The organism is Annamia dubia NIES-4383 (genome assembly GCF_055394725.1).
This window is the reverse complement of the sequence record NZ_AP025630.1, coordinates 57,672-288,357: the sequence shown is the minus strand read 5'-3', so window position 1 is coordinate 288,357 and position 230,686 is coordinate 57,672. Positions and strand designations below refer to the sequence as shown.

The 230,686-nt window shown below is 33.0% G+C and carries 233 protein-coding genes, 1 tRNA gene, 10 pseudogenes and 1 riboswitch (2 of these 245 only partly in view); of the genes and pseudogenes, 131 read left to right on the top strand and 113 right to left on the bottom strand.

Annotated elements, in window-relative coordinates:
* The 6 genes from sbcC to wecB form a co-directional block, all read left to right on the top strand.
* On the top strand, window positions 1–470 hold the final stretch of the coding sequence (gene sbcC / locus Anndu_RS01470; RefSeq protein WP_464102668.1) for an exonuclease subunit SbcC. Its footprint begins 2,560 nt before the window's first position; the window shows 470 of its 3,030 coding nt (coding positions 2,561–3,030); its start codon lies beyond the left edge, outside the window; its stop codon occupies window positions 468–470.
* A 209-nt stretch (window positions 471–679) separates the two neighbouring features.
* Complete coding sequence (locus tag Anndu_RS01465; RefSeq protein ID WP_464102667.1) at window positions 680–1,825, top strand: ATP-dependent 6-phosphofructokinase; 1,146 nt, start codon at window positions 680–682, stop codon at window positions 1,823–1,825.
* Between the two features lie 66 nt (window positions 1,826–1,891).
* Window positions 1,892–2,728: a DNA-formamidopyrimidine glycosylase gene (locus Anndu_RS01460; protein WP_464102666.1), complete on the top strand. Its 837-nt coding sequence runs from the start codon at window positions 1,892–1,894 to the stop codon at window positions 2,726–2,728.
* Between the two features lie 60 nt (window positions 2,729–2,788).
* Window positions 2,789–3,013 carry a hypothetical protein gene (locus Anndu_RS01455; RefSeq protein ID WP_464102665.1) on the top strand — a complete coding sequence of 75 codons (225 nt, stop codon included), beginning with the start codon at window positions 2,789–2,791 and terminating at the stop codon, window positions 3,011–3,013.
* Window positions 2,982–3,260 carry a type II toxin-antitoxin system RelE family toxin gene (locus tag Anndu_RS01450; RefSeq protein WP_464102664.1) on the top strand — a complete coding sequence of 93 codons (279 nt, stop codon included), beginning with the start codon at window positions 2,982–2,984 and terminating at the stop codon, window positions 3,258–3,260. The genes Anndu_RS01455 and Anndu_RS01450 overlap by 32 nt, the downstream gene beginning before the upstream one ends.
* A gap of 120 nt (window positions 3,261–3,380) precedes the next feature.
* Entirely contained in the window at window positions 3,381–4,499 is a 1,119-nt protein-coding gene (gene wecB / locus Anndu_RS01445) for a non-hydrolyzing UDP-N-acetylglucosamine 2-epimerase (RefSeq protein WP_464102663.1), read from the top strand.
* 108 nt (window positions 4,500–4,607) lie between these two features.
* Here wecB and Anndu_RS01440 read toward each other — a convergent pair whose 3' ends face one another.
* Window positions 4,608–4,841, bottom strand: coding sequence for a hypothetical protein (locus tag Anndu_RS01440; RefSeq protein WP_464102662.1), 234 nt, complete (start codon window positions 4,839–4,841; stop codon window positions 4,608–4,610).
* Window positions 4,842–5,152: 311 nt separating this feature from the next.
* Here Anndu_RS01440 and hisS point away from each other — a divergent pair, with 311 nt between their 5' ends.
* Both hisS and Anndu_RS01430 read left to right on the top strand, forming a co-directional pair.
* Window positions 5,153–6,436: a histidine--tRNA ligase gene (hisS, locus tag Anndu_RS01435; RefSeq protein ID WP_464102661.1), complete on the top strand. Its 1,284-nt coding sequence runs from the start codon at window positions 5,153–5,155 to the stop codon at window positions 6,434–6,436.
* 39 nt (window positions 6,437–6,475) lie between these two features.
* Window positions 6,476–9,121 (top strand): hypothetical protein, encoded by a 2,646-nt coding sequence (locus Anndu_RS01430; RefSeq protein WP_464102660.1) that lies wholly within the window; start codon window positions 6,476–6,478, stop codon window positions 9,119–9,121.
* A 16-nt stretch (window positions 9,122–9,137) separates the two neighbouring features.
* Here Anndu_RS01430 and Anndu_RS01425 read toward each other — a convergent pair whose 3' ends face one another.
* The 4 genes from Anndu_RS01425 to Anndu_RS01410 form a co-directional block, all read right to left on the bottom strand.
* Window positions 9,138–11,948: an ArnT family glycosyltransferase gene (locus Anndu_RS01425; RefSeq protein WP_464102659.1), complete on the bottom strand. Its 2,811-nt coding sequence runs from the start codon at window positions 11,946–11,948 to the stop codon at window positions 9,138–9,140.
* Window positions 11,945–12,217, bottom strand: a complete 273-nt coding sequence (locus tag Anndu_RS01420) for a DUF7734 family protein (protein WP_464102658.1) — start codon at window positions 12,215–12,217, stop codon at window positions 11,945–11,947. Before Anndu_RS01420 ends, Anndu_RS01425 begins: the two co-directional genes overlap by 4 nt.
* Before the next feature lie 92 nt (window positions 12,218–12,309).
* Window positions 12,310–12,903 carry a DUF3177 family protein gene (locus Anndu_RS01415; protein ID WP_464102657.1) on the bottom strand — a complete coding sequence of 198 codons (594 nt, stop codon included), beginning with the start codon at window positions 12,901–12,903 and terminating at the stop codon, window positions 12,310–12,312.
* Window positions 12,904–13,072: 169 nt separating this feature from the next.
* Window positions 13,073–13,294, bottom strand: coding sequence for a CP12 domain-containing protein (locus tag Anndu_RS01410; protein WP_464102656.1), 222 nt, complete (start codon window positions 13,292–13,294; stop codon window positions 13,073–13,075).
* Window positions 13,295–13,565: 271 nt separating this feature from the next.
* Here Anndu_RS01410 and Anndu_RS01405 point away from each other — a divergent pair, with 271 nt between their 5' ends.
* On the top strand, window positions 13,566–14,822 hold the full coding sequence (locus Anndu_RS01405; protein ID WP_464102655.1) for an FIST signal transduction protein: 1,257 nt from the start codon (window positions 13,566–13,568) through the stop codon (window positions 14,820–14,822).
* A 113-nt stretch (window positions 14,823–14,935) separates the two neighbouring features.
* On the opposite strand, the gene Anndu_RS01400 is transcribed toward Anndu_RS01405, so the two are convergent.
* The 8 genes from Anndu_RS01400 to Anndu_RS01365 all read right to left on the bottom strand — a co-directional run bounded on the left by Anndu_RS01400 (window position 14,936) and on the right by Anndu_RS01365 (window position 20,772).
* Entirely contained in the window at window positions 14,936–15,325 is a 390-nt protein-coding gene (locus Anndu_RS01400) for a DUF4878 domain-containing protein (protein WP_464102654.1), read from the bottom strand.
* A gap of 2 nt (window positions 15,326–15,327) precedes the next feature.
* Window positions 15,328–15,837, bottom strand: coding sequence for a YiiX/YebB-like N1pC/P60 family cysteine hydrolase (locus tag Anndu_RS01395; protein WP_464102653.1), 510 nt, complete (start codon window positions 15,835–15,837; stop codon window positions 15,328–15,330).
* Between the two features lie 190 nt (window positions 15,838–16,027).
* A complete protein-coding gene (locus Anndu_RS01390) occupies window positions 16,028–16,597 on the bottom strand; it encodes a DUF4340 domain-containing protein (protein WP_464102652.1) in 570 nt (189 codons plus the stop codon).
* A 47-nt stretch (window positions 16,598–16,644) separates the two neighbouring features.
* Window positions 16,645–17,082, bottom strand: coding sequence for a VOC family protein (locus Anndu_RS01385; RefSeq protein WP_464102651.1), 438 nt, complete (start codon window positions 17,080–17,082; stop codon window positions 16,645–16,647).
* Between the two features lie 35 nt (window positions 17,083–17,117).
* Window positions 17,118–17,756, bottom strand: a complete 639-nt coding sequence (locus tag Anndu_RS01380; RefSeq protein WP_464102650.1) for a phosphoribosyltransferase — start codon at window positions 17,754–17,756, stop codon at window positions 17,118–17,120.
* Window positions 17,757–17,975: 219 nt separating this feature from the next.
* A complete protein-coding gene (gene proA / locus Anndu_RS01375; RefSeq protein ID WP_464102649.1) occupies window positions 17,976–19,259 on the bottom strand; it encodes a glutamate-5-semialdehyde dehydrogenase in 1,284 nt (427 codons plus the stop codon).
* A 230-nt stretch (window positions 19,260–19,489) separates the two neighbouring features.
* Window positions 19,490–20,230 carry a DUF561 domain-containing protein gene (locus Anndu_RS01370; RefSeq protein WP_464102648.1) on the bottom strand — a complete coding sequence of 247 codons (741 nt, stop codon included), beginning with the start codon at window positions 20,228–20,230 and terminating at the stop codon, window positions 19,490–19,492.
* 209 nt (window positions 20,231–20,439) lie between these two features.
* Window positions 20,440–20,772 (bottom strand): DUF3155 domain-containing protein, encoded by a 333-nt coding sequence (locus Anndu_RS01365; RefSeq protein ID WP_464102647.1) that lies wholly within the window; start codon window positions 20,770–20,772, stop codon window positions 20,440–20,442.
* A 266-nt stretch (window positions 20,773–21,038) separates the two neighbouring features.
* Here Anndu_RS01365 and Anndu_RS01360 point away from each other — a divergent pair, with 266 nt between their 5' ends.
* A complete protein-coding gene (locus Anndu_RS01360; RefSeq protein ID WP_464102646.1) occupies window positions 21,039–21,635 on the top strand; it encodes a 7-carboxy-7-deazaguanine synthase QueE in 597 nt (198 codons plus the stop codon).
* 25 nt (window positions 21,636–21,660) lie between these two features.
* Here the strand turns inward: Anndu_RS01360 and Anndu_RS01355 are convergent, their stop codons facing one another.
* Entirely contained in the window at window positions 21,661–21,927 is a 267-nt protein-coding gene (locus Anndu_RS01355) for a TIGR02450 family Trp-rich protein (protein WP_464102645.1), read from the bottom strand.
* 177 nt (window positions 21,928–22,104) lie between these two features.
* Here Anndu_RS01355 and Anndu_RS01350 point away from each other — a divergent pair, with 177 nt between their 5' ends.
* Window positions 22,105–22,638, top strand: a complete 534-nt coding sequence (locus tag Anndu_RS01350; protein WP_464102644.1) for a universal stress protein — start codon at window positions 22,105–22,107, stop codon at window positions 22,636–22,638.
* 51 nt (window positions 22,639–22,689) lie between these two features.
* Here the strand turns inward: Anndu_RS01350 and Anndu_RS01345 are convergent, their stop codons facing one another.
* Window positions 22,690–23,040 carry a cupin domain-containing protein gene (locus Anndu_RS01345; protein ID WP_464102643.1) on the bottom strand — a complete coding sequence of 117 codons (351 nt, stop codon included), beginning with the start codon at window positions 23,038–23,040 and terminating at the stop codon, window positions 22,690–22,692.
* A 33-nt stretch (window positions 23,041–23,073) separates the two neighbouring features.
* On the opposite strand from Anndu_RS01345, the gene Anndu_RS01340 reads away from it, so the two are divergent.
* The gene (locus tag Anndu_RS01340) at window positions 23,074–23,508 is read left to right on the top strand and encodes a DUF3750 domain-containing protein (protein ID WP_464102642.1); all 435 of its coding nucleotides are present in this window, start codon (window positions 23,074–23,076) and stop codon (window positions 23,506–23,508) included.
* A 75-nt stretch (window positions 23,509–23,583) separates the two neighbouring features.
* On the opposite strand, the gene psaK (Anndu_RS01335) is transcribed toward Anndu_RS01340, so the two are convergent.
* Window positions 23,584–23,859 (bottom strand): photosystem I reaction center subunit PsaK, encoded by a 276-nt coding sequence (psaK, locus tag Anndu_RS01335; RefSeq protein WP_464102641.1) that lies wholly within the window; start codon window positions 23,857–23,859, stop codon window positions 23,584–23,586.
* 193 nt (window positions 23,860–24,052) lie between these two features.
* Between psaK (Anndu_RS01335) and rsmD the strand changes: the two genes are divergently transcribed.
* Window positions 24,053–24,601 carry a 16S rRNA (guanine(966)-N(2))-methyltransferase RsmD gene (gene rsmD / locus Anndu_RS01330; protein ID WP_464102640.1) on the top strand — a complete coding sequence of 183 codons (549 nt, stop codon included), beginning with the start codon at window positions 24,053–24,055 and terminating at the stop codon, window positions 24,599–24,601.
* 8 nt (window positions 24,602–24,609) lie between these two features.
* Here rsmD and Anndu_RS01325 read toward each other — a convergent pair whose 3' ends face one another.
* From Anndu_RS01325 to xth, 6 genes are all read right to left on the bottom strand, one after another.
* A complete protein-coding gene (locus Anndu_RS01325) occupies window positions 24,610–25,362 on the bottom strand; it encodes a potassium channel family protein (RefSeq protein ID WP_464102639.1) in 753 nt (250 codons plus the stop codon).
* Between the two features lie 61 nt (window positions 25,363–25,423).
* Complete coding sequence (locus Anndu_RS01320) at window positions 25,424–26,758, bottom strand: TrkH family potassium uptake protein (RefSeq protein ID WP_464102638.1); 1,335 nt, start codon at window positions 26,756–26,758, stop codon at window positions 25,424–25,426.
* A gap of 58 nt (window positions 26,759–26,816) precedes the next feature.
* Entirely contained in the window at window positions 26,817–27,026 is a 210-nt protein-coding gene (thiS, locus tag Anndu_RS01315; RefSeq protein WP_464102637.1) for a sulfur carrier protein ThiS, read from the bottom strand.
* Window positions 27,027–27,249: 223 nt separating this feature from the next.
* On the bottom strand, window positions 27,250–28,329 hold the full coding sequence (locus tag Anndu_RS01310; RefSeq protein ID WP_464102636.1) for a thiamine phosphate synthase: 1,080 nt from the start codon (window positions 28,327–28,329) through the stop codon (window positions 27,250–27,252).
* Window positions 28,330–28,406: 77 nt separating this feature from the next.
* Window positions 28,407–29,669, bottom strand: a complete 1,263-nt coding sequence (locus Anndu_RS01305; protein WP_464102635.1) for a tetratricopeptide repeat protein — start codon at window positions 29,667–29,669, stop codon at window positions 28,407–28,409.
* A 72-nt stretch (window positions 29,670–29,741) separates the two neighbouring features.
* Window positions 29,742–30,527, bottom strand: a complete 786-nt coding sequence (xth, locus tag Anndu_RS01300) for an exodeoxyribonuclease III (protein ID WP_464102634.1) — start codon at window positions 30,525–30,527, stop codon at window positions 29,742–29,744.
* 93 nt (window positions 30,528–30,620) lie between these two features.
* On the opposite strand from xth, the gene Anndu_RS01295 reads away from it, so the two are divergent.
* Window positions 30,621–30,917, top strand: a complete 297-nt coding sequence (locus Anndu_RS01295) for a Dabb family protein (RefSeq protein ID WP_464102633.1) — start codon at window positions 30,621–30,623, stop codon at window positions 30,915–30,917.
* Window positions 30,918–31,021: 104 nt separating this feature from the next.
* Here Anndu_RS01295 and Anndu_RS01290 read toward each other — a convergent pair whose 3' ends face one another.
* A complete protein-coding gene (locus Anndu_RS01290) occupies window positions 31,022–31,867 on the bottom strand; it encodes a nitrate ABC transporter ATP-binding protein (RefSeq protein ID WP_464102632.1) in 846 nt (281 codons plus the stop codon).
* A 468-nt stretch (window positions 31,868–32,335) separates the two neighbouring features.
* Between Anndu_RS01290 and Anndu_RS01285 the strand changes: the two genes are divergently transcribed.
* Complete coding sequence (locus tag Anndu_RS01285; RefSeq protein ID WP_464102631.1) at window positions 32,336–35,044, top strand: Hsp70 family protein; 2,709 nt, start codon at window positions 32,336–32,338, stop codon at window positions 35,042–35,044.
* 467 nt (window positions 35,045–35,511) lie between these two features.
* Here Anndu_RS01285 and Anndu_RS01280 read toward each other — a convergent pair whose 3' ends face one another.
* The 3 genes from Anndu_RS01280 to Anndu_RS01270 all read right to left on the bottom strand — a co-directional run bounded on the left by Anndu_RS01280 (window position 35,512) and on the right by Anndu_RS01270 (window position 39,858).
* The gene (locus Anndu_RS01280; RefSeq protein WP_464102630.1) at window positions 35,512–37,521 is read right to left on the bottom strand and encodes an ABC transporter ATP-binding/substrate-binding protein; all 2,010 of its coding nucleotides are present in this window, start codon (window positions 37,519–37,521) and stop codon (window positions 35,512–35,514) included.
* 75 nt (window positions 37,522–37,596) lie between these two features.
* Window positions 37,597–38,433, bottom strand: coding sequence for a nitrate ABC transporter permease (gene ntrB / locus Anndu_RS01275; protein WP_464102629.1), 837 nt, complete (start codon window positions 38,431–38,433; stop codon window positions 37,597–37,599).
* A gap of 72 nt (window positions 38,434–38,505) precedes the next feature.
* Window positions 38,506–39,858 (bottom strand): CmpA/NrtA family ABC transporter substrate-binding protein, encoded by a 1,353-nt coding sequence (locus Anndu_RS01270; protein ID WP_464102628.1) that lies wholly within the window; start codon window positions 39,856–39,858, stop codon window positions 38,506–38,508.
* 273 nt (window positions 39,859–40,131) lie between these two features.
* Between Anndu_RS01270 and Anndu_RS01265 the strand changes: the two genes are divergently transcribed.
* On the top strand, window positions 40,132–41,046 hold the full coding sequence (locus Anndu_RS01265) for a LysR family transcriptional regulator (protein WP_464102627.1): 915 nt from the start codon (window positions 40,132–40,134) through the stop codon (window positions 41,044–41,046).
* 139 nt (window positions 41,047–41,185) lie between these two features.
* Here the strand turns inward: Anndu_RS01265 and metK are convergent, their stop codons facing one another.
* From metK to Anndu_RS01245, 4 genes are all read right to left on the bottom strand, one after another.
* The gene (gene metK, locus Anndu_RS01260) at window positions 41,186–42,421 is read right to left on the bottom strand and encodes a methionine adenosyltransferase (protein ID WP_464102626.1); all 1,236 of its coding nucleotides are present in this window, start codon (window positions 42,419–42,421) and stop codon (window positions 41,186–41,188) included.
* Between the two features lie 177 nt (window positions 42,422–42,598).
* Window positions 42,599–44,308, bottom strand: a complete 1,710-nt coding sequence (ureC, locus tag Anndu_RS01255; RefSeq protein ID WP_464102625.1) for an urease subunit alpha — start codon at window positions 44,306–44,308, stop codon at window positions 42,599–42,601.
* Between the two features lie 47 nt (window positions 44,309–44,355).
* The gene (locus Anndu_RS01250; protein ID WP_464102624.1) at window positions 44,356–45,288 is read right to left on the bottom strand and encodes a pentapeptide repeat-containing protein; all 933 of its coding nucleotides are present in this window, start codon (window positions 45,286–45,288) and stop codon (window positions 44,356–44,358) included.
* A 290-nt stretch (window positions 45,289–45,578) separates the two neighbouring features.
* Window positions 45,579–45,953: a DUF1257 domain-containing protein gene (locus Anndu_RS01245; RefSeq protein ID WP_464102623.1), complete on the bottom strand. Its 375-nt coding sequence runs from the start codon at window positions 45,951–45,953 to the stop codon at window positions 45,579–45,581.
* 109 nt (window positions 45,954–46,062) lie between these two features.
* On the opposite strand from Anndu_RS01245, the gene Anndu_RS01240 reads away from it, so the two are divergent.
* Window positions 46,063–46,779: a phosphorylase family protein gene (locus tag Anndu_RS01240; protein WP_464102622.1), complete on the top strand. Its 717-nt coding sequence runs from the start codon at window positions 46,063–46,065 to the stop codon at window positions 46,777–46,779.
* Here Anndu_RS01240 and Anndu_RS01235 read toward each other — a convergent pair.
* Window positions 46,754–47,449 (bottom strand): HAD family hydrolase, encoded by a 696-nt coding sequence (locus tag Anndu_RS01235; protein ID WP_464102621.1) that lies wholly within the window; start codon window positions 47,447–47,449, stop codon window positions 46,754–46,756. The two genes, Anndu_RS01240 and Anndu_RS01235, sit on opposite strands and share 26 nt — an antisense overlap.
* A 47-nt stretch (window positions 47,450–47,496) precedes the next feature.
* Between Anndu_RS01235 and Anndu_RS01230 the strand changes: the two genes are divergently transcribed.
* Complete coding sequence (locus tag Anndu_RS01230) at window positions 47,497–47,862, top strand: VOC family protein (RefSeq protein WP_464102620.1); 366 nt, start codon at window positions 47,497–47,499, stop codon at window positions 47,860–47,862.
* A gap of 67 nt (window positions 47,863–47,929) precedes the next feature.
* Here the strand turns inward: Anndu_RS01230 and hcp are convergent, their stop codons facing one another.
* The 8 genes from hcp to Anndu_RS01190 form a co-directional block, all read right to left on the bottom strand.
* Entirely contained in the window at window positions 47,930–49,573 is a 1,644-nt protein-coding gene (gene hcp / locus Anndu_RS01225; RefSeq protein WP_464102619.1) for a hydroxylamine reductase, read from the bottom strand.
* A gap of 311 nt (window positions 49,574–49,884) precedes the next feature.
* Window positions 49,885–51,489, bottom strand: coding sequence for an NADH-quinone oxidoreductase subunit NuoF (gene nuoF / locus Anndu_RS01220; protein ID WP_464102618.1), 1,605 nt, complete (start codon window positions 51,487–51,489; stop codon window positions 49,885–49,887).
* Between the two features lie 25 nt (window positions 51,490–51,514).
* Window positions 51,515–52,114: a bidirectional hydrogenase complex protein HoxE gene (gene hoxE, locus Anndu_RS01215; RefSeq protein WP_464104017.1), complete on the bottom strand. Its 600-nt coding sequence runs from the start codon at window positions 52,112–52,114 to the stop codon at window positions 51,515–51,517.
* A gap of 307 nt (window positions 52,115–52,421) precedes the next feature.
* The gene (locus Anndu_RS01210) at window positions 52,422–54,293 is read right to left on the bottom strand and encodes a GNAT family N-acetyltransferase (RefSeq protein WP_464102617.1); all 1,872 of its coding nucleotides are present in this window, start codon (window positions 54,291–54,293) and stop codon (window positions 52,422–52,424) included.
* A 225-nt stretch (window positions 54,294–54,518) separates the two neighbouring features.
* Window positions 54,519–54,890: a hypothetical protein gene (locus Anndu_RS01205; RefSeq protein WP_464102616.1), complete on the bottom strand. Its 372-nt coding sequence runs from the start codon at window positions 54,888–54,890 to the stop codon at window positions 54,519–54,521.
* Window positions 54,891–54,984: 94 nt separating this feature from the next.
* The gene (locus Anndu_RS01200) at window positions 54,985–56,109 is read right to left on the bottom strand and encodes a THUMP domain-containing class I SAM-dependent RNA methyltransferase (protein WP_464102615.1); all 1,125 of its coding nucleotides are present in this window, start codon (window positions 56,107–56,109) and stop codon (window positions 54,985–54,987) included.
* Between the two features lie 76 nt (window positions 56,110–56,185).
* Window positions 56,186–56,689, bottom strand: coding sequence for a hypothetical protein (locus tag Anndu_RS01195; protein WP_464102614.1), 504 nt, complete (start codon window positions 56,687–56,689; stop codon window positions 56,186–56,188).
* A gap of 40 nt (window positions 56,690–56,729) precedes the next feature.
* On the bottom strand, window positions 56,730–57,728 hold the full coding sequence (locus tag Anndu_RS01190) for a zinc-dependent alcohol dehydrogenase family protein (RefSeq protein WP_464102613.1): 999 nt from the start codon (window positions 57,726–57,728) through the stop codon (window positions 56,730–56,732).
* Window positions 57,729–57,952: 224 nt separating this feature from the next.
* Here Anndu_RS01190 and Anndu_RS01185 point away from each other — a divergent pair, with 224 nt between their 5' ends.
* On the top strand, window positions 57,953–58,864 hold the full coding sequence (locus tag Anndu_RS01185; RefSeq protein WP_464102612.1) for an alpha/beta fold hydrolase: 912 nt from the start codon (window positions 57,953–57,955) through the stop codon (window positions 58,862–58,864).
* A 326-nt stretch (window positions 58,865–59,190) separates the two neighbouring features.
* Complete coding sequence (locus Anndu_RS01180; protein ID WP_464102611.1) at window positions 59,191–60,861, top strand: ABC1 kinase family protein; 1,671 nt, start codon at window positions 59,191–59,193, stop codon at window positions 60,859–60,861.
* Between the two features lie 74 nt (window positions 60,862–60,935).
* On the opposite strand, the gene bchH is transcribed toward Anndu_RS01180, so the two are convergent.
* Window positions 60,936–64,715 carry a magnesium chelatase subunit H gene (gene bchH, locus Anndu_RS01175; RefSeq protein ID WP_464102610.1) on the bottom strand — a complete coding sequence of 1,260 codons (3,780 nt, stop codon included), beginning with the start codon at window positions 64,713–64,715 and terminating at the stop codon, window positions 60,936–60,938.
* Between the two features lie 276 nt (window positions 64,716–64,991).
* On the opposite strand from bchH, the gene Anndu_RS01170 reads away from it, so the two are divergent.
* The 3 genes and pseudogenes from Anndu_RS01170 to Anndu_RS01160 all read left to right on the top strand — a co-directional run.
* Window positions 64,992–65,516 (top strand): 2TM domain-containing protein, encoded by a 525-nt coding sequence (locus Anndu_RS01170; protein WP_464102609.1) that lies wholly within the window; start codon window positions 64,992–64,994, stop codon window positions 65,514–65,516.
* 84 nt (window positions 65,517–65,600) lie between these two features.
* Window positions 65,601–65,990, top strand: a complete 390-nt coding sequence (locus tag Anndu_RS01165) for a hypothetical protein (RefSeq protein ID WP_464102608.1) — start codon at window positions 65,601–65,603, stop codon at window positions 65,988–65,990.
* Window positions 65,991–66,027: 37 nt separating this feature from the next.
* Window positions 66,028–66,486 (top strand): annotated as a pseudogene (locus Anndu_RS01160) (IS630 family transposase); the annotation flags it as partial.
* Between the two features lie 11 nt (window positions 66,487–66,497).
* On the opposite strand, the pseudogene Anndu_RS01155 reads toward Anndu_RS01160, so the two are convergent.
* Window positions 66,498–67,608, bottom strand: a pseudogene (locus Anndu_RS01155) (IS630 family transposase).
* 59 nt (window positions 67,609–67,667) lie between these two features.
* Between Anndu_RS01155 and Anndu_RS01150 the strand changes: the two are divergent.
* From Anndu_RS01150 to Anndu_RS01125, 6 genes and pseudogenes are all read left to right on the top strand, one after another.
* Window positions 67,668–68,324: pseudogene (locus Anndu_RS01150) on the top strand (IS630 family transposase); the annotation flags it as partial.
* Window positions 68,325–71,534 (top strand): GAF domain-containing protein, encoded by a 3,210-nt coding sequence (locus tag Anndu_RS01145; RefSeq protein ID WP_464102607.1) that lies wholly within the window; start codon window positions 68,325–68,327, stop codon window positions 71,532–71,534.
* 216 nt (window positions 71,535–71,750) lie between these two features.
* Window positions 71,751–73,400 (top strand): D-Ala-D-Ala carboxypeptidase family metallohydrolase, encoded by a 1,650-nt coding sequence (locus tag Anndu_RS01140; RefSeq protein ID WP_464102606.1) that lies wholly within the window; start codon window positions 71,751–71,753, stop codon window positions 73,398–73,400.
* Between the two features lie 156 nt (window positions 73,401–73,556).
* Window positions 73,557–74,183 (top strand): precorrin-8X methylmutase, encoded by a 627-nt coding sequence (locus tag Anndu_RS01135; RefSeq protein ID WP_464102605.1) that lies wholly within the window; start codon window positions 73,557–73,559, stop codon window positions 74,181–74,183.
* A gap of 189 nt (window positions 74,184–74,372) precedes the next feature.
* A complete protein-coding gene (gene rpsP, locus Anndu_RS01130) occupies window positions 74,373–74,621 on the top strand; it encodes a 30S ribosomal protein S16 (protein ID WP_464102604.1) in 249 nt (82 codons plus the stop codon).
* A complete protein-coding gene (locus Anndu_RS01125) occupies window positions 74,614–75,027 on the top strand; it encodes a KH domain-containing protein (protein WP_464102603.1) in 414 nt (137 codons plus the stop codon). Before rpsP ends, Anndu_RS01125 begins: the two co-directional genes overlap by 8 nt.
* 106 nt (window positions 75,028–75,133) lie before the next feature.
* Here Anndu_RS01125 and Anndu_RS01120 read toward each other — a convergent pair whose 3' ends face one another.
* The 3 genes from Anndu_RS01120 to Anndu_RS01110 form a co-directional block, all read right to left on the bottom strand.
* Window positions 75,134–75,655 carry a photosystem I assembly protein Ycf3 gene (locus Anndu_RS01120; RefSeq protein WP_464102602.1) on the bottom strand — a complete coding sequence of 174 codons (522 nt, stop codon included), beginning with the start codon at window positions 75,653–75,655 and terminating at the stop codon, window positions 75,134–75,136.
* A gap of 419 nt (window positions 75,656–76,074) precedes the next feature.
* Window positions 76,075–77,490 carry a 9,9'-di-cis-zeta-carotene desaturase gene (gene zds / locus Anndu_RS01115; RefSeq protein ID WP_464102601.1) on the bottom strand — a complete coding sequence of 472 codons (1,416 nt, stop codon included), beginning with the start codon at window positions 77,488–77,490 and terminating at the stop codon, window positions 76,075–76,077.
* 167 nt (window positions 77,491–77,657) lie between these two features.
* The gene (locus Anndu_RS01110) at window positions 77,658–78,503 is read right to left on the bottom strand and encodes an NAD-dependent epimerase/dehydratase family protein (protein WP_464102600.1); all 846 of its coding nucleotides are present in this window, start codon (window positions 78,501–78,503) and stop codon (window positions 77,658–77,660) included.
* Window positions 78,504–78,591: 88 nt separating this feature from the next.
* On the opposite strand from Anndu_RS01110, the gene Anndu_RS01105 reads away from it, so the two are divergent.
* Entirely contained in the window at window positions 78,592–79,068 is a 477-nt protein-coding gene (locus Anndu_RS01105) for an MEKHLA domain-containing protein (RefSeq protein ID WP_464102599.1), read from the top strand.
* Between the two features lie 177 nt (window positions 79,069–79,245).
* Complete coding sequence (locus tag Anndu_RS01100; RefSeq protein WP_464102598.1) at window positions 79,246–80,208, top strand: GGDEF domain-containing response regulator; 963 nt, start codon at window positions 79,246–79,248, stop codon at window positions 80,206–80,208.
* 65 nt (window positions 80,209–80,273) lie between these two features.
* Here Anndu_RS01100 and psaK (Anndu_RS01095) read toward each other — a convergent pair whose 3' ends face one another.
* Window positions 80,274–80,543, bottom strand: a complete 270-nt coding sequence (psaK, locus tag Anndu_RS01095; RefSeq protein WP_464102597.1) for a photosystem I reaction center subunit PsaK — start codon at window positions 80,541–80,543, stop codon at window positions 80,274–80,276.
* A 270-nt stretch (window positions 80,544–80,813) separates the two neighbouring features.
* Window positions 80,814–82,274: a sensor histidine kinase gene (locus Anndu_RS01090; protein WP_464102596.1), complete on the bottom strand. Its 1,461-nt coding sequence runs from the start codon at window positions 82,272–82,274 to the stop codon at window positions 80,814–80,816.
* A 200-nt stretch (window positions 82,275–82,474) separates the two neighbouring features.
* Between Anndu_RS01090 and Anndu_RS01085 the strand changes: the two genes are divergently transcribed.
* On the top strand, window positions 82,475–83,317 hold the full coding sequence (locus Anndu_RS01085; protein ID WP_464102595.1) for an HIT family protein: 843 nt from the start codon (window positions 82,475–82,477) through the stop codon (window positions 83,315–83,317).
* 124 nt (window positions 83,318–83,441) lie between these two features.
* Here the strand turns inward: Anndu_RS01085 and Anndu_RS01080 are convergent, their stop codons facing one another.
* Together Anndu_RS01080 and Anndu_RS01075 are read right to left on the bottom strand one after the other, a co-directional pair.
* Window positions 83,442–84,110, bottom strand: coding sequence for an ImmA/IrrE family metallo-endopeptidase (locus Anndu_RS01080; RefSeq protein ID WP_464102594.1), 669 nt, complete (start codon window positions 84,108–84,110; stop codon window positions 83,442–83,444).
* Window positions 84,111–84,473 (bottom strand): helix-turn-helix domain-containing protein, encoded by a 363-nt coding sequence (locus tag Anndu_RS01075; protein ID WP_464102593.1) that lies wholly within the window; start codon window positions 84,471–84,473, stop codon window positions 84,111–84,113.
* Between the two features lie 171 nt (window positions 84,474–84,644).
* Between Anndu_RS01075 and Anndu_RS01070 the strand changes: the two genes are divergently transcribed.
* Window positions 84,645–85,628 carry a hypothetical protein gene (locus tag Anndu_RS01070; protein ID WP_464102592.1) on the top strand — a complete coding sequence of 328 codons (984 nt, stop codon included), beginning with the start codon at window positions 84,645–84,647 and terminating at the stop codon, window positions 85,626–85,628.
* A 62-nt stretch (window positions 85,629–85,690) separates the two neighbouring features.
* A complete protein-coding gene (locus Anndu_RS01065; RefSeq protein ID WP_464102591.1) occupies window positions 85,691–86,818 on the top strand; it encodes a hypothetical protein in 1,128 nt (375 codons plus the stop codon).
* A gap of 31 nt (window positions 86,819–86,849) precedes the next feature.
* On the opposite strand, the gene Anndu_RS01060 is transcribed toward Anndu_RS01065, so the two are convergent.
* From Anndu_RS01060 to Anndu_RS01040, 5 genes are all read right to left on the bottom strand, one after another.
* Window positions 86,850–88,037, bottom strand: a complete 1,188-nt coding sequence (locus tag Anndu_RS01060) for an S-layer homology domain-containing protein (protein WP_464102590.1) — start codon at window positions 88,035–88,037, stop codon at window positions 86,850–86,852.
* Between the two features lie 135 nt (window positions 88,038–88,172).
* A complete protein-coding gene (locus Anndu_RS01055; protein ID WP_464102589.1) occupies window positions 88,173–88,799 on the bottom strand; it encodes an Npun_F0813 family protein in 627 nt (208 codons plus the stop codon).
* Between the two features lie 287 nt (window positions 88,800–89,086).
* Window positions 89,087–89,815 carry an S-layer homology domain-containing protein gene (locus Anndu_RS01050; protein ID WP_464102588.1) on the bottom strand — a complete coding sequence of 243 codons (729 nt, stop codon included), beginning with the start codon at window positions 89,813–89,815 and terminating at the stop codon, window positions 89,087–89,089.
* Window positions 89,816–90,075: 260 nt separating this feature from the next.
* Window positions 90,076–90,939 carry a hypothetical protein gene (locus Anndu_RS01045; protein WP_464102587.1) on the bottom strand — a complete coding sequence of 288 codons (864 nt, stop codon included), beginning with the start codon at window positions 90,937–90,939 and terminating at the stop codon, window positions 90,076–90,078.
* 160 nt (window positions 90,940–91,099) lie between these two features.
* Window positions 91,100–91,873: an RNA polymerase sigma factor SigF gene (locus tag Anndu_RS01040; RefSeq protein WP_464102586.1), complete on the bottom strand. Its 774-nt coding sequence runs from the start codon at window positions 91,871–91,873 to the stop codon at window positions 91,100–91,102.
* Between the two features lie 370 nt (window positions 91,874–92,243).
* Between Anndu_RS01040 and rnpA the strand changes: the two genes are divergently transcribed.
* From rnpA to Anndu_RS01010, 6 genes are all read left to right on the top strand, one after another.
* The gene (rnpA, locus tag Anndu_RS01035; RefSeq protein WP_464102585.1) at window positions 92,244–92,636 is read left to right on the top strand and encodes a ribonuclease P protein component; all 393 of its coding nucleotides are present in this window, start codon (window positions 92,244–92,246) and stop codon (window positions 92,634–92,636) included.
* On the top strand, window positions 92,626–93,021 hold the full coding sequence (locus tag Anndu_RS01030; RefSeq protein ID WP_464102584.1) for a PH domain-containing protein: 396 nt from the start codon (window positions 92,626–92,628) through the stop codon (window positions 93,019–93,021). The genes rnpA and Anndu_RS01030 overlap by 11 nt, the downstream gene beginning before the upstream one ends.
* 146 nt (window positions 93,022–93,167) lie before the next feature.
* Entirely contained in the window at window positions 93,168–94,322 is a 1,155-nt protein-coding gene (gene yidC / locus Anndu_RS01025; protein ID WP_464102583.1) for a membrane protein insertase YidC, read from the top strand.
* Between the two features lie 18 nt (window positions 94,323–94,340).
* Window positions 94,341–94,826, top strand: coding sequence for a Jag family protein (locus tag Anndu_RS01020; RefSeq protein ID WP_464102582.1), 486 nt, complete (start codon window positions 94,341–94,343; stop codon window positions 94,824–94,826).
* Between the two features lie 146 nt (window positions 94,827–94,972).
* Window positions 94,973–95,470, top strand: a complete 498-nt coding sequence (locus tag Anndu_RS01015; RefSeq protein ID WP_464102581.1) for a YceD family protein — start codon at window positions 94,973–94,975, stop codon at window positions 95,468–95,470.
* 15 nt (window positions 95,471–95,485) lie between these two features.
* A complete protein-coding gene (locus Anndu_RS01010) occupies window positions 95,486–95,827 on the top strand; it encodes a CZB domain-containing protein (protein ID WP_464102580.1) in 342 nt (113 codons plus the stop codon).
* Window positions 95,828–95,952: 125 nt separating this feature from the next.
* On the opposite strand, the gene Anndu_RS01005 is transcribed toward Anndu_RS01010, so the two are convergent.
* Window positions 95,953–97,230 (bottom strand): valine--pyruvate transaminase, encoded by a 1,278-nt coding sequence (locus Anndu_RS01005; protein WP_464102579.1) that lies wholly within the window; start codon window positions 97,228–97,230, stop codon window positions 95,953–95,955.
* A gap of 191 nt (window positions 97,231–97,421) precedes the next feature.
* Here Anndu_RS01005 and Anndu_RS01000 point away from each other — a divergent pair, with 191 nt between their 5' ends.
* The 6 genes from Anndu_RS01000 to Anndu_RS00975 all read left to right on the top strand — a co-directional run bounded on the left by Anndu_RS01000 (window position 97,422) and on the right by Anndu_RS00975 (window position 103,724).
* Window positions 97,422–97,862, top strand: coding sequence for a CAAD domain-containing protein (locus tag Anndu_RS01000; protein ID WP_464102578.1), 441 nt, complete (start codon window positions 97,422–97,424; stop codon window positions 97,860–97,862).
* Between the two features lie 414 nt (window positions 97,863–98,276).
* Window positions 98,277–100,481, top strand: a complete 2,205-nt coding sequence (locus Anndu_RS00995) for a S1 domain-containing protein (RefSeq protein ID WP_464102577.1) — start codon at window positions 98,277–98,279, stop codon at window positions 100,479–100,481.
* Window positions 100,482–100,944: 463 nt separating this feature from the next.
* A complete protein-coding gene (locus Anndu_RS00990) occupies window positions 100,945–101,328 on the top strand; it encodes a DUF3110 domain-containing protein (protein WP_464102576.1) in 384 nt (127 codons plus the stop codon).
* Window positions 101,329–101,374: 46 nt separating this feature from the next.
* The gene (gene murQ, locus Anndu_RS00985; protein WP_464102575.1) at window positions 101,375–102,298 is read left to right on the top strand and encodes an N-acetylmuramic acid 6-phosphate etherase; all 924 of its coding nucleotides are present in this window, start codon (window positions 101,375–101,377) and stop codon (window positions 102,296–102,298) included.
* A 17-nt stretch (window positions 102,299–102,315) separates the two neighbouring features.
* Complete coding sequence (gene tadA / locus Anndu_RS00980) at window positions 102,316–102,828, top strand: tRNA adenosine(34) deaminase TadA (RefSeq protein ID WP_464102574.1); 513 nt, start codon at window positions 102,316–102,318, stop codon at window positions 102,826–102,828.
* 140 nt (window positions 102,829–102,968) lie between these two features.
* Window positions 102,969–103,724, top strand: coding sequence for a lysophospholipid acyltransferase family protein (locus Anndu_RS00975; protein WP_464102573.1), 756 nt, complete (start codon window positions 102,969–102,971; stop codon window positions 103,722–103,724).
* A gap of 28 nt (window positions 103,725–103,752) precedes the next feature.
* Here Anndu_RS00975 and Anndu_RS00970 read toward each other — a convergent pair whose 3' ends face one another.
* A complete protein-coding gene (locus tag Anndu_RS00970) occupies window positions 103,753–107,115 on the bottom strand; it encodes an ATP-binding protein (RefSeq protein WP_464102572.1) in 3,363 nt (1,120 codons plus the stop codon).
* 79 nt (window positions 107,116–107,194) lie between these two features.
* On the opposite strand from Anndu_RS00970, the gene Anndu_RS00965 reads away from it, so the two are divergent.
* The 10 genes and pseudogenes from Anndu_RS00965 (at window position 107,195) to Anndu_RS00920 (ending at window position 116,145) form a co-directional block, all read left to right on the top strand.
* A complete protein-coding gene (locus Anndu_RS00965; protein ID WP_464102571.1) occupies window positions 107,195–107,779 on the top strand; it encodes a helix-turn-helix domain-containing protein in 585 nt (194 codons plus the stop codon).
* A 70-nt stretch (window positions 107,780–107,849) separates the two neighbouring features.
* The gene (locus tag Anndu_RS00960; protein ID WP_464102570.1) at window positions 107,850–108,185 is read left to right on the top strand and encodes a transposase family protein; all 336 of its coding nucleotides are present in this window, start codon (window positions 107,850–107,852) and stop codon (window positions 108,183–108,185) included.
* Between the two features lie 200 nt (window positions 108,186–108,385).
* Window positions 108,386–109,396 carry a tryptophan--tRNA ligase gene (gene trpS / locus Anndu_RS00955; RefSeq protein ID WP_464102569.1) on the top strand — a complete coding sequence of 337 codons (1,011 nt, stop codon included), beginning with the start codon at window positions 108,386–108,388 and terminating at the stop codon, window positions 109,394–109,396.
* Window positions 109,397–109,540: 144 nt separating this feature from the next.
* Window positions 109,541–110,431, top strand: a complete 891-nt coding sequence (locus Anndu_RS00950; RefSeq protein WP_464102568.1) for a methylenetetrahydrofolate reductase — start codon at window positions 109,541–109,543, stop codon at window positions 110,429–110,431.
* 54 nt (window positions 110,432–110,485) lie between these two features.
* Window positions 110,486–111,109 (top strand): histidine phosphatase family protein, encoded by a 624-nt coding sequence (locus tag Anndu_RS00945; RefSeq protein WP_464102567.1) that lies wholly within the window; start codon window positions 110,486–110,488, stop codon window positions 111,107–111,109.
* Window positions 111,110–111,140: 31 nt separating this feature from the next.
* On the top strand, window positions 111,141–111,923 hold the full coding sequence (modA, locus tag Anndu_RS00940; RefSeq protein WP_464102566.1) for a molybdate ABC transporter substrate-binding protein: 783 nt from the start codon (window positions 111,141–111,143) through the stop codon (window positions 111,921–111,923).
* Window positions 111,924–112,200: 277 nt separating this feature from the next.
* A complete protein-coding gene (locus Anndu_RS00935; RefSeq protein WP_464102565.1) occupies window positions 112,201–113,409 on the top strand; it encodes a peptidoglycan-binding domain-containing protein in 1,209 nt (402 codons plus the stop codon).
* Between the two features lie 109 nt (window positions 113,410–113,518).
* Window positions 113,519–114,001, top strand: a complete 483-nt coding sequence (locus Anndu_RS00930; RefSeq protein WP_464102564.1) for a flavin reductase family protein — start codon at window positions 113,519–113,521, stop codon at window positions 113,999–114,001.
* A gap of 123 nt (window positions 114,002–114,124) precedes the next feature.
* Window positions 114,125–115,021 carry an SPOR domain-containing protein gene (locus Anndu_RS00925; RefSeq protein ID WP_464102563.1) on the top strand — a complete coding sequence of 299 codons (897 nt, stop codon included), beginning with the start codon at window positions 114,125–114,127 and terminating at the stop codon, window positions 115,019–115,021.
* 99 nt (window positions 115,022–115,120) lie between these two features.
* Window positions 115,121–116,145 (top strand): annotated as a pseudogene (locus Anndu_RS00920) (IS630 family transposase).
* A 143-nt stretch (window positions 116,146–116,288) separates the two neighbouring features.
* Here Anndu_RS00920 and Anndu_RS00915 read toward each other — a convergent pair.
* On the bottom strand, window positions 116,289–117,077 hold the full coding sequence (locus Anndu_RS00915) for a hypothetical protein (RefSeq protein WP_464102562.1): 789 nt from the start codon (window positions 117,075–117,077) through the stop codon (window positions 116,289–116,291).
* Window positions 117,078–117,240: 163 nt separating this feature from the next.
* Window positions 117,241–118,377 (bottom strand): heterocyst differentiation protein HetZ, encoded by a 1,137-nt coding sequence (hetZ, locus tag Anndu_RS00910; RefSeq protein WP_464102561.1) that lies wholly within the window; start codon window positions 118,375–118,377, stop codon window positions 117,241–117,243.
* 259 nt (window positions 118,378–118,636) lie between these two features.
* Here hetZ and acpP point away from each other — a divergent pair, with 259 nt between their 5' ends.
* The 4 genes from acpP to Anndu_RS00890 all read left to right on the top strand — a co-directional run bounded on the left by acpP (window position 118,637) and on the right by Anndu_RS00890 (window position 121,517).
* A complete protein-coding gene (gene acpP, locus Anndu_RS00905) occupies window positions 118,637–118,888 on the top strand; it encodes an acyl carrier protein (protein WP_464102560.1) in 252 nt (83 codons plus the stop codon).
* A gap of 199 nt (window positions 118,889–119,087) precedes the next feature.
* Entirely contained in the window at window positions 119,088–120,338 is a 1,251-nt protein-coding gene (gene fabF, locus Anndu_RS00900) for a beta-ketoacyl-ACP synthase II (RefSeq protein WP_464102559.1), read from the top strand.
* Window positions 120,339–120,480: 142 nt separating this feature from the next.
* Window positions 120,481–120,576, top strand: a complete 96-nt coding sequence (locus Anndu_RS00895; RefSeq protein WP_464102558.1) for a photosystem II reaction center protein T — start codon at window positions 120,481–120,483, stop codon at window positions 120,574–120,576.
* A gap of 116 nt (window positions 120,577–120,692) precedes the next feature.
* Complete coding sequence (locus Anndu_RS00890) at window positions 120,693–121,517, top strand: metal ABC transporter permease (protein ID WP_464102557.1); 825 nt, start codon at window positions 120,693–120,695, stop codon at window positions 121,515–121,517.
* 111 nt (window positions 121,518–121,628) lie between these two features.
* Here the strand turns inward: Anndu_RS00890 and ilvC are convergent, their stop codons facing one another.
* The 5 genes from ilvC to Anndu_RS00865 all read right to left on the bottom strand — a co-directional run bounded on the left by ilvC (window position 121,629) and on the right by Anndu_RS00865 (window position 125,436).
* Window positions 121,629–122,621, bottom strand: a complete 993-nt coding sequence (gene ilvC / locus Anndu_RS00885; protein ID WP_464102556.1) for a ketol-acid reductoisomerase — start codon at window positions 122,619–122,621, stop codon at window positions 121,629–121,631.
* A 166-nt stretch (window positions 122,622–122,787) separates the two neighbouring features.
* Window positions 122,788–122,988 (bottom strand): hypothetical protein, encoded by a 201-nt coding sequence (locus Anndu_RS00880; RefSeq protein WP_464102555.1) that lies wholly within the window; start codon window positions 122,986–122,988, stop codon window positions 122,788–122,790.
* A gap of 22 nt (window positions 122,989–123,010) precedes the next feature.
* Window positions 123,011–124,037 (bottom strand): IS630 family transposase gene (locus Anndu_RS00875; protein WP_464104016.1). Its coding sequence is split into 2 segments (ribosomal slippage): window positions 123,011–123,593 and window positions 123,592–124,037, totalling 1,029 coding nucleotides; the frame shifts between segments, so codons are not numbered across the junction.
* A gap of 58 nt (window positions 124,038–124,095) precedes the next feature.
* The gene (locus Anndu_RS00870) at window positions 124,096–124,344 is read right to left on the bottom strand and encodes a DUF3226 domain-containing protein (RefSeq protein WP_464102554.1); all 249 of its coding nucleotides are present in this window, start codon (window positions 124,342–124,344) and stop codon (window positions 124,096–124,098) included.
* A gap of 18 nt (window positions 124,345–124,362) precedes the next feature.
* On the bottom strand, window positions 124,363–125,436 hold the full coding sequence (locus Anndu_RS00865; protein ID WP_464102553.1) for an AAA family ATPase: 1,074 nt from the start codon (window positions 125,434–125,436) through the stop codon (window positions 124,363–124,365).
* A 131-nt stretch (window positions 125,437–125,567) separates the two neighbouring features.
* On the opposite strand from Anndu_RS00865, the gene Anndu_RS00860 reads away from it, so the two are divergent.
* The 5 genes and pseudogenes from Anndu_RS00860 (at window position 125,568) to Anndu_RS00840 (ending at window position 126,927) form a co-directional block, all read left to right on the top strand.
* Window positions 125,568–125,888, top strand: a complete 321-nt coding sequence (locus Anndu_RS00860; RefSeq protein WP_464100878.1) for a helix-turn-helix domain-containing protein — start codon at window positions 125,568–125,570, stop codon at window positions 125,886–125,888.
* Window positions 125,889–125,901: 13 nt separating this feature from the next.
* Complete coding sequence (locus Anndu_RS00855) at window positions 125,902–126,189, top strand: hypothetical protein (RefSeq protein WP_464102552.1); 288 nt, start codon at window positions 125,902–125,904, stop codon at window positions 126,187–126,189.
* Between the two features lie 112 nt (window positions 126,190–126,301).
* Window positions 126,302–126,370 (top strand): annotated as a pseudogene (locus Anndu_RS00850) (transposase family protein); the annotation flags it as partial.
* 57 nt (window positions 126,371–126,427) lie between these two features.
* A complete protein-coding gene (locus Anndu_RS00845; RefSeq protein WP_464100876.1) occupies window positions 126,428–126,553 on the top strand; it encodes a hypothetical protein in 126 nt (41 codons plus the stop codon).
* A gap of 218 nt (window positions 126,554–126,771) precedes the next feature.
* Window positions 126,772–126,927, top strand: coding sequence for a hypothetical protein (locus tag Anndu_RS00840; RefSeq protein WP_464102551.1), 156 nt, complete (start codon window positions 126,772–126,774; stop codon window positions 126,925–126,927).
* A gap of 33 nt (window positions 126,928–126,960) precedes the next feature.
* On the opposite strand, the gene Anndu_RS00835 is transcribed toward Anndu_RS00840, so the two are convergent.
* The 4 genes and pseudogenes from Anndu_RS00835 to Anndu_RS00820 all read right to left on the bottom strand — a co-directional run.
* On the bottom strand, window positions 126,961–127,632 hold the full coding sequence (locus tag Anndu_RS00835) for a RusA family crossover junction endodeoxyribonuclease (protein ID WP_464102550.1): 672 nt from the start codon (window positions 127,630–127,632) through the stop codon (window positions 126,961–126,963).
* Window positions 127,633–127,754: 122 nt separating this feature from the next.
* Window positions 127,755–127,943 (bottom strand): annotated as a pseudogene (locus Anndu_RS00830) (hypothetical protein); the annotation flags it as partial.
* 18 nt (window positions 127,944–127,961) lie between these two features.
* Window positions 127,962–129,023, bottom strand: coding sequence for an IS630 family transposase (locus Anndu_RS00825; RefSeq protein ID WP_464102549.1), 1,062 nt, complete (start codon window positions 129,021–129,023; stop codon window positions 127,962–127,964).
* 46 nt (window positions 129,024–129,069) lie between these two features.
* Window positions 129,070–129,648, bottom strand: a pseudogene (locus Anndu_RS00820) (aconitase family protein); the annotation flags it as partial.
* Window positions 129,649–129,771: 123 nt separating this feature from the next.
* Here Anndu_RS00820 and Anndu_RS00815 point away from each other — a divergent pair.
* A pseudogene (locus tag Anndu_RS00815) lies at window positions 129,772–130,831 on the top strand (IS630 family transposase).
* Window positions 130,832–130,850: 19 nt separating this feature from the next.
* Here the strand turns inward: Anndu_RS00815 and Anndu_RS00810 are convergent.
* Window positions 130,851–130,943, bottom strand: a pseudogene (locus tag Anndu_RS00810) (hypothetical protein); the annotation flags it as partial.
* 45 nt (window positions 130,944–130,988) lie between these two features.
* Here Anndu_RS00810 and Anndu_RS00805 point away from each other — a divergent pair.
* Together Anndu_RS00805 and Anndu_RS00800 are read left to right on the top strand one after the other, a co-directional pair.
* A complete protein-coding gene (locus Anndu_RS00805) occupies window positions 130,989–131,429 on the top strand; it encodes a hypothetical protein (protein ID WP_464102548.1) in 441 nt (146 codons plus the stop codon).
* Window positions 131,430–131,438: 9 nt separating this feature from the next.
* Window positions 131,439–131,954: a hypothetical protein gene (locus Anndu_RS00800; RefSeq protein ID WP_464102547.1), complete on the top strand. Its 516-nt coding sequence runs from the start codon at window positions 131,439–131,441 to the stop codon at window positions 131,952–131,954.
* A gap of 223 nt (window positions 131,955–132,177) precedes the next feature.
* On the opposite strand, the gene Anndu_RS00795 is transcribed toward Anndu_RS00800, so the two are convergent.
* The 3 genes from Anndu_RS00795 to acnB all read right to left on the bottom strand — a co-directional run bounded on the left by Anndu_RS00795 (window position 132,178) and on the right by acnB (window position 135,607).
* On the bottom strand, window positions 132,178–132,519 hold the full coding sequence (locus tag Anndu_RS00795) for a XisI protein (protein WP_464102546.1): 342 nt from the start codon (window positions 132,517–132,519) through the stop codon (window positions 132,178–132,180).
* Window positions 132,507–132,923 carry a XisH family protein gene (locus tag Anndu_RS00790; protein WP_464104015.1) on the bottom strand — a complete coding sequence of 139 codons (417 nt, stop codon included), beginning with the start codon at window positions 132,921–132,923 and terminating at the stop codon, window positions 132,507–132,509. The genes Anndu_RS00795 and Anndu_RS00790 overlap by 13 nt, the downstream gene beginning before the upstream one ends.
* A gap of 65 nt (window positions 132,924–132,988) precedes the next feature.
* The gene (acnB, locus tag Anndu_RS00785) at window positions 132,989–135,607 is read right to left on the bottom strand and encodes a bifunctional aconitate hydratase 2/2-methylisocitrate dehydratase (RefSeq protein WP_464102545.1); all 2,619 of its coding nucleotides are present in this window, start codon (window positions 135,605–135,607) and stop codon (window positions 132,989–132,991) included.
* Between the two features lie 192 nt (window positions 135,608–135,799).
* Between acnB and Anndu_RS00780 the strand changes: the two genes are divergently transcribed.
* The gene (locus Anndu_RS00780; RefSeq protein WP_464102544.1) at window positions 135,800–136,081 is read left to right on the top strand and encodes a hypothetical protein; all 282 of its coding nucleotides are present in this window, start codon (window positions 135,800–135,802) and stop codon (window positions 136,079–136,081) included.
* A 37-nt stretch (window positions 136,082–136,118) separates the two neighbouring features.
* Here Anndu_RS00780 and Anndu_RS00775 read toward each other — a convergent pair whose 3' ends face one another.
* The 8 genes from Anndu_RS00775 to psb32 form a co-directional block, all read right to left on the bottom strand.
* Window positions 136,119–136,859: a hypothetical protein gene (locus tag Anndu_RS00775; protein ID WP_464102543.1), complete on the bottom strand. Its 741-nt coding sequence runs from the start codon at window positions 136,857–136,859 to the stop codon at window positions 136,119–136,121.
* Between the two features lie 6 nt (window positions 136,860–136,865).
* Window positions 136,866–137,348, bottom strand: a complete 483-nt coding sequence (locus Anndu_RS00770; protein ID WP_464102542.1) for a hypothetical protein — start codon at window positions 137,346–137,348, stop codon at window positions 136,866–136,868.
* A gap of 201 nt (window positions 137,349–137,549) precedes the next feature.
* Window positions 137,550–137,804, bottom strand: coding sequence for a ParE family toxin-like protein (locus tag Anndu_RS00765; RefSeq protein ID WP_464102541.1), 255 nt, complete (start codon window positions 137,802–137,804; stop codon window positions 137,550–137,552).
* The gene (locus Anndu_RS00760; protein WP_464102540.1) at window positions 137,804–138,001 is read right to left on the bottom strand and encodes a hypothetical protein; all 198 of its coding nucleotides are present in this window, start codon (window positions 137,999–138,001) and stop codon (window positions 137,804–137,806) included. The genes Anndu_RS00765 and Anndu_RS00760 overlap by 1 nt, the downstream gene beginning before the upstream one ends.
* Before the next feature lie 135 nt (window positions 138,002–138,136).
* A complete protein-coding gene (locus Anndu_RS00755; protein WP_464102539.1) occupies window positions 138,137–138,388 on the bottom strand; it encodes a ParE family toxin-like protein in 252 nt (83 codons plus the stop codon).
* Window positions 138,389–138,589 carry a hypothetical protein gene (locus Anndu_RS00750; RefSeq protein WP_464102538.1) on the bottom strand — a complete coding sequence of 67 codons (201 nt, stop codon included), beginning with the start codon at window positions 138,587–138,589 and terminating at the stop codon, window positions 138,389–138,391.
* A 97-nt stretch (window positions 138,590–138,686) separates the two neighbouring features.
* Window positions 138,687–139,274, bottom strand: a complete 588-nt coding sequence (locus Anndu_RS00745; RefSeq protein WP_464102537.1) for a DNA N-6-adenine-methyltransferase — start codon at window positions 139,272–139,274, stop codon at window positions 138,687–138,689.
* Between the two features lie 156 nt (window positions 139,275–139,430).
* On the bottom strand, window positions 139,431–140,111 hold the full coding sequence (gene psb32, locus Anndu_RS00740; protein ID WP_464102536.1) for a photosystem II repair protein Psb32: 681 nt from the start codon (window positions 140,109–140,111) through the stop codon (window positions 139,431–139,433).
* 63 nt (window positions 140,112–140,174) lie between these two features.
* On the opposite strand from psb32, the gene Anndu_RS00735 reads away from it, so the two are divergent.
* Window positions 140,175–140,417, top strand: a complete 243-nt coding sequence (locus tag Anndu_RS00735; protein ID WP_464102535.1) for a hypothetical protein — start codon at window positions 140,175–140,177, stop codon at window positions 140,415–140,417.
* Here the strand turns inward: Anndu_RS00735 and Anndu_RS00730 are convergent.
* Both Anndu_RS00730 and Anndu_RS00725 read right to left on the bottom strand, forming a co-directional pair.
* Complete coding sequence (locus Anndu_RS00730; RefSeq protein ID WP_464102534.1) at window positions 140,414–141,205, bottom strand: TrmH family RNA methyltransferase; 792 nt, start codon at window positions 141,203–141,205, stop codon at window positions 140,414–140,416. The genes Anndu_RS00735 and Anndu_RS00730 overlap by 4 nt on opposite strands.
* Window positions 141,206–141,265: 60 nt before the next feature.
* Window positions 141,266–141,349: transfer RNA gene (locus tag Anndu_RS00725), tRNA-Leu, on the bottom strand.
* 284 nt (window positions 141,350–141,633) lie between these two features.
* Here Anndu_RS00725 and murA point away from each other — a divergent pair.
* A complete protein-coding gene (gene murA, locus Anndu_RS00720) occupies window positions 141,634–142,947 on the top strand; it encodes a UDP-N-acetylglucosamine 1-carboxyvinyltransferase (RefSeq protein ID WP_464102533.1) in 1,314 nt (437 codons plus the stop codon).
* A 94-nt stretch (window positions 142,948–143,041) separates the two neighbouring features.
* On the opposite strand, the gene Anndu_RS00715 is transcribed toward murA, so the two are convergent.
* The 9 genes and pseudogenes from Anndu_RS00715 to Anndu_RS00675 all read right to left on the bottom strand — a co-directional run bounded on the left by Anndu_RS00715 (window position 143,042) and on the right by Anndu_RS00675 (window position 148,462).
* The gene (locus Anndu_RS00715; protein WP_464102532.1) at window positions 143,042–143,371 is read right to left on the bottom strand and encodes a type II toxin-antitoxin system Phd/YefM family antitoxin; all 330 of its coding nucleotides are present in this window, start codon (window positions 143,369–143,371) and stop codon (window positions 143,042–143,044) included.
* A gap of 51 nt (window positions 143,372–143,422) precedes the next feature.
* Entirely contained in the window at window positions 143,423–143,575 is a 153-nt protein-coding gene (locus Anndu_RS00710; RefSeq protein WP_464102531.1) for an element excision factor XisI family protein, read from the bottom strand.
* A complete protein-coding gene (locus Anndu_RS00705; protein ID WP_464102530.1) occupies window positions 143,550–143,975 on the bottom strand; it encodes a type II toxin-antitoxin system VapC family toxin in 426 nt (141 codons plus the stop codon). Before Anndu_RS00705 ends, Anndu_RS00710 begins: the two co-directional genes overlap by 26 nt.
* The gene (locus tag Anndu_RS00700) at window positions 143,972–144,184 is read right to left on the bottom strand and encodes a DUF2281 domain-containing protein (RefSeq protein WP_464102529.1); all 213 of its coding nucleotides are present in this window, start codon (window positions 144,182–144,184) and stop codon (window positions 143,972–143,974) included. The genes Anndu_RS00705 and Anndu_RS00700 overlap by 4 nt, the downstream gene beginning before the upstream one ends.
* Before the next feature lie 91 nt (window positions 144,185–144,275).
* Window positions 144,276–144,575 (bottom strand): helix-turn-helix domain-containing protein, encoded by a 300-nt coding sequence (locus Anndu_RS00695; protein WP_464102528.1) that lies wholly within the window; start codon window positions 144,573–144,575, stop codon window positions 144,276–144,278.
* A complete protein-coding gene (locus Anndu_RS00690) occupies window positions 144,568–144,825 on the bottom strand; it encodes a type II toxin-antitoxin system RelE/ParE family toxin (protein WP_464102527.1) in 258 nt (85 codons plus the stop codon). Before Anndu_RS00690 ends, Anndu_RS00695 begins: the two co-directional genes overlap by 8 nt.
* Window positions 144,826–145,333: 508 nt before the next feature.
* Window positions 145,334–146,437 carry a DEAD/DEAH box helicase gene (locus Anndu_RS00685; RefSeq protein ID WP_464104014.1) on the bottom strand — a complete coding sequence of 368 codons (1,104 nt, stop codon included), beginning with the start codon at window positions 146,435–146,437 and terminating at the stop codon, window positions 145,334–145,336.
* 71 nt (window positions 146,438–146,508) lie between these two features.
* Window positions 146,509–147,620 (bottom strand): annotated as a pseudogene (locus tag Anndu_RS00680) (IS630 family transposase).
* Window positions 147,621–147,661: 41 nt separating this feature from the next.
* Window positions 147,662–148,462, bottom strand: a complete 801-nt coding sequence (locus tag Anndu_RS00675) for a DEAD/DEAH box helicase (protein WP_464102526.1) — start codon at window positions 148,460–148,462, stop codon at window positions 147,662–147,664.
* 171 nt (window positions 148,463–148,633) lie between these two features.
* On the opposite strand from Anndu_RS00675, the gene nadC reads away from it, so the two are divergent.
* From nadC to Anndu_RS00520, 31 genes are all read left to right on the top strand, one after another.
* A complete protein-coding gene (gene nadC / locus Anndu_RS00670) occupies window positions 148,634–149,494 on the top strand; it encodes a carboxylating nicotinate-nucleotide diphosphorylase (RefSeq protein WP_464102525.1) in 861 nt (286 codons plus the stop codon).
* A 694-nt stretch (window positions 149,495–150,188) separates the two neighbouring features.
* Window positions 150,189–150,824: a 50S ribosomal protein L3 gene (gene rplC / locus Anndu_RS00665; protein ID WP_464102524.1), complete on the top strand. Its 636-nt coding sequence runs from the start codon at window positions 150,189–150,191 to the stop codon at window positions 150,822–150,824.
* Between the two features lie 69 nt (window positions 150,825–150,893).
* The gene (gene rplD, locus Anndu_RS00660; protein ID WP_464102523.1) at window positions 150,894–151,529 is read left to right on the top strand and encodes a 50S ribosomal protein L4; all 636 of its coding nucleotides are present in this window, start codon (window positions 150,894–150,896) and stop codon (window positions 151,527–151,529) included.
* The gene (locus Anndu_RS00655; protein WP_464102522.1) at window positions 151,522–151,857 is read left to right on the top strand and encodes a 50S ribosomal protein L23; all 336 of its coding nucleotides are present in this window, start codon (window positions 151,522–151,524) and stop codon (window positions 151,855–151,857) included. Before rplD ends, Anndu_RS00655 begins: the two co-directional genes overlap by 8 nt.
* A gap of 130 nt (window positions 151,858–151,987) precedes the next feature.
* Window positions 151,988–152,815: a 50S ribosomal protein L2 gene (rplB, locus tag Anndu_RS00650; protein WP_464102521.1), complete on the top strand. Its 828-nt coding sequence runs from the start codon at window positions 151,988–151,990 to the stop codon at window positions 152,813–152,815.
* 134 nt (window positions 152,816–152,949) lie between these two features.
* Window positions 152,950–153,228 (top strand): 30S ribosomal protein S19, encoded by a 279-nt coding sequence (gene rpsS, locus Anndu_RS00645; RefSeq protein ID WP_464102520.1) that lies wholly within the window; start codon window positions 152,950–152,952, stop codon window positions 153,226–153,228.
* A gap of 73 nt (window positions 153,229–153,301) precedes the next feature.
* Entirely contained in the window at window positions 153,302–153,655 is a 354-nt protein-coding gene (gene rplV, locus Anndu_RS00640; RefSeq protein ID WP_464102519.1) for a 50S ribosomal protein L22, read from the top strand.
* Between the two features lie 55 nt (window positions 153,656–153,710).
* Window positions 153,711–154,439: a 30S ribosomal protein S3 gene (gene rpsC / locus Anndu_RS00635; protein WP_464102518.1), complete on the top strand. Its 729-nt coding sequence runs from the start codon at window positions 153,711–153,713 to the stop codon at window positions 154,437–154,439.
* A gap of 65 nt (window positions 154,440–154,504) precedes the next feature.
* Window positions 154,505–154,927 (top strand): 50S ribosomal protein L16, encoded by a 423-nt coding sequence (rplP, locus tag Anndu_RS00630; protein ID WP_464102517.1) that lies wholly within the window; start codon window positions 154,505–154,507, stop codon window positions 154,925–154,927.
* A gap of 115 nt (window positions 154,928–155,042) precedes the next feature.
* Window positions 155,043–155,252 (top strand): 50S ribosomal protein L29, encoded by a 210-nt coding sequence (rpmC, locus tag Anndu_RS00625; RefSeq protein ID WP_464102516.1) that lies wholly within the window; start codon window positions 155,043–155,045, stop codon window positions 155,250–155,252.
* A gap of 41 nt (window positions 155,253–155,293) precedes the next feature.
* Window positions 155,294–155,539 carry a 30S ribosomal protein S17 gene (gene rpsQ, locus Anndu_RS00620; RefSeq protein WP_464102515.1) on the top strand — a complete coding sequence of 82 codons (246 nt, stop codon included), beginning with the start codon at window positions 155,294–155,296 and terminating at the stop codon, window positions 155,537–155,539.
* Window positions 155,540–155,599: 60 nt separating this feature from the next.
* Window positions 155,600–155,971 carry a 50S ribosomal protein L14 gene (gene rplN / locus Anndu_RS00615; protein WP_464102514.1) on the top strand — a complete coding sequence of 124 codons (372 nt, stop codon included), beginning with the start codon at window positions 155,600–155,602 and terminating at the stop codon, window positions 155,969–155,971.
* On the top strand, window positions 155,971–156,324 hold the full coding sequence (rplX, locus tag Anndu_RS00610; protein WP_464102513.1) for a 50S ribosomal protein L24: 354 nt from the start codon (window positions 155,971–155,973) through the stop codon (window positions 156,322–156,324). Before rplN ends, rplX begins: the two co-directional genes overlap by 1 nt.
* 93 nt (window positions 156,325–156,417) lie before the next feature.
* Window positions 156,418–156,963 carry a 50S ribosomal protein L5 gene (gene rplE / locus Anndu_RS00605; protein WP_464102512.1) on the top strand — a complete coding sequence of 182 codons (546 nt, stop codon included), beginning with the start codon at window positions 156,418–156,420 and terminating at the stop codon, window positions 156,961–156,963.
* 32 nt (window positions 156,964–156,995) lie between these two features.
* Window positions 156,996–157,397, top strand: coding sequence for a 30S ribosomal protein S8 (gene rpsH, locus Anndu_RS00600; protein WP_464102511.1), 402 nt, complete (start codon window positions 156,996–156,998; stop codon window positions 157,395–157,397).
* A gap of 167 nt (window positions 157,398–157,564) precedes the next feature.
* Window positions 157,565–158,104, top strand: a complete 540-nt coding sequence (rplF, locus tag Anndu_RS00595) for a 50S ribosomal protein L6 (protein WP_464102510.1) — start codon at window positions 157,565–157,567, stop codon at window positions 158,102–158,104.
* Window positions 158,105–158,106: 2 nt separating this feature from the next.
* On the top strand, window positions 158,107–158,469 hold the full coding sequence (rplR, locus tag Anndu_RS00590) for a 50S ribosomal protein L18 (RefSeq protein WP_464102509.1): 363 nt from the start codon (window positions 158,107–158,109) through the stop codon (window positions 158,467–158,469).
* A 92-nt stretch (window positions 158,470–158,561) separates the two neighbouring features.
* Window positions 158,562–159,083: a 30S ribosomal protein S5 gene (rpsE, locus tag Anndu_RS00585; protein WP_464102508.1), complete on the top strand. Its 522-nt coding sequence runs from the start codon at window positions 158,562–158,564 to the stop codon at window positions 159,081–159,083.
* 17 nt (window positions 159,084–159,100) lie between these two features.
* Entirely contained in the window at window positions 159,101–159,544 is a 444-nt protein-coding gene (rplO, locus tag Anndu_RS00580) for a 50S ribosomal protein L15 (protein ID WP_464102507.1), read from the top strand.
* Window positions 159,545–159,671: 127 nt separating this feature from the next.
* Window positions 159,672–161,006 (top strand): preprotein translocase subunit SecY, encoded by a 1,335-nt coding sequence (secY, locus tag Anndu_RS00575; RefSeq protein ID WP_464102506.1) that lies wholly within the window; start codon window positions 159,672–159,674, stop codon window positions 161,004–161,006.
* A 110-nt stretch (window positions 161,007–161,116) separates the two neighbouring features.
* Window positions 161,117–161,611 (top strand): adenylate kinase, encoded by a 495-nt coding sequence (locus tag Anndu_RS00570; RefSeq protein ID WP_464104013.1) that lies wholly within the window; start codon window positions 161,117–161,119, stop codon window positions 161,609–161,611.
* A gap of 160 nt (window positions 161,612–161,771) precedes the next feature.
* Window positions 161,772–161,996 carry a translation initiation factor IF-1 gene (gene infA / locus Anndu_RS00565; protein ID WP_006196724.1) on the top strand — a complete coding sequence of 75 codons (225 nt, stop codon included), beginning with the start codon at window positions 161,772–161,774 and terminating at the stop codon, window positions 161,994–161,996.
* 225 nt (window positions 161,997–162,221) lie between these two features.
* Window positions 162,222–162,335: a 50S ribosomal protein L36 gene (gene rpmJ, locus Anndu_RS00560; RefSeq protein WP_464102505.1), complete on the top strand. Its 114-nt coding sequence runs from the start codon at window positions 162,222–162,224 to the stop codon at window positions 162,333–162,335.
* A 115-nt stretch (window positions 162,336–162,450) separates the two neighbouring features.
* A complete protein-coding gene (rpsM, locus tag Anndu_RS00555; RefSeq protein ID WP_464102504.1) occupies window positions 162,451–162,834 on the top strand; it encodes a 30S ribosomal protein S13 in 384 nt (127 codons plus the stop codon).
* 125 nt (window positions 162,835–162,959) lie between these two features.
* Window positions 162,960–163,349 (top strand): 30S ribosomal protein S11, encoded by a 390-nt coding sequence (gene rpsK, locus Anndu_RS00550; protein ID WP_464102503.1) that lies wholly within the window; start codon window positions 162,960–162,962, stop codon window positions 163,347–163,349.
* A gap of 149 nt (window positions 163,350–163,498) precedes the next feature.
* Window positions 163,499–164,443: a DNA-directed RNA polymerase subunit alpha gene (locus tag Anndu_RS00545; protein WP_464102502.1), complete on the top strand. Its 945-nt coding sequence runs from the start codon at window positions 163,499–163,501 to the stop codon at window positions 164,441–164,443.
* A 94-nt stretch (window positions 164,444–164,537) separates the two neighbouring features.
* Window positions 164,538–164,888, top strand: coding sequence for a 50S ribosomal protein L17 (gene rplQ / locus Anndu_RS00540; protein ID WP_464102501.1), 351 nt, complete (start codon window positions 164,538–164,540; stop codon window positions 164,886–164,888).
* A 32-nt stretch (window positions 164,889–164,920) separates the two neighbouring features.
* Window positions 164,921–165,769, top strand: coding sequence for a tRNA pseudouridine(38-40) synthase TruA (gene truA / locus Anndu_RS00535; RefSeq protein ID WP_464102500.1), 849 nt, complete (start codon window positions 164,921–164,923; stop codon window positions 165,767–165,769).
* A 143-nt stretch (window positions 165,770–165,912) separates the two neighbouring features.
* Window positions 165,913–166,365: a 50S ribosomal protein L13 gene (rplM, locus tag Anndu_RS00530; RefSeq protein WP_464102499.1), complete on the top strand. Its 453-nt coding sequence runs from the start codon at window positions 165,913–165,915 to the stop codon at window positions 166,363–166,365.
* Window positions 166,365–166,772, top strand: coding sequence for a 30S ribosomal protein S9 (gene rpsI / locus Anndu_RS00525; RefSeq protein WP_464102498.1), 408 nt, complete (start codon window positions 166,365–166,367; stop codon window positions 166,770–166,772). Before rplM ends, rpsI begins: the two co-directional genes overlap by 1 nt.
* Before the next feature lie 200 nt (window positions 166,773–166,972).
* Window positions 166,973–168,340, top strand: a complete 1,368-nt coding sequence (locus Anndu_RS00520) for a protein kinase domain-containing protein (RefSeq protein ID WP_464102497.1) — start codon at window positions 166,973–166,975, stop codon at window positions 168,338–168,340.
* 266 nt (window positions 168,341–168,606) lie between these two features.
* Here the strand turns inward: Anndu_RS00520 and Anndu_RS00515 are convergent, their stop codons facing one another.
* Entirely contained in the window at window positions 168,607–169,092 is a 486-nt protein-coding gene (locus tag Anndu_RS00515; RefSeq protein ID WP_464102496.1) for an REP-associated tyrosine transposase, read from the bottom strand.
* 248 nt (window positions 169,093–169,340) lie between these two features.
* On the opposite strand from Anndu_RS00515, the gene Anndu_RS00510 reads away from it, so the two are divergent.
* The 3 genes from Anndu_RS00510 (at window position 169,341) to Anndu_RS00500 (ending at window position 171,987) form a co-directional block, all read left to right on the top strand.
* On the top strand, window positions 169,341–170,402 hold the full coding sequence (locus Anndu_RS00510) for an IS630 family transposase (RefSeq protein ID WP_464102495.1): 1,062 nt from the start codon (window positions 169,341–169,343) through the stop codon (window positions 170,400–170,402).
* A gap of 76 nt (window positions 170,403–170,478) precedes the next feature.
* The gene (locus Anndu_RS00505) at window positions 170,479–171,033 is read left to right on the top strand and encodes a protein kinase domain-containing protein (protein ID WP_464102494.1); all 555 of its coding nucleotides are present in this window, start codon (window positions 170,479–170,481) and stop codon (window positions 171,031–171,033) included.
* A gap of 30 nt (window positions 171,034–171,063) precedes the next feature.
* A complete protein-coding gene (locus Anndu_RS00500; RefSeq protein WP_464102493.1) occupies window positions 171,064–171,987 on the top strand; it encodes a histone deacetylase family protein in 924 nt (307 codons plus the stop codon).
* A gap of 121 nt (window positions 171,988–172,108) precedes the next feature.
* Here Anndu_RS00500 and Anndu_RS00495 read toward each other — a convergent pair whose 3' ends face one another.
* The 4 genes from Anndu_RS00495 to Anndu_RS00480 all read right to left on the bottom strand — a co-directional run bounded on the left by Anndu_RS00495 (window position 172,109) and on the right by Anndu_RS00480 (window position 180,341).
* The gene (locus Anndu_RS00495) at window positions 172,109–175,297 is read right to left on the bottom strand and encodes an efflux RND transporter permease subunit (RefSeq protein WP_464102492.1); all 3,189 of its coding nucleotides are present in this window, start codon (window positions 175,295–175,297) and stop codon (window positions 172,109–172,111) included.
* 120 nt (window positions 175,298–175,417) lie between these two features.
* Window positions 175,418–176,530, bottom strand: a complete 1,113-nt coding sequence (locus tag Anndu_RS00490) for a histidinol-phosphate transaminase (RefSeq protein ID WP_464102491.1) — start codon at window positions 176,528–176,530, stop codon at window positions 175,418–175,420.
* A gap of 171 nt (window positions 176,531–176,701) precedes the next feature.
* Window positions 176,702–178,702 (bottom strand): biosynthetic arginine decarboxylase, encoded by a 2,001-nt coding sequence (gene speA, locus Anndu_RS00485; RefSeq protein ID WP_464104012.1) that lies wholly within the window; start codon window positions 178,700–178,702, stop codon window positions 176,702–176,704.
* A 199-nt stretch (window positions 178,703–178,901) separates the two neighbouring features.
* A complete protein-coding gene (locus Anndu_RS00480) occupies window positions 178,902–180,341 on the bottom strand; it encodes a deoxyhypusine synthase family protein (protein ID WP_464102490.1) in 1,440 nt (479 codons plus the stop codon).
* Window positions 180,342–180,500: 159 nt separating this feature from the next.
* Here Anndu_RS00480 and Anndu_RS00475 point away from each other — a divergent pair, with 159 nt between their 5' ends.
* Window positions 180,501–181,691, top strand: a complete 1,191-nt coding sequence (locus Anndu_RS00475; RefSeq protein WP_464102489.1) for a DUF1176 domain-containing protein — start codon at window positions 180,501–180,503, stop codon at window positions 181,689–181,691.
* An 83-nt stretch (window positions 181,692–181,774) separates the two neighbouring features.
* On the opposite strand, the gene Anndu_RS00470 is transcribed toward Anndu_RS00475, so the two are convergent.
* The gene (locus Anndu_RS00470) at window positions 181,775–183,700 is read right to left on the bottom strand and encodes an AMP-binding protein (protein ID WP_464102488.1); all 1,926 of its coding nucleotides are present in this window, start codon (window positions 183,698–183,700) and stop codon (window positions 181,775–181,777) included.
* 407 nt (window positions 183,701–184,107) lie between these two features.
* On the opposite strand from Anndu_RS00470, the gene Anndu_RS00465 reads away from it, so the two are divergent.
* The gene (locus tag Anndu_RS00465; protein ID WP_464102487.1) at window positions 184,108–184,281 is read left to right on the top strand and encodes a hypothetical protein; all 174 of its coding nucleotides are present in this window, start codon (window positions 184,108–184,110) and stop codon (window positions 184,279–184,281) included.
* Window positions 184,282–184,482: 201 nt separating this feature from the next.
* Window positions 184,483–186,447: a molybdate ABC transporter permease subunit gene (gene modB / locus Anndu_RS00460; protein WP_464102486.1), complete on the top strand. Its 1,965-nt coding sequence runs from the start codon at window positions 184,483–184,485 to the stop codon at window positions 186,445–186,447.
* A gap of 42 nt (window positions 186,448–186,489) precedes the next feature.
* On the opposite strand, the gene Anndu_RS00455 is transcribed toward modB, so the two are convergent.
* Window positions 186,490–188,622, bottom strand: coding sequence for a molybdopterin oxidoreductase family protein (locus Anndu_RS00455; protein ID WP_464104011.1), 2,133 nt, complete (start codon window positions 188,620–188,622; stop codon window positions 186,490–186,492).
* Window positions 188,623–188,863: 241 nt separating this feature from the next.
* Between Anndu_RS00455 and Anndu_RS00450 the strand changes: the two genes are divergently transcribed.
* The 10 genes from Anndu_RS00450 to Anndu_RS00405 all read left to right on the top strand — a co-directional run bounded on the left by Anndu_RS00450 (window position 188,864) and on the right by Anndu_RS00405 (window position 199,278).
* Complete coding sequence (locus Anndu_RS00450) at window positions 188,864–189,316, top strand: nitrate reductase associated protein (RefSeq protein ID WP_464102485.1); 453 nt, start codon at window positions 188,864–188,866, stop codon at window positions 189,314–189,316.
* 34 nt (window positions 189,317–189,350) lie between these two features.
* Window positions 189,351–190,532 carry a molybdopterin molybdotransferase MoeA gene (locus Anndu_RS00445; protein ID WP_464102484.1) on the top strand — a complete coding sequence of 394 codons (1,182 nt, stop codon included), beginning with the start codon at window positions 189,351–189,353 and terminating at the stop codon, window positions 190,530–190,532.
* Window positions 190,533–190,601: 69 nt separating this feature from the next.
* Window positions 190,602–191,537: a GTP 3',8-cyclase MoaA gene (gene moaA / locus Anndu_RS00440; RefSeq protein WP_464102483.1), complete on the top strand. Its 936-nt coding sequence runs from the start codon at window positions 190,602–190,604 to the stop codon at window positions 191,535–191,537.
* 304 nt (window positions 191,538–191,841) lie between these two features.
* Complete coding sequence (locus tag Anndu_RS00435; RefSeq protein ID WP_464102482.1) at window positions 191,842–193,170, top strand: CmpA/NrtA family ABC transporter substrate-binding protein; 1,329 nt, start codon at window positions 191,842–191,844, stop codon at window positions 193,168–193,170.
* Between the two features lie 289 nt (window positions 193,171–193,459).
* Window positions 193,460–194,296, top strand: coding sequence for a nitrate ABC transporter permease (ntrB, locus tag Anndu_RS00430; protein ID WP_464102481.1), 837 nt, complete (start codon window positions 193,460–193,462; stop codon window positions 194,294–194,296).
* 88 nt (window positions 194,297–194,384) lie between these two features.
* Window positions 194,385–196,400 (top strand): ABC transporter ATP-binding/substrate-binding protein, encoded by a 2,016-nt coding sequence (locus Anndu_RS00425; RefSeq protein ID WP_464102480.1) that lies wholly within the window; start codon window positions 194,385–194,387, stop codon window positions 196,398–196,400.
* A 160-nt stretch (window positions 196,401–196,560) separates the two neighbouring features.
* Window positions 196,561–197,553, top strand: a complete 993-nt coding sequence (locus Anndu_RS00420) for a nitrate ABC transporter ATP-binding protein (RefSeq protein WP_464102479.1) — start codon at window positions 196,561–196,563, stop codon at window positions 197,551–197,553.
* A gap of 12 nt (window positions 197,554–197,565) precedes the next feature.
* Entirely contained in the window at window positions 197,566–198,597 is a 1,032-nt protein-coding gene (moaC, locus tag Anndu_RS00415; RefSeq protein WP_464102478.1) for a cyclic pyranopterin monophosphate synthase MoaC, read from the top strand.
* Entirely contained in the window at window positions 198,572–198,835 is a 264-nt protein-coding gene (locus Anndu_RS00410) for a MoaD/ThiS family protein (RefSeq protein WP_464102477.1), read from the top strand. The genes moaC and Anndu_RS00410 overlap by 26 nt, the downstream gene beginning before the upstream one ends.
* 23 nt (window positions 198,836–198,858) lie before the next feature.
* Window positions 198,859–199,278, top strand: coding sequence for a molybdenum cofactor biosynthesis protein MoaE (locus tag Anndu_RS00405; RefSeq protein ID WP_464102476.1), 420 nt, complete (start codon window positions 198,859–198,861; stop codon window positions 199,276–199,278).
* A gap of 57 nt (window positions 199,279–199,335) precedes the next feature.
* Here Anndu_RS00405 and Anndu_RS00400 read toward each other — a convergent pair whose 3' ends face one another.
* On the bottom strand, window positions 199,336–199,605 hold the full coding sequence (locus Anndu_RS00400) for a hypothetical protein (RefSeq protein WP_464102475.1): 270 nt from the start codon (window positions 199,603–199,605) through the stop codon (window positions 199,336–199,338).
* A gap of 250 nt (window positions 199,606–199,855) precedes the next feature.
* Between Anndu_RS00400 and Anndu_RS00395 the strand changes: the two genes are divergently transcribed.
* Complete coding sequence (locus tag Anndu_RS00395; protein ID WP_464102474.1) at window positions 199,856–201,412, top strand: ferredoxin--nitrite reductase; 1,557 nt, start codon at window positions 199,856–199,858, stop codon at window positions 201,410–201,412.
* Between the two features lie 70 nt (window positions 201,413–201,482).
* Here Anndu_RS00395 and Anndu_RS00390 read toward each other — a convergent pair whose 3' ends face one another.
* From Anndu_RS00390 to Anndu_RS00375, 4 genes are read right to left on the bottom strand one after another with little or no spacing between them, the layout of a single operon-like run.
* Complete coding sequence (locus Anndu_RS00390; protein WP_464102473.1) at window positions 201,483–201,947, bottom strand: cobalamin biosynthesis protein; 465 nt, start codon at window positions 201,945–201,947, stop codon at window positions 201,483–201,485.
* 41 nt (window positions 201,948–201,988) lie between these two features.
* Entirely contained in the window at window positions 201,989–203,503 is a 1,515-nt protein-coding gene (locus tag Anndu_RS00385; protein WP_464102472.1) for an inorganic phosphate transporter, read from the bottom strand.
* 58 nt (window positions 203,504–203,561) lie between these two features.
* On the bottom strand, window positions 203,562–204,224 hold the full coding sequence (locus tag Anndu_RS00380; protein WP_464102471.1) for a DUF47 domain-containing protein: 663 nt from the start codon (window positions 204,222–204,224) through the stop codon (window positions 203,562–203,564).
* 19 nt (window positions 204,225–204,243) lie between these two features.
* On the bottom strand, window positions 204,244–204,633 hold the full coding sequence (locus Anndu_RS00375) for a DUF2358 domain-containing protein (protein ID WP_464102470.1): 390 nt from the start codon (window positions 204,631–204,633) through the stop codon (window positions 204,244–204,246).
* A gap of 96 nt (window positions 204,634–204,729) precedes the next feature.
* Here Anndu_RS00375 and Anndu_RS00370 point away from each other — a divergent pair, with 96 nt between their 5' ends.
* Complete coding sequence (locus tag Anndu_RS00370; RefSeq protein WP_464102469.1) at window positions 204,730–205,221, top strand: glutathione peroxidase; 492 nt, start codon at window positions 204,730–204,732, stop codon at window positions 205,219–205,221.
* Between the two features lie 381 nt (window positions 205,222–205,602).
* Here Anndu_RS00370 and Anndu_RS00365 read toward each other — a convergent pair whose 3' ends face one another.
* Window positions 205,603–208,269, bottom strand: coding sequence for a DNA gyrase/topoisomerase IV subunit A (locus Anndu_RS00365; protein WP_464102468.1), 2,667 nt, complete (start codon window positions 208,267–208,269; stop codon window positions 205,603–205,605).
* A gap of 290 nt (window positions 208,270–208,559) precedes the next feature.
* On the opposite strand from Anndu_RS00365, the gene Anndu_RS00360 reads away from it, so the two are divergent.
* From Anndu_RS00360 to Anndu_RS00345, 4 genes are all read left to right on the top strand, one after another.
* Window positions 208,560–208,952, top strand: coding sequence for a response regulator (locus Anndu_RS00360; protein WP_464102467.1), 393 nt, complete (start codon window positions 208,560–208,562; stop codon window positions 208,950–208,952).
* 181 nt (window positions 208,953–209,133) lie between these two features.
* Entirely contained in the window at window positions 209,134–211,935 is a 2,802-nt protein-coding gene (locus Anndu_RS00355; protein ID WP_464102466.1) for a zinc-dependent metalloprotease, read from the top strand.
* Window positions 211,936–212,111: 176 nt separating this feature from the next.
* The gene (locus Anndu_RS00350; RefSeq protein WP_464102465.1) at window positions 212,112–213,020 is read left to right on the top strand and encodes an o-succinylbenzoate synthase; all 909 of its coding nucleotides are present in this window, start codon (window positions 212,112–212,114) and stop codon (window positions 213,018–213,020) included.
* A 108-nt stretch (window positions 213,021–213,128) separates the two neighbouring features.
* Window positions 213,129–214,058, top strand: a complete 930-nt coding sequence (locus Anndu_RS00345) for a lipase family protein (RefSeq protein WP_464102464.1) — start codon at window positions 213,129–213,131, stop codon at window positions 214,056–214,058.
* A 65-nt stretch (window positions 214,059–214,123) separates the two neighbouring features.
* On the opposite strand, the gene Anndu_RS00340 is transcribed toward Anndu_RS00345, so the two are convergent.
* The 5 genes from Anndu_RS00340 to Anndu_RS00320 form a co-directional block, all read right to left on the bottom strand.
* Complete coding sequence (locus tag Anndu_RS00340; RefSeq protein ID WP_464102463.1) at window positions 214,124–214,504, bottom strand: hypothetical protein; 381 nt, start codon at window positions 214,502–214,504, stop codon at window positions 214,124–214,126.
* Window positions 214,505–214,520: 16 nt separating this feature from the next.
* Window positions 214,521–214,931: a DsrE/DsrF/TusD sulfur relay family protein gene (locus Anndu_RS00335; RefSeq protein ID WP_464102462.1), complete on the bottom strand. Its 411-nt coding sequence runs from the start codon at window positions 214,929–214,931 to the stop codon at window positions 214,521–214,523.
* 79 nt (window positions 214,932–215,010) lie between these two features.
* Window positions 215,011–215,331, bottom strand: a complete 321-nt coding sequence (locus Anndu_RS00330) for a DsrE family protein (RefSeq protein ID WP_464102461.1) — start codon at window positions 215,329–215,331, stop codon at window positions 215,011–215,013.
* Between the two features lie 224 nt (window positions 215,332–215,555).
* A complete protein-coding gene (locus Anndu_RS00325; RefSeq protein ID WP_464102460.1) occupies window positions 215,556–216,206 on the bottom strand; it encodes a methyltransferase domain-containing protein in 651 nt (216 codons plus the stop codon).
* Window positions 216,207–216,354: 148 nt separating this feature from the next.
* Entirely contained in the window at window positions 216,355–216,756 is a 402-nt protein-coding gene (locus Anndu_RS00320) for an acyl-CoA thioesterase (protein WP_464102459.1), read from the bottom strand.
* 116 nt (window positions 216,757–216,872) lie between these two features.
* Between Anndu_RS00320 and hetL the strand changes: the two genes are divergently transcribed.
* Window positions 216,873–217,568, top strand: a complete 696-nt coding sequence (gene hetL, locus Anndu_RS00315) for a heterocyst differentiation pentapeptide repeat protein HetL (RefSeq protein ID WP_464102458.1) — start codon at window positions 216,873–216,875, stop codon at window positions 217,566–217,568.
* A gap of 72 nt (window positions 217,569–217,640) precedes the next feature.
* Here the strand turns inward: hetL and Anndu_RS00310 are convergent, their stop codons facing one another.
* Window positions 217,641–218,471, bottom strand: coding sequence for a CPBP family glutamic-type intramembrane protease (locus Anndu_RS00310; RefSeq protein ID WP_464102457.1), 831 nt, complete (start codon window positions 218,469–218,471; stop codon window positions 217,641–217,643).
* A 91-nt stretch (window positions 218,472–218,562) separates the two neighbouring features.
* Here Anndu_RS00310 and petP point away from each other — a divergent pair, with 91 nt between their 5' ends.
* Window positions 218,563–218,754, top strand: coding sequence for a cytochrome b6f subunit PetP (gene petP / locus Anndu_RS00305; RefSeq protein WP_464102456.1), 192 nt, complete (start codon window positions 218,563–218,565; stop codon window positions 218,752–218,754).
* A gap of 106 nt (window positions 218,755–218,860) precedes the next feature.
* Window positions 218,861–219,958: a Get3/ArsA fold putative tail anchor-mediating ATPase NosAFP gene (locus Anndu_RS00300; protein ID WP_464102455.1), complete on the top strand. Its 1,098-nt coding sequence runs from the start codon at window positions 218,861–218,863 to the stop codon at window positions 219,956–219,958.
* 40 nt (window positions 219,959–219,998) lie between these two features.
* Here the strand turns inward: Anndu_RS00300 and Anndu_RS00295 are convergent, their stop codons facing one another.
* On the bottom strand, window positions 219,999–220,634 hold the full coding sequence (locus tag Anndu_RS00295; RefSeq protein ID WP_464102454.1) for a phycobilisome linker polypeptide: 636 nt from the start codon (window positions 220,632–220,634) through the stop codon (window positions 219,999–220,001).
* Between the two features lie 329 nt (window positions 220,635–220,963).
* Between Anndu_RS00295 and Anndu_RS00290 the strand changes: the two genes are divergently transcribed.
* Window positions 220,964–221,734 carry a pentapeptide repeat-containing protein gene (locus Anndu_RS00290; RefSeq protein ID WP_464102453.1) on the top strand — a complete coding sequence of 257 codons (771 nt, stop codon included), beginning with the start codon at window positions 220,964–220,966 and terminating at the stop codon, window positions 221,732–221,734.
* A gap of 96 nt (window positions 221,735–221,830) precedes the next feature.
* Here the strand turns inward: Anndu_RS00290 and Anndu_RS00285 are convergent, their stop codons facing one another.
* From Anndu_RS00285 to Anndu_RS00275, 3 genes are all read right to left on the bottom strand, one after another.
* The gene (locus Anndu_RS00285) at window positions 221,831–222,526 is read right to left on the bottom strand and encodes a HupE/UreJ family protein (protein ID WP_464102452.1); all 696 of its coding nucleotides are present in this window, start codon (window positions 222,524–222,526) and stop codon (window positions 221,831–221,833) included.
* A 29-nt stretch (window positions 222,527–222,555) separates the two neighbouring features.
* A riboswitch (cobalamin riboswitch) is annotated at window positions 222,556–222,719 on the bottom strand.
* A 90-nt stretch (window positions 222,720–222,809) separates the two neighbouring features.
* Window positions 222,810–224,165 carry a DUF4335 domain-containing protein gene (locus Anndu_RS00280; RefSeq protein ID WP_464102451.1) on the bottom strand — a complete coding sequence of 452 codons (1,356 nt, stop codon included), beginning with the start codon at window positions 224,163–224,165 and terminating at the stop codon, window positions 222,810–222,812.
* Complete coding sequence (locus tag Anndu_RS00275) at window positions 224,166–224,795, bottom strand: DUF3038 domain-containing protein (RefSeq protein WP_464102450.1); 630 nt, start codon at window positions 224,793–224,795, stop codon at window positions 224,166–224,168.
* Window positions 224,796–225,245: 450 nt separating this feature from the next.
* Here Anndu_RS00275 and Anndu_RS00270 point away from each other — a divergent pair, with 450 nt between their 5' ends.
* The 3 genes from Anndu_RS00270 to Anndu_RS00260 all read left to right on the top strand — a co-directional run bounded on the left by Anndu_RS00270 (window position 225,246) and on the right by Anndu_RS00260 (window position 230,140).
* Window positions 225,246–227,873 carry a DNA polymerase III subunit alpha gene (locus Anndu_RS00270; RefSeq protein ID WP_464102449.1) on the top strand — a complete coding sequence of 876 codons (2,628 nt, stop codon included), beginning with the start codon at window positions 225,246–225,248 and terminating at the stop codon, window positions 227,871–227,873.
* A gap of 136 nt (window positions 227,874–228,009) precedes the next feature.
* On the top strand, window positions 228,010–229,002 hold the full coding sequence (locus tag Anndu_RS00265; protein ID WP_464102448.1) for a bifunctional riboflavin kinase/FAD synthetase: 993 nt from the start codon (window positions 228,010–228,012) through the stop codon (window positions 229,000–229,002).
* Window positions 229,003–229,069: 67 nt separating this feature from the next.
* Window positions 229,070–230,140, top strand: a complete 1,071-nt coding sequence (locus Anndu_RS00260) for a 2-aminoethylphosphonate aminotransferase (RefSeq protein ID WP_464102447.1) — start codon at window positions 229,070–229,072, stop codon at window positions 230,138–230,140.
* Window positions 230,141–230,143: 3 nt separating this feature from the next.
* Here Anndu_RS00260 and Anndu_RS00255 read toward each other — a convergent pair whose 3' ends face one another.
* Window positions 230,144–230,686: the 3' portion of a potassium channel family protein gene (locus Anndu_RS00255; protein WP_464102446.1), read on the bottom strand. Its footprint extends 531 nt past the window's final position; 543 of the gene's 1,074 nt are visible here — the last part of the coding sequence; the start codon falls outside the window, past its right edge — the gene reads right to left on this strand; its stop codon occupies window positions 230,144–230,146.

Here is a 230,686-nt window from a genome sequence, read left to right as displayed (position 1 = left end):
TGCCTCAATTTGAAGCGGAAACTAATCAGATTTTATCACGTTTAACGGCTAACCAACTTCATGTTCAATTTTTAACTCAAAAGGCAACAAAAAGCAGTCAAAGTAAAAATAAAGAAACTAAATTGATTGATACTTTAGAAATAATTATTGCCGATGCTAATGGGACGAGATCTTATGAAACTTATTCAGGAGGTGAGGCTTTTAGGATTAATTTTGCCATTCGTTTAGCCTTAGCAAAATTATTAGCTCAAAGGGCAGGAACTGCTTTACAATTATTAATTATTGATGAAGGTTTTGGCACACAAGATGATGATGGATGTCAAAAATTAATTGCGGCCATTAATTCAATTTCTAGTGATTTTGCCTGTATTTTATCTGTAACCCATTTAGCCCAATTTAAAGAAGCTTTTGAAACCAGAATTTATATTAATAAAACTGAAGAAGGCTCTCAAATTTTAGTATTACAATAAAAATTGATTTATTGGTTATTTGCAAAATTAAATTACCGATTTTTTCAAAAAGGCAAGGATTCAAGATTGATTTTAAAGTAATGTAATAAAATGTAATAATTATTAATACTAAAAAATCAAACAATCAAGTATAATTAAATTAAAAATTATTGACAGTTAAAATTAAACAAAAAATTAAACATTAAACATCAATCAAGGAAGGTTTAATTATGTCTAAAAAAATTGGTATTTTAACCAGTGGTGGAGACTGTCCGGGCTTAAATGCAGTGATTCGTGGCGTTTTACAATCCGCTACGGAAAAAAGTTGGGAAGTTTATGGTATTCCTTATGGTACAGACGGATTTATTCACTTAGCAAATGGTAAATATAAAGCAGAACAATTTAAGTTAGAAAAACACGGTTATGATCTCTCACAATTTTTAAAAGTTGATGTTTTACAGTTCATGAGTGGCAGTATTTTAGGTTCAATTAGTAAGGGTGAACCTAATCAAAAAGAAATAAGGGAAGCTATCTTAAAAGGTTATAACATATTGGGTTTAGATGCGTTAATTGCCATAGGTGGAGATGGCAGTTTACATATTATTTATGATTTGGCCAAAGAAGGAAATTGGAACTTAATTTGTATCCCTAAAACTATTGATAATGATGTACCTTTTACCCAACAATCAGTAGGTTTTGATACGGCTTGTAATATTGTTACTGAATGTCTTTATGATTTAACTTTTACGGCGGCTAGTCATGATCGAGTAATGATCGCTCAAGTAATGGGTAGAGATGCGGGTCATTTAGCTTTAAATTCGGGAATAGCAGGAGGTGCAGATATTATTTTAATCCCCGAAATTACCCCCCATTTAACTGAAGAAATAGTAGATAAATGTTGTAAAAAAATTTCACAATTACACCATGAAGGTCGTCAATTTGCATTAGTTGTAATTGCGGAAGGTGTGAAAAATCATGCTGAACAAAAAGAAAAATATATAGGTGATTATTTAGCAAATTGGCTTAAAGAACATAGTAAAAAATTATGTAATAATGGCAGTCAACATTTTTGCGATTTACAGAATATTGATGTGCGAGTTTCTGTGTTAGGACATTTACAAAGAAGCGGCAAACCTTCATTTTTTGATCGCATTTTAGCGGCCACTTTTGCAGTTAGAGCAGTGGAATTAATTGAAAAAGAAAGTTATTCTCAGTTAGTAATTTGGAAAGATGGCAGTGTAGATAATATCCCCTTAGAAAATGTCATGAATTTAATCAAAAAATGCCATCAATTTAAACAATGTGCTTCGGCTGTTACAGAAGATAATATTATGGTGAAAAGTGCTAAACAATTAGGTATTTATGTAGGAGATTAATTTTAATTGATAGTTAATAGTTAAACAAATAACAAATAAGAAATAACAAATAAAAACTAACAAATTATGCCAGAATTACCGGAAGTTGAAACTGTTTGTCGTGGGTTAAATAATTTAACTTTAAATCAAAAAATTCAAAATAGTGAAGTTTTATGGCCTAAAAGTTTAGCCTATCCCGCTTCAATTTTTGAATTTAATCAACAAATTAAAGGAGATCAAATTTTAAATTGGTCAAGACGAGGTAAATATTTATTAGCACAGTTAAAATCTGGGGCAAAGTTAGGTGTACATTTACGCATGACAGGTCAATTATTATGGGTTAAAACTGATAGTAATTTACAAAAACATACACGCTTAAGATTATTTTTCCCCAATGATCAAGAATTAAGATTTGTTGATATTCGTACTTTTGGGAAAGTGTGGTATATTCCCCCTAATCTTGAAGTAAAAACGATTATTACAGGCTTACAAAAATTAGCAGTTGAACCTTTATCAAATGATTTTACCTTAGAATATTTAAAAACAAAATTAATTAAAAGAAAAACGGCGATTAAAACAGTTTTATTAAATCAAGAAGTTATTGCTGGATTAGGTAATATTTATGCAGATGAAGTCTTATTTAAAAGTGGAATTTATCCCGAAACTTTAGCAGATAAATTAACAGATGAACAACTGATCAAATTACATCAAGCTATTAAGGAAATATTAACAGAAGCTATCAAAAAAGGTGGCACAACTTTTAGTGATTTTCTCAATCTTTTAGGGGTAAATGGTAATTATGGCAATGTGGCTTATGTTTATCGCCGTACTGGAGAAGAATGTCGGATTTGTGGCATAAAAATTGATAAAATTAAATTAGGAGGTAGGTCTACCCATTTTTGTCCTAATTGTCAACAAAAATAATATTTTAAGTTAAATTTAAGCTATAATAAATCTAGTTATTTTATTTAAACTTATCAAACTATGGAAACAGCAATATTAAAATCATTAATTAAAGAAAGTATTAGAGAAGTTTTAAAAGAGGAGCGTTTAACTTTAATTCAAGCTTTAATACCTTATGTAAGTGATGAGGAACAAACAGAAATAAACGCTCAATTTGGTTCACCTTCTGACGATGAAGATGAAGAATTTATTGATATGACAGAGTGGGTAAAATATGGCGGTAAAATTTCGGAAACAAGCAATTAAATTTTTACAAAAAGCAAATCCTGAAGAAGTTGATAAATTGCAAAATCAGATTAGACAATTATTAATTTCAGTTGAGGAACAAGGGATTATTCCTATTAATTTGCTTGATATTAAAAAACTTAAAGGTCAATGGGAAGGTTTTTATCGTCTTAGAATAGGTAAAATTAGAGTTATTTTTACAGTAAATATTAATAATTCCGATCTTGAAATTTATACAATTGGTGCGAGAGGAGATATTTACAAATGATAAAAAAAATCAAATTAAGGGTATACTTAATCAATTATTTATTACAATAAAATTACCACAAAAATATTAATTAATATTACTCTATCTTGATATATAATCTAAGTTTAACTTATTAATTCAATGAAAAAATCTATTTGTATTATTTTAGGAACGCGCCCAGAGGCGATTAAATTAGCACCAGTTATTCAAAAATTTCAAGGGGATTCTACTTTTAAAACTCATGTGATTTTAACAGGTCAACATCAAGAAATGGTTGCTCAAGTTATGAATTTATTTGAGTTAACAGAAGATGTTAATTTAAACATTATGAAACCTCAACAAACTTTAACTAATATTACTTGTGAAAGTTTGACGGGTTTAGAAACTATTTTCCAAGAAATTAAACCTGATTTAGTATTAGTTCAAGGTGATACAACTACCGCTTTTGCTAGTGCTTTGGCCGCTTTTTATCAACAAATTTCTGTCGGTCATGTTGAGGCTGGTTTGCGCACTGATAATCTATTTAATCCCTACCCTGAAGAAGCTAATCGCCGTTTGATTTCTCAACTGGCACAATTGCATTTTGCTCCCACATCTTTAGCTGTTGAAAATCTCAAAAAATCGGCTGTTACAGGGGATGTTTATTTAACAGGAAATACGGTGATTGATGCTTTATTAACTGTTGCTAAAAAACAACCTAAATGTGAGATTGAAGGTTTAGATTGGCAAAAATATCAAGTATTATTAACAACAATTCATCGCCGAGAAAATTGGGGTGAACCTTTGCAAGATATTTTAACAGGTTTAGAGTTAATTTTAAATCAATTTCCTAACACTGCTTTATTATTACCTTTACATAGAAATCCAACGGTTAGAGAACCAATTAAGGCTAAATTTCAAGGACATTCCAGAGTATTTTTAACTGAACCTTTAGACTATGAAATGTTAGTTGGTGCGATTCAAAATTGCTATTTATTATTAACAGATTCGGGAGGCTTACAAGAGGAAGCACCTAGTTTAGGAAAGCCTGTTTTAGTATTAAGAGAAACAACGGAACGGCCGGAAGCAGTTGACGGTGGGACGGCGATTTTAATTGGTACTAATCCCCAAAATATTTTAACAGTAACTCAAGAGTTATTAACTAATAATAATAGTTATGAAAAAATGGCTAATGCAATTAATCCTTTTGGGGATGGTTTGGCCTCAGAAAAGATTTTAAATATTGTCAAAAATTATCTAAAAATTAATTGCAAAAATTAGTTTTTTCTGGTTCAAGCAAAGCATAAATAGTTAAGTAGTTAAAAGCCCCTGTACTTATTAAGTTAAGGGGCTTTTACTTTGGTAAATTATTTTATCAAAAGTTAATTTTTAGATGGAAGTAAAAATTAATGAACCAATAATTCCACTGACAATAATGGCCATTAAAAGATTATTAAAAAACCAACCTTTTTCTGAATTATATCCTAATTCGTTTTCTTCTTGGCCTACTGTTAAAAATAAAGACCACGCTTGATTAACATCAATTGTAGACGTTTGAAAGTCATTTCTAAAAATGATTGGAGTATATAAATCTTGACCTTTATAATTGAATTTTGTAATCATTATTACACCTCTTTATTTAATAGTTGATTTGGGATTATTTTTAGTGAAAATTTAAAATTGCAGAAAGGATTTAAGCTAATGATTAGAATTAACTTAAGTCTTTGTAAAGAATTATAACATATTGTAAAGTTTTATTACAGTGACTTGACAAAAAAAAGTTTAGTGATCTCAGTCACAAGCTTAACGCTATCACGATCACAAGTTTTAGGTAGTTAAGAAAATTTGCTCATCTGTGACAACCAAAAATTGTCAATATGGCTTAAAATCGTTTGTGTTTGTGAATGTATAGAAAAGTTAAGCAATTGAGTTAAATGGGTATGATTCAAGCCATTCGAGGCACTAAGGATATTTTGCCGGAGGAAATTCCCTATTGGCAACAAGTTGAGGCGATCGCCGCCGAAATTTTAACTAGAGCGATGTATCAGGAGATCAGATGTCCTATTTTTGAGCAAACTAGCCTGTTTGAAAGGGGTATCGGTGAAGCTACTGATGTGGTAAGTAAGGAAATGTACACTTTCAGCGATCGCAAGGAGCGCTCCATTACCCTGCGCCCAGAAGGCACGGCTGGAGTCGTCAGGGCTTATCTTGAGCATTCTCTTTACGCTCAAGGGGGGGTTCAACGGCTATGGTACAAAGGTGCTATGTTTCGTTATGAACGCCCACAGGAAGGCAGACAGAGACAATTTCATCAAATTGGCGTTGAATTGATTGGTACAAATGATCCAAGGGGAGATGTGGAGGTGATCGCCTTGGCGGTTGATATTTTGAAGGCTTTAGGCTTAAAATCATTGCATCTTGATCTTAATTCCGTAGGTAATAAAGAGGATAGATTAAATTATAGAGAGGCATTAGTTAATTATTTTACCCCTTATAAACAAGATTTAGACCCAGATTCTCAGGATAGATTAACCCGTAATCCTTTAAGAATTTTGGACAGTAAGGACGAAAAAACAAAAGAAATAGCTAAAAATGCTCCTAATATTGTTGAATATTTAAGCGATAATTCCCGTCAACATTTTGACAAAGTGCAACAAATGTTAAGGGATTTGGGGATTGAATACCGTTTAAATCCTTGTTTAGTAAGGGGTTTAGACTATTATACCCATACGGCTTTTGAGATTATTTCCGATGATTTAGGCTCACAATCCACAGTTTGCGGTGGTGGACGTTATGACGGATTGGTGAGGGAATTAGGAGGAGCAGAAACTCCGGCTTTTGGTTGTGCGTTTGGCATGGAAAGATTAATCCTCTTATTACAACAAAGGGATAAAGCTCAGAAAATCAAGCCAGATTTTTACTTTGTTTCTAAAGGAGAAAAAGCCGAAGCTCAAGCTTTAATTTTGACTCAAAAATTACGAAATTTAGGATTTACGGTAGAATTAGATTTAAGTGGTAGTGCCTTTGGCAAACAATTTAAACGTGCCGATCGATCTCAAGCTTATGCTTGTTTAATTTTAGGGGAAGAAGAAGCTAACGAAAATAACATTAATTTAAAATGGATGTTATCAAAAAAACAGGAAAATTTTTCCCAATTTAAACTATTAGAAATAAGCGATCAACTAAGGCAACAACTCAATCAATTAAAACAGAATTAAGTTTAGTTAAAGTTTATTTAATCAATGTAATTAAAGAATATGGAATACTGGGAATTTCTACTACAAAAAAAAGATGATCCGGCTTGGAATTTTATCAAAAACTCTGACATGGAAATTGAGGAGGGTAAATATCGCATTGTAGCCCATTCTCATCTAATTAATACAAAAGTAGAAATTCGAGTAATCCATCAATTCGAGAAAGATAATCAATTACAAAGAAGATCTTTTAAGCGTTTTCGTAGCATAAATGAAGAGGGATTAATTGTGATTATTCCTTTTACTGATTTAGCTCCGGGGCTATGGAAATTCAACTGTTGTGGAGATTTAATGAATGATTTATTAGGCAATAGTTGGCAAAAAACAATCCAATTAAATGTAATTTCTAAATCTTCACAATCATCTATTTTTCCAGTTTTATCTAATAAAAAATCAACTGAAAATGAAGGGGAATTAGTAAGAGATAATTTAGAATTAGATGCAACAATTAAAGACAATAAAGTATTAATTGATCGGGAAATAATAGAAACTTTAATTGATGATATTTTAGACGAAGTTTCTCAAGAAATAGAGGCTACAAAAGAAAATATTAACGAAACTATTAATATTGATAATGCTGAAACTAATCTAACTAAACATGAAGTATTAGCAGAAACTTTAATTGATGAAATTGTAGAAGTTAAGGCTGAAACCCAATCTATTAATAGTGTTAATAATGAAATAATTGATCAACAATTAAAAAATAAACCACAACAAAGTGGTGCGAGTTTAATGCTAAAACAATCTATTGAGGATTTACAAAGATTATTAGAAGAAGATCCGCCAATGGAAAATACTTTAACAGATGGTTTTAGTGAGCAATTATCAACAAATAATTTAAAATGTAATATTATCTTAGAGCAAAATACATTTGTAGTTAATGAAGAAAAAGAAATTGTAATTAAAGGTAAAATTGAGCCAATTGAAGATAATTTAATTAACTTAAACAATTCATTAATTCAATGTATTTTAAATTGTGAATTAAAAGAGCCAGAGACGGGCAAAGTTAAACAACATTTTGAGCAAAATTTAACAGATAACAAGTTTCCATTATTTTTTAATTATCAAATCAATTTACCTCAAAATTGGAATAGTTATTTAATTGTTGGCCAGATTATTGCTGATATTAGAATTGAAAATCAAACTGCTTTAAAAAATGTGGTGCAAGAAATATTTACGATTACTTTAGGTGTTAACAGGCTTTTAGATTTAGTCAAAAAACAAGAAGAAATAGAGGAAGATCAAGAAAGTTCATTAATTGATGATTTTACTGAAAAATCTGAATTAACTGAAAATATTAAATTAAATTTATCAGACATGACGTTAAACAATGTTGATAATTTAGATTTTGTAAGTCAAGAAAATGAAGAATTAGATTTTGGGGAAACACATTATATTGATTTATTTGATGCAACGAAAATTAACCAAAAAGCGTCTTTTTCTCCCCTCAAAAAATCAAATCCTTTTCATACGATTAATAAAAATAGCAATGAAGATAATTTACAAAAAAATAAATCTCCTGAATTACCCTCTTTTATGACAAAAACGGTTAATTCTTATCAAAAATTCAATATTTCTAAGAATAGTCAACCAGAGGTTATTTTATCGGAAAATGAGACAATTAAAGATGAAATTAATTTAGATTTCTCTTATCAAACTTCTCTTAATTTATCTGAAGAAGAATTAATAATCTCGGAAAATCAAGCTGAGGAAAAATCAAGTAAAAATACAGAATTTTCTATTGAAAAAGCTGAAGAAAGATTTTTCAAAAAATTAAATTCTTTTGCTAATGATCAACAAATATTTTTTAATAGTGAAGATGACTTAAAACAAGGTATTAAATTAACAGATGAAACGAGAAAAATTGAAACTATTAATCGGATTAATTTACTCGAAAAATTAGAATTAGATCAACAAGATTGGGAAAGGGCGATCGCCGAATTAATGATTGAAATAAAAGGGGAAAAATCTGAGAAAATTGAAACGGATCAGGTAGTATTTCCAGAATTAATTAATCGAGACAATTTACTATTAGAAGAAACGGCAATAATTGAGGATGATAATTTAATTTTAACCGAGGATATTAACAATAATCTTCAACAACAATTAAAGGCTGAAAGTGCTATTAATCAAAGCTTAGAGATTGTTATTGATGATGAAATAGAAGAAAAAATTACTCCATTTTCTCCACCTGTTAAAAAAGACAGTTCGGGGCTTCCCTATCCTCAAGAAATCCTCAATCAAAATCAAACAGAATCAGTCATAATTCCCGATGAAGTACCATCGCCAATTGTGGTGATCAATCAAGAAGAATTAATTGCTGGAGAGGGGATGATTATTGATGTGAAAATACCGCCCTATCAAGGGTCAATTTATGTTAAATTATGGATACAAGATCGACAAACTAGAACTTTATTAAGTGGGCCGATCGCCTTAGTTGATTTTACCCCCAATCGCAAAGGAGAATTAGAAATTATGACACAAATAAAAATTCCTTTTGGAGCAATGGAAATAACAATTTCTGCTGTAACAATTAATGCAGATAGTCAACGGGAAAGTCATAAAATTATGCTTAATCGAATAGTTTTGCCATCTAAAATTAATGAGACTGAACTTGATTTTGATTTTAATGATTTAGATAGTGAATAAAAATAATTATTAATTATTAAAGAGATTCTCCATCTATTAACAAAAAATTAAACTTATTTAATTCATTCCATCCTTTAATAAAATGGCCTTGCATTAAATCTATTAATGCTTGAATTGGCTTAATTTCTAATAGATTGGGATTAATTTTAATGGCAGATTTTAAAGCCCGATTAGCTTGATTAACTTGCCAATTATAAAGATAAATTGAAGCTAAATAAAGATAAGGGTAAGGATTATTTTCCTCTAGTTTAATAATAGTTTTAACTGAATTAATTGCACTTTTAATATCTTTTTGTAAAATTTGATTTAAAGCTAAAATATACCATAATTCACTTGATTTTTTTTGATTAAATTCTTGAGAATTTAACCGATAATTTAAAGATTTTTCCATCGCTTTAAGATTACTCATCATGGGATCAAATTGATGAATTCTCATAATGGTTTGTAATAAATAATCTAAGTTTTTTGTGCCATGAGATAAAGCCATGCCTTGATTAATTAATTTGGTAAAAAAATCAGTTTCGATCGAGTCATTTAGATCGGCAGTTAAATTAATTTCTAAATTTATTTTATCGAAATTTAAAGGATAACTTTTACCTGTTTTTTGATTCAAATAAGTAGCTAAAAGTTGATAATTATTTAAGTCTATTCCCGCCGATGGTAACATCGCTGTATATTCAACTATTTGATAAGTTTTTTCCATTTGCTCCGATGAAAAATGATTAAGATTTAATTTTCCTAACGCAATTTTATGATCATGTAAAAAACTATTTTCACTGCTTAAAATTAAATTATTATTATTGATTTTTTCCGTATTAATCCATGTTAATAATACTATTCCATCGGCCAAATCTTTTAATTTTCCTCTCCATTCATAGGTAACGGGAATGGGTAAACCGGGGGGGGCTTTGAGAGGAATTAACATCTGTTTTAATTCAACTTGATCAGATGGTTGATCAATTTCTTTAACTTCAATTAAAGGTTGTAAACGATGATATAATTTTAATTTATTTTGATCCTTTAATAACCATTCTGTTTTAACTTCAAATTGTGCATTATTTTTGAGTTGATTAAATAATAATTGAGTTTGATAATTGGATTGATTTGAGGATTGATCTTGAACTAAAAACCAGTCAAGAGCTTGTTTTTCTAAGTTAATATTATTACCCCAAGATTGAATATTATGAGCAATAACTCCTAGTTTATTTTGACGACCAAAAAATGAAAAATGATCTACATTTATTTTTTTATTTTCATTAAGAAAACCTATATTATTTTTTAACTGGCCATGGGTATTAATCACTGTATTTATTATTTCTTCTGCCGGCCAAGATTTAACAAAAATGGGATAATATTGAAAATGGGGGCTTAATATTTTACTGATCATAGAGATAGGTAAGGGAAAGATATTACCTAACATGATTAAACTGGTGATAATGATAATAAATTTTTCTAAATTTGGCTTAAATTGTAACTGATATTTTTTAATTATAGCCACAATAATTAAGGCTAATAATGGCAGGAGAGGTAAAAAATTAATAATACTTTGTTGATCTGGTAAAGATAATAATAAATAACTGCCTACAAAGATTATAATTAACCATTGATTTTTGTCATTTTTAATAAAATTATTTAGACCAATTTTAGCAAATTTAAAGTTAATTAATTGATGGTTTTTGATGCCATAAAATATTAAATAAATTATGGGTAATAAAAAGATAACCCATGATAAAATAAAAGGTAAATTAGTTAAATAATAATACCAAGTAGTTAATAAAGTAAAATCGAAAGTTGAATTGGGGAGAACTTGATTAATTTCATTTTTTTGATTAAAAAATAATAAAATAAGCCAATTTGCTTTATACCAAGGGATAGTCAGGAATAAAAAAATTAAAATTGATATGATTAATTGACATAAATTTTGGGCTTGAATTTTGGGATAAAAAACTAATTTCAGAAAAATAAATACAATTGGAATTAATAAAAAAGTTAAGCTATTTTGATTAATTAATAAAGCACAACTTAAACTTAAGCATGATAAAATTGCATATTTAAAGTTTGATTCTTGAATACTGTTAATAATAAATTGATTTATTTGAATTACAATTAATTTAATTTGTTTTTTAGTTTGATCTTGATGAGTTTTACTTAATAAATAAAAAATATATTTTTTTAGTTTTATTTTCTTAATTTTTTCAGGTTTAAAAGTTGTAATAAATTTATAAAAATATGGCTTATTTTTTGTGATACAATCTTTAGTTAAAGTAAAAATATTTATCTTTTTATTATTTGGTAAAATCTTTATTTTTTTCTGGGAATTAAAATAAAATATAGTTAAGAAAAATAGGGTACAAGTAATTAATGCGGTGCTAGGATAGGCAATATGATAATTTAAACGATAATAATATAATAAAGGTATAACTTGACATAAAAAGGCGCTGAAAAGGGCAATTTTTCGGTTAAATAATAAACGACCTAAACCATAAATTGATAATAGTAAGATGGCACTATAAAAAGTTAAAATTAAGCTAATACTGTTTATAGATGTGCCAAATAATAGACACAATGGTAAAGTAGAAATATAGAGTAAAGGGGGAGTTTGTGATGATAAAATTAACCATTGATTCCACCATTTTAGATTGAAAATTTCTGGATGTGTAAATAATTGCCAATAGTCCATTAAACTATTAAGATAATAGGCTTGATCTTGATTGGGAATTTCTTGATTTAGATTAAACCAAATTCGATCAATTATTAATCCTAATAGCAAAATTGTTGTTAAGATAGTTAAATCTTTTTTGGGAATAATTTTAGAGCGATTGATCATAATCTTTCTTTAATTTGTTCATAACTTAAATCTTGTTCAAGGTATTGAATGTTATTGGGATTAAAGGGACTTTTAATAATATCAATTTTGATAATTTTACTATGATCTGGTAATACTGGTTGATCGGGATCAAAGGCGGTGGAACTGGTGAGGGAACTCGAAAAACCTTTAAAAATAATAATTTCTTCTATTTGTTGATTAATTTGTGCGCTAACTAATAGCACGATTTGAGGATTTTTTAAAGTGTATTGTTCTAATATTTTTTCCATGATTTTTTATTGTTAGATTATTTTTATAAAATACCCTAACCCTCAAGGGTTAAGGTATAGACAGAAAGTCAAATTTTTTCGTTTTTCAATGTTTATTGTTCCATTGCGGATCTGCCTTGTTTTGGTAGACGTAAAAGTAGAAAAGAACCGAAATATAAAATATAAAAGAATAGGCCAATAAAGCCTAAAAATCCTAAAAATCCGGGCTTAGAATTGGCGTGAAAAATTTGTTGATATAGCCAAGGATGTTCAAACCAAACTTTACAAAATGGAGTGGCTAGATCTGTATTAGAAAAAGCACATTTTAAGAAGGGAAATGTGGAGATCGCGCCGATAAAAGAATATAGAGAAATAGCCCAACGCCATGAAGTTAAAACCAGTTTAAAAGGGCGATCGGGTAAGTCTTTGAGATCATCATTTAAGTCTACCCAAAACCAAAGGGCGATGGGAATTAAAAAACGAGCGATGATACTGGTAATAAAAGCAATACCCCATGAAGGAATCATGAAATAAAGAGTTATCATTAATAAACTAGCTACACGCCAATAAATAATTAAAAGACGTTGTGCCGCTTGTGATTTTTCAATTAAAGCCCAGATTGTTAAAATAACAGGTAAAATTATCATAAATAATAAAGCTAAACGATAATCTAACCAAACTAAAGGACGAAACCAAAGATCAGTCATATTAATTTAATTAATTTAAAAAATAAAATAAAATACAAAAATATTAATTATTCAAAAATTGACAATGATTTTTTGATTGTCAATTGATAAAAAATAGCAGTAGAAATTCTTATAGAAGAACCTCAACTGCTTTATCTTGAAGATTTTAGGCTATAAAGCAAATTAAGAATTAGTCATCATACACACGACATTCAGCCGCCTCAGGATTAGCTTCACAATATTGTTGTAAAGAATTTTTCTTAGGATGACTTTCTTTTTGATGAGAAGCCTCAGCTTGTAACTCCTCTACCGCATCCCATGCGGCGGCACATTCGGCCGCAGAACCACCCTGAGCGCAAACGGCTCTGGCCTGTTCTCTTTCCTGTTCGATTTGTTCGTGAATATTACTCATAAATTTTGATTATCCTTGATGGTATTGAGAATGACATTTAGAAAAACACTTTTGATCCTAAACTATTTAAGCTTAAAATCTAATCAAATGTTTACCTAAAAGTTTAACAATTTTTTTTAATTGTTTCTATCACAGTGATCAGTTACCAGTGATTAGTTTTCAATGACCAATGACTAATCACTGTTTTATATTGTATCAAAATAATTGATCAGGTTAAGATTAATATTGTGTAACAATACAAATCATTGTTTTGTTCTAAGGGGAAAACATCATGACTAATAGGATCCAATGGCTGAATGCTTTGTCTACTCGCCCCTCCCTTGAGGCGGCCGTCACTGAAGTGGTCACGAAAATTAAACAATCTTTATCCGGTACTCCCGATCTGGGGCTTGTTTTTATTTCCTCGGCTTATGGGAGTGAATATCCACGTCTTCTTCCCCTAATCTTAGAACAGTTACCCCTCAAAGTAATTATCGGTTGTGATGGTGCGGGGATCATTGGCATGGAATCATGCGATCGCCCCCAAGAAGTTGAACAAAATCCGGCTTTAAGTCTCACGGTGGCTTATTTACCTGACATTGAAATTAATCCTTTTTACATTAGAGTTCAAGATATTCCCGATCTGGATAGTCCCCCCGATCGCTGGATTAATTTAATCGGTGTTCTTCCCGAAAAAGAACCGGAATTTATCCTTTTATCGGATCCCTTTGCTTCTCGGATCAACGATTTGTTAGCAGGTCTTGACTTTGCCTATAGTACCTCCACCAAAGTGGGCGGTTTAGCCAGTTCAACCATGATGGGAGCATTACACGGTTTATTTTATTATACCCCTCAAACGGGTTATCAATTGCACCGAGAAGGGACGATCGGCGTAGCTTTATCTGGAAATATCCGCTTTGAAACCATTGTGGCACAAGGTTGTCGCCCCATTGGTGATCCCTATCAAGTCACCCAACGGGAACGCAATATTATTTTAGAATTGGGAGAATTAGAATCATCGGGAGGGGATTTTCGCCCTCGATCGCCCCTTCAAGTCTTAAGGGAAGTTGTCCAAAGTTTAAGCGATAGTGATCGTCTCTTAGCTCAAAATTCCCTCTTTATCGGTATTGTCAGAAATGAATTTAAACTCAAACTCAAAGCGGGGGATTTTTTAATTCGCAATGTGTTAGGGGTTGATCCCCGATCGGGAGCGATCGCCATCGGCGATCGCATTCGCCCCGGCCAAAGGATCCAATTTCATTTAAGAGATGCCCAAACATCCGCCCAAGATTTAGATCTATTATTAAAAGAATATACCTCACAAGATGACCAACAAGACCGCTCGATCGGGGCGTTAATGTTCACCTGTTTAGGGCGAGGCCAAGGCTTATACCATCAACCTAATTTTGACTCCCAATTATTTGAACGGTATTTTCCCAACCTTAATCTGAGTGGCTTTTTCTGTAACGGAGAAATCGGCCCTATTAACCACGAAACATTTTTACACGGTTATACTAGCGTTTTTTGTATTATTAAAACCAACCATTAAAAACTTAATTTAGTAATGATTAATTATCCTGATCAACCTATTTTAAAAATTAAATAAAAAATTCCCCTCTCTTTGAAAATTAGAGGGGCTACAGGTAAATTAATCTTATCTTTTTATTTTCCAGTGGGAGTAATTTTCCATTCATCATTTTCTTTAATCAATTCAACAGTTTCAGTCTCTTTAGTACCATTACCAAATTCAATAGTATAACTAACTTTTGCCGTTTCTCCCGTGATTTCTTCTTGATCTATTTTAAATGATTTAATCCCCTGTTTTTCTTTCGTTTGTTTAACGGCTTCATTCATTAATAAATTCATTTTATCATCTGGCAAAGTGCTTTTAGCAGAGCCAGAAATTAAAATTTTAGCATCTTCAATTTCTCCTTTTTCTAAAGCCCGATGGAATTTTTCAACTGTTTTTCCAGGGCCTGCTTTAAAACAACTAGAAAGAATTATTGAAGTAGCAGTGAATAAACTTAAACTGATAAAATATCGGCGTTTCATAATTAATTTTCCTTAATTTTAAGTTGATAAATTTGTTCAAGATAATGACTTTTTAATAAGTCACTAGGTAACAAATATTTTTCTTGACCGGGTAAAATGGGAACATCAGAAAATTTGTTATCTACTAAGTCAATTCCAAAAGCTAAATATGTTCTCCAAACTAATTCCGTACAATAAAGACGATCTTGAGTTTTTAAGCTAAATTCTGTGTCAAAATATGTCTTTTTCTGTACATATTGATCGGCAATATTAGCTACTTTTTCTCTGATTAGATCATTACTATTTTTTAAACGGTAAATTGCGATCGCATTTGTTAATTCTGTTTTTAGAAAAGTTTCCAGATCTTCTCTTATTACTATCGCATCTTCACCAAAATTTTCTCCTGTGGAAGCATGAATGACAAAAGGACGATTATTGATCATTGTAATTATTCCCACATGGGAATAAAGGGTTGTTTTATCTATTTGAAATAAAGCTTGACCTAAAATTCCTTGTCCTCGTCTAAAAATCAAATCTCCCGACTTTAATATATTATAATCTATTGTTTTTATATATTGATAATTATTAATATTTTCTTTAGATTTAGATAATTGATAGAAACTAAAACTCACGCAAAATACAAAGATCAAACTGATAATTTGATATTTTTTTCTGCTCAAAAATAACTTAAAATAATTCACTAGATTATCCAATGATCAATGGTTAATTAGTTTCTTTAATTACCTGTTTTTTCCATTCTTCTAAAGGTCTTTCTACTCCATTTTTTAAACTAATTGGTAATAAATAAATAGTTAATTGATCAGTTTGAGGTGGATCAATTAAAGTATAAATAAACTGTTGATCAAAGTTTGTCTTTCCAAACATTAATTGATGAGTTTGATTATTTTTTAAAGTTATAGTTAACTTAGCACTAGGTTGATCTAAACCATAATTAATTTTTTCTTGACTAGAAATAGTAAAAAATTCTTTACTTTTCTCTCCAATTAAGGGAGTAATTAAATAAGAAACGGCCGCATCTTCTGCTTTAATATGATCAGGTTTAATCATCTGCCAAGGTAATAATTGATCAGAGGTTTTTTCAAATTCTAAAATTTCTTGACCTCTTTCTATTTTAAAACTTTTAATGTCACTTTCTGCAAAATTAAAGATTTTTTTATTTTTTGCTTGGACAATATTTTCCTGTGAATTTCCCTTAATTTCATAAATATAAACCAAACTACTTAATAAAATAGCGGTTATTAATAAAATTAAAGTATTTTTTTGTAATTTCATAATTACTTGTTTGAGGTTAAATTGTTAGTTAAAATCTGATTATCAATTTAAGTGCGATCGCCAATTTCTGTGTAATCTTTCCCGCCAAAAATAGCCTCAAAATGACGATAAAATTTTAACTCTAAAATATTATAAAAAGGGTCTTCTAAAAAGAAAGTTCGATGTTCAGTTAATTCACCTAAAAAACGAGTTTTTGGCTCTTGATAGAAAGATAAACCTTGATTTTTAACCCGATTTAAGAGATTTTCCCATTCAGATTCATCTAAAAATATTAAACCAAAATGACGTGGATAAATACTCTTAGCAGGGGTCAGATTTTCTTTAGTAACATGGGCGACAACTTGATGACCATAAAAATTAAAAATAACCGCTTGACGGTTTTCTCGTCCGACTTGACAGCCTAAACAATTTTGATAAAATTCTTTAGCTTTTTCAATATTATTAATGGGAATGGCTAGATGAAAAAGGGGTGATTGATAATTCATAATGTTTAATTTTTGAGAATTATTAATTAACTAAATTACAAAGACTTTAATAAGTGACAAACTTCTTCATCAGTTACTTGATAAAAATTATCATACCATAAACTAATTGAAGAAAAATAATCAGGTTTTAACAAACAAATTAATTGATCAACTTGTTTGGCTAAATAATCACAAACAGAGGGAGGGGCAACTGGTACAGCTATAATAATTTTAGCAGGTTTTTGATGTTTAATACTTAAAATGGCCGCTTCTAAAGTTGAGCCAGTGGCGATCCCATCATCTACTAAAATAATAGTTTTATTGTCTAAAATTGGCCAAGGTTTTTGCCCTCGATATTTTTGCGCTCGCCTTTTTAATTCTGTTGTTTCTTGTTCTTTAATCTGATTAAATATTTCTTTATTAATATGTAAATTATTTAAAATATCTTGATTAAAAACAACAATATTATCCATTGCGATCGCTCCCATAGCTAACTCTTTTTGATGGGGAACGCCAATTTTTCTGACTAAACAAAGATCTAAAGGAAGTTGAAGAAATTTAGCTATTTCAAAAGCAACAGGCACTCCTCCCCTTGGTAAAGCTAAGACTAAACCTTCTTGACAATTAGCATAAATAGCGAGTTTTCTTGCTAATAATTGACCTGCTTCTTGCCTATTTTTAAGTTTATTATTCATCTTCTTCTTCACTCCTTTAATTAATATTTATGGCTCTGTGAGTTTGATTATGACAAATTACTAACAAAAATGCCAGTTTAATAAAACTTTTCTTCTAAAATTATCGAAATTTGTTAAAGTATAACCATTCCTTTTGATTATTTATTAATATTTTTTAAATGATAAATCCCCCTTTTTAAAAGTAATTGAGGGGGATTTATTTCAAAAATAAGATCATTTTTAACTTAAATCTCGATGGGTAAAAGCTTTGGGATTATCTCCCGCATAAGTGGCGCAAATCTGCCCATTACCTGTTAAATGATATTTATATGTCACCAAGCCTTCTAAGCCCACCGGCCCACGAGGGGGCATTTTTTGGGTACTAATACCAACTTCTGCCCCAAAACCATAACGAAAACCATCGGCAAAACGGGTTGAACAATTATGATATACTCCGGCAGTATCAACTTGATTCATAAATAAATTGGCTATATTTTGATTTTCTGTGATAATTCCATCGGTATGTTTTGAGCCATATTGATTAATATGATTAATGGCATTTTCTACGGAATCAACAATTTTAATTGATAAGATTAAATCACTATATTCTGTTGTCCAATCTTCTTGAGTTGCGGGAATTAAATTAATAATTTGACAGGCTTTTTCATCACCTTTAACTTTAACATTTTTAGCTGTTAAAGCTTCAACAATTTTAGGTAAATATTGATCGGCAATTTTCTCATGAATTAATAAAGTTTCAATGGCATTACAAGCGGCCGGATATTGGGTTTTACTATCAACTGTAATGTTAATTGCCTTGTCTAAATCGGCTTGTTCATCTATGTATAAATGACAAATTCCATCGGCATGGCCTAAAACGGGAATTTTTGTATTTTCTTGAACGTATTTAACAAAAGAATTTGAACCTCTGGGAATAATTAAATCTACATATTGATCTAATTTTAAGAGTTCGCTAATTTCTTCTCTAGTGGTTAAAAGTTGCACCACATCGGGATTAACTTTAGTAGTTGCTAAAGCTTGATGAATGATTTTAACTAAAGTTTGACAAGAATTTAAGGCCTCCTTTCCTCCTTTTAAAATAACACCATTACTTGATTTTATTGCTAAACTGGTAATTTGAATTAAAGCATCGGGACGGGCTTCAAAAATTACTCCTAATACCCCTAAAGGGCAAGTAATTCTTTTTAGAATTAAGTCTTGATCTAATTCTCGATGAATGGAAATTTGACCGACCGGATCTGCTAATTTTTTAACATCTCTTACTCCTTTAATCGCACTTTTTAATTTATTTTCTCCTAATTGTAAACGGGCAGATAAAGCGGAGGAAATTTGATCTTTTTGTGCCTGTTCACAGTCTATTTTATTGGCTTTAATAATTTCATCACTATAATTTTCTAAGGCTTGGGCGATGGCCTCGATCGCTTCATTTTTTTCTTCAGTTGTTAATAAAGTTAATTGACGAGAAGCTAAACGAGTTTTTTGGGCAAGTTCGATTAAATTCATAAAATATAAAATATAAAATAAACTTTTTTTAATAAAATTTGAATAATTGCAATTATAGCAGTCCTAAATTGGTCGTGACCAAAAAGATTAACACTTTTGTTATTCGTTATTAGTTATTCGTAACAAGACTTTAACCGTCTTTTTTCTAATAATTGAACTTAAATTAAATTTAAAAAACTTCCGAAATAATTTATTTCAGAAGTTTTTTGAGTGGCTAATTATGATTAAAATTAAGCACAAACTTTAACCGAATTAACCTCTAAAGCCTCTACTAAACTGCGCATAGCCGCAATCATGGAAATTTCGTTATCTAATTTATTAATCGCAGATCCCACACCGATCCCACAAGCTCCGGCGGCGATCGCCATGGGAGCAGTCACATCAGATAAACCTGAAGCACATAAAACGGGTACGGATACCGCACGGGAAATAGCATGAGCCGCCGCTAGGGTGGGAGCGGCCTTTTCAATTAGTCCTAATGTACCAGCACTCACGGGATTACTGCTGGTGCCGCCTTCAGTTTGAATAATATCCGCACCTGCTTCCACAAGGGCGATGGCCAATTCAACCTGTTGATCTAAGGGTAAAAGATGGGGAACAGTGACAGAAAGGGTAATATTAGGTAATAAAGCGCGAGTTTGACGGGTTAAAGCCAACACTTCAGAAGCGCTAAAATGTCTACCTTGAGCATAAAAACAATCAAAATTACCAATTTCAATCAGATCCGCTCCAGCTTCCACTACCGCCGGAAATAATTGAGGCTCAACGGCTGAAACACAGATTGGTAAAGTGGTAACTTGACGAATGTGAGCAACTAAAGCCGGATCTGCGGCAATATCAACGAAAGTCGCACCACCAATTTCCGCCGCCTTAACAACACAAGTCACAAGTTGTTGATCGAAATTATTTAAACCGCTAATAATTTTGAGGGCTTTTCTTTGGTCAAAAGCCTGTTTTAAACGAATATCCATACCTTAATAATTAAGATTCTAAGAGTGAGTTTTCTTTAAAATTATACTTTACTAAATTTTTACCCCAAATGATCATCTTTTGGTATGATGAGAAAGAAGATTAACCAACAAAATTCCTAAAAATTTGAAAGCCCCACTCCCCTTAAGAGTAAGGCCTTTCCCCAGTCGGATCAACCAAGTTAAACAAATGAAAATCAAAGAGAATGATCTTATGGTATACTACTTGAGCGACGTGAGATTGCCACTGTGGTCTTCTTAATTTGAGGACTAATTGCCCTCAAACTAGGAAAAAGGAAATGGTTTTCTTCTACATATTGAGCGCCAAATAATCCTTTTTCAGCCCAGAAATATCGATCTGTTGTATGTTCGTTTCTTTTTACAATAACAACCGCCGGAGGTTGTATTCCCTTAGCTGAGATATACTTCCGTGCGGCTGTTACTGGTTTATCTTCACCACTCTCAATGTTAAACTGAGGGACTAATTCTAAAATTTTTCGTCCTTCTTGGCGGCGGCGACTTTTGCGTTTTCTTTTTCTGGCCAAGGCGGAATACCTCCTTTTGTCTTAAAGTTTTATTTTAAGTTTTATTTTAAGTTTTGTTTTTTGTTTTTTGAGATCAGATTGGTGTAAACTGAGTTACCAAGGTAATCACAAGTTACAAAAGTCGAGTATGATGATACACTATTTTTCAGGAAAAATCAAGGGGTCTGGCTGTCTTGTTCCACAAAATGATGTATTTGTCAATAGTCTAAGTAATTGATCTTATTCGTTTGATCGAATCAACTTTGTTGATTTTATTTTCTATTAATATGATAACCTATCCAATTGTCGAAAAATTCCATTCAATTCAGGGTGAAGGGGCATTTGTTGGGGTCAATGCCTTTTTTATTCGTTTGGGGGGGTGTGATGTTTATTGTCCTTGGTGTGATCAAAAGGAAACATGGACTCCCAAGGGACACCCTGTGCAAAATGCCATAGAATTAGCCCAAGAAGCAAAAACAGTTAATCCTCAAATTGTGATTATAACAGGGGGTGAGCCTCTGTTACATAATTTGACCCCATTAACAGAGGCTTTACATGAGCAAAATTTAAGAGTCCATTTGGAAACATCGGGCGCACATCCTTTTTCTGGTCAATTTGACTGGGTGACTTTTTCCCCTAAACCTTTTAAAATTCCTAATCAAAGTATTTATGATTATGTAAGTGAATTAAAGGTAGTTATTGCACAAAAAGAAGATTTCCAATGGGCTGAAAATGAGGCCGAAAAATTGCCCGTTGATACTTTAAAATTTTTACAACCCGAATGGAATACCAAAGAAAGTGAAAATTTAATTTTTGATTATGTTTTAAAACATCCTCAATGGCGAGTTAGTTTACAAACTCATAAATTTTTAAACATTAGATAAATCAATTTTTAGTTGTTAACTAAACTTACCTTATAATCAGATCAAAATTATCTTCGGGTTGTCTCATTTCTTCTAAAGTTTTCCAGCCCGGTGTCCATAAATTACGATCTTTCAATTGTTGGGCATTGACCCAAAAACGGGCATTTTTATCACAAGAAGCTACCATTTCCGCAAAGACCCATTCACCTTGATTTTTGCGGTTAATTACTTGAAAATGTCGCCACCCTAAAGTTCTTTGACAAGCTGTCCATTTTGACCCTAAAAGATAGGGAAATTTTTGTTTTTTAGCCATGATTTTTGAGGTTTTTTAATCTTAATTTAACATTGTCCATAATTTAGCAAAATTCAATAATTTGTGTAAATTAAAATATTAATTTATTACAATTTTTATCGAAAAGAGAAGATAAATCAAAATCTGTGTAAAGCTAGAATTAACAGACCCACTTGAAATCAGTCATGGGAGGTTAGTATGAATATATTATCTAAAGAATCAAAAAAAACTCCTAATCAAATTGATATTTGTGAGTTTAACAAAATTTTAATAGCTGTTGATTACTTTCCTTTTAATGAGGATATTTTTAATAAAGCTATTTCTCTTGCACAAAAATATCAGAGTCAATTAATGATTTTTCACTGTGTTGAAGGTGAATTTCAGGGGATTCCTGATGTGATGAATACCAGTAGCATTGGAGTTTATGGAGGTTTTTATTCAAGTGATTTAATTGTGTTATCGGAAAAATTAATTGAGGAAGCTAAAGAGGAAATGAATATTTGGTTAAAATCTTTAGGGGAAAAGGCTTTAGCTCAAGGTGTGATGGCTGAATGTGAGTATGAGGTGGGAGAGCCGGGCTACTTAATTTGTCAGAAAGCTCAGAAATGGGGGGCTAATTTAATTGTGATGGGGCGTAGAGGTCGCCGAGGTTTTTCTGAGTTTTTATTAGGTAGTGTTAGTAATTATGTATTACATCATGCCCATTGTTCGGTTTTAATTATTCAAAAATAAGTGATATTTCCAATTATTAATAATTAAAATTTAACAATGATTTTTTCTTTTTTAAATTAGATTAAAATGAATGGCTAACCAGATACAAGGAGGGTGATCGCTGGTATAATCTACTCGATGTTTGACATGACTTGGTATTAATAAATAATCCCCTGTTTTTAAGTGAAAATTACTACCATTTTCATAAGTTAAAATTGCTTCTCCCTGTAATAAAATGATCCATTCATTTTGAGGTTGATCATACCATTGATCGGGGGGGGTAATTTGTCCAGTGGAAATAATTTTTTCAATGAGCAAATTGGGTGAAGAAATGATTTTTTCAAATATTTCTGAATCGGTTTTTTGAGGAAAGGATAAAACCTCAAAAATATTAGATAATTTAAGGGATTTTTCTGGTATCATAAAATTAATTGTAGTTAAATTGTTAGTTAAAAGATGAAGACAATTATAGAATTAAGGGCGGCTAAAATTCCAGGAATTATTGGTTATGTTGCGGTACATTATTGGTTTGTAATTATTAGGGAAAATCAAAAAGATCGCTGGGAAATTTGGCAAGATCGCCACGTTAATCAACCTAGTTGGGGGCATTTACATAAGAATTTAATGTCTTATGAAAGTGGGGTGGGGAATGGTCAAAGTTGGGTAGAAAATGAGTGGCTAGAAGAAAAAGCTTTAATTTTAGCTAAAATTATTGAAAATAGCCCTTATGTTTATCAATATAATTATCTTTATCGTTATTATCCTGGCCCTAATAGTAATACTTATGTCCAATGGGTTTTAAATCAAGCTAACATTAATTATATTTTAGATCGAAAGGGAATTGGTAAAAATTATTTAGAGAAAAATATGCTTAAAAAATTTTTTTGTTAAGATCAATAATGTAGGAAAAAATCACTATTTTTTCCTACATTATTTTTGTGACAAGATATTAGGAAAAACTAAATTTTATAAAACTCCTGCATTAGATAATCCTAAAATAAATCCCGCACCTAAAATATGGCCAAAACTACCTGTTGCTAATAATTCAGCTAAACCAAAATTTTGCCAAATTTGAGGTTTGTTGACGGGTAAATTAGGCCCTTGACCTGCATTTTTAATCGCAAAACGACCGATCACAATTGCAAAAAGATTGGATAAAATCATCACGATCGCTACGGAAGGACTCCACTCAATTGTGTGAGGAATATTTGCAGAAACAGTAGCCAATAAATTAAACATCATTAAATTAATTTCTCCTTATTTTTTGTTAATAATTAAAAAATTATTAAACTTTTGTTTATCAAGAAAAAAGTTTTCTTTCTGCTATTTCACCACATAAATAAAAACTTGTCAAGTTTGTGTTAATAATTAACAAAAATTGCTATGATAGATTTTAACTGATTTTCTCAAAAATTATGCTTAAAAAATATTAACAATGACCACTAGAATTTATGGTAATCGTTTAATTAAAACTCTCACTGGACAAAATACTCGCCCTACTACTTCTAAAGTAAGAGAGGCTTTATTTAATATTTGGCAGGGTGAAATTGAAAATTGTTCTTGGTTAGATCTTTGTGCGGGAAATGGGGTAATGTCGGCCGAGGCTTTATGTCGTGGGGCGCAGGAAGTAATGGCGATCGAAAAAAATAATCAAGCTTGTCAAATTATCAAAGAAAATTTACAAATTGTGGCCAAAGCTGAACAAAATTTTAAAATATTAAAAGGTGATGTTTTAATTTATTTAAAGAAATTATCGCCAAAAACTTTTGATAAAATTTATTTTGATCCGCCTTATCAAAGTAATTTATATCAAAATGTATTAAATTTAATTGTGGAATTTAAGTTATTAAAAAATGAAGGTGAAATAGCGGTGGAATATGATCCAAAATTTTGGCAAGAAACTGAAATAAAAGGGTTAGAAATTACTCGCTCAAAAAATTATGGAAAAACCGCTTTATTGTTTTATCAATTGATAGTTAATTAGGGGTAAAATTAATCAAGGGGAAGACGTTTAATATCGTCATTTGAGCCGATCACAATCATAATTAAACCTTTTTGTAAAACTTTTTGGGGAATGGGGTTAATATCAAAACTTTCTCCATCCCCTACGGCTAAAACATTTAAGCCGTATTTATTTCTTAATTCTAATTCTAAAATTGTTTTTTGATTAAATTTTTCAGGTATTAAAATTTCAACAATACTATGATGGGGATCAATATCAAATCGATCTAAAATAGAAGGTTTTGTTAAGGTATGTGCCAATTGTACCCCCGCTTCATGTTCAGGGAAAATAACTTCATCTGCACCGACTTTTCTTAATAGTTTGCCATGAATTTCTGATGATGCTTTTGCTACAATGTGAGACACTCCTGCCTCTTTTAAATTAAGAGTAGTAACGATACTTTCTTCTAAATAATTACCGATGGCCACGATCACAGTATCAAATTCAAAAATACCCGATTCTTTTAAGGCTAAAGGATCGGTAGAATCTAATTGTAGAGCATCAGAAGCAATCTTTTCAACTACTGCTTGAGAGACTAAAGTTTTATCAATATCAGTGGCTAAAACTTGATAACCCATGTGGTATAAAGTTGAAGAAACTGCGCTCCCAAATCTTCCTAAACCAATCACAGCAAATTGATGATTTTCTTTTTTTAAACTGGTTAAAAACTTAAGGGATCTTTGGGTAATTCCAATTTTTACTGTCTTATCTTTATCGGTAAAATCTAATGGTTTGTTAGTCATATTTTTTGTGATTGGCTATTAATTATGGGTTATTATTTAACTGATTACTGATTACTGTATTTTAACCAACTAATAAATTTTCGGGAGGATAATTAATTAAACTGGGACGATTTTCTCCTAAAATCGCATTCATTAATAATAAGACTCCAACCCTTCCAGTATACATTGTTAAAATTAAAATTATTTTAGCTGATACTGATAATTTTGCGGTAATTCCTACGGAAAGTCCCACTGTTCCAAAAGCAGAAACTACTTCATATAAAATATTAATAAAATCAAATTCAGTGTTATCTAATAGAATTAAAAAGGTAGCAATAATAACGACTGTTGCTGATCCAAAAACAACGGCTACTGCTTTTAAAATTAAGGGAAAAGATACTTCTCTTTTATATAAAATTACTTGATCTTTGCCCCTTAAAACTGAATGGGTACAGTGGCTTAAAATGCGAATTGTAGTCGTTTTAATGCCTCCTCCTGTTCCGCTTGGACTAGCACCAATAAACATTAAACCAATGGTAATAAATAAAGATGTCATGGTCATTTTGCCAATATCAATACTATTAAAACCTGCGGTTCTGGTGGTGACAGATTGAAACCATGCGGTTAAAAATTTATCTTTTAAACTTAAATTTAAGAGGGTATCAGGGTTATTAAATTCTGTTAGAAAAAAGGCAATTGTTCCACCTATTAATAATACTAAAGTTGTGCTTATTGCTACTTTAAAATTAAGGGAAAAACTAAATTTTTGATTTTCTTTAGTTAATTTATTGCGCAAGAAAAAGAACATTTCCATAATAGTTTGATAACCAATTCCTCCAAAAACAATTAATCCGGTAATAGCTAAATTAACGATAATTGAAGATTGATAGGATACTAAATTATCTGGTAATAGGCCAAAACCTGCGTTATTCCAAGCACTAATGCTGTGAAAAATTGCCATCCAAATTCCTTGTAAACCTTCATATTTTTGCGAAAAAACAGAGAATAATAAAAAGATTCCTGTTAATTCAAAAATTAAAGTTGTCGCAAAAATTGATTTTACTAAACTCCGACTACCCTGTAAAAAAGGGCGATCAAATGAATCTTGAATCGCTAATTTTTGACGAAAATCAAATTTTTTGCCCATTAATAACATTAAAAATGTGGTCATCATCATATAACCAAAACCACCGATTGAAATTAATAAAGCAATGATCAATTGTCCCCAAAATGAAAAATAAGTACCCGTATCTACTACCACTAAACCTGTTACACAAACGGCTGAAGTTGAGGTAAAAAAGGCAACTAAGGGATTATTCCAAGTACCATCACTACTAGAAAATGGCATCATTAATAATAATGCACCAAAGGTAATTACGGTTATAAAACCAAAACAAATTGTTCTAGCTATAGTCATTTTATTTGTTATTTATTATTTGTTATTGATTGTTGGTCGCTGGTCACTGGTTACTGATCTACCCTCCTCCAACAATCGTCACAATTTCTAATTGATCTCCCTGTTTAATATTAGTATTTTGCCAAAATTGACGGTGTAAAATTTCACCATTATATTCAATCGCAATTAAACGGGGATTAAAATTTAATTGTTCTAATAGTTGGGGTAATAAAATATTAGATTCACAGGTACAATTTTGACCATTAACTTTTATATTAATTTGATTCATTAGATTTTTTATTTATTTTGAGTTAAAAGTCGGATATTTTTTATATCCATAAAGAATAACACTTAAATATATTAGCAATAAAATAAATTTGATTGCGGATAAATTATTTAAGGTTCACCCTAAAACTATTATTATCGCCTTGAAATGAATTTTAAGGCTAATACAATGACCTTCAATAAATTGAAGTTACACTGATCAAAGTTTCCCCTTTTTTTAGGATGATTTAGTACGATTTAACTTCTGTCAGCAGTCTGGGATTTCTTTGACGCAATAATTGAGATAAAAAATATTGTGTCATTAAATCGGGCTGTTCTGCTTCCATAATGGCACGAATGACCGCCACCCTTTTAACTCCGGCGTTTAATAGATCATTGAGATTATGATGATCTATACCACCGATCGCATACCAAGGAATCGGACAATGTGCCACCGCATGGGCAATATATTCATAACCCGATGCTTGTTTATCGGGTTTGATGGGTGTATTATACACCGCCCCTACCCCTAAATAGTCCGCCCCCTGTTCGATCGCCCTTGACATTTCCTCTGGATTACTGGTAGATTTACCAATGATTTTTTGTGAGCCTAATAACCTTCTGGCTACTTCAATGGGTAAATCTTCCTGTCCTAAGTGTACCCCATCGGCATTAACCGCTAAAGCTAAATCAATGCGATCATTTACAATAAATAAAGCGTTGTAATGGTGACATAATTGGCATAATTTGTGAGCATATTCAAACTTTAGCTGATCATCTATATTTTTATCCCGATATTGAACTAAGGTTAAACCCCCTTGTAAAGCCGACTCCACCACCGAAAACAGATTTTCACAGCCAGAAGTAATCAGATATAAATAAGCCCCCTGTAGCTTGTGATGGCGGGAATAGCCCATTAAATTACTTTCTAAAGTATAAACCCGATAACGCATCTGTTTAAAAGTTGTACCCATGTATGGATCGTATAACTTGCCGTATTCTTCCAATACCCTCAAAGCTTCCTGTACCCTGCATAAATTCGCCTGTAATACCGATTCTACCTGCTCCCGTGTCTCCTCTTGAGGGTGAGTTAATTCCGTTCCCACGTCTTCAATGGTATTTCTCGCCATGCGCAACTGGGGATGATGCCACCTTGCTAACTCCGCGCGCATTTCCTTACAATCATTGGTAAAACCGCTATGATTGAGGGCAAAACGACACCATTCTTCAATAATGCGCAACCCTTCCCTCGCGCGATCGAGATTAGCGTCTAAAATGCGATTAATGGCCGGATTAAGGAGTTTATAATAATTAATAGATTCACTCATATCAATATTTTAAATATTATTAAATAAAGTTATTTATTATTTGTCATTTGTCATTATGTTTAAACTATTTTTATAAATCAATTTATTATAGTATTTTGATTTAAAATTTGCTCCTCATTATTATTAAGATCATTATTAATATTAGATTGATTAGGATAAACATTATCAATTTTAGACTGAAAATAGGCCTGTTGATATTGCAAAGATTGGGCAATTTCTAAAGCCTCTTGAAAAGCATTAATAGCTTGAGGAAATTTGTTTTGCTCTTTATAAATATCCCCCATTTTATCATAAGTATTCATTAAACCATAATAATTATAAGAATGTTGCTCAACCTTTAATAACTCTTGATAAATTTGTAAAGCATAATCAAGATAACCTGATTTATAATATAAATTACCTAACTTTTGTAAAGCATCTCCCGCCACCGATAACTGTTGAATACCCCAAGCTAAAGTAAAAGCTTCTTGATAAATTTGACTAGCATTTTCTAACTGTTGTAAAATTTCATAATCTGTACCAATTTCAATTTTAATAATAGTTAATTTTTCTAATTCTTGATTTTCTAAATAGGTTTGAGCAATTTGTTGTTTAATTCTTAAAGCATTTTCTGTTTGAAAAGATTGATTATAAATATAAGCTAATTTTTCTAAATACATAAATTGATCATAAGAATTATTATTATCCGTAGCTATTTTTAATAATTCTTCATAAGTTTGAGCCGCCCCTAAATAATCAAGCCAATTTAAGTACAATTCCCCCATCATATTTAACACATTTTGTTGATCTAAAATATCATTTCTACTGATGGCTTGATCTAAGATTAATTGATAAATATTAAGGGCTTTTTCCTTATTTCTAACTGTGGCAAAAGCCGAGCCTAATTCTGTTAAAGTTTCCCGATCAAAATTATCTTTTTCTAAAGCAATAGTTTCCAATCTTTGATCAATATTTTTAACCTGAACTTTCCGGTTATTATCCCATGCAATTTGACCAATTTTAGCTAAAGTTTTAATTTCTTCTATTCTAGGCAAAGATTGAGCTAAAATTAAAATTTGATCCCAAATTTCAAAAGCTTCATCGGCCTTACCTTCCATTAATAAAGTTTGGGCTTGTTGATCTAATTTTGCTAAATTTTCTTTTAATAAAACTTCCTCTAAAGTAGTTAAAGATCTTTCTTGATTAGATTCTTCAGACTGTTCGATCGCAGAATTATTATTAATAGAATTACGAGAAGATTGAGCCAAGCTCATCGGTGTCATAAACCCTTGAAAAATGCCACTAATATTAATTAAAAATATTAATAAAATAGCTTGATTATGGTTAAATTGATTCATCATTTTTAATATGTCTTTGATAAAATTATAGTGTAGAGACGTTGGATCAAACGTCTCTCAATATCTCTATATTAATTAAAACTCAACAATAACAGGAGCATGATCGCTCGGCTGTTCTAATTTTCTTGGTTCAAGATCTATTATACAATTTTTAGCTTGATTATACAATTCTTCTGTTAAATAATGGTGATCAATTCTCCAGCCTCTATTATTAGTAAAACCCCCTCTCCGATAATCCCACCATGTATAATATCCCCCCTCAGTTTTAAATTTACGAAAAACATCTTTTAAGCCAATTACTGTTAAAATATCATTCAAACTTTCCCTTTCTTGGGGTGAACAAATAATATGATTTTTCGGTTTTTTGGTATAAATATCAATAGCATCTAACGCAATATTAAAATCACCACAAATTAAAATATTTTCAGATTCTTGTTTTAATTTTAATAAATATTCTTTTAAAAGCTTTAACCAATGTAATTTATATTCAAATTTTTCACTTCCAAAACTATTCCCATTTGGCACATATAAATTAACAATTTGAATATCTTTATAATTACCAGTAATAACCCTTTTTTGCTCATCAAAAATACCCGTTAATTCTTCTGTAATTAGGGGAGCAAAACCACGCTCAACATTAGTTAATTTTTCCTTACTAAAAATTGCAACACCATTATAAGCTTTTTGTCCAGAAATATAAACATGATAACCTAATTCTTGAAAATCTTTTTGGGGAAAATCTTGATCAATTACTTTAGTTTCTTGAAGACAAAGTACATCTATTTGATGAGTTTCTAACCAATTTTTAACAATGGTTAAACGAGTACGAATTGAATTAACATTCCAAGTAGCTATTTTCATGAACTAAAAATCAATAAATTTTGACAATTTAAAAATACCTGATAATGATATAATAAAGAAGACAAATTAGCAAATAATTTAGAAACAAAATCTATGATTGAACATATAGTTTTATTTAAGTGGCAAGAAGAAGCAACTTGCGAACAAATTACGGAAGCTTTAAAGGGATTAAAAGAGCTTAAAGATAAAATTTCGGGTATAATTGATCTTAGTTGTGGCGAAAATTTTTCAGAAAGAAATCAGGGTTTTCAACACGCTTTAATTGTTAAATTTAACGATCGATCTTCTTTGGAAAATTATTTTCCTCATCCGGCACATCAAGAATTAGTAAAAAACAATATTCGGCCAATTTTAGCTGATATTATCAGTATAGATTATGAGCATATTTAATTATATTATGATTAAATATTAGTTATTTTATCACTTAATAATGAAAATAAATTGGTAGGGGTGAACAGACGTTAACCCCTACAAATGTATATCTGAACTATTGATTAATCTTGGGTGTCATCGTGGGCAAAACGGTTATACAGAAAGTCTAAAGCGTAATTTCTTAAATCATAATAAAGGGGATCCTCCATGATCCGATCGCGATCGCGCGGACGGGAGAAAGGAATTTCCATAATTTCACCGATTTTCGCTTCCGGCCCATTAGTCATCATCACCAGTTTATCCGCCAAAAACAAGGCCTCATCAATATCATGGGTGATCATTAAAACGGTGCAACGGTGATCATTCCAAATTTGCAATAATTCCTCTTGTAATTCTTCTTTGGTGATCGCATCTAAAGCTCCGAAAGGCTCATCTAAAATTAAAACTTGAGGACGGATCGCTAAAGCCCTTGCAATAGATACCCTTTGACGCATCCCCCCCGATATTTGGCCGGGTTTTTTATCCGCCGCCTCACTTAAGCCTACCATCGCTAAATGATCCCTGACGATCGCCCTTTTTTCTGCTTCAGATTTGTGAGGATATACCGTATCAACCCCTAAATAAATATTTTCAAAGGCCGTTAACCAAGGTAAAAGGGCATAATTTTGGAAAACTACCATGCGATCGGGGCCGGGTTTAGTAATGGCTTCACCCCCCACAGTTACTGAGCCTTCTGAGGGTGTATTAAAACCAGAAACCATATTTAATAAAGTGGACTTACCACAACCGGAATGGCCGATCACACAGATAAATTCACCTTCATTAATGCTTAAATTAACATCTTTTAAAACCGTATAAGGGCCTCTGGGAGTTTGATAGGTTTTCGAGACATTCTCAAAAATAACATAAGGCTGATTATTTGAGTTATTTAATCGGTTTAATGTATTATTAATTTGAACTGCTGTCATATTTAACTCCTTTGTTAATTGAATGTTTTGAAATAGTTGAATAGTGATTTTTTGTTATAGATAAAATCTATTTAATATGTCTGATATAATTTATTAATCAATGGTGACATTGACGAAAATTAGCATTATAAATAAATCTTTTAAAGGATTTTCCTTAATTAAACAGGAATCTTTAAAATAAATAAATACCCAAAATTCTATTGTTGTTATAGCTTTTATCTATGAATAGTTGAGCGTTACTTTCCTTAAACTTCTCCCTTTGACAAAAACGAATGTGCGGTATCAAGTCTTAAAGCTCTTAATTTTTCTCAATATTTTATGATATTATGAAAATCGTCACAAACAAAAGTAAAATAGCTTATTATAATGATTTGAGTTTAATTTTAGAGCAGAGTCAATAACTTAAATAATTACCCACCAACCTAACAGATAAATATAGTTTTATTGTATAGTTTAATAAATTTAGATATGTCTTACTGTTTAAATCCTAATTGTCAAAAACCAGAAAATCCAAATAATAATCAATTTTGTCAAAATTGTGGCAATAAATTATTACTTAGAGAACATTATCTCCCGATCAAAAAAATTGGTGAAGGTGGTTTTGGTAGAACTTTTTTAGCAATTGATCAAGATATTCCCTCACAACCTTACTGTGTGATTAAACAATTTTTTCCTCAAGATCAGGGAACTAAAACTGTCGAAAAAGCAGTAGATTTATTTAGAAAAGAAGCAGTAAGACTTGATAATTTAGGTAAAAATAGTAAACAAATTCCTCAACTTTTTGCTTACTTTGAACAAAATGAACAATTATATCTAATTCAAGAATTTATAGATGGACAAAATTTAGCAGAAGAATTAGAAAATCTGGGAGCTTTTGATGAAAATAAAATTATACAATTACTAAAAAGTTTATTAACTGTTTTACAATTTGTTCATCAAAATCAAGTTATTCATCGAGATATAAAACCGGAAAATATTATTAGACGTAATGCGGATCAAGAATTAATTTTAGTTGATTTTGGTGCTTCAAAATTAGCTACTTTTACCACTTTAAATAAAACAGGGACAAGAATTGGTGATCCTCGTTATATTGCACCGGAACAAACAGTAGGGAAAGCTGTTTTTGCTAGTGATATTTATAGTTTAGGTATTACTTGTATTCATTTATTAACTAATAAAAGTCCTTTTGAATTATATGATATTACGGAAGATTGTTGGATTTGGCGAGAATATTTAACAACATCTATTAGTGATAATTTAGCAAATATTCTGGATAAAATGTTGCAAAGAGCTTTAAAAAATCGTTATCAATCTATAGATGAAATATTGCAAGATTTAGAAATTACAAATAATAAAACTTTTCCCAATCAAGATAATGCGGAAATATTTTATCAAGAGGGAATGAAAAATGCTCAAAAAGGGAATTATGAGGAGGCAATTAATAATTTTACCGAGGCTATTAAATTAAATCCTAATGAAGCTAAATATTATAAATTTAGAGGACTTGCTCATTTAAGATTAGACGATCAAACTATTGCTATTAATGATTTTAAAAAAGCAGAATTTCTCTATTCACAAGCCGGAAATATTAGCGAAAGTCAAGAAATCTTAAAACGTATTGAAAACTTAAAAACACCTGTTGAAAATACAATAATAGAACCAAAAAGAGTTAAAAATTTTGCTTATACTTCTGGGAAAATAATTGCAATTGATCTAGGTACAACTAACACTGTTATGTCATTATGGGAAGATGATAAATTTACCATAATTCCTAATTCTGAGGGTGATAATATTACTCCTACTATGGTAGCTTTTAATAATAAAGGTGAATGTTTAATTGGTAAAAATGCACAAAAACAAGCCTTAGCTAATCCAGAAAATACCTTTAATTCATTTATGCGTTTTATTGGTTGTAAATATGATCAAGTTACCGAAAAAATTAAGCAAGTTACTTATAAAGTTTTAGCAGATCAAGATGATGATATTGTTTTCGATTGTCCAGCTATTAACGCAAAATTATACCCTGAAGATATTTTGATTTATTTCTTATGTAAATTGGCTGATGATGCTAGTGAATATTTAGGAGAAAAAGTTACTCAAGTTTTAATTACTGTACCTGTTTATTGGAATTATTTACAACATCAAATTATTATAAATGTAGCTAAAGAAGTAGATTTAGAAGTATTGAGAATTATCAAGCAAACAACAGCAGGGTCTTTAGTTTATGGATATAAGAAACTAATAAATGAAACGGTTTTATTCTTTAATTTAGGTGGGGGTAATTGTGATATTTCTGTACAAGAAATAGGTGATGGTGTTTTTGAAGTTTTATCCCATAGTAGTGATACAAATTTAGGAGGAAATGACTTTAATCAAAAAATTGTAAATTGGATGATTGAAGAATTTAAAAATAATACAGGAATTGATCTTAAAAATTTTCCTGTAGCCAAACAGAGATTATTAGAAGCCGCCGAAAAAGCTAAAATTGAATTATCAAGTAGAACCGAAACTGAAATAAATATTCCCTTTATATTTAATAATATCAATTTGGATTTAACCTTGACTAGAAATCAATTTGAAAATCTTTGCTCTGATTTAATATCTATTATTAATAATATATTAGAAAAAGCAATAAAAGATTGCTTTTATATTGAGAGGAAATATATTAATACTATAGTTTTATTAGGTGGTTGTACTCGTATGCCCTTAATTCAAAATATTTTACAATCTATGTTTTATCAAAAACCTATTAAAGTTTTTAATCAATATGATAAAATAGGGAACGGTTTAGCAATTCAAGCTGGTGTTTTAGGTGGCAATATTAAAGATGTATTATTATTAGATGTTACTAATTTTTCTTTAGGAGTAGAAACTTTAGGTGGGGTAATGAGTAAAATTATTCCTAGAAATACAACAATTCCCACTAAAAAAACAGAAACTTTTTCTACTGCGGTAGATGGACAAACAAATGTAGAAATTCATATTTTACAAGGAGAGGGAGAATTTACTAGGGATAATATTAGTTTAGGTACTTTTAGAATAGATGGTATTATCCCTGCACCTAAAGGTTTACCTCAAATTGAAGTAACATTTGATATTGATGCTTGTGATATTTTAAATGTTTCTGCTAAAGATAAAAATACAGGGCAAGAACTTATTGTGACAATTAATCGTTAATTAATTCTTAATTTCTAAAAACTAACTTTCTTTTTTAAAAATATTTTATTTTTACACATTTTTATTATATGTATATCAAAGAAATAAAATTAAATAATTTTAGAGGTTTTGAGTTTCTTATTTTAGAAAACATACCTCAAAATTTATTAGTATTAATCGGGAGTAAAATACAATTCTGAGTTCAATTTATTGAACGCGCCGCAAAGCGGATCACTACGTGATCGCTGTTAGCAATGAAATTAATTTCATTGCGGGTGAATTACTTGCAGTGATCTCTTAAAGCATTGATAACGCCTTGAACTTAAGTTCAAGGCTAACATAAATCGTTCAATAAATTGAACTAATTTTTGTTAGAAATTATCTATTTTTTAATAATTTTTGATTTAATACAAGGAAAAAAACTCCCCTCTCCTTCTGGGAGAGGGGCAGGGGTGAGGGCTTTTCTGACTTTGAAAACACCCTGCTTTTTAAGCCGCTAAAACTGGTACAGGTTCTCTGCTATCTAAAATGATTTCTGAGATAGTAACATTACGTTTAATTGCTAAATTATTAATATATTCAATGGGTTCTTCATCATTAAATTTAATCCCATCAAAAAGATTAATTCCGGTACGTTTATATTGTACCTCAATCCCCAATTCTCTGGCGGCAATACTAAACACATTAACCCGACAAACACGCTCTAAAACTTCTACCCAGTTACGAGGGAAAGGAATATCTCCCCACCGTGCCATTTGTGCCATCATCCATAAATGTTCGGTGCGAATTGGGCGATTAATTCCCTCTCCAAAAAATTCATGATGAGCGTATTCTTTCATCGGATGATCTAAGCTACAACTGATTTCATTCGGATTTCCTAAATGAATATAGTCAATATTGGTGCTTAAATATTTTCGGGTGGCCAATAATTCCCTGATTTCTTGATGATTATTTTCATCGGCACAATAACGACAGGCTTCTAATAAAGCTTTAACGAGTGCAATGTGAGTATTAGGGTATTTATTCGCCCAATCTTCCCTCACTCCTAAAACTTTACCCGGATGTCCTTGCCATATTTCCAGATCCGTTGCAACGGTAAAACCTGCGCCTTCCATAGCCGCGCGAAAATTCCAAGGTTCTCCTACGCAATAACCGTCAATGGTATTGGCTTTTAAGTCCACCACCATTTGAGCGGGGGGAATGGTCTTTAATTGTACATCGTGATCGGGATCAATACCCCCAGAAGCCAACCAATAGCGTAATAAAATATTGTGCATTGAGGAGGGGTGAACCATGCCTAAACGGTGTTTTTCCTCGGTTGTTTCGAGAATAGCCCGTTTTAAGTCTTGGGCGCTTTGCACTCCTAATCCGTAGAATTTTTTACCCAAAGTAATAGCGTTACCATTGCGAGTCATGGTGAGGGCAGATACTACGGGTAAAGCCTTATTTTGATGACCTCCAGTAGTAAACCAAGTGGGCATTCCTCCCGGCATTTGGGCGGCATCTAAATAATTTTCGGCGATCCCGTCAACAATACCGCGCCAACTGGTTTCCCTGACTAAGTTAACCTCATCTAAACCATGTTTAACGAAAAAGCCTTTTTCTTGGGCGATCACAAGGGGCGCACAGGCGGTTAAGGGTACAAAACCGATTTCTAAATTGACTTTTTCTAAACCATGACGGGTAACTACATCAACTTTTCTGGCGCGTAATTTTTTGACCCGTTTCTGTTGATTTAAAAAGTAAATCATTTCACTTCTTAAACTATAATAACTGGGGTGATTAACTACTTCCATCCGTTTCCGAGGACGGGGAATATCTACTTCTAAAATACCACCAATTTTTGAGGATGGCCCATTAGTTAATAAGACGATGCGATCACTTAATAAAACTGCTTCATCTACATCATGTGTCACCATAATTGATGTTAGTTGATATTGATCGCAAATTCTCATTAATTGTTCTTGTAAATTGCCTCTGGTTAATGCGTCTAATGCTCCAAAAGGTTCATCTAAAAGTAACAGTTTAGGACGAATTGCTAAAGCACGGGCGATCGAAACTCGTTGTCTCATTCCACCTGATAATTCTTTAGGTAATTTATCAACTGCATGGCGTAAACCTACGAGATCAATATGTTCTTCAATAATCTGTTTTCGCTCATCTTCCGGTAATCCTGCCATTACTTCATTAACAGCTAAAGCGATATTTTGACGCACTGTTAACCAAGGTAAAAGGGAATAATTTTGGAAAACTACCATGCGATCTGGCCCAGGTTTTTGGACTTTTTGACCTTCTAAAGTGACAATTCCTTCAGTGGGTAGATCTAAACCTGCGATCATATTTAATAATGTTGATTTTCCACAACCGGAGTGACCAATTAAGGAAATAAATTCACCTTTTTTAATTTCTAAATTGATATTTTTGAGGGCGATATATTGACCACCACCTGTTAATTCAAAGACCTTATCAATTTGATCTACGGCAACAAAAACGCTCATGATTATTTACCTCATTAAATTTATTAATTATTGGTTATTTGTTATTGGTAACTGGTAACTGTTCACCGTTAACTGTTATTGTCCGGGGGCGATTTTGGTTTGTAACCATGCCATAAAACGATCGAGCATTAAACCAATTGCACCGATATAAACAAGGGCTAAAATAATATCTGAAATGTAATTATTTTGATAGGAATCCCAGATAAAAAAGCCAATTCCCACAATCCCAGACATAACAATTTCCGCCGCAATAATCGCTAACCATGCTAACCCGATCGCAATTCTTAAACCTGTGAAAATATAGGGTAAAGCAGAAGGAATTAAAATCTTAAAAAAGAACTTATTAGGTGATAGTTGTAAAACCTGTTTAACATTAATATAATCTTGGGGAATTTGTTGAACGCCAACAGTGGTATTAATCAAAATTGGCCAAACTGCGGTAATAAAAATTACGAATAAAGCGGCCGGTTGATTTTGTTGTAAAGCGGCTAAAGCGATCGGCACCCATGCTAAAGGAGGAACGGTTCTTAAGAATTGAAATAAAGGGTCTAAAGCCTTATTTAAAAAGGGATTTAAGCCAATTAAAATCCCCGTACCAATCCCAACAATGGCCGCTAAAGAATAACCAATTAAAACCCTTTTTAAACTAGCTAATGCTTGCCAAAATAAACCCACATCTGTGCCACCTCTGTCAAAAAATGGATACATCAAATAGATGCGAGTTCTTTCATTGGTAATTAAATCGGAAGGGGGAGGTAATTTAATTAAACCGATCATTGAAGCGATTTGCCAAACGGCTAAAAAGCCGATAATTCCGATTAAGGGAGGTAAAATATTTTTTGAGTTTTTATACCAAAAATCTAACAGTGGATTATTGGTTTTTTTGCGGTTCATTCTGGCAGAATTAGCCATGATTAATACTCCTTTTTTCGTTATTAAAATAATTAAAATTTGAGCTGATAACTGATAACCGAGAGCTATTAATTAAACTTTTTTAATAGCTAAACTATCTAAATAAGCCTTGGGATTTTCGGGATCAAATTCTTTTCCATCAAAGAATTTTTCAACGCCACGAGAATCAGTAGTAGGAATGTCTGATTCAGGAATACCTGCTTCTTTAGCGGCCTCTTTCCAAAGATCAGAGCGATTAACCTTATCAATCAAGGCTTTAGCGTTATTATCTAAAGTTGAAGCGGGTAAAAAGCCCCAGCGTACACTTTCCGTTAAAAACCACAGATCTAAGCTCTTATAGGGATAGGAAACACTACCACGAGGCGATTTCCAGTACATAGCGGCCTTTTGATAATCCTGAATTTCCGGTTGATTATCACCCATAATGTAAGTGCCTAGTAACATCGGCTCAAGAACAGTGGCAGGAACATTAAAATAACTGGCAGTGGATAAAATTTTGGCCATTTCAGGGCGATTTTCTTTCACATCGCACCATTGTTGGGCTTCCATCAATCCTTTTAAAATTGCTTTGGTCGCTTTGGGATTTTTATCTACCCAGTCGCCTCGCATGGCGAAATATTCTTCGGGGTGGTATTCCCAGATTTGAGAGGTTAAGGCGGCCATAAAGCCAATGCCATCTCCCACAATCCGCGCCGGCCAAGGATCACCTGTACTAAAGCCTTCCATTGAACCTGTTTTCATATTGGCAACGGTTTGCGCCGCAGGTACGGTCATTAAGTTAACATCCGTATCAGGGTTAATGCCACCTGCGGCCAGCCAATAACGAATCCAAAAATCTTGGTTAGCTTTGGGGAAGGTATAAGCCGCACGGAAGGGTTTACCTGATTGTTTCAGCCCTAAAATGTAATCTTTGGCTTTACTCATATCTAAACCAATGCTTTTGCCTTCTTGGCTTTTGGCGATCGCAATGCCATTACCCTGAGTATTTAACATTGCTAAGACATACATGGGGATTTTGACATTATTTTTGGTAATTAAACCCTCAGAAATTAAATAGGGCATAGGCATTTGCCACTGTCCACCATCAATCCCCCCAGCATCTGAACCAATCTCCACATTATCTCTAGCGGATCCCCAGTTAGCCTGTTTGGAAACATCTACATCAGTCATGCCATATTTAGCAAAAAAGCCTTTTTCCTTAGCAATGATTAAGGGTGCGGCCTCAAAAATGGGGATAAAACCTAATTTGGCTTTAGTGGTTTCCGGTGTGGTTTCCGGCGTTAAGGCTACAGGTGTTACCGATGATGATGAACTACTATCACTCATCGGTTCGGGGGGATTGCCTAAACAGCCATGTAAGAAAAAGGTACTGGCCGCCGTAGCACTCATGGTTACTAAAAATTTACGTCTTGATAGTTGGTTCATAATTTGTCCTCAAAAATAAAGAAAATCTTAAAGGATAGATATTATCTATATAATGTTAAATATAAGTTTTGTTAATCAATACTGGGATCAAAAACGCTTTTCACGCAGAAAATCCCAATCAAAAGCAAGAAGTAACCGCCTACAATGGATATTAAGATTTGTTCCATAACTTTTCCTTTGAACTCGTTGCTTTTATCATAAGGCTAAAGTTATAATAGATAAATACCTAAATCATTATAGTATTTATAGAAATTGTCTATGAAAAATAATAGTATGAAACAAGCCACCTTACATCAACTGCAAGTTTTCGAGGCGATCGCGCGACATAACAGTTTTACCAAGGCCGCCGAGGAGTTATTTTTAACTCAGCCTACGGTATCCCAACAGATGAAACAACTAACTAAGGCCATCGGGATGCCCTTATTTGAGCAGATCGGCAAAAAACTCTATTTGACGGATGCGGGGAAAGAGGTATTAAATGTGAGCCGGGATATTTCTGAGCGTTTTTCCCTCTTAGAAATGACTTTGGCCGATATGAAAGGCTTAAAACAAGGTAATTTAAGAATTGCGGCCATTACCACCGCTAAATATTTTGTGCCAAGGATTTTAGGCCCTTTTCGCCATCAATATCCGGGGATTAGTATTTCTTTGCAGATTGGCAATAGTCAACAAATCTTAGAAAGATTAACAAATAATCTCGATGATCTTTATTTTATGGGACAACCGCCGGAGCATTTAGATATTACGGTGCGGCCTTTTTTAGAAAATCCTTTAGTGGTGATCGCCCCCCGTCATCATCCTTTAGCACAGGAAAAAAATATTTCCTTAGAAAGATTAGCCCAAGAGCCTCTGATTATGAGGGAATCAGGCTCAGGCACGAGAAGATCTGTGGAAAAATTTTTTATAGAAAATCATTTAAAAATCAAAGTAGAAATGGAAATTAGTAGTAATGAAGCGATTAAACAGGCTGTAGTTGGGGGCTTGGGCTTAACCATTTTATCAAATCATTCTTTAGCTTTAGAAGGTGAAAATGGGCCGTTAGTGGTGTTAGATGTGGAGGGTTTTCCTATTCAAAAACATTGGTATGTGCTTTATCCTCAAACTAAACAAGTTTCCGTTGTGGCTCAAACTTTTTTAGAATATTTATTAACTGAAGGTAGAGAAATAGCTCAACAAGCTTTTATTTAATCAAAAATACTCATTTGATCAAGATTTGATTAACTTTCGTTCCCCCTAAATTGGTCTTAAAAAGGGGTTTTTCAACCTAATTAACTAATTGTCAATTGTCAATTATTAATTGTCAATTGATAATTAGTTAATGATCAACTTATAAAGCGGATTTTAATAAATCAACTTTATCGGTTTTTTCCCAAGGTAAGTCGAGATCCTTACGTCCAAAATGTCCATAAGCCGCCACGTCCTGATAAAAACGTCCGCTTCTTTCTTGGGGTAAATGACGTAAGTTAAAGGCCTGAATAATACCGGCCGGGCGCAGTTCAAAATGTTGATTAATTAAATCTAATAAGACTTCATCGGAGACTTTGGCTGTGCCAAAGGTTTCCACCATCACGCTTACGGGTCGAGCTACCCCGATGGCATAACTCACTTGTACCTCACATTTATCCGCTAAACCTGCGGCCACAATGTTTTTAGCCACATAACGACAAGCATAAGACGCACTGCGATCCACTTTAGTGGGATCCTTGCCTGAAAAAGCACCGCCACCATGACGAGAATAACCGCCATAAGTATCAATAATGATTTTACGTCCGGTTAAACCACAGTCACCTTGAGGCCCACCGATCACAAATTTTCCGGTAGGATTAACTAAAAATTTAGTATCATCAGAGGTTTTAATGGGATTGGTTTCAAAAACGGGTTTAACCACATTTTCCCACAGATCCGCTTTAATTTTGGCTTGAATAGCCTCATTATCAACTAGATCGCCGATGCTTTCGGCGTGTTGAGTCGAGATTAAAATGGTATCAATACCAACGGGCTTCCCATCTTCATAAATAACCGTTACTTGAGTTTTACCGTCAGGGCCTAAATAGGGCATAAGACCAGACTTTCTGACCTTAGATAACTGTAAAGCCAAATTATGGGCTAAACTGATGGGCATAGGCATAAAATCGGGCGTTTCATTACAAGCATAACCAAACATTAAACCCTGATCACCTGCACCGATGTGATCTAACTCATCTTCACTCATTTGGCGTTTTTCTTGGGCGCTGCTTACCCCTTGGGCAATATCGGAAGACTGTTTATCTAAGGCGATCAAAACGGCACAACTTTCCGATGAAAAACCGTTAGCGGCGTTAGTATAACCAATTTCAGCGATTTTTTTGCGCGCTAAATCAATATAATTAACATTGTTAGCATGGGAGGAAATTTCCCCAGTAATTAAGACTAAACCTGTATTAACTACTACTTCGGCGGCTACTCGACTTAGGGGATCTTCCGCTAATAACGCATCTAAAATAGTATCAGAAATTTGATCACAAATTTTATCGGGATGTCCTTCGGTAACGGACTCTGAGGTAAAAAGATAATGACGAGACAAGGTTAATTCACCCTCCATAGGTTCAAACTATTTTTAATCTTGATTAAGATTATCTGTAATGATAGCATTATTGGTTATTTGTTATTCATCACAAAACTTTAACAGTCTTTTTTATAATAATTGATCGGCGACAAACTGTTTAGGATTGCTATATTTTTTTTGATACTTACCCTTAATCTAAAATAAGAAATAACGCTGTGCCATTGGTAAAATATGTGCAGGTTCACATATTAATAATTCACCATCAGCCCTGACTTCATAAGTTTCTGGATCAACTTCAATCTGTGGTAAAGCTTGATTTAATTTTAAACTTAATTTATTAATATTACGGGTATTTTTAACGGGTAAAACTTGTTTTTGTAAGTTAATCTTTTGAGGAATTTCTAACTCTAAAGATTTTTGCGAAACAAAGGTAAAAGAAGTGGCGGCGATCGCCGAGCCAAAACTGCCAAACATGGGACGCATTGAGACGGGCTGAGGGGTAGGAATACTAGCATTAGCATCCCCCATTTGTGACCATGCAATTAAACCACCTTTCAGAACTAACTCAGGTTTAACTCCGAAAAACGCAGGATTCCACAGACATAAATCAGCAAATTTTCCTTCTTCAACTGAGCCTACATACTCATCAATTCCGTGAGTAATAGCCGGATTTATGGTATATTTAGCAATATATCTTTTAGCTCTTTCATTATCATTTTCTGAGCTATCTTCCTTTAAACTACCCCTTTGAACTTTCATTTTATGGGCGGTTTGCCATGTTCTGATAATGGTTTCACCTACCCGCCCCATCGCTTGAGAATCAGAGGAAATCATACTAAATGCGCCTAAATCGTGTAAAATATCTTCGGCGGCGATGGTTTCTCGTCTAATTCTTGACTCAGCAAAGGCCACATCCTCTGGAATACTGGGATCTAGATGATGACACACCATCAACATATCTAAATGTTCTTCTAAGGTGTTCATGGTATAGGGGCGAGTGGGATTAGTTGAGGAGGGTAAGACGTTCAATAGGCCGCAAACTTTAATAATATCAGGGGCATGACCTCCTCCTGCTCCCTCGGTGTGATATGTGTGTATAGCCCGATTTTTAAAGGCTTTGATCGTATCTTCCACAAAGCCGGCCTCGTTTAAGGTATCGGTATGTATGGCCACTTGAATATCATATTGATCGGCTACACTTAAGCAAGTATCAATAGTTGAGGGGGTTGTACCCCAATCTTCATGTAATTTTAAGGCCATTGCTCCCGCTTCAATCTGTTCAATTAAGCCTTGGGGTTGACTGCTGTTACCTTTACCGGAAAAACCAAAATTCAGGGGAAAGGCCTCCACTGCCTGTAACATTCGGGAAAGATGCCATGAGCCGGGGGTGCAGGTGGTGGCATTCGTGCCTGTGGCTGGCCCTGTACCTCCGCCGATCATGGTGGTGATACCGGAGGCGATCGCTGTTTCAATTTGTTGAGGGCAGATAAAGTGAATATGGCTATCAATACCCCCTGCTGTGAGGATTTTACCTTCTCCGGCGATAATTTCCGTACCCACACCGATGATAATATCTACATTATCCTGAATATGAGGATTTCCTGCTTTCCCAATTTTCACAATCCTACCATCTTTAATCCCTACGTCAGCTTTAACGATGCCCCACCAATCTAAAATTAAGGCATTAGTAATCACTAGATCTACCGCTCCATCGGCTCTACTGATGGGAGATTGCCCCATGCCATCACGGATCACTTTACCGCCGCCAAATTTAACTTCTTCGCCGTAGGTGGTGTAATCTTTTTCTACTTCAATTAATAACTCTGTATCCGCCAGACGTAGGCGATCGCCTGTAGTTGCTCCGTAAGTTTGTGCGTAGGCTTGACGCTCCATTTGATAACTCATAATAAATAATTAATAATGGATAATTGATAATGGATAATTGATAACAATTAACTAATATAATGAAAAGCCCATTGAGGGGTTTGATGATACCATTCCATCATATTTTGATCAGTATACAAAGAATAATCACAATTGGAATAATTAGATTGATTATTAATTGATAATTTAGTTTGATCATTGATTTGGGATCTATTTAGATCAACTGAGTGCAATTGAGCATTGATCAAATTAGTATTACAAAAATCGGCATGATCAATAATTGAGCCTGTTAAATCCGCTTTTTCCATAATAGCATTACGGAAATTAGCATGACTAAGATTTGCTCCACGAAAATTTACTTCCTTTAAATAGGCTTTTTCAAAATTAGCATTTTCTAAATTTGCCCCTTCAAAATTTGAGCCACTTAAACGAGCATTGGCAAAATTAACTCCACTTAAATCCATGCCACTTAAATCAACCTCTTTTAAAAAAATACCACTGAGATCTACTTCTTGAAAAGAAGCTCCGTAAAGCCTCGCCCCTGTTAATCTTGCCTCTTGTAAATTAGCCCAATTAAAATTAACTCCGCTTAAATTGGTGTCGCGCAAATTGGTACGATATAAATTACTACCACTTAAATTAACACCCCAAAGATTAGCCCCCCTTAAATTGGTATGCGCTAAATTTGCCCCACTTAATCGAGCGCGTGGTAATTTAGAATTAACCATGAACGCCCCTTGTAAATTAGCTTTAGTTAAATCCGATTCTACTAATTTACAATCGCTCATTTTGGCAAAACTTAAATTAGCCCAATTTAATTTTGCACCACTAAGATCGGACTTAGTTAAAAAAGCTCGACTAAGATTCGCTCCCGTTAAATTAACTCCCACTAATTTAACCGCAATTAACATCACTCCTGATAAATCAACATCAGCTAGATTCAAATTAGAAAAATCGCGCTGTCCTTGTTCATAAAGTCTGAGGAATTGACTAACTTTCATGGGTTTTCCTCTCTTGTTTTGTTTGATAAAAATTAAATCTAAATCATAATTTACGTTTTTCATTGTAAGGAGTTAGATCGGATTATAGACAATTTAGTAACGAATGTTAAAATAATCTGTAATTTTCTTTACTTTTATTATTATAAAAATAAGTATTTCTACTCTTGACAAAATATTTAATTTGTGTATCTAGGAGATTTTTGGCTGTAGACTTGCTTTGAAAATTGACAATTGTTTTATTCAAATTTAAAACAATTATCAATTATCAATTAATAATTATCAATTAATAATTAAACCCATTTTCCTACTACAACTTTAACCGTCCCATCTTCTAAAACTTGTTCTTCTTCTACATTAAAACCTTGTTCTTCAATAGATTGTAACAGAGTTTTATGGGCATATTTTTGGGAAATTTGATTAATAAATTGTTGTTGATTAATTTTAGCACCCCAAAAATCTGCGATTAATTCATAATTTTCTCCTTGAAGACGAAAACCTAGATCATAGCCGTTATTTTGACGGATCACATACTCGGCTAAAGTGCTTTGCCCTTGATAGCCTCGAACTAAAGTATTATACTCAACTTGATAACCACAGCTTTCTAATACTTCTTTTAAGATTTCCCCATTTTTAATGGCAATTTTGATCGTGGTAAAATGTGACATAGTTTTTAATCTATTGCTTAAAATAAAATTACCCTTACTATTGTAAATAGTTATGGTTCATTTGTCATTAGTTATTTATTATTTGTTACTTTTTAATTATTATAAGAAAATGAAAATTGATTATATTTTAATACCCCAAGGTCAAGAATTTAAAACAGTTAAAAAAGGATTTAATTTAGCTCAAATTAATCATCCTCCTTTAATTTCTATTCCCGTAGGAATAAGGGGAGTTCAATTATTTTTAGATACATGGCTTAATCAAGTTAATTTTCAACATCAGCGAGTTTTATTATTAGGTTTAGGGGGCAGTTTATCTCCTAAACTTAAAGTTGGTGATTTAACTTTTTATCAAAATTGTTGTTATTTAGATAATGATATAAACAAAAATGAGCCTATTTTAACAAAAAGTTGTGATCTTGAATTAAATAATTATTTACAAATTTGTTTGCAAAATCAATTTAAAATTAATTCGGTTTCTGTTCAAGGTTTAACCAGTAATAAATTAATTAATTTAGCTTCTCAAAAACAACAATTATTTGAACAAAATCAAGCTGAAGTTATAGACATGGAAGCATGGACAATTTTAACTAATTTAGAAAAATTTAAAATTAAATTATCAGTTTTAAGGATAATTAGTGATGACAATAATCATAATATACCAGACTTAAACAATGCTTTTTCACCTGAAGGTAAATTAAAACCTTTAAGTTTAGCATTAGGTTTAATTGGGGATCCCCTAGCAGGATTAACTTTAATTAAAGGTTCTTTAACTGCTTTAAAAAAATTAGAAAAAGTTGCTTTTAATTTAGCTCAAATTTTAGCATAATTTTAACTGCTTCAGTCAAATTTTCAGCAATAAAATCCGGTTGATATGTGTGTAATTGTTGATAATTTCTAATGCCTGAAAGTACAGCAATAATTTTAATATTATGATTTTTGGCCGCTACAATATCCGCTTCTTTATCACCGATCATCCATGTATTTTCGATCAAAGAAAGTTCTTGTAAAGCTCTTTTCATCAATAACGGTTTATCATCAATATCACTTTTTTTGATATAATCATCTGCTAGAAAATAACGGCGATCGCTAGAAAAAAAATGTTCTAAATTATGTTGTTTTAAAGCTAATTCTAATTCTTTTTGTTTGCGCATAGTCATAACAACTAAATCAAGATCTGGAATGTTTTTTAAAATAGTTAAAGTGGGAATTACTCCTTCAATAACTTGATCAAATTCAGCTAATAAATTTAATTGATGGGCTAAATTATTTCTTAAGTTAGAAAAAGCCAAACATTGATCATCATTTAAGCCTGAAATTTTCCCAATTTCTGTTTCCGAAATACGATCTCTTTTTAAATTCCAAAATTCTTCTTTTGACAAAATATTTAATTTTTGCTCAGATAATTTGGTTTTTTCTAAACAAGTTTGATACACTTGATAATAGCGATCACTCAGATCCATAATTGGGCCATCAAAGTCTAAAATTAATCTTAACATATTCTAATCATCACAATATTAAATAATTTTAAAATAGTAATCTTTTTATGAAAATTAGTCAATATCTTCACACTGCTATTTTAGTTTCAGATTTAAGTAAAGCTGAACATTTTTATGGTGAAATTTTAGGACTTTCTAAAGTTGAACGTAGTTTAAAATATCAGGGTATTTGGTATCAATTGGGGTCTTATCAAATTCATTTAATTGTTGAAGATAATTTTAAAAATCAACTTTTTAATAATAATAAAATTGGTAGAAATCCCCATCTTGCCTTGGGTGTTGATGATTTAGAATTAGCTCAAAAACGCTTAGAAAGTTATGGTTATTCTATTAGTTTAAGTGCTTCAGGGCGTAAGGCTTTATTCACTCAAGATCCCGATGGTAATATTATCGAAATTCAAGAAATTAATTAGATTAGAATTTGATCCTATTATTTTTCATTGTAAGGGGTGAACGGACTTTCACCCCTACAATTAATATTTAATTAAGACATTCAGCTAAATCTTTTTCAGGGGTAGAAATTAATTTCAAATTGTATTTTTCTGAGATTAATTTTAAGACATTTTTTGATAGAAATGCGGGTAAAGTTGGGCCTAAACGAATATCTTTGATGCCTAAATATAGCAGGGTTAATAGGATGGCGATCGCTTTTTGTTCATACCATGATAAAATCATAGATAGGGGTAACTCATTAACACTCACATTAAAGGCATTAGCTAATCCTAAAGCTATCTGAATTGCAGAGTAAGCATCGTTACATTGACCCACATCCATTAAGCGAGGTAAATTACCAATTTCTCCTAAATTTTTATCGAAAAAGCGAAATTTTCCACAAGCAAGGGTTAAAACGATACAATCATCAGGTACTTTTTCGACAAAATCGGAATAATAACTCCGTCCGGGTTTTGCACCATCACAGCCTCCCACTAGGAAGAAATGACGGATTTTTCCATCTTTTACCCCTTGAATTACTTGATCTGCAACGCTTAACACCGTATTGTGAGCAAAACCCGTCATTACTGAGCGTGGTGCTTCATCCTCAGAAAAACCTTCCATTGCTAAGGCTTTTTCAATCACGGGTTTAAAATTCGGTTTTCCTTCGGTGGTGGGAATATAATTAATGTGAGGATAGCCCACCGCACCCATTGTAAACAGTTTATGACTATAATCTTCATGGGGGGGCATTAAACAATTTGTTGTAAGCACGATCGCCCCCGGAAATTTGCGAAATTCCTTTGTTTGATTTTGCCATGCCGTGCCATAATGACCATAAAAATGGGGATATTTTTGCTTTAATTTAGGATAACCATGAGCGGGTAATAATTCTCCATGAGTATAAACATTGATGCCTAAATTTTGAGTTTGTTCTAATAGATCAGCAGTGGCTTTAATATCATGGCCAGAAATTAAAATTGCCTTGCCTTTTTTGACATTTAAAGGGATATTTGTTGGCACAGGATGACCGTATTTGTTAGTATGTCCAGCGTCTAATAATTCCATTGCACGGTAATTAATTTCCCCAACTTTTAAAGCTAAATTAACCCATTCTTCTAAAGTATAATCAGCGTGATCAATTGCGGTTAAAGCTGTATAGAAAAAGTGATAAACTTGCTCATCTTCTTGACCTAATTCTTGTGCTAAATGTGCATAAGAAGCAATCCCTTTAAGTCCATATAAAACTAATAGTTTTAAAGAAAAAATATCAGGATTTTTTGCTTGACTAATAAAGGGTAAAGCCACATCAAAACCCTGATCTGCTAAACTTTGTGTAAAATTTGGGGTATAATTAGCAATGTTTGACCATTCAATTAAATTATTACTTTCTTGGGCAATTTGTTGTTTTAAATTTTCCCGTAAAGCAATAGTTTGTTGTACATAATTACTAAAACTTTGTTGACTAAAATTAACATTAGTCATCGTAGCAAAAAGAGCTTCTGTTAAAAAAACATCTATTTTTTTTGTGTCAATATTTAACTCTTTTGCTGTTAAGACAACAGGGGCAAGACCTCTTAAACAATATACTAATAGATCTTGAATTGCATTAACTTCTGGACTTTTGCCACAAGCCCCCCATTGATGACAGCCATCACCACTGGCTGTTTGTTCACATTGTTCGCAAAACATAGTTTAATTTCCTCCAATTTGCTTAAAACAATCAACAATCAAAACTAATTAATTTTTAAATTTTAAACTAAATATTATTAAATTTTTTAGTTGAGTTAAAATTAATTATTTCTGTTGGATCTTGTTTGATCTAAACTATTACTAATTATAATAGTATGAGCAAACAAAAATCAGAAATTTAAGTTAATCTTTAGATTTATTTTAGATTTAGACTAACAAGCTATTATTATTGATTATTAGTTGTTAATTTTTAATAAATAAAAAGTCGGAAATCTTATCAATATCCGACTCGTCAAATTATTTAAAGTGATTTAAACTTTAACCTTTTTCGCTTTGAGTTTATTTAAGTATTCTTCTTTAAAGAAACGTAAGGTACTTAAAACAGGGTTGGGGGCGCTTTGTCCTAAACCACATAAACTGGTTTCTTTCACTAAATAGGCCAAGGTTTCTAATAGTTTTAAGTCTTTTTCTGAGGCTTTTCCATCGGCGATTTTTTTCAACAATTCATATAATTGAACCGTTCCCGCCCGACAGGGAATACATTTCCCGCAAGACTCATCCCGACAAAATTCCATATAGAATTTCGCAAAATTCACCATGTCCATACTTTCATCAATTACAATCATACCGCCAGAACCCATGATTGTACCCAGTTCTTTGAGGGATTGATAATCAACGGTGGTATCTAATAAAGAGGCGGGAATACAACCGCCGGAAGGGCCTCCGGTTTGAACGGCTTTAATGGTTTTACCGTCAGGAACTCCTCCGCCAATATCCTCAACTATTTCCCTTAAGGATATACCCATCGGGACTTCAATTAAGCCCGTGTTGTTGATTTCCCCCGTGAGGGCGAATACTTTTGTCCCCGTACTATGTTCTTTGCCGATCTTGGAGAACCATTCTCCTCCTTCTCTCATAATAACGGGTATATTGGCGTAGGTTTCCACGTTATTAACGAGGGTGGGACATCCCCATAAACCTGATTCGGCCGGATAGGGCGGCCGTGGGCTTGGTGTGCCTCGTCTTCCTTCAATGGAAGCGATCAGGGCGGTTTCTTCTCCACAAACAAACGCCCCCGCCCCAATGCGTATATCAACTTTAAAGTCAAAGGTAGAATCAAAAATTTGGCTACCTAACAGGCCTAAGGTTTTCGCCTGTTGGATCGCGCGGTTTAACCGTTTGATCGCAAGGGGGTATTCCGCCCTGACATAGATATAACCTTCATTTGCACCTATGGCATACCCTGCGATGGCCATAGCTTCAATAATGCGGTGGGGATCGCTTTCTAAAACGGCGCGATCCATAAATGCCCCCGGATCCCCTTCATCCGCATTACAAACTACATATTTAGGAGTTTTGGGCATTTTGGCCACAGTAGACCATTTTAAACCGGTGGGATAACCCCCTCCGCCCCTTCCTCTTAAACCACTGCGGATCACTTCTTGAATGACGTTAGCCGGAGTTAAATGGTATAAAACATTATACAGTTGTTGATAGCCACCTACGGCAATATAGGATTCAATGCGTTCGGGATCTATTCGGCCACAATTTTCGGTGGCGATCGGTAGTTGATTGGCGAAAAAAGGATGATTAAAGTCAAATTGTTCAACTTCCGTAGTTCCCCCCATCACCGCATCTATAATACTCTCAGCCTGTTGCGGTGTAACCTGTTGATAAAGGGTATTATTGGGTTCAACGTGCAGTAACGGCCCTTTACCACATAAACCCAAACAGCCTACGGAATGAACTTCAATGGTATTTTCCAAGCCTTTGGCTTTCACGGCGTGATCAAGCTTTTTCTTAATTTGTTGAGAGTTAGCCGCCTGACACCCTGCGGCCGTACAGCAGTTAATGGCAATTTCTTTGGCACTGAGATTTTCTTTATTGGCAATTTGCTGTAATTCTTTTAAATCCATAATAAGTTTAATTCTCCCTTAATAATTAATTGTTAATTGCTTGTACTTGTCGCTTAATTTTTTCGGCTTCACCACTGGCAATTAAGGTTTTAATCGCCTCTAACACTGATGCAGTATCTTGTTTTCCGGCTACTTCACCATCAATCGTAATGGCTGGTGCAATCCCACAAGCCCCCATACAACGGGCAGTTAACAGGGAAATTTGACCATCAGAAGTTGTTTCTCCGTTGTGAATATTTAAGAATTTTTCCAACTCCATCAGGATTTTTTCTCCCCCTTTAACATAACAAGCCGTACCTAAACAAATGACACAGTTATGTTTTCCTTGGGGTTTTAAGGTAAATAAATGGTAAAAAGTAGCCACACCATAGATAATACTAAGGGGCAATTTAACGGCTCTGGCCACATATTCTAAAACTTCATCATCTAAATAACCAAAACTAGATTGAGCGTGGTGTAAGACTTCAATCACCGCATCTTGACTATTATTTCTTTTGCGCAAAACATTATCTAAAGCCCGATAACGCTGATCTTTAACTAAAGTTTCTTGATGTTGTTTCTTGATTTTTTGCTTTGCTTTTTTCTCCTGTTCTTCTTTTTCAATTAATTGTTGAGTTTGTAACATTCTCTGTTTACGAGATTGAAATTTACGAGCTTGTAACTCACTCGTTTGCGTTATTCGTAAATTAGGATCACTGATGGGTTTAGCCATTTTACAAAGTCCTTTAAATCAATAGGATTGATGAAATTAAGTCCTAAAACTAGATCTTGATTTGTTTTTTATCTAGTGTTTAAGTCTTTCTGTATTTATCTTATTAAAATTATCCTTCAAGATTCAATTTTAGAGAAAATTCTTTATAAACAATTAAGATATTGTTTAATTTTTTCTTAATTATTGGTGATGATCAGTTGACAATAATTGATTAAATTCATTAACTATTAAAAATCATTTCTAACTCATAAACCCCTTCTGACATTCTTTTGGCAATTTGAAAACCCATTTTTTCAAATAAATGTAACATCGGACGATTGTGAGTTAATACCTCCGCCGTAAAACCGAGTAAACCTTGTTTTTTTGCTAAATAGGTCATATATGCTAATAATTCTGTACCAATACCATGATTTTGGTGTTCATCCCTTACCACAAAAGCAACTTCGGCGGTGTGGCTAGGTTCATCAATGGCATATTGCCCCACTCCTAACACTTTTTCTTGATGATTTTCCTCTGTAACCGCCAATAATACTAACTCTTGAGTAAAATCTATAATCGAAAATTCCTGTAATTTTTTGTGAGAAATATCCGTGCGGACAGAAATAAAACGGCGATATAAACTCTCATCTGATAAAGAATAAAAGAAATTTTTTAAGAGGGGTTCATCTTTAATTTTAACAGGTCTAATTAAAATTTCTAAACCTGAAGATAGGGTGCGATAGGTTTCTAATTCGTGAGGATATTCTCCTTTTTCTCCTGAAATAAAAGCTTGATCTGGATAAATTAAATTTAATTCTTTCGCTTTTCTGATTAATTCTGCTCTAAATTTGGGATGGGCGATCGCAATTAATTCCATTGCCCTTTCCCTGATATTTTTCCCATGTATATAGGCGATGCCGTATTCCGTTACCACATAATGCACATCCCCCCGATTCAGAGTTATGCCCGAACCTTCCTCTAAAAACGGCACAATTCGAGAAACTGAGCCATCTTCCGCCGTTGAGGGTAAAGTTAAAATGGTTTTTCCCCCTTTTGAGAGGATTGCCCCCCTCATAAAATCTGCTTGGCCGCCGATCCCACTATAAAAAATTTTACCTAAAGACTCCGCACTGGCTTGACCCGTTAAATCAATTTCTAAAGCGCTATTAATCGCTACCATATTATCATGTTGAGCGATGGTTAAAGGATTATTGGTATAATCAACAGTTCTAAACTCAACTTTAGGGTGATCATGTAAATATTCATAGGTGCTATGTTTGCCCATACAAAAAGTAGCAATAGTTTGACCTCTATTAATATTTTTGCGGCTATTTGTAATCACTCCTTTTTTCATTAGATCAACCAAACCATCGGAGATTAATTCAGTATGAACCCCTAAATTTTTCTTATTAGCTAAATGATATAAAATTGAATTAGGAATACTACCATAACCGACTTGAATTGTATCACCATCTTTAATCAAATTAGACACATATTGACCAATTTCTCCTGCTATTAAATCATCGGTATCGGGGGTATATTCTAATAAGGGTTCATCGTAGGGTATTAAATAATCAATTTCTTCAAGATGTAAGAAGCCATCGCCATGTATTCTGGGCATTTGGGCGTTTACTTGAGCGATAACAATATCGGCTTTTTCTACGGCCGCTTTGACAATATCTACACTAATTCCTAAACTTAAATAACCTTGAAGATCGGGTAAAGAAGTTTGAATTAAAGCCACATCAATGGGAATTAAACCATTAAGAAATAAGTTAGGAACTTGTGATAAAAATATAGGGGTATAATCGGCTAACCCTTGATTAACTGCTTCCCTTGTATGACTGCCCACAAAGAAAGAATTATGTCTAAAATTACGCTGGAATTTTGTATCAGTATAGGGGGCAACTCCCAAAGTCCAAACGTGGAAAATTTCTGTATCTATTAAGGCTTTAGGATGATTTTTGACGTATTTAACTAGGGCATTTACTAAATATTGAGGTTCACTACAACCTGTGCCGATAAAGATACGATCACCTCGGTGAATATTACTAAAAATTTTATCTTCAGAAGCAAATTTTTTGGGATATTTTTCTTTAAACTGGTCTAGCATTTTTTTCTCTCCATTTATTATTTATTATTCGTTATTTTTTAGGGCTAATTATGATAAAAATTTTAATGACTAGAGTTATACATAATTATAACATCTTAGATAGAAAAATAAAGAATCAAGAATAAAAAATCAAAAAAAGAGTATGAATAAAGGCTCATACTCTTAGGATTAATTATTAAAGAAAATAGTTAAGTTTTATTAAAAAAAATTTAACAGTTCAGCAGTTTAAAAACTATCTAAATCAATTGATTTAGAGCCACCTTCTTTTAATTGAATTAATAATTTACCTAACTGTTGCCAAACTAAACCTCCAGTTAAAATAGTAAGGGGGAAAGATAAACCGTAGGCTAACCAACGATTCATAATAAAAACTTCTAAACCCCCTGCTAAAAATACACAAATTCCTATTAACGTAATCAGAAAAGGAAGGCGTATTTCCAAAGTTTCTAGTTGGGCTGGAAGTTGGTCATTAGGGGTTTTAAAATAGGTTTTAACTTGTTGTTTTAATGTTGCTTGGAAAGCTAAACCACTGGTAACACCAATAAATAAACCAACGAAAATTAGAACTAGGGGAGGTTCGGGTAAATAATAATACATTTTTTGAGGAAAATTACAATTTTTGTTAACATTTTTAGTGTATCTTAATTTATCTTTTTAAGCAAGATTTTGATTAATTTAGATTAATTAAAAATTACCACATTTCATATTTTAATAAAGTGCATGGTAAAGACCCGTTATTAATAGGAATTTTTTTAGCGGCTTTTAAACCGACTTTTTTGGCCAGATTTTTATTACCTGTTAAGATAAAACAATTCCAACCTTTAAATTTTTGTTTAAAGGTATCTCCTAATAATTTATATAAACTTTCTAACTCTTTTTCATCACCGATTCTTTCGCCATAGGGAGGGTTACAAATAATAATTCCTTTGTCACAAGGTGCTTCAATTTCTGATAGTTCAAGTTGTTGAAAATCAATTAAAGAATTTAATTTACTAATCTTAGAATTAATTTTAGCTTGTGCTAACACTTCACCATTTTGATCACTGCCAAAAATAGGGGCTTGTAATTGATTTTTTTGTTGATCTTTGGCTTGTTGAACTAATTTAAACCAGAGCTTTTGATCATAATCTGGCCATTTTTGAAAAGCAAATTCTGAGCGATATAAACCCGGAGCAATATTTAAACTTTTTAAACCTGCTTCAATTGGTAAAGTTCCCGATCCACAAAGGGGGTCTAAAAATGTTAGATTGGGTGTCCATTCTGCTAAGTCTAATAAAGCACAAGCAAGGGTTTCTTTCAAGGGTGCAATGCCCATAGCCGGACGATAACCTCTACGATGTAAGCTCATTCCTGAACTATCTAAACTGATAATACAACGGTTTTCTATGATATGTCCATTGAGCAAAATATCGGGATTTTCTGTGTCTATGTAAGAGCGTTTTCCTGTGCGTTCTCTTTGTTGATCTATGACTGCATTTTTGATTTGTAAAGCGGTAAAATGGCTATGATTTAAGTTTTTATTTTTACCAGTACAATTAACAGCAAAAGTTTCATCAGGGGTAAAATAATCAAACCAATTTATTTCTTTAATATTTGTATAAAGTTCTTCAGAATTTGAAGCTTTTACTGTATCAATAGTCATTAAAACTCGAAAAATTAACCTTGACCAAAGATTAATTTGATAAAGGGTTTCTTGATCACCAGAAAAACTAACTCCGGTAAATTCAATGTTAACATTTTTTGCCCCTAAATTTGTTAATTCTTGGGCGGCTAATGTTTCTAAACCTCTTGCAACTGTGGCGAAATATTCTGTCATTTTGTGTTATTGATGATTGGTTATTTGTTAATACTTAAAATTGATTAATTATTACTTATTAATTATTACTTATTCCTTAATCTGTTCCTCCCCAAACCCAAAAAGGAGAGCCATCATTAACCCCACTTTCTTGAAGAACAGGAGTATAATTATTAGCATCATTTAAACCAGTAAAATCAGCTTTTAAAATTATTTGACCTGCAATAAAACGCACAGTTAAATAGGAATGATAATCATAAGATTCTCCCTCAATTTCTGTTATTCTACCTGTGGCATTACAATTAGCATATTGAGGGTTTAAAACGGCTGTCCAAGTGGTACTAAATAGGTCTTGAGAAGCAATAAAAAAATCTCCTGCAATGTTTTTTAATTCTGCGTTTCCTCTCATGGTATAACCCCCTTCATAATAGGGATCAGACTCTTGATTAATAATAATAAATTCGGGACAATTTGCTTCAGGAGCAGTTAAAATTGGAAAAATATGTAATCTAACTTCGGTAGCTTTTACGGGTAAAAAAGGAAGGAAACTAATTAAAGTTGTACCCGTTAAAATTGAGATTAATTTTGTAAGTTTTTTCATATTAAAAATTAACAATTAATAGCTAAAAATAAAGTAATAACTAATCAATTAATAAAGCAATTTTACCAGTGGTAGAACCAATTTCGATCGCTTCATGGGCTAAATGGGCTTTTTCGAGGGGAAAAGTTTGACTTAAATGAATTTTTAATTGACCTTGATCAATTAATTTAGCACATTCTTTTAAAATATTTACTTGATGAATTTGAGCCTCTTTTACGCCTTTTAAAGCAGGAGTTAACATTAATTCTAAACTAATTCTTAAATTGCGATTTCTGGCTTCTTTAAATGTGCCTAATTGTGGCTCTAAAATTGTTACTAGATCTCCATAAATTTTAACCGCAGAACAAGTTTTAAAAAATAAATCTCCGCCGATGGCATCAAAGGCAATATCTACTCCTTTTCCATCTGTCCAATTTAAAATTGACTCAATAAAATCAGTTTGTTTATATAAAATTGGATAATCAGCCCCCCATAATCTTACTAATTTTTCTTTATTAGATGTGCTAATTGTAGTAGCTATTTTTGCCCCTTTTATTTTTGCTAGTTGAATGGCTACATGACCTACACCACCCGCTCCGCCTTGAATTAAAAGGGTTTGACCTGCTTTCAATCTGGCTCGATCAAACAGGGCTTCCCATGCGGTAATTAACACTAAAGGAGCGGCGGCGGCTTCCTCAAAGCTTAAAGATTGAGGTTTGTGAGCTAACAGAGTTTCATCAATGACGGCATACTGAGCATAATTGCCCGTGCCTTTTTTCCCTAAACCACCCTCACAATAGTAAACTTCATCACCAATTTTAAAATTTGTCACTCGATCGCCAATCGCTTCAACGATCCCAGCCCCATCACAGCCCAAAATACAAGGCATTTGATCAGGAAAAAATGAACCTCTTGAGCGAATTTTTGTATCAATCGGATTAACTCCGGCCGCTTTAATTTTAATTAAAACATCAGTTGAATTTTTAATTTGTGGGGTTGGCACATCTGCTAATTTTAAAACTGATGGAGTGCCAGAGGCTGTCATAATAATGGCTTTCATACTTTTTAAGTTAAGCTATTTACTCTTGAAATTAATTTTTTTTAATAGAAATAATTACAGTTAAACTGTTACTATCCCTACAAATTACTTACTACCTATTCAATTAAAATTATTGTACTACAAAATTATCAAAGAATGATCTAATTTTAATTAAGTTTGTTTAAATAACATTTTTAGATTATAATAAAAATGTTAATAAATCAATCATTAAATTTTAATCAATAATGTTAACTCAAGAATTATCACAAAAAAACTTTCCTGATTTTATTCCCGATGAAGCTAATCAATTAACTGAAATTGAAGCAATTAATTTATTAAAAAATATTCAGCGTAAACCAATTTTAACCCCTTTAACTAATCAAGAAATAGTTACTTCTTTTGTCCAACAAGGAGAGGGCGAATCTCCAATTTTATTATTACATGGTTTTGATAGTAGTGTGATTGAATTTCGTAAATTATTACCTTTATTAGCACAAAAAAATCAAGTTTGGGCAGTTGATCTTTTAGGTTTTGGGTTTACAGATCGCTTAAAAAATGTACAAATTAATCCTAATTCTATTAAAACCCATCTTTATAGTTTTTGGGAAAAATATATTAAGAAACCTGTCATTTTAGTTGGTACTTCGATGGGCGGTGCTACGGCGATTGATTTGACTTTAACCTATCCTAATTTAGTTAAAAAATTAGTATTAATTGGCAGTGCAGGATTAGCAAATCCGCCGATTATGGGAAAATTAATGTTTGCACCTTTAGATCGTTGGGCGACTCAATTTTTAGGTAGTCGAAAAGTTAGAAAAGGAATTATTAATCGAGCTTATTATAATCAAAATTTAGTAGATTTTAATGCAGAAATTTGTGGCTCAATTCATCTACAAATGCCCAATTGGGATGATAGTTTAATTTCGTTTACTAAAGGGGGAGGTTACGGAAATTTTAGTAAAGATTTAGCTAAAATTGAACAAGAAACTTTAATTATTTGGGGAGAAAAAGATCGAATTTTAGGAACAAAAGATGCTTCTAAATTCAAAAAATTAATCAAAAATAGTAATTTAATCTGGTTAGAAGATTGTGGTCATTTTCCCCAAATTGAAAAAGTAAAAGAATTAAGTAATTTTATTATTAATTTTGTGAATTAAGGTTGATTTTAAGATAACCAAAATAACAAAAAAAGCGAATATACCAAGTAAAAAAATTAATCATTTTATCTTTCAATAAATGGGTAAGATAGGTAACAGAAATTTCTAAATTATAAGCTATTGAAATTATCTCAATTGGCTTAATTCTCATCCAAATTAATTATTATTATGTAATAATTTTAAAACAAGGTAAAAAAACCTTGTTTTTTTATTGATTTAATTTTAAGAAAAAAAGTTTAGATTGTTGACAATTTCAACTACAATAAGAAATAATTAAGAATAAATCATTAGCTCGAAAATAAACTTGTTAATTAGGATTAATTTTTGTGAGTAGAAAAAAGAAACTTTTAAAATGGCAAAAGCGTAAATCTCCTTTTTTACGTCAAATCGAAATTTTTTCGGTAGTGACTCAATTAGGTTTAAGTATCGGAATAGATGAGCTTTTAAATCAAAATAATGAGGATAAACACCGTTTAAGAGCTAAATTTTTAGTTAATAATTTAATTGAATTAGGCCCCACCTTCATCAAAATTGGTCAAGCCATGTCTACCCGTCCTGATCTCATTCCGTTGGAGTATATTCAGGAATTGGGACAGTTACAGGATCGTGTACCTTCTTTTAGTTCTTCTGAGGCGATCGCAGTGGTAGAGGCTGAATTTCGCAGTCCTATTTCAGAGGTTTATGCGTATTTTGAGCGTAAGCCTTTGGCTTCGGCTAGTTTAGGACAAGTTCACAAAGCAAAGTTAAAAACGGGGGAAGAAGTGGTTGTTAAGGTACAACGGCCGGGCTTAGAACAATTATTAAGATTAGATCGTAAAGTTTTAGACCGTTTAATTAAATTTTCTAATCGCTTTTTACCTTGGACTAAAAAATATAAATTAGAGGAAATTTATCAAGAATTTTTTGGGTTATTATATAAAGAAATTGACTATTTACATGAGGGAAAAAATGCCGATCGTTTCAGGGAAAATTTTAAAGGTTATCAACAGGTAATTGTGCCTAAAGTATACTGGGATTATACCACAAAAAAGGTGTTAACCCTTGAATATTTACCCGGAATTAAAATTGATAATAGACAGGAAATAGAAGCGAAAAAAATTAATAAAGATGAGGTCATTCAATTGGGTATTTGTTGTTATTTAAAACAGTTATTACAAGATGGTTTTTTTCAGTCTGATCCCCACCCCGGAAATATGGCAGTTAACCCTGAAGGTAAGATTATTTTCTATGATTTTGGGACGATGGCCGAAGTACAATCAATGGCAAAAGATCAGATGATCGGAACATTTTTTGCTGTGTTGAGAAGTGATACTGATGAGGTAGTTCAAAAATTAATTTATATGGGTTTAATTGAACCAATGCAGGATATGACTCCTGTTAAAAGAATGGTAGCTTTTTTATTAGAAAACTTTAGGGATAAACCCGTAGATATTCGGGCTTTTGAACAGATAGGAAATGAGTTGTATTTAATGTTTGAAAAACAGCCCTTTAGATTGCCTCCCCAAATGACTTTTATTATTAAATCTTTAACGACTTTAGATGGAATTGCGAGGGCTTTAGACCCTCAATATAATTTACTTGCGGCTAGTCAGCCTTTTATTAAAAGTATTACTTTATCAGGTAATAAAGGTAGCATAATTAGTAGCATTACTCAACAGGCAAAAGCTTATATTTCTTATAAATTAAATCAACCTTCTCGCACAGAATTAGCTATTAAAAAACTAGAGGAAAAATTAGAGGTAGGAGAGTTACAAATTAGGGTAAGAGATCTGGAAACGGAACGCTTTTTAAAATTAATTTCTTTAGGGATTAAATGTGTAATTTATACCTGTTTAACTGGCTTTAGTTTTTTATCTTTTCTCGGTTTAATTTGGCTTAATTATCAAGGGGGAGCGATCGCTTTATTTTGTTTAACTTTATTTTTTGGTTTTTATTTATTAAAATCATTAATTAGATTATTAATTAGAGAACATTTAGAGCGATTGGCAAACAAATAATTAAATTTTTATTTTGATTTTATTTGCTATAACAACGCTTTTTTAAAACTCTCAAACAAGGGCGATCACTATTATTAAATTCCCTCTAATTCTTCCTCACTTAACTCATATAAATCTCTTAATTTTTCGATTTTATCTTCGGTTGTTTGCCAAAAACCACGGCCGTGTGCTTCTAACATTCGCCCTACAATATTACGGAAAGCTTCTGGATTAGCTTTTCTGAGTTTTTCTGACATTTCAGTATCTAAAGCGTAGGTTTGTGAGGCTTGATCATAAACCCAATTTTCCTGAAAATTGGCAGTGCCTCCCCACCCTACTAAAGCGGTCATTCTTTGGGATATTTCATAAGCACCGCCGGATCCTTGTTTAACCATCGCTTCTGCCCATTTTGGGTTTAATAGTTTGGTGCGATATTCTAACCGTAATAAGTCATTTAATTGACGGGGTGTAGTATCTTTTGAAAAGCTTTCAATAAAGCTTGTATTTACTTTTTTACCCTTTCTTTTTTCTGCGGCTAATTTTAATCCTCCTGTGTTACCATAATATTCTTGAATGTCAGTAATACCATATTCAACCGAGTCAATTTCTTGTACAATTTGATCGCTAGTTTTTAATAATTGATTTAAAATTTCTGGACGTGCTTGGCCTCGATCTTTTTTGCCATAACTAAAATAATTTCTTTTTTCCCATGTATTAGCTAATTCTTCTGAATTATCCCAATTTCCATCTACTACTTGATCATTTACTAATGAGCCAAAATCTCCAGCAGGATTAGAAAATAGTCTAGCGTGAGCATTATCAATACCCTGACTTTGTAACTCTAAATAATGTTTACGAATATAGTTATTTTCTGGGTTTTCATCTATTAAAGAAGCTCTTTGAAATAAGTCATCTAATAATTCAATAATATTAACAAAACTATCTCGAAAGATACCAGACAAATTTGCTAAAATATCTATGCGAGGATGACCAACTTTTTCTAAAGTTTCTAACTCATATCTGACAATTCTTCCTGTTCCTTCTTTAACGGGTTTTGCTCCTACTAATTCTAATAAAATTCCTAATGATTCTCCTTTAGTTTTAATAGCATCTAAACCCCATAACATAACTGCAATAGTTTCGGGATAGTTACCCGTTTCTTGTAATTGTTGATCAATGATTTTTTTTGCTATTTCTCGCCCCCTTTCATAGGCGGCCGCCGAAGGCATCCGATAGGGATCTAAGGCGTGAATATTACGCCCTGTGGGTAACACACCGATGCCATCCCTTAATAGATCTCCCCCTGGCATGGGTGGGATATATTCTCCGTTTAATCCTCTAATTATATTGGTAATTTCATCGGTATTTTGTGTTAATAATTCTTTAATTTTTAAAGATTCATTGATTTTATTTTGTAATTTTTCTTTTTCTTCCTCATTTTTACCGTATTTAATTAAATATCTTAAATATGGTTGATCACTCCCCCCTTTTGAAGGGGGGTAGGGGGGATTATTATTACTAATAGCCTCAATAATTTCTATCGGTAATTCATCGCCATAATAGGCCTCTAAATATGATTTTAACTCATCAGGATCGGGGATTTTTCCTAATGTATGTAAACCTGAAGAAAATAATCTTTGTTCAACTATTTGTAAATATTCATATATTTCTAAAAAATAATCATTAATTAAGTGTTTACTGAACAATTTACTATTTTCAAAATTAAATTCTATGCCTAATTTTTCCCCTTCTTTAAAAACACAATCCCGATCTAATCCACTATCAATAATTTTTTGACAAATTGCCTCTTTTAAGATAAAATTTTTCTCAGGATTTTCTCGATATTCTGCAATTAATTCTCTCAGTTGCATTAATTCTTTATATAATCCTGCTCGGCCATAAGGCGGTACATTATGGGAAATTAAGACCCCATAACCTCGTCTTTTTGCTAAGATAGATTCCGATGGATTATTAGCGGCATAAATGTATAAATTTGGGATATTTCCTAATAATATATCACTCCATGAATAGGCGGTATTTCCTAACGGTGATCCGGGCAACCATTCCACCGTGCCGTGCATTCCAAAATGAATCACCGCATCGGCTTTAAATTCATTTTGTAACCATTTATAAAAGGCCGCATATTGAGGGTGAGGGGTTAAGTCTTTTTCAAACATTAAACGCATGGGATCGCCCGATATTCCTAAAGGCGGTTGTACCCCAATCCAAATATTACCAAATTCTACACCTCCAACTAATAAATTATCTCCAAAAGTTTTAATTCCTGTGTCTTTTAATGTTTTCCATTGTTTAGTAATTTTAGTTGTTAAAAGATAGCCAAGCCAGTTTTCTAATTGCCTAATATTAACTTTATATTTTGGGTTATTATCTTCATCTGCTTGTTTAACAAGGTTAATAATTTTTTCTCCTGTTTCTGGTAAATTACTAACATAATAATCTTGATTTTTTAATTCTTTTAATAAGTTTAAAAGGCTATTAGGAACATTTAACAAAGCGGCCGTTCCGGTTGCCCCATATCCGGGAGGAAAACCATATAATAAGATGGCTATTTTTCTTGTATAAGTAGGTTTTTGTCGTAGTTTAATCCAATTTTTAACACGGTTAGTTAATCTTTTTACTCTATCAGGAATTAAATAGATTTCTTCTCCCACTAAACCGCCGATCGGGATGGTATCGATCGCACCATCTAATTCTGGCAGAGCATATAATACTACACTTTGTAATCCACCTATTCCTTGTCTTGTCCATGAATAAATATCTTGAATTAATAAAGGTGCGGAAATAAGATAGGGAATGTTCTTAGTTTGTAAAATTTGAGTGGCTATTTCCACCTGTCTTCCTGCTTCCATTGATCCCGCTGGGCCTCCCACTAAAGGAAAGCCAATTGTTGAAACTATACTATCAATTTTAACCGCATCTTTTGAGAGAGATTTTATTACTTGATTACCCTTTTTAATGTTTTCTTGTTCAAATTCTGTGGTTAACCAATCCCTTACCGCAATATGGGCTTCCACACCATTAATAAAAATAGGTAAAGGGATAATATTTTCCTGTTCAAAATGTTTAATTAATTGGTTAATATAAGGTTGTTTAGTAATAACGTGCTTTCGATATAATAAAATTGCAACAATGGGTTGATCTATTTCTTCATTTTCTAAGGGGTGATTAAGGGGTAATTTTCTTTTTAAATACCAGTTTAAATAATCTTTAGGGGTGCTAAAATAACCGTGATATTCTGGATGTAATAAGCCCATATTTGGGGTTTCCATTACTTCAGGAATTTCACCCACTTTTAAACTTAAATAATTTTGTGCCAATACCCAACACATTGAGGCTACATTTTCAATTCCTCCCGCATTCCAATAACCATAAATTATTAACCAATTTCTTAAATCTTGAACTTTTTTAGCAGGGATAAATTTTAATAATTTGGGGCCTGTTTTTAAGAAACTAATATAACCTGCTAGTTTATCTTCTTCTTTGCCACTGCTAAATTTACTTAAGATAAATTTAATCGGTTTGGGCATACCTTTAGGCTGATCTCCTATCACAAATTGACCCAATTTTGTATAGGCCATTAACTCTAAAGCTGACTCAAAAATTAAGCGAATTGGTATATTTTTAATTCTTTCTTGTAACCATAAAACTTGATCATAATCAAAAATTAAACTAGCAAAAAATACATCGGCATTTTCTAATTCTTTAGCGATTATTTCTTGATGGGTAGCTAACTGGCGATCGCTAAATATTTTTACTTCTAAATCGGGACAACGAGAAGTTACTAATTGGGAAGCTTTATGGTATAATTGACTATTAAAAGCTTCAAATCCTGTGATCAAAATAATTTTTTTCATATAATTTTTTTGACTGATTCAATCGGATAAAAAACTTAACTTTTTTCTTTAATTATAACAGATCAATTTGATTAATAGACCGATGCACGAAAGTACGGAAGTCTGTCATTCTCACGGATAGCTAAAATTTTTTGATCAATAACCAATAACTAATTAAAAAATGTTAAAAACTATTGACTTTGAGGCAAAATTAAAGATGAAAAGGATAGAATTAGGTTATGATCTGATCAAGATTCCTTCATCAAATTAATTAACAATTTCAATGGAGAAATACTTATGAAAACTACAGAAAATCAAAATTTACTCACTTATAGTCATGAAGAAATTGAAGAAATATTACAAATTGCGATCGCCCGTCAATCCTTAAGTCACAATGATCAAGGGTCAATGACTCAGGAACAACTTTGGGAAATTGCAATGGAATTGGGCATTGATCATGATACGATTACACAAGTACAAAAAGACTGGCATCAAAAACAATTAATGCAACAAAAACGTAATGAATTTAATGCCTATCGTAGAGAGGAATTTCAAAATAAATTTATTCGTTTTTCTATTATTAATTTATTTTTAATGGCTATTAATTTATTAGGAGCGCATCAACTTTCATGGTCTCTTTATGTGGTCTTAATTTGGGGGTTATTCTTAGCATTAAATGGGTGGGAAACTTTTGTTACAAAAGGTGATAATTATGAAAAAGCTTTTAATAGTTGGGAAAGAAAAATTCAACTAAAAGATTATTTATTAAATCTTTGGGGAAAAGCACAAAACTTTATGAAATCTTTACATCATCAAGATTAAACAATATCCCTTTGTGATCTAATGAAAATTGAACAAACTTTGATTAAATATAGAAAATTTATTTCCCTAGTAATTGCTTTGACAATGACTGGCATTACTTTAGTTATTTTTAATTTATTAATTAAGCAAGAAAATAAACATTTAAACGATTTAATTAATAATCAATTAACTGTTAATAATAATCAAATTCAAAATCAAATTTTATTAAGAATTACCGTTTTAGAAAGAATAGTTAAAAGGTGGAAACTTCACGGGTATCTGAGTAAAATTGAATGGGAAGAAGAAGCCGAACAAGCACTTAGTGATCAGCCTGATTTTCAAGCAATTGAATGGGTAGATGCTAATGATTCTGTTAAATGGGTTATGCCAATAAAGGGCAATGAATTTATTATTAATTTTAATTTAAAATCTGAAAAAAATCGTAGAGAAGCTTTAGAAATTGCCAAAAAAATAAGCTGTTCGTCTTTTAAATAGGGTATAATAAAAGCAAAAAGAAAAGGAGTGAAAAAAAATGCCAGTTAAGAATTATCTAAAACAAGAACAAAAAGAAATGTTACAAAAAGCTCTAAAAGAGGAGGAACATCCAGATATTAGAGAAAGAATTTTAATCTTATTATTGTTAAATGATGGAAAAACTCAAGCAGAAATTGCAGATTTTATCGGTTGTGGTGTCAACAAAGTAAACTACTGGTGTATTCACGCCGATCCAGAAAATATGGAGACATTGAAAGATAAAAGAATGGAAGGAAATCATAGAAAAGCGACAGATAAATATATAGAAATATTATTAGAAACAGTAGAAAAAGACCCAGAAGAATTAGGTTATGAATTTGGCAGATGGACAGGAAAAAGATTAGCAATATACTTAGAAGAAATCACAGGAATAAAATTAAGTAGTTCACAAGTAACAAGAATATTAGAGAGAAAAAAGTACGTTTATATCTGGGCAAAACATAGCTTAGAAGATAAGCTGTTCAGCATTTAAACCACTTTAACAGAATTACCTTTGTGTTTTAACTTACGATGCCATTGAATAATTAGTTCCCCTTCATTCAGGAGTTTATGTAATAATAATTCTAAATCTTCAATTGATCTAAAAAGACGATTAGCTACATATTCTTTTGCACTATGCCATACTAATTCTATTAAGTTATAATCAGGGCTATATGTCGGCAAAAATTCTAATCTTAAATTTGGCATTTCTGCTTCTATTTTCTGATTTATTTCTTCATTTTTATGAAAACTAGCATTATCCAATATAATCACTATTTTTGCACCTTTTTCAGCAAAATCTTTCGCCTCATTTCCTTGTGCTACCCACTCATCAATTAACTCTTGATAAAATTCTTTCATTACTTCATAAAAATTTTGTTTATCTCCTTTTTCTATAAATTCTACCCATCTTTTTTTATCTGAATATCTGATCGCCCCCATGACATTTATTCTTCCTTTTCTTCTATCCCCTCTTACTTTTTTTCTCTTTCCTTTTTACACCAATTTTTTCTTCTTATTACTCTCAAACTGAATCCACTTTCATCCCAAAACCATACCTGTAGCCTTTCTGGATTTTTTATTGTTATTTTTAAATATTCTTTTAATTCCTTTTTAAACACTTTTCTTTTCTTCTCATCCCACTTATCTTCTAAGCTATGTTTTGCCCAGATATAAACGTACTTTTTCTCTCTAATATTCTTGTTACTTGTGAACTACTTAATTTTATTCCTGTGATTTCTTCTAAGTATATTGCTAATCTTTTTCCTGTCCATCTGCCAAATTCATAACCTAATTCTTCTGGGTCTTTTTCTACTGTTTCTAATAATATTTCTATATATTTATCTGTCGCTTTTCTATGATTTCCTTCCATTCTTTTATCTTTCAATGTCTCCATATTTTCTGGATCGGCGTGAATACACCAGTAGTTTACTTTGTTGACACCACAACCGATAAAATCTGCAATTTCTGCTTGAGTTTTTCCATCATTTAACAATAATAAGATTAAAATTCTTTCTCTAATATCTGGATGTTCCTCCTCTTTTAGAGCTTTTTGTAACATTTCTTTTTGTTCTTGTTTTAGATAATTCTTAACTGGCATTTTTTTTCACTCCTTTTCTTTTTGCTTTTATTATACCCTATTTAAAAGACGAACAGCTTAAGTGGGATGAGAAGAAAAGAAAAGTGTTTAAAAAGGAATTAAAAGAATATTTAAAAATAACAATAAAAAATCCAGAAAGGCTACAGGTATGGTTTTGGGATGAAAGTGGATTCAGTTTGAGAGTAATAAGAAGAAAAAATTGGTGTAAAAAAGGAAAGAGAAAAAAAGTAAGAGGGGATAGAAGAAAAGGAAGAATAAATGTCATGGGGGCGATCAGATATTCAGATAAAAAAAGATGGGTAGAATTTATAGAAAAAGGAGATAAACAAAATTTTTATGAAGTAATGAAAGAATTTTATCAAGAGTTAATTGATGAGTGGGTAGCACAAGGAAATGAGGCGAAAGATTTTGCTGAAAAAGGTGCAAAAATAGTGATTATATTGGATAATGCTAGTTTTCATAAAAATGAAGAAATAAATCAGAAAATAGAAGCAGAAATGCCAAATTTAAGATTAGAATTTTTGCCGACATATAGCCCTGATTATAACTTAATAGAATTAGTATGGCATAGTGCAAAAGAATATGTAGCTAATCGTCTTTTTAGATCAATTGAAGATTTAGAATTATTATTACATAAACTCCTGAATGAAGGGGAACTAATTATTCAATGGCATCGTAAGTTAAAACACAAAGGTAATTCTGTTAAAGTGGTTTAAATGCTGAACAGCTTACGCTCAACTTATCTAACTCCAATTATTAAATTGCGTCAAGGTGGCAAAGGTTTTTTAATTTATTGCCCTATTATTACTGCAAATAAAAGCCAAGGAATTATTTTAGGTGTGATTAAATTAGAAACATTTTTAGACAATATTTTATCTGAATATAATCTTGAACATTATTCTTTGTTAATTTATGATCAAAATTCCCAATTAATTTATCAAAATAGTCCGACTATCTCCTCTTTTTTACGTTGGAAAAAAACAACTAATTTTGATTATAAAGGATTAAGATGGAAATTAGTTATAATTCCCAATCAAATTATGATTAATCAAACTAAAACTCCTTTACCTAAATTAGTTTTAGGGATGGGAATTATTTTTGCTTTCCTATTAGCTTTATTAGTTAATTTTTTACTACAATTACAGGAAAAAGGCGAATTATTAAAACAAGAAATTAAAGGGAAAAATATCATTGAACAAGATTTAGAAAAAAAAGCTTTTCTCCTCAGTCAACATAATCAAATTTTAGCAGAATTAGCCACTGATGAATTATTACTTAAAGGTGAATTATTATTAAGTTTTCAAAAATTAACTGAAGTTGTAGCTACTATTTTAAATTGCGATCGAGCCAGTATTTGGCTATCGGATCATAATAGTTTAAATTGGTTTTGTCATAACATTTTTGATTTAAAAAATCAACGGCATTCCCTTGGACAAAAAATTAATTTAAGTCAATATCCTAACTATTATCAACATTTGCAAAATGATTCTTTTCTTTATGTTTTTGATATAGAAAAAGATGAGCGCATTAAAGAAATTAAAGCAGAATATTTAACCCCTTTTCAAATTAAAACAATCTTACAAATTCCCTTAAGATATTTAGGTAAAATCATTGGACTTTTATCTTTAGATTTTCGGGAAAAATTAACTAATCTAACATTAGAAGAACAAAGTTTTGCCCGATCAATTGCCGATATTATTTCATTAACAATTGAATCAGATTATCGAAAAAAAGCAGAAGAAGCATTAATTAAAAGTGAACTTCAATATCGCTCTTTAATAGATAATTTACACGCCGCAGTAGTAGTTCATCATGTAGATACAAGTATTAAATTATGCAATAATACCGCTTGTCAATTATTAGGCTTAACGATGGATCAAATGTTTGGAAAAAAAGCGATTGATCCCTCATGGCACTTCTTTTATGAAACTGGAAAAATCATGTCAATTGATGAATTTCCCGTTAATCAAGTAATCAAAACTCAACAACCTTTAGAAAATTTAACTGTTGGTATTAATCGCCCAATTGATCATTCTCAAGTTTGGGTATTATGTAATGCTTTTCCCGAATTTGATCAAGAACAAAAATTAAAACAAGTGATCGTTACTTTTATTGATATTACCGCTCGTAAAGAAACAGAAGATTTATTGCACAAACAACTTAATAAAATTATACTTTTTAGAAAAATTACTGATCAGATCCGCCAAAGTTTAGAACCTGAACAAATTTTTCAAACCGCCGCCAATGAAATTGGAAAAGCTTTTAAAGTTAATCAATGTTTAATGTTTATTTGTGAAAATCAAGCAAAAGAAAATGATAATTTAAAAATTATCTGTGTTTCCGAATATTTTAAGGGAAATTATGATTCTGTATTGGGGATAGAATTATTATCAAAAAATTATTGTTTTCTTGAGACTTTAATTAAAGTAGAAAAAGCAATTTCTATTAATAACATATATACTGATTATTTAATTAATCAAAATGATTGTTTTTTAGAAAAACATCATGTCAAATCTTGTTTAGCGATGGGAACTTTTTATCAAAAACAAATTAATGGCCTGATTAGTTTACATCATTGTGAGTATTTTCATAATTGGACAAAAGATGAAATAGAATTATTAGAAGCTTTAGCCGGACAGTTAGGAATAGCCATAGCCCAAGCCCATCTTTTAAAACAAGAAAAAAAGAATTTAAACGAATTAACTTTAAAAAATGATGCCCTCCAACAAGCCAGAGAAGAAGCAGAATTAGCCAATAAAGCTAAAAGTGAATTTTTAGCAGTTATGAGTCATGAAATTCGCACTCCCATGAATGGAGTTTTAGGAATGGCTAGTCTTTTACAACATACAGAATTAACGGAAAAACAACAAGAATATGTTAAAATAATTCGTAATAGTGGAGATAATTTATTAACAATTATTAATGATATTTTAGACTTTTCTAAAATTGAATCAGGTAAATTAGAATTAGAACAACAATATTTTGATTTGTATGAATCTGTCAGTATTGTGTTAGATTTATTTCAATTTCAAGCACAGGCCAAAAATTTAAAAATTTCTGAGCAAATTGAATCAAATGTTCCCCAATATATTAGGGGTGATGTTACTCGCATTAGACAAATTTTAATGAATTTAGTTGGCAATGCTATTAAATTTACCCATCAAGGAGAAGTTAAACTGTTAGTATCTAGCGAAAAAATATCAGACTTTGAATGGGAAACTTCAAGCCAAAAATCAAATAATTTAGAAGAAGAATATCAAATTAAATTTGCGGTAAAAGATACGGGGATTGGTATTCCTCATAATCGCCAAAATCTTTTATTTTTTCAATTTTCTCAGGTAGATGCTTCCACTACCCGTAATTATGGAGGTACGGGTTTAGGATTAGCTATTAGTAAGCGTTTAACTGAAATGATGGGGGGTTCAATGTGGTTTACCAGTGAAGAAGGATTAGGTTCTACCTTTTATTTTACAATAATTACTTCTATCACTCAAGAAATACCAAAATTTCCCCAAATACCAGAAATTTATATTAATAATTCACCACAAATATATCCTTTGAAAATTTTATTAGCAGAAGATAATGTGGTTAATCAAAAAGTAGCTTTACTTAGTTTCAGTAAGTTAGGATATAATGCAGATGTAGTTGCTAATGGTTTAGAAGTAATTGAAGCTTTACAACGTCAAGATTATGATTTAATTTTTATGGATGTTCAAATGCCAGAAATGGATGGAATTGAAGCAACTAAACGAATCCGCCAAAATTTAAAGAAAAATATCTATATTATCGCTATGACTGCCAATGCGATGACGGGCGATCGAGAAAAATATTTAGAAGTTGGCATGAATGATTATATTCCAAAACCCGTTAATTTAGAATTATTAAAACAAGCTTTAATTCAATTTCAAAATGTAACTTTCAATTAGATTTGTTACGAAACGATACAAGGGTGTCATTGTAAGCCAAAGCTCCGAATTTACAATCAGATCAATGTTTTAAGAATCAAATTAATTGGTTGATTATCAAAACAAACTGAAAAATTGATCACAAAAAGGTTATGATGATTTTAAAATTTGACGTTGAAAACGCCCTGCCTTTGACGGGAGATGTAATTGTTAATTATCAATTATTAAATAACAGCCATGAGCTTATTAACACCTGATCAACGAAATGAATATTATTTATTAGAAGCAGAACGTCTGGGCATTCATAAGCCTATTTTAACTGCTCTTTATTTTGTGCATCAAAGTCCCTCTTTATCTGATGGGGAAAGGGGTTTAGGTCTTTTTCCTATTCATCAAGTGACGATTGATCAATTAAATACTTTTGCTGAACAGGTGCGATCTGGGGCTAATACGATTAATTTGATCATCGAACAATTAATTAATCAGGGCTGGAAAGCTGATGATCTGTGGGATTTAGAACGGGGGCGTTATACCGATCGCTTGATCGCCGTAATTGCTGATGGTTATACCCCCAATTTACAAGATCAAGGGGTAGCTTGGCTTAAATCTTGCGATCGTAAGTTATTATTAAAAGCTTACTTAACTGATTTAGAAAATGATTATCAAGACACTTCAGAAGTAACAAATTTTACTGAGTTAGATACAGCTTTATTAAATTTAGCAAACAAAATACCTTCTTATTATCTAGGTTTAAATCATCAAACAGAGGCTTTATTAGAATTAGTCAGAATTTGGCGTAAATTAAAAGATCATGACAGTGTAATTCAATCTTTTCAATCAGAAAGTAACAATCCTAATCAACCCTTAACCCCCCAAGAATTAGAACAAAATTTAAAAGATTTTGTGCAAAGAATTAATACTTTTTATGGGAGTTATCCCCATCAAAGACAGGCTTTAATCCGCTTAACTCAACTTTGGCGCAGACTAGCCACCCAAGAAGAAGCGATCGCATCCTTAAAACTCAACTCCTCTGCCCAAGAAGACTTATCATTTTTAGATCCGGCTTTAATCGCTTTTGTGCAAAGGATACCCAAATATTATGACGGTCTGGGAAGCCAAAGAAATGCCCTAGTAGAAGGGATTGCGTTATGGCGCAAACTAGACTCCCGTAGTGCGGTTTTAAATAGTTTAGGATTAAATCTTAATTTAATTAATCTGGAAAAAAACCCAGAAACCTTGAAAAAAGTCGCTTTACAAATAGATCAAGAATTAATTAATTTTATCAAACGAATACCTGGGGCTTACCAAGAAACACCACGACAAAGACAAGCCTTAATTCGCATAGTGCAATTATGGCGTAAATTTAAAACCTACAAAGAAACTTTAGAATCTTTAACTCAAGATCTCAAACAAATTGACAATGATCCCCTCGCCGATGAAATTAAACCCCTACCCCTAATCATTTTACCCCGTCCAGACAAATGGACTCCCTATAATCTTCAATTATCAGCTTCTATTATTCCCAATGGTAGTTTTACATGGGCAGAAGCCACCAAAGGGGGAACAAGAATGCCACCTAATCAAAGTACAGTTGATGCCATGATCAATATTGCTACCTTGGCACAAAAAGTAAGGGATCGCATTCAAAAACCTTTAATTATCACCAGTTGGTATCGGCCAGCCCAGATTAATCGAGCAGTGGGAGGGGCAAAAAATAGTCGTCATTTAATCGGCGATGCCATTGATTTTGTTTGTGAGAATCTTTCAGGAAATCAATTATATTGGGCTTTAGATCCTTGGTTTCCGGGGGGCTTAGGGCGTTATCGTAATTATCCTAATCTTTGTCATATTGATGCAAGGGGCTACCGCGCCCGATGGACAAATTAATGTTTTTGTCATTGATCACTGGTCACTACTTCCCTCTTTTTGATCAATCAAGAAGAAAAATAATCAAATCTTTTGTAAATTTTAAAGATAAAAGTAACCGATCAAGGTTATACTAAATTTGAATACAAAGGGGTGTGAAATTAAAGGTTAACTAGCATGGAATGGCATTTTACAGACGCTCAAAGCCTTGCAATCATTGATCAAGAAATCGGCTCTCATACTTTTTCTGCGGCCGAGTATGAGATTGTACGTCGAGTAATTTATGATACGGCTGATTTTGAATATAAATCTTTAATCGCTTTTTCGGAGCGATCTCTTCAAGCGGGGGCGGCGGCTTTAGCTTCGAGGACAACCATCGTGGTGGATGTGCCGATGGTACAAGTTGGCATTGTTCCTCAAATTCAAGGGACTTTTGCAAATCCCGTTTATTGTGGCATGGAAACCATCACTCGCCCTCAAAAGGAAAAAACCCAGACGGCTTGGGGTTTACAAACTTTAGCGAAACGCTATCCAGAAGCCATTTTTGTGATTGGACAATCCCAAACGGCTTTAACCGCTTTGGCAGAATTAATTGAAGCTCAAGAGGTCAGGCCGGCTTTGGTGGTGGGAACTCCGGCCGGATTTGTGGGGGCGGATGTGGCCAAAGCCCGTTTAAAAGATTCTTTAATTCCGAATATTTGTATTAATGGTCACAAAGGTAGTTCGGTGGTGGCGGTGGCAATCATTAACGGCTTAGTTGATTTAGCTTGGCAAGCCTATGGGCGCGATGGCAACGTGATTTAAACAGTGGGAAGTAGTGGCCACTCACCAGTTACCAGTAATTAATAATAAATAAATAATAAATGATCCCAAAATATGTTATAAAGGAAATTTGACTCTAAAGATTACAAAATAGGGTCAAAAACTGCGTCTTTTTAAGACGGCTTTATGCTAAACTTTATAATGACAAAAAGGAGTATTTTTTAAGATAATATGGTCAAACTAAGATTAAAACGGTTCGGTAAAAAAAGAGAAGTAAGCTACAGAATTGTAGCCATTAACAGTTCAGCCAGACGTGATGGTCGTCCCCTAGAAGAACTCGGTTTCTATAATCCTAGAACTGATGAAACTAGATTAAATGTTCCCGGATTGGTTAAACGTCTCAAAGAAGGCGCTCAACCCACTGATACAGTGCGTAGTATTTTAGAAAAAGCTAAAGTCTTTGAACAAGTAAATGCCTAGAATCAACTCTTTGTCAAGTTATCAATATAAAGCCAAGCCTGATTATCTCGGATTGGCGGATTTTCTCTTGAAACCTTTTTTAGAGTTCCCTGAGTCTCTCAGTTTAGACTGTGAACAGTTAAATAATAACCAAAGAGTTTGGATCAGAGCCGCTTTTGAGTCTTCGGATAAGGGACGAGTTTTTGGCAGAGGTGGCAGAAATATTCAAGCAATCCGTTCTGTGCTTTCTACGGCGGCTAAAATAGCTGGTCAGACTCTTTATTTAGAAGTCTATGGTGGGGATGATGAGATTGAGCATCATTCTTATTTGGCTAGAGAAGATGATAGTTTTAAAAGGGGCAGAAGAAGACACCGTACCCGTAGACCTTTGCCTTCTCGTCCTTCTTTAAGAACTCGTTTGAGGTAAATCAATTTTTAATTTTACGATTTCAAGTTTTGGATTTTTATTTTACGAACAATGACAAAACAAGTCCCCACTCTCCGCTCTGGTGTAGTGGGGATTAGTTTTTTGTTTAGAAAAAGACATCCATTTCGGATCTTCCCGTAATTTTGAGCCAATTCTGAGCTTCAATGTAATTATTGGGAGCAATTCTGATGGCTTGTTTCCAATATTCGGCGGCTCGATCGAAAAGGGCTTCTGATTCTTCTTCTTGGCCTTTTTCTTTGGCTTTTTCCCCTTGATAATGGTAAATAACGGCGATATTATTCAAGGCTTGGGGCATTTGGGGGTTAAGCTCGATCGCTTGATGATATAATTCTAAGGCTTTTTCTAAATCGCCATTAGAGGCATTAATTAAACCCATGTTATATAAAATATAGGATTTATCCGAGGGATCTTCTTCTAGTTTTAATGCTTCTTCATAGTTTTCCATGGCTTCGGCATATTCGCCTTCTCCTTGGGCTGACATTCCGTCTCGATAATAGGCAAAAGCTTCTTTTGATTTCTGATTAGTTGGTAGCATCTTAAGAATTAAGTCTGCCATAACGGTAAAAGATTTATCTATAAAATTATCGTTTTTCTGAGTGCGTGGCATAATTTTAATCTTTAAATTAGTTTGTAATTAATTAGTGATTTTTAGTGATCATAACATTATTAGTATGATTATACATTTTCTTTTTGGCGGAGGGTTTTTAAAATTAAATTTTGTGATCAATTTTTTAGCTTATTTTTACTATTAATAAATTAAAAAATATTAAAAAATAGATCATTTTTAACAAAAATTAGTTCAATTGATCGAGGGATTTTTATTTGGCATAAAATTGATTTGACATTGGAAAATTGTCAATTGTTAAACCATAGAATGTGGGTTAACTTTTAATAATTTACACTCTTTAAAATTGATTTGAAAGTTAACAGCGATCATTCGATCAATTGAACTAAGAATTATCTTTTATGCCCACTTTAAAAACTTTTTGTGTTCGAGGGTGGTTTTTTTATAATTAATAAAATCTATTAATTAAGAATAGCTTGAGCCGCTTTTTTGCCTGAAATAGTTGCACCTTCCATACTATCAATATAGTCTTGTTGGGTGTAACTTCCGGCTAGGAAAAAGTTAGTAATAGGGGTTTTTTGATTAGGGCGATAAACGTCCATTCCGGGGGCTTCTCTGTATAAAGATTGGGCTAATTTTACCACACTATACCATGTCATTTTTAATTCTTTTGATGATGGGAAAAGTTTATGAACTTGATCTAAAACATGATAAGCGATCGTTTCATTTTTCTCTTTAATAAATGGATCTCCGGGGGTTAAAACTAATTGTAATAATGAGCCTTGGCCTTCTTTATAATAATCGGCCGGGCTAGATAAAGCTAAATCGGAAAAACAAGAAAAATCTGCATCAGGAGTATATAATAAATTATCAATTCCTTCTGCTTGTTCTAATTGATTTCTTTTATGACTATCATGTAATTCTGTAACCCATCCATTAAATCTTAATTGTACAGTGGCCACTGGAACAGCATCTAATTTAAAAATATTATCAAATTCCTTCCATTTGCGCCACTGGTCAGGGATTAGGCGTTGGATCCCCGGAATATCACAGGCACAAACATAAGCATCTGCTGTTATTATTTCCTCGTTTTCTCCATTGGGAATTAATAAACCTGTTACCTTATTTTCATCAAATAAAATTTCTTTAACACGGCGGCGAGTATGAATTTTTGTACCTCGATCTTCTAGGTATTTAATAATAGGTTTATGTAAATATTCATGAGGCGAACCTTCTAACATTCTTAACACTGATGCTTCAGTTTTGGCCGCAAAAAATTGAAAAATTGTTAACATACAACGGGCGGAAATATTCTCAGTATTAATAAATCCTAAAGCGTAGGCGATGGGATCCCACATTTTTTTTAAACTGCCATCATTGCCACCATGAGAGCGAAACCAGTCGGCAAAACTAATTGAGTCTAATTCTCTAATATTTCGCATTGCTCCTTCAAAATCCACTAATCCCCTCACAATTGGACTTGTTCCTAATGCGAGGGAATTAGCGATTTTATCTACAACGGAAAGTTGAGAAGTGGTAAAAAATGCTTTTAAACCGTTAAAAGGAGCGCCTGTAATAAAGCGAAAATCAAGCTCTCCCACCCTAGCCCCTTCATTAATAAAAATGTGAGTATGCTCTTTTAAACGGAGATTATCAATTGCTCCTACTTTCCTCATTAACTCAAAAAGGTTATAATAACAGCCGAAAAAGACATGAAGCCCCATCTCAATGTGGTTGCCCTCATCATCTACCCAACTGCTGACTTTTCCGCCTACAAAGGGGCGAGATTCAAAAATTTCTACTTCATGGCCGGCATCTACCAGATCGATCGCTGTGGCCATTCCCGCTAAACCTGCCCCGACAATTGCAATTTTCATTACTTTAAAATTTCCTAGATGTAAAGAGTTTTTTACATATTTTAACAGAAAAGGGAGTTAGGGCATAAATTTCGGTAGAGGTGAACGGCCGTTCACCTCTAAATAGCAAAAATCTGGTAAGATTTGATTAAAAAAAATAATTTTTTTTCTGTTAAAAAAGACTAAAATTAAACCATAGTTTCAGGATATTTTAAAGTTAAACCTTCGGCTTTAATTTTTTGATTTGATAGCCTTACATTATGGGGATAGGGAACTTGAGAAGGGGAAGACCAATTAATTTTATTTAGGCCATGTTTTTGACAAAATTGATCTAATAAAATTCGTTTTTTTAAGGGAATATTATTGGCTAAATGGTAAATTCCTTGTAATTGTTTTAATCTGATTAATTCTAAAGTATTAACTATATCATCAAGGTGGATCCAATTACTATATTCTTCTCCATCCGTTTCTCTAGTTGTACCTTCCCAACTACGAAATATTTTTAATAATTCTCGATTGTTTCCATAAATTCCTGCTAATCTTAAAATACAAACTTTTAACTGATGATTAAAGTTAAATTGTCCATTTAAAGTTAATAATATTTCTTCGGTTTCTGCTAAGATTTTATTTCGATCATTATTGGGTTTAATTTCTACATTTTCATCAACCCAAACACCACCATGATCGCCAATTATACTAAAACTACTGGTATAAATAATCTGTTTAACAGAGGGGGTAAATTTAATAATTTCTTTTAAATTTTTAGCCGTGTGTAAATAGGTTTGTTGATAATTTTCAAGACTTCGACCACCCCTTGGACTAACCATTAATAAAATCACTTCTTGATCTTGAATAATATTTTTAAATTCTTCTAGGTTATTTGTATTAAAAATAACTGCTCTATTGGCAATTTTTTCTATTTCTGCTATTCTAGGGTGAGTTGTGGTTGTGGCGGTGACAAAATGTCCATCTTTTGTCCATTTTTCAGCGATTGCTTTGCCTACATAACCGCAACCAATAATCAGAATTTTCATAATTTTAATTATTAATTGATTAACTAATTTTTTGATTTATTGTTAAGTTATTTTTTTAAATTCTAACATAAACTTAAGTAAAAGTAAAATGAATAAGATCGAAATTTGGCAACAGCCAGAAATTATTAATTGGACACAAATTTTACTCAATAGTTATCAACAATTATTAGGTCAAAATTTAATAGAGCCAACTCTTTCCCAAGAGGAACAGGCCAAAACTTTATTTTTTGCGCCCTTTGTTGTTTTATCTCATGGAACACAGTCAGATCCTATTTATAATTATGGCAATCAAATTGCATTAGAATTATGGGAAAGAAATTGGGATGAATTAATTAAAATGCCCTCCCGACTTTCCGCCGAAAAAGTATTAAGAGAAGAACGTCAAACTTTATTAGATCAGGCTAATTCTCAAGGATTTATTACTAATTATCAAGGGATTCGTATTTCAAAAACAGGAAAAAGATATAAAATTAATGATGTTATTCTTTGGAATTTAACAGATCAAAATAATCAATATTGTGGTCAGGCCGCAACTTTTTCCCAATGGAATTTACTTAATGAATAAACTTTTGATCAGTTGACAGTAAAGATTATTGTCAACTGTCAACTGTTATTTTTGCTTAAATGATTTTGATTTAGACTATAATAAATAAACATAAAGAACCTGAAAAATTTTAATTTTTATATTAAAATGAAAATATTAAGTAAAAAGTTATTTTTCTAAGATGATATTTAAAGTATAATGAGATTATCGTTAAAACAAAAACCTGTTATTTTAGTAGTTGATGACATACAAGAAAATCTTTATTGTTTAGAAGAATTACTGCAAATTGAACAGTATAAAGTTTTATGTGCTTCTAGTGGAAAGGAAGCTTTAACTTTAATTGAAAAAGAAATACCTGATTTAATTTTAATGGATTTATTTATGCCAAAAATTAGCGGGATTGATGTATGTAAAACTTTAAAAAAGAATGCAAAATTTAAGGAAATACCGATTATTTTTTTAACGGCTAGTCATGATAATAATAACTTAATTTCTGCTTTTGATGCGGGGGCGGCTGATTATATTACAAAACCTTTTTATTTCCCTGAATTGTTCGCGCGTGTACGCACTCATTTAGATTTAAAATTAACAAGGGATCAATTGAAAAAAGCTTTAGAAGAACAACAAAAATTAACTCAAAAATTAGAAAAACTTGCTACAATTGACTTTTTAACGGAAATTCCTAATCGCCGTTATTTTCTTAATTTAGCTAATAAGGAATTACAAAGAACTCAGCGTTATGGTCAACAATTTTCTTTATTAATGTTAGACCTTGATTATTTTAAAATAATTAATGATACCTATGGCCATGCTATCGGTGATCAAGTATTAAAGAAAATGGCCAAAACTACAAATAATTGCTTAAGAAAAGTTGATATTTTTGGGCGTTTAGGTGGGGAAGAATTTGCAATTTTATTACCCCAAACTTGTCACCAACAAGCCAAGTTTGTAGCGGAAAGAATTAGAAACAAAATTGAACAAATTGCCCTTAATCTTAATGATATAATTGTTAAAGTTACTGTTAGTATTGGCATTACTATTTATCAAGAGGGTGATCTAAAAATTGAAGATGTTTTAAAACGTGCTGATCAGGCTTTATATCGAGCGAAAGCCCAAGGGCGCAATCGAGTTATTTTAGATCATGAATCGTTAATTAAATAATAAATATTAATCATAAATATTAAAATGTTTTGTGGAGACGCATGATAGTGCGTCTCCACAGGGTTTTATAATGCGCCCATACTAGCAAGGCCTAAAATCACACCTACACCAAGGATATGACCAAAACAAGTAGTGCCTAAGACAGCAGGAAGGCCGAAACCTCCAAACATAGCGGGAGAAGGCATTGCAGGGCCTTCGCTTGGTTTTTGAATGGAAGATTTACCAATGGCGATCGCAACAATATTACAAATGATCATCACAAAAGCAACTTTAGGACTCCATTCTAAAGTGGCGGGAACGCTAGAAACGGCGGCTAGTAAAGCAGTGTAAGTCAAAATTTTACTCCTTAATTTTTAAATAAAGATTTATTGTTATTGTTAAGGAATTTTTAGCAAATTTTGAGTAATTTTTCACAAGTTTGTTGCAATACTTAATATTTTGTTGAGGGATCAATTCTCAAATTATCCCTTAAAACCACCTTCTGTAAGGGTTTTTTGGGGTTTTGTTTAACTTGATCATCTTTTTGGGTAGGGGGTGAGGGCTTACAATTTTGATCCTGACGGTGAAAACACCCTGCTAAATTAGGAAAAAATGACCAAATTAAATTATTTAGAATTAATATTCATTAAGGGCAAAAAGATAGTAAAAATTTCTCCAAAATCGGGTTTTTGACGTACAATTAATTTACCCCCTAAGGCTTGAAATAAATTTTTTGTGACATCAATATTTAAAGTTAAACTTCCAGTTTCAGGTTGAAACATTAAAAGATTTCCTAAAGATTTTAAAGGATTATTTTCATAGATAGATTGGGATAACATTTGTAATTTTAGTTGATTTCCGGCGGTAGAAATTTGTACTTTAATATGTCCCCCAATGGGTGCGCTACGGGTAAATTTTTCCATTAAACCTGTTAAAATTTGATCTAACATTGCCGGATCACTAACAATTGTTGGTAAATGTTTTGGTAAGATTACATCTAATAAAACATTCCTTCTTTGTGCTTGTTTTTTCCAACGGGGAATACTTTGTTGAAAAACCTGTTCTAAAGAAATTGGTGTTAAACTAACTTTTTGATTTGTTGAGGGTTTACTTTTAAATTCAGCGGCCTTAAAAATCAGTTCCATTCTGTTAATTTGTTCGCTACATTCTTGATCAATTACTTCTAAATGTTTTAATACTTTTTCGTTTAAATCTTTTCTTTTTAATAATAATTTGGTTAAGGTGCGAATAGTAGTTAAAGGTGTGCGAATTTCATGGGTTAAGGCTTGTAATAATTCTAAATCTGAGTGTTGTTCGGGTTTTTGTGACGTTTCTGAGGTAGATAAAACCTCATTTTTTTTCAAAATTGTATCTGTTTGTGACTCGATAATAGTTTTCTCTGCTAAAGGCTCAGAATGGGGTAAAAATTGGAGTAAATAACGAGTAAATTCTGTTACAATGCGATAATCAGGAATGGGGGGCATTAATTGGCTGATTCCTTCCTCTAATTGGCTTAATTGGGGATGGCGGGTAAAAACTAAGCGCGATCGTAAAATTTCCCATGCTTTACTTAATAATTCAGGATCGAAGGAAAAATAAAACTGAGGCTGATCCTGCTCATTAACTCCTAATACCATTAATAAGCCAAAATAGGGGGTAAAAATTAAGCTGAATTGTTCTTGAGCAAGGGGATCCGTAGGGAATAAAGGTAATTGGGTAATTTGGGGGAAAGGGGAATTAGCCTCACAATGAAGGGAAGCAGGTAATTGAAAGGGAAATGAAGGGAAATATTGACAAGCTTCAGGAGTAAAAATACCTGTTTTAATCTGATTAATTAAGATTTCATTACTGAGGATAGGAGCAGGACTAGATAAAATTAAACCTTGAAAAATAGAAGGATTAAGATTTGTTATTTTTAATAAAAGTTGTTCTAAGGCTGAAATTCCTGCAAACCATTCTCCCATTGCTTTAATATTGCCATTGGTGATCGCCTTGGTTTCATCAGGAGGACAATAAGAGGAAAAACCAAGGTTTTGAGAATAATGAAATAAATGGCCAAGATTTTGCAGTAATAAATTTTGTTTCATCTTAATTAAAAGTTATTAAAAATAAAGGAAAAGGATCACCAATAGACTTTTTGCACAAGTCATAAGTCAGAAAAATTCTTATTTTAATCCTATCTTAATCAAGATCATAAGTTAAATCTTTATAACCGAACTAACTTATTCGCAATTTCCGACTTTTGTGTTAATTTAGCATAAATGAATAATTTAGGATCAATTGTTTGATGAAACAACAAAATCAATATAGTCATTTAACGGCGATCGAGCGTGAATTTTTATCATTTCCTGCTCAATTTTTATTGCAGAAAAATTATTTAAAAGGCCATATTTTAGATTTTGGTTGTGGCCTAGGCACTGATGTTAAATTCTTGCGTCAAAAAGGATATAAAATTAAAGGTTATGATCCTTTTTATTATCCTAATTTTCCCCAACAAAAATTTGATACAATTCTTTGTTTTTATGTGTTAAATGTATTATTTTCTCAAGAACAAATGGAAGTTTTAATGAATGTTTCTTATTTATTAAACTTAGGGGGTAAAGCCTATTTTGCAGTAAGGAGAGATTTAAAAAAAGAGGGTTTTAGAGAACATTATATTCATAAAAAACCGACTTATCAATGTTTAGTAAAATTGCCTTTTAAGTCTATTTACTTGGATGAATCCTGTGAAATTTATGAATATACCCATTATAATTGGCAAAGAAATGTTAATCATCGCTGTTTATTTTGTAACCCTAGTAAAAATTTAAAATTAATCACAGAATCTACTAATTGTTATGCAATTTTTGACGGTTATCCTATTAATAAAGGTCATGCTTTAGTTATTCCTAAACATCACATTAGTAACTATTTTGAATTACCATTTTCAGAACAATCTGCTTGTTGGTTAATGGTGAATAAAGTACAGGAAATTCTAACTAAAGAATTTAAACCGGACGGTTTTAATGTGGGAATAAATATCAATCAAGCTGGAGGTCAAAAAATGAAGCATACTAATATACATATTATTCCTAGATATTTAGGTGATACTAATAATAAAAGTGGGATGAGAACTATTATTAATAAATAAGTCTAAATTAGGTTTTTTCAATGTCTAAAATGCCCTAGCCCCCTTTAGGGGTGAGTCCATAAAATTTAATACTATAGCCGTCATAAATTGAGTATTAAAAAACAATTTATTGACTTTAAATTGTTTAAAATTTAACTCGCTCAGTGCTACAAATACAGCTAGGAATTGATTTTCCGTAACTAATTTGACGAGTTTTTTGATTAATATTAATCCAGCCTAAATTTTTAAGTCTATGGGTTAAATTAGAAATTGTTACACCAAATTTTTCCGCTATTTTATATAAGTTTTTCCACTGAGTTAAATCGTAATTTTTAACAGATTCAATTAAAATAAATTGGGGCATTAAAAGACAACTGGCAAAATATTGCGCCTGCCATTCAATTCCCTCAAGTTGATCTTCACTGCGACATAAAAGGGGCGGAATTTGTAAATTTATCCCTTTATTGAGGATTCTGAGGGTACGCTCTACTTGTTCTTGATCAATATGTAAGACCCAATGGCCTATTTCATGGGCAATTGTTGATTCCCCTAACCCTTGTTTTAAGTGAGGTATATCTTCATTAATTTCAATTAATTTTTCTAATGGCAAAATTCGGGCGGCAATTATTCCTTGATGATCTGAGGGAATTTGATCCCAAACTACATCTAAATCAAGAAATTCAGCGACACGGGAGGCATCTAGGGGAAAAGTTGGGTAATAATGAGGGTTATTTTCCATTTGTTTTAAAATAGTTAGGGCTTTTCCCTCTATTTCTAAAGGGGAAATATATCGCAAAGGTTTAAAAATATTCATTTAAGTTTCCACCTCCATGACTTCTTGTAAAACTTTTGTCGCCCATTCGGGATTTTCTCTCATTCGCCGAAAAAGGCTAGGCATGGCTTTATAATTTTGTTTGAGAACGTCCTCCTCTTGTTGGGGAATGCGCCCTGATAAATAAATTAATTCCTCTTGATTTAACTCTAAATGAAGGGCTAATTCCCTGATCACTTCTTCTTTCGGAGCGTATTTAGCCCGATCATTTTCGAGTTTTGAGAGGTAAGTAAAATCTACTTTTAAAAGACTTGCTAGTTGGGTTTGGGATAGGCCTTTTGCTTTTCTGGCTTGGCGGATCAATGTGCCAAAACTGGCTGTCTGATTGGTTTTTTGATTGATCATTATTTTCTGCTCCTCTAATTTGAATAAAAAATCAATAAAACTCTTGACGAAAAAATCAACTATAAGGTAGTATAACAGAAAAGTTGATCATTTAGTCAATGGTAATTAGTGATCGCTGAAAATTGGTCAATTTTTTGTTTGATTTAATTTTAATTAAAAGGAGAAATTGTTATGGCTACGGATTTACAAAAAGAAACAAAAGAAGAAATTATGGCTTCTTTTCAACGGCTTTTAACTCAATATCAAAAGGCTGAAATTAAAGTTGAAACGAAGGAGGAACAGGCTGAAAAGGAGAAGAATCAAGAATTATTAAAAGTTGCTTCCACTTATACGGTTGATAATATTGTTAATGGGATGGCTTCTTTGCAGTTAGATTTTGGGAATATTATTCAATCTTTGGAGGAGAAATTATTATCTGAATCCCATAAATTGGAGAGGTTAAAAAAGGCAATTACGGTTGAAAGTTCTAATTTAGAACAGTTACAAAAGATTCGTTTAGTTGCGGATGCTTTATATATTTTGCGTCAAGAATATCAGGAAAAAATCCGTCTTTTAGAACAGAAAACTAATCAAGAACAAGAAGCTTTAGAAAAACAGATTACTCTTAGTAAAAAACAATGGCAAAAAGAGGAGCAAGATTTTGAAGCTAAAGTTAAAGAAACGGCTGAGTTAATTGCTAAACAAAGGGCTAAACAAGAGGATGATTATAAATATCAATTAGAGCGTGATTGTAAGATTGAAACTGATGAATATGAAGAAACTAAGCGCTTACAAGAAAGGGAATTAACAGAAGAAAATCAGGATAGGGAAAAAGATTGGAAAACGAGAGAAAAGTTTTTGGCTGATCATCAAAAAGAGTTTTCAGAAAATAAGAAAAAAGTGGAAACTTTTGAGGAAACTTTGAAACAGGAATATACAAAAGCGAAAGGTGAGGCGATTAAGGAAGCGGAAAAAGAAGCTAAAGTTAAAATGGATTTAATTGAAAAAGAATGGCAATCTACTCAACAGGGTTATGAGTTAAAATTGGAAGCTTTAAATGCTATAATTGCTAAACAAATTGAACAAATTGAGGGTTTAACTGCTCAGTTACAAGAGGCGGCTAATCAGGCTCGAACTTTGGCGACTAAAGCGTTTGAAAATCCTAATAATAATTAATTTGTTATTGGTTATTTGTTAATTTATTAGTTGTTAAATTATTAATTTTTAGGAGTTTAAATATGGCTAAAAATATTAATTCTAAAAGTACAAAAGCTGATATTTTAGAGGCTTTGGAAGAATTAAAACAAGAAAAGTTAACTTTAGAAAATGAGGTTAAAAAGTTAAGTAAAAGTAAGGTTGAAGCTTCGGCTTCTGTGGTGACTTCTGCTCCTGTATCCGTATCGCCTCAACCTGCTGTTATTAAATCTGAATCTACTAAATCATCTCAAACTTTTGCTATGAATAATTTACAGTTAAATATGGAACAAACGATTAAAAATCTTGAAAATTTACAGGTTAATTTTGGTAGTGCGGTTGGTAATTTATCGGAACAATTAATTACTGAAGCGACTAAATTACAGGATTTACAAAAGTCTTTGGCTGAGGTAAAGGAACAGTTAATTACTTTACATGAATTGGCAGAAATTGAAGAAGATACTTTAGATAATTTAATTCAATCTTATCAAGAAAATTCTAAGACTTTTAGTGAGGAATTGGAGGAAAAAAGGGAAACTTTAGAACAACAAATTCAAGATTTAGAAAAACAATGGCAAAAGGAACAGGAAATTTATTTGAGGGAATTAAAAGAACGGAATGAAAATTATTTGAAACTTCAACAAAGGGATGAGGAAGAATATAATTATAATTTTGAATTAGCGAGAAATTTGGAGAAGGAAAAATATCAACAACAGAAGAAACAATTGTTTCAAGAATTAGATGAAATTAGAGAAAAACAAGAAAAACAATGGGAAGAAAGGGAAGAAAATCTTGCTAAATTAGAGGGCGAATATTATGAGGTTAAGGTAAAAGTTGAAGGTTTTGAAAAAGAGTTAAAAGAAAATATTGAACGTGGTCAAAAAGAGGGTAAAAATATTGGTAGTTATCAGGCAAAAGTAAGGGCTGATTTAAGGGAAAAAGAAATTGAAGGTGAGAAGAAAAATTATGAATTGCGCATTCAATCTTTGGAGCAAACAATTAATAATAATAATGACCGTATTCATAGTTTAACGACTCAATTAGATTCTGCTTTAAAACAGGTTCAAGATCTAGCTGTTAAGGCGATCGAGGGTACATCTAATCGTAATTCTTTTGAAGCAATGAAACAGATTGCTTTAGAACAGGCGAAAAATTTACCTAAGAATAAATAAATAAGAATAAATAAAATTAAGGTCTATTTTCTTAAGGATTTCTTGTTAGAAAATCCTTAAGAGAAAGACCTTGATTTTCATTACCAAAATACCATAAACAAGCTACTGCCTCGGCACGGGTTACGGGTTTTTGAGGTTGAAAAAGTTGAGTAAAACTCAAAATTCTTTTAAGATTAGAATGTTTTTGATTTTGAAAATCAGCATATAAAGTATTAAAAATTTGGGGATTAATTTTATTACTATCTTGAAAACCCCAACTCGTTTCAATCATTTTTAAATCAGCTTTTGGTAGGGCTTGACGTTGATCAAAAGGCACTTTCCATAAGATTAATTCTTCCCTTGTTAAAGGCTGATCAGGATTAAATAAATCAGGTTGATTTTTGTCAGTTAAAGGGGAAAAAATAATCCCTGTTTCTGCTAAAGCTTGAATATATTTAAAATCAGGATCACTGGGTAAAATATCCCGAAAAGCCACTTCGGTAGATTGATTATTTAATCTAATTTGTTTACTGGGATCATCACCATAAATTTTATTATTAGTTTCCACTAACCATCTGACAAAATCACGTTTTTTGATCGGCTCATTAGGGTTAAATTTACGATCTTTAATCTCATTTTCTGTCAAAATTCCTAATTGATTAAAGTCGTTAATATATTCTTGAAAATTAGCCGGAAGATCTTTTAAATCCTCAAAAATTTGAGCCTGATTAGAATTATTATGAGTGGGTGTAATCGTGGGATTAGGGGTTATTGGCTCAGTAACATTAGGGGTTGGAGTAACCCTAACAGACGGCTTTGGTTCGGGAGAATTTTCAGAAATAATTGAATTATTTTGAGCTAAATTAATTCCCTGACTTCTATATTCTAAAACTAATTGAGGAGGATTATTACTATTAATTAATACTTTAATTTCAACATTATCTTTTTGAGCGATTAAAAGATTTCTATTAACATCAGCCTTGCCACTATTAAAAGGGGTAAGAATCTGCCATTTTTCTTGTTTTAATTGATTCTGATAATCCCTTTTGACTATTTCTTGATCTTGATTAATTTCCCAGACAATTTTAATGAATTTCCCATAATGACCCATTGATAATTTAATCAATTTAGCCTGAGGATATTGGGGAATATTAGAAGGAATTTCCACATTAATTTGAGCAGGACTTAACGCAGTTTCAATGGGTTGATTATGCTGACAAGCATAAAGAAATAACCCCAAAAATATCATTAATATTAACTTTAAATAATGATTAAATAATTTTAATTTTAACATTTGTTATTCGTTATTTATTATTCGTTATTTATTATTCGTTATTTGTGATCGATCAAAATCAATGACAAATCACAAAAATATTTAATTCCAACGCCACATTTTTCCTAAAGGAGATTGTTGTAACCATTGTTTAAAATAAGTTTGATCAGCCTCCGGTAAATCCTGTAAAATTTCACTAACACCCTCAGCAAAATTTTCATTACCAAAATAGCTTTTCCCAATGCGGTAAAGTTCCTGTAATAAAGTAATTAAATGATGTTCTTCCCAAGCCGGAATTTTATTAGAATTAAGAGGATCATCCATTAACAACTTTTGAACATCTTTAGGCGTTTCCCCTTCAGGAAAATGCCATTGTTGAAAAACCTTTCCTATATCCTGTTCAAATAGTTTGGCCTGTCTAGCACCTAAGAGATCCTCAACCTCAAAATAAACAGTTTGTAATAGTAAAATACAAGCTTTCGTAAAAGGAATACCCTTTTTATCGGCAATGCCATCATTCCCAATATCTTCTTTGCGGATTCGTCCCCAAATACTATACCTTTCCGGCTCTTCCAGTAAAATACAAAATTTACCTTGATTATCAGTCAAATCCTGCCAAAAAGTTTTGGCCTCATCTTTTTGATTAGCCGCAAAAACACTGATCAGACGGTAAATCTGATCTTGATAGTTTAGAATGGGAATTTGTTGATCTCGGGTTGGATGTTTCATAGTAGATATTTCAACATCCTGCCGTTTTAAAATAAACATCCGTCTTTCTCCTGAGACTTTGCACACTAATCTTAAGGGCTATTTAACCTCTACCATCCTTTTACCGACTAGGTTAACAACACAATAAAGATTAGGCTCTAGTTATTGTTAACAAAGTTAGTTTTTTTTCTGGTTTTGATCTGTTAGTACAAAGTATAAATAAAATCATAACTTATTCAACAATGGTAAACATATCATAGTTATTGATTTTAACCCTGATCATCTGACAAATCAAACTTAATTAATGATCATTGTTCTTCCACTATATATTCCGATGGTACAACCGCCGTAGTTTTTAAAGCCTGACATAAAAAAGCGGCGATTTCAGCCCTAGTAGCAGGTTGATTCGGACGAAAAAGACGAACATCAGGATAATTAACGATTAAACCATCATTAATCGTATTAAGCACATCTTGCCTCCCATACACAGGTATTTCATTAGCATCATTAAAATATTCTTGTAAATCTTCTAAAATTCTCATTTGCTCCTGTCTTTGAGCTTGTTGTTCTAAAATCGTTGGTTGCCCTTGAGATTCGGGTATTTCGGGAATAGTTGATAAATAGCCTAAGCCTGACATTAAAGACAACACCACTTCTAAACGGGAAATCGGTTGAAAAGGTGCAAAAATATTCCCCGGATAACCTATCATAAAACCCGTTAACCACGCCTCTCTGATGGAAGCATTACCCCAATAGGTTTCGGGTAAATCTATAAAATTAAAAGTTTCCTCACTCCTTTTGATGGGAGTATTGGGAAAAGCCTCAATGATCATGGCCGCATAATCACCACGATTCATCGGTAAATTAGGCTGAAATAAACCATAACTATATTCTCCCATAATTTGACGTTGGGCTAATTGTTCAATACACGGTTGCGCCCAATGGCCTTGCACATCAGCAAAGGCAGGGGGTAAAGCCTTGGCCTGTTTTAAAGGGTTAATAAAGCCTAATAGCCCAACAGATAAAATTTTGAACAAATTAGGCCAAGATGGGCTTAGTTTTGTGATTTGGTGCGATAATTGCATAATTCAATCTTTAATCCCATTGATAAAAAAATTCGATTATGTCTTGATCATAATTTATTTTGATAGTATTGTAAAAATACAATTTCTAATTCAATTTATTGAAGATTTTTTGTTAAAAATTAAATTAATTCTCCGTCCAATTAATTAATATAATTAATCAATATTTATACTTATTACTTATTATTTATTAATCAACTTCTACCACAAATTAATTAAACCTGTGGGGGAGCGGGGGGAGTTTCTGCATTAGTGGTAGAACTAGGATTTTCTACCCTTTTAACCACTTCAATGCCAAACTGCTCTAAAACAACCACTGGAGTGCCACGTTGTTGACCTTCAATTCTTTTAACTAAAACCTGTCCATCTGAAATATATTCCCCAACTTGAACATAACGGCTAAAGGGTTCATTAGGCGCTTGTAAAATAATTTTAGTTTGAGAACCAATCGTAATCATACCAGTAACCTGTACCGCTCTAGCTAAAGACGGCTCAGGTAAAGCCGGAAGTTGAGGTTTAAAAACTAAAGGAGGAATTGTAGGAATATTACTAGGTAAATTAGAATTATTAGAATTATTATTTGTATTATTACTAAGAGGATTTTTCGTAAGATTGGCCGCTAGAGAAGGTTTTTTAATATTTGGGTTAGAACTGTTACTAAGGGATGGGGGAGTTGGTACGTTGGGAACGGAAGAAACGGCCGAGACGGTATTAGAACCGCCGACTGGAGCATTATTGGCAGTTTTAAGTTCTTCTAATTTAATTTCAGGATTAACTGCAATCTTGTCCGGTTTTGGCACTAAAATAAAAGGATTAGATGATCCTTTAGGCACTAATCTCACCCTTGCATCAGGATCAGTCGCAGGTGTTAAAATCGCCAAAGGTGAAACCGATGGTTTAGTTGGTTTGGAAAAAGGAGGAGTAGGGTTAGGGTTGGGGGGAGCAGTTTGAGCCGTTTCTGGAGGGTTTTCGGGGGTGGCCGTCTTGTCGTCTCCATCACCTTGAAACAAGGAACAACCCCCCACCATTGAGGTTATTAATGCGATCGCAATAAATTTTATTTTTTTAGGTGTGATCATAACTTATCAAAGTTTATTTTTAATAAATATTAATTAACAACAATAATATAATTATCTTTTAATTCTATTCTAACTTTTCCTTCTTATTTTTTAAGATTAAAATTCCACTGGGAATCTAAAATTAAAAATACTGATCCCCTTGCCTTGAGCATAAATTTTTTTAGTCTTCTTTACCCATCATCTTTTGTAACAGCTGAATGCCTTTTTTTAAATGACGAGAAACAGTAATAATACTAACACCTAATAATTCAGCCGTCTCTTTTTGAGTCAGATCCTGTAAAAACACAAATTCTAAAATATGTCTAGTTTTTTCTTCTAACTCTCCCAAAGCCATTTGTAAACGGATCTGATCTTCTTGTGCCAGTTGAAAACTCTTGTAGTTAGGATCGGGGACTAGATCACCTAAACTATTTTGCCCTTCCTGTTCACTATTAACGGGCAGATCTAAACTTAAAGGCTCACGATTTTGACAAGCTAATTTAACCTCTTGCCATTGGGTAACGGAAATGTTAAGATTCTGAGCAATTTCCAAATCCGATGGGGTACGATTGAACTTTTCTCGAAAATTCTGCCGAATTTTCACGGCTTGGCGTTGTAGGGATAGCCATTGACGGGGAATTTTAACCGCACAACTTTTATCTCTTAAATAATGCTGAATTTCCCCTCTAATATAGGGTATGGCAAAAGAACTAAAAGCATTACCCTTATTGGGATCAAATCTTTCTACGGCTCTTAATAATCCGATACAACCTATTTGCACTAAGTCTTCAAAGCTTTCATTACATTGATTACCCCAGTAATGTGCTTCTTTTCGCACTAAGCCCAAATTAATTTTCATGATTTTATTGCGCACTGCGGGGTTAGCAGTTGCTTGATATGCTTGAAAAAGCTCTAAGCTTTTAGATTTTAGTTCTTCACTGACTAAAGTTGACATCGCACAATCTCTCTAAAGTTTTTCTAGTGGATTAATAAAGTGCCTAAGTAGATCATCCCAAAGTTAAATTTAATTTAATTTCAATTAAAATTTTGATCAATACTTGTGATTAAAGTTATATTTTAATGCTTAGTCTATCATTGAATTATAACAGTAAAAAAAAATTAATATAAAATTAATATTTGGTAGAGACTCAACCGGTCATCTTGCTCAAACTGATTAAGTTAAGATTTAGATATTTATGCTTACTCTAACTTAATTTATTTTTTTTGACAAGACAACCGTATTTCTACGGAATTTTACATAATTGATCATAGATAATAATGGGCTATAATTCTCGGTTCTAGCCTAATTTTTGGAGAATTAGTTTGTGAGTATCCCAAAAAAACATCGTTTAAAAAGTTGGCGTAATTTTAAAACTGTCTATGAAAAAGGGCGGTTTTATCGTGGTGGCAATTTAAACTTAAAAGCTTTATTTGATCAAGCACTGATCACAGATCGGGCGATCACCAGTAATAATCATGATTTACCTGCTAGTTGTTTAGGCATTTCCATTAGTAAAAAAGTTAGTAAAAAAGCGGTGGTCAGAAATCGGATCAAACGATTGATTAAAGCCAGTTTTAGAGAGTTATTACCCTTAATTAATCCGGGTTGGAAACTAATAATAATTGTACGATCTTCAGCAATTGAGTGCCAATATGAACATTTTTTGAGAGAATTAAAGAAGTTGTTTATTCAAGCAGGTATTATCAATGGGCATTAAAGAAGACGTTTATTTTGAAGGTGGCCCCCATATTGGGGATTTAATCCTTGGGATTTTATTAGGTTTTACCATTATTGCTTTACCCTTGACTATTGGGGCGATCGTTCGAGCTTTATGGTTAAGATACCGCATTACTGATCGCCGAGTTTCGATCGTCAGTGGTTGGATGGGACGGGATCAAACCGATATTATTTACAATGAAGTTAAATCAATCATTAGAGTACCCAGAGGCTTAGGTATTTGGGGTGATATTGTGATTACCTTAAAAAATGGTACTCGTTTAGAGATGCGCGCCGTTCCAAAATTCAGGGAACTTTGTGATTTTATGGCTCAAAAAGTCTCGGCTAAAACAGGTGAAACTCTTGACGCAATTTTAAGTAGGTAAGAGAGCCAACTTGCCTGTAAAATATAGTTAATTGAACAGGTTAAATGACCTAATCTCAAATTAATATGTTCACTTAAAAAAATTTGGATTAAATCCAAAAAATATTAAACTAAAAAAACATTACAGCATCAAAAGTCAAAAAAAGAATGGATTTTGGTATAGGATTTTTATCAAATAATGTTATGTTGCCAATCCTCGATTTTTTCTATGGGATTGTGCCTAGTTACGGTTTTGCGATTATTGCTTTAACTCTTGTGATCCGCCTTGGGGTATATCCTTTAAGTGCAGGACAGATCCGCAATATGAGAAAAATGAAAATTACTCAGCCTTTGATGAAAGAGCGTCAAGAGGAGATTAAACAGCGTTATAAAGATAACCCTCAAAAACAACAGGAAGAATTGGCGAAATTAATGCAAGAATTAGGTAATCCCCTCGCCGGATGTTTACCCCTCTTGTTACAAATGCCGATTTTATTTGCTCTGTTTGCAACCCTACGGGGATCACCGTTTAGCGATGTTAATTATAGTGTTAATTTACAAATTTTACCCCAAGAAAAAATTGAGCAGATTCAAGTTCAATCTTTTGCTACTCCCCCCCAAAATATCTATGTAGATGATGGGGTACATTATAAAATTGAGGCTGTTTTAGCCACTGGGGCGAAAATAGGCGTGGGGGAAACTTCAAAAATTGAGTTCCAAACTCCTGAAGGTAAACTATATAACAAAATTAATGCCGATTATCCTAATCACGATTTACAGCCCCGTTGGAGTGTGACGAAAGGTCAAGAAAGAATTACCTTAAATGAAGATGGTACTTTTACTGCTTTACAGGCTGGAGATGCTACTATTCAGGGAACAATTCCGGGTATTGCTTCGGATAAGGGCTTTTTATTCATTACCGCTTTAGGGCGTGTGGGTGTAACCAGTCCCGATGGTTCGATTAACTGGGATATTTTAATTATGGTCATCTTTTTCGGCTTGAGCTTATATGTTAACCAAATGTTAACAGGAAGTGAGGGAAGTGGGGGTGCAGATGCACAGCAACAACAAACAGTTAATAAATTAACTCCGATTATTTTTTCAGGATTATTCCTCTTTTTCCCCCTACCGGCCGGGGTATTAATGTATATTGTTATTGCCAACATTTTTCAGACGGCTCAAACTTTCATTTTAATGAAAGAACCTTTACCGGAAAATTTACAAAAGTTGGTACAAGAGCAAGAAAGAGCGCAACAAGCGCAACAAGCCCTTCCTTTTGAACGTAAAAAGGCTAAGAAAAATAAAGAGAAAACATCAGGATAAACAGTTTAATTAAAAATTATGGCTTACAAAATTGAACAAAGTCGGCAGTGGTTAGAACAACTTTTACAACTTATGGATATTCCCGCCGAGGTTAAAGTGGATCAAACCCATCGGATCGAAGATGATCCTTCCGATTGGTTAACCATTGATCACAAAAATATTACCCCTGAACAGGTTGATAGTTTAATTGGTGTCAGGGGTGATAGTTTGGATGCGATTCAATATTTAGCTAATTCAATTTTAAATATTGGTTTGGAAGAAAATGATCATCACTCTATTACGATCGAACTCAATGGTTATCGGGTGCGCCGTCAAGCTGAATTGAAAATTTTAGCTGATACGGTTGCCCAAAAGGTCAGAATGACCGGAGTTTCAGAGGAAATTCACTCTTTATCTTCGGCTGAACGCCGTCAAGTTCATTATTTTCTGAGTCGTTCTAATGATGTTTATACGGAAAGTTATGGCCATGAACCAGATCGCCGTTTAATTGTTAGACTTAGATAAGTAATAAGTAATAAGTAATAAGTAATGAGTAGGGAAAAGGGAAAAGTGGTACAGGCATCTTGCCTGTACCAAGTTTTAACAGCAAGATGCCTGTACCACTTACTAATAATGAATAATAAATAATAAATAACCAATAACCAATAACTATGGAAACTCTTTATATTCCCCAAATATTAAAGGCTTTAAATCAAAAAATAGAAATTCCCCTTGAAGAAACGATTGAAGAAATTAATACTTTAACTCCCATTCGAGGAAACATGAAAGTGCGTCATGGTGGTACTTTTTTGGAGGTCACAATTGATGCAGAAACTATTATTACTTTGACTTGTGATCGCTGTTTAAAACAATATAATCATCGTTTAGTCTTAAATACATCGGAATTAATTTGGTTAGATAAAAATGCTGATGAATTTGAAGATTTACCTTTAGAAAGAGAAGTTCATGTGGATGATTTATCAGAAAGTTTACCCATAGATGGACATTTTGATCCCCATAAATGGCTTTATGAACAAATCTGTTTAAATTTACCAATCAGACAAATTTGTGGCGAAAATTGTCAAGGTGCGCCACAAATTAAAGAAGAAAAACCAACAATTATTGATAGTCGTTGGGCTTCTTTAGAAGCATTGAAAAATCAATTATAATTGAAAGGTAATTTGATGACTAAAAATCTTAGATTAATCACGGCCAATCATAATCTTTGGTGCATGAAAATTAACAATTTTGTTAATGGAAATACGGAAGTAATTCCCATTACATCAGATCAAAATTGTGAATTGGGTAAATGGATAGCTACTGAAGGTTTATTAAATTATGGGCATATTTCCGAAGTAAAAATATTAGATAAAGAGCATAAACAATTACATTCTATTGCTAGAAATATAGTTCAACTTAAAAATAGTGGCAAGATTAAAGAAGCACAACAACAATTATTTTTAATTCAAGAATCTAGCGATAAAATTATGAATTTATTAAATAAAATAATTGAGGAAATTAATTAAGAAAATCAAAATTTTAAAATTTATTTTCTATCATAAATTCCTTAAATTTTTGCTCTAAATTAAATCTAGTTTGATTACTTTTAAGATTAATAAATATGGCTATCAGGGCGAGTTTTTAAAAACTATTATTGAGTGTAAACTTTTGCTAATCTTTTCATGGCAGTTACAAGTTCATCAATAGTTGCGGTTAAACTAATTCTTAAACATTGATTTTTATGATCCCAATTTTCTCTTAAACCAGGAAAAAATGCACTCCCCGGCACCACAATAACCCCGACTTTTTTTAATTCTTGATAAAATTCCCAGTCAGTCATGGGTAAGTCTTTTAGCCATAACCACGCAAAAATTGCCCCCTCTCCTCGATGTAAAAACCAAGGTAAATTATTTGGCATTTGCTGATCTAATGTTTCTTCTAAAATTGCCATTTTTTCTTGATAATGGGGGCGAATAATTGTTTCTGAAAGATAGGCTAATTGTCCAGAATTAATGGCTTGAGCGGCTAAAGCTTGACCAAATCTTGAGGAATGAATTGAGGCATTAGTTTGAAATGATTGTAATATTTCAATGGTTTCAATATTGCCGATCGCAATGCCAACTCTTTCCCCCGGAAGTCCTGCTTTTGATAAACTTAAACAATGAATTATATTATCTCCAAATTGGGGATTCATCTGCGTAAAATTTAAACAAGGGAAGGGGGGAGCATAAGCGGAATCAATCAAAACAGGTACATTAAAAGGTTGGGCTAATTGGACGATTTGTAAGACTTCTTGATCACTTAAAATATTACCAGTGGGGTTACAAGGGCGAGAAAAAATAACACAACCCGTATCCTCATTTATTACTAATTGATTGAAGTCAGGACGATATTTAAAACGGTGATTTTTTTGATCAATTTCTAACTGTGGTTGATAGGAAATAACCGCTTCTGGATTTAAACTAACACCACCATAACCTGTATAATCAGGACATAGGGGAAGTACCACTTTTTTTAACTGATTATTAACAGTTTGCCCCCCAAAAGCATTGGCCGCATAAAAATAAATTGATTGGGATCCCGGTGTAATTAAAATCTGGCGATCGCTTAAATTTAAACCATAACGGGCATTAAAATCATTTTTAACCGCCTCGATCAAAGGCTCATAACCTTGGGATGAGCCATAACGACAAACAACCTCGCCAAAATCTTGAGAATTTAATAAATTTAAAGTACAATCACGCCATAATTGCTCAATTTCGGGTAAAATAACAGGATTACCCGCACTTAAATTAATAAAAGATTGTCCCGAACCGGAGCGCAAAGTTTCAATAATATCTTTCATAATGGAGCGCACTCCAGAAAGTTGAGACATCTGCTCTCCCCATTGACTCAGTTGAATTTTGTGATTTAATTGATTAAGATTCATGATAATTAATTGGTTAAAATTAATGTTATAGTCTAAACAAAGATCTACCCACTGTGAAAAAAATTAACAAATTTCAAGGTGAAGGTATAAAAATCGTCTGATAAGATAAGCTCTAGCTAGGTATTTGTTATATCATTTGTCTGTCTAGCAACAAACATAATAATAATTCTATTCTCAAAGGATGGCTATTTATGGATTCATCTAAAACCCCTGATCTCACAACTACTGGAAGCAAAGAGTCTGTTTCTTTAAAACCAGAAACAACTGGAACAATGGTTTCCGCCTCTGAGCCTTCTTCTCTCAACCAAGTTCAAGAATTAATTGAACCTGTTTTTGATTTTTTAGGCAAACTTCCCGATGAGTTAGGTAATTTCTTTGCTGACTACAAAAAACCCTTGATTACATTACTTATTTTTGCATCAGGGATCGTTTCTGTCTATGTGGTTTTATCGGTGATCAATGCGATCAATGATATTCCTCTACTTTCCCCGATCTTAGAGTTAGTAGGCTTAGGCTACAGTGTTTGGTTTGTTTACCGCTATTTACTCCGCGCTTCTACTCGCTCCGAGTTAGCACAGGAGTTTGAAGTTCTCAAAAAACAAGTTGTAGGCAAAAACAACCCAGATCACTAAATTTTTTGTAGATTTTAATTCTTTTTTCTCCATAAAAATCCTTCTACTTAAAAATTAAGTCAGGAGGATTTTTTTTGATTGATGTTAAATATGTTATAAGACGCTCTTGAGCATCTTTAATATCTTATAAATCTTCTAAATAATTAATAATTGCTTCTTGGATTAATTCATCTTCTTTGCGTCCAATTTGTTGAGCAATAGTCAATAATCGCTTTTCTATATCTTGGGATAATTTAATATTTTTGAATAATTAATATTTTTTATATCCAAAAAATCACTTATACTAAAATATAAGTTAGTTTGAGGTATAAAAATCAAGCTAAAAGAGCGATCACACAAACTAGATTCCTCTAGCTTTAAAACATAGGTTAAATCATAACTATTTTTTCAATTAATATTATTAATCAAAAAATTATGGTTATTGGCAGATTAAAATGGTTTGGTGGTTTGAATAACCAAACGGGGAAAATCAACAATTTTGGTTTTATATCATTACTTGAACATAATGATAGCCCAGAAATTTATGTAAACCGAAAAAATATAAATAATCAAATCGAACATTTATTAGAAGATAGACATAATGAAGGTGTTTATCTTGAATTTGATATAGATGAAAACAATAAAAAACTCGAAGCAATAAATGTTAATTTATTTACTTTAGTCGGGATGATCGAATGGTTTAAAGATGGTAGAGGTTATATCAAATGTCAAGGACGATCAGATGTGAGAATTACATCTAATGAACAAATTTTAGCTCAGGATATATTATATTTTGGATTAAGATATAATTCAAAATTTCAAAGAGATGAAGCGATTTTAATTCAAAAAGTCAATAGTGAAACAGATGATTTAGAAATTATTGAGAAGTGCATTAATAGTGGCAATGCTTATATTTTTCAAAAAATTCTTCCTCTATATGTTAGTATGATTGCATCTTTTCCTTTAGAAAAAGCTTTTGTATTAGTTCAAAACCAATTATCCACTTTAAAAAATACTCTTTTATTTAATAACTTATTAAGTCATTTATCACATAAATATCCTGATTTATTTATTTTTAAATCAGAATTATTAGAACTATTAGCACCTGCTGATTATTCAAATATTATCAACAATTATTTAGAATCACGTGAAAATCAATATCGTCAATACTTAATTGATAAAATAATAGCAAAACTTAAAGAATGTAGCGAAGTAGAAAAAGATATTTATTGGCAAAATATAAAATATTTACAAGAGTCTTTAGAATACAGAAGTTATTTATGGGATGTAGCACCTCTTACCTATCAGAAAAAAATAATTAAAAATCGTTATCAACAATTTTTTCAAATAGTTGAAGATTTTAATGATTCTAATTATCCCTATATTAATGTGATTGAGCAAAGTTGGAAAGATTTATATGAATTAAATGATCAAGAAATACAACTAATTAAACAATGGAATAATGGTGTTGATAATTCATTTAATAAGGCAAAAATGATTTCAGCAAGAGGTGCTGAAAAATTGGTTATTAATTATTATCAAAGTTTGGAGAGAAATATAAAAGTAGAAGATATTTCTATCCATCAAATTACAGATGAGAGTAAAGAATGGATTAAAGGTGATGTAAGGTTAAATAAAAAGACATTCTTAGATGTAAAAAATGCTAGAACTGATTTCAATTCTAATGTTTATTCTGAATTTTGTATTCCTCAATTTAAACAAAATCGTGGTATAGATGTCAGAATTGCGGGTGTTCTTTCTCCGTATTTACAATTAGAATATATGACGGGTAACTTCAATCCTCAATTTTATGTACCCAATCCTCAATTTTTAGGAACAGTTACTCAACAAGAAATTCGGGATTTAGAATCTAAGTTTAACGATACAATTCTCAAAATTAATGTATCAAGGGATTTAGATCAAAATAATTATTTACCACCTTGGGTATTTGATTATGATGAATATTTTTATCTTCAGCAAATGAAAATTATTAATGATTTAAAACAGTTAGACTATTCTCAATTTCCTAATTGGGAAGACTTATTATTACTGAAAATAGATTTATCAAAAATACTCAGCTTATTGATAGCCGCTCAAGTTAATATTCCTAAAATGTGGGTTGATAAATTACCTCAATGGCAAATTGATTTTATTAACATTTTACTTAGTAATTCTAAAAATAGAATTAAACTACCTTATTTATTTTTGTCTATGTTAAAACACTTTTTATCTATGCTCAACTATCAAGGAAATGATTATACTCCCGAAGCATATAAACAAATTTACGGAAATATACATCAACCATTGAAAATATATGATCCATTAAATATAATCAATGATTTTTGTGATTCTTTACAAATTATTTGGTCACATCGAGAAAAGTTTAAATTAAATCAATTTAAAATATTCCAATTTAATGGGAAAGGATTATTAAGAGGAAAACGCTCTCAAGAAGACAAATTAACCACCATTTTAGCATATTGTGGTGGAAAAATAGAGAAAAAAGGAAAGTGTGGATTTAGACCTTTAGTAATTGGTAAAGACGAAGTTTGTCCAGAATGTGGACATTTAGTTTGTCCAAAAGATAATTGTGGTTTTTGTAGCACAAATTGTAATTTATATCAACAAAGAAAAAGTTAATGCCCACTTTTTGGATTTGGAGTAAATAGCATTAATTATTAATATAATTTTTGATTGACATTTAATCAAGAAATATGTGATAATTAAGTATGTAAATTTTATTATCAAAACTGAAAAAATAAAATTATAAAAGCAAGTTAATCAAAAACAACCTCAATTTTTCAAAGAAACTCTTGTTTTATAAAATTTTATAATACTCATTAACTAAAATACATAAAATTTTAATCAAAATAGTATAAAAAGTCGGCGATTTAACAAATCCCCGACTTTTGAAGCCTAAAATTTGTAAAGTTGACAGCACGTTTTTAATTATTAAATAATATCTAATTTTTTTAGCGTTACCCACTCTACAGATTTTCAACTAATTCTTCTCAAGTTAAAAAAAATTCTCTTGATGTTAAGTTGCGATGTATTCTATACTGATACTGATTAAACTTATTTTTATTATTTTCAATTAACCAAAATGCGTGTTTATATTATTTTATTTAATGCTCGTACCGATAATGAGGGAGTTCATAGTCTCAAAGTTGGCGATCGCAATATTGTTTTAATGTTTAAAAATGAAGATGATGCCACCCGTTTTGCTTTAATGTTAGAAGCACAGGATTTTCCTGCGGCCATGATCGAGGAAATTGACTCTCAAGAAGTGGAAGATTTTTGTTTTGAGGCCGGATATGATTGTCAGTTAATTGATGAGGAAATGTTGGCAGTTCCTCCTGAAAATAATGTGGATGATCTCGATTGGAGTGAAGATGGGAAACACAAGGCTAAATCCACTCAAACTGATTCAAATATGACGCAAGATGATTTAGATCGCATTCGCCGTCAATTAGAAAATTTATTGTAATTAGCTTATTTTTTATTTAGACTTATTATTAATTCTTATATTTATAATGGAAAATTTAGAAAAAAGAGGTTATCTTTTAACCGAACAAGTCAACCCTAATAGTCAAAATTTAGATCAATTAACCTCTTTAGAATTAGTTGAATTATTTAATCAGGAAGATTATAAAACTTTAGAAGCGATCGCCCAAGCTAAAGAAGCCCTAGCCCAAGCCATTGATCTCACCAGTGCTTCTTTACAAAAGGGAGGGCGTTTATTTTACATTGGGGCAGGTACAAGCGGCCGTTTAGGGGTTTTAGATGCGGCCGAATGTCCCCCCACCTTCTGCACTCCCCCCGAAATGGTGCAAGGTATTATTGCAGGGGGGGCCGGGGCTTTAATCCGTAGTTCTGAGGATTTAGAGGATAAAAGTGAGGATGGAGCAAGTGCGATCGCTCAACGCCACATCACGGAATTGGATGTGGTAGTAGGTATTACAGCCGGAGGTACAACGCCTTACGTTTTAGGGGCGCTTCAGGCGGCCAAGCAACGAGGGGCAACTACCATTTATATAAGTTGTGTACCCGTAGAACAGGTTAAAGTGGAAGCAGATGTGGATATTAGATTGATTGTGGGAGCGGAAATCTTAGCGGGTTCTACCCGTTTAAAGGCGGGTACTGTGACCAAAATGGCGCTTAATATTATTTCTACGGGAGTTATGGTTAAATTAGGGAAAGTTTACGGAAATAGAATGATTGATGTAGCTGTGACTAATCGTAAATTACACGATCGAGCCTTAAGAATTTTAGAAGATTTAACTAATTTAAACCGTCAAGAAGCTGGATATTTACTAGAAAAAAGCGCAAGAAGGGTTAAATTAGCTTTATTAATGCACTGGAGTGACTTAGATGCCACTGAGGGCGATCGCTTATTAAAGGAAAATCAAGGGGATCTACGTCAAGCTTTGAATGTATTTAAAAATAGTTTTTTGTGATAAATTAAGAATCAAAAATGAGTAAATTTAATTATCTTTTTGAACTCGATCGACAAAGTTATCAGCAACATCAAAAATGGATGGAATACGCTCTGAAATTAGGGGAAAATGCAGGTAAAAATGGGGAAATTCCGGTGGGTGCGCTGATCATAGATCAAAATGGTCAACTATTAGCCCAAGGGGAAAACAGAAAAGAAACAGATCAGGATCCCACCGCCCACGCCGAAATAATTGCCCTCCGTTTAGCCTCTCAAAAACTCCAAAATTGGCATTTAAACCATTGTACCTTATACGTCACCTTAGAACCCTGTCCCATGTGTACAGGTGCGATCCTTCAAGCTAGAATTGGTTTATTAGTCTATGGTGCTGACGATCCCAAAACTGGCACAATCCGCACGGTTTTCAATCTTCCCGATAGTGCGGCCTCCCACCATTCCTTAAAAGTGTTGGGGGGCATCATGGAAAAACCCTGTCGTCAACAGTTACAAAGGTGGTTTCAACAACAAAGAAATTTAACTTCAAAAAATTAAGCTTTAATTTTTTGAAGTTAAATTGATTATAGACAACCTTATAACTGTCATGTCAACACCGATCAAAAGTTTTCATCACGGATAAAGTTAGGAATAAAAAAGTTAGTTTAATTTTTTGTAAATTTGTTTTCTTCTCCACTATGCAAGTCTATTTTCGGCAAGATTTTTTAGCTTCCACTTCCTCCAAGGTTCAAGCTTCTGGGGCAACTATTCCCCAAAAACAGATCAATCAGTCCCCTTCACACTCACAAAAGTATGATTCCTCTGTTTCTAAATGGGTCAGTCAGATCCTTTATCCGGTGGGAGCTTATGGGGTCTTGCCTTTATATTTTGGAGAAATAAAAATCAATGGGATTGAAAATATCCCTCTGGATTGTCCAGTTATTTTAGCTCCAACTCACCGTTCCCGTTGGGATGGAATTTTAGTTACTTTTGCTACGGGAAGATTAACCACTGGTAGAGATTTACATTATATGGTTTCCGAGGATGAATTAACAGGAATCCAAGGTTGGATCATCAAAAAAATGGGCGGTTTTGCGGTTAATACTCGTTGTCCAAAAATTAGTAGTTTTCGTCAAAGTGTGGAATTATTAAAAAATAATCAAATGTTAGTAATTTTTCCTGAAGGTGGCATTTTTCAAGATGGAGAGGTTCATCATTTAAAAAATGGTATTGCTAGAATTGCTTTACAAGTAGTTAAGCAACAACCGAAAAGTAAGATTAAAATTATACCGATGGCCATTAATTATAGTAATTTTATTCCCACTTGGCGCAGTGATGTTAAAATTGAGATTGGACAGGCTTTAAATGTGTCTGAATATTTAACTGATACTATTAAAAAATCAACGGAAATTTTAACTGATGTGTTAACTGCTAATTTAGAAAATTTAAGTTAATCAAAATTCGGGTTTAAATTTTTTCCCTTCACTCCTGAACCCCTTGTGTTAAGGGTGAAGCTGGATTATTTAATAATTTTTGATTTAATTGATCATTAATCATTTCTACTAATGATTTTAATTTCACTGGTTTACTTAAATATTGATTAGCTCCGGCCTCTAAACAACGATCTTGATCGCCTTCCATGGCCAAAGCAGTTAAAGCGATAATGGGAATCTGATTAATCAGAGGATCCTCTCGAATAGATTTAATGGCAGTAAAACCATCCATCATTGGCATGGAAATATCCATTAAAATTAAATCAGGATGTTTTAATTTAGTTAAAGAAATAGCTTTTTCTCCATCTTGGGCAATTAAAACTTGATACCCTTTCGCCTCTAAATAGTTTTTGATTGTGAAAATATTAGCCGGATTATCTTCTACTAATAAAATTAAAGGGGCTACTGGGTGATTAACACAAGATGATTTAATTTCAAGGGGATCGGCCTTGAGTTGATTAGATTTTAATGGTGTTAAGGGTGCAGTTTCAGCTTGGGTGATGGGTAAATCAATCATAAAACAACTACCTACCTTTTCCTCACTATTAACACTGATTTGCCCTCCGTGAAGATCAATTAATTTTTTGACTAAAGCTAAACCTAAGCCCGTGCCTTCATATTTGCGATTTAAAGCACTATCAATCTGAATAAAAGGCTTAAATAAATGTTCAAGATGTTGAGGAGCGATCCCAATACCGTTATCTTCAATCATAAAATGTAAATAATTTTTTTGCTCTATGATGTGAGGATAAACAACTTTTAATGTGACTTGACCGCCTTCATGGGTGAATTTGATGGCATTATTAAGTAAATTAATTAACACTTGAATCATGCGCCGTTCATCTACGATTATTTCAGGTAAATAATCGGGGAGGTAACTTTCAATCAAAATCTGTTTTTTGATGGCTTGGGGTTTAACTATTTCTAAACTAGAATTACACAGGGATTTTACTGATATTTGAGTTAATTCTAATTTAACTTGTCCGGCTTCAATTTTAGACAGATCCAGAATATCATTAATTAAATTTAAAAGATGTAAACCGCTTTTTTCAATAGTATTTAAAGCTTTAATTTGTTGAGTATTAACTAAACCAAATATTTGATCTTCTAAAGCCTCAGTCATGCCTAAAATCGCATTAAGGGGCGTGCGCAACTCATGGCTCATCATGGCCAAAAATTCATCTTTGAGACGACTTGCACGGATTAATTCTTGATTTGATTTTTCTAACTGTTGTTGTGCCGCTCGATGCTCCGTAATATCTTCGGCCGTGCCAATGGTACATTTTACCTGCCCCTGTTGATCTCGGCTAAACACCGTATGACGGCTATAAAGCCAACGCCATTCCCCTTTGGTATTTTTCATGCGATATTCAAAATGGTAAACGATCCCATCTTGAGCTAAAGCCAATTTTTCATATTCGGCCGGAAGTTTGATCAGATCATCAGGGTGCATCACATTATCAAAAAAATGAACTCCCATCTGTTGGATCTCTTCGGGTTGATAACCTAAAACTGACCAAATTTCCCGATTTACATAAATATTACGTTTCTCTTGAATATCAAATATATAGATAATATTCGGAGAAGAATCTGCTATTTTTTTGAGAAAATCTTGATTTTCTTTTAAGGCATTTTCTGTTTTTTTGCGATCGCTAATATCTTGAAACACCACCATGCCATATTCAATTTCTCCTGCTTGATTATAAATCGGCGTTCCCCAAGCTTCGAGCGGGATTTTTTGCCCATTACTAAGAATATAAATATCGTCAATATGATGACATTCCCCTTTTAAAGCACGGATAATGGGTAAATTTTCCACTGGATAAAGTATATCCATATTTAAAATATGAGCCTGATAAATTTCAGTTATTTTCTCTATCTGATCAAAATCAACTTTCCCTTTTCCTGTAATCTTAATGGCCTGTTGATTGGCATAGCGAATTTTTAATTGAGTATCTATAATTCTAATTCCAAAAGGAACGGCATCTAAAATTTGTTGTAATTGATGATTTTGAGTGGCCAATTGATCTAAACTGAGATTATTTTGCTTTTGTGATTCTTGAAGATATTGAGCCATTAACCTAAAAGATTGGGTTAAATCATCAATTTCTTTAATCATTTTTTGACGTGGTAAATAATTTAAAATACCACCTTTAGCTAAAGTTTGACTAGCTTGATTTAATTGATAAATTGGTTTAGTAATTAAACGGGCTGTGATAATTCCAATTATAGTTGAAATAACCAAAGTAATGCCACAAAAAATTAAAGTTTGACTACGATTAGCTTTAATTTGTGTCATAAAATCTGATTCAGGAATTACTACTAATAAATGCCAATTTAAGCCATATTGATCTTGATATTTTTGAATATCACCGTAAATAACTTCGCCTTCTACTGTTAGGTTAAAATGAAAATGAGACGGTATTTTTTCTAAATTACCATGTTGATCTTTTATTTTTTCTAAGATGGCTTTCAACCATTTATTTTTACTCTTAAAACCATTGATCACATGGAGGGGATCAGGTTTTCCCGTTTCCACTAAACTTAAATTATCTGAACTAGCAATAACATTAGCTGAAGAATCAAGAATAAAAACTTGACCCTTTGATGAAAACTTTAATTCTGTTAAAAATTGACTAATTTGTGATAGGGCAATCGTATTATTTAAAGCACCAGCAAAATTACCATTTTGATCATAAATTGGCAATATAGCACTAATATTAAGAGAGGGAATAACTTGACTAACATAAACAGAAGACCACCCTTGTTTTTTTAATTTTTTAGCGTCTTGATACCAACCTGTTCTTCTAACATCATAAGGGAAAATATAGCTTTCTTGAGTGGGTTTTCCTTCTTGATCAACCGTGCTAAATTTTCTTTGTTTACTCTCAGATGATTCAACTATATAAATAGTTCCGGCCTCAACAGGATGTTTAACAACTTTTTCTACTGCTTTAATAACTTCTGTTGTTTGTACTTTATTATAACCAATTTCTTGCCCTAATTCATTGGCAAAAACTAAAGAAGATAAATAATCAGAAATATGAATATTTCGCCAAAAAACTTGACGTAATTGCTCTCGAATAATAGGATCCAATGAAGCATTTTTAATCAAAGAAGAATTAACACTTAAAATCTGTTGTTGTAGTTGTAAATGATTATCAAGATGATCACTAATGCGCCTTGTAGTTTGCTCTCTTAATTCTTCCGCTAAATGATCAAGATCTTTTTGTCCACTATGGTGGGAAAGATAGGCCACAATTACCACTGAAGTTAATAATTGTAACACAAAGGGAATAATTAAAACTCCAGACACCGGAAGACGCATTAAAGACACAAAAGATCTGATCATAAAAAGACATCTCTATAATATAATATAAATAAAAAAATTAAGCTATCATCAACAAAAATTTTAAGGAGAAATAGCCAAAATGAGTAATTATACTTGGCAATATATTCAAGATCACAAACAAGCAACTAAAAGATTATTGGGAATTAATTATGAACAATTAGAACTGCTAATCGCACATCTTTTGATCTTGGAGAAACAAGCAAAAGAAGAATCCGAAAAACAAAAAACTAGAATTATCAATTCCGGTGGTGGTAGAGAGAGTAAACTTTCAAAAGAAAACCAGATTATTTTGACTTTAATTTATTTAAGACATCACCTGAGTTTTCAACTATTAGGTATCGTCTTTCAAGTAAGTGAATCAACGGCGAATAATTTGTTTGATTATTGGCAAAAAATTATGAGAGAAGCTTTGCCATGCTCTTTACTAGAACAAGTAAAAAAGTCCCCAGAAAAAATAGAAGAAATGTTGGAAAAATTGAAGGAAAATGAATTATTAGTAGATAGTGAAGAACAGCCAAGAGAAAGACCTTTAGACTATCAAGAACAGAAAAAATATTATAGTGGAAAAAAATGTGAACATACTTTTAAAAATCAATTAATTAGTCTTCCAAAAGGCCGAGATATTGTGGATGTAGTGGCGGGAAAACCAGGGCGCTTCAAGTGATATTAACATTTGTCGTCAAAATCTCAAGAAGTTTGGGATAGATCAAAGGTTTAAAGGGGATAAAGCTTATGTGGGAGAGCCACAAATTATTACCCCGAAGAAAAAACCGAAAAAAGGAGTATTAACTCAGGAAGAAAAAGAAGAAAATAAAAAGATTTCATCGGTCAGAATATTTATAGAACATTTAATTAGAATCATAAAAATATGGCGAGTAGCAAGAGAAAGATTTAGATTAAGAAAAGACAAATATCAGTCAGTATTTTTAACAGTTTGTGGGTTAGTGAGATTAAGAATTGAGAGTTTAGTTTTAGAAATAGTGAAATCATCGTCATCAAATGAAGTAATTGATGTTTTAATTAGTCATACTTTTGGGACGAAATTAGATTTAGAGGAAATTTTGACGTGAAATTAACTTTACAGGGATTGATTGCTGAGTGCTGATTAAAGATAAAACTGTTACCATATAAGCTTTATCAGTTATTGGAGATGTCTAAAACATCCCAAACTAAATAAGCTGAATCACGATATTTTGAGAGTTGCTCATCATATAGATTATAATTAAATCTTTGGCAATTAAATTTAGAAAGTTAATTTATTATAATTATAATGGCAAAACAGCGAATTTTATCAGGTGTTCAGCCCACAGGCAACTTACATTTGGGTAATTATTTAGGGGCGATCCGCAACTGGGTAGAAGTACAGGAAAATTATGATAATTTTTTCTGTGTGGTGGATCTTCATGCTATCACCGTACCTCATAATCCTCAGAGTTTAGCGAGTGATACCTACACCATCGCCGCTTTATATTTGGCTTGTGGTATTGATTTAAACTATTCTACCATTTTTGTTCAATCCCATATCCCCGCCCATAGTGAGTTAACATGGTTATTAAATTGTATTACTCCTCTTAATTGGTTAGAAAAAATGATCCAATTTAAGGAAAAAGCTTTAAAACAAGGGGAAAATGTTAGTGTAGGATTATTAGATTATCCGGTGTTAATGGCGGCGGATATTTTACTTTATGATGCGGATAAAGTGCCTGTCGGTGATGATCAAAAGCAACATTTAGAGTTAACCCGTGATATTGCAGTGAGAATTAATGATAAATTTGGCAATAAAAAAGAGCCAATTTTAAAATTACCTGAGCCTTTAATCCGCAAAGAAGGTGCTAGAATTATGAGTTTAACTGATGGTACAAAAAAAATGTCTAAGTCCGATCCCTCGGAATTAAGTAGAATTAGTTTATTAGATCCGCCTGATTTAATTACGAAAAAAATCAAAAAATGTAAAACCGATCCGATCAAAGGCTTAGAATTTGATAATCTCGATCGTCCAGAATGTAATAATTTATTAACCCTTTATAGCCTTCTTTCAGGTAAAAGTAAAGCCGAAGTTACAGCCGAATGTAGTGAAATGGGGTGGGGACAATTTAAACCATTACTGATAGAAACTACCATCGAATCATTAAGGCCAATTCAAGCAAAATATCAAGAAATTATGGATAATCAAGATTACTTAGATGGGGTTTTAAAAGATGGAAGACAAAAGGCCGAAACGGTTGCAAATGAGACTCTTTCGAGAGTAAAAAAAGCGATGGGTTATTTAGAAATGATTTAATTAATTAATGATTTTATTAAGGCTTAAGCCTTAAGCTATCAAAACAAAGTCTGCCTGTGCAGACTATCATAAAGCCTGTGCAATCAGGCTTTGTCTATATACACAAATTTTAAATTAATCTTTTTTAATAATTCTTTATTTTTTATGTCTAAATTTCGTCAAGCTGTTCACAATCAAGAATTTTTAATCACCGCAGAAATAACCCCCCCTAAAGGAAGCAATCCCAGTCGGATGCTTGAAATGGCAAGACTTTTAAAGGATCGGGTACATGGCGTTAATATTACCGATGGCAGTCGGGCTGTGTTAAGAATGTCCTCATTGGTAGCCTCAGCAATCCTCTTAAAAGAAGGAATTGAGCCAATTTATCAGGTAGCTTGTCGAGATCGTAATGCGATCGCGCTACAAGCTGATTTAATGGGAGCAGATGCGTTAGGGATCACAAATATCTTGGCTTTAACGGGAGATCCCATCAAGGCAGGGGATCACAGCAAATCAAAAGCCGTTTTTGATTTAGAAGCGGTAAGACTCTTAAAAGTAATAAAACTCTTAAATGGGGGAAAAGATTTAAACGAAAAATCTTTAACAGATGGGGCTTTAGATTTATTTGCAGGGGCGGCCGTGGATCCCCAGTCAAAAAGTTGGTCAGGTTTGCAAAGACGTTTTGAACAAAAATTAGAGGCAGGGGCTAACTTTTTTCAGAGTCAATTAATCACCGATTTTGAGCGTTTAGATAAATTTATGAATCAAATTGCCAAAGGATGCGATCGACCGATCTTAGCGGGAATTTTCCTGTTAAAATCAGCCAAAAATGCAGAATTTATTAATCGTTGTGTGCCAGGGGTAGAAATTCCTGAACATATTATTAAACGGTTAAAATTAGCAAAAAATCCCTTAGATGAGGGGATCAAAATTGCGGCCGAACAGGTAAAAATGGCCAAAGAAATCTGTCAAGGAGTGCATTTAATGGCCGTCAAAAGAGAAGATTTAATTCCTCAAATTTTAGACATAGCAGGAATTAATTTAATTGACGGTTGATCATTGACAATTGACAATTTAAAAATAAGCAATAAAGAATCACAAATAACGAGAATGATCCAGCAAAAAATTTGGTTAATACGTCATGGTAATCGTTTTGATTTTGTTAAACCTGAATGGTTTAATACTGCTCCTAGACGCTATGATCCACCCTTAGCTCAAGACGGTTTTATCCAAGCTGAATTGATCGCCAATCACTTACAAAATGAACAAATTAAACATATTTTTGTATCACCGTTTTTAAGGGCAATTCAAACAGCTTATCCCCTAGCTCAAATGTTTAAAATACCCTTAAAAATTGAACAGGGATTGAGTGAATGGTTTAATGAAGAATGGATGAGTGAAACACCTAAAACTGAGCCAAAAATTCAATTAAAAAAACAATTTTCTTTAATAGATTGGGATTATCAATCATTAGTTATTCCCCAATATCCAGAAACAGAAGAAAATCTAAAACAAAGAACAGCTAAAACTATTAACAAACTAATTGAAAACTATCAAGAAAATATGATTTTAGTTGGTCATAGTGCATCTGTATCAGGTTGTACTTTAGGATTGTTGTCAGAAGATTTTAAAATTAATACACCCTTAGCTAGTATTACTAAAATAATCAGAAATAAAGGACAATGGCAATTGTTAATTAATGGTGATATTTCCCATCTTCTCATAGAAAATTGAAACTTAAAAAGTTTAATTTTAACATTCAAAAATGAAGAAAAAACAACTCTTAAATTTTTTTGTGGCAATTTTGTTAACTTTTGCTGTTACCATTACATCATGTCACAATAATCACAATCCTCTTAATCATTCTAATCTTACGGTTTCCGCCGCTATCAGCCTTAAAGATGCCTTAGAAGAAATTAAGCCTCTTTATCAAAAAGAAAAGCCCCAAGTAAAAATAACCTATAATTTCGGCTCATCTGGCTCACTGTGGCAACAGATTGAGCAGGGCGCACCTGTGGATTTATTTATTTGTGCGGCCAGTGAACAAATGAAGGATTTAGAGTTAAAAAATCAATTATTGATTAATTCTCATAAAATTTTAGTCACTAATAAACTCGTTTTAATTACACCTAACAATCAAAATACTATTAATACATTTGATGATTTAACTAAGAGAGAAGTTACTAAAATTGCGCTTGGAGAAGCAAAATCCGTTCCAGCCGGAAAATATGGGGAGGAAATTCTCAAATATTATCAAATTTTTGAGCAAATAAAACCTAAAATCCTCTATGGTAAAGATGTTAGACAGATTTTAACCTATGTAGAAACAGAAAATGTTAATGCGGGTTTAGTTTATATAACCGATGCCAAAACCTCTGAAAAAGTTAGAATTGCGATGATTGCCCCTCAAGAATCTCATTCTAAAATTGTTTATCCTATTGCTATTTTAAAAGAGAGTAAAAATCAAGATGAAGCGAAAGATTTTGAGGATTTTCTCCTTAGTAATAAGAGTAAAACCATTTTTAAAAAGTATGGATTTGGGATTTAAGAAGGTAAATTTTTGCATATATAAAAATAATTACCCATTAAATTACCGTATCACGAAAAGTCAACAAATCATAATTGTTAAACTTTTCTAAACTTTTTTCAAATATGCACTAAATAGATTAAATCAATATGGCATAATATAATCAGCCTTATTACTAAGACATCTACAAAAGGACAATAAAGGAGTTTTTATGAATATGTTTAATCATGATTATTACTTGGATTTTACTCAGAATTATCTAATCAAAGTGGACAAATTATTTAATTATTTTTACTTTTTGATTAAATTAGTAATTAAACTTGATCGTAAAATCAAAAATGTTCAAAATTGGCAAATTTTTAGTTTTTTCTTAACAGTGGCTTTACTGAGTTTTAATTTTATTAATGTAGCCAATGCTAGGGTTTTAAAAAAAGGAGATCAAGGTGCTGATGTGATGGCTTTACAAAAAGCGTTACAAATTCAAGGCTCTTTTTCTAAAACAGAAAAACTCACGGATTTTTATGGAGAAAAAACCGAACAAGCCGTCAAAGAATTTCAAGAAAATAATGGTTTAACTATTGATGGAATTGCCGGAGAAGTAACACAATTAAACCTATTTGAAAAAATATCTGAAGATGAGGCTGAACAATTATTAAATCAAACCGATAATAATAGTAATCAGAATCAATTATCAACTCAAAATATTGGCACAAACAACGAAAATCAATCCCAATTTTCCCTTTTGAAAAAAGGCTCTCAAGGGCAATCAGTTATTAACTTACAAAAGGCTTTAAAAGCTCAAGGGTACTTTCCTACGAATCAAAATATTACTAATTATTATGGTAATATTACCGAACAAGCAGTTAGAAATTTTCAACAAAGTCAAGGTTTACCTGTTGATGGTATAGCAACATCACAATTACAAGAAAAATTATTAATTAATAATCAAAATCAACCGAAAAATCAAGGTCAAAATCAAACCAAAATGATTCTTAAATTGGGAGAAACAAGTGAAAAAGTTAAAGAAATTCAACAAATGCTAAAAACCACAGGTTATTTCCCAAAAACAACCAAAATTACTAATTATTATGGACAAATTACCCAACAAGCCGTTAAAAATTTTCAACAAGCAAATGATCTTAAAGTAGATGGAATTGTTAGCCAACAAACATGGGATAAATTAGTTAAAATTACTTCAAAATCAGACAACAATTCTAATTCAGAAAAACCTATTAAAACAGAAATTAAAACAGAAATCAAAACAGGAAATAATGATAACTCCATTGATATTTCTCTCAAAGCACAAGCTGATATTAATTTGTGCCGCCGTGTCTCCATCCCCAACGGAGGTTATTTAGTAATCCGTTTATATCCTGATAGTAATTCAGAAGAAGTAGATGTATTAACTAATGGCATTAAAGTAGGGATTAAAAATCAAGGAGAAAAAGGCTGGGTGCCTTTAATGGAAGGAGGTTTTGTTTCTTCTAAATATTTAAAACAATGTTAATTTATTGATCTTGATCCTCCCAAATTTAGTAACTGTGACTTTTTCTTATTCTCAAAATTGATTATGATAAATAATCAATCAAAATATTAATCAATTAGGAGATTAAACCTTGTTAGACGAACAAGCAAAAAAAACAATGTTACGCAAAATTCCTCACGGACTTTATATTTGTGGAGTCAAAGACGCAGAGGAGTTAAATGGCTTTACCGCCAGTTGGGTCATGCAGTGCAGTTTTAAGCCCCCTTTAGTGGTTAACTGTGTCAAACAAGACTCCGGTTCTCATGCCATGATCAAAAAAACAGGCGTTTTTGCTTTAAGTTTTTTAGATAGCACTCAAAAAGAAATAGCCGCTAAATTTTTTCAACCCAGAAGTCGAGTTGGAGATAAATTAGCAGATGTGGAGTTTTATGAGGGCGAAGCAACTGGTTGTCCGATTATTACAGATTCCCTTGGTTATGTAGAATGTCAAGTAGTTGGGACGGTTGAACAAGGAGATCATACTGTTTTTGTGGGAGAAGTCATTGCTTCAGGGGTTCACAGAGAAGGTGATCCCCTCTTGTTAGAGTCCACCGGATGGCAATACGGAGGCTAATTAATGATTAGTTGACAATTGATAATTGATCCTTCTCAATTGTCAATTGTCAAAGCTAATTATGTAAATTAACATAGCTAAAATTATGATTATAATAAAAATGTTATTTTTCAATAAAAATATATGTTAAATTATTTCAAATGTCCCCCAAAATTCAATAAAAATTCATCTTTAATTTTTATTTTCAGCACTTCTTTTTGGTTAAGTGCCAATCATCAGGCGATCGCACAAGGCGAATTTTTCGGCACCACACCTTTATCCCCCCCCAGAGAAATAAACCAAACTAACACTCCTGTTATTCCATTTTCTGATAACAATACAAACACTACAAATAATACAATTGTCATCCCTTTTGATCAGGAATATGAATTTCACAATAATCAGAGTTCTTCTGATGCCAATAGCCTAACCACTCTTTATCGGGTAGAAGTAGCCAGTGAAAATAATTTATTATTAGATTCAATTAGACTGTTAGAACCAAGTGCCTTTATCCGCAGAGGAGAAGGGATCATTCAAGTTGGCTTATATCGAGAACCTACCAATGCTCTTAATATGGTAAAAAGACTCTCACAACAAGGTATTACCGCCAGAACAGTCCAAATCTCAACTAATAACCCTGTTTCTAGTCATAGCCCCCTTACCCCCCCTGATGTAGTTCCCCCCGTCAGTGGCATTTCTGCCCCTGACTCCTTTTCCCCTCCTAATCCCATTCCCACCTTCACAACAAACCCCCTCCTCAATTTGAGAAGGGTGATCCCCTCCCTTACTTCCCTCAATACAGGGCGACAAATTGAAGATGATGGTTATTTTGTGATCATCCCTGGGGAAATGAATACTTTAAATACTTTAGTCAATCAAATTAGGCAGGTAGGAGTTCCCAGTTCGGCTTTAAAATTAAGAAATGCACCTTTAGGCCCCCATCTGGCCTTTGGCCCTTTCACCAGACGCAATGACGTTGAAGACTGGAATAATTATTTGCGATCGGCCGGTTTAGATGCCAGAGTTTATTTTGGTAATTAATAATTTAATTAATAAGTAATAAGTATAGCAATCCTAAATAGGTCATAACAGATATAATATTAATTATAATCTAAATTCAAGGAAAAAAAAATGAACATTATTTCTGAGTTAAATGATTTTATCAATCAAACAAAAGAGGCTAAAGAAATAAAAAGGGCTTTAGCTGTCAAAATGATTTTAGAAGGAAAATCATACCATGAAGTAAAAGAATTATTACAAGTTTCTCATAGCTTTATTAGTATGTGGAAAAATCAAGCTCTTTTTGTGGAGTAGAAAGCTTGAAATTACAGTTTAAAGGAACTAAAAGTGAATTAAAACCAGAAGAAAAAGACCAAGTTATTAATTGGTTAAGAGAGCAAGAATATTTAAGATTATCAGATTTAAAAATTTATTTAGAGCGAGAATATAATATTATTTATAAATCCAATCAAAGTTATTATAGTTTGCTCAAAGAAGCGAAAATAAGTTGGAAAAAACTCAAAAAAGAATCCGGCTAAAAATGACGAATTAGTCGAAGCTAAAAAAAAGAAATCAGTGAAAAATTAGAGATTTGGAAAGAAGAAATAGAGAGTGGAGAGCTTGTAGTGTTTATGATTGATGAATGTCATTTACTTTGGGGAGACATTTTAGGTTATGTTTGGGGAAGAACAGATCAAAGAATAGAAATTCCCATTAAAAATGAAAAAAGCCGACAAACTTATTATGGGGCATTAGACTATCAAACTAAAGAATTTATTGTCAAAGAATATGAAAGTGGAAATACAGAAAATACGATCAAATTTATCAAGTATTTACTATCAAAAAGAAAAGGAAAAAGATTAGCAATATTTTGGGATGGAGCAACGTATCATGACTCAAAAGAATTTAGGGAGTATTTAACTATAATAAATCAAGATTTATTGGAAGAAGAATGGTTAATTACTTGTCATAAATTTGCCCCTAATGCTCCAGAACAAAATCCTGTAGAAGATATTTGGCTACAAGTGAAAAATTTTATTAGACAATTCTATCATTTATGTAAATCATTTAAAATAGTAAAGTGGCTATTTAAGTTTTTTGCGCATGGTCAAATATTTGATTTCCCCAAACTTTATCAATATGGAATTTTGCCACAACCTATTTAGGATTGCTATAGAAATTGAGAAAATTATGATTTTCAACAATTGACAATTAAAAATAAGAAAAAATTATTTTTTTCCCTTAATTAACTAATTGTCAATTGATCAAATCACCAATAACCAATAATTTTAAACTTTAAGATCCATTATTAAACATCAAGTTTTAAACCAAAAGTTAAGATATTTTCTTGGGGATCAAATAAATTAATTTTAACAGAATGAACTTTTTGAGCTTGAATTTGGGTAAAATAAAAACTATAATTTTCCGTAGAATCCCAATCTATAGTAATTAATTTATCTTGATCAAACCAACTTATTTGACCTTGTTCTGGAAGGTCAATTTCCACTCTAATTTGTTGATTAAACTTGAGATAATAAGCCTTAACAAAAATATTTCCCCTTGGGGTTTCCCATTCTTTTTCGATAAAAGGTTTTTCATCAGAAAGATTTAAAATTAAAGCATTTAAAATTTGTTGAGTAGCTAATAAAGAAAGGGTCATTTGTTGTTCTATTGAACAATTTTCGTATGAGTCTAAAGCCTCAATGGATTCAAATTCTTTAGTAAAAGTAGCCACTCCACGAGAAACACCGGCCACAGCAAGTAAACCCGCCTGTTGATTCAAAAAATTGAATTGATCAGGAAATAATTGACTAACCACTTTAACCATTTGGATCGGTTGGGGATCAAAAGAATCAATAATTTCACAACAAGCACAAACCAGTTGAGAAAGCATCCGGGCGGGAAGTTGAACGGGTAAACAAATTTGAGAAAGCCAAGAAGAAACTTTTGAGCCAGAAAATTCGTCCCCAAAATCGGTGGGATATTCGATCACCTCCGTTTCCCAAGGGAAAAGGGGGGGATGAAGCTCTATTTGTTCGCTTAAACGGTGTTTAAGAATATCTTGGAATCTTTTTTCCACAATTGAAAAGTCTGCCATGATTGATAATTTAGATAAGGTTTGAATGATAAAAATAACTTCAGTGTAAAAATCACCCCATCAAAGACCATAATTAATTTATGGTTTAGACAATTATTCATCTATTGTCATCAATAATCAGTGAAATCAGTGAAAATTTTTAGTTTTCAAGTCGAACAACTGATCACTGATGACTGTTGAGTGATGAGTGATTACGCAAATCCCAAGCTAATTCTAGGATTTTTAACCATTGTTTTTGTAGTTGAGTTTTACTTAATGAAAGACGTTTAATAATTTCTTGATTACTTAAACCTTGACGTTTAACCTTTAAAAGTTCAAGTTGAATTTTACTTAATTTTCCTATAAAAATCATCCATTCTTTAGGGGTTAAACCCAAATTTTTTTCCAGATCCGCTTCTAACCATTGATGTACCAATTCCCAACGATCAGACAAAGCAAACCTTAATAAATGATATTTAAAACGCTGTTGTAAATAATCCCTTTCTCTGGAATTAATCCCTAAAATTGTTTCGATTTCATTAGCGCATAAATCCTGTAAACGTAAAATAAAATAATTGACACAATCTTTCTGATGACGGGATTCCAAATATTCAATTAATTCACTAATAATTATTTCCCTTAAATTATCTTCTAATAAAGGATCTTCTTGATTTTGGGTAATTAAAGAGCGAAATTTTTGAATTAAAGGATTATGCCAATCTGCATAATGATCTTGGGATAAGTTATTATCGCCGGCCGTATCTAGATCTAAAGTAGTTTCAAGAGGTTGTTGAGATGAAAAAGTTTGAGCGCGTAAAATAATTAATTGTTGAGAACGATTTTTAGATAATTGAATCCGGCGTTTTGCGTATCTTTCCGTAAAAGCCATATATTCAGCCAATTCTAACAGTAAACGTGGAGTATAATTAGAGGATAAAATTGATTCTCGGCGCAGGGCATTTAAACTTTCTCCATAAAAACCTTGTAAAAAATCTTCAATTAAATTAACACGCTCAGAATAACTTGTGATTTGGTGATGAGAGGAAATATAACGGTAAATAATAGCACTTAACACACCTTGAAGCTCAATTCTGCCCTTTTTTGAGCCTAAATGATAATATTTTAAACATTGTTTGAGGCGATGATGAGCTAAATCCTGTTGCCAAGTTTCAATTTCTCCAGAATTTTGGATTCTCTGACTTTCTTGACAAATACGATTAACTTCATTGAAAATACGTCTGGCCACTTGTTGACAGACATTTTGGGGAGTGCGAGTTTTCTGGTGAAAGGTCTCAAATAATTCTAGTTCTAATGATTTCACTGCCAAGTAAATTTGAGATGTTTGAAGAAGATTAATATAGATATTGACATTAACATATCTACTTACTTTTAGAAGTGATCAAGATCAGATTATTTTAAAACAGTATTACATTGTACACGATTTCCGATAAGATGAGAAAGACAAAACTTTATGTAACTTTTTTTACTTTCTTAAACATTAGGAAGCGGTAACAACCGCCCCGTTTCCTCCCAATTTCTAACACAAAGAGGGTTTTTAGCGGTATTGTATTAAAAAATCCATGAACCAACAAGAAATTTTTTCCAAAGTCAAAGAACTGGTTGCTGATCAACTTGAAATTGATAATCCTGAGAAAATTGTTCCTCCGGCTAATTTTGCCAATGATCTAGGGGCTGACTCCTTAGATACAGTTGAGTTAGTGATGGCATTAGAAGATGAATTTGACATCGAAATTCCTGATGAAGATGCTGAAAAAATTCTCACAGTTCAAGACGCAGTTGATTATATTCAGAATCAACTTTCCCAGAAATAGAACATTATGAGGTGATACAATATCTCTTTTTCAAAAGTCAAAAATAATTTAATCTTCTTTAATTTTATCTTTTGACTTTTGAATTTTGACTGACCTAAAATCTTTTTGTATCAATAATCTTAAATTTATTTGTGAACGAGTGACTGGCAATCTTTTGGTTAGTCAAGAAAAAATATATGCCCGTGTAATTAAAAAATTTATGACAAATTTAGAACTTAAACGAGTAGTTGTTACTGGTATGGGGGCGATTACTCCCATTGGTAATAATCTTAAAGATTATTGGGAAGGTTTATTACAAGGCAAAAATGGCATCGGTGAAATTACTTTATTTGATACCACTGGTTTTGATTGTCGCATCGGTGGTGAGGTAAAGAATTTTGATCCTTTTGTTTATATTCCCCGTAAGGAGGGCAAACGGATGGATCGCTTTGCCCAGTTTGGCGTTTGTGCTAGTAAACAAGCCCTTGAAGATGCGAAGTTAGAAATTACCGAGGCTAACGCTGATGACATCGGGGTGTTGATTGGCACGGGTGTGGGTGGCATTAAAGTAATGGAGGATCAAAAGCAAGTTCTTTTAGAAAAAGGGCCTTCCAGAGTTTCTCCTTTTACCATTCCCATGATGATCGCCAATATGGCCGCTGGTTTAACTGCTATTCATACGGGGGCAAAAGGCCCAAATAATTGCACTGTGACAGCTTGTGCGGCCGGTTCTCATGCCATCGGGGATGCTTTTCGCATTGTCCAAAGGGGTTACGCTAAGGCTATGATCTGTGGTGGGGCGGAAGCGGCCATCACTCCTTTAAGTTATGCGGGTTTTGCTTCTGCTAAGGCTTTATCTTTCCGCAATAATGACCCCACACACGCTAGTCGTCCTTTTGACGTGGATCGGGATGGTTTTGTGATGGGTGAGGGTGCGGGAATTTTAATTTTAGAAGAATTAGAACACGCTCTGGCTAGGGGTGCCAACATTTATGGGGAAATGGTTGGTTATGGTACAACTTGCGATGCTTACCACATGACTGCCCCCGTGCCGGAGGGCGATGGCGCAACTAAGGCTATTCAATTGGCTCTTAAAGATGGGAATTTAAACCCCCAAGATGTGAGTTATATTAATGCTCATGGTACTAGCACTCCGGCCAATGATAAGACGGAAACTAAGGCCATTAAGAGGGCTTTAGGGGATCATGCTTATCAAACTTTAGTTAGTTCCACTAAGTCTATGACAGGGCATTTATTGGGGGGATCCGGTGGTATTGAAGCCGTGGCCACGGTGATGGCGATCGCTAATGATCATGTCCCTCCCACCATCAACCTCACAAATCCCGATCCGGAATGTGATTTGGATTATGTAGCCAATCAAAGCCGTCAACATCAGGTAAATGTAGCTTTATCTAACTCTTTCGGTTTTGGCGGTCATAATGTGACTTTGGCTTTTAAGAAATATCAATAAATAAAGTTGTGATCAAAATAGATTTTGTGGGGTTTAACGGCCGTTAATCCCTACGAATATTATCAATTGACAATTGGTTAATCTAAATTTCCATTTCACGCTAAACTAGATTATATTAAAAATTTAGATAGGACTTAAAACAATGGAAAGTGTTGCTTACATTCTCGTTTTAGCTATGATGATTTCGGTTCTCTTTTTCTCTGTGATCTTTAGAGAACCCCCCAAAATTAATAAATAGGATTTTTAATCCTTTTTTTCAGAGATAAAAGCTATCTTTTAATACTATTGTCTTACTTAACAATGGTAAAAAAAGATAGCTTTTCTCAATTGACAATTGATAATTTGTTAATTATTATGATTGAAGCAATTTTTAAGTTTGAATTTTTGCAAAATGCCCTTGGCGCAGGGGTTTTAGTCAGTATTGCCTGTGGCATAATCGGCACTTTTGTGGTGATTAATCGCATTGTTTTTATTAGTGGGGGGATCGCCCATGCGGCTTACGGAGGCATCGGTTTAGGTTATTTTTTTCAATTTAGCCCAGTTATCGGCGCGATCGCCTTTTCTTTATTATCGGCTTTAGGGATGGGTTTAGTGGAAAGAAAAACAAAACAAAGGGCTGATACCTTAATCGGCGTAATGTGGGCCATCGGCATGGCCATCGGGATTATTTTAATTGATTTAAGTAAGGGTTATAAAGTAGGTTTAGAAAGTTATTTATTCGGTAGTATTTTAACAGTTCCCCGTCAAGATTTAATCATTATGTTAATCTTAAATCTAATGATCGGAGCATTAGTTTTTATCTTTTATAAAGAATTAGTAGCGATTTCATTTGATCCCGTTTTTGCCACAACCCGCAATTTACCAGTGGATTTATTATATTTAATGTTAATGGGAATGATCGCTTTAACAGTAGTAATGGTCATGCAAGTAGTCGGTTTAATTTTAGTAATTGCCCTATTAACTATTCCCTCCGCAATTGCGGAAAATTTTGCTAAAGATATTCAACAAATGATGATTATTTCTAGTATTTTAGGGATTATTTTTACTACCATTGGAATTGCCCTATCTTATTATTTTAATTTAACTTCAGGAGCAACCATTATTTTAGTAGCAGGATCGGCCTATTTATTAAGTTTAGGTATTCAAAAATTAGGAAAAAAATTGATAGTTAAAATTTAATTTTTTAGGGGTTTAACAATTGACAATTGACAGATAAAAATTGACAATTATCAATTGATAAAACCCTTAAAAGTAAGGGAGTCATGCCCTATTAAAATTTAACCAACAAGCTTATTTTTCTAACCAAGAAAACATCGCTCTTAAATTTTTACCTACTTCTTCGATCTGATGTTCAGCCTCACGACGACGCATCGCTGTAAAACCTGCTTTTCCAGATTGATTTTCTAACACAAATTCACGCGCAAACTGTCCAGTTTGAATTTCGGTTAAAATTTTACGCATTTCAGCGCGAGTTTCATCGGTGACAATGCGAGGGCCACGGGTGAGATCACCATATTCCGCCGTATTGGAAATACTATCGCGCATTTTCGCCAAACCGCCCTCCACAATGAGATCAACGATTAATTTTACTTCATGGAGACATTCAAAATAAGCCAATTCGGGCTGATAACCTGCTTCTACTAAAGTCTCAAAACCTGCTTTAATTAAAGCACTTAAGCCACCACAAAGCACCACTTGTTCGCCGAATAAGTCGGTTTCGGTTTCCTCACGGAAAGTAGTTTCTAAAATACCGCCACGAGTACCGCCGATCCCTTTAGCATAAGCCATCGCACGATCTCTGGCTTGACCGGAAGCATCTTGATATACGGCAAATAAAGCGGGTACACCTTGCCCTTGGGTGTAGGTACGGCGCACTAAATGGCCAGGGCCTTTAGGGGCGATCATCACTACGTCAACATCGGCGGGAGGTACGATCTGACCAAAATTAATATTAAAACCGTGAGCAAAAGAAAGGACTTTTCCTGCTTTTAAATTCGGTTTAATTTCATTTTCATAAATAGTTCTTTGTACTTCATCAGGTAATAAAATCATAATCCAATCAGCACTAGCAGAAGCATCAGCAACTGTTTTGACTGTTAAACCAGCATCTTCGGCGGCTTTCCATGATTTACTACCCTCATAAAGTCCTACGATCACATTAACACCACTTTCTTTTAAGTTTAAAGCATGGGCGTGACCTTGAGAACCATAACCAATAATTGCAACGGTTTTGTTATTGAGCAAATCTAAATTAGCATCGGCATCATAGTACATTTGAGCCATAGAAAATTCTCCTCATATAATTTTTCATAATCACAGAATTTCCATTGTACCGAAAAATGGACATAGATGTATACATATTATGTCAAAAGACAAGATATTGGAATCTTTCTTAATGATTATACCATCCCAAAGGGAATTTAATGCGATCGCACTAACTCATCAAAAATTAATGTTTTTGAGATATTTCAAAAGCTAATTGTGAACCATAAAAACAAACATCAAAAATGGTTGCTCCTGTATTTAATAATCCCATTGACTTTACAGAAACATTCCCATAATTTAGAGTAATTTGTACATAAGGAACAAAATTTTCTTGACCTAAATTATTAATCTTTTTGACATAAGGAAATCGTTTAGAATTTCTCATTATTATTTAATTTATAGCAATCCTAAATAGGTTGTGGCAAAATTCCATATTGATAAAGTTTGGGGAAATCAAATATTTGACCATGCGCAAAAAACTTAAATAGCCACTTTACTATTTTAAATGATTTACATAAATGATAGAATTGTCTAATAAAATTTTTCACTTGTAGCCAAATATCTTCTACCGGATTTTGTTCTGGAGCATTAGGGGCAAATTTATGACAAGTAATTAACCATTCTTCTTCCAATAAATCTTGATTTATTATAGTTAAATACTCCCTAAATTCTTTTGAGTCATGATAGGTTGCTCCATCCCAAAATATTGCTAATCTTTTTCCTTTTCTTTTTGATAGTAAATACTTGATAAATTTGATCGTATTTTCTGTATTTCCACTTTCATATTCTTTGACAATAAATTCTTTAGTTTGATAGTCTAATGCCCCATAATAAGTTTGTCGGCTTTTTTCATTTTTAATGGGAATTTCTATTCTTTGATCTGTTCTTCCCCAAACATAACCTAAAATGTCTCCCCAAAGTAAATGATATTCATCAATCATAAACACTACAAGCTCTCCACTCTCTATTTCTTTTTCCAAATCTCTAATTTTTCACTGATTTCTTTTTTTTAGCTTCGACTAATTCGTCATTTTTAGCCGGATTCTTTTTTTGAGTTTTTTTCCAACTTATTTTCGCTTCTTTGAGCAAACTATAATAACTTTGATTGGATTTATAAATAATATTATATTCTCGCTCTAAATAAATTTTTAAATCTGATAATCTTAAATATTCTTGCTCTCTTAACCAATTAATAACTTGGTCTTTTTCTTCTGGTTTTAATTCACTTTTAGTTCCTTTAAACTGTAATTTCAAGCTTTCTACTCCACAAAAAAGAGCTTGATTTTTCCACATACTAATAAAGCTATGAGAAACTTGTAATAATTCTTTTACTTCATGGTATGATTTTCCTTCTAAAATCATTTTGACAGCTAAAGCCCTTTTTATTTCTTTAGCCTCTTTTGTTTGATTGATAAAATCATTTAACTCAGAAATAATGTTCATTTTTTTTTCCTTGAATTTAGATTATAATTAATATTATATCTGTTATGACCTATTTAGGATTGCTATAGTTATCTTGATCAATAATAATTCCTACTTTTTTAATATCTTTTTTGACAACAGTATTAGATAAACTCTCTAAAGCTTTAATGAGTTTTTGCTGATCTAAACCCGATAAACATTCATACTCATCAACACAAATAGGGGAGTCTATTTGAAGATTATTGATATTCATTATTTCAATTAGTTTTTCAATGAAAATCTTGTCATTTTTGCTTTCAACAATTAATATATTTGCCATTTTAATAAAACTCGCTCCTTATTCTCCTCTGATGGGTTTACCATGTTCAATTTCATATTCTAAAGCATCTGTATCTCTTGTAATTGCTACAATTTGATCTATTCTAGGATTATTAGCTAATTCGATATAAGCTCCTTGATCGGGAAAATTTTGTCCTGCTTCCATAAATGATTTAATCATTTCTAAACTATGAGTTGTTGCAAAAATCAGAGTTTTTAATTCCTTTGAAAGATGAAATAATGCTTCCCAGAATTTCTTTTGGCTTGTGTAATGAATACCATTTTCTATTTCATCTATAAATATAACATTGTGTTCTTCATTAAGAATTTCTAAAGTAATTTCAACCACACGATAAATAGCATCACCAAATAAAGAGATAGGAAACCCTCTTTTTTGATTTTTCTTTTGTAAATATAAAGTTGGTTCTATATGAGAGTAAGTTCTGATATTTTCAATAGAATCATCTAACATTTTAATCATTTTTAAAACATCTTCTCCATTGCCTTCAAAATCAATTTTGTCATATTTTTGAGCAACTTCTTCGTTAGATATTCTATGGGAAGAAGGGATAAGAGGTAAATCAAATTCATCGGGAGAATCAGGAGAAAAAAGTCCCCTAGAATGAGTAATTAAATTTCTTTTAAAAGTTTTATTTTCGTTTGATTGTTGTATTTGTAAAATAGAAACTGAAGAATTACTTTCTGAAATAAAATCAAGAATTTTTTTTACATCTTCATCATCTTCAAAAATTTGAGATTGTAAAGATTGAGATACTGATATAGAAATATCTTTTTCTTCATTATTAAAACATCCAGAAATATTAATAATATTTTCTATATTTTGGTTATAGAAAAAATTATTCCAAGCATCTTTAGGTTGCTTTTTGATTGTATCAGAAGATTCTTTTCTTATCCTTTTTAATTCAATAATGCTCGAAGGATGAGGATAAAAATAAATTAATAAAGCTTCTAACAATGAAGTTTTACCAGCATTATTTTTTCCACCTATTAAATTAACGTTTTTAAAGCCACTAATTTCTAGGTCTTTAAAACAACGAAAATTTTGTATTTTGATAGTATTTTCTTGGTTCATATATTTACTTAAATTTTTATATAAAATAGAAACTGTTGGATCTAGGTGAGTCTATTAGACATCTCTATAATATAATATAAATAAAAAAATTAAGCTATCATCAACAAAAATTTTAAGGAGAAATAGCCAAAATGAGTAATTATACTTGGCAATATATTCAAGATCACAAACAAGCAACTAAAAGATTATTAGGAATTAATTATGAACAATTAGAACTGCTAATCGCACATCTTTTAATCTTGGAGAAACAAGCAAAAGAAGAATCTGAAAAACAAAAAACTAGAATTATCAATTCCGGTGGTGGTAGAGAGAGTAAACTTTCAAAAGAAAACCAGATTATTTTGACTTTAATTTATTTAAGACATCATCTGAGTTTTCAACTATTAGGTATCGTCTTTCAAGTAAGTGAATCAACTGCGAATAATTTGTTTGATTATTGGCAAAAATTATGAGAGAAGCTTTGCCATGCTCTTTACTAGAACAAGTAAAAAGTCCCCAGAAAAAATAGAAGAAATGTTGGAAAAATTGAAGGAAAATGAATTATTAGTAGATAGTGAAGAACAGCCAAGAGAAAGACCTTTAGACTATGAAGAACAGAAAAAATATTATAGTGGAAAAAAATGTGAACATACTTTTAAAAATCAATTAATTAGTCTTCCAAAAGGCAGAGATATTGTGGATGTAGTGGCGGGAAAACCAGCCCTTCAAGTGATATTAACATTTGTCGTCAAAATCTCAAGAAGTTTGGGATGAATCAAATGTTTAAAGGGGATAAAGCTTATGTGGGAGAGCCACAAATTATTACCCCAAAGAAAAAACCGAAAAAGGAGTATTAACTCAGGAAGAAAAAGAAGAAAATAAAAAGATTTCATCGGTCAGAATATTTATAGAACATTTAATTAGAATCATAAAAATATGGCGAGTAGCAAGAGAAAGATTTAGATTAAGAAAAGATAAATATCAGTCAGTATTTTTAACAGTTTGTGGGTTAGTGAGATTAAGAATTGAGAGTTTAGTTTTAGAAATAGTAAAATCATCGTCATCAAGTGAAGTAATTGATGTTTTAATCAGTCATACTTTTGGGAGGAAATTAGATTTAGAGGAAATTTTGACGTGAAATTAACTTTACGGCGATTGATTGCTGAGTGCTGATTAAAGATGAAACTGTTACCATATAAGCTTTATCAGTTATTGGAGATGTCTATTAAGACACACTCTAAAATTATTAATTACCAGAAACTTTAATATTTAATCTGCCTTGAGGATCAATTTGCACTTCAGCTTGATGTTTATTATCCAGCAAAATGGCTAATACAGTTACAGTCGTTAAGCCAATTGTACCCTAAACTCCCCTCAAAAGCGATCACACCTCAATCTCCCCAAAAGAGCGATCGCAGCTTAACTCCCCTCACAAGCGATCGCACAACTAACTCCCATCAAAGAGCGATCGCACCTCAACTCCCCAAAAGAGCGACCGCATCTAAAACTTAACTTTAAAATAAAAATAGTAATCTATAGAAGTAATTAGGAATAATTTTGTAATATAGTTTCTAATTGCTTGTTTTTCATGGCTTGAATAATTTCTAATTTTTCAGAATCAGTTATTTCTAAGGAAATAATATCAAAATCTTGAACTCTTGAAATATGAAATGGTCTTTGAATAGACTGAAAATACTTTGCCCTATAATAATCAATATCATTTTGCATAGCACTATCTCTTAATTGAAGTTGCACTTCTAACATTACAAATATTATTTTTAGCCAATTATTTGGTATATCTTTTCCTATAGGAAAACAAAAAACGTTATTGATTTTCAAAAAAGCAATATCTCTGGTAGAAATAACTAAATCTTCAAATAATGATTCTATTGTAATATGTACTTTTTGCTCATCTTTTATATGATGATCAATCCAAGAACATGATATAGATTGAACTTGACAATCATTAATCATTAATCCTTTTTTACCACATAGAGAATCTAAAATAGGTTTAATAATATTATCAACATCTGCTGATGAATCTTCCTCATATCTTAATTGCTCATGTATAAACCATTCAATATCCACTATAACATCACCAACAAAAAAACAAGATAAATTTTCTATTTTGGATTGTATAGCTTCAATAATAATATTTTTCTTAGTTCTGCTAGATTGCTGAGAAACTGGAGGAATAGAAAGTTTAATTTCAATCATTTTATGGAAGAATCAATATAATTTTTTTGTATCAAGGTGAGTCAATAAAAGACCCACCCTAATAATTATACTACTAAACCAAAACCTCCTCTAATTTAGGCATTTTTTCTACAGGAATCACCCGCCCGATAATGTCCGATATTGGTCATACATGAACCAATAAAGACCTCATCTACCTTATCTCCGGCACATTCGCTCATTAATTTCACATTATCAGGGTCATTCGGTGCAGCGACAATGGGTTCTGTAATCTCACTTAAGTTGACCTCAATGGTATCCACATATTCCGCATCGGGATCAGCAGACATTATACCATTTACAAAAAGTAGCTACACAGATAAAGCATTCACAATATAATCCCAACCTGCTAAAGACAGGATAAAATCTTCTTGTAAATTATTTAAGATATTAGCTACTTTATTTTTGACATCATCTAAGTTCTTAAACCAGATATTTTTTAACTGTTGTTTGATATATAACCACAGTCTTTCAATCGGATTTACTTCTGGACAATAAGGTGGTTGAAATAACAAAATTATATTCTCAGGTACTTCTAACTTTTTTGCTCTATGACAAGGTGCATTATCTAACTGTATTATATGAATCTCATCGGGATATTCTTTACTAAATTCTGTTAAATATTTACCAAAGCATTCACTATTAAAATGAGATAGTTCATAGAAAAAACTTTTGCCATTTTCTACTTCGATTAATCCATAAAGATAATAATAGTCATAATGCCATTGTAATTCTTGTTCTGGTTTGACTCCTTTTAAAGTTATTTTCCTTCCTAATTCTGTTCTAAAACCTAATCTAGTTTCATCTTGACACCAGTAACAAATATTTTTAGTATCGCCCCATTTCTCTTTTATTTGAGCTATTATGCCTTTTAATCTTATGGGTAAATACTCTTTAAATACGGATATTACCCCTTCATTTTGATACTCATGATAAGGACGTGGTACTTTTAATTTTGCCCCTAATTCGTATCTCACTAATTGATGTATTGTGGTATAACTTATCTCAATATCTTGACAAGTAAATAACCATATTTTTATTTCTTGGTAACTGTTAAATCCTTGAGGCTCACTTAATTCTTTTTTGACTAGAGCAACTGTTTCTAGCTCTAGTTTTTTTGGTCTTCCTGTTTTATTATGTTCTTGTAATAATGCCTCTAATCCTTCCGTCTTATATAAGTGAAACCATTCGTAAATTGTTCTATCACTACGTCCCATCATTACCGCTAAGTATCTGATCGTTTCAGCCACTTGAATTTTCCAAAGATATAAAGCTTGAACTTTGGCAAAATTCAAAGCTGTTTTTTGTTGTTTCATGAGATTTTTTAGTGTATCTGCTGATTCAATTACTTCTATTTTTGATATTCCTGACATACTATTGCTCCTGTTAATCTATTCCTATACTAACCCTGAACTTACTTTTTGTAAATGGTATTAAACTAGGATTTTGCAACCATGCTTCCATCTTGGCAATACGGCGTAACAGGGTACGAGCGTCTTGATAGCCCCTTGCAATCATATTTTTCATCAAGACGATATTAGAACGCAAATATTCCGCTACGGTTGACTCACCTAGTTTAATGGTACTACCAGAACAAGAACGCTCGGCTGTAGCATCGGTTAATTCAAAAGCCTGTTCTACTTTTAAATCGGGTAAACCTTCCATTTCCATAATGCGACCGTTGAAAACATTGATTTTATTCTCTTTTCCTACGGTTAGCTTACCCTGTTGCATGGCTACCCAGGGAATAGCGTTGACAATATCTCGTAATGTTACCCCCGGTTGTAATTCCCCTGTAAACTTAACTAATACCGATTCTGGCATATCTAAGGGCATTACGCCTAAAGCCGCCGCAAAAGCCACTAAACCTGAACCTGCGGGAAATGATATTCCGAGAGGGAAACGGGTATGGGAGTCGCCCCCTGTACCCACGGTGTCCGGTAATAACATCCGATTTAACCAAGAGTGAATGATACCATCTCCCGGACGTAAAGCCACAGGATAGCCCTTTTCTTTCAATTTAGCGATGGTTTCTATGCCTTCGGGCATTTTTGACTCTAATACCATTTACAAAAAGTAAGTTCAGGGTTAGTATAGGAATAAATTAACAGGAGCAATAGTATGTCAGGAATATCAAAAATAGAAGTAATTGAATCAGCAGATACACTAAAAAATCTCATGAAACAACAAAAAACAGCTTTGAATTTTGCCAAAGTTCAAGCTTTATATCTTTGGAAAATTCAAGTGGCTGAAACGATCAGATACTTAGCGGTAATGATGGGACGTAGTGAGAGAACAATTTACGAATGGTTTCACTTATATAAGACGGAAGGATTAGACGCATTATTACAAGAACATAATAAAACAGGAAGACCAAAAACTAGAGCTAGAAACAGTTGCTCTGGTCAAAAAAGAATTAAGTGAGCCTCAAGGATTTAACAGTTACCAAGAAATAAAAATATGGTTATTTACTTGTCAAGATATTGAGATAAGTTATACCACAATACATCAATTAGTGAGATACGAATTAGGGGCAAAATTAAAAGTACCACGTCCTTATCATGAGTATCAAAATGAAGGGGTAATATCCGTATTTAAAGAGTATTTACCCATAAGATTAAAAGGCATAATAGCTCAAATAAAAGAGAAATGGGGGGATACTAAAAATATTTGTTACTGGTGTCAAGATGAAACTAGATTGGGTTTTAGGACAGAATTAGGAAGGAAAATAACTTTAAAAGGAGTCAAACCAGAACAAGAATTACAATGGCATTATGACTATTATTATCTTTATGGATTAATCGAAGTCCAAAATGGCAAAAGTTTTTTCTATGAACTATCTCATTTTAATAGTGAATGCTTTGGTAAATATTTAAAAGAATTTAGTAAAGAATATCCCGATGAGATTCATATAATACAGTTAGATAATGCACCTTGTCATAGAGCAAAAAAGTTAGAAGTACCTGAGAATATAATTTTGTTATTTCAACCACCTTATTGTCCAGAAGTAAATCCGATTGAAAGACTGTGGTTATATATCAAACAACAGTTAAAAAATATCTGGTTTAAGAACTTAGATGATGTCAAAAATAAAGTAGCTAATATCTTAAATAATTTACAAGAAGATTTTATCCTGTCTTTAGCAGGTTGGGATTATATTGTGAATGCTTTATCTGTGTAGCTACTTTTTGTAAATGGTATAACATCGCCCTTGCGTGTAAGGGAATATCGGGGCGGGTGGTGGCGTGGGGTGCTGGGGATAGATCATCGGTATTGGTTTCTGAAACCGATTTTAGGTTATGATAGCGTTATCTTGATTATTGAGGAGGTTAAATTGATTGTCGTTTGATGAATTAGAATCTATCGAAATTGTTGAATCTGATATTATTGATAATACAATTGAAGTAGGTAGTGGTTGTAAATGGCGAGGAAGGGGAAAAGAGCCTCAATGGGATAATCCGAAATCAACTAAGGCTTATGATCATATTATTCGTCATCATGGAGCAAAGTTAAAACCTAGTAATTTACAGGGTAGAGCATCTAGTAAAAATGAAGATCAAGGACAATGGTTAAATGATGATGATTGGTTACAATTAGAAAAGTTAATTCCTAAATATTATGGAAATTATACTATTAAATTTAATCGTCCCACTGGTAGAGTTTATCATGCTGATGGTAACATTACAGAAAATGTAAATTATGCTCTAATTGGTAGAAATGCAGATGGTACAATTAAATATGCTTATCCAATAGTTACACCTAAAATCAATAAAAATTAAGGAGTAAATATGAATAATATTGAACAATTTAAAATTAGATTAGCAGAACGTATTTTAGAAAATTTTGTTGATCCCCCTGATGATCCTTTAGGGGAACTATCTCCTTTTGAATTAGGGTTAAGAATGTTCTGTTATGAATATGATCATAAGGTGATTGTAGAAATAGGAAAAACCAAGTTTAATGTATTTTTAGAACCTGATATTTGTATGTTATTAGAGGATAGATTTCCTGAACAGATAGGAGAATTAGAACAGGGTAAAACTATTCGTTTAGAGTTTGCTGAAAGTTGTTGGTTAATTATTAAGTTTGTACCTATTGGTAAGGAGATTAAATGTTATTTAAGGGAGTTTGGTTATTCAACAGATGAAAGAATAGTTATGTTAAATAAACAACAAGTTTTAGATGAGTTAAGACGATTTTTAACGGAATTAATGGAACTTGCTGTTAATCTGGGTTATATTAGTTTAGAGGATAAAAATGATTTTATTAAACCTGCTTTTAGTGATTCAAAAGTGTTAGTTTAAATTAAGACTATAACTATAATTTAACTAACAGCAAATTCAGTATATTTTCTCACATTCAGGTGGATGAAAAGCAAGTACAATATCATAGTTAGCGAATATATTATTAATAATAATCTTACCCCCCCCGAATAATCAGCTTTTATTATCTATTTTTAGCAAAATTATTGAAAATAATTACAAATTATACATTGGGGATTGGGTTTAAATTTTAGGTAAAAATGAATTAAGCTACAGCAAACTCAGTAAACTTACGAGTTTCAGGATCATGAAAAGCTAAGACAATATCAGATTTTGGCACACCTTCCTTTAATAATTCATTAGCAATACCTTCCTCTGTCCAATCTTCCTCAATATAAATTTTCTCATTTTTAATGCGAATATAAACAGAAATTGCCTTAACTCGTCTTTCATTTTTCCAGCCAATATTAAACCAAAGATATTGATTTCTTTGGTCATCAAACATTAACACCTCATCAATATCGGGATCAGGTACTTGTGCTGATATTCTTTCATATTCAGTAAGAATTTTTTTGATAATATTTTGATAATGATTTAGCTTGTCCATTTGATAATCTCCTCTTTGTTAATATCAACAATTAATAGTAAAACTTGATATTTTTCTAAAATTAATTTAATTGCTAATTGTTCAAAAAACTTTTCATAAATCTTATTACCCACTGCTAAATAAACTTTATGATCAGGATGAGTAAGAGAAAGAAAAGTTTGATAAATCAGATATTGACCTAATGCTGTTTCAAATTCACGCATCGGTGAACGACTTAAAAAACTTTTAATTTCAACTACTATTTTTTGTCCTTCTCTAGTAGCAGAAATTGTTTTTTCTCCAGCAAGATCAGCCAATAATTTAACTTCTTCATATTTAATCGGATAAGGATCAAACGTAATAGTCCATCCATCTTTTATTAAAGCATTTTTAACAGTTTCATGGTAAGTATCTTTTGCAGCCATCATCCTCCTTAGTGATAAGATCAAGGTGAGTCCTAAAATCAAGACCCACCCCAATAATTATACTACTAAACCAAAACCTCCTCTAACTTAGGCATCTTATCCACAGGAATCACTCGACCAAAATCCTCAAAACCCGCAATCTCATCAAAATTGAGATAACGGTATAAATCATCCTTAAACGGATCAACCTTTTGAGCCACAATAGACATATATTCCTCAACTGTCGGAATCTTACCTAATAACGCACAGACCGCCGCCAACTCCGCACTACCGAGATACACCCTTGCACCCTTACCCATACGATTATTAAAATTACGGGTAGAAGTGGAGAAAACAGTAGCATTATCCTCTACTCTGGCCTGATTTCCCATACAGAGCGAACATCCGGGCATTTCTGTCCTTGCACCAGCCGCCGCAAAGATACCATAAACCCCTTCTTCTCGCAGTTGTTGTTCATCCATGCGAGTGGGAGGACATATCCATAAACGCCCTTTAACCGTACCTGCGCCCTCAAGAATCTTAGCCGCTGCCCGATAATGTCCAATATTGGTCATACAAGAGCCAATAAAGACCTCATCCACCTTATCTCCGGCACATTCGCTCATTAATTTCACATTATCAGGGTCATTGGGTGCGGCGACAATGGGTTCTTTGATCTCACTTAAGTTGACTTCAATGGTATCCACATATTCCGCATCGGGATCAGCAGACATTAAACTAGGATTTTGCAACCATGCTTCCATCTTGGCAATACGGCGTAACAAGGTACGAGCGTCTTGATAGCCCCTTGCAATCATATTTTTCATCAAGACGATATTAGAACGCAAATATTCCGCTACGGTTGACTCACCTAGTTTAATGGTACTACCAGAACAAGAACGCTCGGCTGTAGCATCGGTTAATTCAAAAGCCTGTTCTACTTTTAAATCGGGTAAACCTTCCATTTCCATAATGCGACCGTTGAAAACATTGATTTTATTCTCTTTTCCTACGGTTAGCTTACCCTGTTGCATGGCTACCCAGGGAATAGCGTTGACAATATCTCGTAATGTTACCCCCGGTTGTAATTCCCCTGTAAACTTAACTAATACCGATTCTGGCATATCTAAGGGCATTACGCCTAAAGCCGCCGCAAAAGCCACTAAACCTGAACCTGCGGGAAATGATATTCCGAGAGGGAAACGGGTATGGGAGTCGCCCCCTGTACCCACGGTGTCCGGTAATAACATCCGATTTAACCAAGAGTGAATGATACCATCTCCCGGACGTAAAGCCACACCCCCACGAGTTGAGAAAAAGTCGGGTAATTGCTTATGGGTTTTGATGTCAACGGGTTTGGGATAGGCGGCGGTATGACAGAAGGTTTGTAAGGTTAAGTCGGCATTGAAACCTAAACAGGCTAACTCTTTTAATTCGTCTCTGGTCATGGGACCTGTGGTATCCTGTGAGCCTACGGTAGTCATCATGGGTTCGCAGGATGTACCCGGACGCACTCCTGCTACTCCACAGGCTTTTCCCACCATTTTTTGGGCTAAAGTAAAGCCTTTTCCCTGTTGATCCCCCCTTGATCCCCCCTTAGTAAGGGGGGTAGGGGGGATCGGACGTACAAATAGATTAGTCTGTGCCAATCCTAAGCTTTGACGGGCTTTATCGGTTAAACTGCGTCCTATTAAGAGGGGAATGCGTCCACCTGCTCTGACTTCATCTAAGATGGTATCGGGTTTAAGGGTAAAGGTGGTAATGGTTTCGCCGTTTTGATTGGTAATCTTACCCTCGTAAGGATAAATGGTAATAATATCACCCGTATTCAGTTGAGTGACATCGCATTCGATGGGTAATGCGCCTGAGTCTTCGGCAGTATTAAAGAAAATGGGAGCGATTTTACCGCCTAAAATATAGCCACCTGCCCGTTTATTGGGTACAAAGGGAATATCGTTTCCAATATGCCATAAGACGGAGTTAATGGCTGATTTACGGGATGAGCCTGTTCCCACCACATCACCCACATAAGCTACAGGATAGCCCTTTTCTTTCAATTTAGCGATGGTTTCTAAGCCTTCGGGCATTTTTGACTCTAACATCGCTAATGCGTGTAATGGAATATCGGGGCGAGTGGTGGCGTGGGGTGCTGGAGATAGGTCATCGGTATTGGTTTCACCGGGGACTTTAAACACGGTGACGGTGATTTCTTTGGCAAGTTTCGGTTTACTGATAAACCATGAACCCTCAGCCCACGCATCCATCACCTGTTTAGCGTAGGGGTTACTATCGCATCCATGCAGTACATCGTTAAAGGCATCAAAGACTAACAGGGTTTTACTGAGGGCGTTGGCGGCGGCTGAAGCAATATTACTATCTTGAGACTTGAGCAGTTCGATCAGGGATTGCACATTATAGCCTCCCATCATTGTACCGAGTAAGTCCACCGCACCTTGAGGACTGATCAGGGGTGAGGTGATTTCTTTTTTTGCGATCGCAGTTAAAAATCCGGCTTTGACGTAGGCGGCTTCGTCAACTCCGGGGGGTATGCGATCCCTGAGTAACATCATCAGGGTTTCGGCTTCGCCTTCGGGGGGATTTTTCAGTAACTCGCACAGTTGGGAGGTTTGTTCGGCATTGAGGGGTAAGGGGGGAATGCCTAAGTTGGCACGTTCTTCGGCGTGTTTGCGATATTCTTCTAACATTTAGGTTGGTTCTCCTATATTTGTTTGTTTTCTGTTATTGTATTGTAAAGGATTTGTTACAATGGTTACTGGTAAACGAATTTAAACTAAAATAATAATTTATGGGTTAAAATATTTTATTAAAGTTTTTCACAAAAAAAGCTTTGTTTTAATTGATTACTAATTAAGCTGATTAAATAAGGAGAAAACACAATGTCTTATTATACTTTGGTTGTTAATGATAGCGAATACACTTTTGATCGTTTTACTGTTGATGACAGTAAAAAAGAAATATCTATTGAAGGAGAGAATCATAAATTTGAGTTACTATTAAAACAATGGTTTGATGAAGGAATAGATTATGGGCAAGGCATTAATCCTAATTACAAGAAAGATATTAAAATACAATCAAATAACAAAATTTATTGTTTTGAAAGATGTTGGATTAAAAAATATGGTATTACCTCAGCTAAAGCTATTATTTGTTATGATTAGCAAGTGCAAGTCAATCCCAAAGTTAAACTAATAACAGTTAATAATAATTATTCAATTCATTTATGAAACTATCATACCAATTTGTATTCCAACCTTGATCCATACATAACTCTAGTAGTTGGTCTTCATCATTAATAGAAGTTTCTGTAATGATTTTATGTATTGGTCTATTAATCACTAAACCATTCCAGATTTTATCTGCTAATTCTAAATCAATACTTACACTTCTTATATGAGAAAAATCATTGTTGTTTTCAATAAGTTCTTCATTTGTTAATTCACAAAATTCTATATTAAACTCGGCAATTCTTATTCGTCTCATTTCGTCTCTATATTGTCTTATTCTTTCATATCTTCTAGCTCTTTCTAATTGAGCATCTTTTGAATTGTTTATTCTAAGATACATATTTTCTGAGTATCTAGCATACCCTTCTCTGTTCATAGAACCAGCATTTTGAATTATTCTATTAAGTAATTTTAGAACCTCACTTCCTTTAACGTAAAATTTTCCATTTATAACTTTTTTATATTTTCTTTCAATTTCATTATCTAAATAATATTTTGCTGTATCTTTTTGAGTTCTTAGAATAATATGAAGTTTATCTGTTGAAATCCAAACAGCACCATTATTATCTATTCCAGCACTTGATGTCCAAGCATTATGTATAGATATTAACCGGCTTTCATTAAGATCGCTATCATTAATAAATGATAATTCTAAGTCAGAAGCTGGAATTTTAATATGAATAATTGGGCTATTATTTTTTTCCATATTCATTATTTATTACCTCACCATATTGTTAAATAAATCAGTAAGAAGATTCATTGCTAAAGTTGCTTTTGGATGTTGACAATAATCTGGATGAATAAGTTTTGCAATTTTATTACGCCATTTTTTTGCTTTTTCAACATCTCGATAATGTGTTCTATCAACACCTAATTCTTTTAATCTATATTTTTCATCTAATTCCACAAGTGCATATATTATTCTTGCAGATTCAGACTTAAAATACAAAGATGATTCATCTACATTATCTTCATTTATACTATTAAGTTCAGCATTAATATCTGAACTATCTGAAGTTAAAGTTTCTAGTGTAGATGAAGATAATTTTTGAATATTTTGAACAGCTTCCCATAAATCATCCCAACCACGAACTTTTAATTCTAATTTTGTCCCTAAGTCAGTTTTTATCTGCTCACGAACTAATTTAAAAGTCCCTAATTGTTTAAAATCTTCAAATGTTTTGGCTTTAAGCCATTCCATAAACTATTCCTATATAAGTTAACTAATCAAATTATATAATACAGTAGCAAAATTTGATCGCTCTTTAGGGGAGTTTTGAGGTGCGATCTCTTTGTTGAAGTTTGGGGTGCGATCGCTCTTTGAGGGAGTTTAAGGGGCGATCACTTTTGTGGGGAGTTAGGGTGCGATCGCTTTTTTGGGGAGTTTGAGATGCGATCGCTTTTATTTACCAATTAATCTATCATATTCATCATGAGTACCAATCCAAAACCATAAAATCCCATTTTTAACTTCAATTCCTAACGCACGATAAGCTTTTCCTACTCTAACAGACCAATATTTATTAACTTTCTTAAAATGTAATGAGGGATGATTAGGATTAATTTTTAATAATTCATAAGATGTATCTGCTATCTGTTGTATATCTTCAGGTAGTTGATAATAATATGACCAAAATTTACGATTAGTATAGTGCATTAAATTTCTTGATAGTCTCCTGCTTCAAATTCAGCTAGTGCTTCTTGAGCTAAAGCATCTAATTTGCCTTCCTTAATATCTTGTTCTAATTGTTGATCCCATTGCTGATAATCTAAATCTAATAACCAATTGCGTAACTTAGTAAAATCAGTTTTAGAAAGATTTAAAATTGCGTTTTCAATTTGTTCAATAGTCATAATTATCAAATAATTTCAAAAATTTATTTAGATTATAGCATTTTTAAAGATCAAAAGTATAGTTTTTGCGTTCGCTTTTCTAGGGGAGTTTTAAGGTGCGATCTCTTTTTAGGGGAGATTGAGGTGCGATCGCTTTTATTTTAAAAATCTTTCATATTCTTCATGACTTCCTATCCACACCCAAATATAATCTTCTCCATCTTTAAAAACTAAAGCACGGTAATTAATACCAACTCTTGCCGACCAAAATTTTCCAACTTTTTTAAAAGATAAAGAAGGATGATTTAAGTCATTTTTTAATAATTCAAAATTCTTTTTAGCTAATATCTGAACTGATTTAGGTAACTGATCAAAACATTGCCAAAATCTTTGATTAGTTCGATGCACTTATAACTCCTTTAATTGATTTTTACTCTTTTCTAATAAGGCTTCCTCAATCAGAAAATCAAGTTTTCCTGCATTAGAATCTTCCCCAATTTGCTTTTCCCATTGTTGAGCATCTAACTCATTAATCCAGTTTTTTAAATAGGTCAAGTCATCGGGCGTAAGAGTTTCAATTTCTGCTTGAATTGATTGTAATTTGCTCATATTATTGCTCTTTAATCATAACAGTTTTTGATATGTTAGTTTCATATTACCATTTTTTATCTAAAATGCGATCGCTTTTGTAGGGGAGATTAATGATTTATTTTATTCTTAATGTCAATTGTTTTTTAGTTGCTCCAATCTCTTGATCAATTAAGTTTGATAAGTCCACAACTGCACCATATTCAATAAATATATTATAGAATTTCTCGTAATTTTTACCCCAGTAAATCATTGCACAAGCCATAGGTGCGCCTTTTCCTCCATCATTCCCATTTTCCAAAAATTTTAATCTCGTATCATAAAGAAAACAAATTGCTTTTGCTTTCCCAAAAATAGATTGTTTCCAATGTCCAGTATTGGTAGCAACAGGAATTAAAGCTAAGATCTCAGAACCATATTTTTGATGAGTTATAGCACATTTTACTAACCAATTTTTAATAGTTGTTCCTCTTTCTCTATCAGCACCATAAGGCGGATTCATATATATGGTTGAATAGTTCCATTCTTCCCTTAATCCATCATTTTGAGGAAGTATAAATTCAGTTTCAGCACCAACAATTGAATATTGATTAGAACAGGGATCTAAAGCAATTGAACCACCAAAAAACTTTTTAATTGCCTTAACATATTTTAGAGGAGTACCCCAACTTTGATTTTCAGAATTTACTTTTCTACCAGCAGTCATATTCTTTCTTTCCAATTTTTCAAACTTAATTATACTAATCCCAAATTCTGTCTTAAAATTTCATTATAAATATTTATATTTTTACAATATTATTAATCATTTATCAATAGATAGGGTGGGTAAAACCCACCCCATAAATTAACAGAAATTGATAATTTATTTAACATACCAATAATATGTAACCATCGGAATAATAGTAGCTACAATTAAAAAGCCTACTACCCAAATAGTTGCACTTTTATCATCAGTTTCCTCGGCGGTGGGGAATGTTCCCTCAACCTTAACTTGTTTAATTTGCACAGGGCCTGGATCCTCTTTTCCTGATAAGATAGCCACAAGGCGATCGCTACCATCTAATAAAGCTTGATTATATTTTCCTTCTTTTAATAAATAAGCAATAGTTTCGGAAATAATACTATCAACTTTTTCATCTGTTAAATTCGCTTTAACATTATTACCATAACGAATCGCAGTTTGATTAGTTAAAGTATCCATTATTAATAATATTTGATTATCTTGATCTTCTTGATTAGGATACCATTTAGTAAAAACTTGATCGGCTAAATCATTAATAGTTTGACCATAATCTAAACGATGAATAACGATCATTCTTAATTCATAATCGCTATTTTCGGCAAATTTTTCTAAGGTATTTTTAAGACGATTTTCATTAGCTAAACTTAAAGTTTGCGCTTGATCTACGATCCAAACATCCTCTGCGGCATTAACCACAGGCAGATCATAGACTCCGACCGCTTGAGCAGGTAAAATGATCACAGTTAACGCCAAGATCAAACTAGATAAAGACAAAAGAAATTTTGAGATAAATTGTTTCATAATGTTAAGTTAAAATTAATAGCTTTTTTTCTTCAGTGTATCATCTTAAGGATTAGTCAAAATATGAATCAATCACCATCAGAACCTTCATTCCCACAACGCTTTGCGGCCGAACAAGCTTTTTTTGAGTCTCTTGACGATTTAGATGATCTCATCACCGGATCCCCTTGTCAAAAACAGGCCGATCAAACTACCATCATTTCATCTGATCAAGAGTCAATTAATTCCACTTGGGATCAAATAGAAGAAGACATTGAACAGGTTTTACATGATTTATCCGATCAAGATCAATCGTTTTTTAACTAACTTGAGCTTAAAATTAACTGTCTTTGGGCTTCAGATAAAATCACGGCCGTTGCGATCGCCACGTTTAAAGACTCAACTTGATTTTGTAACGGAATCTTAATTTGTTCATCTGCTAACATAGCTATATCATCGGATAAACCCGCACCTTCATTACCCAATAAAATAATAGTCGGTTGAGTAAAATCAATTTCCCAATAAATTTTTTGAGCTTGGGGTAAAGTCGCCACAACCTGCACCCCTTGAGACTGATAAAATTTAATAATCTCAGTCAAAGATTTTCCCGTGATGATAGGTAAACGAAACCACTCACCCACCGAAGCCCTTAAAACTTTAGGATTTTCAGGATCTACGCTTTCTTCACTTAACCATAAAGCTTCCACCCCCGTAGCCACCGCCGTGCGAATAATTGTACCCAAATTACCCGGATCCTGTAATCTTTCTATCATTAAGCCTAATTTTAAAGGAGAATTAGAATTAAATTGAGGTGCTTGGGGAATAGCCGTTGCAATGATACCATCAGGATTAACCGTTGTAGCGATCGCCGTCAAAACTTCAGGACAAACCAACTCAATTCTTTGAGCTAAAAGGGGCAATTTTTGATAAAGTTGAAAATAATGATCTTTCCATTGGGGAGTTAAACAAACTTCTTTTAAAGGGTAATTTTCCCTTATTGCAACTTCAATTAAATTAGTACCTTCTAATAAAAATAAATTTTGTTTTTTGCGCTCCTTCGTGCGCTGTAACTTACGGATTTGTTTAATTAAAGGATTATTCAGACTGGTTAACATTAAATTGGTTATTTGTTATTTGTTATTCTTTACTGGTCACTGTTAACTGATCACCGTTTATGCGGGACTCGGGACTTGAACCCGAAAGTTCTTGCGAACACTAGAACCTGAATCTAGCGCGTCTACCAATTCCGCCAGTTCCGCTTTTGAGATTTTTAAATTAATTTAGTTAATCTAAAAATCTAATTATCACACAATAGAGATTTTTCGTCAAATCAATCAAATTGAGGAAAAACTGTAAATTTGAGTTGACAAAATCAAAGCATAGTTTTAGAGTAACAAAAAAATATTGTTACAAAAAGACACATTTTTATAAACTTGGGTACAATCAAATCAAAACCTATTTTTAATATTTAACTTTTTAATTATTATTACTTAAATTTTTGGAGGATCTAGCCATTAACCTTTCATTAACAAGCCAAAAGTCTGTGTCCCTTGCACAGGAGTCTTCACCTATTTTAGAAATTTGGGGCAAACATCCCCTTTCCGGTGATGTTAAAATTAGTGGTGCGAAAAATTCCGCTTTAGCGATCATGGCCGGAACATTATTATGTAGTGATGAGTGTCGCTTAACCAATGTTCCCTCCCTAGCTGATGTTAAAAGTATGATCAAAATTCTCTCAGCTTTAGGAGTCAAAATTAAAGAGCATCAAGATGTTCTCGAAATTGATGGGCGTGATCTGGGTCAATCTCAAGCCCCCTATGATCTAGTATCTCAGTTAAGAGCTAGTTTTTTTGTGATCGGGCCTTTACTCGCTAGACTGGGAATGACCACCGTTCCCCTTCCCGGAGGTTGTGCCATCGGTGCAAGACCCGTAGATATTCATGTGAGAGGACTACAGGCCTTAGGTGCGGATGTACGCATTGAACATGGCATGGTTCACGCTTGTGTTAAAGGTTCACAAGGTCGCCTCAAAGGTGCGAAAATCTATTTAGATTATCCTAGCGTGGGAGCGACTGAAACCATTATGATGGCCGCTACCCTAGCCATTGGTGAAACCATTATTGAAAATGCGGCTCAAGAACCGGAAATCATTGATTTAGCTAATTTCTGCTGTTCAATGGGTGCTAAAATCACTGGTGCGGGTACTAATACGATTACCGTTATGGGTGTGGATAAATTACATTTTACCGATTATCCCATCATTGCCGATCGCATTGAAGCAGGTACATTTTTAGTAGCAGGAGCGATCACCCATTCAGAAATTACGGTTTCTAATATTGTACCAGATCATTTAATTCCGGTAATTGCTAAATTACAGGAAGTGGGTGTTAAAATTATCGAAGAATCTCCCACTTGTTTAAGGGTAATTCCGGGAGAATTAAAAGCAACGGATATTACAACTTTACCTTATCCGGGCTTTCCTACGGATATGCAGGCGCAGTTTATGGCTTTATTAACTTTAGCTGAGGGTAGTAGTATTGTTACCGAAACTGTGTTTGAAAATCGTTTACGTCATGTGGCTGAACTCAAGCGTTTAGGGGCTAATATTCGCCTTAAAGATAATCATGCTATTGTGACGGGTGTACCATTCCTATCGGGTGCGCCTGTGATGGCTACGGATCTAAGAGCCTCAGCCGCTCTAGTGATCGCAGGTTTGGCCGCAGATGGTAAAACTATTGTTCAAGGTCTACACCACCTCGATCGGGGTTATGAAAATATTGAATACAAATTGAAAAAATTAGGTGCAAAATTAGATCGAGTGATGCAACCAAACGCCGATCAATTATGTTTAGTTTAATTGTCAATTAAATTATTAAAAATATCAATTTGTGAGCAAATAACCCCAGCCAACCCTTCTTTTTAGTCATGAGAAGGGATTTTTTTTGAAATTATTAAGCTTTAATAATTTTCAAATAATTACTAATGTTAATATCTTGTTGTTTTCCGTTCCTAATATCTTTAATTATAGTTTCACTAGGTGGGGGGTTAATATCTCTTTCAAGGGAGCGTTGTAAAGCATCAAATAGACGTTTAGCATTGGCAGGAGAACGTAATAAATAGATTGTTTCAAGTAAACTTGTTAATTCTTCTGCGGGAAGAAAAGCAATATCTTTATGACCTTGACGAGTAATAATACCAATACTATTTTCTGTTTCTATTTGTGTTAGAAATTTATCTAAATTTTCTTGAGCTTGTTGATAAGTAGTTGATAGAGAAAACATAATTTTATGATTAATTTTTGATAAGTATATCCTTTAAGTTTACAATAAGAATTAACCTAAAACAAATTCTGTATATTGTCTTCTTTTAGGGTGATAAAAACCTAAAACAATATCTTTTTTTGGGATACCTTCTGCTAATAAATCTAAAGTTATCCATTGAGTAATAACCTCCTTTTCATCATTGACTATCTTTGTTTTCCTCAACTTCGATCATATTTTCAAAATATTCAATCATTGAATATTGTTTTATTTTGTTATCTACTGTCATCATAATTAAATTAAACTGTTTAGCTTGACAAATTAACAACCGATCGAAAGGATCATTATGAATTAAAGGTAAATTAGCTAATTGAATAACACTAGTTTCATCTACAATCAAACTATTAATTTTATGTTTTTTCCTTTGTTTTGGTAAATAAATTTCAGGCAATTCAGGTAAAGGAAGTTTTCCTATTTTATATTTAATCATTGCTTCCCAAATAGAAACTACACTTAAATAAATCTCATTATTTGTATTTTTGATTGCTTGTTTCCAAGTAATATCTAAGCGAGAATCACCACTAATAAACCATAAAAAAATATGGGTATCTAATAATATTTTCATGTTTCAAATTCTTTGATAATTTCATCAGGTAAAGGATCATCAAAATCATCAGGTGTCACAAATTCACCTTTACATAAACCATCAGGACGTATTTTTTCACTGTCTGATTGATGACGTTGTTTAATAAATAGAAGAAAATCCAATAATTCTACCATTAATTCTTCTGGAGTTGCTTCTATTTCTTGAATTAATTTTGTTTTTACTTTCATATTACACTTTGATCCTCATTTAATTCGTAAACTTATATTTACTTGTATAAGTATAAGTTTACAATAAGAATTAACCTAATGAGCAAAAAATTTATAAAAGAATCTTATTTTCCCCTTTTTCTAAGATTAAATTATAACCACAAGCATTAATAATTTTCAAAAAATTACTAATGTTAATATCTTGTTGTTTTCCGTTCCGAATATCTTTAATTACAGAAGGAGAAATATTAGCTTCTTTTGCTAATTGACTCACCGATTTTTGCTCATTTTCCATCAGTTCAATTAATAATTCTGATAATAAAAATTCTCCATAACCTTCCTCAAATTTAGCTTTAAAATCAGGATTTTCCATCATCTGATCAAAAGTTGATTTTTCTTTATTTTTATTCATAATATATTCCCTCTTGAATACGTTTTAAATAATCATTCATATAGTTAAGAGCTTTTTCTTTTTCTTGTTTAGGTAACTTTTGTTGTTTTTTGAGAAAACCATTAGTAACAATGATTTTTTGACCAGTAAAAAAGAAACATAAAAAGCGATCAGGTTGAGGTTTAAAAGCATAAATTTTATCGCCTTCATTGCGAAATTGCTCTTTATTACTTATTTTGCCAAAATCACCAATTCTTTTTACTAAAAACAAAAACTCCTGCTAATTCTGGAATTTCAGCGATCTAGCATCTTCTTTTTGTTCCGTTTCAATCTTAAAATGATTAACTATTTCATTAATCATGATCTGTTTTCCTCATTTAATTTGTCAACCTAGGTTGCTTATATATATATAAGTATATATCATTATTAAACTAAAAACAAAAATCTGTAGGGGCATGGCATCCTTTAATTATAAAATAATCATTAATTTTAATTTTGCCATGCCCAAACCCACCATTAAATTAACGCTTAAAAAACATTGTAAACACCACATTAATTAATAATTAAAAATATCAAATTTTGATTAAGTTTAAAATTGATCGGTGGGGTTGGGACATGACATTTTATAATTTAACAATTGGTAACAAAATTAATTTATATCATGCTCCTACAATTAACTTTAATTTTTATATTACAAAAGATAATCTGTAATAATCCAATCATCTTTTTTAAGGAGTTTTTTAATTGTATTATTTTAAATATTTTTTGCTGACATATTTTTATTCTCTTATAATTTCATCAATATTCATATCAACACGAAGTTTCTTTTCTATTTGTTCTAAAAGATTTCTTTTTTTAGGAGTATCAGTTTGTGTATTAATATAAAAAAACTTTTTTTCTCTATTACTATAAGTAATTTCTATTTTGTTATTGTTATATCTTTGTATTTCTCCATTTCTCGATTGATAATCTAATTCTTCAAGGGTATTACAGATCAATTTAGTACCATTTGATTGTAAATTTAAGTCTATTAAAACATCAATACTTTGTAGTTTTTTAATTAATTCACAAATAGCATTCACAAAATTTTTAGCTACACCTTCTTTCCTCCTTCTATCACTAATTACTTCTACATGAATAACTACAGGTTTATTAAGGTTGTTTGGTGGATCAACAATATGTTCTTTTAAAATTACCTTTTGAGTCATTATTATAGTTTGCTTTTCTTGAGTTATAACATTAATTAATCTGTCCATAAACTTAATTTTATCTACATCATTATTCAACCTTTCATCATTAATAAACATTTGAAAATAATCTTTACATTCATTAACGACTTCTTCAATTTTTTCTTGTGATGCTCTTTCTAAAGCTTGTTGTAAATTAATTTTTAAGTCAGAAATATTTTGTTTATACTCATAAATTTCTTTTCTTAAAGATTGTTGTCTAATTTCTAAAGTAGTTTTTTCTAAAGACTTTTCACATTCTAAAATAGCCTCCTCTAACTCTTTAATTTGAGCTTTAATTTCATCAATAGTCATAATTTCCACATCCTCTAAAATAACAAGGTTTAAATCATTACTTTCTGAAGGTTTATCACGATTACGAGAAGCACATAATCTAGTAATAGCCTCATCAGTTTCTAGTTTAATATTTTGATTAGGTGCTAAACTCCAATTTCTTTGCACTTTAGGAGAACCAAAAATCTCATATAAACCCACATTATCTAATACAATAGCATAATCTTTACCCTCCATCGGACGCATACACCGCCCAATTTGCTGTAAATATAATCCTAAAGATTTAGTAGGACGTGCTAATTGTACACCATCACAATCAGGCATATCAAAACCTTCACTAACTATATTAACATTACTAAGTATTTTAATTTCACCTTTTCTAAATCTTGTTAATATTTGTTCTCTTTCTCTTTTTGGTGTAAGCTGTTCAGCATTTAAACCACTTTAACAGAATTACCTTTGTGTTTTAACTTACGATGCCATTGAATAATTAGTTCCCCTTCATTCAGGAGTTTATGTAATAATAATTCTAAATCTTCAATTGATCTAAAAAGACGATTAGCTACATATTCTTTTGCACTATGCCATACTAATTCTATTAAGTTATAATCAGGGCTATATGTCGGCAAAAATTCTAATCTTAAATTTGGCATTTCTGCTTCTATTTTCTGATTTATTTCTTCATTTTTATGAAAACTAGCATTATCCAATATAATCACTATTTTTGCACCTTTTTCAGCAAAATCTTTCGCCTCATTTCCTTGTGCTACCCACTCATCAATTAACTCTTGATAAAATTCTTTCATTACTTCATAAAAATTTTGTTTATCTCCTTTTTCTATAAATTCTACCCATCTTTTTTATCTGAATATCTGATCGCCCCCATGACATTTATTCTTCCTTTTCTTCTATCCCCTCTTACTTTTTTTCTCTTTCCTTTTTTACACCAATTTTTTCTTCTTATTACTCTCAAACTGAATCCACTTTCATCCCAAAACCATACCTGTAGCCTTTCTTGATTTTTTATTGTTATTTTTAAATATTCTTTTAATTCCTTTTTAAACACTTTTCTTTTCTTCTCATCCCACTTATCTTCTAAGCTATGTTTTGCCCAGATATAAACGTACTTTTTTCTCTCTAATATTCTTGTTACTTGTGAACTACTTAATTTTATTCCTGTGATTTCTTCTAAGTATATTGCTAATCTTTTTCCTGTCCATCTGCCAAATTCATAACCTAATTCTTCTGGGTCTTTTTCTACTGTTTCTAATAATATTTCTATATATTTATCTGTCGCTTTTCTATGATTTCCTTCCATTCTTTTATCTTTCAATGTCTCCATATTTTCTGGATCGGCGTGAATACACCAGTAGTTTACTTTGTTGACACCACAACCGATAAAATCTGCAATTTCTGCTTGAGTTTTTCCATCATTTAACAATAATAAGATTAAAATTCTTTCTCTAATATCTGGATGTTCCTCCTCTTTTAGAGCTTTTTGTAACATTTCTTTTTGTTCTTGTTTTAGATAATTCTTAACTGGCATTTTTTTTCACTCCTTTTCTTTTTGCTTTTATTATACCCTATTTAAAAGACGAACAGCTTATTAGCATCAATATGTTCCGCATTAATTCCTAATTTTTGATAGCGTTGCACAATATGTTTACTATGTTGAATATCCACAGCAAAAACAATTATTTTTTTTCCTTCAGCAAATTCCAAATAACTTTTAATTAAATTGGCCATAATTCTTTCTTGACACATTTCTCCACTCAATTGATTGGGATCAAAATCGCCTCCTTTATCTTTTATTTTTCTTAAATCAGGTATAATTTTTGGATGACCTAAATATTTAATTGGAGCTAAAAAATCTTGTTTAATAAAGTTATCAATAGAATCAGAAGTAATTAAAATATTAAACAAATCATCAAAACCTTCTCCATTTAATCTAATCGGTGTTGCCGTTACTCCTAAAAATTGCGCATTAGGATATTTTACCCATAATTTTTTATAAGTTTCCGCCGTAGCGTGATGAGCCTCATCTATAATTACTTTAGAAGCATAAGAATAGGGATAATTTCGGCGGGATAAAGTTTGAATAGAAGCCACTTGTATTAAAGCCTCTGGGTTTTTATCACTTTGTGACATAATAATGCCCACCGACTGATTAAATTTTGACTCTAAACGCTTAACAATTTGTTCAACAATTTCCTTACGATGGGCAATAATTAAAACATGATTATCCTGTTGTCTTTCACCGTGAGCAATCTCATTAAAAATAACCGTTTTCCCCGTGCCAGTGGGCATTTGAAACATGATACTGCGATATTTTTGCCATGCTTCATGAATTTTCTCAATACTATCTTTTTGATAAGGTCTCAGTTCCATTGATTTATTGATTAATCTCTCTTATTCGAGTAAAATTTCCTAAAAAAAAATACAATTATGGTTAATTAATCATCAATCTTTATTTTAATCTAAATAGCGTCTTTTACAAATACTCAAAAAATTAATATATAATTAAAATATTTTTTTGAAATTTAAAAAATTGATACCTTTATGAAAATCCCCTTACCCCCTTGGCTTCTGTTAGATGATAGTTTGAAAAATTGGTTATTAGAAGACATTGGCCGGGGCGATCGAGCTTCCCAAGGATTATTTAATGAGCCAACCATGATCGGAAAAGCCCATTGGATCGCCAAAAGTCAAGGGATAGTAGCAGGTTTACCCATGGCCGCCAGAATTTTTTACCTACTCAACCCTGAAATTAAATTTACTCCCCTTGTAGCAGAAGGGGAAAAATGTCAACTAGGCCAAGCGATCGCCCAGATTGAAGGTAGAATAGATAGCTTATTAATGGGGGAAAGAGTGGCCTTAAATATCGCCATGCACCTTAGTGGGATCGCAACGGCAACCCGTCTTTATGTAGATGCGATCGTTGATCTGCCTACCCATTTCGTAGACACCCGTAAAACCATTCCGGGCTTAAGAATTTTAGAAAAATACGCCACCGAAGTGGGCGGCGGCCAAAATCATCGCATGGGTTTAGATGATACCGTTATGATTAAAGATAATCATATTCAGGCCGCAGGAGGTATCACTCAAGCCATTAGTAAGATCCGAGCCGTGATCCCCTATCCCCTTACCATTGAAGTGGAAACCAGCACCATTGAAGAAGTAAAAATTGCCCTTGAACAAGATATTAATATTATTATGTTAGATAATATGAGTATTCCAGACATGACGGCCGCCGTTCAAATCATTAGGGCATCAGGTAAAAATCTTAAAATAGAAGCATCAGGTAATATCACCCTAGACAATATTAAAGCGATCGCCCAAACCGGAGTTGATTACATTTCCAGTAGCGCCCCCATCACTCGATCGAAATGGTTAGATTTAAGTATGAAATTAATGAATTAATCATTAATATAAATTCCATCAACAAATTTTTTTTAGGTAGCATTTTTGGCAAAGAAAAGCCCCCCTCACCCATCAGGAGAGGGGTAGGGGGTGAGGATTTTTTGGAAAAATAAAGCAAATAAAAAATTTTTTTAAAAAAACTTGATCAAAAAACGCACATTAGTATATAATGTTTGATTGTGACCAAAAACGTCACCTCATCAGTAAAAGTTTGTGCCTCCGAAAGATACTGAAGCTCATTAAATCATTCTTGATCAAAAGAACTTTAAGTCTTGAAGAAATTAGGCGCTCTCTTAACTTCAGAGATAGACCATGACACTAATTAAATAAATATTTAGTCAAATAAATTAATTAGTTAAATAAAAAGGTCAAGTTACCACTGTTTCTGGTTCTCACTAAGAACAAGTAACTAAATCTCTAACAGGTTAAATGTATTGCTTATGATTTTAGTTTAAAAAACTAGCTCTTAAAGAACTGTATTTAAAGCAAATTGCTTGTTACATCTTCATTAAACCAAACCAAAAGTCAAAACAAAAAACCAACAGAATAAACAATATTCTTTTAAGAATAATAATTTATTCTTGTCTATTTTGTCGCCTTCTGGAGAGATCAAAGTTAACTTAACCTAAAAAGATCAAAGCAAACTTCAACCCAAAAAATGTCAACTTTGTAGTAAGTGGAGGGATATAATCCCGTGTCTGTCGGCATACTTGGCACTAAAGTGGGAATGACTCAAATCTTTGACAAAGAAACAGGAAAATCCATCCCTGTGACTGTTGTTCAAGCTGGTCCCTGCCCCATCACTCAAATCAAAACTAACGCAACTGATGGTTATAACTCCATTCAACTAGGTTTTGAAGAAGTGAAAGAAAAAGCTCTGACCAAGCCAGAAATAGGTCATCTCAGAAAATCCGGTGCGCCACCCTTACGTCATCTCAAGGAATATCGTCTTGAAAATCCCTCTGAGTTTGAAGTAGGACAAGTTCTCAAAGCTGATCTATTTACGGCGGGGCAACTCGTAGACGTAAGCGGAACAAGCATGGGACGTGGTTTCGCAGGTTATCAAAAAAGACATAACTTCAAACGAGGTTCAATGTCTCACGGTTCTAAAAACCATCGTCTTCCTGGTTCAACAGGTGCAGGGACAACCCCTGGGCGTGTTTATCCTGGGAAAAAAATGGCAGGACAATATGGAGCTAGTCAAGTGACTACCCGTAAACTAACTGTTGTTCAGGTAGATGCAGAACGTAATCTGATTTTAATCAAAGGTGCTGTTCCCGGAAAACCGGGCGGTTTACTGAATATTACCCCCCATAAAAGAGTAGGGTAATCAAAGTCAAATACTTAAATAGCTTGAGCTTCATCGCTAATAGCTAATAACTGAAAAAAGCAAGTCATTATGGTTAATTGTGTTGTTAAAAATTGGCAAGGTGAAAAGGTAGGGGATACTTCCTTTGAAATGAAGGTAGCTAAACCCGAAAATGCCGAACATATTGTTCATCGTGCCTTAGTCAGACAAGCTAACAACTCCCGTCAAGGAACAGCATCAACCAAAACTCGCGCCGAAGTAAGTGGCGGTGGTCGTAAACCTTGGCGACAAAAAGGAACTGGTAGAGCCAGAGCAGGTTCAAACCGTTCTCCTTTATGGCGTGGTGGTGGTGTGATTTTTGGGCCTAAACCTAGAGATTACGGCATCAAAATGAACCGTAAGGAAAGACGTTTAGCTTTGCGTACAGCTTTCACAAGTCGTGCTGAAAGTTTGATTATTATTGATCACTTAGGAGAGCAAAACTTTCCTCAACCTAAAACGAAAGAGTTTGTTTCTGCTCTCAATCGTTGGGGCGTAGAATCAGGAGAAAAGGTTTTATTAATTTTAGCTGAAATTACTGAAAATCTTTATCTGTCTGCTCGGAATATTAGTACAGTTAAAATTATTGAAGCCACTAGCTTGAATATTTATGATGTGCTAGTAGCTGATAAAATTGTCACTACTTCTGAGGCTTTAACTAAGATTCAGGAGGTGTACAATGACTAAACTTAAAAGAAGTTTTAAACCGAAAACTTATAATCCTAGAGATTTAGCTGATCTAGTGGTTCAACCCATTATTAGTGAAAAAGCTACTCTCTTAATGGAGCAAAATAAGTATGTTTTTCAAGTGGTCTTAAAGGCAACTAAACCGGAAATTAAAGCGGCGATCGAAAGCTTATTTAATGTTAAGGTGAAAGCAGTTAATACTTCTCGCCCCCCTCGCAAAAAACGCAGAGTCGGTCGTTTCGTAGGATATAAAACTCAGTATAAAAGAGCAGTTGTTACTTTAGCTGATAATTATTCCCTCAGAGAAACTTTCTTCCCTGAAGTTTAAAATTTTGTTATTAGTTGTTCGTTATTCGTTATTGGAAAATTATTCATTAGTAATTTTTCAGACATAACAAATAACAAATAACAAATAACGGATAACAAATAAATTTTTGATTTGTAATTTTTGATTTATTATGGGTATTCGTTCCTTTCGACCATATACGCCCGGAACAAGACAAGCTACTGTTTCAGACTTTGCGGAAATCACCAAAGATAAGCCCGAAAAGTCTTTAACTAAATATAAGCATCGTCGTCAAGGGCGCAATAATCGAGGTGTTATTACCTGTCGTCATCGTGGAGGCGGTCATAAACGCCTTTATCGTGTGATTGATTTTCGTAGGGATAAAGTTAACGTACCCGCTAAAGTAGCGGCGATCGAATACGATCCCAACCGTAATGCTAGAATTGCTTTACTCTTTTATCAAGATGGAGAAAAGCGTTATATTCTCGCTCCGGCAGGTCTCAAAGTGGGCATGACTGTGATCTCTAGTCCTGATGCTCCCATTGAAGTGGGTAATGCTTTACCTTTAAGCAAAATTCCCTTAGGGGAAACCATCCACAATATCGAAATGGTAGCAGGAAAAGGCGGTCAAATTGTGCGTTGTGCAGGTGGTGCAGCCAGAGTTATGGCTAAAGAGGGTGATTATGTCACCATCGCCTTACCATCTAAAGAAGTACGCATGATCAGAAAAGAATGTTATGCCACCATTGGACAAGTAGGAAATGCGGAATATCGTAATTTACAACTTGGTAAGGCTGGACGGACTCGCCATAAAGGATTCAGACCAACCGTGCGTGGTAGTGTGATGAACCCAGTAGATCACCCCCATGGTGGTGGTGAGGGACGCGCACCCATTGGACGTAGTGGCCCTGTCACTCCTTGGGGTAAACCTGCTCTAGGTGCTAAAACTCGTAAGAAGAAAAAGCAAAGTAATCGCTTTATTGTTCGTCGTCGTAAATAATTAGTCATTAGTCGTTAGTCGTTAGTCATTAATTTTTTTCCAGTGACAAAAAACTGACAAAAAACAAATGATCAAAGACAAGGGACAAATGACAAAAGACATTTTTAATTTTGCATTTTGACTTTTGAATTATTATGAGTCGTTCACTAAAAAAAGGTCCTTTTGTGGCGGATAGCCTTCTATCAAAAATCGAAAAGCTCAACGCTAAAAACGAAAAACAAGTAGTTAAAACTTGGTCAAGAGCTTCCACGATTTTACCCCAAATGGTAGGCCATACCATCGCTGTTCACAATGGAAAACAACACGTTCCTGTTTATGTTTCCGAACAAATGGTAGGTCATAAGTTAGGAGAATTCGCTCCCACTCGTACCTTCAGGGGTCACGCTAAAAGTGACAAAAAATCTCGCAGATAAGCAGATCCACAGTCAACAGTAAAGGATTACTGTCAACTGTCCACTGTCAACTGTCAACTGTTAGGAGCAATCTATGGCAATAGAAACAACTCAAGAAGCTAAAGCGATCGCCCGTTATATTCGGATGTCACCCCATAAAGTGCGCCGAGTTTTAGATCAAATTCGGGGGAGAACTTATCAAGAAGCACTAATCATCTTAGAATTTATGCCCTATCGCTCTTGTGAAGCGATTTTAAAGGTATTACGTTCGGCGGCGGCCAATGCGGAACATAATCAGGGCATGGATCGCTCAAAATTGGTGGTTAGTCAAGCTTTTGCAGATCAAGGACCCGCTTTAAAACGGTTCCGCCCTCGCGCCCAAGGCCGGGCTTATCAAATTCGGAAGCCTACCTGTCATATTACCGTGGCAGTGGCTGAAGCGGCTTAATAGACCTAGATGATGGAACTTTACTGTCATTATTTTTGACTAGAGGAAAAAACTCGTGGGACAAAAAATACATCCAATTGGTTTTCGTTTAGGTATTACCAAGGAACATTTATCCCGTTGGTATGCCAACGATAAGGATTATCCTGAACATCTTAAGGAAGATCACCAAATTCGTCAGTATATTCAAACACATAAGGAGCTCAAGAATGCAGGTATTTCTGTGATCCGTATTGAAAGAAAAGCTGACCAAATTGAGTTAGAAATTCACACCGCCCGTCCGGGTGTAGTGGTAGGACGTGGTGGCACTGGAATTGAGGCTTTAAGAACTAATCTTCAAAATCTCTTGGGCAAAAATCGTCAGATTAGAATTAATGTGATTGAAGTTGCTAGAGTAGATGCTGATGCGGCTCTAATCGCTGAATTTATTACTGGACAACTAGAAAGACGGGTTTCTTTCCGTAGAGTTGTCCGTCAAGCAATTCAACGGGCGCAAAAAGCTGAAGTCAAAGGAATTAAAGTTCAAGTCAGTGGTCGTTTAAATGGAGCAGAAATTGCTCGGACTGAATGGGTCAGAGAAGGGCGTGTTCCTCTCCATACCTTAAGGGCAGATATTGATTATGCTTATCGTACTGCTAGTACCACCTACGGTATTTTAGGAGTAAAAATTTGGATCTTTAAGGGCGAAATTTTCCCCGGACAAGATGAACAACCCGCAGTTAATCAAGCTCCCGCCCAGAAAAAACAACGTCGTCGTCAACAATTTGAAGACCGTTCTGAACAGTAATCAGTGAACAGTAATCATTAAGCTCAAGCTGATTTTAACTTTCAAATTTTAAATTTTTTTTAACGATGTTAAGTCCTAGAAGAACGAAATTTCGTAAACAACAACGAGGACGGATGAGAGGATTAGCTCAGAGTGGCTCATCCCTTCATTTTGGGGATTTTGGTCTTCAAGCAACCGAACCTTGTTGGATTACTGCCCGTCAAATTGAAGCCGCACGTCGAGCCATGACTCGCTATATTCGTAGGGGTGGTAAAATCTGGATCCGTTTATTTCCAGATAAACCTGTAACTATGCGTCCTGCTGAAACTCGGATGGGTTCTGGTAAGGGTTCTCCCGAATTTTGGGTAGCAGTAGTTAAACCCGGACGTATTATGTTTGAAATTGCAGGGGTTTCAGAAGAGATTGCTCGTGAAGCAATGCGTTTAGCGGCTCAAAAATTGCCCATTAAAACAAAATTCATTACTCGTGATGAAGATTACATCGAATAAGATTCGGTAATCCGTAGTCAGTAGTTAGTAGAAATTAAGGGAAAATTAATTTTACTGTTTTCTACTTTCCTACTTTTTGAATTTTGAATTTTGAATTTTGAATTTTTGAATTATTATGGCTTTTCCAAAAATAGATGATGTGAGAAATCTCAATGATGAGGAACTCACCACCGAAATCTTAAAGGTAAAACAGGAACTTTTTCGCTTACGCCTAGAAAAAGCCACCCGTCAACTCAAAACTCCTCATCTGTTTAAACATAAAAAACACCGTCTATCTCAACTGCTGACAGTGGAAAGAGAAAGACAATTAAAAGGTGTAAATTAAGTTAAAGAGTGAATCAGAGTTTATAGGAGGCATAAAGGCTCATGGCACTAAAAGAACAGGTGGGATTGGTAGTTAGCAATAAAATGCAGAAAACTGTAGTTGTTGCTGTGGAAAACCGCGCCCCCCATCCTAAATATAAGAAAATTGTCGTTAAGACAAATAAATACAAGGCTCACGATCCAGAAAATAAATGTCAAGAAGGCGATCGGGTTCGTATTCGTGAAACTCGCCCTTTAAGCAAAACTAAACGCTGGGAAGTAACTGAAATTCTTGAGTCGAAACAATAACAAAATTCATCTTTGTGAATTTTGAATCATCAATTTTGAATTTTTGAAGGTAGTTTAAGCGTGATTCAACAGCAAACTTATCTCAATGTAGCTGATAACAGTGGTGCAAAAAAACTCATGTGTTTAAGAGTTCTTGGCACAGGTAACTGTACTTATGGCAGTATCGGTGATCGCATTATCGCTGTTGTCAAAGAGGCTATCCCCAATATGGCTGTTAAAAAGTCTGATGTGGTAACGGCGGTGATCGTACGCACTCGTCAATCTTTAAGACGGGAAAGCGGCATGAGTATCCGGTTTGATGACAATGCGGCCGTGATTATTAATCCTAATGACGGCAACCCCAAAGGAACTCGTGTTTTTGGTCCTGTAGCCCGTGAATTACGGGATAAAAACTACACCAAAATCGTTTCTCTCGCACCGGAGGTGATTTAATGTTAAATTCTGGAAAGAATAAAACCCCTGAGCGTTATAAAATGCACATAAAAAAAGGGGATAAAGTTCAAGTCATTTCTGGTCACGATAAGGGTAAAGTTGGGGAAGTTATCCAAACCTTTCCTAAAACCAGTAAAGTAGTTGTCAAGGGTGTTAACGTCAAAACCAAGCACGTTAAACCCCAACAACAAGGAGAATCTGGTCAAATTACCACCTTTGAAGCTCCCATCCATAGCTCTAACGTGATGTTATATTCAGAAAAAGAAAAAGTTGCTAGTCGTGTGGCTTATACTTTTACTGAAGATGGCAAAAAAGTCAGAAAGCTCAAAAAAACTGGTGAGATCATTGATTAGTGAGAAGTGAAAAGTGACCAAAAGTTAATCCTGTTCACTGTTCACTGTCCACTGCAAAAGCTCTGACCAAGCCCAGAGGATTTAAGGATTAAAATGACACAAAAACTTAAAAATCAGTATATTGAAACTATTGTTCCTAAATTAATGGAACAATTTAACTACACCAATATCCACCAAGTACCCAAGGTGGTCAAAGTGGTAGTTAACAGAGGATTAGGCGAAGCTTCCCAAAATGCGAAAGCATTAGAATCTTCCCTGAATGAATTAAGTACCATTACTGGCCAAAAACCAGTTGTTACCCGTGCTAAAAAAGCGATCGCTGGTTTTAAAATTCGTCAAGGAATGCCAGTGGGGGTAATGGTGACTTTAAGAGGAGAACGGATGTATGCCTTTTTAGATCGTCTGATCAACTTGGCACTTCCCCGCATTCGTGACTTTCGTGGCGTTAGTCCAAAAAGCTTTGACGGCAGAGGAAACTATAGCCTTGGAGTAAGAGAACAATTAATTTTTCCTGAGATTGATTACGACACGATTGATCAAATTCGGGGAATGGATATTTCAATCATCACTTCAGCCAATACTGACGAAGAAGGTCGGGCATTACTGAAAGAGATGGGAATGCCTTTCAGGAAAAATTAAATCCTTTATCTTAGGAGGAAATCAGGTCAATAATGGCGGCAAATGATACTATCTCGGATATGCTCACTCGCATTCGCAATGCCTGTGCGGTGAGACATCCCCAAACCAAAGTTCCTACAACCAGAATGACGCGCAGTATCGCTCAAGTTCTCAAGAATGAAGGCTTTATTGAAGATTTTGAGGAAGTAGGAGAAGGAATCGGTAAACAATTATTAATTTCCCTCAAATACAAGGGTAGAAATCGTCAACCGATTATCCAAACATTAAAGCGAGTCAGCAAACCCGGTTTACGAGTTTATTCTAATCGCAAAGAACTTCCTCGTGTGTTAGGTGGCATTGGAGTGGCAATTATTTCTACTTCCCAAGGCATCATGACCGATCGAGAAGCTCGTCAAAAGGGTGTGGGTGGCGAAGTGCTTTGTTATGTTTGGTAATTAGTTATTGGTTATTGGTTATTGGTTATTCGGAGTTTTGACTGGATTAATCTCTAAAAAAATTAAAATAATTTTAGTAAAATCATAGTTTAACGAATAACGAATAACAATTAACGAATAACGAATAACAATTAACAATTAACAATTAACGATTTTTTTAATTAATTATGTCTCGTATTGGTAAACGTCCAATTTCTATTCCCAGTGGAGTAACTATAGAAATTAATGGGCAGAATGTTTCCGTTAGTGGAAAGTTAGGCAAACTCCAGCAAACACTTCCTTCGTTGGTGGAAGTGACAAGAGAAGGTGATACTTTACTGGTAGTCAGAGCTAATGATTCTCGTCCTGCCAGAGAAAGACACGGACTTTGCCGTACACTTGTTTCTAATATGGTAGAAGGTGTTTCTAAGGGTTTTGAAAAGCGTCTGAGCATTCAAGGGGTAGGTTACAGAGCGGCGGCTCAAGGTAGCAAGTTAACCTTGAATGTGGGCTACAGTAAACCTGTGGAAATGGTTATGCCAGAAGGAATTCAAGTGGCGGTAGAAAATAACACTCAAGTTATTGTAACAGGTACGGATAAAGCAGTTGTCGGTAATGTTTCTGCCAAAATTCGTGCTGTTCGCCCCCCTGAACCCTATAAAGGCAAAGGGATTCGTTATTTGGGTGAAGTTGTTAGACGTAAAGCGGGTAAATCAGGGAAGAAATAAAGATGAAACTCTCTCGAAAACAAGCGATTCAACGCAGTCACCGCCGTATTCGGCAAAAAGTAAGCGGAACAGCACAAAAACCCCGTTTATGTGTATTTCGTTCCAATCAGCATATTTATGCTCAAGTAATAGACGATGCACTGCAACATACTTTAACGGCGGCTTCTTCCTTAGAGCCAAGTTTAAGGGACAAACTCGCCAGTGGTGCTAATTGTGACGCATCGGTGGAAGTTGGTAAATTGGTGGCTCAAAGAGCCTTAGAAAAAGGGATTGAAACTGTGGTTTTTGACCGAGGTGGATACCTTTATCATGGACGGATTAAAGCTTTAGCTGAAGCCGCCCGTGAAGCCGGATTAAAATTTTAAGATTAAAATTTTAAGAATTAACAAGTAAACAGTTACGATAGTTAGCTAATAGCTCAGGGCTGATTACTTAACATTAATTAGGATTATTAACTATGGCGAAAAAAAGAAAAGGTAGCAAAGCCAAGGAAAAAGAAACTAATTGGCAAGAGCGTGTTGTTCAAATTCGTCGAGTCAGCAAAGTGGTTAAAGGGGGTAAAAAATTAAGCTTCCGTGCCATTGTTGTTGTGGGTAACGAAAAAGGACAAGTTGGGGTTGGCGTTGGGAAGGCCGGTGATGTGATCGGGGCTGTGCGTAAAGGCGTAGCCGATGGTAAAAAACATATCATTGACGTTTCTTTAACGAAAGCTAATTCCATTAACCACCTAGCCAAAGGTTCTTCAGGTGGTGCTAAAGTGATTATGCGCCCAGCTGCCCCCGGTACAGGGGTAATTGCGGGTGGTGCTGTGCGTACTGTTTTAGAATTAGCAGGAGTACAAAATATTCTAGCTAAACAGTTAGGGTCTAATAACCCTCTCAATAATGCTAGAGCCGCTATTGATGCTCTGGAATCTTTACGCAGTTTTTCTGAAGTAGCCAGAGATCGTGGTATTTCTTTAGAGCATTTGTATACCTAAACGATTACGCAAAAAATATGAAATTACATGAGTTAAAGCCCAAAAAAGGCTCTCAACAACGTCCTCGCCGAGTAGGCCGAGGTATTGCGGCCGGTCAAGGTGCTAGTTGTGGTTTCGGGATGAGAGGTCAAAAATCTCGTTCTGGCAGAAGCACTCGCCCCGGTTTTGAGGGGGGACAAATTCCTTTATATAGAAGAATCCCTAAATTAAAACATTTTCCTTTAATTAATCCGAAGGAATATACTATAGTCAATGTTAAAAACTTGGCCAGTTTAGAAGCAAATACAGAAGTAACCTTGGAAGTCTTAATGGCTAAGGGCATTGTTACTTCTAATGATGGGCCTCTAAAAATTTTAGGGGATGGAGAGTTAAACGTAGCTCTTAAAGTAAAAGCGGCCGCTTTTACTAAATCGGCTCAGTCCAAAATTGAAGCGGCTGGTGGTAGTTGGGAATTAATCTAATTAGTGATTGGTCATTAGTCATTAGTCATTAGTCATCAATAGCTAATAGCTGACCAATGACAAATGACGAAAGACAAATGACAATAAACAAGATAATTTTAAATTTTAATTTGTGAATTAATTTCTTATGGTCGTCAGTCGAGACAAAACTCCAACTGCTCAAGAAACTTTTATGCAAATGGCTCAAGCGGCAGGTCTGCGGGGTCGTTTGCTTCTTACTATTGGTTTATTAGTTTTAGTTCGCTTTGGCATCTTATTTGCTCCTATTCCTGGAATCGATCGAGCTAGTTTTGCTCAAGCGATTCAAGAAAATCCCGTGGCCTTTGGCTTTTTGGATATTTTTACCGGAGGGGGTATTTCAGCCATCGGGATTTTTGCTTTAGGGATTTTACCTTACATTAATGCTTCAATCATCATGCAGTTATTAACTGCGGCCATTCCTTCTTTGGAAGATTTGCAAAAAAATGAGGGTGAAGCAGGCCGACGTAAAATCTCCCAATATACCCGCTATGTGGCCTTAGGTTGGGCGATCATCCAGAGTTTAGGCATTACCATTGGTTTATTAAATCGTCACGCCTTAACTCCTGGGACTGGTTTTATTATCGAAACCGTCTTAGCTTTAACCGCAGGTTCAATGTTTGTGATGTGGTTATCTGAATTAATCACGGAACGAGGAATCGGCAATGGTGCTTCTTTATTGATTTTTGTCAATATCGTAGCGGTTTTACCCCAAACTTTAGGACAAACCATTGAAGTAGCTCAAAAAAGTGCTGAGGAAGGCGATCGGGGCATTGTAATTAGCATCGTAGCTTTATTACTGGTCTTTTTAGTGATGATCGTGGGTATTGTTTTTGTTCAAGAAGGCACAAGACGTATTCCCATTGTCTCAGCCCGTCGTCAGGTGGGGAAAAGACTTTATCGAGAACGCACTAGCTATCTGCCTTTACGCTTAAATCAAGGCGGAGTAATGCCCATTATTTTTGCTTCAGCCGTTCTGATTTTACCCACCTCTTTAGCCAGTTTTACCAAAGGGGAAGGAACTTTTGGTCAGATTGTCCAAAAAGTAGCTTTAGCAGTCCAACCCGGAACTTTTGTTTACGTTTTGGTTTATTTGGCTTTAATTTTATTCTTTAGTTACTTTTATGCTTCTTTAATCGTTAATCCGGTGGATATGTCCCAAAATTTGAAAAAAATGGGGGCTAGTATTCCAGGGATTCGCCCAGGGAAAGCTACCAGTGATTATTTAGAAAAAGTGATTAATCGTTTAACCTTTTTAGGGGCAGTCTTTTTAGGCTTAGTGGCCACTATTCCCACTTTTGTGGAAAGTGCGATCGATGTTCAAACCTTTAGAGGTTTCGGAGCAACATCTCTTTTAATTTTAGTGGGGGTTGCTATTGACACGGCTAAACAGATTCAAACCTATGTAATCTCTCAGCGTTATGAGGGAATGGTTAAAGATTAATTAATTTAACTCTAATTTTATTAAAACTAAAATTTTCCATCAAAAAAATTGTGACAAGATTAATTTTTTTAGGTCCTCCGGGTGCAGGAAAGGGAACTCAAGCTCAGATTATGGCTGAGTTGGCTCAGATTGCACACATTTCAACGGGGGAAATTTTAAGAGAAGCGATCGAGCAAAAAACTGATTTGGGTGTGAAAGCTCAAAGTTATGTGGATCAAGGGGAGTTAGTGCCTGATGATTTAATTTTAGATTTGATCAGGGATCGCTTAAATCATGAAGATACAGCCAACGGCTGGATTTTAGACGGTTTTCCCCGTAATGTTGAACAAGCTGTCTTTTTAGATAACCTATTAGCACAATTAAATCAAAATGCCGATTGTGCAGTTAATTTTAGCGTAGATGATCAAGTTTTGATCAACAGAATGTTAGAAAGGGGACGCAAAGACGATAATGAAGAAACGATTACCCGCCGTCTTCAAGTTTATCGTGATTTGACTGCTCCGGTGCTTAATTACTATCAAGAGAAGGGGACACTTCAATCAGTAGATGGTGATCGGGCAATCGAGGAAGTGACAACTTCTGTAAAAGCTCTTTTGAAGATCTAAAAAGATGGCTTGGCCGAACTAACTCCAACAAGTTTTTAAAGTTTAATGATTAAATTGTTAAACTAGATTAATTGACTTGTTTAAAATAAATTCTTAATTCTGAATTTAGTTTTGAATTTTGAATTGTGAATTTTTGATTTTCAAAGGAGGCTTAATTTAATTGTCAAAACAAGATCTGATCGAAATGGAAGGCACGGTGACAGAATCACTGCCTAACGCTATGTTTCGAGTTGACTTAGATAATGGTTTTAATGTTTTAGCTCATATTTCCGGTAAAATTAGACGTAATTACATCAAGATTTTACCCGGCGATCGAGTCAAAGTGGAGTTAACACCCTACGACTTAAGCAAAGGTAGAATTACCTATCGTCTGCGGAAAAAATAAGGGTAAAACCGATCAAAAATAAAACAGAACAAACTTTCCTTTTTTTTATTTTTCTAATCTTTGAAACAGATTAGAGCAAATTAAGGAATTTTTGATCTGACAAAATACACAATTACTGGTATAATAGTAACCTTGCAGTCATAAATAATGATAGTCTTGAGTTCACGACCTTAAGTCAAAATTATTTATTAAGGTAAGCAGTTAATCTGTCAAAACAAAAACATTATGAAAGTTCGAGCATCTGTCAAAAAAATTTGCGAAAAATGCCGAGTTATTCGTCGGCGTGGTCGAGTGATGGTGATTTGTAATAACCCGAAACACAAACAACGTCAGGGTTAAACCTAAAACCATCAATTAAACGTAATCAGCTTAATTAAGTTTAATTGAACTGATTAAAAAATTAAACATCATAATCTATTGTAGCAATACACAAGACGAAAAGGGAGAAAAAACAGTGGCACGGATTTCCGGTATAGATCTACCCCGTGATAAACGCATCGAAATTGCTCTGACCTATATTTATGGGATTGGACTTTCTCGTTCTCATGAAATTTTAGAGCAAACAGGAGTTAATCCTGATACTAGAGTTAAAGATTTATCCGATGAGGAAATAACTAAGTTACGCGCTTGTATTGAGGCTAACTATCAAGTTGAAGGCGACTTGAGACGTTTAGAAGCGATGAATATTAAGCGTTTAACTGATATTGGTACTTATCGTGGTCGTCGTCATCGTCAAGGTTTACCCGTCAGGGGGCAAAGAACTCGTACTAATGCTCGGACTCGCAGGGGTAGACGTTTGACAGTGGCTGGGAAGAAAAAAGCTCCTGGTAAGAAATAATCTAAAATTGTTGTTTCCTTGGACAATAATTTTAGCTAAAAAATACGGATTAAGTTATTTCGTTAACTTAATCATCAACTTTCAATTTACTTTATTGATTTCATTCAAAAAAGCAGTAAAATTCAATGGCAAAACCAAAAAAAGGCGGTCCTAAAAAAGTTAAAAAAAATATTCCCAGTGGAGTCGCTCATATTCAGTCTACTTTTAACAATACGATCGTAACTATTTCCGATACCAAAGGAGATGCGGTTTCTTGGGCTTCGGCTGGTTCCAGTGGCTTTAAGGGGGCAAAGAAAGGTACTCCTTTTGCGGCTCAAACGGCGGCGGATAATGCGGCTAAAAGAGCGATGGAACAAGGGATGCGTCAAGTTGAAGTAATGGTGAGTGGACCGGGTGCGGGACGTGAAACTGCGATTCGTGCGCTTCAAGCTTGTGGATTAGAAATTACCTTAATTCGAGATGTAACTCCTATTCCTCACAATGGTTGTCGTCCTCCTAAACGACGCAGAGTCTAATCAGTGAACAATCAAAGCTTAATCATCAATCAAGGTGTTAATAATTAATATTTACTAATTATTAATAACTAAAAACTAATGATTAAAAACTAAAAATTGATAACTGAAAATTGAAAATTGATAACTGATAGAGGGAGGTCATAACTGAAGTGGCACAATTTCAAATTGAGTGTGTTGAAAATAAAACTGATAATAAAGATCAAAGTCAGTATAGCAAGTTTGTTCTCGAACATTTAGAAAGAGGACAGGGAACGACTGTGGGCAATGCACTCAGACGGGTATTACTGTCTAATTTAGAAGGAGCCGCCGTTACAGCTATCCGCATTGCAGGTGTCAATCATGAATTTGCGACTATTCCGGGGGTTCGTGAGGATGTTTTAGAGATCATGTTAAACATGAAGCAGATCGTCCTTAAATCTCATACCAATCAACAGTCAATTGGTAGGCTTTCTGTGTCAACGGCTGGATCCGTAACGGCTAGTCAGTTTGATCTTCCTTCAGAGGTGGAAGTAGTCAATCCTAACCAGTATGTTGCGACTTTAGCTGAGGGGGCAAAACTGGAAATGGAGTTTCGGATTGAGAAAGGCAAGGGCTATCGAGCGGTTGAACGTGGGAAAGATGAGTCTAGTTCTTTAGATTTCTTACAAATTGATGCGGTGTTTATGCCTGTGACTAAGGTTAATTATACAGTGGAGGATGCTCAGGTTGATGGGTCTTCTCCAAGGGATCGATTAATTTTGGAAATTTGGACTAATGGCAGTATTAAACCAGAGGAAGCTCTTTCTCAGTCAGCTACTATTTTAGTGGATCTATTTAATCCCCTTAAGGATTTAACTTTGGAGACTATTCAAGAGGAATATCCACAGGATGAGGATCCCACCAGTCAAATTCCGATCGAGGAGTTACAACTGTCGGTAAGGGCTTATAACTGTCTCAAACGCGCTCAAATTAATTCTGTTTCTGATTTATTAGATTATTCTCAAGAAGATCTATTAGAAATTAAGAATTTTGGTCAAAAGTCGGCTGAAGAAGTGATTGAAGCGCTTAAAGATCGTTTAGGGATTACTTTACCCCAAGAAAAGACTAAACCTTAGACGGTGAACAGTGATAACTGATCGCTGATTAATGGTGATCAATATTGACAAATTTATGATTAATAAATGTTTTTAGATAAAAGGAGGACTAATCATGAGACATCGCTGTAAAGTTGCTCTTTTGGGCAAACCGGCCGATCAACGTAAAGCTTTACTCAGGGCTTTAGCTACTCAATTAATTCGTTATGGCACGATTAAAACTACCAAGGCTAGAGCTAAGGCTTTACGCAAGGAAGTTGAACACATGATTACTTTAGCTAAAGATGGTTCTTTAGCTTCCAGAAGAAGGGCTTTAGGCTATCTTTATGATAAACAATTAGTTCATACTTTATTTGCTGAGGCTAAAGAGCGTTATGGCAATCGTAATGGGGGTTATACTCGCATTGCTAGAACTATCAGAAGACGTGGCGATAATGCAGAAATGGCAATTATTGAATTAGTTTAGGCTAATTTGTGATTACTTTGTGAGCTAAGGTGATGATTGATCAAAAGCTTGAGCAAAATTCCATTGATTCGGCGCTTGAGCGTGTGGCTTTGTTAGTTCAATATTTGGGAACGAATTATCATGGTTGGCAACGTCAACCCAATTATATTTCAATCCAAGGGGAAATTGAACGGGCGATCGCTCAGATAACGGGTGTTCCTGTGACAATATTTGGAGCGGGAAGAACGGATGCGGGAGTTCATGCGGCGGCTCAAGTGGCTCATTTTGATGTAGTAAGTTCTATTCCGGCTCATCGTTGGGCAAAGGTGTTAAATCAACATTTACCTGATGATATTTTGATTAGGGCTTCTGCCAAAATGTCTTATCCTTGGCATTCACAATTTTCTGCTAGTTGGAGAAGATACCGTTATAGCGTTTATAACGATCCCTGTCCCAATCTCTTTGTTAAGGACACGGCTTGGCATTATTATTATGACCGTTTAGATGAGTCTTTAATGAGGTCTGCACTGATTCCCTTATTGGGTCGACATCATTTGGCGGCTTTTCATCGGGCTAATTCTTCCCGTGATCATTCTTGGGTTGAGGTGCAAGAGGTGGACTGTTACCGCAAGGGGGCTGTGGTTTATATGGAAATTCAAGCTAATGGTTTTTTATATGGCATGGTCAGACTCTTAATGGGAATGTTAGTGGAAGTGGGGATCAAAAAGCGATCGCTGGAAAATTTTACCGAAATTTGGCAAAATGAACGGCGAGATTTGGTTAAATATTCCGCTCCGGCTAAAGGGCTTTGTTTGTTAAGGGTAGGGTATCAAGATCATCCGTTTGAGGAAAAACTTTGGTATGATAGCCAACCGATTTTTTCACTCAATAGTCAACAGTGATCAGTCAACAGTGTATAGTTATTAATTATGGGTTATTGGTTATGGGTTAAGAAATAGGAATTAATGATCGAACAGATCACGAATAACGAATAACAAATAACGAATAACTTTTAAAGTTTAAATTATTAAATTTACGGTTAAAAATGAGTAAAACACCATTACCAACTAAGGAAAGTTTAGATCAACAGTGGTTTGTGATAGATGCGGCGGATCAGCGTTTGGGACGTTTAGCTTCTGAAATTGCCATGATTTTAAGAGGAAAACGCAAACCCACTTATACTCCCCACATGGATACGGGGGATTTTGTGATTGTAATTAATGCGGAAAAAGTTGCAGTAACAGGCAAAAAATCAGAACAAAAAGTTTACCGCCGTCATTCTGGTAGACCAGGCGGAATGAAAGAGGAAACTTTTGATAAATTACAACAACGTATTCCCGAAAGAATTATTGAAAAAGCGGTTAAAGGGATGCTTCCTAAAAATAGTTTAGGCAGACAACTTTTCACCAAATTAAAAGTTTATGCGGGGGATAATCATCCTCATCAAGCTCAAAAACCTACTATTTTCAATCTTAATACTATACCTGGAGGTAATTAATGTCAGCTAATACAGATAAAGTTGTTTATTGGGGAACTGGTCGCCGTAAGTCTTCGATCGCAAGAGTGCGTCTAGTTCCGGGGACTGGTGAAATTGTGGTCAATGGTAAGTCTGGCAGTGATTATTTTAATCGTATTCCCACTTACATCAGCAATGTTAAAGCTCCTTTAGAGACTTTAGGCTTAGAAAATGAGTATAATATTTTAGTTAATGCTCATGGTGGCGGTTTAACTGGTCAGTCTGATGCGGTTAAGTTAGGCGTGGCGCGTGCCTTATGCGAGTTAGATCCGGAAAATCGTAGCCCTTTAAAGAGTGAAGGCTATTTAACCCGTGATCCTCGTTCTAAGGAGCGTAAAAAATACGGTTTACACAAAGCTCGGAAAGCTCCTCAATATTCAAAACGATAATATTTATCATTATCGGTTATATTTCAAAAATAAGTACGGTTTTAAAATAACCGTACTTATTTCATTAATGATTAGACTTCTTGCAGAAGTCGGGGAAAAGGAGAAAGGGAAAAGGGAAAAGTTATAAAAATTAATGATAACGATTAAAGAATTGATTGTATTTTCTTTTTTTATTACTTTTGCAAGAGGTCTATTAAGCTATGAGTTATTTTCGCCCTAATACAACGATTAATAATCAACGCTATCAAATTATTAATAAGCTTGGTAGCGGTGGTTTTGGCATTAATTATTTAGCTAAAGATACACAAAATCATCGTCTTGTTTGTGTGAAAACTTTAAATCTCGATCGCCTTGAAGAAAATTATCAAACTACTAACGGCCATCTTGATGGTTTTGATAATTTTTTACAAGAATTACAGGAAAAATTTGTTAATGAAACAATTTTATTGGCAACTTTTGATCATCCAAATATAGTTAAAGTCTATCCTCAAATGTTCAAAGAAAATGATCTTTGGTGTATGACTATGGAATATATTGAGGGTAAAAATTTGGCTCAATGTTTAACTAATAATGGTATTTTTAGTGAAAAATCTGCTTTAAAAATTATTCAACAAATTGGCGAAGCTTTAAAATATGTTCATAGTAAAAATTATCTTCATTTAGATATTAAACCCCATAATATTATCTTAAGAGAAAGTGATAATCAAGCTATTTTAATTGATTTTGGTTTAGCAAGGGAATATGATTTAGAAAGGTCAATGGTAATGACTTTTAAAGGTACTCAATTTTATGCTTCACCTGAACAAGCAGACGGCAAAAAAGCTAAATTTACTCCCGCTTCTGATATATTTTCTCTAGCTTTAACTTTGTCAACTTTATTAACTATTAATGAGCCTCCAATTATACCTCGTTTAATACCTCCAAAAGAGATTAATCCTAATATTAGCGATCAGGTAAATAATGCTATTATCAAAGGGATTGAATTAGAACAAAATGATCGCCCCCAGTCTATAGATCAATGGTTTGAAATGTTAGGAATTAATCCCAATCCCCCCCTTGCCTTTGGGAAAGGGGGGCTGGGGGGTGAGGCAAATCAACCCATTAAATTAATTTCAAGTAAAGGTATAGACTACCGTAAATTAGATCAATTATTAGCAGAAAATAAATTGCGAGAAGCAGATCAAGAAACAAACAATAAAATATTAGAAGTAATCGAAAAAAATTGGAGTAAAATTACTACAGATGATTTTAAAAACTTTTCTAAGGAAGATTTGCAAATAATGGATCAACTTTGGGTAAAATATTCTCAAGGTCTATTTGGCTTCTCGGTACAGAAACAGATATATATTAATTGCGGAGGCACTCCCGGAGAATATGACTGGGAAGCTTATAAACGATTCGCACAAAAAGTTGGCTGGAAAAGAGGAGATAAATGGTTGTACTACTCTAATCTAACCTTTAATAGAAATGAACCACTCGGAAACCTCCCATGTTTTGGGTGGGATGGAGGTTATTGGAGTTGGAAGGTGATTAGGGAGGGGGGGTTTTTACTCTTTTCTCTTGTCTAATATATAACATATAAAGGTTTTAGAGGGAAATAAATATTTTTGATCAATGATTTTAGTAACAGGCTAGAAGCCTGTTTCACAGGGGAATTTATCTTTTTAATTACTTGTTTAATAACCTATTAATTATCAATTTAAAAAAGTAAAATCTAAACACAATTGTGGCACAGGCATCTTGCCTGTGACTGTTTTTTTTATTAATTCTTAATTGCTTATTATTGAAATTTAATAACAGGCTAGAAGCCTGTTCCACAGTAATTTATATTTAATTAAAATTCTTCCCATAAAAAAGGATAATCTTCAGGAGTTTGTGCTAAATTAGCTTTAACAGGATTTTCTCTAATATAATTCCAAGTATTAAGAAACTCTTGATCATTTCTCATAATTCGATCATGTCTTTCATCTTGCCAAACTATACCAATATGCTTCATAACTTTAGGAATTTGTTTAGAACTAAAACTTTTAACACTATGTAAAATATTACTTAAAGACCAATATTCATGATCATTTTTTGGTAAAGGTTGCACTAACCAATGAACATGATCCGGCATAATTACAATAGCAAAAGTATGATATCTAACTTGATTTTTGTGTTGACTTTGATCAAAAAATAAACAACAATTTAAAACGGTTTCTCTAGCAACAGGAGTTAATTCTAACTTTTCCCAAGTATTAAAAGTAATAAAATAAACTGATCCTGCTAACTCCCAATGAGGAAGACATCTTTGTTTAATTTGTAAAGATTCTGACTTCATAAAAAGATTGTAAAATTGTAAAATAATTATTTATTTTATAATAAAATTATCTCAAAAGTGGAACAGGCTTCTAGCCTGTTACTCAAAATTAAATTAATTGATCAATCAAAATTAAATTAATTGATCAATCAAAATTAAATTAATTGATCAATCAAAATTAAATTAATTGATCAATCAAAATTAAATTATACCATTTACAAAAAGTAAGTTCAGGGTTAGTATAGGAATAGATTAACAGGAGCAATAGTATGTCAGGAATATCAAAAATAGAAGTAATTGAATCAGCAGATACACTAAAAAATCTCATGAAACAACAAAAAACAGCTTTGAATTTTGCCAAAGTTCAAGCTTTATATCTTTGGAAAATTCAAGTGGCTGAAACGATCAGATACTTAGCGGTAATGATGGGACGTAGTGATAGAACAATTTACGAATGGTTTCACTTATATAAGACGGAAGGATTAGAGGCATTATTACAAGAACATAATAAAACAGGAAGACCAAAAAAACTAGAGCTAGAAACAGTTGCTCTAGTCAAAAAAGAATTAAGTGAGCCTCAAGGATTTAACAGTTACCAAGAAATAAAAATATGGTTATTTACTTGTCAAGATATTGAGATAAGTTATACCACAATACATCAATTAGTGAGATACGAATTAGGGGCAAAATTAAAAGTACCACGTCCTTATCATGAGTATCAAAATGAAGGGGTAATATCCGTATTTAAAGAGTATTTACCCATAAGATTAAAAGGCATAATAGCTCAAATAAAAGAGAAATGGGGCGATACTAAAAATATTTGTTACTGGTGTCAAGATGAAACTAGATTAGGTTTTAGAACAGAATTAGGAAGGAAAATAACTTTAAAAGGAGTCAAACCAGAACAAGAATTACAATGGCATTATGACTATTATTATCTTTATGGATTAATCGAAGTAGAAAATGGCAAAAGTTTTTTCTATGAACTATCTCATTTTAATAGTGAATACTTTGGTAAATATTTAACAGAATTTAGTAAAGAATATCCCGATGAGATTCATATAATACAGTTAGATAATGCACCTTGTCATAGAGCAAAAAAGTTAGAAGTACCTGAGAATATAATTTTGTTATTTCAACCACCTTATTGTCCAGAAGTAAATCCGATTGAAAGACTGTGGTTATATATCAAACAACAGTTAAAAAATATCTGGTTTAAGAACTTAGATGATGTCAAAAATAAAGTAGCTAATATCTTAAATAATTTACAAGAAGATTTTATCCTGTCTTTAGCAGGTTGGGATTATATTGTGAATGCTTTATCTGTGTAGCTACTTTTTGTAAATGGTATTAATTGATCAATCACAGGCAAGATGCCTGTTCCACATTTAAGCAAGGAATAAAATCATGAAATCAGAAGTAATTTTAACAGTAATAGAAGGAAAATTAACAGGTCAAAAATTTATTTTTGATGAAAGAAATACCTGTATTATGGGCAGAAATAAAGACTGTTATCCCCAATTACCTGATAATATTTTACTTACTACTAATAACCTCAATTGTCAAGTCAAAATTGCAGATTTTGGTTTATCAAAAGCTTTTGATTTAGCAGGTTTTAGTGGTTTATCTGTTACTAATGGAACAATGGGAACACCCGTATTTATGCCCCGTCAACAGGTCATAGATTTTAAATATGCAAAACCTGACGCCGATCTGTGGAGTTTGATGGCTATTTTCTATTATTTAATTACCGGAAAATATGTGAGAAAATTTACTAAAGGCGATAGTTTTTATGATATATTAAGAAATGATCCCATTCCCATACTTAAACAAAATCCAAATCTACCTCAAAAGTTAGCAGAATTAATTGATTTAGGATTAAGAGAAAAACCGGAAATTTATTTTAAAAATGCTCAAGATTTAAAACAAGCTTTATTAAATATAAAAAAATTAATTAATTAAAAATATTTAAACTTTCAAAACAAAAAATCTATGGTAACAATTATCTATTCTGATGAATTTTTAAAACATGACACAGGTACTTTTCATCCTGAAAAACCCGCCCGTTTAACTGCTATTGTCAATGCTTTAAAATCAGTTTCTTTTGCTGATCAATTAACATGGAAATTACCTACTTCTCTTAATAAAAATGATCCCCTTCCTTTAATCAGAAAAATTCATACTCAAAGCATGATCGATCGCATCGAAAAAACTGCTAAAAAGGGAGGCGGTTATTTAGATATGGATACACCCATAAGCTCAGAAAGCTACGAAATAGCCTTATTAGCCGTCAATGCTTGGTTAGATGGTATTGATACAGTTTTGGAGACTCATAATCCTGCTTTTGTGTTGGCACGCCCCCCCGGCCATCATGCTACTAAAACAACCTCTATGGGCTTTTGTCTCTTTTCTAATGCGGCAATTGCGGCTAATTATGCCCTAACTAAACCGAATATAAACAGAGTAGCAATTTTAGATTGGGACGTACATCACGGTAATGGAACTCAGAATATTATTGAAGATAATCCTAATATTATCTATTGTTCTCTCCATCAATATCCAGCTTATCCGGGAACGGGGAGAGATTCTGACACGGGGGGAAAATACAATAATGTGTTAAATTTACCCATGATCGCCAAGAGTAATATTATTACTTATAAACCCATTTTTGAGCGTAAAGTTTTGCCATTTTTAAGGGAATTTAAGCCCGATTTATTAATAGTTAGTGCGGGGTATGACGCTAATGAAAATGATCCTTTAGCTGATGTTTATTTACACCCTGAAGACTACGGAATTTTTACAGAATTAATATTACCAATTACCCCTAATATTTTATTTGGTTTAGAAGGTGGTTATGATCTTGAAGCCCTCGCCCAATCAGTTGTTGAAACTATTAAACCATGTTTATCTAATTAATTGATTCTTTGTCATTTGTTAAAAATTAATTATTATTAATTATTAATTAACGGTGCTTTGACAAAAAATTTGATGTTCCCTTATCATCCCCCTTAAAAAGAGGGATTTGTTGATTTAAAATTTAATCTCGACTCTGAAAATTTCCTTTACCTGTGAGGGTTGGGAGGGGAGGAGGGGGTATGTTTTCTAACATTAATCTTTTTGGGGGAAAAAGTTTTTCTGTTGTCATTTTTATTACTATATAAATAATCGGCACAACAAATAAACTTAAAAATGTCGCCACTAACATTCCTCCAAAAACTGCTGTTCCTAGTGATTTGCGACTTCCAGCCCCTGCACCTGTAGCAATCACAAGGGGAAAAATCCCGATTAAAGTTGAAATTGCGGTCATTAAAATTGGTCTTAATCTTTCTTTTGATGCCTGTATTACTGCCTTAACAATTGGTAATCCTTCCGCCCTTAATTGGTTAGCAAATTCTACAATTAAAATTGAATTTTTACTAGCTAATCCGATTAACATAACTAAGCCAATTTGACAGTAAACATCATTAGGAAATCCCCTTAACATTTGCGCTAATAATGCCCCTAAAATTGCTAAGGGAACTGCTAACATAATGATTAAAGGATCAATATAATTTTCATATTGTGCCGCTAAAACTAAGAACACAAATAATAATCCTAAACTGAATATTATCAGGGCTAAATTTCCCGCGCTAATTTCTTCTAAAGAAATACCTGTCCATTCATAACTAAAGCCGGCCGGAAAGATTTTTTGAGCTAAATTTTCCACAATTTTGATCCCCTCTCCCGAACTCACCCCTGGGGCGGTTGATCCCGTAATTTCGATCGCGCGGAATAGGTTATAATGGTCAATACTTTGCGCTCCCGTTGTAGTCGTGACAGTGACTAAATTAGATAAAGGGATCATCTCATTACTAGCCGATCGCACATAAAGCGCATCTAAATCTTGAGGATTCGATCGAAACTGTTGATCCGCCTGTAAATAGACACGATAGGAGCGTTGTTGCATGGTGAAATCATTGATATATTCACCCCCTAAAGCGGTTTGTAAGGTTTTAAACACATCATCTAATTTTACTCCTAATAATTTTGCCCGTTCTCGATTAATTTGTACCAATAATTGGGGACTATTAGCGGAGAACTGGGTAAATACCCTCTGTAAATTAGGGTTTTGATTGGCGGCCGCTAAAAATTGTCCCATTGTGGCCACCATCGAATCAAGATCCGTATTAGCACGGCGATCTTGCAATTTAAAACTAATACCGCCAAAAGACCCTAAACCCTGAATAGAAGGGGGATTGATGGGAATAATTCTCGCTTCTGGGATCATGGCAAATTTACCAAATAATTGCCCCGTAATGGCTTTCACACTTTGATCGGGGCGACTGCGTTCATGCCAAGGTTTTAAGGGTGTAAAAATAATCCCTTGGTTGGGAGTCGAACCCCCAAAAGCAAAACCGCCGATCGCAAATGTGCCTAGCACTTCGGGCATTTTAAGAATTTCCGTTTCAACTTTACTGATCACCTCACTGGTATATTGAATCGAAACCCCTTCCGGCGCTTGAACAATGGTGATAAAATAACCCTGATCTTCTTCGGGTAAAAAGGCCGTTGGTACTTTCACATAAAACCAACCCGTTAAGGCGATTAATACCACAAAACAGCCGATTACCACCATTTTAAAATGGGTTAAAAACTTTAAACTTTTTTCATAGTTAAGATTAACCCAATCGAGAAAACGGTTAAAAGTGTTGAAAATAGGCTCTAACCATGCGGGGGGATGTTGTCCTTTACGCAACATTAAACCACATAAAGAAGGGGTTAAAGTTAAAGCCAAAAAAGTAGAAATAGCGATCGAAAAAGCGATTGTGAGGGCAAACTGACGATATAATGCGCCCGTTGTACCCGGAAAGAAAGCCACAGGCACAAACACCGCCATTAACACTAAAGAGGTGGCGATCACCGCCCCAAATAGCTGTTTCATGGAAACACTGGCGGCCTCATGGGCTTCCATGTTTTTATCTTGGATATAGCGGTGTATTTGTTCCACTACTACGATCGCATCATCCACCACCATGCCCGTAGCTAAAGTTAAACCGAATAAAGTTAGAGTATTAATAGAAAAATTAAAGACTTTAACAAAGGCAAATGTACCAATTAAAGCGAGGGGAATGGTTAAAGAAGGGATTAAAGTAGTACGCCAATCTTGTAAAAAAGCGAGAATAATTAAAACTACTAGGCCAATGGAGACAAAAAGGGTAATAATTACCTCTTTTAAAGACTCCCGAATAAAAGCCGTGGTATCAAAAGCTAATCTTACTTGAAGGCCGGGGGGAAATTCCTTTGATAATGTGACCATTTCCGCTTTCACCCTTGCGGCCACTTGTAACGCATTAGAGCCGGGTAACTGATAAACCGCCATCCCAACCGCATCCACACCCCGAAACCTCACAAAAGAACCGTAGTCTTGTGAGCCTAATTCAACCCTACCCACATCTTTAAAACGGATAATTCCGCCCTGTTCATCGCTTTTGAGGATTAAATTTTCAAATTCTTCAGGGCTGGTTAATTGACTAACGGCGCGTAGATCTAACTGAAATTCTTGCCCCTCGATCGCAGGTTCAGAGCCAATTTTACCCGCCCCTACCTGAATATTTTGTTCCCTTAAGGCTTGGGAAACATCGGCGGGAGTTAGGCCACGACTAGCTAAACGGGTGGGATCAAGCCATAAACGCATGGCATAACGTCTTTCGCCCAAAATGCGCACACTGCCCACCCCTTCCACTCTTTTTAAAGCGTCTACTAAATAGCGATCAGCATAATTACTTAAAAATAAGTTATCATACTCCTTATTTTCGCTAAATAAACCGAAACCCATTAGAATATTAGTAGATTGTTTACTAACGGAAACTCCGGCTCTTTGGACAATTTCAGGTAATTGAGACTCAACGATCGAGACTTGATTTTGCACATCAACGGCCGCTAAATCTTTATTACGGGAAGCGTCAAAAGTGGCGGTAATACTGCTAGTGCCATCGTTACTGCTACTCGAAGAAAGATATTTTAAACCTTCAACCCCGTTAATTTGTCTTTCTAAAATATTAGTAACGGCATTTTCCACCACTTGAGCATCAGCACCACTATAACGTGCCGTCACTTGGATCTGAGTGGGGCTAATATCAGGAAAACGATCTACAGGGAGATTAAAAATACTAATTATGCCAATTAAAAGAATAATTAAAGCACAAACACTCGAAAAAACGGGTCTTTTAATAAAAAAATCAACCATAAGAGAAAAAATTTAAGATTGAACAATTTTAATTAAGAAAAAGGCAAAATTAATAATAATAATTGCGTTAAACTTTTAGAGAAAAGTGAGGTAAAAATCCTTGAGGGCAAACAATTTTAACTATAAAAAACTAGCCAAATTATTTAATGTTCTTTGATTTTCTTCGGGCGTTCCGATGGTAATTCTTAAACCTCCTCCCGTATGACGAATTAATGTTCCTTTTAATTTTAATTTTTCTACTAAGTTTTGATGTTTTTCCTGTGATTTTTCAGGTTCACAATTTAAACGGGCATAGATAAAATTACCGTTGCTTTTCCATACTTTTAACGCTGGAAAATTGCCTAACTCTTGATAAATTTTAGCCCTTTCTTCAAGAATATTATTAATAATTGGTAAAATTAAATCTCGATTTTTTATTGCTAATAAAGCGGCGGTTTGTGAGAAGCTAGGAAGGTTATAAGGTAAACGGATTTTCTCTAAGGCGTTAATTATTTCTTCTGAGGCGATGGCATAGCCTACCCGATGTGCCGCTAAACGAAAAGCTTTAGAAAAAGTGCGTAAAATAATCCAGTTTGGATAATTATTTAATTCTCCTGCTAAAGTAGTTTGACTAAATTCAAAATAGGCCTCATCTATTACTACTAAAATATCTTGACTAATACTTTTTAACCAATTAATTTCTTCAGAGTTTAAACTATTAGCAGTAGGGGAGTTAGGATGTAAAACAAAAATTACTTTAATTGGTGGATTTTGGGTACTATTAATAATAGTATTAGCTTGATCTATCTTCATGGAAAAATCAATTTCATTTCTGCCAATATGATAGGTTTTAATCCCTAAAGTTTGAGCTAATATTTCATACATTGAGAAAGTAGGATCGGCCACTAAAATTGATCCGGATCCCCCCACACAAGTGGCAATTAATAATGATCTAATTAATTCATCTGATCCATTACCAATGGAGATATTTTTACTATTAAAAATATCCCCTAAAATTGATTCATTTACATATTGAGAAATAGCCTCTTTTAATTCGTGATGACTACCATCAGGATAACGATTTGTTGAAATTTCTTTTTGATAAATTTCAGTTAATTTTTCTTTAATTTCTAGGGGGAGATCGTAGGGGCTTTCATTGGTATCAAGTTGATCTACTTTAACTGTAATTGCACCTCCCGGATGGGGAGTATAAGCTTTTAATTGATTAATTTCTGGGCGAATAAAATTTAACATTTTTGACATATTTTACTTAATTTAAGGCTGAAAAAATAAGATTAAGACAGTTAACTTTACTTAACTAATACTATTAGCATCGAACTTAATTTCGATGCTAATTTAAAGAGTTCAATTAATTGAACTAAAATTTTGTTTGATTGATTATTGATCAATTAACAATTGATCAAATTAATCCTCAACTAAATATGTATAACTTCTCATACTTTGGGTATAATTTTGTAATAAAAGTTGGGATTCTTCAATCGTAATATGATTATTTTGTAAGGCTTTTTCCGTACGTCTACGGATTGTTTCAATTAAATCATCTACATTATATTGAACATAGGTTAATACATCTTTAATTGTATCACCTTGAACTAAAGAAGTAATTTCATATCCCTGTTGATCCATCGTAATGTGAACTACATTAGTATCACCAAAAAGATTATGCAAACTACCTAAATTTTCTTGATATGCACCCACTAAAAATAGCCCTAAATAATAAGGTTTAATTTCATAATAATCAATCAAATAATTGGGATTTTTTTTGCCAGTTTCTAATTCTTCAACTGAATGTAATTCTAATAAGTTTTTCACCCCCATAATGTTAATAAAACGATCAATTTTGCCATCACTATCACAAGTTAAATCGGCTAAAATTCCCAATTGATCTGGTTTTTCATTTAAGCGGTGAATGGGCATAATGGGAAATAATTGTTCGATCGCCCATGAGTCACAAACAGAGCGAAAAACTGAAAAATTAACATAATAAATAGAAGCTAATTTATTTTCTAATTCTAATAAATCATCAGGTAAATAATCATTTTGACGAATTGTTTGTAATATTTTTTGACAACAAGCCCAATATAAATCTTCAGCTTTTGCCCTTTCTTCTAATGATAAATAACCTAATTCAAACAAACTAAATGCTTCCTCTTTTAATTGAATTGCATCATTATAAGATTCTTGACAGTTTTTAATATTAATTGCTTGATAGGTTTCCCAAAAATTAACTAAAGTTGAATGGAAATTTTCTGTCATCGGATCGGGAATTTTGTTACTGATCTCGCTGGTAGTTAAAACATTAAAAATAAGCACTGATTGATGTGATATAACTGCTCTCCCGCTTTCACTCATTAAAATTGGGACGGGAATATTTCTTTTTTTACAGGTTTCTTGAACTCCTGAAACTACATCATTAGCATAGTTTTGCATATTGTAATTTTTTGAGCCATAAAACTTACTTTTTGAGCCATCATAATCAACGGCTAAACCGCCTCCCACGTCTAAATATTTCATATTTGCCCCCAATCTTACCAATTCTCCATAGACTTGAGATGCTTCACGAATGGCATCTTTAATCACACTAATTGAGGAAATTTGTGAGCCAATATGAAAATGTAAAAGTTGTAAACAATCTAATAAATTTAAAGCTTTTAATTCTTTAACAACTGTTAAAATTTCAGGAATTGTTAAGCCAAATTTAGCTCGATCTCCTGTGGAAGTTTCCCATCTTCCAGCGGATTTTTTACTTAATTTAACCCTAACTCCAACTGTTGGTTTAATCTCTAATTCTTCTATTACTTCTAAAATTAAATATAGTTCTTCTAATTGCTCAATTACAATAATAGTTTTTTGCCCAATTCGATTAGCTAAAAGGGCGGCTTTAACATATTCTTTATCTTTATAACCATTACAAATTAAAAGAGGTTCATTTTCTTGATTAAATAAATCAGGTTCTAACATCGCTAAAGCAATCATTAATTCAGGCTTTGATCCTGCCTCTAAACCAAAATTATAGGGTTTTCCATACTTAACTAAAGCTTCCACTAAATGACGATGTTGATTACATTTAACAGGGTAAACTCCCTGATATTGACCCGGATATTCGTAGCGGGAAATAGCATCATAAAAACAAGAATTTAAACGCTTAATTCTATCTTCTAAAATATCTAAAAAACGAATCAATAAAGGGGGATTAATATTGCGTTTTTTTAAAGATTCTACCAATTCAAATAGATCTAATTTGTTTTTAATTTCTGGCTTAGGAGCTACGCTAACATGACCATTTTCATTAATAGAAAAATAAGGTTCTCCCCACTGTTGAATTTGATAGAGTTCTTGACTATCTTCAATTGTCCAAGTTTCTGATGTTACTTGTGTTAAAGATTTATTTTGCTCTTGATTCATTGTTTTTTTTTGATAATTAAGATTTTCTTGTTTATTATTCTCAAGATTGAGAGTAGCCGAACTCGATGTTATTTCCATTAATTAATAACCTCATCTAACAGATTAATTAATATAAAAAATAGTTAAATTATGATTTTCAACAATTGACAATTAATTATTATCAATGATTAATTGTCAATTGTCAATTCTCAAAAGATCATTAATTTTCCATCACATATTTAACTAAAAATGGTAAAATTAAAGTCCCATCTGAGTGAATTTCACTAAATTGTCCTTGATCGTCCATTTTGCGCCAAGAAACACCTTCAGAATAGGTACATCCTGATAAATGTCCATAATACATTGGATCGGGACAAATTCGACAACCATAAGCAAATTTATGTTCAGGTAAATTAAAATTAGTTCGCTCATTAATAATTTCAATTAAAGGTGACACATTTTGAATAAAATTACGGGGTACTCCTCCCCCAATTGTAAAAATACCAATTTTACGAGAATTAGTTACCATTTCTACTAAAAATTTAGTATCTAATTCCAAATTAAAAACAATTTTATCCTGTTGATTTTTTTCCCTTAATAAATTATGAACATAAATATCATTGGCAATTTCTGAATCGTTAAAAGCAGGGACAAAAACGGGTACATTTTCTAAATAAGCTGATTTTAAAATACCCCTTTGATCTGGATATTTTTCTGCTAAATATTGACCTATTAATTGATGAAATAAACTAGGACTTAAATATTCTTTTTGATCATATTCACTTAAAACTTGATTGATCACATTTGCAATATGATCTAAATTAGTTTCCGGTTCTAAAGTATCAGTAATTCGGTTTAACTTTGCCTGTGCTAATTGACTATCATCATCTTTTGGATTATATTTAAAATGTTTTAAACCAACACTTTCTACTAAACCATGAGCCATTAAGGCACCTGTACTGCAAATTCCGTTGATCATTTTTTGATCAATTAAATCACAAATAATTAAACCCATTTTAGCCACAGTCATTGCCCCACTTAAGGTTAAAAACACTGTACAATTAGGGTCTTTAATCATATTAGTTAAAACCCTAGCACCTTGGCTGACTTCTAAGGCTAAACCTTGATAATTTTGTAAAGTATTAATTAATTGAGTGACGGTGGTTTTTTCCCCTTCTAAATTCTCTTTTAAAACTGCATAAATTAAAGGTAAAATGAAATTTGGATCAGCAAAAATTACATTAGGATAATAGCCATCCGTAACTTGATTTGGTTTAACTTTGCCATACTGATTAATAAAGATTGATTCTTGAGGATGATCATAAATTGCACCTTCATATTTTTCTGAATAAATACCAACAATTAAGGCGTGATGTGGCGTGATCAAATCTTGATTAATCTGTTGAAAATAGGTTTGAGAATCAACTAAATTTGATAGCCATTTTAACTCAACCATTGTTTTTAATAATGTTCCTAAAGAACTATCCAAATGACCATCATATATAGCAATAATTGTTTGCTTTTCCCTGATCCATTGTGTTAACTTTTCACTTACTTCTCCTAACATTCTAGCCCCAAATGAGCAAAAAGTCATACTTTTTACCAGATCAGCTACTGAATTACATTGTTTAAGGTCTAAAAGTTTTAATTCTGTAAACATTTTTTCTTAATCAAAATTAACATTAACAAATTGAGTCAAATAAGTTTAAAATAAAGTTAATTTTAGTTTAAACTTTTTGCTAACATTTCATTATATCATAAAAGATCATAATTTAAAATTGTTTATTAAAATCACCTATTTTTGGAGAATTTCCTATTTATGCCCCCCTCAAAAATCCTAACTCTAGCCACCAGTATTTTGTTGTTATTATTTACTTTTAGTTGTTCTAAAGAAAAGGTTAATAATGTTAACAATAACTCTAATAATTCTAATATCAAAAGTGAGCCTACTGCGATCAATTTAGAATCAGAAAATCCATCCCCTAATAAAAATAATCAAAAATCACCAATTTCATCCCCTCAAAAATCAAAAGATGATATTCTTAAAATAGTTTATAGTAAAGAACAAGAAATTCAACTTTGTGATGGCCAATTAGATCAAGCAGTTTCTTCAGAATCTTCTTCAGTTTACCCCTTAAATAATCAAGATTATTTAGTCGAAGTTTTGTGTTTTATGGGGGCTTATCAGGGTAATTATGAATATATTTTATATCAAAATAAAGATAATAATTTAACGATTAAACCTTTACTTTTTAAATCATTTACTGTTGACAATCAGGGAGAATTTAACTCTAATTCTGTTAAATCTTTAGCGGGAATAAGCAATTATAATTCAGAGAAAAAAATCTTAAATATTTACACTAAAGATCGGGGCTTAGAAGACTGTGGATCTACCTCTCAATATCAATGGAAAAATGATCAATTTGAATTAATAGAATATCGGGCTAAACCTCAATGTGATGGGCAAGAAATTGATCCTGAAAATTATCCGGTAATTTATAGTAATAAAAACTCTAATTCTAATCAATCTAATCAACAATTATTAGAGGGAAAAATTATTAATAATATTTTAGAGCAAAAAGAAGAATTAGGAGTATGTAAAGATGGTTTTCAAGAAAATATTGCTCAAGAAAATTCAGAAGTTTATGCTATTAATAATCAAGAAAAATTAGTGATAATTCATTGTTATCAGGGTGCTTATCAAGGTGGTTCTAATTTTTTAATTGTTAATAATAATAATATTCAACCTTTATATTTAACTGATTTTGAGCAAGATCAAAATGGAGAAATTATTGAAAAACAAGAAATGTTTAGAACTGGTTTTGTTGAATATAATCAAAATAATCAAACTTTATCTATTTTTAGTAAATATGCCGGCCATGGTGGTTGCGGTACTTCAGCCCTCTATCAATGGCAAGAAATTAGTTTTGAACTGTTAGAATATCGGGCTAATTTTAATTGTAATAAGCCCTTTTCTGCTGACAATTGGCCTGTGATTTATCCTCAATAATTTCCCTAATAATTATTAATTTGATTAAAGAAAGCCCCTCCAATGGGAGGGGTAAGGGCGAAACCAAAAAATAAAATTATTACTTAAATAAACATAGAATTAATAATATTTTCATAGGTGGTCATTACTACTGGACGTTTAATTTTCAAAGTTTGAGTCATCATACCGTTATCAATAGTAAAGGGTTGTAAAATTAACTCAAATACTTTAATTTGATCATCGGGACGATAACCTGCACGATTTTTAATTTCTCTGGTAAATTCTTCTTTAAATAAATTTATGACCTCATTTTTATAGAGATCGCTAACTTTAATTTCCTCAAAAGAAGCATCAGGATCAGGTAAATTTAAGTTTAAATTTTGTTGAATTATCCACAGTTTTAAAGCGTCTAAATTGGGGACAATTAAAGCACCTAAATATCTTTGATCTTGCCCTACTAACATTATTTGATCAATATAGGCACTTCTTAAACAAGCATCTTCAATGCCTTGTGGTTCAATATTTTCACCATTAGTTAAAACAATTGTATCCTTAGCCCGACCTGTTAAAACAATATCACCATCGGCGGTTAAATAGCCTATATCGCCACTATCAAACCAACCTTCAGGATCTATCACTTTGGCGGTGGCTTCGGGTTTTTTATAATAACCTTGCATGACGGCGGATCCCTTGATTAAAACAACCCCTTTTTGCCCTGATGATAAGGCTTGACGGGTATCCAGATCTACAATTTTAAATTGTACTTCAGCAATGGCTTTACCGGATGAACCCCTTAAATTATGTTTTAAAGTGCGACAGGAAACAACGGGGGAAGTTTCTGTTAAACCATAGCCCACTAAAACAGGGATATTAACTATTTCAAAAAAAGTCTCTAAATAGGGAGCTAATGCACCTCCGCCACTTAAGACGGCTTTTAATTTTGCCCCCGTACCTTCCCTTATTTTTTGATAAATAATCTTATCTCCTAAAACATGGCCTAAACTTAAAAAGATAGTTTTAATTTTAGCTTTAAATCTTTCTAAATTAGAAACATTAAGATGTTCTAAACTTAAATTATTACTAATTCTTTTTGAGATGATATAATTTTGGGATAAATTAAAGAAAAAGTTAATTAATTTTTGTTTTTTAATCGGTTGTTCCCTAAATTGTTTTTGTACTCCTTCATAAATAGATTCCCATAAACGGGGTACGGCTACCATATAGGTTGGTTTAAATTTTTGAAGGTCTTTTTTAATTGATCTTAAATTAGTATAAATAATCGTACAACCATTAGCAAAAAGGAAATATTCACAGGTTCTTTCGTAGGAATGCCAAGTAGGAAGAATACTTAAAATTTTATCACCTATTTCTGGATAAATAATCCCATAAATGTTAATAACTTGATGTAATAAATTACCATGAGATAACATTACTCCTTTAGGTTGGCCGGTTGTACCTGATGTATAAATTAAAGTTGCTAGATCTTGACGAGTATGTTTGGAAAATTCTAATTGATGATCCTTTCCTACTTCCATCAATTCAAGAAAATTTAAGATTTTAAATGATTGTTCTTGATCGGTTTTTTCATCAGATAATAACACAATTAATTTTAAATTAAAAGTTTCTAAACTATCTTTTAATTTATGAAATGTTTTTAAATCTTCTAAGATTAAACCAACACTATCACTATCTTTTAAAATGTAAAGTAATTCATTTTTTTCTGCTTGGGAAGATCTAACTACATCTACAGATCCGGCCGTCATAATACCTTGATCTGCTATTAACCAACGTGGGCTATTATCGGCAAATAAAGATACTTTATCATTATTTTTAATACCTAAAGCCTGAAGCCCTGAAGCAAATTGTTGTATTTTTTCCCATAATTGACTATAGGTTAATTTTACTTCCGGTTTACGATGGGGATCGTAAACTGCTAAAGTATCACCAAAATTTTTAACTCCAATTGGCCAAATTTCGGGTAAACATTTAGCTTGAGTATAATCTATTAAAGCAGATCGAGAAGAAAGCATAAATTTATCTAAAATGGTTTACTTTTTAATCTAATATAATTTAATTTTTCTGTTTTTGAGCAGATTTATCATTAAACTGTTAGCAAAGTCTAATTAATAATTAATTCTGATCTAATAATCTTAAATATTTTGTAAGATTTCAATTATTATAAAAAAACTGTTAAAGTCTTCTTAAGACTAAGAAATGACGACTAAAAAATCATAAAATTGTTAACCTTTTTTGCCAAGATCAATTATTACTTATTACTTCAGTTTTGCCCCAAGTCTATTAACCCTTTGCCCTATCATAATAAAATCTAATATTAATCATATTAAAATTAAATGTTAATTTTTGTTAACATTGAGTTAAGATGATTAGGAAAGATAATTAATCAATTTTATAAAACAAAAAACCAATAAAAATTTATATGACGACTGAACTTTTAACACAAAAAACCAGTAAAGAGGAAACTTCTACAACTTTAGATCCTCGTGTGATCGCCTTACAAAAAGCTTATTGTGCCGATCAACAAGTTAAGTATCTTCATCTTGATGCGGAAATCAATCTTTTATTACAACAATTACAAAATTTAAAAAAATAACGATCTTTTAAGATTTTAGATTTTTTAGTGAGATTAGTTAAACTTTAATTTTCTTAATTAATCGGGTTTTTGGCGATCGCTTTCTATCAGAAATTGGCAAAATTTAGTTTCTATTAAAAAGTGAAAAAGCGATCGCCATCTCAGCAATAGCTTTTAACTTTAGAAATGATCATGATTGCCTGAAAGTCTTAAAAGAACATTATGTTCAACTTTGATTTTTCTCCTCTCTGGATTTCTTTAAAAACAGCAGGAATAGCCACATTTATTACTTTTTTTACAGGGCTTATTACCGCTCGTTTAATGTTAGATATTCGGGGAAAAATGAGAGGAATAATTGATGCAATTTTGATTTCTCCCCTCTTTTTACCCCCCACTGTAGTCGGCTTTTTATTATTATTAATATTGGGTAAAAATGGATTTTTAGGGCAAATTTTACGTCAAATAAATATTAATCTTATCTTTACTTGGAAAGCCTCTGTTATCACCTCAATTGTGGTTTCTTTTCCTTTAATGTATCGCACTTGTTTAGGGGCATTTGAACAAATTGAATCTAATCTTATCCTAGCCGCGCGCACTTTAGGCAGTTCAGAATTAATAATTTTTATTAAAGTGATGATTCCCTTAGCTTATCGGGGCATTGTAGCCGGAACAATACTCGCTTTTGCCAGAGCTTTAGGAGAATTTGGCGCTACCTTAATGTTAGCTGGAAATATCCCCGGACAAACTCAAACTATGCCCCTCGCTATCTTTTTTGCTAGTGAATCAGGAGATTATCAAAATGCTTTAATTTGGGTTTTAATTCTCTTATTTATTTCCCTTTCTGTGATTATCACCGTTAATTTTTGGGCAGAATTTAAGCAAAATAAACAGGGAATAAATTATCAGAAAAAAACTAGCAAAAAATCAAATATTTTAAAGCTAAAAAATTTAGATCTTTCTAATAATATTTTAAACAAAAAAAATACTCCTACTATCAAAAGTCACGGTTTATTTATTAATATCAAAAAACATTATGATGACTTTAGTTTAGATGTTAATTTTGACAATAATCAAGAGTCATTAGGCTTACTTGGAGCATCGGGATCGGGTAAAACCATGACTCTACGCTGTATTGCGGGATTAGAAACCCCCGATAGTGGTATAATTAGTATCAATGGTCAAGTTTGGTTTGATTCTCAACTAAAAATTAATCTTCCTTCCCGTCAACGGCCAGTTGGTTTTGTCTTTCAAAATTATGCTCTTTTTCCCCATCTTACAGTCCGTCAAAATATTGCTTTTGCGGTGCAGAATTTACCCCTAAAAGAGCAAAAACAACGGGTTGACCTCAAAATTGCCCAAATGCAGTTACAAGAGCTAGAAAACCGTTATCCTGCCCAACTTTCGGGGGGACAACAACAACGGGTAGCCCTAGCCAGAGCTTTAGTGATTGAGCCTGAAATATTACTCTTAGATGAGCCTTTCTCCTCCCTTGATACTCAATTACGCAGTCAAATGGAAAAAACTCTCCTCGAAATTCTTACATTTTATCAGGGAATTGTGTTAATGGTATCCCATAATTTAGACGAAATTTATCGTATTTGTCAAAATATTCTAGTTATTGCTGAGGGTAAAGTCTTAACCTACGGTAATAAAGAGAAAATTTTTCAACAACCGGAGATTTATGAAGTAGCTCGTTTAACCGGATGTAAAAATTTTTCCTCTATTCATATTCTCTCTGATAATGAGGTAAAAGCTTTAGATTGGGATTGTAAAATGTTTATCAACACAATTAACTCTAAAAATACTACCCATATTGGTATTCATGCTCATCAATTATTATTTGAAGAATTAGAGGCATTAAAATTTAAACTAAAAACAAGCGATAATTATAGTTTATTTTTAGAGGAATTAGAAAATTCTAATGAAAGTAAAAACTTATCCTCTCAAAACCTACAAATTTTAGAAAAAAAATACCCTAATACTTTTCCCTGTTGGCTTGTGCAAAGTAGTGAAACTCCTCACCAGATAACACTTTATCTTAAACTCCATCATCCTCCCTCTCATTATTATGATTATCACTTTCAAGTAGAATTATTTAAAGAAAATTGGCAATTATTAAAGAAATTTCCTTTTCCTTGGCATTTACGATTAGACCCCCAAAAGCTCTTTTTAGTAGAACAAATTTAACTGTTTTTTTCTATATAAAATGTAATTTAAAAACAGTTAAATTTATGGAGATTTTACCTTTAAAAGTTTCACGGCACAGGCCTTTAACTCTGGCTGTTTTGAGTCTGGACAGGCGATCGCATGGGTAAGGGCGTTAGCTTCTGCCTGATCTGCCCATAAATAACCCCAGTGCATCGGTACAAAAATCGTTCCGGGGGCGATCGCTTTGGTAATCTGGACTTTAAAACGGGCTTTACCCCTACGGGATCGCACTTCCACCATTTCACCCTCTCCTAAATCCAATTTTAAGGCATCCTTGGGATGAATCTCTAATAAAGGCTCTGGGTGCATTTTCTGGATTTTTTCAATTCTACCCGTGCGAGTCATGGTGTGCCAATGACCATATAACCTCCCTGTGGTTAAAACAAAGGGATATTGAGGATCAGGCACTTCCGCTAAACCCTTGGCGTGATAGGTGGCAAAATTGGCTCGGCGATCGCTCGTATTAAACTCAAAATCAGTATATAATCTTTTTCCATACTTATCTTTTACTGGATCACTCCCTTTTGGGAAAGGCCATTGAATCGCACCATGTTCCGCTAAAATCTCATGACTTAAGCCCGATAGATCACAAGGGCGATCCTCTGTTAGCTGGACAAATTCCTCATAAACCTCACTAGCACTCTGAAAATTAAAATATTTTTCATAACCCAGTCTTTTACCCACCTCTGCAAAAATTTCCCAGTCGGCTTTAGCTTGATGAGGAGGCTCTTTAATTTTAGGGCAATAGGTCACAACACGCTCAGAATTAGTCATTGTTCCTGCTTTTTCGCTCCATTGTGCCGCAGGGAGTAATAAATGGGCAAAATCAGCGGTTTCGGTGGGAAAATAAGCGTCTTGATAGATGGTGAAAGGAGATTTTAAGAGGGCTTTTTTGGTACGTTCCAGATCAGGCATACTAACAGCCGGATTAGTGGCCGCAATCCACAATAAGCCCACTTCCCCCCTTTCTAAGCCTGTGATCATACTCCATACATCTTTGCCGACAAAAGGCGAAATCGCCCCAGAAGGTAAACCCCAGAAGCTTTCTACTTCTTGGCGGTGTTGCTCGTTTATGACACTACGATAACCGGGTAAAAGTTGTGCCAAACCTCCGGCTTCTCTACCTCCCATCGCATTAGGTTGACCAGTTAAAGAAAATGCTCCCGCTCCGGCTTTCCCAATGTTGGCCGTCATTAAATGAAGATTAATTAAAGTCCTAACTTTAGCAGTACCTTCAGAGGATTGATTTAAACCCATAGACCATAAAGAGAGGACATTTTTTGATTCTCCCCAATAACGGGCTACTTTTTCTAATTCTTCAACGGTAATTCCACATTGTTCGGCTACTTTTTCAGGGGTATAATGGCTCACAATTTCAGCATATTCAGAAAAATTATTTGTATATTTATCAATGAATTGTTGATTAATTAATTGCCATTTAATTAATAAATAAGCTATCCCATTAAATAAATTAATATCTGTTCCGGGTTTAATAGCCAAATGTAGATCAGCGACTTGGGCGGTGGGGGTAGATCTGGGATCTACCACAATCAGTTTAACCTCTGGATTTTTCTTGTGATAAGCCCTAAAACGATTAAAGACGATCGGGTGACAATCGGCGGTATTAGTACCCACTAAAAACGCACAATCAGTTAACTCTAAATCCTCATAACAACAAGGAGGCCCATCCGAGCCAAAACTTTGCAAATATCCGGCAACGGCGGAAGACATACATAAACGGGAGTTAGCATCAAAATTATTTGTACCTAAACAGCCTTTGAGCAACTTTTGGGCAATATAATAATCTTCGGTTTGAAATTGCCCTGAGCCATACATACAGAGCGCATCAGCCCCCATTGTCTTTTTAACTAACTCAATGCGCTTTACAATCAGATTAAAAGCATAATCCCAACTAATAGGCTCAAAAGGCTGACTTAAACTTTGGCGCATCATGGGATATTCTAAACGAGATTGGTTGATCGCCTCGTTAACTGTTGCCCCCTTAACGCAAACTTTGCCCTGACTGGAAGGATGAGAGCGATCGCCCATCACTTTACCAAGGGCATTGACTCCCCCATTTGGGGGGGGATCACCAACTTCTAAGCCACAGCCAACACCACAATAAGGGCAAACAGTTTTCGTCATTTCAGTTATCAATATTTCAGTTATTAATTATCATTTATTAGTTAATTTTACTGCTTAATGGCGTTTTTAAAAACTAATTAATTTTATTTAGGGTATTTTAAATTTTTAACCTTTTATTTAGACTAAATCTTTAAAATCTAAAAAATTGTAGCAAAATATACAAAATTTCGGGATTAAAAAAATGTTTATTGAAAAATAGTTAACAATTTTGTTATTATCAGAAAATTAGTAATTTTAAGCAATAAAAAACATGAGTCATTATTTTCAATTTGAAGCGGATTTCGTTGAATCTTTACGTTGTATTCCCATGGAAGTTAGATTAAAATTAGATACTTGTGGCATTAAATTAAAACTTAATCATTGGCATCAATTTAATCTTGAAGAAAGGGAAAAATTAGTTAATTTACCTTGTAATACTCAGACTGAAATAAATGATTATCATGATTTTTTACAGAATTTAATTATTAATAAAACAGGCTCTCCTGCTAAAGAATTAATAATAGAAAATTCTCCACTTTGGTTAAATAAAAATCAGATTCCTGAGCAAGTGCAAAATAAAGCAAAAGAATTTAATTTGATGATTAATCTTAATCAATGGCAAAATTTAACCGATCTTCAGCGTTTTGCTTTGATTAAATTAAGTCTTTCAGGACATGAAAATAACAATTTTTTCCCTGCCTTAAAAGAATTTAATTTGATTTAATTAAGTTAAAATATTTTAATTATTAAAAATAGAAATGATTACTGTTACTGAAGCCGCCGAAATTATTAAAAATAATTTACCTAATTTTGGTGAAACAATTATTAATTTAGATCAATTAAAAGCTGGAATTTTAACTGAAGCGATCGCCGCCGATCGAGCCTATCCCCCTGCTCACCGTGTGATGATGGATGGTATCCTCATTTCATGGTTAACCTATCAACAAGGCTGTCGAAAATTTAAGATATTAGGCACAGTGGCGGCCGGAGAGCCTCCCCTTCCCCTTACTGATCCCCAAGGTTGTTATGAAATTATGACAGGAGCAGTTTTAACTGATACTGAGGATTTAGGCGATTTAGTTATACCCTATGAAGCCGTAGAAATTAAAGAGGGTTATGCTCACATAATAGAGGAGCAAGAGCGTTCTCAATTTGAGAATATTCATTTAAAAGGCTCAGATTGCCCCCAAAATCAATTAATTATCGAGCCTAATTTAAGACTTAATGGAGCGCGTTGGGGTATCGTGGCATCAATGGGAAAAACAGAGGTAAAATGTCTTAAAAAACCCCGAATTAATATTATTTCTACGGGGGATGAATTAGTCGAAGTTAAGCAAATTCCCCAATCATATCAAGTCAGACGCTCTAATATTTATGCTTTAAAAGCATCCTTAAAACAACATAATTTTGAGGAGATATTTTTAACCCATCTTAATGATGATCAAGAAGCCATTATTAATCATTATCAAAAAGCAACTTTAAACTATGATATTTTAATATATTCTGGGGGAGTTTCTAAGGGCAAATTTGATTATTTACCTTCTATATGGGAAAAATTAGGTGTTACTAAATATATTCATGGAGTGGCACAAAGACCCGGAAAACCGTTATGGTTTGGGGTAGATCATCATCATCAAACTGTTATTTTTGGCTTACCCGGTAATCCGATTTCTAGTTTAGTTTGTTTACATCGTTATTTAATAAAAACTCCTCCAATTTATGCCCAGTTAACAGAAGATTTTACCTTTAAAAAAGACTTAACTTATTTTCTTCCTGTTAAATTAAATTATACCCCTTTAGGAATAATCAAAGCCGAGCCAATAGCTGTTAAAAATTCAGGGGAATTTATTGCTTTAGCTAATAGTGATGGTTTTCTGGAATTACCCCAATTTCAATCTTATTTTAAAGCGGGACAATCTTTTCCTTTTTATGCTTGGTAATTAATAATTAATAATTGATAGTTGATAATTAATAATGACCAATAAATAATAACTAATAACCAATAACCGATGTTAATAGATAAATATAATCGTCAAATTCGCAAATTAAGGGTTTCTTTAACAGATCAATGTAATTTACGTTGTCATTATTGTATGCCCTTAGATGCTCAATTTATGGAGAAAAAAAATTATTTACAAGTAGATGAATATTATGAGATCATTAAAGAATTAATTGATTTTGGTTTAGAAGAAATAAGATTAACAGGAGGAGAGCCTTTATTGCGTCAAAATTTTGCTGAAATTATCCAAAAATTAAGCACTTTAAACTTAAAAAAAATCGGTTTAACCACCAATGGCATTATCTTAGATCGTTATTTGGAATTATTATTAGATTGTGGAATTGTTAACGTAAATATTAGTTTAGATAGTTTAAATCCGATTACTTTTAAACAGATTACTTATGGTAATTATTTAACTAAAATTAAAGAAAATATTAGTTTAGCAAAAAAACAAGGTTTTGCTATTAAAATTAATACCGTTATGATGAAAGGAATTAATGATCATGAAGTATTTGATTTTATAGAATATGCTAAAGAATTAAAAATTGAAGTGCGATTTTTAGAATTAATGCGTATTGGTTATGCTTGTGGGCAACAAAAAGATCAATTTATTAGTGCAGAAACTTTATTAAATAAAATTAAAGAAAAATATCAGTTAATTCCTATCAATTCAGCCTTAGATTCTACTTCCTTTAATTTTATTACTAATTGTGGTGCTAAAATCGGTTTTATTGCTTCAGAATCTCAACCATTTTGTGGTAATTGCTCACGGTGGAGATTGTCTGTAGATGGGATTTTAAGAGCTTGTTTATTAAAAGATGAAGGTTTATCTATTCGTAATCTTAAAGCCGATCAAAGATTAGAAATTTATCAACAATTATTAGGCATGAAACCTTATTTAAGACCTCCAGAAGTTACTCATTTAATGTATAAAATTGGCGGTTAAATTGGTATATTTCATTCAATTTGTAACAAAAAATACATTTAACCAAAAAATTTAAGCGGTTTAATTGCAAAATTTTTAAATAAGCCTCTATTAATATTCCCTTAAGGTTTTCGAGCAATTGTATTTTACATAACAAAATGTTTTGTTACATAAAATACAATTGCTAAATGATAAACATTGTTAAATAGCTACATCAAAATTTACAAAAAATAACACCAATGCTCAAATCTTTTGGTTTTAAGGCAAGGTAGTCAACTGTAATTAATGATTTTTCACTATTTTGTAAAATAAAAAAATATATTTTATGTCTAATTTATCTCGAAGAAAATTTATTTTAACTGCTGGAGCGGCGGCGGCCGGAACTTTTATTCTACATGGTTGTACTGGTGGCACAACCAACCAAACTCCCACCACCGCACCCACTACCGCCCCAAATTCTAATATTGCTCCCGAAAATGCGCCTGAAGTAACTAATGTTAAGCTTGGCTTTATTGCCCTAACTGACTCCGCTCCCCTCGTTATCGCTAAAGAAAAGGGTTTATTTGATAAATATGGGATGACAGGGGTAGAAATTTTAAAACAAGCATCCTGGCCTGTAACTAGAGATAATTTAGAGTTAGGCTCTAGTGGCGGTGGTATTGATGGGGCGCACATTTTAAGCCCGATGCCCTATTTAATGACTTTAGGCACTATCACCAAAACTAAACAGCCTGTGCCGATGTATATTTTAGCAAGATTAAATACTAATGGTCAGGCTATTTCCATCGCTAATACCTACAAAGATTTAAAAATAGGCACTGATAGCGCTCCTTTAAAAGACGTTTTTGCCAAAGCTAAAGCCGGAGGTAAAGAGTTAAAATGTGCGGTCACTTTTCCGGGTGGTACTCATGATCTCTGGATGCGTTACTGGTTAGCGGCCGGCGGTATTGACCCAAATAAGGATGTTTCCGTTATTCCCGTTCCCCCTCCCCAAATGGTGCAAAATATGAAAGTAGGCAATATGGAGGCTTTCTGCGTGGGTGAACCTTGGAATGCTCAATTAGTTAACCAACAGGCGGGTTATACAGCCTTCGTAACTGGTGAATTATGGAAAGATCACCCTGAAAAATGTTTAAGTTTGCGCAAAGATTGGGTAGACAAAAATCCTAAAGCGGCTAAAGCTCTTTTAATGGCAGTATTAGAGGCTCAACAATGGTGTGATAATCCTCAGAATATTGACGAAATGTGTCAGATCGTTTCTCAAGATAAGTGGTTTAAAGTGCCTGTTAAAGATATTGTAGAGCGTTCTAAGGGTAATATTGACTACGGTACAGGCAAAACGGTACAAGCCTTCCCCGAAGCGATGAAATTCTGGAAAGATAACGCTTCCTATCCCTTCAAGAGTCATGATCTTTGGTTTTTAACGGAAGAAATACGTTGGGGCTATATTCCCGCTACTACTGATACTAAAGCTTTAGTAGATCAAGTTAATAAGGAAGACTTATGGAAAGAGGCGGCCAAGGCGTTAAAAGTGCCTGATGCCGAAATTCCCACCAGCACTTCAAGGGGTGTAGAAACTTTCTTTGATGGAGTTAAATTTGATCCTGAAAACCCTAAAGCTTATTTAGATAGTTTAAAGATTAAAAAAGCTTAACAATTGACAATTGACATTGGACAATTGACAATGACCTAGCCCTAAAGTGAAAGAATTGAAAATACGGAAAAAGTTTTCATTTTTTCCTCTTAAAAGAGGAGGTTTTTAACCTAATTAACCAATTGTCAATTGATAATTAGTTATTGGTTATTAGTTATTTGTAAATTCAATAAACCGCCTTGAAATTGATTTCAAGCCTAATAATTACCGTAAACTAAAGTTAACTATTAATTATCAATTATTAACTATTAATTATCAATTCTCAATTCTCAATTTTAAATTAAAAATTATGACTGGAAGAATATCAAAACGCTACAACAAACCAAACTTATTCGATACATTATTAAAATCGAAAAAAACTAGAAAAATTGTTGCTCCTATCATCGCAATTATTATTCTTTTAGGAATTTGGCAAATGTTATGTTCAGGAGAAAATCCTAATTTACCTGCCCCCTTAACCGTCTTAAAAGAGACTTGGCAACCCTATATTATTAATCCTTTTTATAATAATGGTGGCACAGATGTGGGCTTAGGTTTACAAATTTTAGCTAGTTTAAAACGGGTGGCGATCGGGTTTTCTTTAGCTAGTATTGTTGGCATAGCTTTAGGCATTTTAGTAGGGGCAAACCGCTTTATGTACGATGCTTTAGACCCTATTTTTCAAGTATTAAGAACTATTCCTCCCCTTGCATGGCTACCCATTTCTTTAGCCGCTTTAAGACAGTCCGATCCCTCGGCAATTTTTGTAATTTTTATTACCGCAATTTGGCCAATTATTATTAATACAACTGTGGGAGTTCAACAAATTCCCCAAGATTATAATAATGTTTCAAGAGTGTTAAAACTATCAAAAATTGAATACTTTTTTAACATTTTATTTCCTTCCACTGTGCCTTATATTTTCACAGGTTTAAGAATAGGAATAGGTTTATCTTGGTTAGCTATTATTGCGGCGGAAATGTTAGTAGGAGGTGTGGGCATTGGTTTCTTTATTTGGGATGCTTATAATAGTTCTAAAATTAGTCAAATTATGATCGCCTTAATTTATGTGGGAGTGGTAGGTTTACTATTAGATAGACTGGTTGCTTTTATTGGCAGTTTAGTCGTTCCTGCTGAACAAAAATAAATATTATTTATTAGCCTTGAAATGAATTTCAAGGCAGTTTATTGAATTAACAAATAACTAATTAATTATCAATTCTCAATTATTAATTATGGCTAACTTTATCGAAATAGATCACGTTGATAAAATATTTCCCCTTGCGAATGGAGGGGAATATATTGCTCTCAAAAATATCGAATTAAAAATAAAAAAAGGGGAATTTATCTCATTAATAGGTCACTCAGGTTGTGGAAAATCAACTTTATTAAATATGGTGGCCGGTTTATCAAATGCTACCTATGGCGGCGTAATTTTAGAAGGTAGAGAAATTACTGAACCCGGCCCCGATCGCATGGTAGTTTTCCAAAATTATTCCCTCCTACCTTGGTTAAATGTTAGACAAAATATTGGGTTAGCTGTTAACCGTGTGATGCGCCATTTACCTAAACAAAAAAGAAGGGAAATTATTGAAGAAAATATTAATATTGTAGGACTCAGACACGCCGCCAATAAACGCCCCGGCCAACTTTCTGGAGGTATGAAACAACGGGTAGCGATCGCTCGTGCATTGGCCACAAAACCCAAGGTATTACTATTAGATGAACCCTTCGGGGCATTAGATGCTTTAACTAGGGGAAATTTACAGGAAAGCCTAATGCAAATTGTTCAAGAAAATGAAGTAACTTGCATCATGGTGACCCACGATGTTGATGAAGCATTACTATTATCTGATCGGGTAGTTATGTTAACCACAGGGCCAGAAGCACATATTGGCCAAATTTTAGAAGTACCAATACCAAGGCCACGTCAACGCTTAGAAGTAGTAAAACATCCCCAATATTATAACTTGCGCAACGAAATAGTTTACTTTTTAAATCAACAGAAACGAGTTAAAAAAGTTGGACAAGTTGCTCATACTAATATCCAAATTTCTAGCCAAAATTTAGAAAAAATTACCCTTAATCTTGGCTTTATTCCCTTAACAGACTGCGCACCTTTAGTAGTAGCAAAAGAAAAAGGATTTTTTTCTCAACATGGCTTAGAAAATGTTAATTTAATCAGGGAAAATTCATGGCAAGAAATAGCCAGAGGAGTAGCAAAAGGTAACTTAGATGGCGCTCAAATGGTAGCCGGAATGCCCGTTAGTATGACGATTGGGGCAGGTAGTAAAACACCAGTACCCATTGTTACATCCTTAGTTTTAAGTCGTAATGGTAACGCTATTACCTTAAGTAAAAAATTACAAGAACAAGGGGTTAAAAATGTTCAAGATTTGAAAAATATAGTAGAAAAAAATCCTGATCAAGTTCTTACTTTTGGGGTAGTTCATCCCTCCTCAATGCACAATTTATTATTAAGATATTGGTTAGCATCAGGGGGAATTGATCCAGATCAAGATGTTAATTTAATTGTCATTCCACCGCCGGAAATGATCGAGAATTTAAAAGCAGGAAAAATTGACGGTTATTGTGTGGGAGAACCTTGGAATAATCAAGCTGTTGCTGAAAATATCGGTTATGTAATAGCGACAGATCTTGATATTTGGGAAGGCCATCCTGAAAAAGTTTTAGGAGTAAAAGAAGACTGGATCGCTAAATATCCTCAGACACATATTGCCCTAGTTAAAGCTTTAATTGAAGCCTGTCAATATTGCGATGATCGCCGCAATAGAGAGGAGATCATTGAGTTACTTTCTCGCCCTGAATATGTGGGAGTTGATCCAAAATATATCAGCCCCGGTTTCTTTGAAGCTTATCAAAAAGGAGATGAAAGTAAGAAGGAATTATTATTAAGATTTAATCAATTTCATGTTAATCAAAGTAACTGTCCGGGTAGAGCTGAAGCACTCTGGACACTTACTCAATTGGCACGTTGGGGCTACACGGCTTTCCCCCGAAACTGGGTAGAAATCATTGAAAGAGTACGCCGTCCTGATCTATTTGGAGAGGCTTGTCGTCAATTAGAATTACCCGATATTGAACCCGATCGGATCAGTTTTGAACTATTTGATAAAATGGTTTTTGATCCAGATAATCCCGTTGGCTATTTAGAAAGATTAACTATTAAAAAAGATTACCGAGTTTCTGAAATTTTAATTGATACAAATGAAGAAATTTCTGTTAACTAAAATTAGTTATTAGTTATTAGTTATTAGAAGCATCTTAAACTAAGAAAAAACTGCTCTTAGTTCAATTTATTCAACTAAAACTGATCTTCTACTTATTATTTATTACTTGACTTCTGCAAAAAGTCTAATCATCTCTCTTAAGTAAAACTTAAAACAAATTATGAAAACGATAATGGATAATCAAGAAAATCAATTATTAACAAACAATCAATTTTTAACGATTCAAAATGTTTCTAAAATTTATCCCACTCCTAATGGTGATTATATCGTTTTAGATAATGTTAATTTGACCGTTAATGAAGGTGAATTTATCTGTGTGATCGGTCATTCTGGCTGTGGAAAATCAACTTTATTAAATATGATTTCTGGTTTTAATACTCCCACTTCAGGCCTAGTTACATTAAAAGATAAAATTATCGCCGAACCCGGCCCAGATAGAATGATGGTATTTCAAAACTATTGTTTATTACCTTGGAAAAGCGTTTTTGAAAATGTTTATATTGCCGTTAATTCTGTCTATCCAACTAAAACTAAAGCCGAAAAAAATAAGATAGTTGAAGAACATTTAAACATGGTGGGCTTAAGTGAAGCATCAACCAAAAAACCAGGCCAAATTTCGGGAGGAATGAAACAAAGAGTCGCCATTGCAAGAGCTTTGGCCATACGCCCCCAAGTATTAATTTTAGATGAACCTTTTGGAGCTTTAGATGCTATTACAAAAGAAGAATTACAGGAAGAATTATTAACAATTTGTCGGGAACATAATTTAACTGTAATGATGATCACCCATGATATTGATGAGGCTTTATTTTTAGGCGATCGCTTAGTAATGATGACAAATGGGCCTAGTGCAACGATTGGTGAAATATTAGAAATTCCCTTTGAAAAACCCCGTATTCGTGCTAAAATTACCGAAGATCCAAAATATTATGAATTAAGAAATTATGCCTTAGATTTCCTATTTAATCGCTATGCCCATGATGAAGATTTAAAAGAAGAAACTGAACCAGTTAAGAATAATTTAAAATTAAAAATAGGAGCAGTTCTCGGAATTTTAGCACTAGGACTTACTGGTTTTTACTTCTTTCAAAATAATCTTAAAAATACTCCAATTAATAACAATAATAACCCCGTTCAATTGCAAGGAAATTAAACTTTTGTTTTTATGTTTACCCATCTTGATCAAAAACATCAACCCAGAATGGTTGATATAACTCACAAAAGTGAATCTGAGCGTTGCGCCGTAGCTCAAACTCAGATTCAATTACCTGCGATCATGAAACCCTATTTACAAGGGCAAGAGTTGTTTTTAAAAAAAGGTGCAGTCATTCAAACAGCGATTATTGCGGGAACAATGGCCGTCAAAAAAACCGCCGATTTAATCCCTTTTTGTCATACCTTACCAATTCAAGCCTGTAATTTTACAGTAAATATTGATGAAAATTTATGTATTACCCTTCAATGTGAAGTAAAAACAACCTATAAAACAGGTGTGGAAATGGAAGCATTATGTGGAGTTTCTGTCGCAAGTTTAACTATTTATGATATGTGTAAATCGGTTTCTTCACAAATTATCATTAAAAATACTCAGCTTTTGTCAAAAACAGGAGGTAAAAGTGAGCAAAAAAATCCCATTTATGGTTTAGTGTTAACAGGGGGTAAAAGCCAGAGAATGCAAAGAGATAAGGCTTTATTAGAATATCAAGGTAAACCTCATGCTCAGTTTATTTATGAGGCTCTTACTCCCTATTGTGAAAAAGTTTTTATTTCCGCACGTCAAGATCAATGGCACAATACTCCTTTAGCCTCTTTACCGACTTTAATTGATCAGCAAGATAGCGTAGGGCCTTTTGCCGGTATTTTAACGGCTTTGGAGACTTATCCTCAAGTTAATTGGTTAATTATGGCTTGTGACTTGGCTTATTTTCAGCCGAAAATGATTGAAAAATTAATTAATCATGCGCGTTATAATGTGGTAGCAACTTGTTATCAAAATCAAGATCAAGGCTTTCCTGAAGCCTTATGTGGACTTTATACACCTTTAGCGTTAAAATTATTTCAAAAAGCAAAAAAAGCGAAAATTTATTGTCCAGTAAAAATCTTACAAATGGGCGATTATCATTTAATTTCACCCGATCAACCTTTAGATATTGCTAATATTAATACTCCTGATGAATATGCCAAAGTCTGCTCTTAAAACTGTTAATATTCGTTATTTTGCTTCTTTTGAAGAACAAGCTAAAACTAAAAATGAAACTATCACAACCGAGTTAAATACTTATCGAGAATTATATCATTTTTTGATGAATAAATATAATTTTAATTTAGCTGATAACTCAATCAAAATTGCGGTAAATGATGAATTTTCTGATTTAGATTATCCCATTGAAGATCAAGTTTCTCTTGTTTTTATTCCGCCCGTTGCTGGAGGTTAAATTAATAATAAATTAATAAAATTATGTTATTTAATATTAGTGAAACAATTATTGATTCTCAACGCTTAATTGATTATTTAAAATGTGATCAAGCCGGGGCTTTAGTAACATTTGAAGGTTGGGTGAGAAATCATAATCAAGGAAAATCAGTTACTTCTTTAGAATATCAAGTTTATCAAGAATTAGCAATAAAAGAAGGCTTAAAAATTATTTATGAAGCCACCCAAAAATTTGATTTACACCGAGCGATCGCCGTGCATAGAAGTGGACATTTAATAATAGGAGAAACGGCTGTGTGGGTTGGCACAACGGCAAGTCATCGGCACACAGCTTTTAAGGCGACTCAATATATTATTGATAATATTAAAATGCGTTTACCGATCTGGAAAAAAGAACATTATGTCAATGAATTGGCACAATGGGTTTATTGTAAACATCATTAAACTTTTTACCCCAAATTAATTAATAAATAATGAGTAAATCAATTGATAACGATAATTTTAAGGAATACGGCAAAGTTGATCAATATGAATTATTTTTTCACCATAGGAAGGCAACCATGTCAACCATTCCACCTCAGAATAAGGACATAATAATAATGCTTGTTGATCCAATAAATCATCATCAATTCCAATTAAATTAACCCAATCATTATTAGTATGATTAGATGAAATATTTTGATCAAAAGGATGCTCTACTGTAACCGCACAATAACGAATATTTTGATAATTTAATGTTGAAATATTATTTTCTAATATTTGATTTGCCATTTTTTACCTCTTGCTTATGCACAATAAATAAATTAAATTATTTGTATTCAATGATACAAAATTCTAACTTAAATTCAAGTAATTATGACATAAATTTACAAAACTTATTAATTTAATTATGACAATTAAGTATAAAGACTTATTAAAAATTTTGTTTAAATAATTATCTAAAATTTAGTAACAAAAATTACAAATTAACCTGATTTAACAGTGTAACTTAAAAGATCACATTAAACTAAAAATAATAATTATGACTATTACTGAAGATTCCAAAAAATTTAAACTTAATAAAATTGAAAAAGCGAAAGCAGAAAAAGCCGGATTAGCCATTAAAGAAGAATTAGAAAAAATTGCTCAAATGGGTTGGGAAGCAATGGAAAAAACGGATTTAGAAATGAGATTAAAATGGCTAGGAGTCTTTTTTCGCCCCGTAACTCCGGGTAAATTTATGTTACGTTTAAGGCTTCCTAATGGCATTATTTCCAGTGAACAAATGAAGCTTTTAGCGCAAATTGTTGAGCGTTATGATGATGATGGTAGTGCTGATATTACTACCCGTCAAAATCTTCAATTAAGGGGTATAAAATTGGCAGATTTACCTCAAATTTTTGCTCAATTTCAAGAAGTAGGTTTAACCTCAATTCAGTCGGGAATGGATAATGTGCGCAATTTAACTGGCTCTCCCGTTTCCGGTATTGATCCTGATGAATTAATTGATACAAGAGAATTATTACAAAAATTACAGAATTTAATCACTAATAATGGTGAGGGAAATCCTCAATTTGCTAACCTTCCCCGTAAATTTAACATTGCGATCGAGGGTGCAAGGGATAATTCTATTCATGCTGAAATTAATGATTTAGCCTTTATTCCTGCTTATAAAGAGAGTGAATTAGGTTTTAATGTGATTGTGGGGGGTTATTTATCAGCACAGCGTTGCGCCGAAAGTATCCCCATGAATGTGTGGGTAAAAGCCGATGATGAGGTAATCGAGCTATCTAGGGCAATTTTAACCGTTTATAGCGAAAACGGCTTAGAGGCAGGTTTAAGGGAAAATCGGGCTAAAGCCAGATTAATGTGGTTAATTGATCATTGGGGCATGGAAAAATTCAGGGCTGAAGTGGAAAAAGAAATGGGTAAAACCCTTGCCACGGCCGCGCCTCAAGATGAAATTACCCAAGATAAAAAAGATCATTTAGGAGTCCATCCTCAGAAACAAGAGGGTTTTAGCTACGTTGGCTTACACATTCCGATGGGGCGCTTAAGCTCAGAAACTATGTTTGAATTAGCCAGACTAGCCGATCAATATGGTAACGGTGAAATTCGTTTAACAGTGGAACAAAATGCAATTATTCCCTATATTTCTAACGATCAAATTGATGCTTTTTTAAATGAATCTTTATTAGAAAAATTTAAGATTAATCCTAGCACTTTAACCCGTTCTGTTATCTCTTGTACTGGTGCGAAATATTGCAATTTTGCTATTATTGAAACTAAAGCCAGAGCGTTAAAAATTGCTCAAGAATTAGATCAAGAATTGAATATTCCCGATCGAGTGCGGATCCATTGGACGGGATGCCCTAATTCCTGTGGACAAGCTCAGGCGGCGGATATTGGCTTAATTGGTACAAAAGTACGCAAAGATGGTCAACCAGTGGAAGGGGTAACAATTTATAAAGGTGGAAAAGTAGGAAAAGATGCAAAATTAGGTACTTTATTTCATAAGGGAGTAGCCTGTGATGACTTAAAACCAATCTTAAGAGAAATTCTTATTAATGATTTTGGAGCAACGGTAAATCAGTCATAAATATTGGCAAAAAAATTTAATTTTGACCCAATTGTTTCTAGTCAAAAATTTATTTTATTTAAACATAAATTTAAAATTTTGAGTTAGCAACGGCTAAAGTAACCGAGCCTTGCTGACCTTTTTTTTTGATAATTTGTTTGGGAACAATTAATAATTTTTCTGGGATTAAATTAATTTCTAAATTATTAGTAAATTCGGCAACGGCCGCTAGGGCTGAAGCCTCGGCCACGCTGTAACAACCACATTTTTGCTCTACCAATTGAGAGGGATTTAATACTTTGATTTGCTTTAATTTTTCCGCTTTAAAAGTAATTAAAGAAATATGATATTCTTGACATATTTTGATGATAGCTTTTTCAGTTTCTTTTTTTTCAATAGTAGCGATCGCCGCTATTGTTTCCAAAGATAAATTATAACTTTCAAAAGTAGTGATTAAAGCATATTTAATTAAATCATCAGAAGTATTTTTTTGACAACCGATCCCCACCCATAAATATTGAGTAGGTAGCAAAAATAAATGAGAATTAATCATCATTGATCTAAAAAGAAACTAATAGTTTATTCTTACAAATTTTATTAATAATTAACAGTTTTATCGGGATGATAAGATAAACGAAAAATACGAGTAATATAATTAAATTGTTCATCTAATTTTTTATTAAAAATTTTATTAATTGGTTGATCTGGTTTTTTTTGCCATGATGGAGAAATATTACTTAAAGCAGTTTTTAATTGCCATTGATGTTGATAACTTTTTCCCGATAATTTTTTAATACTATTAATTTGCATTTGACTTAAATAATTTGTTTCTAATTGATTAAATAAATCAGGATTAAAATAAATTTTTTCAATTTTGGCGGAATTAATAACAATCGTTTCTTGTTTGCGATCTAATTGTATTTGTTGATTGATTAATTGACGAAAATTTTGAGCTTTAGGAATAGTTTTATTTTCTAATTTTTGTAAATTATAAGTGGGGATATTTTGTTGTGCTAAATATTTAATTACAGGTGGTGAAAGTTGAAAATAAACTTCTTCATAAACTTGTTGATTAAAAACATTTTGCATAATAAATAAGAGGAAAAAACTTAAAATTGCCGCTAAAATCGGTGTACTTAACCACCCAAAAGCGATATTTCCTAAAATTTGCCATTTAATTTTTTGAAATCCTGTCATTCCTTTTAATAAGCCAATGCCGATTACACTGCCAACTACGGCTTGTGAGCTTGACACTGGAATCAGAGGAATAGTAGGTAAATTTAACCTTAATAAAATATTTTCTAAAGTGGTGGATGAAAACAGAAATAAAACGAGGGAATGGGAGACTACGACAACCCATGCCCCCACAGGTGTTAAGGGCATTAAGGTATTGCCTATGGTCATCATTACTTTTTTTGAATAGGTATAAACTCCGATAGCGATGGCTATTGCCCCTAATAAAAATAATTGTTGAATCGAAGAAATAGTAATATTACCGATTTTAAAGTCAGTAAAAGGAGAGGATGTGACAAAAACACCCATTACATTACCGATATTATTCGCCCCGATCGCATAAGAGCCAAAAGCCCCTGCTAAAATTAAACCAATGCGGGTATAAAGATCAAGGGTTAATAAATGAAAACGGCCTTGAATTAATTTAACAGTAATTTTATATAAAATTGCCGAAAAAATTGCGCCTAAAATGGGACAAGCAACCCATGTACTTAAAATTTTAATCAGAGTATTAAAGTCATTTAATGAGCCACTAAAAAAATTCCAACCGATGATCGCCCCCACGATCGCCTGAGTCACCGACACAGGAAGGCCGATCTGAGTCATCCAAAAAACCGTTAAGGCCGCACTTAAGGCGGCGATAAAACTACCTGCAAGGGCATTGATCGCCCCCAGATCCCCTAAGCCGTATGCCGCCCCTAGCCCCCCCGTCACAGCACCAATAATAATAAAAAAACTGCAAATAAAAGCCGCCGTACTAAATTTTACCATGCGACTACCAACGGCTGTACCAAAGACATTGGCGGCATCATTTGCGCCTAATGACCACCCTAAAAATAAACCACTTGATAAGAAAAATAATACCGTAACTGTATCCATTAATTAATTGATAATTGATAATTAATAATTGATAATTAATAATTGATAAATAACAAATTTAAAACATTCTTTTTAAAGCATAAATTGATAATTCATCTCCCGCATCTTCCGAAGCATCTGCTAATTCATCAATACTATCAATAGTTGAACGTAATTGCATTTTACGATCTAAAGTTAAATCTGATTTAAAAATTCTTTTTTTTACATTCATAGCAATAGTATCAGCCTCACTTTCATAAATACCAACTTTATAAATATACTCCCTAACTTGTTGAGGATCTCTAAAAAAAACTCTAGCGGCCTTAACAATTGTTTCCACACTTTTAACCGCCATTTTTGTTAATTCTTTGATCTCACTGTGATATTCTTGGGGAATATCAGGTTCTTCAATCATTAAAGCTTGAAAATTATCCTCAAATATATCTATTAAATAATATAAATCTTCTAATAAACTTAACACATCTCCGGCCGCATCAGGGATTAACATTTCTTTATAAAGTGAAGTTTCAATTGAACGTCTTAACTCATTACATCTATCTTCAACCGCACTTAATTGATTTAACTTCATTTCACTTTTTTCTGTTACCTGATTTTCGTCTAAATAGTAATTAATTCCTATTTCAAAATAAATTCCAGCTTCACAAATTTTATCTAAAAATTCGTCAATTTGGCTTTCAATATATTTAGTTTTTCCAAAAAAAAATGGGATTTCCTGTGACATAGTTAGTAGTTAATAATTATTAATTGTTACCTAAAAAAAAGACTTGTTTTAATACATCAAAACGTGAAATATACCAATAGTCTTGATGGGAGATAATTAAATGATTTTCATTTAAAATTAACTCACTGTATCCTGATATTTTTAAACGAGGTTTCCAAGGTAATAAGGAAAAATTCATTAATAAAGTCCATTCTGTTTTAATTAAAGATTCTTTCTGTTCAATTTGATGTATTTCCATTTTTATATTATCAAAAAATTTAGTTAAATTTTTAATCATTTTTTGATATTGATCTATGCCCCTAAATTTATTTAATGGATCCTGAAAATAAACATTTTTAGCATAAATATTATAATTTTGATCTAAAGGAAATTTTTGATAATCTTGTTCTAAAATTTGGATAATATTCATAAATTTATAGTTATTGGTTATTTTTTATTGGTAATAAAAGTTTTTTTTGATATGATAATAAAATACAATCATATCTTAAAATCATCTTTCAATTTTATGACAGCACAAATTTCTCAATCTATCTATGATTTTTCAGCTAAATCTATTAATGGTGAGGCTATTTCTTTCAAAAATTATCAAAATCAAGTTTTATTAATTGTTAATACCGCCAGTCAATGCGGTTTTACCCCCCAATATCAAGCTTTACAGGCATTATATCAGAAATATAACTCTCAAGGTTTAGTTATTTTGGGTTTTCCCTGTAATCAGTTTGGACAACAAGAACCCGGAAATTCTGAGCAAATTAAGAGCTTTTGTGAGACTCGCTTTAAGGTGACATTTCCTCTGTTTGAAAAAATTGATGTTAATGGAAAAAATGCTCATCCTTTATATCAATTTTTAACCAAAAGTGCGCCCGGAATTTTTGGCAATGGCATAAAATGGAATTTTACTAAATTTTTAGTTGATCGTCAAGGTAACGTAGTTAAACGCTATCCTTCTACGACTAAACCTGAAGATATTGAACGGGATCTTAAGGGTTTATTATAAGTTCAAAATTGATAATTATTAGTTCAATTGATTGAACATTTGTTATTCCCAATAAAATAAATTTTATTGTGGGATAAAAACCCAAAACTTAATCAAAACTAGCCTTGAACTCTTGCCCTGATGTGGAAGTATAAGTTCAAGGCTAATATCAATACTTCAATAAATTGAACTTAATTACTGTTAAAAATAATCTATTTTTTATTCTTGTCCATCCCCTTGAATTTGACGTAAAATAATATTAAAACTGGCTTTAATTTGATTTAATTTATTTTCCATTATTTTAAAGTTTTGAAAACAAAAAGTTGAGGATTTTCTCAAAAAATAAAAGTGATTTTGTCATTATATAAAAAATCCCCAAATTTTGACATAATCAATTAATATTTATTCAGGATCAATAATTGCCGTGATATGTTCATTAGAATTAAGTTTAATTAATTGATCTCCCGTGCCATCTTTCCCCCAAAAACGAACTTGATCTATTTTTAATTCTATTTTTCTTTCTTGATCAGTTAAAAGATAGGCAATTTTTCCTGATTTAGCTTGGATCATTCCCGCTAATTGTTCAGTTTTTGAGCTAAATTGTAAGGCATAAGTACCAATATCTCCTAACTTGCAAAAACGAATTTCACTTAAGGGTATTCTCTTACAATAACCTAATTGAGATACTAACAATAAATTATCATCTTCTTCTAAAGATAAACAATTAATTATTTTCTCATTAAATCTTAATTTTAAAGCTTGGTTTCCTTGCGCACTTTTACCCATGATCGTGATCAGATCATCCCTTACATCAATGCGTAAAATTCGGCCGCCATTAGTGGCGATCGCCAGTTGTTTACCCTCTTGGGTGAAGTCAACAAAAGCTAAATAATCATGATCTTTTAGTTTAATTAAACTTGATCCTCTGTTAGTTAATTCTAATAATTCTTCTACTTTAATTCGTTTAATTTTTGCCTGTTGTGTTAGCAAAAATAGATCAAGATTTGCAAAATCTAAAGGCATGAAAAAGCTTTGTAAAGCCTTATTCCCGTCTCTTTGAGCAGTAGAAGATAATAAACCTAAAATAGTTTGAGGTGGTTGTTGAATAATAGGAGGAATTTCCTCAATTTGTAAAGGGTAAGCTTTACCATGATCGGCTATAATTACTAATTGTTCTTGTTTGTTAATTGGTAATTTTTTAATTACACAATCTTGCCCTTGATTAACTTTAGTTAAATTACCATGATCATGATTAGGTTTTGTCCAATAAATATAATTTTGATGGGTAATTTCTAAAACTGCATCTTCGGGGGGTTTTTCAGGATTAAATAAAGTTAACATTGGCTGATCTTGTGTTACTTTAGTTTTTTCTTTTTTGGTAACAGTTTTAACTTTTTTCGGTTGATCTTCGCTCTCTTTAGTAATAGTTTGATCTTCTGATTTTAAATTAGTTTTAGTTTGAGCTTTAACTTCAGTTTGCTGAACTTTTTTAACATCAGTTTTAGCCACCGTTTTAACTTCAGAATTTTCTGTAATATTCTTAGCTTCTTTGGTTTTACTGTTAGTTTGATCTACCTTAATACGGGTACGGCGTTGATCGCCAAATTTTCTTTTTAATGCCCTTAATTCTTTTTTCAAGGCTTTCATTAATTCGGTGCGATCGCGCAATAAAAGATTTAACTGAGCTATTCTAGCCTGTAAATCCTCATATTCCTGTTGTAATTTTTGCTTTTCTAAGCCAGTGATCCGGCGCATGGGCATGGCTAAAATTGAATCGGCTTGATCGTCCGTAATGCCTAATTCTACCTCTAAACGGGCTTTAGCCGTGCTTCCATCTTGAGCATGACGCAAAATTTCAATTAATTGATCCAAATTATTTAAAGCAGTTAATAAACCCTCTACTAAATGGGAGCGTTTTTCACATTCTTTTAACTCAAAATCATACTGTCTAGTTAAGGTTATTTCCCTAAATTTCAAAAATTCTACCAATAATTCTTTTAAAGTGAGTTGACAAGGCTTATTATTAACTAAAGCCAACATGATCGCCCCGAAATTACTTTGTAAAGCCGTTTGGCGGTAAAGTTTGCTTAAAATTTCCTGTGGGTTAGCCTCTTTTTTCAATTCGATCACCACCCGCATCCCGTTGCGATCGCTCTCATCCCTAATATCCGCAATTTCCTCTAATTTTCCCTGATTAACTAATTCCGCAATTTTCTCGATCCATGCCGCCTTATTGACTTGATAGGGCAACTCCGTCACAATTAACGCATCAATGGTTTTTTTGCGTTTTTTGCCCACTTCCAGCCTTTCTAAATGGACGATCCCCCGCACCGAGATCAAGCCCCTACCGCTTAAATAAGCCTCCCTAATACCCGCCGTTTCCACAATTTCGCCCCCCGTGGGAAAATCAGGCCCGGGGATTAACTCAAAAAGCTTGTCATCAGATAGTTCCGGCTGATCGATCAAGGCGATCAAACCGTCTACCACTTCCCCTAAGTTATGGGGGGGGATATTGGTAGCCATGCCCACCGCAATGCCCGAACAGCCATTTAACAGTAAAATGGGCAGTTGGGTGGGTAAAACGGTCGGCTCTTGTTGGGAATTGTCAAAATTACTGGTAAAATCAACGGTAGCCTCGCCAATTTGCTGTAACATCGCCTCGTAGGCCACGGAAGCCAAACGAGTCTCGGTGTAACGCATAGCGGCCGGCGGATCATTGTCTACTGAGCCAAAATTACCATGGCCGGCTAAGAGGGGATAACGACTGGAAAAGTCTTGCACCATGCGCACTAAAGCGTCATAGACAGACTGATCGCCGTGAGGGTGGTATTTCCCCAAAACGTCACCCACCACCCTCGCACATTTACGATAGGGGCGATCGGGCGTTAAACCTAATTCGTACATGGCGTATAAAATGCGCCTGTGAACAGGTTTTAAGCCGTCTCGCACGTCTGGTAAAGCCCTACCCACGATCACACTCATGGCATATTCCAAATAGGAGCGCTCCATTTCCGTGTGGAGGGCGGTGGGGATAATTTGACCTTTAAGTAATTGTAGTTGTTTTGCCATGAGTTTGAAATAATAGTTAATCTAAAATAATAGTTTGTGCTAGTTTATTTCCGTACAATTGCGGATTTAATTGAAAAATTTTAGTTTAAGTTAGTTTAAAATAGAAATGATCTGTTGACAGTTGATAGTGAACAGTGGACAATTGATTAATTAGATTTAAAAAAATTTTCTTTATTTTCAATCCTTTAGTAAGCTTGTCAAAGTATCCATTGTTCATTGTCAATTGTTAATAGATTAGTAATCTTAGAATTAAATCATTATTTAGTAAAGTTTATTGAAGTAAATTAATTATGGCAACAATTTTAATCGTTGAGGATGATCCGATTAACTTAAGAGTTTTTACCAAAATTCTCGTTAAACGAGGTGGCTTTGAGGTAAAAGGAACTGATCAGGTGGATGAAATTTTAAAATTGACTCAAGAAGGTGGAATTGATTTAATTTTAATGGATGTATCTTTGGCCAATAGCGTTTATGAGGGAAAACCTGTAGATGGGATCAAACTTACCCAAATATTAAAAGGTGATCCCACCACTGCTACTATCCCCATTATTTTAGTTACAGCCCATGCGATGGAAGGACATAAGGAATTATTCCTTGAACAAAGTGGTGCTGATAGTTATTCATCAAAACCGATCGTTGATCATCAAGAGTTTGTCAATAAAATTCAAGCTTTAATTAAGTAAAATACTATTGTACTATAAGTTGATTAATTTGTCACGGTGGGAAAAGCCCCAATCCCTAAAGGGTAGGGGTACACAAACAAAGCCAAATTTTTTAATTTCTTAAGATCAAAAATAACCTTAAAATTCTATCATAATTTTAAGGCGCTCTGCATATTTAAAGAAATTACTGCTAGTAACAATAATGAAAAAACAAAGACTTTTTGGATTAATTCTCATTGGAATTTTTATTTTTAATTGTTTATTTTTGTTTAAACAATCATTAATTAATGCTCAAATTAATGTTAATTTTAATCATAATTTTAATGGCAATAATTTAACCCCTTCTTTCTTAATGGCACAGGGAGAATCTACGGCCGAAATTACTACAGATCTGCCCTTAAGAGATTTTAATGAAGTGATAGAAAATAAGGCTAAATTAACAGGAATTTTTACTTTATATCAAGATGAAAAAGAGGAAAAATTTTATTTAGAAATTAAACCGGAACAATTAAATCAAGATTTTCTCTGGTTAACGACTTTAGCCAGTGGCGTTGGCCAAGGTTTTTTACTTAATGGAATGCCGATTAATAATTTTCTCTTTCGCTTTGAAAGGGTTAAAAATAGAATTAAAATTAGTCTTCCTAATCTTAATTTTCGAGATGAAACAGGTCAAAATTTAGCTAACAGTTTGACAAGCTCTTTTAGTGATTCTACGATCTATTCTATTCCCATCATTAGCATTAATGATGAGACTAACAGCCTTTTAATTGATTTAGCTGATCTTTTCTTAAATGGTAAAGATTTAACTTCATTTTCTGCCATTTTACCCTTTATGTTAGGGGGGACTTTTTCCCCCGATCCTGAAACGGCTAATTTTGGAAAAGTTAAGGTTTTTCCTAATAATTTAGAATTAGATATTTTACAGCGTTTTAATTCTGTTGATCCCTTTTTATATGTGCCAGTTTTACCCGATAGTAATAATTTTGATTTAACAATTCATTATAGTTTAAGCCCTATTCCTCAAAATAGTTATCGCCCCCGTTTAGCGGATGATCGAGTAGGTTATTTTATCACCGCCTATCAAGATTTATCTAATTATCAAAATCGAGATTCTTTTGTACGTTATATTAATAGATGGAATTTAGAAAAAACCGATCCTAATGCTACTTTATCACCCCCCAAACAACCGATTATTTTTTGGTTAGATCGTGCCATTCCTTTAGAATATAGAGACACTGTAGAAGCAGGAATTAAAGTTTGGAATAAAGCTTTTGAAAAAATCGGTTTTCAAGAGGCGATCGAAGTTAAACAAATGCCCGATGATGCTGATTGGGATCCGGCCGATAGTCGTTATAATACTATTATTTGGTCAGGAATGTTTCAGTCTGGACTTTTAGGCATTGGGCCTTCCCATGTTAACCCTTTAACGGGAGAAATTTTAGATGCTGATGTTATTATTAATGCCGATGCGATCCGTTATGCTAAGTTAGAATATGAGAATTTAAGTCAATTTGTTGGTAACAATCAATCCTTTAATTTATGTAGACAATTTTCTCAAAATATGTGGGGTTTAAACTTATTTAAACAAGCACAAGAAAGAGCCTCTTTAGTTGAAATTAAAAATCAATCTTTGTCACCATTACTATCAAAATTTATTACTCAACAAGATTATTGTTATGGCTTAGGATCAACTACTCAGTTACAAAGCGGTAGTTTAGCTATGTCTTTATTAAAATATATTCCCTCTACTTCTGAAGAAATGAAAACCTATATTAAACAGTTTTTATTTGATTTAATAGCGCATGAAGTGGGACATACTTTAGGTTTACGTCATAATTTTCATGGTAGTACCCTCAGAACTACGGAAGAATTAAATAATATTGAATTAACTAGAAATTATGGCTCAGTAGGCTCAGTAATGGATTATACGGCGGTTAATCTCGCCCCCTCTGGTATAGTACAGGGAGACTACTATCCCACCACGATCGGCCCTTATGATTACTGGGCGATCGAATATGGCTATAAGCCAAGTGGTAAAGTCTTTCCAGCCCATGAGAAAGAATTTTTAAAACAAATTGCCCAACGTGCGCCGGAGCCGGAGTTGGCCTACGGTACGGATGAAGATTTATGGAACTTTGAAGATCCACAGATTGAAGTGTATGATTTAGGGAAAGATAGTTTAAATTATGCCACTGTACAGATGGAAAATGCTCGTTTAATGATAAAAGAATTAGAGAATTATTATCCGTCTAAACATGAAACCTATAGTGATATAAGATTAAAATTTAATCTCATTATGTCCTATTATTTTAGCCAAATTTGGCCAGTGCAAAAACATATTGGAGGACGGTATTTTAATCGAGATCATCCCCATGATCCTAACGGTAGAAACCCTTTTGAGACGGTTTCCCTCACCGAACAACGTCAAGCTTTAATGATTTTGGATCAATATTTATTCGCTAAGGATGCTTTTAATTTTTCCCCTGATCTACTCAATCGTTTAGCCCCTTCCCGTTGGAGTCATTGGGGGGAAGAACCCGCTTTTGGCAATTTAGATCATCAAGTTTATGACTCTATTTCGTGGTTTCAGAGGGATATGTTAAACTGGTTATTATCTGATTATCGTTTAGGTATCTTAAAGGATTTAGAGAGTAAATCTGAGGCTTCTGAGCTTTTGTCTTTGTCTGAATTATTAGATCAAATGAAAATGATCGTTTGGCGAGAAATAGCCAAGCCAGATGCTAAGAATGTTAATTTTACAAGTTTACGGCGTTCTTTACAAAGGGAACATTTGAATATTTTAGTGGCGATGGTGTTGAGACAAACAAATGTAACGGAAGATGCCAGAAGTATTGCATGGTATCAGTTACGGGAGTTGAAATCTCAAATTGATGGCTTTTTGGGAAAATATGATCGTCAATTAGATCTGGAAACAAAGGCTCATTTAACTGAAACTAGCGATCGCCTTCAAAAAGTATTTTCTGCACAGATACAGGCACAATAGAATTAAGTAATCAGTAATAAAAATCTCGACTTTTGAAAAAGATAAATGCTAAAAATTTTCAAAAACCAAAAATTAATTGAGATTTCGAGCATAAATCCTTAATCTATGAAATAATAATAGAATGTTCTAAGGCTTAATTGTTTAATCCATTATTACCTACCTAACTACTCTCAAATATGACCTATCGTTTTCAATTCTTCCCCTATCAGATTAATTTCCGTAAACCGATTGAAACTTATCACGGCACTTGGAAAACAAGAGAAGGAATTATCATTCAATTAACAGATAAAACAGGAAAAATTGGAAAAGGAGAGATCGCCCCTATTTCATGGTTTGGATCGGAAACCTATGAACAGGCTTTAAAATTTTGTCAACAACAGGGAAATTTTATCACAAGGGAACAAATTGCGAAAATTCCTAATCGTTTTCCCGCTTGTCAATTTGCTTTTGAATCGGCTTTAGATGCTTTATTTCATCCCTACGTTCAATATCGCATTATGGATTATACCTATCTTTTGCCCTCTGGGGAAGAAGCGTTAAGGGCATGGACAAAAGGCTGGGAAAAACGCTATAAAACTTTTAAATGGAAAATTGGTGTTTATGATCTTGAGACGGAATTAAGATTATTTGAACGCTTAATTTCCATGTTACCAAAAGAGGCGAAATTGCGTCTTGATGCTAATGGCGGTTTAAAAACCCATGATCAGGTGATTAAATGGTTAGAAATAGCCGATCGCACGGGCAGAGTAGAATTTATTGAGCAACCTTTACCCCCCCATCAATTAGATGAAATGTTAGGTTTTAGTCAATATTATCGCACTGCGATCGCCCTTGATGAATCGGTGGCTAATTTACAATTGTTAGAAGACTGTTATCGGCGCGGATGGCGGGGTATTTATATTATTAAAGCGGCTATTATTGGCTCACCTCGATCGTTAAGACATTTTCTTTATCAATCAAAAATAGATGTGGTTTTTTCCTCTGTTTTTGAAACGGAAATAGGTAGAAATGCCCTGATCAAATTGGCTTCAGATCTATCGAATCCCGATCGCGCAGTTGGCATTGGAATGTATCAATTTGCTTAAATTTTAAATAGGCAATAGTAATAAAAATTAACAATCAGAAAAAACTGACCATGTTATATTATTAATAATTGCTACAAATTCAAATCATTAAATCAAAATAAAAAAAATATGTCTCAAGATTTTCCGTTTAATGCTCAAAATTTTGGCTTTGATATTAGTAATGCCTATGCTTTAGCTAAAGTATCTTCTTTAGTTTATCAATCATTTGAAGATGATGAAAAAACCAGAAAAAATGTCATTAATCAAATCAATAATTGGGGATTTACTAACTTTTATCTTTTCGATTATGGCAGTTTAGGAGAAGATTCTCAAGCTTTAATTTTAGCTGATAATGATAAAATTATTGTTGGTTTTCGTGGTACAGAACCAAAAGAAATTCAAGACGTATTAACCGACTTAAAATTAACTCAAGTTAAAAGATTAAATGGTAAAGTTCACCGAGGATTTTATGCGGCCTTTACCGTTTTATGGAGTTCAAAAATTAGAATTTGGAATGGGGAACAAGAAATTTCTAAAAAGCCCTGTGTTAAAGACATTTTGGCGGAATTATTAACAGAAAATAAACGTCCTATTTTCGTTACTGGCCATAGTTTAGGCGGTGCAATGGCCGTCTTAGGAGCGGCCGCCTGTGGGATAGAATTAAAAGAAAATTATCAACCGGATATTATTCTTTATACTTATGGGCAACCCAGAGTTGGAAATGATAATTTTAATCAAGCTTTAAGTAGTAATTTAAAAGGATTTTTCCGGCTTGTTAATAATAATGATATTGTGCCAAGAGTCCCCATAGATATTGTTAAAAAATCCCCTGCTCTTGAGTATAATCATGCTGGACAATTAGTCTATTTAGATACACAAAAGAAAGTCCATCTTCAAGATCTAGGCTGGTGGCAAAAAACTAAAGATCGATTTTTCGGAAGAATTCAAGATTTAGGAAAACTAGGAACTGATGGCATTAATGATCATAATTTGAATAATTATATTGGAATTTTAAAAGAGGCTTTAAATAATCCTAAAAATATAATTTCAGTTGAATAAACATTAAAAAATTAGGGGTGAGTGGCTATTCACCCCTAATTTTTTATTAGCTGATAATTATTAATTTACCAATGCCAAACTTGTTGATATTGTTCAAATAAAACGGGTAATTCTTGACGAGAAATTGCTTTAACTCCCTCAATAATTCTATTAGTTGGAATCCCCCTTTCTTGGGCATCTTCACTAATAATATAAATTCCTAAACCATTATTAAGACAATCTGTTAAATCTAAATCTAATTTAGCAGGTTGATTTTGTGTCCATTTACCAAATTTTAAGCCCGTAGAATCTTGGCCAGTAATGACATAATTAACGGCATTTCCCTTTAATAAAATGTCAATTTCACCGCCGTTATTTTGTAAAACTTGAGCAAACCAAACTACGGGATCATCCTGTTCTTCTATGGTACAACGGTAAGCTGATTGAATAATTTGTAATACTTTCATTTTTGTTTTTAGCTCCTTATTTTGTGCCAATAACTAATGTTGAACTAGATTTTTTTGCCCACTCTAAAAAATCAGCAGGGCCGCCTCTACGACATCCATTAATCGCATTATTAACTCCTCTTTCATCTAAGCATAAACCGCAATTAATCCAATCAAAATTACAGCCTTTTTCTTGAGCTTTTTCTTGAAGAAATGCGATCCATTCTTTAGGTAAAGGATGTTCTTCTTCTTCCACAGAACGCCCGTGTACAGCGTTAGCATGGGGTTTTTGTTCAGCAAAAGAAAGGGAAACCCCCCCCTCATAAGTGAACACATTAATATCATGACCTTTTTCTAAAGCATCTTCAATTAAACGAAAAGCAGTTGTTACTCTTGCCTGTTCAAAAGGTGCATCCATTAATAAAAATGTTAAGGTTTGTTTGCTCATTTGTTGCTTAATTTACCTAATGAAATTTAATTTTTTTAATTGTTTAAATCGTTTTTCTACTAATAACTAATAACAAAAATTAAAGCCACATTACTTTTTGACCTTCCGCCATAGCATCAACAATAACTCCAATGGCTGAAGGCTTAATTTCCGTTCTAATTTCTGATAATTCAATTCCCCTTTCTCTGAGGGAAAATTCATCAGCTAAAAGATTAACTTTTCTTAACACATTAACACTACTAACATCAGCTTGAGTTCGGGTAACAAATACCCCATTTTCCACTAAAAATAATGTTACTTCATGACCTGCATTGGCTAGATCAGATGCTAATTGATAGTTATGGATTACTTCCACACTATCAAAAGGACTACGAGATTCTACTAAAAAATATTTTGCCATATTATCTTCATTTAATTTGATAACTTTATCAGTTGACAATTGACAATGGACAATTGACAATTGTTGAAAACTATAGCATATTTTCTGAAAACCTAATACAAAGATTTATTACATATTTTAAGGGAATTTTAACAATTAGTTATTTGTTATTTGTAACAATAATTTAATTTTTTTGATTTTAAATTTAGAAACCTATGTAATATAAGCATCTTGTTTGTAACAAATTAAAAACTTGTTTTACGGCTGATCAAGGCATAAAAAGGATCCGTTCCACTAATTCCTAACATTTGTAAAAAACTAGGTAAATTTGATGGTTTAATGATAATTTCCGGTTGACTAAAACCTTCAATTGATTTTAAATAATATTCTACTAATTTAACTCTAGTTTCTTCATTATTATCACGCCATGCGGTGATTGCTTTTTGATAAAACATTCGATTAGAAAAACTAATAATAACAATTCCATCGGGTTTTAAAATACGATAAATTTCCGATAAAATTGCTTCAGGATACTGTAAATATTGGATCGAAACTGCAATTAAAACCGCATCAAATTCCTGATCAGCTAATGGGAATTGGGGATTTTTATTTAAGTTTTGAATAAAAAAATGATCTAATTTCGGATTTTTTTGTAATTCTTCTTCATTCATGCCATGGCCTTCTATATGACTAAATTTTATCTCATCGGGTAAATGCGAAACCCAACTACTCATTAAGTCTAAAATTTTCATATTTGGCTTTAATTTTGTTCGATAAAGATTAGTTAATGTTTTAATAAAATTATCATCAACATGGGTAACAAAACGAGGAAATGAATAGAAATATTCATCTTCAGTTGTATCTATTTTAGTGCGATGTTCTGGTCTTAATAACATAAATAATAATGGATAATTAATAATTGATAATTAATAATTAATAATTGATAACTTGTATTAATTATTAATACTATTAATACTAGTTTTGGATTTTTCCACTTCCCACTTTCCACTTCCCACTTCCCACTTTCCACTTCCCACTTCCCACTTACCCAATAACTAATCTAATTGCTTCAGGTAAATCTATCCTATTACGGGTTTTTTTGTCAATACAAACATGAACAGTTTGAGCATTTGCTAACATAATATCTGGTGATAATTCGGGGGTTATTTGATAATTAATTTCAAATTTATCACTTTTGATCATATTAAAATCTAAATGAATTAAAATGCGATCGCCGCAAAAAATAGGCTTAAAAAAATTAATTTTAGCATGAACAATTGGTAAACTAATCATACTATGATACACTAAATCTTTAAAATTAAGCCCAATTGAAGTTAAATAATCTTCATAAGCTTCGTGACAAATAGATAGTAAATTACTAAAATAAACTACCCCAGCCCCATCCGTATCCGTTAACCGAATAATCCGAAAATAATTAAAAGACATAATATCAATTAAAATCAATATTAAAAATAAATTATCAAATCAAACATTTTTAATTTATAATTAAATTTAACTAAATTAAAGTATAACATTAATAACAAAAAAATACATCAAAAAATATGGATACAAATGAAATTTTACAACAATATCAAATGGGAAAAAGAGATTTTAAATCCTTAAAACTACAGGAAATTGAGCTAGTTAATCTTAATTTATCAGAAATTGATTTTTCTGGCACAGATCTTCGTCAGTCTCGGCTAGGAAAAACTAATTTTACTAAAGCTAATTTTACTGAGGCTAATCTTTGTGAGTCTATTCTCTGGGGTACTAATTTAACTGAGGCTAATTTAATTTCTGCTTGTTTAATAGACGTGGATCTCAGTGGTGCTAAGTTAATTAAGGCGATTTTAGATCATGCCAATCTTTTAAAAGCTAGTTTATGTGGAGTTAACCTTAATGGTGCTAGTTTAGCCAATACTAACCTGATTGAAGCGGATTTTCGCCCCACTTCTGATCAACTGACGGATCTAGGTAATGCCAATTTATTTAAAGCGAATTTAAGTTATGCTAATCTGAGTCAAGCCTCTTTATATAAAGCTAATTTATCAGGTTCTAATTTATTTAGAGCTAATTTAAGTATGGGAATTGGCCGTGATTGTGTTCGTACTGACTTAAGAAATGCGAATTTAAGTTATGCTAATCTGAGTTATTGTGATTTAACTGGGGCTTTATTGATGGGGGCTGATTTAACTGGCGCTGATTTAACTGGTACAATTTTAAGTCAAGTTAATTTAGAAGGGGCAATTATCAGTTAATAATTGACAATTGATAATTATTGAATCGAAATATTAGCTCTCTTGTAAAAGTAATAAAAAAACCAAATTAAATCAATTGATCACATATAAAAATAATCCTGTTAGAATTAAACAAAAAATTCCCGTTAAACCTGCTAAGGGTTGTTGATAAAATCCGATTAAATAGGGGGAAATATTTTTATTATAACTAATAATTTTAGCTGAATCTATACAGGTTAAAATCCAAATCCAACCCGTATGTAAACCCCATGCTAAAGCGATACTATTGTGATCTAAATATTTGGCTAAAACTAAAATTAAGCCCATTAAAAACAATCCGGGGAGTTGGGGAAAAGCCGTTTCATAATCCCAAATTAAATGTAAAATTGCAAAAATTATACTAGAAATAATTGCGGTATTAATTAACGAAAAATTTTCATTAAATTGATAAATAAAAAAACCTCTAAAAATTATTTCTTCGATTAAACTAATGCCTAAACCTAAAGCAAAAACTGGTAAAACAAATTCTTTAATTTTACTTAAATTTTCTGGATGCCAGTTAATCCATTTTAATAGAAATTGTAAGTAAAATGTGATCAAAATGCCAATAATTCCTATCAGAAAACCTAAGCTTAAAGAGATTACTAAATCAAGATTCCATTCTAATCCATAATTTAACCAAGATTCATTTTTAAACTGGGTGATAATTAATAATATGATTGGGGCAATTAAATATAAAGAAATTACTAAAGGTATTTTTTGTTCTACTTTCAGAGGTTTAGGAAATTGCCATTGTAATTTATTACCCAAATAAAAGGCGATCGGCATCCAAAAAATTAACCAACTTATGAAAAATAATCCTACTTTTAACCATGAATTACTGATATTTAACCAAAATTGACTACCTTGCTCGAATAAATCCATTTTTTGCTCCCGTTTTATTTGACTTTGATTCTCAAACAGTGTACAACTATTAATAATTTATTAATTTCACCTATTTTATAAAAAATTACTAATGGAAATCGGACAACAAGTTAAAGTATATCGTCTTAGAGATAAGCCTTCTTCTGATCTTCTGGCTAAGTTAGGTAAAGTCGGCGTTGTTGAAGACTTTAAAATGACTGATGGTAGTGGTGTTGGAGTGGTTGTTTCTTTTGATGATAATACATCAAGCTGGTTTTTTGAAGATGAAGTTAAACCCGCTTAATCAATGATTAATTGAATTGACAATTGATCTTTAATTTGGATCCCCCAAAACCCCAACTATTGGGGAACTGGGGGTGAATATTTACTGTTTACTGTTTACTTTTAAAATGACTTTTATTCTTTCTTTTTTAGGTAAGGGTGGTACGGGTAAAACTACAATGGCGATCGCCGCGGGTAAACAGATGGCCACCCAAGGTTTTCGGGTGTTACTCGTTACTCAAGATACTACCCCCGCTTTTCGTCTATTATTAGGCGTTGATCCCACCAAAGAACCCCAAACCATCGGAGCTAATCTTGATTTAGTACAGTTGAACTCCACCTCTTTGATCGAAAAAAACTGGGAAATGATCAAAGAATTAGAAACCAAATATTTGCGATCGCCTACCTTTAAAAAGGTTTATGGGCAAGAATTAAGTATTTTACCTGGGATGGATGCCATTTTAAGCCTTAATGCTCTACGGGAATATGAAAAAAGTAATAATTATGATGTCATCGTCTTTGATGGTACAGGAGATCAAGAATTATTGAGAATGTTAGGTGGGCCGGAGGTGTTCAGTTGGTATTTACGGCGTTTTCGTCAAGTTTTAGTTGACTCAGACTTAGGAAAAGCCATTTCCCCCTTTATTCCCCCTGTAACCAGTGCAATTTTAAATGTATCATGGACTTCTGACAATTGGAGTCAAGAGTCTACGAAAGAAGCCAGTGAGCTATTAGAAGACGGTAAAAAATTAATCGCAGATCCCCAACGTCTGGCTATCTATCTTGTCACAACGGAAGATCCAGTAGCGATGGCCACGGCCAAATATTTATGGGGAAGCGCCCAACAAGTAGGAGTCACAGTGGCCGGATTATTATTAAATCAGGGGATAACTACATCAGAAATTGAACAAGAATTTCACCCATTAACTATTACTAATATTCCTAGTCAAACTAATCAAAATTGGCAGGAAATAATGGACGCATTACCAAATTTTCAAGACACTAGATCCGCCCCTAAATCTTTAATTATTGATAGAGAAAATCGTCAAGTTAAGGTATTTTTGCCCGGTTTTGCAAAAAAACAGGTAAAACTCACCCAATACGATAAAGAAATAACGATCGAAGCAGGAAATCAAAGAAGAAATATAATTTTACCGCCTCCTTTAGAAGGGCAAACTGTTAAAGGTGCAAAATTTCAGGATCAATATTTAATTATTTCTTTATAAATATTTCTCTCCCTTCTCCCAAAGGAGAAGGGCTAAAGCTTTATTTCCGTTTTGATTTCCAACCTTTTTTATGCTTATGAATAGCCGTTTTTTTGCCATGATGATCTGAAGTTTTAACTTCAGATTGATCTTGAGTTTTTTGAGCTATTTCATTACTTATCAATTCACCAGCACAAGATGGATCTATATCTTCAGTTGATTCTTCTATATTAGTTGTATTTTCTAATATTTCAGTTGATTCTTGTGTAATTTCCGTAACTTCTGTTTTACCTTCAGTTTCCACCTCAATTTCCGTTTCAACTTCAGTATTTTGTACTTCAATTTGTTCAATAATAGCCGTTTCAGTAGGAGTAGAAATAACTGGAGCTTCTACTTTTTCTTCATATTTGTAAGCTTGATCTAAATAAAAATTAATCGCTAAATCAGTACCCACAAAATGGGTTTCTAATTCTTCACGATGGGACTCATATTGAGAAGAAAAAGTTACATCTACAATTTTAGCACCCATTCGATTAATTCTGCGCATAGTTTCACTCATATTAGAATGGGAAACTTTAAATGTACAATAACCACGCCGTAAATTTTTATTTTGACGTAGGCCTGTTACCCTTATTGTGACAAAAGAATTATCTAAATCATTAACTGTGCTAGAATAAATTGCGGTATCGTTTGCCATACAAATCCTCCATATTTAAAGATGTTTTAGTTGATCTACATTTACTGATTTCTTTATTTTAGTAAGATTGAACACCAAAATTGAATAAACTTTATATATATTTACTTTTTGTTAAATTTGCGCACAGTGTTTGAAATCAAACAAAGTAATTTAAAGAATTACTAAGAAATGTTAAATTTTAATGCAATTTGATCAAAAACCGTTAAATCGGCTCAAAATTCACAGACAATTATAATTGATAAGGTAAGTAGATGAACCAAAAAAACCCAAAATTGATTCATAACTACGAGGGATTTTTTAGAAAAATCATTTAATGAGGGGGTAGAAAGATGAATAGTTACAAGACATTGTTATCTATTACCACAGTTGTTTTATTAGCCTTATTCGGTTTTAATTCTACTGCAAAAGCACAAAATCCTGACGATTTACAAATTCTTTTTAGAACGGGAAATTGTATGGCTTGTGATCTTAGTAATACGGATCTAAGTTATATTGATTTAGAAAACGCAAATCTTGATTATAGTAACTTATCAGGTGCTAATTTAAGTGCGGCTAATTTGCAAAATGTCAGTTTAATTAATGCTAATCTTGAACATACAAATTTGAGTAATTCTAATTTAAGTAATGCTGATTTATTGGGGGCTAATTTAACTCATGCTAATTTATCAGGTGCTAATTTAAGTTTTGCTTACTTGAATGATGCTAATTTAAAATTAGCTTCTTTAGAAGGTTCAATTTTAAGAGAAACTCATTTATCTAGTGCTAATTTAGAATTAGCTAATTTACAAGGTGCTAATTTAACTAATAGTTGGTTAGATAGTGCCAATTTAGTTAATTCAAATTTAAGTGATGCTCTTTTAACAAATGCTCGTTTAGAAGGTAGTTTATTAAATTCTGCTATGTTAAATTATGCCGACTTAAGTGGTGCTAATTTAGAAGCTTGTGAATTAATTGATGCTAATTTAACAGGTGCTAATTTAGCCAATTCTAATTTAACTAATGCTAATTTAAGTGGTGCAAATTTAGCTGAAGCTAATCTCGAAGATACTAATTTAAACGGAGCGATCGGCTTAGGTGATATTTTAGAAACTCCTTTTTAAATTATCAGAAAATCATGGTTAAAATCATTAATTTTGTAGAGACTTTGTATTCTTTTGTAGAGACGTTCCCTGCAACATCTCTACAAAATTAGTCAACTAGGAAAACATCAAAATAAATCCTACTGAACTAATAGCTAAACCAACTAAAGGAATTATTTTATAAAATTGACGCTCAAATGTTTTAATAATTAAATTTCCTATTTTATAACTACCAATTGCAATTACTAATTGAATTAAAGTAAAACCGATCAAATAGGCAAAAAGGGGATTCATTTGCGCTCCAATAATTGATTCTCCGTAGGCGTAACCGTGAAATATTCCGGCGATCGCCCCCAAAATTACAAAAGCAAAAATCCGTTTTTGAGAATTATTAAAAAGAGATTTTTCTAAAGTTAAAATTAACCCAAAAATCACGATAGAAGAAGCGATGATTACTTCAGGAAAAGGTAAATTAATTGAGTTAAGATGAAAAATTGTTCCGCCAATAGTTGCTAAAATAAAACTAATGGGAAAAATAATTCCTAAAGATTGTCCCACCCCAATTAAACCTGTGGCAATTACCCCTACAAAATGATCTAAACCAATGATCGGATGGCCAAAACCTGATAATAAACCTTCAATAAAATTAGCAGGAATACGCCCATCAATCACATGATGAGCCGAGGCAGGAGTGGCAATATTCAGGAAACAAAATAAAACAAAAATTGAAAAAATAACTTGTTTTTTAGTTAATTGATCCCAAGCAAAATTTTTGTTTAAAGTTTTTAAACTAGCGAAAAATTGTTGTAACAAATTTCTGTACCTCGCAGAATTTTTTGATTCAAAATGTTAATTATTTGGCGGGTTTTCTGACTTAGAAATAATTAAAAAAATATTAGAAATAATAATTTCATCACAGTTGCGGGACAGCGAAAGACTCTCACTTTACTTTCCCCTTTATTTGAAATGGCTGATCCCCATTTAAACCAAATATTTTTTGATTATAACAGAGGAGCATCCCAAATTTACACTAACGCTTTTTTCGGCGTATAATTTTAATGAATTGTTATAACAGTTTCCTATTTGTACCGCAAGTTTAATATCCCCGCCAAGGGCTAACCTCAATTTTACCTTGAGGATAGAAAATAACCTTAAATTGACCTAACGGTTTTTGGGGAACTAAACTCCCTCCCGCAACAATTCCTACTGCTTCTAAGTTAATTAAATCAGCTAAAGGAGTTTCTTTTTCATAATCCATTGCCTTTTGATTTAAAGCTTCATAATCGCCAATAATACCATCTTCCGTCATGGCAATTCTAAATTCCATCGTAGCGGAAAATCTTTGACCTTCTTTAAATTGTTCCGTTAAAATGTCTCTTAATTTGACAGTCATTTCTTTTAATTTATTTTTCTGTTTAATTTCAGGCCCAAAAGTGGCTTCTCCTTTACTTCCGTGTAAGGGATTAATTTCTAAAATTTGACCATCAAACACTACTTTAAACACAGCGATGGCTTCTTTATTCACTTGTGCGCCACGAGTGGGTAAATAACGTAAAGCCTCTAAAGGGGTTTTTTGAGCATCTTCTTCCCTTGTTCCCTCTAAAGCTTTATAATCAATGATTGAACCATCTTTAGTGGCTGTCACCTCAAATGCTAAAGGTTGAGTTACTTGATCTCGATTTTCCCAAATATCGTTAATCGTGCGGAATAGATAGCGCTGAATAAATTTTAATTCCGTTGCGTCTTCAATTTCGGGGGCTTGTGCTAAAATCGCTTGAGCATCCTCTGGTTTAATTAATTCCTTATTTTTTTCTTTTTCTGATAATTGTTCAGTTTTATCCTGACTTTGGGGGTTAGTAGGATCTTTAATTTGGGTTTTAGGAATGGGTAACAAGAAAAATAATAATAAACCACTGACGGCTAAACTAGCTAAACCCAAGGTAGCAGGAGCGGCCTGTCTCGTCAAAGATTGTTCAGCGATGCGATAACGGCGGCTTAAAGGTTGTAATTCAAAAATTAAATTAGGTAAAGTTTGGGGATCTGCTAATAATTGATCTAAAGTTTCTACTAAATCAAATAATTGAATCGTGGTTAAATTAATAATAACAGGTTCTTTACCAGATTCGGGAGTTGTGACTGTTAAACTGTGTAAATTTGTTTGGGTTAATGGCTCAATCTCAATGATTAAATGACTGTCATAATGCTCGATCGGGTGATTAATTCCACTTAATAAACTTTGAGTATAACGGTTAACTTCCTTTAACAAAGCATCAAAAAAAGTGTTCCCACCTTTTAAACTAAAAGTATCATGAAAACCGCTAAATTCACATTCAAATTCCATTAAAGTTGTAATTAACGGCCGTTGATCTTGAATTTGAGAATCAAAACGACTTTCATCCCCTAAACCCTCGATCGTTAAAGTACAATTAGGAAGACTATATTGACGACGCATTTACACTACCTCTCCATCAAATAAACTAAGCCATAATCTTTTCATGCCCATTGTTCCCGTACAGAATAATAATTGATTCAGTAACGATAAAGCCAATTGATTTAATTGATCGGGATCACTTAAATAAATCGCCACTTTAGAACGGTGTGGATTCATTCTACTACTAAAATGCGATCGGAATCTTTCTAAATATTCCCCTAAGCGAAAATGATATTCAAGGGGTAATTTTTTCGCCCTCATTTGCTCCTCGGCTGTTAAGAGTTGACGAATTAACACGGTTAATTGTTTTGCTAAATAACCTGCGATAATGACTAAGGCTTTTGCTTGATCTAGGGTTAGGGTATCACGATGATAAGACTTGCGCCAAGGGTTAGTACACCGTAAACGCCATAAAACTACTCGATTAGGGATAATTTCGTTTAATTCCAACTGTTGGGCTAAGGCTAACATATATTCAGAGCCACCTAATTCTAACGCTTCTAGGGCTAATAAAATTAGATCAATCTGTTGAATACTACGCAATGAAAACTTCCCATCTGCCAAAGAAAAATCGGGAAGATTGCTTAAAATAAACGGTTTTGTTGATTGATTCGATGTACTATCGAGCATTATATCAAGAGAAGAAGTCATTTTTCCATTAGTGAGAGAAAATCAGTATGATGATCTCAAATAATCTTCAACATTTGAGTTTTCAAGTTGATGACTATTTAATTACTGATTCGATTTTATCTTTACTTGCTTTAGTATAGTCATTATTGCATAGATTGTATCTTGTCTGTTGATTTAATCTTTAACTATGGTTAAAATGCCTTACTTAACTAGGGTATGATTAGCTGTGGGCAGATAGCCCTGCTAAGTACCTATGCAAAATTAATTACATAATGTGGAATGGGCATTCTGCCCGTCACAGGCTAGAAGCCTGTGCCACCATTGAGTAATTAATTACTCACATCTACTTATGTCTGTCTAAAGTCAAAATCTAATTAGGTTTTACTTTAAGTTAAATTCTATTAAAAAATTCAACATTTTTGTAATATATAATATTCCCAGTAGCCTTTAACAAAATCAATCAACTTTTATATGACCTTTGCTCCTTTACATATTCATAGTGATTATAGTTTACTTGATGGTGCTTCCCAGTTAACACCATTGATTGATAAGGCCTTAGAATTAAATATTGGCGCGATCGCTTTAACAGATCACGGTGTGATGTATGGGGCGATCGAATTAATTAAAAAATGTCGGGCGAAAGGAATTAAACCAATTATTGGTAATGAAATGTATGTGATTAATGGTGATATTGAAGTAAAAGGAAAGTATAAAAAATATCATCAAATTGTCTTAGCAAAAGATACCATTGGTTATAAAAATTTAGTTAAATTAACCACCATTTCCCACTTAAAAGGTTTTCAAGGTAAGGGAATTATGGCACGTCCATGTATTAATAAAGACTTATTAGAAAAATATCATGAAGGTTTAATTATTACTAGCGCTTGTTTAGGTGGAGAAATATCCCAATTAATTTTAGCTGGAAAATTTCAAGAAGCAAAAAATGTGGCTAAATGGTATCAAAAAGTTTTTAAAGATGATTTTTATTTAGAAATACAAGATCATGGCTCAAAAGAAGATCGAATTGTTAATATTGCTATTGTGAAAATAGCCAAAGAATTAAATATAAAAATTGTGGCAACTAACGATTCTCACTTTATTTCCTGTTATGATGTGGAGGCACATGATGCCCTTTTATGTATTCAAACTCAAAAACAAATTATTGAAGATAAAAGATTGCGTTATAGTGGCACAGAATATTTAAAATCCGCCGAAGAAATGGCCTTATTATTTAGAGATCATTTAGAAGATGAGGTTATTAAATCAGCAATTAATAACACTTTAGAAGTAGCAGAAAAAGTTAAACATTATGATATATTAGGAGAGCCAAGAATCCCTGATTATGAAGTTCCGGCCGGTCATACTGCTGATACTTATGTAGAAGAAATAGCATGGCAAGGTTTAAAAGAAAGGTTAAAATGTCGCACCATTGAAGAAATAGATGAAGTCTATCAAGAGCGCTTAAAATATGAATTAAAAATGTTACAAAGAATGGGATTTTCCACCTACTTTTTAGTAGTTTGGGATTATATAAAATATGCTAGAGATCATGATATTCCTGTGGGGCCTGGCCGAGGATCTGCGGCCGGATCATTAGTAGCTTATGCTTTAAAAATTACTAATATTGATCCCGTACACCATGGCCTTTTATTTGAAAGATTTTTAAATCCTGAACGTAAATCTATGCCCGATATTGACACCGACTTTTGTATTGAAAGTCGGGATCAAATGATTAAATATGTAACAGAAAAATACGGGGAAGATCGGGTTGCTCAAATTATTACCTTTAATAAAATGACCTCTAAAGCAGTTTTAAAAGATGTGGCCAGGGTGTTAGGAATACCCTATCAAGATGCGGATCATATGGCAAAATTGATCCCCGTTTCTAGGGGTAAACCTACTAAATTAAAAGTGATGATTTCCGATGAAACACCAGCCCCAGAATTTAAACAAAAATATGATAGTGATCCCGATGTTCGCCGTTGGTTAGATATGGCTATTCGCATTGAAGGTACAAATAAAACTTTTGGAGTTCATGCGGCCGGCGTAGTAATTTCGGCACAACCTTTAGATGAAATTGTCCCTTTACAAAAGAATAATGAAGGGGCAGTAATTACTCAATATTTCATGGAAGATCTGGACTCTTTAGGATTATTAAAAATGGATTTTTTAGGGTTAAAAAATTTAACAACCCTCAAAAAAGCAGTGGAATTAATTGAGGAAAATCAACAGACAATATTAGATTTAGATCAGTTACCTTTAGATGAAAAAAAAGCTTTACAAATATTAGCAAAAGGAAAAGAAAAAAAATTACCTCCAGACATTTATCGGACTCATAAATTATTAGAAAAAGGTGATTTAGAAGGAATTTTTCAATTAGAATCTGATGGGATGAAAAAAATTGTACAGGAGTTAAAACCGTCAGGAATTGAGGATATTTCATCAATTTTAGCATTATATCGTCCCGGCCCTTTGGATGCGGGGTTAATTCCTATTTTTATTAATCGTAAACATGGGAGAGAACAAATAGTTTATCAACATGAACTTTTAACCCCAATTTTAAAGGAAACCTATGGTGTTTTATGTTATCAGGAACAGATCATGAAAATGGCGCAAGATCTAGCCGGATATTCCTTAGGAGAAGCTGATCTTTTACGGCGGGCGATGGGGAAAAAGAAAGCTTCAGAAATGGCAAAACATCAAGAAAAATTTATTGATGGGGCGATGAAAAATGGTGTGAGGCGAGATATTGCGGAAAATTTATTTGATCAAATGGTTAAATTTGCTGAATATTGTTTGAGTTATGATACCCTAATTTTAACCCTTGAATATGGTTTAATTCCTATTGGTAAAATTGTCGAAGAAAAAATTAATTGTCATGTCTATTCTCTTGATCAAAATGGTTTAATTTATACCCAACCAATCGCCCAATTTCATGAGCGGGGAGTTCAAGAAATCTTTGAATATGAGTTAGAAAATGGCGTAAAAATTAAAGCCACAAAAGATCATAAATTTATGACAACTGATGGTAAAATGTTACCTATTGATGAAATTTTTGAAAAAGGTTTAGACTTAAAAACAGTGACCAGTGACCAGTGACCAGTAATAAGTAATTAATATAAATTATTATTGAGGTTCTATCGAACTTGATATGTAAAACTATTAAAATTTATTACCTATTTATCCCTAATAGGTAATAACAAATAACCAATAATAAATAACTAATAATAATACAGTGTGGATTACATCTTTAACTTCAAAAGCTCTCACCCCTAATGCGATCGCCCTTGGTAACTTTGACGGGATCCATCTTGGCCATCGTCAAGTAGTACAACCGATCTTGAAAGAATATAGCAATTGTCACAAAACCGTAGTAACATTTAATCCCCATCCTCAGGAATTTTTTTCAGGACAAAGTAAAAAACTCTTAACTCCCATCAGAGATAAAGCTTATCAATTACACTTATTAGGTATAGATCAACTGATTTTACTTCCATTTGATCGAGAATTAGCGAGTTTAAAACCAAAAGATTTTATAGAAAATATTTTAATTAAAGAATTAAATGCTCAATTTATTAGTGTGGGAGAAGATTTTAGATTTGGCAATAAAAGAATGGGTACGGCTCAATACTTGAAACATATCGCTTTTGATTATGGAATTGAGGTTAACATTGTGACTCTTAAAACAGATAATCATAATATGAGGATTAGTAGTTCTGCCATTAGAGAAGCATTAAATAAGGGAAAAATTGAACAAGTAACAGCACTTTTAGGCAGAAATTATACCTTAACAGGGAGAGTAATTGAAGGGGAAAAATTAGGTAGAAAAATTGGTTTTCCCACTGCTAATTTAGAACTAGATCCTTTTAAATTTATTCCATGTCAGGGGGTTTATAGTGTTAAAGTATTTTTGAATAAACATCATAATTTTGAACAGTTTAAACTCAATTGGAAGGAAAAGATTTTTAATCATGGAGTGCAATATATTCCTGAATTATTATTAGATAATCCCATTCAAGGAGTGATGAATATTGGCACTCGCCCCACTGTTGACGGCAAAAAACAAACAATTGAAGTTCATCTTTTAAATTGGGAGGGTAATCTTTATGATCAAATTTTAACAGTTAAATTAGAACAATTTTTACGTCCTGAAAAAAAATTTAATTCTTTAGATGAATTAAAACAACAAATTAAAATAGACTGTGAAAAAGCAGTTTTGATCGGTTGACAGTTGACAGTTGACAGTTAATAATTAATCAATATCAAAAAATCCTTATGATAAAAAATTTATTATTATGATATTACTTAATCCTGGCCCTGTAACTTTAAGTCAAAGAGTAAAAAAAGCTCTCTTAAAACCTGATTTATGTCATCGAGAAATTGAATTTTTTGAATTACAAAATAAAATCAGGGAAAAATTACTGAAAATTTATGATCTTGATCCCCATCAATATGCGTCCATTCTGTTAACTGGATCCGGTACTTCTGCGATGGAAGCAATGATCAGTAGTTTAATTCCTGATGATGGTAAATTATTAATTATTGAAAATGGTGTTTATGGGGAAAGATTAACCAAAATTGCTAAAATTCATCGTCTAAATTATGTCCCTTTTCATTTACAATGGGGGGAAGAAATTGATTTACATTGTTTAGAAATTTGTTTAAAAAATCATCAAGATTTAACCCATTTAGCAGTGGTTCACCATGAAACAACTACGGGGAGATTAAACGATTTAAAAGCAATTTCTGAGTTATGCCAAAACTATAATTTAAAATTATTAGTAGATGGAGTTAGTAGTTTTGGGGCTGAAGATCTAGACTTCAAAAATTGGCAAATTACCGCTTGTGCGGCCACTGCCAATAAGTGTTTACATAGTATTCCCGGAACTGCTTTTGTGATAGTAGAAAGGGAGGCATTAAATGTTAAGATAACACCCCGAACTTTATATTTAGATTTAAAAACCTATTGTGAAAAACAAGATCAGGGAGAAACACCTTTTACCCAGTCTGTACAATCTTTTTATGCCTTAGAAGAAGCCTTATTAGAGTTAGAAGAAGATGGAGGTTATTTAGCAAGAAAAAGTCAATATCAATCCTATATTAATTATGTGAGAAAAGAGTTAATTAAATTAGGAATTAAACCCCTCTTAGCTGATCATCATTCTTCTGTAGTTTTACAGAGTTTTTATTTACCTGAAGGCATAACTTATGATAAATTACATAATTATTTAAAAGCTAATGATTTTGTCATTTATGCAGGCCAAGGTGAATTAGCTCAAAGCATTTTTCGCATTTCAATTATGGGGGATCTTACTTTTAAAGATTTGGAGAACTTAATTAATTTATTTAAGGAAATTATCAATTAATAATTAATTTTTGGGCAGACGGGGCGGAGCGGGATGAAGGGGATCCAAAATTTGATTTAATTGTAACAATTGTTCGGCCGTTCCCATACAAATTAACATATCTCCTTGACATAAAACCGTATCTCCCGTTGGGCCGACAATCAATTTTCCATCGGCTCTCCTGATGCCTAAAACTAAAGCCCCTGACTGTAACCTCAGTTGGGCATCTTTGAGGGTTTTCCCGATATAACTACAGTTGCGCGGATCTAGCAAAAATTCTTCCATATAATACGATCGATCAGATCCGGTTAAAATGCCATCTACAAAATCCATGACTTGAGGCCTTAAAGCGGCTGAGGCCAACCTTTTCGCCCCTGTAATATAGGGAGAAACCACCGCATCAGCCCCCGCCCTTTGCATTTTTTGTAAGGCTTCCTCACTACTTGCCCTTGCGATCGCGCGAATTTTGGGATTAAGAGTTTTAGCTGATAAAATAGTATAAAGATTTTCCGCATCGGATTTTAAAGCGGCCACAATACAGATGGCCTTTTCGATTTTAACATCTAA

What these genes read in the sequence shown, in the direction of transcription:
- Anndu_RS01465 (WP_464102667.1), top strand. Translation starts at nt 680, where the DNA reads ATGTCTAAAAAAATTGGTATTTTAACCAGTGGTGGAGACTGTCCGGGC.
- Anndu_RS01460 (WP_464102666.1), top strand. Translation starts at nt 1,892, where the DNA reads ATGCCAGAATTACCGGAAGTTGAAACTGTTTGTCGTGGGTTAAATAAT.
- Anndu_RS01455 (WP_464102665.1), top strand. Translation starts at nt 2,789, where the DNA reads ATGGAAACAGCAATATTAAAATCATTAATTAAAGAAAGTATTAGAGAA.
- Anndu_RS01450 (WP_464102664.1), top strand. Translation starts at nt 2,982, where the DNA reads ATGGCGGTAAAATTTCGGAAACAAGCAATTAAATTTTTACAAAAAGCA.
- wecB (WP_464102663.1), top strand. Translation starts at nt 3,381, where the DNA reads ATGAAAAAATCTATTTGTATTATTTTAGGAACGCGCCCAGAGGCGATT.
- Anndu_RS01440 (WP_464102662.1), bottom strand. Translation starts at nt 4,841, where the DNA reads ATGATTACAAAATTCAATTATAAAGGTCAAGATTTATATACTCCAATC.
- hisS (WP_464102661.1), top strand. Translation starts at nt 5,153, where the DNA reads ATGGGTATGATTCAAGCCATTCGAGGCACTAAGGATATTTTGCCGGAG.
- Anndu_RS01430 (WP_464102660.1), top strand. Translation starts at nt 6,476, where the DNA reads ATGGAATACTGGGAATTTCTACTACAAAAAAAAGATGATCCGGCTTGG.
- Anndu_RS01425 (WP_464102659.1), bottom strand. Translation starts at nt 11,948, where the DNA reads ATGATCAATCGCTCTAAAATTATTCCCAAAAAAGATTTAACTATCTTA.
- Anndu_RS01420 (WP_464102658.1), bottom strand. Translation starts at nt 12,217, where the DNA reads ATGGAAAAAATATTAGAACAATACACTTTAAAAAATCCTCAAATCGTG.
- Anndu_RS01415 (WP_464102657.1), bottom strand. Translation starts at nt 12,903, where the DNA reads ATGACTGATCTTTGGTTTCGTCCTTTAGTTTGGTTAGATTATCGTTTA.
- Anndu_RS01410 (WP_464102656.1), bottom strand. Translation starts at nt 13,294, where the DNA reads ATGAGTAATATTCACGAACAAATCGAACAGGAAAGAGAACAGGCCAGA.
- Anndu_RS01405 (WP_464102655.1), top strand. Translation starts at nt 13,566, where the DNA reads ATGACTAATAGGATCCAATGGCTGAATGCTTTGTCTACTCGCCCCTCC.
- Anndu_RS01400 (WP_464102654.1), bottom strand. Translation starts at nt 15,325, where the DNA reads ATGAAACGCCGATATTTTATCAGTTTAAGTTTATTCACTGCTACTTCA.
- Anndu_RS01390 (WP_464102652.1), bottom strand. Translation starts at nt 16,597, where the DNA reads ATGAAATTACAAAAAAATACTTTAATTTTATTAATAACCGCTATTTTA.
- Anndu_RS01385 (WP_464102651.1), bottom strand. Translation starts at nt 17,082, where the DNA reads ATGAATTATCAATCACCCCTTTTTCATCTAGCCATTCCCATTAATAAT.
- Anndu_RS01380 (WP_464102650.1), bottom strand. Translation starts at nt 17,756, where the DNA reads ATGAATAATAAACTTAAAAATAGGCAAGAAGCAGGTCAATTATTAGCA.
- proA (WP_464102649.1), bottom strand. Translation starts at nt 19,259, where the DNA reads ATGAATTTAATCGAACTTGCCCAAAAAACTCGTTTAGCTTCTCGTCAA.
- Anndu_RS01370 (WP_464102648.1), bottom strand. Translation starts at nt 20,230, where the DNA reads ATGGATATTCGTTTAAAACAGGCTTTTGACCAAAGAAAAGCCCTCAAA.
- Anndu_RS01360 (WP_464102646.1), top strand. Translation starts at nt 21,039, where the DNA reads ATGATAACCTATCCAATTGTCGAAAAATTCCATTCAATTCAGGGTGAA.
- Anndu_RS01355 (WP_464102645.1), bottom strand. Translation starts at nt 21,927, where the DNA reads ATGGCTAAAAAACAAAAATTTCCCTATCTTTTAGGGTCAAAATGGACA.
- Anndu_RS01350 (WP_464102644.1), top strand. Translation starts at nt 22,105, where the DNA reads ATGAATATATTATCTAAAGAATCAAAAAAAACTCCTAATCAAATTGAT.
- Anndu_RS01345 (WP_464102643.1), bottom strand. Translation starts at nt 23,040, where the DNA reads ATGATACCAGAAAAATCCCTTAAATTATCTAATATTTTTGAGGTTTTA.
- Anndu_RS01340 (WP_464102642.1), top strand. Translation starts at nt 23,074, where the DNA reads ATGAAGACAATTATAGAATTAAGGGCGGCTAAAATTCCAGGAATTATT.
- psaK (WP_464102641.1), bottom strand. Translation starts at nt 23,859, where the DNA reads ATGATGTTTAATTTATTGGCTACTGTTTCTGCAAATATTCCTCACACA.
- rsmD (WP_464102640.1), top strand. Translation starts at nt 24,053, where the DNA reads ATGACCACTAGAATTTATGGTAATCGTTTAATTAAAACTCTCACTGGA.
- Anndu_RS01325 (WP_464102639.1), bottom strand. Translation starts at nt 25,362, where the DNA reads ATGACTAACAAACCATTAGATTTTACCGATAAAGATAAGACAGTAAAA.
- Anndu_RS01320 (WP_464102638.1), bottom strand. Translation starts at nt 26,758, where the DNA reads ATGACTATAGCTAGAACAATTTGTTTTGGTTTTATAACCGTAATTACC.
- thiS (WP_464102637.1), bottom strand. Translation starts at nt 27,026, where the DNA reads ATGAATCAAATTAATATAAAAGTTAATGGTCAAAATTGTACCTGTGAA.
- Anndu_RS01310 (WP_464102636.1), bottom strand. Translation starts at nt 28,329, where the DNA reads ATGAGTGAATCTATTAATTATTATAAACTCCTTAATCCGGCCATTAAT.
- Anndu_RS01305 (WP_464102635.1), bottom strand. Translation starts at nt 29,669, where the DNA reads ATGATGAATCAATTTAACCATAATCAAGCTATTTTATTAATATTTTTA.
- xth (WP_464102634.1), bottom strand. Translation starts at nt 30,527, where the DNA reads ATGAAAATAGCTACTTGGAATGTTAATTCAATTCGTACTCGTTTAACC.
- Anndu_RS01295 (WP_464102633.1), top strand. Translation starts at nt 30,621, where the DNA reads ATGATTGAACATATAGTTTTATTTAAGTGGCAAGAAGAAGCAACTTGC.
- Anndu_RS01290 (WP_464102632.1), bottom strand. Translation starts at nt 31,867, where the DNA reads ATGACAGCAGTTCAAATTAATAATACATTAAACCGATTAAATAACTCA.
- Anndu_RS01285 (WP_464102631.1), top strand. Translation starts at nt 32,336, where the DNA reads ATGTCTTACTGTTTAAATCCTAATTGTCAAAAACCAGAAAATCCAAAT.
- Anndu_RS01280 (WP_464102630.1), bottom strand. Translation starts at nt 37,521, where the DNA reads ATGAGCGTTTTTGTTGCCGTAGATCAAATTGATAAGGTCTTTGAATTA.
- ntrB (WP_464102629.1), bottom strand. Translation starts at nt 38,433, where the DNA reads ATGGCTAATTCTGCCAGAATGAACCGCAAAAAAACCAATAATCCACTG.
- Anndu_RS01270 (WP_464102628.1), bottom strand. Translation starts at nt 39,858, where the DNA reads ATGAACCAACTATCAAGACGTAAATTTTTAGTAACCATGAGTGCTACG.
- Anndu_RS01265 (WP_464102627.1), top strand. Translation starts at nt 40,132, where the DNA reads ATGAAACAAGCCACCTTACATCAACTGCAAGTTTTCGAGGCGATCGCG.
- ureC (WP_464102625.1), bottom strand. Translation starts at nt 44,308, where the DNA reads ATGAGTTATCAAATGGAGCGTCAAGCCTACGCACAAACTTACGGAGCA.
- Anndu_RS01250 (WP_464102624.1), bottom strand. Translation starts at nt 45,288, where the DNA reads ATGAAAGTTAGTCAATTCCTCAGACTTTATGAACAAGGACAGCGCGAT.
- Anndu_RS01245 (WP_464102623.1), bottom strand. Translation starts at nt 45,953, where the DNA reads ATGTCACATTTTACCACGATCAAAATTGCCATTAAAAATGGGGAAATC.
- Anndu_RS01240 (WP_464102622.1), top strand. Translation starts at nt 46,063, where the DNA reads ATGAAAATTGATTATATTTTAATACCCCAAGGTCAAGAATTTAAAACA.
- Anndu_RS01235 (WP_464102621.1), bottom strand. Translation starts at nt 47,449, where the DNA reads ATGTTAAGATTAATTTTAGACTTTGATGGCCCAATTATGGATCTGAGT.
- Anndu_RS01230 (WP_464102620.1), top strand. Translation starts at nt 47,497, where the DNA reads ATGAAAATTAGTCAATATCTTCACACTGCTATTTTAGTTTCAGATTTA.
- hcp (WP_464102619.1), bottom strand. Translation starts at nt 49,573, where the DNA reads ATGTTTTGCGAACAATGTGAACAAACAGCCAGTGGTGATGGCTGTCAT.
- nuoF (WP_464102618.1), bottom strand. Translation starts at nt 51,489, where the DNA reads ATGGATTTAAAAGAATTACAGCAAATTGCCAATAAAGAAAATCTCAGT.
- hoxE (WP_464104017.1), bottom strand. Translation starts at nt 52,114, where the DNA reads ATGTTACAAACTCAACAATTAATTGAAAAAGAAGAACAGGAGAAAAAA.
- Anndu_RS01210 (WP_464102617.1), bottom strand. Translation starts at nt 54,293, where the DNA reads ATGCTAGACCAGTTTAAAGAAAAATATCCCAAAAAATTTGCTTCTGAA.
- Anndu_RS01205 (WP_464102616.1), bottom strand. Translation starts at nt 54,890, where the DNA reads ATGTATTATTATTTACCCGAACCTCCCCTAGTTCTAATTTTCGTTGGT.
- Anndu_RS01200 (WP_464102615.1), bottom strand. Translation starts at nt 56,109, where the DNA reads ATGACAGAATATTTCGCCACAGTTGCAAGAGGTTTAGAAACATTAGCC.
- Anndu_RS01195 (WP_464102614.1), bottom strand. Translation starts at nt 56,689, where the DNA reads ATGAAAAAACTTACAAAATTAATCTCAATTTTAACGGGTACAACTTTA.
- Anndu_RS01190 (WP_464102613.1), bottom strand. Translation starts at nt 57,728, where the DNA reads ATGAAAGCCATTATTATGACAGCCTCTGGCACTCCATCAGTTTTAAAA.
- Anndu_RS01185 (WP_464102612.1), top strand. Translation starts at nt 57,953, where the DNA reads ATGTTAACTCAAGAATTATCACAAAAAAACTTTCCTGATTTTATTCCC.
- bchH (WP_464102610.1), bottom strand. Translation starts at nt 64,715, where the DNA reads ATGAAAAAAATTATTTTGATCACAGGATTTGAAGCTTTTAATAGTCAA.
- Anndu_RS01170 (WP_464102609.1), top strand. Translation starts at nt 64,992, where the DNA reads ATGAAAACTACAGAAAATCAAAATTTACTCACTTATAGTCATGAAGAA.
- Anndu_RS01165 (WP_464102608.1), top strand. Translation starts at nt 65,601, where the DNA reads ATGACTGGCATTACTTTAGTTATTTTTAATTTATTAATTAAGCAAGAA.
- Anndu_RS01145 (WP_464102607.1), top strand. Translation starts at nt 68,325, where the DNA reads ATGCTGAACAGCTTACGCTCAACTTATCTAACTCCAATTATTAAATTG.
- Anndu_RS01140 (WP_464102606.1), top strand. Translation starts at nt 71,751, where the DNA reads ATGAGCTTATTAACACCTGATCAACGAAATGAATATTATTTATTAGAA.
- Anndu_RS01135 (WP_464102605.1), top strand. Translation starts at nt 73,557, where the DNA reads ATGGAATGGCATTTTACAGACGCTCAAAGCCTTGCAATCATTGATCAA.
- rpsP (WP_464102604.1), top strand. Translation starts at nt 74,373, where the DNA reads ATGGTCAAACTAAGATTAAAACGGTTCGGTAAAAAAAGAGAAGTAAGC.
- Anndu_RS01125 (WP_464102603.1), top strand. Translation starts at nt 74,614, where the DNA reads ATGCCTAGAATCAACTCTTTGTCAAGTTATCAATATAAAGCCAAGCCT.
- Anndu_RS01120 (WP_464102602.1), bottom strand. Translation starts at nt 75,655, where the DNA reads ATGCCACGCACTCAGAAAAACGATAATTTTATAGATAAATCTTTTACC.
- zds (WP_464102601.1), bottom strand. Translation starts at nt 77,490, where the DNA reads ATGAAAATTGCAATTGTCGGGGCAGGTTTAGCGGGAATGGCCACAGCG.
- Anndu_RS01110 (WP_464102600.1), bottom strand. Translation starts at nt 78,503, where the DNA reads ATGAAAATTCTGATTATTGGTTGCGGTTATGTAGGCAAAGCAATCGCT.
- Anndu_RS01105 (WP_464102599.1), top strand. Translation starts at nt 78,592, where the DNA reads ATGAATAAGATCGAAATTTGGCAACAGCCAGAAATTATTAATTGGACA.
- Anndu_RS01100 (WP_464102598.1), top strand. Translation starts at nt 79,246, where the DNA reads ATGAGATTATCGTTAAAACAAAAACCTGTTATTTTAGTAGTTGATGAC.
- Anndu_RS01090 (WP_464102596.1), bottom strand. Translation starts at nt 82,274, where the DNA reads ATGAAACAAAATTTATTACTGCAAAATCTTGGCCATTTATTTCATTAT.
- Anndu_RS01085 (WP_464102595.1), top strand. Translation starts at nt 82,475, where the DNA reads ATGAAACAACAAAATCAATATAGTCATTTAACGGCGATCGAGCGTGAA.
- Anndu_RS01080 (WP_464102594.1), bottom strand. Translation starts at nt 84,110, where the DNA reads ATGAATATTTTTAAACCTTTGCGATATATTTCCCCTTTAGAAATAGAG.
- Anndu_RS01075 (WP_464102593.1), bottom strand. Translation starts at nt 84,473, where the DNA reads ATGATCAATCAAAAAACCAATCAGACAGCCAGTTTTGGCACATTGATC.
- Anndu_RS01070 (WP_464102592.1), top strand. Translation starts at nt 84,645, where the DNA reads ATGGCTACGGATTTACAAAAAGAAACAAAAGAAGAAATTATGGCTTCT.
- Anndu_RS01065 (WP_464102591.1), top strand. Translation starts at nt 85,691, where the DNA reads ATGGCTAAAAATATTAATTCTAAAAGTACAAAAGCTGATATTTTAGAG.
- Anndu_RS01055 (WP_464102589.1), bottom strand. Translation starts at nt 88,799, where the DNA reads ATGAAACATCCAACCCGAGATCAACAAATTCCCATTCTAAACTATCAA.
- Anndu_RS01045 (WP_464102587.1), bottom strand. Translation starts at nt 90,939, where the DNA reads ATGATCACACCTAAAAAAATAAAATTTATTGCGATCGCATTAATAACC.
- Anndu_RS01040 (WP_464102586.1), bottom strand. Translation starts at nt 91,873, where the DNA reads ATGTCAACTTTAGTCAGTGAAGAACTAAAATCTAAAAGCTTAGAGCTT.
- Anndu_RS01030 (WP_464102584.1), top strand. Translation starts at nt 92,626, where the DNA reads ATGGGCATTAAAGAAGACGTTTATTTTGAAGGTGGCCCCCATATTGGG.
- yidC (WP_464102583.1), top strand. Translation starts at nt 93,168, where the DNA reads ATGGATTTTGGTATAGGATTTTTATCAAATAATGTTATGTTGCCAATC.
- Anndu_RS01020 (WP_464102582.1), top strand. Translation starts at nt 94,341, where the DNA reads ATGGCTTACAAAATTGAACAAAGTCGGCAGTGGTTAGAACAACTTTTA.
- Anndu_RS01015 (WP_464102581.1), top strand. Translation starts at nt 94,973, where the DNA reads ATGGAAACTCTTTATATTCCCCAAATATTAAAGGCTTTAAATCAAAAA.
- Anndu_RS01010 (WP_464102580.1), top strand. Translation starts at nt 95,486, where the DNA reads ATGACTAAAAATCTTAGATTAATCACGGCCAATCATAATCTTTGGTGC.
- Anndu_RS01005 (WP_464102579.1), bottom strand. Translation starts at nt 97,230, where the DNA reads ATGAATCTTAATCAATTAAATCACAAAATTCAACTGAGTCAATGGGGA.
- Anndu_RS01000 (WP_464102578.1), top strand. Translation starts at nt 97,422, where the DNA reads ATGGATTCATCTAAAACCCCTGATCTCACAACTACTGGAAGCAAAGAG.
- Anndu_RS00995 (WP_464102577.1), top strand. Translation starts at nt 98,277, where the DNA reads ATGGTTATTGGCAGATTAAAATGGTTTGGTGGTTTGAATAACCAAACG.
- Anndu_RS00990 (WP_464102576.1), top strand. Translation starts at nt 100,945, where the DNA reads ATGCGTGTTTATATTATTTTATTTAATGCTCGTACCGATAATGAGGGA.
- murQ (WP_464102575.1), top strand. Translation starts at nt 101,375, where the DNA reads ATGGAAAATTTAGAAAAAAGAGGTTATCTTTTAACCGAACAAGTCAAC.
- tadA (WP_464102574.1), top strand. Translation starts at nt 102,316, where the DNA reads ATGAGTAAATTTAATTATCTTTTTGAACTCGATCGACAAAGTTATCAG.
- Anndu_RS00975 (WP_464102573.1), top strand. Translation starts at nt 102,969, where the DNA reads ATGCAAGTCTATTTTCGGCAAGATTTTTTAGCTTCCACTTCCTCCAAG.
- Anndu_RS00970 (WP_464102572.1), bottom strand. Translation starts at nt 107,115, where the DNA reads ATGATCAGATCTTTTGTGTCTTTAATGCGTCTTCCGGTGTCTGGAGTT.
- Anndu_RS00965 (WP_464102571.1), top strand. Translation starts at nt 107,195, where the DNA reads ATGAGTAATTATACTTGGCAATATATTCAAGATCACAAACAAGCAACT.
- trpS (WP_464102569.1), top strand. Translation starts at nt 108,386, where the DNA reads ATGGCAAAACAGCGAATTTTATCAGGTGTTCAGCCCACAGGCAACTTA.
- Anndu_RS00950 (WP_464102568.1), top strand. Translation starts at nt 109,541, where the DNA reads ATGTCTAAATTTCGTCAAGCTGTTCACAATCAAGAATTTTTAATCACC.
- Anndu_RS00945 (WP_464102567.1), top strand. Translation starts at nt 110,486, where the DNA reads ATGATCCAGCAAAAAATTTGGTTAATACGTCATGGTAATCGTTTTGAT.
- modA (WP_464102566.1), top strand. Translation starts at nt 111,141, where the DNA reads ATGAAGAAAAAACAACTCTTAAATTTTTTTGTGGCAATTTTGTTAACT.
- Anndu_RS00925 (WP_464102563.1), top strand. Translation starts at nt 114,125, where the DNA reads ATGTTAAATTATTTCAAATGTCCCCCAAAATTCAATAAAAATTCATCT.
- Anndu_RS00915 (WP_464102562.1), bottom strand. Translation starts at nt 117,077, where the DNA reads ATGGCAGACTTTTCAATTGTGGAAAAAAGATTCCAAGATATTCTTAAA.
- acpP (WP_464102560.1), top strand. Translation starts at nt 118,637, where the DNA reads ATGAACCAACAAGAAATTTTTTCCAAAGTCAAAGAACTGGTTGCTGAT.
- fabF (WP_464102559.1), top strand. Translation starts at nt 119,088, where the DNA reads ATGACAAATTTAGAACTTAAACGAGTAGTTGTTACTGGTATGGGGGCG.
- Anndu_RS00895 (WP_464102558.1), top strand. Translation starts at nt 120,481, where the DNA reads ATGGAAAGTGTTGCTTACATTCTCGTTTTAGCTATGATGATTTCGGTT.
- Anndu_RS00890 (WP_464102557.1), top strand. Translation starts at nt 120,693, where the DNA reads ATGATTGAAGCAATTTTTAAGTTTGAATTTTTGCAAAATGCCCTTGGC.
- ilvC (WP_464102556.1), bottom strand. Translation starts at nt 122,621, where the DNA reads ATGGCTCAAATGTACTATGATGCCGATGCTAATTTAGATTTGCTCAAT.
- Anndu_RS00880 (WP_464102555.1), bottom strand. Translation starts at nt 122,988, where the DNA reads ATGAGAAATTCTAAACGATTTCCTTATGTCAAAAAGATTAATAATTTA.
- Anndu_RS00870 (WP_464102554.1), bottom strand. Translation starts at nt 124,344, where the DNA reads ATGGCAAATATATTAATTGTTGAAAGCAAAAATGACAAGATTTTCATT.
- Anndu_RS00865 (WP_464102553.1), bottom strand. Translation starts at nt 125,436, where the DNA reads ATGAACCAAGAAAATACTATCAAAATACAAAATTTTCGTTGTTTTAAA.
- Anndu_RS00860 (WP_464100878.1), top strand. Translation starts at nt 125,568, where the DNA reads ATGAGTAATTATACTTGGCAATATATTCAAGATCACAAACAAGCAACT.
- Anndu_RS00855 (WP_464102552.1), top strand. Translation starts at nt 125,902, where the DNA reads ATGCTCTTTACTAGAACAAGTAAAAAGTCCCCAGAAAAAATAGAAGAA.
- Anndu_RS00835 (WP_464102550.1), bottom strand. Translation starts at nt 127,632, where the DNA reads ATGATTGAAATTAAACTTTCTATTCCTCCAGTTTCTCAGCAATCTAGC.
- Anndu_RS00825 (WP_464102549.1), bottom strand. Translation starts at nt 129,023, where the DNA reads ATGTCAGGAATATCAAAAATAGAAGTAATTGAATCAGCAGATACACTA.
- Anndu_RS00800 (WP_464102547.1), top strand. Translation starts at nt 131,439, where the DNA reads ATGAATAATATTGAACAATTTAAAATTAGATTAGCAGAACGTATTTTA.
- Anndu_RS00795 (WP_464102546.1), bottom strand. Translation starts at nt 132,519, where the DNA reads ATGGACAAGCTAAATCATTATCAAAATATTATCAAAAAAATTCTTACT.
- Anndu_RS00790 (WP_464104015.1), bottom strand. Translation starts at nt 132,923, where the DNA reads ATGGCTGCAAAAGATACTTACCATGAAACTGTTAAAAATGCTTTAATA.
- acnB (WP_464102545.1), bottom strand. Translation starts at nt 135,607, where the DNA reads ATGTTAGAAGAATATCGCAAACACGCCGAAGAACGTGCCAACTTAGGC.
- Anndu_RS00780 (WP_464102544.1), top strand. Translation starts at nt 135,800, where the DNA reads ATGTCTTATTATACTTTGGTTGTTAATGATAGCGAATACACTTTTGAT.
- Anndu_RS00775 (WP_464102543.1), bottom strand. Translation starts at nt 136,859, where the DNA reads ATGAATATGGAAAAAAATAATAGCCCAATTATTCATATTAAAATTCCA.
- Anndu_RS00770 (WP_464102542.1), bottom strand. Translation starts at nt 137,348, where the DNA reads ATGGAATGGCTTAAAGCCAAAACATTTGAAGATTTTAAACAATTAGGG.
- Anndu_RS00765 (WP_464102541.1), bottom strand. Translation starts at nt 137,804, where the DNA reads ATGCACTATACTAATCGTAAATTTTGGTCATATTATTATCAACTACCT.
- Anndu_RS00760 (WP_464102540.1), bottom strand. Translation starts at nt 138,001, where the DNA reads ATGACTATTGAACAAATTGAAAACGCAATTTTAAATCTTTCTAAAACT.
- Anndu_RS00750 (WP_464102538.1), bottom strand. Translation starts at nt 138,589, where the DNA reads ATGAGCAAATTACAATCAATTCAAGCAGAAATTGAAACTCTTACGCCC.
- Anndu_RS00745 (WP_464102537.1), bottom strand. Translation starts at nt 139,274, where the DNA reads ATGACTGCTGGTAGAAAAGTAAATTCTGAAAATCAAAGTTGGGGTACT.
- psb32 (WP_464102536.1), bottom strand. Translation starts at nt 140,111, where the DNA reads ATGAAACAATTTATCTCAAAATTTCTTTTGTCTTTATCTAGTTTGATC.
- Anndu_RS00735 (WP_464102535.1), top strand. Translation starts at nt 140,175, where the DNA reads ATGAATCAATCACCATCAGAACCTTCATTCCCACAACGCTTTGCGGCC.
- Anndu_RS00730 (WP_464102534.1), bottom strand. Translation starts at nt 141,205, where the DNA reads ATGTTAACCAGTCTGAATAATCCTTTAATTAAACAAATCCGTAAGTTA.
- Anndu_RS00715 (WP_464102532.1), bottom strand. Translation starts at nt 143,371, where the DNA reads ATGTTTTCTCTATCAACTACTTATCAACAAGCTCAAGAAAATTTAGAT.
- Anndu_RS00705 (WP_464102530.1), bottom strand. Translation starts at nt 143,975, where the DNA reads ATGAAAATATTATTAGATACCCATATTTTTTTATGGTTTATTAGTGGT.
- Anndu_RS00700 (WP_464102529.1), bottom strand. Translation starts at nt 144,184, where the DNA reads ATGAAAGTAAAAACAAAATTAATTCAAGAAATAGAAGCAACTCCAGAA.
- Anndu_RS00695 (WP_464102528.1), bottom strand. Translation starts at nt 144,575, where the DNA reads ATGAATAAAAATAAAGAAAAATCAACTTTTGATCAGATGATGGAAAAT.
- Anndu_RS00675 (WP_464102526.1), bottom strand. Translation starts at nt 148,462, where the DNA reads ATGGAACTGAGACCTTATCAAAAAGATAGTATTGAGAAAATTCATGAA.
- nadC (WP_464102525.1), top strand. Translation starts at nt 148,634, where the DNA reads ATGAAAATCCCCTTACCCCCTTGGCTTCTGTTAGATGATAGTTTGAAA.
- rplD (WP_464102523.1), top strand. Translation starts at nt 150,894, where the DNA reads ATGGTTAATTGTGTTGTTAAAAATTGGCAAGGTGAAAAGGTAGGGGAT.
- Anndu_RS00655 (WP_464102522.1), top strand. Translation starts at nt 151,522, where the DNA reads ATGACTAAACTTAAAAGAAGTTTTAAACCGAAAACTTATAATCCTAGA.
- rplB (WP_464102521.1), top strand. Translation starts at nt 151,988, where the DNA reads ATGGGTATTCGTTCCTTTCGACCATATACGCCCGGAACAAGACAAGCT.
- rpsS (WP_464102520.1), top strand. Translation starts at nt 152,950, where the DNA reads ATGAGTCGTTCACTAAAAAAAGGTCCTTTTGTGGCGGATAGCCTTCTA.
- rplV (WP_464102519.1), top strand. Translation starts at nt 153,302, where the DNA reads ATGGCAATAGAAACAACTCAAGAAGCTAAAGCGATCGCCCGTTATATT.
- rplP (WP_464102517.1), top strand. Translation starts at nt 154,505, where the DNA reads ATGTTAAGTCCTAGAAGAACGAAATTTCGTAAACAACAACGAGGACGG.
- rpmC (WP_464102516.1), top strand. Translation starts at nt 155,043, where the DNA reads ATGGCTTTTCCAAAAATAGATGATGTGAGAAATCTCAATGATGAGGAA.
- rpsQ (WP_464102515.1), top strand. Translation starts at nt 155,294, where the DNA reads ATGGCACTAAAAGAACAGGTGGGATTGGTAGTTAGCAATAAAATGCAG.
- rplX (WP_464102513.1), top strand. Translation starts at nt 155,971, where the DNA reads ATGTTAAATTCTGGAAAGAATAAAACCCCTGAGCGTTATAAAATGCAC.
- rplE (WP_464102512.1), top strand. Translation starts at nt 156,418, where the DNA reads ATGACACAAAAACTTAAAAATCAGTATATTGAAACTATTGTTCCTAAA.
- rpsH (WP_464102511.1), top strand. Translation starts at nt 156,996, where the DNA reads ATGGCGGCAAATGATACTATCTCGGATATGCTCACTCGCATTCGCAAT.
- rplF (WP_464102510.1), top strand. Translation starts at nt 157,565, where the DNA reads ATGTCTCGTATTGGTAAACGTCCAATTTCTATTCCCAGTGGAGTAACT.
- rplR (WP_464102509.1), top strand. Translation starts at nt 158,107, where the DNA reads ATGAAACTCTCTCGAAAACAAGCGATTCAACGCAGTCACCGCCGTATT.
- rpsE (WP_464102508.1), top strand. Translation starts at nt 158,562, where the DNA reads ATGGCGAAAAAAAGAAAAGGTAGCAAAGCCAAGGAAAAAGAAACTAAT.
- rplO (WP_464102507.1), top strand. Translation starts at nt 159,101, where the DNA reads ATGAAATTACATGAGTTAAAGCCCAAAAAAGGCTCTCAACAACGTCCT.
- secY (WP_464102506.1), top strand. Translation starts at nt 159,672, where the DNA reads ATGGTCGTCAGTCGAGACAAAACTCCAACTGCTCAAGAAACTTTTATG.
- Anndu_RS00570 (WP_464104013.1), top strand. Translation starts at nt 161,117, where the DNA reads ATGGCTGAGTTGGCTCAGATTGCACACATTTCAACGGGGGAAATTTTA.
- rpmJ (WP_464102505.1), top strand. Translation starts at nt 162,222, where the DNA reads ATGAAAGTTCGAGCATCTGTCAAAAAAATTTGCGAAAAATGCCGAGTT.
- rpsK (WP_464102503.1), top strand. Translation starts at nt 162,960, where the DNA reads ATGGCAAAACCAAAAAAAGGCGGTCCTAAAAAAGTTAAAAAAAATATT.
- rplQ (WP_464102501.1), top strand. Translation starts at nt 164,538, where the DNA reads ATGAGACATCGCTGTAAAGTTGCTCTTTTGGGCAAACCGGCCGATCAA.
- truA (WP_464102500.1), top strand. Translation starts at nt 164,921, where the DNA reads ATGATTGATCAAAAGCTTGAGCAAAATTCCATTGATTCGGCGCTTGAG.
- rplM (WP_464102499.1), top strand. Translation starts at nt 165,913, where the DNA reads ATGAGTAAAACACCATTACCAACTAAGGAAAGTTTAGATCAACAGTGG.
- rpsI (WP_464102498.1), top strand. Translation starts at nt 166,365, where the DNA reads ATGTCAGCTAATACAGATAAAGTTGTTTATTGGGGAACTGGTCGCCGT.
- Anndu_RS00520 (WP_464102497.1), top strand. Translation starts at nt 166,973, where the DNA reads ATGAGTTATTTTCGCCCTAATACAACGATTAATAATCAACGCTATCAA.
- Anndu_RS00515 (WP_464102496.1), bottom strand. Translation starts at nt 169,092, where the DNA reads ATGAAGTCAGAATCTTTACAAATTAAACAAAGATGTCTTCCTCATTGG.
- Anndu_RS00510 (WP_464102495.1), top strand. Translation starts at nt 169,341, where the DNA reads ATGTCAGGAATATCAAAAATAGAAGTAATTGAATCAGCAGATACACTA.
- Anndu_RS00505 (WP_464102494.1), top strand. Translation starts at nt 170,479, where the DNA reads ATGAAATCAGAAGTAATTTTAACAGTAATAGAAGGAAAATTAACAGGT.
- Anndu_RS00500 (WP_464102493.1), top strand. Translation starts at nt 171,064, where the DNA reads ATGGTAACAATTATCTATTCTGATGAATTTTTAAAACATGACACAGGT.
- Anndu_RS00495 (WP_464102492.1), bottom strand. Translation starts at nt 175,297, where the DNA reads ATGGTTGATTTTTTTATTAAAAGACCCGTTTTTTCGAGTGTTTGTGCT.
- Anndu_RS00490 (WP_464102491.1), bottom strand. Translation starts at nt 176,530, where the DNA reads ATGTTAAATTTTATTCGCCCAGAAATTAATCAATTAAAAGCTTATACT.
- speA (WP_464104012.1), bottom strand. Translation starts at nt 178,702, where the DNA reads ATGAATCAAGAGCAAAATAAATCTTTAACACAAGTAACATCAGAAACT.
- Anndu_RS00480 (WP_464102490.1), bottom strand. Translation starts at nt 180,341, where the DNA reads ATGTTTACAGAATTAAAACTTTTAGACCTTAAACAATGTAATTCAGTA.
- Anndu_RS00475 (WP_464102489.1), top strand. Translation starts at nt 180,501, where the DNA reads ATGCCCCCCTCAAAAATCCTAACTCTAGCCACCAGTATTTTGTTGTTA.
- Anndu_RS00470 (WP_464102488.1), bottom strand. Translation starts at nt 183,700, where the DNA reads ATGCTTTCTTCTCGATCTGCTTTAATAGATTATACTCAAGCTAAATGT.
- Anndu_RS00465 (WP_464102487.1), top strand. Translation starts at nt 184,108, where the DNA reads ATGACGACTGAACTTTTAACACAAAAAACCAGTAAAGAGGAAACTTCT.
- modB (WP_464102486.1), top strand. Translation starts at nt 184,483, where the DNA reads ATGTTCAACTTTGATTTTTCTCCTCTCTGGATTTCTTTAAAAACAGCA.
- Anndu_RS00450 (WP_464102485.1), top strand. Translation starts at nt 188,864, where the DNA reads ATGAGTCATTATTTTCAATTTGAAGCGGATTTCGTTGAATCTTTACGT.
- Anndu_RS00445 (WP_464102484.1), top strand. Translation starts at nt 189,351, where the DNA reads ATGATTACTGTTACTGAAGCCGCCGAAATTATTAAAAATAATTTACCT.
- moaA (WP_464102483.1), top strand. Translation starts at nt 190,602, where the DNA reads ATGTTAATAGATAAATATAATCGTCAAATTCGCAAATTAAGGGTTTCT.
- Anndu_RS00435 (WP_464102482.1), top strand. Translation starts at nt 191,842, where the DNA reads ATGTCTAATTTATCTCGAAGAAAATTTATTTTAACTGCTGGAGCGGCG.
- ntrB (WP_464102481.1), top strand. Translation starts at nt 193,460, where the DNA reads ATGACTGGAAGAATATCAAAACGCTACAACAAACCAAACTTATTCGAT.
- Anndu_RS00425 (WP_464102480.1), top strand. Translation starts at nt 194,385, where the DNA reads ATGGCTAACTTTATCGAAATAGATCACGTTGATAAAATATTTCCCCTT.
- Anndu_RS00420 (WP_464102479.1), top strand. Translation starts at nt 196,561, where the DNA reads ATGAAAACGATAATGGATAATCAAGAAAATCAATTATTAACAAACAAT.
- moaC (WP_464102478.1), top strand. Translation starts at nt 197,566, where the DNA reads ATGTTTACCCATCTTGATCAAAAACATCAACCCAGAATGGTTGATATA.
- Anndu_RS00410 (WP_464102477.1), top strand. Translation starts at nt 198,572, where the DNA reads ATGAATATGCCAAAGTCTGCTCTTAAAACTGTTAATATTCGTTATTTT.
- Anndu_RS00405 (WP_464102476.1), top strand. Translation starts at nt 198,859, where the DNA reads ATGTTATTTAATATTAGTGAAACAATTATTGATTCTCAACGCTTAATT.
- Anndu_RS00400 (WP_464102475.1), bottom strand. Translation starts at nt 199,605, where the DNA reads ATGGCAAATCAAATATTAGAAAATAATATTTCAACATTAAATTATCAA.
- Anndu_RS00395 (WP_464102474.1), top strand. Translation starts at nt 199,856, where the DNA reads ATGACTATTACTGAAGATTCCAAAAAATTTAAACTTAATAAAATTGAA.
- Anndu_RS00390 (WP_464102473.1), bottom strand. Translation starts at nt 201,947, where the DNA reads ATGATGATTAATTCTCATTTATTTTTGCTACCTACTCAATATTTATGG.
- Anndu_RS00385 (WP_464102472.1), bottom strand. Translation starts at nt 203,503, where the DNA reads ATGGATACAGTTACGGTATTATTTTTCTTATCAAGTGGTTTATTTTTA.
- Anndu_RS00380 (WP_464102471.1), bottom strand. Translation starts at nt 204,224, where the DNA reads ATGTCACAGGAAATCCCATTTTTTTTTGGAAAAACTAAATATATTGAA.
- Anndu_RS00375 (WP_464102470.1), bottom strand. Translation starts at nt 204,633, where the DNA reads ATGAATATTATCCAAATTTTAGAACAAGATTATCAAAAATTTCCTTTA.
- Anndu_RS00370 (WP_464102469.1), top strand. Translation starts at nt 204,730, where the DNA reads ATGACAGCACAAATTTCTCAATCTATCTATGATTTTTCAGCTAAATCT.
- Anndu_RS00365 (WP_464102468.1), bottom strand. Translation starts at nt 208,269, where the DNA reads ATGGCAAAACAACTACAATTACTTAAAGGTCAAATTATCCCCACCGCC.
- Anndu_RS00360 (WP_464102467.1), top strand. Translation starts at nt 208,560, where the DNA reads ATGGCAACAATTTTAATCGTTGAGGATGATCCGATTAACTTAAGAGTT.
- Anndu_RS00355 (WP_464102466.1), top strand. Translation starts at nt 209,134, where the DNA reads ATGAAAAAACAAAGACTTTTTGGATTAATTCTCATTGGAATTTTTATT.
- Anndu_RS00350 (WP_464102465.1), top strand. Translation starts at nt 212,112, where the DNA reads ATGACCTATCGTTTTCAATTCTTCCCCTATCAGATTAATTTCCGTAAA.
- Anndu_RS00345 (WP_464102464.1), top strand. Translation starts at nt 213,129, where the DNA reads ATGTCTCAAGATTTTCCGTTTAATGCTCAAAATTTTGGCTTTGATATT.
- Anndu_RS00340 (WP_464102463.1), bottom strand. Translation starts at nt 214,504, where the DNA reads ATGAAAGTATTACAAATTATTCAATCAGCTTACCGTTGTACCATAGAA.
- Anndu_RS00335 (WP_464102462.1), bottom strand. Translation starts at nt 214,931, where the DNA reads ATGAGCAAACAAACCTTAACATTTTTATTAATGGATGCACCTTTTGAA.
- Anndu_RS00330 (WP_464102461.1), bottom strand. Translation starts at nt 215,331, where the DNA reads ATGGCAAAATATTTTTTAGTAGAATCTCGTAGTCCTTTTGATAGTGTG.
- Anndu_RS00325 (WP_464102460.1), bottom strand. Translation starts at nt 216,206, where the DNA reads ATGTTATTAAGACCAGAACATCGCACTAAAATAGATACAACTGAAGAT.
- Anndu_RS00320 (WP_464102459.1), bottom strand. Translation starts at nt 216,756, where the DNA reads ATGTCTTTTAATTATTTTCGGATTATTCGGTTAACGGATACGGATGGG.
- hetL (WP_464102458.1), top strand. Translation starts at nt 216,873, where the DNA reads ATGGATACAAATGAAATTTTACAACAATATCAAATGGGAAAAAGAGAT.
- Anndu_RS00310 (WP_464102457.1), bottom strand. Translation starts at nt 218,471, where the DNA reads ATGGATTTATTCGAGCAAGGTAGTCAATTTTGGTTAAATATCAGTAAT.
- petP (WP_464102456.1), top strand. Translation starts at nt 218,563, where the DNA reads ATGGAAATCGGACAACAAGTTAAAGTATATCGTCTTAGAGATAAGCCT.
- Anndu_RS00300 (WP_464102455.1), top strand. Translation starts at nt 218,861, where the DNA reads ATGACTTTTATTCTTTCTTTTTTAGGTAAGGGTGGTACGGGTAAAACT.
- Anndu_RS00295 (WP_464102454.1), bottom strand. Translation starts at nt 220,634, where the DNA reads ATGGCAAACGATACCGCAATTTATTCTAGCACAGTTAATGATTTAGAT.
- Anndu_RS00290 (WP_464102453.1), top strand. Translation starts at nt 220,964, where the DNA reads ATGAATAGTTACAAGACATTGTTATCTATTACCACAGTTGTTTTATTA.
- Anndu_RS00280 (WP_464102451.1), bottom strand. Translation starts at nt 224,165, where the DNA reads ATGCGTCGTCAATATAGTCTTCCTAATTGTACTTTAACGATCGAGGGT.
- Anndu_RS00275 (WP_464102450.1), bottom strand. Translation starts at nt 224,795, where the DNA reads ATGACTTCTTCTCTTGATATAATGCTCGATAGTACATCGAATCAATCA.
- Anndu_RS00270 (WP_464102449.1), top strand. Translation starts at nt 225,246, where the DNA reads ATGACCTTTGCTCCTTTACATATTCATAGTGATTATAGTTTACTTGAT.
- Anndu_RS00260 (WP_464102447.1), top strand. Translation starts at nt 229,070, where the DNA reads ATGATATTACTTAATCCTGGCCCTGTAACTTTAAGTCAAAGAGTAAAA.